Below are 230686 nucleotides of genomic sequence, written 5' to 3'. Positions count from 1 at the left end.
GTCAAGTCCCAGATGCTGCGCACCCTTGACGGCTCCTACCGGCTGTCGGCGCGCGACGGCGGCAAGAGCACCGAGGTGACGTACCAGCTCACGGTCGACGTCAAGATCCCCATGCTGGGCATGATCAAGCGCAAGGCCGAGAAGGTCATCATCGACCGTGCGCTCGCGGGCCTGAAGAAGCGCGTCGAGAGCGCCTGACCCGGCGGACCACCCGGGCCCCGACGGTGCCCGGGGTGGTCCGCGGCGCGGGGTACGCTCCGGCCGGGCGGATCATCCAACCCGCGCCGCGCATCTGACGCATCACCCTGCCGGAGGCTCCCTTCATGCGTACGGTCCTCGTCACCGGTACCGGCGGCGCGGGCCGCACCACCGTGGCCGCCGCGACCGCCCTCGCCGCCGCCCGTGAGGGGCAGCGGACGCTGCTGCTCACCGCCGACCCGGACGGCACCCCCGAGGCGCTGCTCGGCATCCGCGCGCTGCGGTTCGCCCCCGGGCGTTCGGCGGACCGGCTGCCGTGGTCCGTACCCGTCGAGCTCGCCCCCGGAGTGTGGGCCGCGCGGATCATCACGGACGAGTGGTTCCGCAGCGAGCTCACCGCTTTGCAGGACCGCGGCCATGGCCTGCTCGACCTGCTCGGCGCGACCCCGCTGGACGGCGAGGAGCTGACCGCCCTCCCCGGGGTGGAGTCCCTCGCGCTGCTGCGGGCCCTGCGCGCTGCCCGGACCGCCCCGCCCGGCACCGGCTGGGACGTCCTCGTCGTCGACATGCCGCCCGCGCCGGACACCGTCGCGCTGCTCGCCCTGCCCCAGCAGTTGCGGCGCTATCTGCGGCGGCTGCTGCCCGCCGAGCGGCAGGCGGCCCGTGCGCTGCGGCCGATGCTCGCCCAGCTTGCGGGGGTGCCGATGCCCGCGCAGAAGCTGTACGAGACGGCCGAGCGCTGGGAGCGGGAACTGGCCGCCGTCCAGGGGGTGATCGAGTCCGAGGCCACGACCGTACGGCTGGTCGTGGAGCCCGGGCCGCTCGCCGACCGGGCGCTGCGCACCGCCCGCGCCGGTCTGGCGCTGCACGGCTGCCGGGTGGAGGCGGTGATCGCGAACCGGCTGCTGCCCACCGGGAGCTCCGACTCCTGGCTCGCCGCGCTCTCCGGCCAGCAGCAGGACGCGCTCAAGGAGCTGTACGAGCAGTGGGCGCCCGCCGTCCCGGTCCGTGAGCTGCCGCATCTGGGCCGCGACCCGCACGGCGTCGGCGATCCGCGGGGCGCGGAGCCGCGGCCCGGCGAGGGCGGTGGGGCCGGTGCGGACGGTGTGGATGCCCGGCGCGCCCCGGCCGGGCTCGCGGCGCTGGCCGGGGCCGTCGGGGCTCCCGCGGCGCGGCCCGACCGGCCCGCCCCCGACCCCTGGACCGTCGAGGACCGGCTGGCCGACGACGGGGTGCTGCTGTGGCGGCTGCCGCTGCCCGGCGCCGACCGCGACGGGCTCGGGCTGGTGCGCCGGGGTGACGAACTGATCGTCAGCGTCGGCCCGTTCCACCGGGTGCTGCCGCTGCCGTCCGCCCTGCGCCGCTGCACCGTCTCCGGCGCGGGGCTGCGCGACGGATGGCTCCAGGTGCGCTTCACCCCCGACCCCGACCTGTGGCCGAAGCGGCTCTGAACCCGGCTCCGGCCGAGGGCGGTCCGGGGGCGGTCCGGGGGCGGTCCGGGGGCTCCGGGCTTCCGGACGGTTTCGGGCCCCCCGGCCGTTCCAGGGCCTGGTCTCCGGTCGTTCCCCGGCTCCGGTCCTGGCCGGTCCCGGGCTCTGACCCCGCCCCCCTCCTTCGGGTAACGTCGGTCACAAGCCCGGATGAACGTCACCGGGCAGTCAGCATCCCCGCCGCAGGAGTTCGCCATGAGCGATGCCACCGAGCGCCCCGCAGAGTCCCCGCTCACCGATGTACCGGTCACCGAGATGGACCCCGACGCCTGGGAGCGGGCGTGTGCCGAGGACCTCGCCGCCGAGCGGGCCAGGCGGCGGACCCGGCAGACCGCCGAGGAGCCGGGGAGCGTCGCCGAGGAGTTCCTCAAGCTGGCCGACGCGCTCGCCGACAAGGTCGCCGGGCTCCAGGCGCCGATCGCCGGGACGGCGGTTCAGGGGGCCGTACAACAATTGATCGAACAGGCGAAGGCCGCCGCGGAACCGGTCATAGAGCGCAATCCAGATGTTTTCGAACACCTCGCCAGCGCCGGATCCGAGCTGCTCGCCGCCTATCGCGCCGCCGTGACCGGCCAGGAGCGGCGCTGGACCCAGGGCGCCGAGGACAGCTCCACGGATCGCGGCCAGGAATCGGAGAGTTCGAGTAATGAACACATCGACCTCGACTGAGCGCCACCTCCGGTACCGTTAGCGTCGGCGGGGTTCGACCAAATAACTGAGGGACTCATGGGACTCACCATCGGCGTCGACATCGGCGGTACGAAGATCGCGGCCGGCGTGGTCGACGAAGAGGGCTCGATTCTCGAGACGAGCCAGGTTTCGACCCCGCAGACTCCCGAGGGAGTCGTCGACGCCATCGCGGACGCGGTGCGCATCGTCAGCGAGGGACACGAGATCGAGGCCGTCGGCATCGGCGCGGCCGGGTATGTGGACGACAAGCGCGCCACCGTGCTCTTCGCGCCCAACATCAACTGGCGGCACGAGGCGCTCAAGGACAAGGTCGAGCAGCGCGTCGGCCTGCCCGTCGTGGTGGAGAACGACGCCAATGCCGCCGCCTGGGGCGAATACCGCTTCGGCGCCGGGGTCGGCCATGACGACGTCGTATGCATCACCCTCGGCACCGGCCTCGGGGGCGGCATCATCATCGGCGGCAAGCTGCACCGCGGCCGCTTCGGCGTCGCGGCCGAGTTCGGCCACATAAGGGTCGTCCCCGACGGTCTGCTGTGCGGCTGCGGCAGTCAGGGCTGCTGGGAGCAGTACGCCTCCGGCCGTGCGCTGGTCCGCTACGCCAGGCAGCGCGCCGCCGCCACCCCGGAGAACGCCACGGTCCTCCTCGGCCTCGGCGACGGCACCGCCGAGGGCGTCGAGGGCAAGCACATCAGCGACGCCGCCCGCCAGGGCGACCCGGTGGCCATCGACTCCTTCCGTGAGCTGGCCCGCTGGGCCGGGGCCGGGCTGGCCGACCTCGCCTCGCTCTTCGACCCCTCGGCCTTCATCGTCGGCGGCGGGGTCTCCGACGAGGGCGATCTGGTCCTGGAGCCGATCCGCAAGTCCTTCCGGCGCTGGCTGGTCGGCAATCAGTGGCGTCCGCACGCCCAGGTGCTCGCCGCCCAGCTCGGCGGCAAGGCCGGGCTCGTCGGCGCCGCCGACCTGGCCCGCCAAGGCTGAGGGGCGAGGGGGGAACCGTCATCGTGCCGCTCGCGGACCTGCCCGGATCCACCACCGGCCCGGACGCGGCCGTGGTGCGGGTGCTCAGCTACAACATCCGCTCGATGCGCGACGACCGCGAGGCGCTGGCCCGGGTGATCCGGGCCTGCACCCCCGATGTCGTCTGCGTCCAGGAGGCGCCGCGCTTCTTCCGCTGGCGCAAGGCCGCCGCCTGGCTGGCCCGGGAGACCGGCCTCGTCTACACCACGGGCGGGGCCACCGCCGCCGGCCCGATGATCCTCACCTCGCTGCGCGCCCATGTGGAGCACGCCGAGGACATCCTGCTGCCCCGCGTGCCCGGGCTGCACCGGCGCGGTTTCGCGACCGCCGTGCTGCGCTTCGGCGGCGGCCACCGCGACCCCGGTGCCCGGGAGAGCGACCCCGGTGCCCGGGAGAGCGGCGACGGCGCCACGGAGAGCGCCGACGGCGTTCGGCTCGGCGTGGTGAGCTGCCATCTGAGCCTGGCGGAGGCCGAGCGCTACGAGCAGGCCGGGCTGCTGCTGGACCACCTGGCCGCGCTGGACGTCCCGTACGCCATCGCGGCCGGAGACATCAACGACCGGCCGGACGGCCTCGCCTTCCGCCGGATCGCGGGGAAGCTGCGGGACGGCTGGACCACCGAGCCCTGGGGGAGCGAGGCCACCTCGAACCCCAAGGACCCGCATCAGCGCATCGACGCGGTCTTCGCCTCCGAGGGCGTCGAGATCATCGGCTGTGGGGTCCCGGCCGGGCTGCCCGGCGTCACCGACGCGGACCTCCTGGCGGCCACGGACCACCTTCCGGTCCTGGCCGCGCTCCGGCTGCCCCGCGTCGCCCCGGTCTGAGGCCAGCCCCCAGGCGGAGCCGGAGCTGGGACGCCCGGCTCCGGAGCGCCGGGGTCGGACGACGGCAGCCCCGCCGTCAGGCGACGGCAGCCCCGGGTCAGACGACGGCGCCGCGCCCCGGGTCCTCGTCCTCTTCCTCGTCGTCGTCCTTCATCCGCATCACCAGCGTGACGAAGCCGCCCAGGAAACCCCCGACGCCCAGCGTCGCGATCCACCAGACCATCTCCACCTGGAACAGCACCACACCGAGCAGCAGCAGCGGCCCGCCCAGCACGCCCAGCCAGGCGAAGCGGGAGGTGGTGTCGGACTCGGGGAGCGGAGGCGGCTCGGGCGGGACGAAATGGCCCTCGTCGGCCTCGTCGAAGTCGTCCTCCGACGACTCCTCGGGCTCCCAGTCGCGGGGGCCCACGCCCGGGGCGTAGACGATGAAGCCGCCCACCGGCTTACCGGTCTTGTCGGTCTTGGTCAGCCCGGCCGTCGCCGCCCCGCCGACGGCCTCGCCGTCACCGGGTCCGTCGGTGTCTGTGCCGGTCTCGCCGTCCGCCGCGGGCGGGCCGTCCTGGTCCCGCTCCCGCTCCTCGTCGAGGTTCTCGGCGGCGGGCCATCGCTCGGCGCCCGGAGGGTCCTGCGGCTCCTCCCCGTACGCGGCGACGATGGCGGCGAAGGCGGCGTCGTCATCGCGCCGCGCGTCCGCCTCGTTCTCATTCGAGTCGCGCTCAGCCACTGGCCGCCGCCCCCTCCTTCCCGCTTCCCTTCCCGAGGTCGGTCCGGGTGTCGGTGTCTTCACCCATACCCGCCGTCAGCCGGGTGATGAACGTGTCCGTCTCCTCGAAGATGAACTCGGCGTCATGGTCCAGGGTCGCCACATGGAAGCTGCGCTCCAGCAGCCGCTCGGTGACGTCCCGCGAGGACACCTGACTCAGGATGCGCTCGGAGTCGGCCGGCGGCACCACATGGTCCTGGGGGCTGTGCATGACCAGCAGCGGCTGGGTCACCTGCGGCAGTTCGGCGTCGACCACCCGGTAGAGGCGGCGCATCGAGTGCACGGCGTGCAGCGGCATCCGGTCGTAGCCCGACTCCTGCGCCCCCGGCTTGGCGATATCGCTCGCGATGCCCTTCACCGAAGGCACCAGATGACGCAGCACCGGAAGGGCCACGGCCAGCGGATCGTGGATGCGGTTGGCCGGATTCACGAGGGCGAGGCCGCTGATGGCCGCGCCGTGCTGGGCGGCCAGCCGCAGCGCGAGTGCCCCGCCCATCGACAGACCGCAGACGAACACCCGCTCGCAGCGCCGGATCAGCGACCGCAGCTCGCGGTCCACCTCCGCGTACCAGTCCTGCCAGCCGGTGACCGCGAGGTCCTGCCAGCGGGTGCCATGGCCGGGAAGCAGCGGCAGTGAGACGGTCAGACCACGGGCCGCGAGATGGTCGGCCCAGGGCCGCACGGACTGCGGGGAACCGGTGAAGCCGTGACAGACGAGGACGCCGATCTCTCCGCCGTCATGGCGGAACGGCTCGGCTCCGGGCAGGAGCGGCACCACGGATCTCCGTTCACTGGGGAAGCGGGTATCGAGGTCCTCAGCGTACGCGGCGCGCCGCGTACGGGGTAGGCAGGTTAAGGTCTCCTCGTCGGATACAGGAGGTCCCGGTTGTTCTACGGCGCTATGAAGCTGTCGGTGGGTGGCGCGTTGAAGCTCACCTTCCGGCCCTGGGTCGAGGGGTTGGAGAACGTCCCCGCCGAGGGGCCGGCCATCCTCGCGAGCAACCACCTCTCCTTCTCCGATTCCTTCTTCCTGCCCGCGATGCTCGACCGGAAGGTCACCTTCATCGCCAAGCAGGAGTACTTCACCACCCCCGGGGTCAAGGGGCGGCTCACGGCGGCCTTCTTCAAGGGCGTCGGCCAACTCCCGGTGGACCGCTCGGGTTCGCGCGGCGCCGGTGAGGCCGCCATCAAGGCGGGCATCGATGTGATCAAGCGGGGTGAGCTCTTCGGCATCTACCCCGAGGGCACCCGCTCGCCCGACGGACGGCTCTACCGGGGCAAGCCGGGCGGCCTGGCCCGGGTCGCGCTCGCGACCGGTGCGCCGGTGCTCCCCGTGGCGATGATCGACACCGAGAAGATCCAGCCCCCCGGCAAGGTCATGCCCAAGCTGATGCGGCCCGGTATCCGGATCGGCAAGCCGCTGGACTTCAGCCGCTACCACGGCATGGACGGCGACCGCTTCATCCTGCGCTCGGTGACCGACGAGGTCATGTACGAGATCATGAAGCTCTCCGGCCAGGAGTACGTGGACGTCTACGCGACCGCCGCCAAGCGGCAGATCGCGGATGCCGAGGCGACCCGTAAGGCGGCCGAGAGGGAGAAGGACAAACACAAGTCCGGCGCCTAGCCGCGCCGCACCGGGGGGTGGGGGACGTTGACGGAGCGGTCCAGAGGTGAGCGCGCCGGGGGCGAGCGCGTGGTGCGGATGTCCGTCGAGCAGCCGCTGTGGCAGGCGCTGACCGCTTACCGGGTGCTCACCCTGCTCTACGCGCTCGGCCTGTGCGTCTACTCCTTCGACGACTACGACCACCCGCTCGGCGCCGTCGTCTATCTGGCGGTGCTCACGCTGTGGACGGCGCTCACCTTCCGGATGGTCTCCTCGGCCGAGCGCTGCACCCGGCAGTTCCTCGTCGGCGACCTCGGCATCGCGGTGACCGGCATTCTGCTCACTCCGCTCGTGGACAGCCACGACCGGATCGTCGAGGGCACGCCCACCCTGCCCTCCATATGGACGATGGGCGCGGTCCTCGGCTTCGCGATCAAGGGTGGCTGGCGCTGGGGAGCCTCGGCCTCCACCGTGGTCTGCGCCGCCAATGTGATCGAGCGCGGCGGATTCGCCCAGGACACCGTCCATATGCTGCTGCTGGTGTGGGTGGCGAGCGTGGCCATCGGCTACGTCGTCGAGGTGGCCCGCGCCAGTGAGCGCACCCTCGCGCGGGCGCTGCGCATCGAGGCGGCGACCCGGGAGCGGGAGCGGCTGGCCCGCGACATCCACGACAGCGTCCTCCAGGTGCTCGCCATGGTGCAGCGGCGCGGCGCCGCGATCGGCGGCGAGGCGGCCGAACTGGGCCGGATGGCGGGGGAGCAGGAGATCGCGCTGCGCACTCTGGTCTCCACCGGTCTGGTGACCCCGCCGCGCGGGGCGGACGCCGCACCCGACCCGGGCGGCCCGACGGACGCGGCGGGCCCGTCGGCCCCGCCCTGTCCGCCCGACCCCGAACGCTCCGACGGCGGCCCCTGCGATCTGCGCGCCCTGCTGGCGCCGCACGCGGGCTCCCAGGTCACCTTCTCCGAACCGGGCGCCCCGGTGCTCCTCCCGGCGGGCGTCGCCGGGGAGTTGGCCGCCGCCGTGGGCGCCGCCCTGGACAACGTACGGGTCCACGCCGGGGAGGACGCCCACGCCTGGATCCTGCTGGAGGACGAGCCGGACGCGGTGATGGTGACCGTACGGGACGACGGCCCCGGCATCCCCGAGGGGCGGCTGGCGGACGCGGAGGCGGAAGGCCGCCTGGGGGTGGCCCTGTCGATCCGGGGACGGCTGCGCGACCTCGGCGGCACGGCCGCGTGGATCTCGGCGCCGGGGCAGGGCACCGAGGTGGAGTTGACGGTTCCGAAGGCGCCGGCGAAAAAGGCGAAGGCAAAGGGGGAAGCGGCACGATGACCGCACAGCACGACGGCCGCCCGATGACGGTGATGGTGGTCGACGACCATCCGATGTGGCGCGACGCGGTGGCCCGGGACCTGGCCGAGGCCGGGTTCGACGTGGTGGCCACGGCCGGGGACGGACCGCAGGCGGTCCGCCGGGCCAAGGCGGCCGGGCCCGATGTCCTGGTGCTCGACCTCAACCTGCCCGGGCTGCCGGGCGTCGAGGTGTGCAAGGAGGTCCTCGCCGACCGCCCCGAGCTGCGGGTGCTGGTGCTCTCCGCGAGCGGTGAGCACGGGGACGTCCTGGAGGCGGTCAAGTCCGGGGCCACCGGCTATCTGCTGAAGTCGGCCAGCACCGAGGAACTGCTGGACGCGGTGCGCCGTACGGCGGCCGGCGACCCGGTGTTCACCCCCGGACTCGCGGGCCTGGTGCTCGGCGAGTACCGGCGGCTCGCGGGCGAGCCCGCCCCCACCGCCGCCGACCAGCCCGCCGTCCCGCAGCTCACCGAGCGTGAGACGGAGGTGCTGCGGCTGGTGGCCAAAGGGCTGTCGTACAAGCAGATCGCCGAGCGGCTGGTCATCTCGCATCGCACGGTGCAGAACCACGTCCAGAACACCCTGGGCAAACTCCAGCTTCACAACCGCGTGGAGCTGGTCCGCTACGCCATCGAGCGCGGCCTGGACGACGCCTGAGGCCGTCCGGCTGACGCCATGACACCGCCTCACCCCTCGTACGGGTGAAGTTCCAAACCAACTCCCTTGATCCGCGCGGGAATCGACTGACGCCCCATCCCGTGTGACCTGGATCACCGTTAGCGTGGCTCTCCGTACCGGGCCCAATCACGGGATTCCATGGGAGAAGGGAAGAAACGATGCGGGTCGGAGTGCTGACCGGCGGCGGTGACTGCCCCGGGCTCAACGCGGTCATCCGCGCCGTCGTGCGCAAGGGCGTACAGGAATACGGCTATGACTTCATCGGCTTCCGGGACGGCTGGCGCGGCCCTCTCGAGAACGACACCGTTCCCCTCGACATCCGCGCGGTGCGCGGCATCCTGCCGCGCGGCGGCACCATCCTCGGCTCCTCCCGCACCAACCCCCTCAAGAGCGAGGACGGCATCCGACGGGTCAAGGAGACCCTGCTCAAGGAGGAGGTCGACGCGCTGATCGCGATCGGCGGCGAGGACACCCTCGGCGTCGCCGCCCGGCTCTCCGGCGACTACGGGATCCGCTGCGTCGGCGTCCCCAAGACCATCGACAACGACCTGTCCGCCACCGACTACACCTTCGGCTTCGACACCGCCGTCAACATCGCCACCGAGGCCATCGACCGGCTCCACACCACCGCCGAATCGCATATGCGCGTGCTCGTCGTCGAGGTGATGGGCCGTCACGCCGGATGGATCGCCCTGCACTCGGGGCTCGCCGGCGGCGCCAATGTCATCCTCCTCCCCGAACAGCGCTTCGACGTCGACCAGGTCTGTGCCTGGGTCGAATCCCGCTTCAAGATCCGCTACGCCCCGATCGTGGTCATCGCCGAGGGCGCGATGCCCAAGGACGGCGACGCGGTCCTCAAGGACGACTCGACGGACTCCTTCGGCCATGTCCGGCTCTCCGGGGTCGGCGAATGGCTGGCCAAGGAGATCGAGAAGCGCACCGGCAAGGAGGCCCGCACCACCGTCCTCGGCCATGTCCAGCGCGGGGGCACGCCCAGCGCCTTCGACCGCTGGCTGGCCACCCGCTTCGGGCTGCACGCCATCGACGCGGTACGGGACGAGGACTTCGGGAAGATGGTGGCGCTGCGCGGCACCGACATCGTCCGGGTTCCGCTTGCCGAGGCGACCGCACGGCTCAAGACCGTGGATCCCTCGCTCTACGCCGAGGCCGAGGTCTTCTTCGGCTGAGGCCGTCTGGGTGCAGTACGGCGATGGGCCGGGCGCGTCTTCCGCACCCGGCCCATCGTCACGCCGCCGTCCGGACGGGCGGGCCGTCCGGATCAGCCGCCCTGCGGGCCGGTGGGCCCTTCAGACCAGCACGGCCGCCAGCAACTCCGCCACCAGCGCCGCCCCGTCCCGCGACAGCACCGACTCCGGGTGGAACTGCACACCGGCGAAGCCCGGTCCGCGCAGCGCGTGCACCTCGCCGGTCACCGGATCCCGGCTCAGCTCCACCTGGTGCATCGCCAGCTCCGTCTGGGCCGCCTCGTCGCAGCGCGCCGTGAAGGTGTTGTAGAAGCCGACGGTCTCCTCGCGCCCGAAGAAGTCGATCCGCTCCTGCGCGCCCTGGAACGGCACGTCCTTGCGCACGATCTCCAGCCCCAGCTCGGCCGCGATCAGCTCGTTCCCCAGGCACACCCCCAGCAGCCCGTGCCGGTGCCCGGCCACCAGCTCGGCGGTCAGCGCCCGCAGGAACCGCATCTTGGGGTCGGCCGGGTCGCAAGGGTCGCCCGGCCCGGGGCCGAGCACCACGGGCCCCTGATGCGCCAGCGCCGCCTCCCGCACCCCCGGCTCGTCGTACCGCCGCACCGTCACGGTCAGCCCCGAGGTGCGCAGCAGATGCGCGAGCATCGCGGTGAACGTGTCCTCGGCGTCGATCACCAGGGCATGTCCCGACAGCCCTCCGGCCGCGGGCCCGTCCGTCGACGACGGGGTCTGCTGCATCCGCAGCCAGAACGGCGCCAGGTCCGCCCGCCGCGCGTCCAGCGCCGCCCGCACCCGCGGATCGTCCGCGAGCCGGGGCCGCGGGCCCTGTCCCTCCGGCCGTACGGGCGCCGGGCGCACCCCGAGCGCGGTCAGCACCCCGGCGGCCTTGGCGTGCGTCTCGGCCACTTCGCCGTGCGGGTCCGAGTGGCGGACGAGCGTCGCGCCGACCGCCACCTTCAGCGATCCCCCGGGGTCGATGTCGGCGGTGCGGATCAGGATCGGCGAGTCCAGGGTCTGCGCGCCGCCGCCGTCCCGTCCGATCAGCGCGAGCGCCCCGGCGTAGTAGCCGCGCCCGGCCCCGTCCGGCCCGAGGGGCTCGTAGCGCTCGATCACCCGGCAGGCGTTCTGCACCGGCGACCCGGTGACCGTCGCGGCGAACATCGTCTCGCGGAGCACCTCCCGGACGTCGAGCGAGGAGCGGCCGCGCAGCTCGTACTCGGTGTGCGCGAGATGCGCCATCTCCCTGAGCCGGGGCCCGATCACCGTCCCGCCCATGTCGCCGACGGTGCACATCATCTTCAGCTCCTCGTCCACGACCATGGACAGCTCCTCCACCTCCTTACGGTCGTGCAGGAACTCCAGCAGCCCCTCCGGGCTCGCCCCGCTCTCGGGGTAGCGGTACGTCCCGCTGATCGGGTTCATCACGACCGTGCCCGCCCGTCGCCCACCACCACCCTCGACCGAGAGCGCTTCGCGCTCGCCCCTCCCACCCGACATCCGCACATGCACCTCGGGGCTGGCCCCCACCAGCGTCCGGCCGTCCGCCAGCCGCACCACATACGTCCAGTAGGCGCCCCGCTCACCGGCCAGCAGCCGCCGGAAGAGCGCGAGCGCGTCGCTGCTGCCGAAGCCCGGGATCTCGCCCCGGAACGTCCGCCGGATGACGAAGTTGGCGCCCTCGCCGGTGCCGATCTCCTCCTCGAGGACCCGGCTCACGATGGACGCGTACGCGTCGTCGTCCACGTCGAACGCCCCGTCCTCGACCCGCACCCGGTGCGCGGGCAGCGCCTCCAGCGTCTCGGCGAGCGGCAGCTCGTAAGTCTCCCGCGGGAGCAGTACGGCCAGCGGCGTCCCGTCGTCGCGCACCTCGAACCCCCGCTCGCGGATCTGCCGGAACGGCACCAGCGCGAGGGCGTCCGCCACCGGTGCGCCGTCCTTCGGCGTGCCGGTCGGCAGCGGGATGTCGGTCAGCCGCTCCACCTCGCCGACCGGGCCGAGCAGCACCTCGACGGTGTCGGGTGCCCGGCCCGGGGTGCGTCGGTGCAGCAGGGCGAAGGGCGGCGCGTCGTCGGCGAGCAGCCGCGCGACGACGGCCTCAGCGGTGTGGTGCATGGCGGATGGTTCCTTCCGGAATGAGGAACGACCCGCGGAAACGCCGAAGGCCGCCCCTCGGGCGGCCTTCGCGAGATCTTGGGGGAGTGCGCGATTCAGTGGGCCGCCGGATGAGCGGTCCACCACCAGGTCATGGTCAGTCGCGCGAACATGCAGTGGACTTTACCTCAGGGGCGGGGCATGGGGTCAGGTGGAGCGCCTGCCGATGATGGTGAGGTCGATGTCCACCGTGAAGGGCGCCGTGATCGCGAGCTTGTCATGGTGGATTCCGGTCAGGGAGAAGCACTCCGTGGCCGGGTCGCGCTCGTAGGTGTATACGACGGTGCGGCCCTCGTCGTTCTCCACCCGCCAGTAGTGGCGGATGCCGGCCTTCGCGTATTTCCGTGGCTTGGTGTCGCGGTCCCGCTCCTCCGAGTCGGGCGACACGGCTTCGACGGCCAGCACGACGTCTTTCGGCAGGTAGAACGTGGCTGGCTCGTCGCGCTCGTACGCCTCATCGGTCACCACGATGACGTCCGGCTCGGGAGCCTGGCGCTTGGCGAGGCGCACGGTCATCTCCCGATCGGCCCGCAAACCGTCCGGGGCCTGCTGGTCCAGCTCTCTGACCAGCAGATTGATCACCCGGCTGTGCCATTTTTGCTGCGGGCGCACGAAGACGAGACTCGCGTCGATGAGCTCGGTGTGTGGAGGAACTCCGGGCAGCCGCAGAAGATCTTCGGCGGTGAAGCCGCCAGGAGGCGGGATCACCCAGTCGGGCAGCGGCTCGGCACTCATGGGGCGAGAGTACGCGGCGGGAGGGCTGTCGCGGGGCCGGAGTTGGCCGGTCCGGCGGCCGAGCCGAAGTCTTCGAATGCGGTGGGAAGAGGGCGGGGCCGGGCGCGTCCATGGCGTGGTGGAAGATGTCTCACCCTGTGGGCAACCGGCTGGACGGCCGTGGAGACCCCGTAACCTTGTGCGGGTGACCGTGAACGCTGAAACCCACGCCGGTGGCCACACCTGGCAGTCTCTTCCCGCGGCGCAGCAGCCCGACTGGCCGGACCGAGCGGCTCTGCGCGATGTGATCGCTGAGCTTGAGTCCTATCCGCCGCTCGTCTTCGCGGGCGAGTGCGACGCGCTGCGGCACCGCCTGGGGGCCGTGGCGCGGGGCGAGGCGTTTCTGCTGCAGGGCGGGGACTGCGCCGAGGCTTTCGACGGCGTGGGCGCCGACCAGATCCGTAACAAGCTGAAGACGCTCCTGCAGATGGGCGCCGTGCTGACCTACGCCGGGTCCGTCCCGGTGGTGAAGGTGGGCCGGATCGCCGGGCAGTACAGCAAGCCGCGCTCCAAGCCGACCGAGACCCGCGACGGGGTGACCCTGCCCACATACCGTGGCGACTCCGTCAATGGATTCGAGTTCACCCCCGAGGCGCGGATCCCGGACCCGCAGCGGCTGAAGCGGATGTACCAGGCGTCGGCCTCGACGCTGAACCTGGTGCGTGCCTTCACCACCGGCGGCTACGCCGACCTGCGCCAGGTGCACGCCTGGAACCAGGACTTCGTGAAGTCGTCGCCGTCGGGCCAGCGCTACGAGGCGCTGGCGCGCGAGATCGACCGGGCGCTGTCCTTCATGAACGCCTGCGGGGTGGACCCGGAGGAGTTCAAGACCGTCGAGTTCTTCTCCTCGCACGAGGCGCTGATCCTGGACTACGAGACGGCGCTGACCCGCACCGACTCCCGCACTGGTGAGCTGTACGACGTGTCCGGGCACATGGTCTGGATCGGCGAGCGCACCCGGCAGCTTGACGGGGCGCATATCGAGTTCGCCTCGAAGGTCCGCAACCCGGTGGGTGTGAAGCTGGGTCCGACGACCACGCCGGAAGAGGCGCTGTCGCTGATCGAGCGGATCGACCCGGACCGCGAGCCGGGCCGGCTGACCTTCATCACCCGCATGGGCGCGGACAAGGTCCGCGACAAGCTGCCCAACCTGGTGGAGAAGGTGACCGCCTCCGGTGCGCAGGTCGTCTGGGTCTGCGACCCGATGCACGGCAACACCTTCGAGGCGGCCTCCGGGCACAAGACCCGCCGCTTCGACGATGTGCTGGACGAGGTCAAGGGCTTCTTCGAGGTCCACAAGGAGCTCGGCACCCATCCGGGCGGCATCCATGTGGAGCTGACCGGCGATGATGTCACCGAGTGCGTGGGCGGCGGCGACGAGATCTTCGTCGATGATCTGCACCAGCGCTACGAGACGGCGTGCGACCCGCGGCTCAACCGCAGCCAGTCGCTGGACCTGGCGTTCCTGGTGGCGGAGATGTACCGGCACCAGTGAGGGTCATCCGGTAGAGATCATAAAGACGCAGGTGGGGCGCGGATCACAACGATCCGCGCCCCTTGTCCGTTGTGAGGCTCCGGCGCGGCGGGTAAGGTAAGGGTTACCTCACTGATCAACGCCACCGCTGGAGAGCTGGAGAGAGCCCGTGTACGTCTGCTCATGCTTCGGCATCACCGAGCAGCAGGTGCGTCAGCACGCGGAAACGGGCGCGTGCACCCCGCGCCAGATCGCCGGTGCCTGCAAGGCGGGCACGGACTGCGGATCGTGCGTGCGGAAGATCCAGGCGCTGCTGGGCCGCGGCGCGTGCCCCCGGCGCGAGGCGCTGGACCCGGTCGTCCTGACGACGGCCACGGCGACGACGGCCACAGTGGCGCCGACCGCGGCGACGGCTGTCGCTGCCGCTTCCGTCCCGGCGCCTGCGGCGGCCGAGGCGGCCTGACCGGCGGCCCGGCCCGGTCGCTCCGGGCTCAGTGGCTCCGGGCTCAGTGGCACTTCCCGGAGTAGGTACCCCCGCCGTGATCGTCGCTGGGCTGCTCGATCTGCTGGGCGATATAGAGGGCCTCGCCGAGCTTTTCGATCAGCTCGAGCTGCGTGTCGAGATAGTCGATGTGGAGTTCCTCGTCGGCGAGGATGTACTCGAAGAGATTGGCCGAGGTGATGTCGCCCTTGGACCGCATCAGCTCGATGCCCCGCTTGAGGCGATCGATCGCCTCGACCTCCACCTGCCGGTCGGCCTGGAACATCTCGGTCGCCGTCTGGCCCACCCGGACATGGAAGAGCCGCTGGTAATTGGGCAGGCCATCCAGGAGGAGGATCCGGTCGGTGAGAAGCTCCGCATGCTTCATCTCATCGAAAGACTCCGACCGGGTGTATTTGGCAAGCCGAGTCCAGCCAAAGTGGTCCTGCATCTTTGAGTGCAGAAAGTACTGATTGATGGCGGTCAGCTCGCCGGTCAGCTGCTCGTTGAGGAACTCGAGGACCTCGGGGTCACCCTGCATCGGAGGGGCTCCTTCCAATCCGATCGGGAACGGCAGGTTCCGCGCATCGTGTCACCGCGCCTGTTGGGGCGTCCAGTAAGTGCACGCTTAGTACGAGTTGTACCCGTCTCTGATGCCCTGGTCACGACCACCCCCGGCGGTCTGAGACCATGGAGCCCATGGGTCAGTCGGAAAGCCGCGAGGGGGAGCTCGCGAAGCTGCCCCCTGGGCAGCGACTGCAGCGCGGTTGGCCGGTTACGCACTATGGGCCGGTCCCGAAGTTCAGGCCGGAGCGATGGGAGTTCCGAGTCTTCGGCGCCACGGCGGACGGCGATAAACACTGCTGGACGCATGAAGAGTTTTCGGCGCTGCCGTACTCGACGGTCGTGGCCGATCTGCACTGCGTCACCAAATTCAGCATGCTCGGCGCCGAATGGGGCGGGGTGTCCGCGCTGGAGATCGTGGAGCTCGCGCCGCCGGCGCCCGATGTCACCCACGTGATGGTGTGGGCGGAATACGGCTTCAGCTCGAATCTGCGCCTGACGGACTTCATGGCCGAGACCACGATTTTCGCGACGCACAAGGACGGGGAGCCGCTCACCGCCGAGCACGGTTTTCCGGCGCGGCTGGTGGTGCCCCATCTCTACGCCTGGAAGGGCCCGAAATGGGTGCGCGGCGTGGAGTACATGACCGCCGACCGCCGCGGCTTCTGGGAAGAGCGCGGCTACCACAACGTCGGCGACCCGTGGGCGGAGCAGCGCTACTCCTACCAGGAGGAGCCGGGCGACGGCCCGGAGTTCTAGTCCGGGCCGCCGCCGGATCGCGATGTTGACGGTGCTGCCGTGTTTCGCGGTCAGTGGTACTGGTGGACCACCGCATGCCCCTTGCCCCGCGCGATCATCCACTTGTTGACCGGCGTGGTGAGCAGGAACGCCACCACGAACGACAGGGCCAGGCTGAGCCAGAAGAGCGCGTCCGACAACGTCGCGTCCATCGCGCCGGGGAAGAGGGCGATCGTTCCGTTGTCGGCCAGTTCCATGATCGTGATCGATGCGGTGTCGGCCGCCAGGGCCACCCGCAGCGCGCTGCGCACATCGAGCCCCGCCCGCAGCACGCCCCGCATGGTCAGGGAGTAGCCGAAGACGAAGGCGAGCGCGATGGCCAGGACCATGGTCGGGACGTTGTGCCAGGCCAGGGCCGTGCCGATGGCCATGCCCGCGATCTCGCCGATGGCGCAGCCGGTGAGGCAGTGCAGGGTGGCCTGGGCGGCCATCGACCAGCTCGTCGCGCCCTTACGGTGGTCATGGTGTCCATGGCGCTCGTGAGGTCCGCTCCGCGTGTGCTCATGCTGCCGCATGTCCATACCCCCAGCGGTGATCGGTGATCGGTCGATCCCGTCCAACGTTATACCCCCTAGGGGTATTCCTCCATGGGTCGGGCTCTTCTCAGGCCACCACGGCGCGCAGCTCCTTCAGCCGGGCCACATCCACCGCATGCCCCTCCGTACCGTCCGGTCCGCCCGGCGTCTCGATCACCAGCGGCACCCCGTCCGTCGCGGGGTGGCTGAACAGCTCGCGGAACGGCTCCGCCCCGATATGCCCTGCGCCGATGTTCGCGTGCCGGTCCTTGTGGGCGCCGACCACGTCCTTGGAGTCATTGGCGTGGATCAGCTTGAGCCGCCCCTCACCGGCGACGGCGACCAACTCGTCCAGGGTCTGCTTCATACCGCCCGGGGCGGCGAGGTCATGGCCGGCCGCGAACACATGGCAGGTGTCCAGGCAGACACCGAGCCGGGGATGCCGGTCGAGCGCCTCGACGTACGGGCCCAGGTCCTCCACCAGAGCGCACAGCGAGGTGCCCTGCCCGGCGGTCGGCTCCAGCAGCAGCCAGGGGTCGTCGTCCCGGGTCAGCTCGTCCAGCAGCGGCAGCATCCGCTCCCGCACCTGTGCGATCGCGGTGGCCCGCGCGCGTCCCCCGGTCGCCGAGCCGGTGTGGACGACGACGCCGAGCGCACCGATCTCCCGGCCGCGCCGGAGCGAATGACGCAGGGACTCCACGGAGCGGTCCGCCGTGGCCTCGGTGTGCGAACCGAAGTTGATCAAGTAGGGGGCGTGGACATACGCCGGTATCGACCGCTCGGCGCAGGCGGCGCGGAACGCCTCGTCCTGGGCGGGCGTACCGGCCGGGGTGGCCCAGCCGCGCGGATTGGCGACGAAGACCTGGACGGTCTCGGCGCCGATGCCGGCGGCGTGCGTCAGACCGACGGTGGCGAGGCCACCGGCCACACGGATATGGCCACCGATGGGATTGCGGATGCGATGCGTACTCACATACCCAAGGTTCCCCCATGTTTCGAGGCTCGGTTCGCCTCCGGGGCGCCTCAGTCTCGCCCAGCTACCGCTGGGAGGTGCGCCCCCTGAGAAGCTGCTCGACTTCTGGCTGGAGCGGGTCAGCTTCGGCTGACCGCCTGGGGCCAGGGGCCAGGGGCAAGCTGCCGGACGGATCGCGGATCGCGCTCGCCGTCCAGCAGCCGCAAGGCCGCTGTTCAGGGGCCCTGGAAGGCCCCCAGAAGCAGGGGGCTCTGGAAGCAGGGGGCCCTAGAAGACCCCGCCCTTGATCTTGATGGTGATCGTGCTCCCCTTGGGCGCCTCGTCCCCGCCGTGCACCGACTGGTCCTGCACCTTGTCCCCGGGGAACAGCAGCGCCTTCTCCACGTTCACCTTGAAGCCGGCTTCCTCGAGCTGCGCCTTGGCGTCGTCGGCCGTCATACCCGTGACGTCCGGCACCTCGATCATCTGCACGCCCTTGGAGACGGTCAGCGTCACCGTATCGCCCTTGGCGCCCTCTCCGTTTCCCCCTCCCGCGGGGGACTGCTCGGCGACCGAGCCCTTGTCCTCCTCGGAGAACACCTGCCGGTCGGCGATCTTCACCTTGAAGCCCTCGTCCTCCAGCTTGGACCGGGCCTCGTCGACCGAATCGCCCACCACGTCCGGGATGCCGACCGGCTGGCCCTTGCTGACCACGATCGACACCGGCGTCTCGGGGCGCCGCACGGAGCCGGAGACCGGGCTGGTGGAGAGGATCGAGTCCTGGGCCGTCTCACTGCTGAAGCGGCGGATGACCTTGCCGATCGTCAGCCCCTGGTCCGCGATCTTCCGCTTGGCCTCGGCCAGTGGCATGCCCACCACATTGGGCACCTCGGCCCGCGGCGGCCCCTGGGAGACCCGGATGGTCACGGTGCCGGTGTCGCGGACGCGCTCGCCCGGGCCGGGCTTGGAGCCGATGACCTTGCCCTTGGGGATGACATCGCTGAACTCGTTGACGACCTTCACATCGAGCCCGGCGCCGTGCAGCTTCTTCGCCGCCTCCGCCTGGGTCTTCCGCAGCACCGGCGGGACCTCGGTGAACTGGCCGGCGCTGATGTACCAGACACCGGCGGCGAGGGCGATCGCCAGCACCACCGCGGCGACGATCGTCATGATCCCGCGGCGCGACATCCGGCCCCGGCCGCTCCGGCCATGCCCCTGCTGTCGAGGCGGTTCCGGCGGCAGCTCCAGCCGGCTGGTGTGGTTGAGCAGCTCCTGCTCGTCGTCGACGGCCGCCGCCGGGCGCGGAATCACCGTCGTACGGTTCTCGGCGCCGGCCGAGGTGTCCTCCCTGGCCTGCGGGGGCACCGCGTCCAACTGGTCGTCGGTCAGCGCGGCCCGCACCGCGCGGGTCGCGCTCAGCAGCGCGACGGCGTCGACCGGGCGCCCCTCGGCCGCGCGCGCGGTGGCCGAGGCGACCAGCGCGTCCAGCTCCGGGGCGACCCCGGGCGCGAGGGCGGACGGCGGCGGGACGTCCTCGTTCAGATGCTGGTAGAGGACCTGCGCCGGGGTGCTGCCGCCGTGCGGCTTGGAGCCGGTCAGCATCTCGTACAGCACCACACCGCAGGCGTAGACATCGGCGCGGGGGTCGGCCGTGCCGTGCTCGATCTGCTCGGGCGCGAGATACGACACGGTGCCGAGGACAGTACCGGTGGAGGCGCTGGTGTTGGTGTCCACCGCCCGGACCAGGCCGAAGTCGGCGACCTTGACCCGGCCGTCGTCCCCGATCAGCACGTTCTCGGGCTTCATGTCGCGGTGGACGAAACCGGCGCGGTGGGCCGCCCCGAGCGCGGCCAGCACCGGCTCCAGGATGTCCAGCGCGGCGCGCGGATGCAGCGCCCCGCGCCCGCGGAGCACATCGCGCAGGGTGCAGCCCGCGACGTATTCCATGGCCAGATAGACATGGCCGCCGTCTGCTCCCTGGTCGTAGACGGCGACCACATTGGCGTGCGCGAGTCTCGCGACGGACTTCGCCTCACGGATGAAGCGGTCGACGAAGGCGGCGTCGGAGGCGAGGCTCTGGTGCATCACCTTCAGGGCGAGCACACGGTCCAGCCGGGTGTCGACGGCCCGGTAGACCGTCGCCATCCCGCCAACGGCGATCCGCGCCTCAACGCGGTAGCGGCCGTCGAGCTCCTGCCCGACGAGGGGGTCCTGGAGGGTCGTATCCACGGGGGAAGTCTACGAGGCATCGATCTGAGCCATGACCGCCCGCCCCAGGTGGGGCGGGTACTGCAGCGGAACGGTGACACCGGCGGGTCAGTTGTGCGACGCGGCGGCGATCGCGGCCAGCTCCTCGAGCGCGGAGGTCCAGGACAGCGTGGCGTACTCGGCGTGCTTGGCCTTGGCGTCGTCGGGGACGGCCAGGGCGCGGATACCGCTCTCCGCCAGCCGCAGCCGGGTGCCCTGCCCCTCGGGGGAGAGCGCGAACTCCACCAGAGTCGCCTTCCCGGGGTCCGAGGGCGCGTGATCGGGTTCCAGGGCCAGCCGGAAGCGGAAGAGCGTGTCGGGGACCGCCCGCTCGACCTGACCGTGGAACTCTCCGTATTCGTCCCACCGGAACCGGAGCCTCCCACCGGGGTGCGGATCGATCTCGCAGCCGCCGGGGGCGTACCAGACGCGAATGTGCTCGGGCGTCGTCAGCACCCGCCACACCCGGTCGATCGGCGCCGGTACATACACCTCGCGCTCGATCCGGTCGTCCACGGTCACGGTCACGTCGACCACCTCCGCGCTGTGCGCTGCTCCCTCCATCCACGGTAGAGGGCCGCGCCGGGCCGTCAATCCAGCCCCTCCGGCGTTTGAGGAGCGGGGTCCGGAGCGGATCCCCGGCGGGCATCGAGGGGGCGGAGCCCTTTCGTTTCGGGAAGGGGCGGGGTGGGGGGCCACCCGCCGCGGGGTGGGGGGCCACCCGCCGGAGACGCCCACAGCCCGGACGTCGGGTCTGGGCGGGGTCTGGCCGGGGCCCGGGGCCCGGGCCCGGACGCGGGGCTGGCGGATGTCGTGCCCGGACGGGGCCCTAGCCGAACGCCGGGCGCTCGGGGTCCAGGGCCGCCAGGCCCTCTGCCGGGCTCGACGCCTCGGCGAAGTGGCGGCGCGGGATCCGGCCCGCCCGGTGGGCCAGCCGGCCCGCCTCCACCGCGTGCCGCATCGCCCGCGCCATCAGCTCCGGCTCCTGGGCCCGGGTGACGGCCGAGGCGAGCATCACCGCCGCGCACCCCAGCTCCATGGCCAGCGCGGCGTCGGACGCCGTGCCCGCGCCCGCGTCCAGGATCACCGGCACGGTGGCGCGCTCGGTGATCAACTGGAAGTTGTGCGGATTGCGGATGCCGAGACCGGAGCCGATCGGGGAGCCGAGCGGCATGATCGCGGCACAGCCGACGTCCTCCAGCTTCCGGGCCAGGATCGGGTCGTCATTGGTGTACGGGAGGACCGTGAAGCCGTCGTCGACCAGCGTCTCGGCGGCGTCCAGCAGCTCGATCGGATCGGGGAGCAGGGTGCGCTCGTCGGCGACCACCTCCAGCTTGACCCAGTCCGTGCCCAGGGCCTCCCGGGCGAGGCGGGCGGTGAGCACGGCCTCACCGGCGGTGAAACACCCGGCGGTGTTGGGGAGTGGGCGGATGCCGTGCCGGTTCAGTACGGAGAGCACCGACCCCTGCACCGTGGGGTCGAGCCGCCGCATCGCGACGGTCGTCAGCTCGGTGCCGGAGGCCAGCAGCGAGCGCTCCAGGATCTCCAGGCTGGGAGCGCCGCCGGTGCCCATGATCAGGCGGGAGCCGAAGTCGGTCCCGGCGATGGTGAGCGGGTCGGGGGTGGCGAGGGGCGCGCGGCCAGGGGCGTTCGGGGCGGTGGTGACGGGTGTGGCGGCAGTAGCGGCAGTAGCGGCCGTGGTGGTCGTGGTGGGAGCCATGGGTGGGGTCAGCCTCCTTGGACCGCGGTGAGGACCTCGACGCGATCACCGTCGCCGAGCGGGGTCGCGGGCCATTGGGTCCGTGGGACGACCGTCTCGTTGACGGCGGCGGCGACGCCCGAGGGCGCCTGGGTGAGGGTCGCGACAAGCCGGTCGAGGGTGGTCCCGTCCGGGACCTCGCGGGGCTCGCCGTTGACGGAGACGGTCATGGGTGCTGCTCCTGTGCTGGGGAGGGTGTGGCTGCGGGGGCCGCGAAGCGCCGCGGGGTGAACGGCCGGGCCTCCGGCGGGAGTTCTCCGCTCGTCAGCGCCTCGGCCATGACATCGCCGGTGATCGGGGTGAGCAGGACGCCGTTGCGGTGGTGGCCGGTGGCCAGCAGCAGCCCCGGCAGCGCGGTCGGGCCGAGCATCGGGGCGTTGTCGGGGGAGCCGGGGCGCAGCCCGGCGCAGGTCTCCACCAGCGGCAGTTCGGTGATGCCGGGCACCACCTCATGGGCGTCCCGCAGGAGTTCGTACACCCCGCCCGCGGTGACCGTGGTGTCCCAGCCCAGCTCCTCGCTGGTCGCGCCGATGACCAGCTCGCCGTTCTCGCGCGGCACCAGGTAGACCGGCCCGCCGCGCACCACGGCCCGTACGGTCCGGGAGAGGAACGGTGCGTACCGCTCGGGCACCGACAGCCGCAACACCTGCCCCTTGACGGGTCGTACGGGCGGCAGGACGTCGTCGGGAACGCCCGCGAGCCGTCCGCTGAGGCTGCCGCCGGCCAGTACGGTCCGCTCGGCGGCCAGGCGCGTACCCCCGGTCAGCTCGATCCCGGTGGCGCGGTCGCCGTCCAGCAACAGCCGCTCCGCACGGGCGCGGTGGAAGGCGACCCCGGCCCGCTCGCACGCGGTGAGCAGCGCCGCCGCCAGCCGTCGCGGGTCCACCTGGTTGTCGCCGGAGACGCGCAGCCCGCCGTGTACGCCCGGCGCGAGCATCGGTTCCAGTCGGCGGCATTCACGCCCCGTCAGCCACTCGGACTCCAGCCCGAGCCCCTGCTGGAACGTGTGGAGCTCGCGCAGATGGGCGCGGTCGTCGGCGTCGAACGCCACGGCGAGCGTGCCGCAAGAGCGGTGACCCACGTCCTGGCCGCTCGCCTCCTCCAGCTCGGCCACGAAGTCCGGATAGCGGTGCGCGGAGGCCAAGTTGAGCCCGAGCAGGGTCTGCTCGCCGTAGTGGAGCTCGGTGACGGCGGCCAGCATCCCCGCCGCCACCCAGGCGGCTCCGCCGCCGGGCGCCGGGTCGGCGAGGGCGGTGCGCAGCCCCCGCTGGGCCGCCCGCCAGGCCGTGACCAGGCCGATGATGCCGCCCCCGATGACGAGGACGTCGTACGGTCCGCCCACGGATGGTCGGTGGCCAAGCCCAGAGGTGTGTGGTCCGTCTTCGTGACCTGGTGCGTGCGTGGACACGCTGCCCCTCCCTTCGCCGGCATGACCCGGATCAGGTTCGTACGGTCGGAGGCCGTTTCAGCCTCCCTCTCAGCCCGGTACGTCCGGGCTCCCGCGAGTGCTCTGCCCCGCCACCCTAGTACGGGCCCGAATCGCCCGAAACCCCGACCACCCACCAGACCACCAGCCCCCACCGGGTTCCCACCCCACCCCCTCCAGCACCCCACCCGAGGCTCCGGGTTCCGTCCTTGGCAGTGGTGTAGGGGTTCTACCTGATCCGGGGGTCGGCGGAAGCCGAGCCGCACCCCGCCGGGAGCCGAGCCGCACCCCGCCGAAAACCAAGCGCACCCCCGCCGGAGCCACCCGGCCCCCAAGGACCCAAGACGGGCCAGACCCCCCCACCGCCCCACCCCTCTGTGCCCGAGATCTCCCCTCGCCCTCTGCGGTCCGCCCCACCAGCCGCAATACAGTGATCGTGTGAGCGATGAGACGACGACGAAGCCGTCCTCGAGCGGCGGCGGCGAACAGCGGGTGGTGATCGTCGGAGCGGGCATGGCGGGGGTGCAGACCGCCGTCGCGCTGCGCGAACAGGGCTGGGCGGGGGAGATCGTCCTGCTGGGCGCGGAGACCCACCAGCCCTACGACCGGCCGCCGCTGTCCAAGGCCGTGCTGCTCGGCAAGGCCGAGGGATCCACGCTCGACGTGGACTTCGCCGGGCTCGGCATCACGTTGCGGCTCGGCGTCCAGGTCACCGGGCTCCGTACGGACAAGCGGCTGGTCGAGACCGCGACCGGAGAGCTCCCGTACGACGTCCTGGTGATCGCCACCGGCGCCGAGCCGGTCCCGCTGCCGGGCAGCGAGGGCGTGCCCGGCGTCCATCTGCTGCGCACCCTGGACGACGCGGTGCGGCTGCGCCCGGTGCTCGCCCGGCAGCGCGAGATCGCGGTCGTGGGGGCGGGCTGGATCGGCGCGGAGTTCGCCACGGCGGCGCGCGAGGCGGGCTGCGCCGTGACCGTCGTCGAGGCCGCGGACCGGCCGCTGGCGGGCGCCCTCCCGGCCGAGGTCGCGGCCCCCATGGCGGCCTGGTACGAGGACTGCGGCGCCCGGCTGGTGACCGGCGCCCGGGTGGCCTCCGTGGACGAGAGCGGGCTGGTGCTCGGCGACGGCACCCGGCTGCTGGCGGGCGCGGTGGTCGTCGGGATCGGGGCCCGGCCGGCGACGGACTGGCTGGCGGGCTCGGGCGTGGAGCTGGCCGAGGACCGCTCCGTCGCCGCCGACGACCGGCTGCGCACCTCGGCGCCGGACGTCTACGCGGTCGGCGACTGCGCCTCCTTCCCGTCCGCCCGCTACGGCACGCGGCTGCTGGTGCACCACTGGGACAACGCGCTGCAGGGGCCGCGCACCGTCGCCGCCAATGTGGTGGGCAGCCGGACGGCGGCCCACTTCCCCGGCGCGGTCTACGACCCGGTGCCGTATTTCTGGTCCGAGCAGTTCGGGCGCTTCGTGCAGTACGCCGGGCACCATTCGGAGGCCGATGAACTGGTCTGGCGCGGCGATCCGGCCGGTGCCGCCTGGTCGGTGTGCTGGCTGCGCGAGGGCGCCCTGGTCGCCCTGCTGGCCGTCGGCCGTCCGCGCGATCTGGCCCAGGGGCGCAAGCTGATCGAGCGCGGTGCCCGGCTGGACCGGACGCGGGCCGAGGACCCGTCGGTGCCGCTGAAGTCGGCCGTCCGCTGACCGGCCGGCGGACTGCTGTGCGGGGCGTGTGGGACGGGCCGGGCGGCCCGCGCGGCGGACGCCCGGCTACCCACTGTCAGTCCCAGATGGCAGGCTTGTTCCGTGACCGAGATTGACGCAAAGATCGATGCTCTCGTCCCCGCCTGGCTCACCCTCCCCGATGTCGCCGAGCGACTCGGTGTAGAGGTGACGCGCGTCCGGCAGCTCGTCAAGGAGGGCCAGCTGATCGCGGTGCGCCGTGGCGAGAACAGGGTGCTTCAGGTGCCCGAGGAGTTCATCGCAGACGGAAAGGTCGTCAAGGGCCTCGTGGGGACCTTGACGCTGTTGAAGGACGACGGCTTCAGCGACGAAGAGATGCTGGAGTGGCTCTTCACCCCCGACCCGAGCCTGCCCGGCACCCCGGCACGGGCCCTGGGCGAGAATCGCGGTACGGAAGTGAAGCGGCGTGCGCAGGCGCTCGCCGTCTGACGCCGCTCCCGTCCAGCTTTCGGCGGCCTTCCGTACGGGGCTCCTACAGCGCCCGTACGGGGGGTGTACAGGGCTGGTCGCTCTCGCGTTTTCGCCGCCGTTGTCGCATGTAGTCGCCGTTTTCGCACGTCATCGCACGTAGTCGCGTGTTGTCGCACACGGCGTACGGGCCGGGCTCCGCGCACGGCCCGTACGCCGCCGACCCTCCGGGGGTACCGAACCATGTCCACCACCGCCACCGCGCATGAGCCGCTGGCCGATGCCCGCCTCTATCTGTGCACCGACGCACGGAAGCGCCAGGGCGACCTGCCGGAGTTCCTGGACGCCGTCCTGGCGGCGGGGGTGGACATCGTCCAGTTGCGGGAGAAGGAGATGGAGGCGGCCGAGGAGCTGGAGCATCTCCAGGTCCTCGCGGACGCCTGCCGTCGCCACGGAAAGCTGCTGGCCGTCAACGACCGGGCCGATGTCGCGCATGCCATCGGCTCGGATGTGCTCCATCTGGGCCAGGGCGATCTGCCGGTGCCCGCGGCGCGCGCGATCCTCGGCGCGGACGTGCTGATCGGGCGCTCCACGCATGCGGAGGCGGAGGTGGACGCGGCGGCCGTCCAGCCCGGTGTGGACTACTTCTGCACCGGCCCCTGCTGGCCCACCCCCACCAAGCCGGGCCGCCCCGCTCCGGGGCTGTCCCTGGTGCGCCACGCCGCGGCGCTCGGCACCGAGCGGCCGTGGTTCGCCATCGGCGGAATCGACGCGTCCAACCTGGATCAGGTCCTGGAGGCGGGCGCCCGCCGCATCGTCGTGGTCCGGGCCATCACGGCTGCCGACGACCCGGCGGCGGCGACGGCGGAGCTGGCCAAGCGGGTGCGCGCGGCCTGACCGGGGCCCGGCCCCCGGCTTTTCACCCGGCTTTCACCCGGTTTTCATCCGGCTCGGCTCGTCCGCCGGTCGAGGGTCCGCGGAGCTGTCCGCACTGCGGACAGAAAACTGGCAAAACCCCCCAAATCTCTGCGGCCGGGTGGGCGTAGCCGAGCCGGCTGGATAGCCTGCACGTATGGCCCTAGGCACTGCTTCCACCAGGACCGATCGCGCCCGGACCGTGCGCGATCTGCTCGCATCGGGCGAGCAGTCGTATTCCTTCGAATTCTTCGCCCCCAAGACGGCGAAGGGCGAGCAGACGCTGTGGAACGCCATCCGCAGGCTGGAAGCCGTCTCGCCCACCTTCGTCTCCGTGACCTACGGAGCCGGCGGTTCCTCCCGCGAGGGCACCGTGCGCGTCACCGAGCGCATCGCGACGGACACCACGCTCACCCCCGTCGCCCATCTGACCGCCGTCAACCACTCCCGGGCCGAGCTGCGCAACATCATCGGGCAGTACGCCGATGCCGGGATCCGGAACATGCTGGCCCTGCGCGGCGACCCGCCGGGCGACCCCACGGGGGAGTGGATCCGGCACCCCGACGGCCTCGACTACGCCGTCGAGCTGGTCCGGCTGCTCAAGGAGTCCGGGGACTTCTGCGTCGGCGTGGCCGCGTTCCCCGAGATGCACCCCCGCTCGACGGACTGGGACACCGACATCCGTCACTTCATCGACAAGTGCCGTGCGGGCGCCGACTTCGCCATCACGCAGATGTTCTTCTACCCCGAGGACTATCTGCGGCTGCGCGACCGGGTCGCGGCGGCGGGCTGTACGACACCGATCATCCCTGAGATCATGCCCGTCACGAACGTCAAGCAGATCGAGCGGTTCGCACAGCTCAGCAATGCCGCGTTCCCGCCCGAACTGGCCGAACGGATCCTGGCGGTGAAAGACGACCCGGCGGCTGTACGCTCGATCGGAATCGACTACGCCACAGAGGTGTGCGCGCGGTTGATGGCCGAGGAGATCCCCGGGCTGCACTTCATCACCCTGAACCACTCCCCGGCGACGCTGGAAATCTACGAGAATCTGGGGCTGCATCAGCGGTCCTGATCCTGATGACGGCAGCCGACGGGCGGCCGCATTGAGAGGGGCGGGCATGGGCTGGACGGTCCTCTACATCGCATTCGGCGTCGTCGCGCTGTGGCTGCTGGGAGAGGTCCTCCTGCAGTACAAGGCGCGGCTGCGCTGGCGGCTGCTGGCCTTCGTCGGCTTTCTGGGCGTGGTCGTCGGCGTGCTGATCCCGTCGGTTCCGGTGATCGGGGTGGGGGCGATCGCCTTCGCCATAGGCCAGACGTATGTGACGCTCTCCTTCCGGCGCGGTTTCGCCGCGGGCTGGGCGCTGAGCGGCGGGCTGCCCGGGCTGCTCGGCCGCGAGGAGCGCGGCCCCCGGCCGGACGACTCGGACAAGGAGCCGATCCTCGAGGTGTCCGACCTGGAGGCGGTCCCGGCGGCGCAGCCGGAGCCGCCCACGTACCAGCCGCAGCCGCTGCCCGACGACACCGGCGAGTACGGCGTCTACGAGGAGCCGTCGGCCTTCACCCCGGCCGCGGGCGCCTACAGCGGCGAGGCGGCCGGTGGCTACAGCGCGTACGAGACGTACGGCGGCTACGGCTCGCAGCAGGACCACAGCCAGGGGCACGGCCAGAACTACGGCCAGGACGTCTACGCGGACCAGATGGGCCAGGGCGGGCAGTACGGCTACGGGAACGAGGCGTACGCGGCCTACGGCCAGGACCCCTACGGCGGCGCCCAGCCTCAGCCCCAGGCCCAGTCCTATGACCAGCAGGGGTACGACCAGCAGGGGTACGACCAGCAGGCTTACGGCCAGCAGCAGTACGCCGACCAGTACGCGGCCTACGGCCAACAGGATCCGTACGGCGGGGCCGCGGCCTACGGCGGCGACCACTGGACGGCCGACGCCTCCTACCCCTCGCCGGACCCGGCGTACGACGTGATGCAGTCCGGCGGGCCCTGGGTGCCGCAGCAGCGCGAAGGCGACGCCGCGCCCGCGGCGGACCAGCAGGGGTACCCGTACCAGCAGCAGCAACAGGGCCAGGCCCAGGGCCAGGGCTACCCCCAGGGCTTCGACGAGCAGTACCGCTACTGAGCCCGGGACCGTTACTGAGCCCGCCGCCAGGTGAGCCCGCTCCCCGGGAGCGGGCTCGCGTGTTTCCCGAGAGCCCTGGGAGCCGCTCTACTGGGAGCCGCGCCAGTCCTCGCCCTCGACGATCAGCCCGGCCACCAGCGCGCCCGACATCCCGGCGTGGGCGAGCCCGCCGCCCGGATGGGCCCAGCCGCCCGCCGGATACAGGCCCGGAAGCCGGGTGACATTGGCCGGCCGCAGAAACGCGCCGTCCGCCCCGGCGAGCACCGGGCCCGGCACGGCGCCGCCCCTGGCGCCCGTCTCCGCCTCGGTGTCGGCGGGGGTGCGGACCTCATGCCACAGCATCCGGTCCCGCAGCCCCGGTATCGCGGTCTCGGCGGCCGTGATCAGCCGCTGGGCGGCCTGCTCCGCCGCCGTGCCGTCCGTCCAGTCCACCGGGCCGTGCGGGGCGACGACGGCGGTGAGGGTGACGGCCTCGTGCTCCTCGTCCGGGCGCACCGTGGGGTCGTCCGGGCGCAGCACGGTCACCGTGGGGTGGGGGCACGGCTCGCGGAGCCCGTGGCCGTCGCCGAAGACGGCGGCCAACTCCGCCTCCCGGTCCGGGGCGTGGACCACGGTGCGATGCGTGGCGTCCTCGGGGCGGGCGCCCCGCAGCGCCAGAAGCACGGTCAGCCGCCCCGGCGTGCCGCCGCCCGCGCCGGGCTCCGGCCGCACATCCCCCTCCCCCCAGGGCGGCTGACCGCCGAGCAGCGGGGGCAGCAGCGCGGGGTCGATGCCCGAGACCACCGCGTCGGCCTCCGCGACGGTGCCGTCGGCCAGCTCCACACCCGCCGCACGGCCGTCCTTCTCCACGATGCCGGTGACCTGGGCATCGAAGTGGAATTCGACCTTCCGCTGACGGCAGCGCTCATGGAGGGCATCGGCGAGCGCCCGCATACCCCCGCGCACATACCAGGCACCGAACGTCTGCTCGATATAGGGCAGCACGGTGGCCGCGGCGGGCGCGGAGCGCGGGTCGAGGCCGTGCGCCAGCACATGGCTCTCCAGGAGGGCCACGGCGCGCGGATCCTTCAGCTCACGGCGGGCCACTCCGGCGAGTGTGGGCGGGCCGTCGGCACCGCCCCGGCCGAACAGGCCGCCGAGCCGCCCGCGCCGCACGGGGGCGGCCGGATAGGGATCGCGGCCCAGGACCCGCCAGTCGGCGCGCAGCGGCTCCTCCAGAAGCGGCCTGCGGGTGGCGTCCCACACCTCGCGCGCCCGGTTGACCAGATCGCTCCAGCGCTCGCCCGCGCCCGCCCCGAAGGCGCCGTCCAGCGCCTGGAGCACCCCGGCCCGTGACGCGTTGGGCAGCCGGACGTCCGTGCCGTCGGCGAAGAGATGCCGGCTCGCCGGGTCGACCTGGCTGAGCTCGACGCTCTGCTCCAGGGTCTGCTTGCCGGTTTTCACGAACAGATCCCGGTAGACGGCGGGCAGGTGCAGCAGCCCCGGGCCGGTGTCGAAGCGGAATCCGTCCCGCGCGAACCGGCCGACCCCGCCGCCATGGGTCCGCCCGCGCTCGTACACCACCACCCGGTGGCCCGCCACGGCCAGCCGGGCGGCCGCCGCCATGGCGCCCATCCCGGAGCCGATCACCACAATCCGTGCCATGACCGCGACTTTATCCGCCCCCACCGACAGCCGGGGCACCACGCCTGGGGACGAGTGCGCAGACCTGAGTACGCGTACTCAGCCGGGGAGATGAGTAGTCGCGCGGATGGGCCGCCACCTGCTCGGACGAGAGAGTGGTGCATACGGAAGGGCCGCGCGCCGGACCGCCGGCACGGGGCGGCGGAACGGCGCGGCGGCCCGGACGAAAGGTGGGAGTCACCGGGAGTCTCCAGACCAGGAGCCTCCAACGGGGGAAGTACGGGGGAGTTACGGGGGGAGGCGCTGTTCCGGTCAGCTCGATGAGAGTCGATCTGCCGGAACAGCGCCTTCTACGTGTACCCGGGGAAGCTGATCCGCCCGCCACACCGGGCCATCCGGAGGCTACGGTCGGCCATCCGGAGGCCGCGGCCGGCTATCCGGAGGCCACGGTCCCGCCCACGCGGCCCTGCAGCAGCCGCGACAGCGCCGCATGCACATCCTCCAGCGACCGCTCCGGCTGATAGGACTGCCAGTCCAGCGCGGCCACCAGCACCATCCCGAACAGCGCCGACGCCGTCAGCGGGATGTCGATGTCCCCGCTGAACTCGTGCCCGGCCACCCCGGCCCGCAGCTCGGCCTCGATCACCGCTATGGCCCGCTGCCGGACCATCATCAAGGTGGACTGCCAGGCCCGGTTGGTGCGCCACAGCTCGGCCACGTAGAGCTGGGTCAGCGACGGATAGCGGGAGATGAAGACCAGCCCGGCCCGGACCATGGCGTCCAACGCGTCCACATGGCTGCCGCCGCGCTCGGCGTTCTCGTCGGCGGCGCTCTGGAGAGATGCGGTCAGCAGCTCGATGCCGTGCTGCAGCAGCTCCTCGAAGAGCACGGTCTTGCTGGCGAAGTTGTAGTAGACCGTGCCCTTGGCCACCCCGGCCCGCTCGGCGATCTCATCCACGGTGGTGGAGGAGAAGCCCTGTTCTGCGATGAGGGTGACCGCTGCCTCGAAGAGTTTCTGGCGGGTGGCCTGGCGGCGCGTGCTGCTGCTGTCCATGGCGCCGATTCTGCCCGTTGTCGATGTTATGCCGCTCACAGGCTCAGCTCCGGATGCAGCCGGTCCACCGACCACACCTGCCGGCGCCGCGCCGACCACGCGGTGAGCGCCAGGGCGGCCGCGCTGAATCCGAGGAGCACCCCGCAGGCCAGCCAGACCGGGCCGAGCCCGCCGCCGGTGATGAGCCGGCGCAGCCCGTCCACCACGTAGGTCATGGGCAGGAAGGGATGGATGGCGTTGAAGAAGCGCGGGCTGGTCTGCACCGGATAGGTGCCGCCCGCCGAGGTGAGCTGGAGCATCAGCAGGGCCAGCACCAGGATCCGGCCGGCCGGTCCGAAGCGGGCGTTCAGCCACTGCACGATCGCCGCGAAACAGGCCGTCACCAGCATCAGGAAGCCGAGCGTGCCCGCGGCCCGGGCCATCTGCAGGCCGATCGCCCAGTGCAACACCGCCATCAGGGCCAGCGTCTGGAACACCCCGATCGCGGCGACCGGCAGCCAGCCCGCGAACGCGATCCGCCAGGAGGAGGCACCCACCGCGAGTGCGCGCCTGTTGAGCGGCTGGATCAGCATGTAGGCCACCATCGCGCCGACCCACAGGGAGAGCGGGATGAAGTACGGGGCGAAACCGGTGCCGTAGTTGGGCGCCTTGTGCAGCGCCTGATTGACCAGCCGCACCGGATCCGCCATCACCTCGGTCCGGGCGTCCCGGTCCTGCTCGCCGTAGTCGGGGATCTTGTCGGCGCCGTCGTGCAGCCCGCCGGAGAGCTTGCCGGTGCCGTCGACGAGCCGGAACATCCCGCCGCCCAGGGTGTCCGCGCCGCCGCGCGCCTTACCGACGCCGGTGTCGAGGTCGGAGGCGCCGGTCTTGGCGGTGCTCAGCCCGGTGTGCAGGGTTCCGGCGCCCTTGGCGACCTTCTCTGCCCCGGAGTTGAGGGCGTTGACCTTCCGTACGGCGGTGTCGAGGTCGGTGCCCAGGTGCGGGGCGTTCCGCGCGAGCCAGAGCGCCTGGTCGTGCAGATCGTCCAGATGACCGCCGAGGGCGTCGAGTTGGGTGGTGTGGTCCTGCACCAGCTTGTTGACGTCCTCGGCCACATCGGCGGCGGTGTCGGCCGCCGCCACCGACTTCTTGAGCGCGGGACAGTCCGGGTCGGCGGGCACTGCCCCCTCACAGCGGGTCCGGTAGTCGGCGGCGAGGTCGTCGGACGCCTTACGGGCCTTGGTGGCCGCCGTGGAGGTCGTCTCGGGCAGGGTGTCGAGGCTGTCGGACGCCTTCTGGGAGGCGTCGGCGACCAGTTGGGAGACGTCCCCGATCTCCTTGCCGTGCTCCTTGAGGAACGGGCGGACCTTGGCCGCCACGTTGTTGACCTTGTCGGACAGCGACTGGGTGCCGTCGGCGACGCCGCCCGCGCCGGTCTTGAGCGTCCCGGAGCCCTTGTAGAGCGTGCCGAGCCCGGACTTCAGATCGCGGCTGCCCTCCTTGGCCTTGGCCAGGCCCCTGGCGAGGTCGTCCGCGCCCTTCTTGGCCTTGCCGATGCCCTTACCGAGCTTGTCGGCGCTCTTGGCGGCCTTCTCCGTCTCGCCGTGGATATCGGCGAAGGAGATGAAGATGTTGTCGTAGAAGCCGCGGGACGCCTTGGTGGAGGCCGCGGCGCGCACCTCGGAGAAGACCGAGCGGGAGATCTGGCCGACGATGTAGTTGTTGGCGTCGTTGGTGCGCACCTTGAGGGCGCCGGTCTCCGGGGACTTGCCGGAGCTGGTGGCGATCTGCCGGCTGAAGTCCGAGGGCACGGTCAGCGACAGGTAGTACGTGCCGTTCGCGACGCCCTTACGGGCCTCGGCGGCGCTTGTGCGGTGCCAGTCGAAGGTCTTGCTGTCCAGCAGCTTGCCGCTGATGTCGTCGCCCGCGGTGAGGCGCTCGCCCTTCACGGTGGCGCCGTTGTCCGAGTTGACGAGGGCGACGGGGATCTTGTCCAGCTTGCCGTACGGGTCCCAGAAGGACCACAGGTACAGCGCGCCGTAGAGCAGTGGCAGCAGGAGCAGGGCGGCGAGCGCCGCCCGTGGCAGCTTTCCCCTCCCGAACCGCTTCAGCTCAAGCGCGGCGAGTTTCGGCGAGCGCATCCGCCGCCCCCTTCTCGTTCTCGTCGTGTCCGGCCTCGTGTCCGGCCTCGTGGGCGGCGGGAGTGTCGGAGGAGTCCGCGTCGGCCTTCTGGCTCTTTTCGGCCGGGCTCTGCCGCGCGGTCCGGACCACGATCGCGTCGGCCGGGGCCTGGCTGCACACCGTGAGGACCGTGGTGCCGCCCTCCGCGATCTCCCGCAGCAGCGCCCAGGCGCGCTCGCGTTCGGCGTCCGAGAGCTTCATGTCGGCGTCGTCGACGGCCAGCAGCCGCGGGTGGGCGATGAGCGCGAGCGCGATCGACAGCCGCAGCGCCTCCAGCCGCTCCAGGTCCCGTACGGCCGTACGCGGCCCCTTGGGCAGCGTGTCGAGGTCCAGCCCGGCGGCCGCGAGGGCCGCGTCGATCCCGGCCCGGGACGCGGCGGCCCGCTCACGGCGCGGACGCAGCAGCCCGCGGGGGGAGTCGGCGAACCGGCGCCGTAGCAGGGCCCGCTCCCGCAGATGCTCGGCGACCGTGAGCACCGGATCGAGTTCGATGACGCCCGGTACGTGCGCGAGCGCGCTGATCCGGCGTATGCGCGCCATCTGTTGGGGAACCCGGAAGCCCCCGACCACGCCGTGCCCCTCGGTGGGGCGCATCCGGCCGGTGAGCGTGAGCAGCAGGGAGGTGCGGCCCGAGCCGGACGGGCCCTCGATCGCGATCAGCGCACCGGAGTCGGCGGCGATGTCGGCACCGCGGAACGCCCAGCCGTGCGACCCTCTGACGCCGAGCCCCTCGGCCGTCACCGCCGCCCCGGTCTCCGCTTCTGGGGTGCCCCCCACACAGATCACTTCCTTGATTTTTGAACTGACTGGTCAGTGCAAAAACAGTATGGAGTATGGCGGGGTGAGGCGCGGCGTCGGGGTCGTTCACGCTGGTCAGAGCCGATTGTCAGTGGTGTGCCCCACGATGGCCCTATACGGCGGTCGCTTTACCACACGACCGGCCGCCACGCGACGACAGGAGGTTCGTCATGGCCAGTACCGCCGCAGCGCGCCGGCACCGTGCCGCCGCCCCTGCCCCCTCGTTGACCGGCCCCGCGACCGATGTCCACCCCGTGCTGCGCCGCGCGTCCGCCCCGCCCGCCGCGGCCGGTCTGCTCACTCAGGCCCATCAGGGACTGGAGGAGGCCGCCGCGCTCGAAACCGCCAACGAGCGCTTTGCGACCGCACATCTGGCCGCCCTGCGCACGGCCGCCGCCGTGCTCGCCGTGCGCGGCCGCCCCGAGCCCACCGCGCGCCGCCGCGCCCGGATCCGCAGCGCCTGGGAGGTCCTGCCGGAGGTCGTTCCCGAACTGGCCGAGTGGAGCGCGCTGTTCGCCTCCGGCGCCGAGCGCCGGGCCCGCGCCGAGGCGGGGATACAGGGCGCCGCGAGCCGGCGGGACGCGGACGATCTGCTGCGCGCCACCGCGATGTTCCTGCGGCTGGTGGAGCGCATGCTGATGCTGCAGCCGACCCTGCCCCACCAGGCCCCGCCGGGTGACGAGCCGGGCCCGTCGGGAGCCTGAGAGATGACCCGGTGACGGCCCCGGTGCGGCCCGGTATCCGCTCGGGCGCGGTGCGGCATCGGCTTGCGGGCCGTCCGGTATCCGCTCGGGCACCGGCCGCTGTCCGCCGGGTACCGCTCGGGCGCCGGCCGTCCGCTATCCGCTGGGGGCCGGTGGGGCCGGCCGCCTCGGCGCGCCCCGCCCCATGGAGGCAATAGGCTGGGACCGCCGACGTCAGTAAGCCGTCGTCACCGCCTCCGGGCGGTGGCGGCACCGCGCCGAGGAGCCACCCGCCGTGTCAGACCCGCAGCGCCCCCGTGCGTCCCTCCGTACCGCCGTGGTCTGGGAGGTCCTGAAAGACGCCCTGGAACGGCGGGCCAAGGCCACGGGCCGGGAGGCCGCCGAGGGAGTGGCCGTGCACGGCGCGCTGGACGTCCTGGACACCGGCGGCGGCAGCGGCAATTTCGCCGTCCCCGTGGCCGGCCTCGGCCACCGCGTCACCGTGGTCGACCCGAGTCCGAACGCCCTGTTCGCGCTGGAGCGGCGGGCCGCCGAGGCCGGGGTGGCCGACCGGGTGCGCGGAGTCCAGGGCGATGTCCACGGGCTGTTCGACGTGGTCGAGCGGGGCGGCTACGACGTGGTGCTTTGCCATGGCGTCCTGGAGTACGTGGACGACCCTGCCGAGGGCCTGCGGAACGCGGCGGCGGCCCTGCGCCCCGCCGGCACCCTCAGCGTGCTCGCGGCGGGCCTGGGCGGCGCCGTGCTGGCCCGTGCCCTGGCCGGCCACTTCACCGAGGCCCGGCAAGCGCTTACCGACCCCGAGGGCCGCTGGGGCTCCGGAGACCCGATGCCACGCCGCTTCACCGCCGACCAGCTGTCCGAGCTGGTGAAGGCGGCCGGTCTGGAGATCGCCGCGGTGCACGGGGTGCGGGTCTTCGCCGATCTGGTCCCCGGAGTGCTCGTGGACACCGAGCCCGGGGCGCTGGACGCCCTGTTGCAGCTCGAGGAGGCCGCCGCCGGGCTGCCCGCCTTCCGTTCCGTCGCCACTCAGCTGCACGTTCTCGCCGAGCGGGACTGAGCGTCTCCTCCCGCCCCACCGGACGACGGGCGGTGCAGGTGGAGTCGGCCACAGGAGACCCGCTTGGCCGTCCGGCCCCGTATGATCGGGGTACACCGTCCGGCATGGCCAATCGGCGGGAGGGGAATGGACGTCTCAGCGTCAACTTTCGCCACGCCCGTGGGGGTGGGCGAATTGGCGTTGAGGGGCGGGTTTCACGGGGGCGATTCCCTGCCTATCCTGAAAGGGTCGCACCCGGTCGCCCCCCGCGACCGACGAGTAGGAGGACTCCGTGCCGCTCTCGGAGCACGAGCAGCGCATGCTCGAGCAAATGGAGCGAGCGTTGTACGCCGAAGATCCCAAGTTCGCGACAGCGCTTGAGGGTAGCGGCCTGCGCACGTACACCCGGCGACGGGTCTACCAGGCGGTCGCGGGTTTTCTGGTGGGCATCGCACTCCTCATGGTCGGAGTGATCGTTCCCCAGATCTGGATCAGCGTGGTGGGCTTCCTGATCATGCTGGGATGTGCGGTGCTCGCGGTGACCGGCTGGCGCAAGGCTCCCAAACCCGGCGAGGCGCAGGGCGACGGCGGGGCGGCTCCCCGCCGTCAGGGCCGTCAGCGCCGTTCGATGATGGCGCGTATCGAGGAGCGGTGGCAGCGTCGCCGCGATGAGCAGGGCCACTGAGAAATAATTCTTGGATGAGTGGTTGAGGGGCGGTCGCCGACTGGCGACCGCCCCTCAACCGTGCGGTAGCCCTTCCGCGCCGTAGTCCGTCAGCCGTGCCCAGCCCCGCAACCGCGTCGTGGGCCCGCAACCGCAACCGCAACCGTAACCGGGTCCCAGCCCTGCAACCGCGGCCTGTACCTGGCCCTGGCCCCCGCAGGGCCCTGAAGCGAGCTCGGGCGGCGCTGAGCCCCCGTGGCGTGCCCGAGCGGCCTTGAGCCCCCGCACGCGCCGCGGGGGCTCAGCCGCGGGGGCTCGGGCAGGGCCTCCGTCGCAAGGGCTCAGGGCCGCCCCGAGGTCAGCTCCCCTGGCCGCGCGGGGGCCTGAGCCGGGAGGCCCAGCGGGCCCAGCGGGGGGCTCCCCACCGCTGGACCAGCGCGGACCAGCGCTGTCCCCACGCCCACACGAGCTGAGCCGCCGACCGCGGCGCCAGCAGCGCCCGCAGCCGCTCCCGCCGCCCCGCCTTGGCCCGGAATCCGGCCAGCACCTGCCGGACGTCGTCCGCGACGCCCGCGAACGGGCGCGGCTGCGGTGCGTAGAGCACCTGCTCGACCGCCTCGGCCACCCGCTGCGCCGCCCGGGCCGAATCGTCGTCGAGGTCGGCGATCCGCACCATGCGGGCCACCGCTCTGCGCGAGGTCAGCGAGTCGTCCGGCAGCACGCCGAAGTCCCAGGCCGAATCGGTGAGTTCACGCCATGCGGCGAGGGTCCGGTCGGCGGCGTCCTGCTCGGTGCGCCCGCCCGAGCCGTTAAGTCTGCGGGTCCGTATCCGCCGCCGCCACAGCATGGGCAGCAGGGGCACCACGGCCAGCAGCACCGCCAGCGAACTCCAACTCGTGACCTTGGTCGCCGACCAGCCCCCGCCCGAGGCGCCGTTGTCCGGCTGCTGGGCCGCGGCGCCTCCACAGGTGCCCAGCTTCTTCATCTCCGGGGTGCAACTGTCGGAGGCGGTCGGGGCGGCCGTCGGCTCGGAGGTCGTGCTGGGCTCGCTCGTCGGCTCGTCGGACGGGGTGTCCGAGGGCGTCTGCTCCATCGTGTAGTCGGGCTGGGTGCCACGGCTCGGGGTGGGCTCGAAACGGGTCCAGCCCACGCCCTCGAAGTACAGCTCGGGCCAGGCGTGCGCGTCCTTGAGGCCCACCGACACCGAGCCGTCCGCCTGGGCGGTGCCGGGGGTGAACCCGACCGCGACCCGCGCCGGAATGCCCAGCGTCCGGGCCATCGCCGCCATCGAGAAGGAGAAGTGGACGCAGAAGCCCTCCTTCTGCTTCAGGAACCGGACGATGGCGGCCGAGCCGCTGCCGGACTGCACCTCGGTGTCGTAACGGAATCCTCCGTTCACCGCGAACCAGTCCTGGAGCTTGACCGCCTTCTCGTACGCGTTCGCCGCGCCGGCGGTCACCTCCCGCGCCGTACTGGCCACCACGGATGGCAGCGAGCCCGGTACCTCGGTGTACTCCTTCCGCAGCCGCGAGGGCGGTGCCGGTGCGGCTGCCAACTGCTCGGCCGTCGGCTCCACCAGCAGGCTGGTGACCCGGTAGCGCGCGCCCCGGGTGGTCTGGCCGCGGTCGCCGACCAGCGTGCGGCCCTCCGGCTCATAGCGCCAGCGCCCGTCGATCTCGACCCTGGACGCGGGGTAGGGGAGGGGCAGCCAGTTCTGCGCGTACCAGTCGGCGGCCGAGATCGAGGTGTCGATCGAGGAGACCCGGACGGAGGGACCGAGCCCGGCGGGCGACGGAAGCTGCCCGGGCACATCGGTGACATGCCGCTCGGACGACTTCCACGAGGTGCCGTCGAACCGGTCCAGCGCCACGATCCGCAGATACAGGTCCTGCGTGGTCTGCGAGGAGGTGCGATAGCGCAGCACCTCCTTGTTCTCCGGCTGGTTAAGGCTGTCCTGCAGCGACACCAGTGGATTGACCGCCGAGATCGTGCCGCCGCCGCTGCCCGACCCGCCGCCGCTGCCCTGCCGGTCCAGCAGCCCGCCGTCCAGGGACGGCAGCGCCGCGGGCACCACCAGCGCGATGCCGAGCGCCAGCACGCCGATTCTGCGGCCGGTGCGGACCGGGGCGAGCGCCGGGGAGCCTCCGGCCCCGGCCAGGCCCGAGGGCGGCATACCCGCCGGATGCGGGGCGCCGCCGCTGAACACCCGGCCCCACTGGGACAGCCGGTCCCGGCCCTCGGCCAGGAGCAGCAGCAGATAGCCGGCCGCCGCCAGCAGGAACCACAGCCAGTCGCTCCCGGCGTCGGACAGGCCGGCCGCGACCGAGTACAGCGCGAGCAGCGGCAGCCCGGCGGGGGCCGCGCTGCGGTACGTCACCGCGAGTGCGTCGACCACCAGGCCGATCGCCAGCACCCCGGCCACCAGCATCAGCCGGATGCCCTCGGTGAGCGGCGCGGGGATCGCGTACTGCCCCACGTCGTCGGCGCCGTCGCGCAGCAGCAGCGCGAACTCGTCAAGGGCCTGCGGGCTCGGCAGCACCCCGCCCAGCGCCTGCTCGTGCGCGAAGACCAGGGTGAGCAGCAGCAGCGTCACCACGGCCTGCACGGCCACCGTCAGCGGGCGGGCCAGCGGCACCCGGCGGGCCGCCACGCCCGTCCCGCTCTGGACCGCCAGCAACAGGGCGGCCTGCAACAGCCAGCTCGCCGGGTCCACCAGCGGCAGCAGCGCACAGGCCGCCGCCACCGTGGCCAGCGCCGCACATATCGCGAGCCGAACGCTCCCACTCATGCCCAGCTCCCTGTCATTCCGCCGACCGCGGGACCTCCGGCGTCCGCCCGGGTGGCACCCTGGGCGTCGGCCTGCCGCCACAGCTCTGTCAGCGAGGCCCCCGGGCCGACCGGCAGCGCCGTCCACCCCGCCTCGCGCAACTGCCGCAGCCGCTCCTCCAGCTCGCGTGTGCCCCCGAACTCCGCCCCGCGCGACCAGGCCGCGCCGTCCAGCACGAACGCCACCGCGGCCGTGGTGCGGTGCCGCATCCGGGCGGCCGTCGCCGCCTGCTCCTCGTCCAGATCGCCCAGGAAGGCCACCAGCAGTCCCTCGCCGCCGCCCCGCAGCACCTCGAAGGCGGGCGAGAGCCCTCCGCCGTCGGAGTGGTCCACCACGGCGAGGGTGTCCAGCATCAGCCCGGCGGTCTCCGCCCCGTCATGGGTGGAGCCGGTGAAGCCGCCTCCGCCGTCCGGGCCCGGCACCGAGCTTCCGGAGTCGGTCAGCAGCCGGACCGCATAGCCCCGCTCCAGCAGATGGACCGCGGTCGAGGCCGCCCCGGAGACCGCCCATTCGAAGGCCGAGTCGGGCCCGGAGCCGTAGTGCGCCGTACGCCGGGTGTCCAGCAGCACCGTGCAATGGGCCCGCTGCGGCTGTTCCTCGCGGCGGACCATGAGTTCCCCGTAGCGCGCGGTGGACCGCCAGTGCACCCGGCGCAGATCGTCGCCTATGCGATAGCCGCGCGGGATGACATCGTCCTCACCGGCCAGGGCCAGCGAGCGATGCCGCCCGTCCCCGTACCCCGCGGCCTCGCCGGTCAGGCGCACCGGGGGCAGCGGCTCGACCCGGGGGACCACCGTGAGCGTGTCGTAGGCGCTGAAGGCGCGGGTGAGCTCGCACATCCCGAACGGGTCGCTCAGCCGAAGCTGCAGCGGACCCAGCGGATAGCGGCCGCGCAGATCCGAGCGGACCCGGTAGGACACCTCGCGCCGGCCGCCCGGCTCCACCCGGTCCAGCACGAACCGGGGGCGCGGCCCCAGCACATAGGGCACCCGGTCCTGGAGCATCAGCAGCCCGGTGGGCAGCCGCGAGACATTGTCCATCCGCAGATGCACCCGGGCCTCGGAGCCCGCCGGCACCCGCGCGGGCGCGAGCCGTCTGCTGCCCGCCACCCGGTACCGGGTGCGGTAGACCACGGCCACACAGACCAGCGGCAGCGCGGCCAGCAGCAGCCCGACCCGCAGCAGATCCGCCTGGCCCAGGACATAGCTGCACACCGCGGCGGCCACCCCGGCGGCCAGGAAGGAACGGCCGCGGGTGGTCAGACCGGCGAGGGCGGACCGCAGCCCGCCCGAGTCCTCGCCGGCGCCGGGGCCCTCGGCGCCCATGTCCGTCCCCCCTGCGGCCATCACAGCCTCCGCGCGCCCGGCTGCTGCCGGCCGAAGTCGGCCGGGGGCATGGGCGGCATGGGAGGCATCCCACCGCCCGCACCGCGCGCGCCGGAGGTGGGCACCGGGGTGCGCTGCACGATGTCCGTGACGACCTGCTCCGCGGTGCGCCGGTTCAGCTGGGCCTGCGCGGTGGGCAGCAGCCGGTGCGCCAGCACCGCCACGACGAGGGACTGCACATCGTCCGGCAGCGCGAACTCCCGCCCGGCAAGCGCGGCCGACGCCTTGGCGGCCCGCAGCAGATGCAGCGTGGCCCGGGGCGAGGCGCCCAGCCGCAGATCGGGGTGGCTGCGGGTGGCGGCCACCAGGTCCACCGCGTAACGCCGGACGGCCTCGGCGACATGAACCGAGCGCACCGCCTCGACCAGCTTGACGATCTCGTGGGCGTGCGCGACGGGCTGCAGGTCGTCCAGCGGGGAGACGCCGCCGTGGATGTCCAGCATCTGCAGCTCGGCCTGCGGGCTGGGGTACCCGATGGAGACACGGGCCATGAAGCGGTCGCGCTGCGCCTCGGGCAGCGGATAGGTGCCCTCCATCTCGACCGGGTTCTGCGTGGCCACCACCATGAAGGGGCTGGGCAGCTCATAGCTCTCCCCGTCGATGGTGACCTGGCGCTCCTCCATCGACTCCAGCAGCGCGGACTGGGTCTTGGGCGAGGCGCGGTTGATCTCGTCGCCGATCACGATCTGGGCGAAGATGGCCCCCGGCTTGAACTCGAACTCCTTGCGCTGCTGGTCGAAGATGCTCACGCCGGTGATGTCGGACGGCAACAGGTCCGGGGTGAACTGGATCCGCCGCATGGAGCAGTCGATGGACCGCGCGAGCGCCTTGGCCAGCATGGTCTTGCCCACGCCCGGGACGTCCTCGATCAGCAGATGCCCCTCGGCGAGCAGCACGGTCAGCGAAAGCCGTACGACCTCGGGCTTGCCCTCGATCACACCCTCCACCGACCGGCGGATCCGCTCCGCTGTGGTGGTCAGATCGCTGAGGCTCGCTCGCTCGTCATAGGTCGTCACCCGGCCCTCCTCGGCCCGTTCTCAGGGCCGTTGCCCTCGGAACGGACCGGCCCACCGCAAACGCTGGCACCGTCCCCCGCGTGGTTGCGGGGGACGATGTCACCTATGCATTCTTGCGGTCTCCGCGGCCTCGCGTCACTCGGCTGTGGATAACCCGGGGTTATTTGTCACGCTTGTACGAGTTCGGGCGCTGAATCCCTTCAGTAACCTCAACATCCGTCACGTGCGCGGCGTGACCTCCCGCAGCAGACCCGTCGTCACATCGAAGACGAAACCGCGGACGTCGTCGGTGTGCACCAGGAACGGCGAGGTGCGCACCCGCTGCATCGACTGGCGGACATCGGCGTCGAGGTCCTTGAACGCCTCGACCGCCCACGACGGACGCTGGCCCACCTCCGCCTCCAGCTCATGCCGGAAGTCCTCGGTGAGGTTCAGCAGACCGCAGCCGGTGTGGTGGATGAGCACGACGCTGCGGGTCCCGAGCGCGCGCTGGCTGATGGTCAGGGACCGGATGATGTCGTCGGTGACCACACCGCCGGCGTTGCGGATGGTGTGGCAGTCGCCCAGCTCCAGGCCGAGTGCCTCGTGCAGGTCCAGACGGGCGTCCATGCATGCGACGACGGCGACGCGCTGCACGGGGCGCGCGTCCATTCCGGGGTCGGTGAACTTCTCGGCGTACGTGCGGTTGGCCTCCACGAGGCGGTCGGTGACCGTGTCTCCCGTATGGGCGTCGCGGTCGGTGGACGGATTCGGCTGCGGCGCTGATATCGACATGATGACGACGCTACCTCTCACCAGGGAATTTTGTCTTCTCTTTAGGTAGGGCAAACGAGGGCAACGGGGTGGGCCGAGCGGGTGATGTGAGGCACCCCACAGCCCCCTGTGCCCCTCGGTGTGGTGCCTGGGGGAGGTGATCCACCCCCGGGGCGGGACGCGCTGACCGGTTGGTTGACCGAAGGGACGAGTGGACTAAAGTGGCGCGAAGTGGGAGGCGTGACGCTCCCCTCGGATCCCGGAATTTCGCGTGAGCGCGGTGCGTACGTACCCCTCGGCCTCCTCCCGCTCCGGTCGCCTGACGTCACTTCCCCGGCGCCAGTAGGCCACTTCCCCTTCAGAGCGGGTGGGGACCCGGAGGTGCGTACCATCCTCGCCCGATCCTCAGAAGGGCGCACCAGCAGCGCAATGAGCAGCAACGCTCTCCATGTTCCCGTCATGCTCCAGCGCTGCCTGGACATGCTGGCCCCCGCTCTCGCCCAGCCCGGCGCGGTCGTGGTCGACTGCACTCTGGGCCTCGGCGGCCACAGCGAGGCGCTGTTGCGCGACTTCCCCGAGGCCCGGCTCATCGCGCTCGATCGCGACCCGTCCGCGCTGCGACTCGCCGGTGAGCGGCTCGCCCCGTACGGCGATCGGGCCACGCTGGTCCACGCGGTCTACGACGAGCTGCCCGAGGTCCTCGACCGGCTCGGCGTCCCGCGCGTCCAGGGGATCCTCTTCGACCTCGGCGTGTCCTCCATGCAGCTCGACGAGGCCGAGCGCGGTTTCGCCTACGCCCAGGACGCCCCGCTGGACATGCGGATGGACCAGACCACCGGAGTCAGCGCGGCGGAGGTGCTCAACACCTATCCGCCGGGCGAGCTGGTACGCATCCTGCGGGCCTACGGCGAGGAGAAGTTCGCCAAGAAGATCGTGGACGCCGTGGTGCGCGAGCGCGCCAAGGAGCCGTTCACCAACAGCGCCCGGCTCGTCGAGCTGATCCGCGCGGCGCTGCCGCAGGCCGCCAAGCGCACCGGCGGCAATCCGGCCAAGCGCACCTTCCAGGCGCTGCGGATCGAGGTCAACGGCGAGCTCGCGGTCCTGGAGCGGGCCATTCCGGCGGCCGTCGGGACGCTCGCGGTCGGCGGGCGGATCGCCGTGCTCTCGTATCACTCGCTGGAAGACCGCCTGGTCAAGCAGGTGTTCGCGGCCGGTGCCCGCAATACGGCGCCCCCCGGGCTGCCGGTCATCCCCGAGCAGTACCAGCCCCGGCTGAAGCTGCTCACCCGCGGCGCGGAGCTGCCCACCGAGGAGGAGATCGCCGAGAACCGGCGGGCCGCCCCGGCCCGGTTCCGGGGGGCGGAGCGCATCCGGGAAGAGGTCGGTCCATGAGCACGAGGGAGACGGGGCCGAAAGGCCGGCCGGTGCCGGGGGGCGCCACGGCCAGGCGCACGCCCTTCGTGCTGCTCGTCGTGGTCCTGCTCGGCTCCGGCCTGATCGCGCTGCTGCTGTTGAACTCCTCCCTCAACCAGGGGTCGTTCGAGCTCAGCAGGCTCGAGAAGCAGACCGGGGAGCTCACCGACGAGCGCCAGGCGCTCCAGCAGGACGTCGACCAGCTCTCCGCGCCCACCGCGCTGGAGCGGCGCGCCCGGGAGCTGGGGATGGTGCCCGGCGGCAGCCCCGCCTTCCTCAACCCGGACGGCTCGGTCAGCGGGGTGCCCGCCCCCGCCTCGGGGCAGCCCTCGGTGCTCGGCGCCCCCGGCCCGGTGCTGCCGTCCGCGCTCGCCCCCACGCCGTCCCAGGCGCCCGCCCTGTCCGGGGCGTCGCCCACCCCGTCCGTCCTCGCGCCGCCGACCGCCACCCCGTCCGGGGCGGGCACGGCCTCCGTGACCCCGTGGGGGCTGCCCACCGCCCTCTCCACAACCTCCTCCGCCTCCGCGCAGTCCACCCCGGCCCCTCAGTAGGTGACACGGTGACGCGATCCCCAACCCGCGCCCAGCCCGGCCCGCCCGCGCGAAGCACCGCCCGCGCGCGGTGGGCGGCCGCCGAGCCGAGGGCGGCCGTCGCGTGAGCGCGCCCCAGGATCCCCGCCGCCGCGGCGTGCCCGGCCCGGCCGGTCCGCGCGGCGACCGCCGCCCGCGCCAGGACGCGGCGCGGCGCCCCGGCGAGCGCCAGGGACGCCCCGGTGAGCACCAGGGAGGATCGTCCGGCCGTCCGGCCCAGCGCCCGCGCCCCGGCGGTGCCCAGCCGCTGCGGCTGGGCAGCCCGCGCCCCCGGCTGCGGCTGATCAGCCTCGGCCTCACCCTCGTCATGCTGGTCTTCGTCGTACGGCTGCTGCAGGTGCAGGCGGTCGACGCCAGCGCCTACGCGGCCAAGGCCAACGTCAACCGCTACATCCCGGTGAAGCTGTCCGCCGAGCGCGGCTCCATCACCGACCGCAACGGCGTCGACCTCGCGACCACGGTGGACGCGTACGACATCACCGCCGCCCCCGACCTGCTCACGCCCAAGACGGCCAAGACCCGTGACGCGCCGCGCCAGGCCGCGGCCCTCCTCGCGCCGATCCTCGGCAAGGAGGAAGCGGACCTGGAGAAGAAGCTCACCGGCAACCCCAAGTCGCAGTACGTCGTGCTCGCCCGGCAGCAGTCCCCGCAGGTCTGGAACCAGATCAAGGACCTGAAGAGCGCCCTGGACGACTCGGCGTCCAAGGGCAAGGGCACCAATGTCCTGGCCGGGGTCAATCGCGAGGCGCACAGCAAGCGGGTCTATCCGAACGGGGATCTCGCCGCCGGGATACTGGGATTCGTGGGCGCCGACGGCCGCGGCGCCGCCGGGCTCGAACAGCAGCTCAACAAGAAGCTCGCGGGCAAGGACGGCAAGCGCGTCTACGCCCAGTCCGGCGGCCACCAGGTGCCCACCGGGGACCTCAAGGAGCAGCCCGCGGTCCCCGGCAGCGATTACGAGCTGACCATCGACCGGGACATCCAGTGGGCCGCCCAGAGCGCCATCGCCGACCAGGTCCGCAAGTCCGGGGCCGACCGCGGCTATGTCATCGTCCAGGACACCCGCACCGGACAGCTCCTGGCGATGGCCAACGCCCCCGGCTTCGACCCCGGCGACATCACCACCACGGAAGCCGACGACCTGGGCAACGCCGCGGTCTCCGACGCCTACGAGCCCGGCAGCGTCAGCAAGCTGATGTCCATGGCCGCCGTCCTCCAGGAGGGTGTGGCCCGCTGGGACACCCATGTGGTGGTCCCCAACCGGCTGCCGCGCGCCGACCGGGCCTTCGCCGACGACATCGACCACGCCACCTGGTACCTCACGCTCAACGGCGTGCTCGCCAAGTCCAGCAACATCGGCACGATCCTCGCCACCGAGCAGCTAGGGAAGACCAAGAAGCAGAAGAACCAGATCCTCTACTCCTACCTGCGGAAGTTCGGGATCGGCCGGCCCACCGGGCTCGGCTTCCCCGGCGAGACCTCGGGCATCCTGGCCCGGCCGCAGGACTGGAGCGCCTCGCAGCAGTACACCATCCCCTTCGGCCAGGGGCTGTCGCTCAACGCCGTCCAGGCGGCCTCCGTGTACTCCACCATCGCCAACGGCGGCGAGCGCATCGCGCCCACCCTCGTCCGCGGCGCCAAGGGGCCCGGCGGCGACTACACGGCCGCGCCCGCCCCCCAGAAGACCCGTGTCGTCGGTAAGGAGACCGCGAAGACGCTCGCCGAGATGCTCGAATCGGTCGTCGACGACCAGCAGGGCACCGGCGCCAAGGCGAAGATCCCCGGCTATCTTGTCGCGGGCAAGACCGGCACCTCCAACCGGGTGGACCCCAAGACCGGCCGCTACCGCGGCTACACCGCGTCCTTCGCCGGCTTCGCCCCGGCCGACAAACCGCGGCTGACCGTCTACTGTGCCGTTCAGAACCCGACGAAGGGCAGCTACTTCGGCGGTCAGGTCTGCGGACCGGTCTACAAGAAGGTCATGGAGTTCGGCCTCAAGGCCCTGCAGGTCCCGCCGTCCGGGAAGCAGCCCAAACGGCTCCCCGTGAGCTACAACCCGGGCCAGTGAGCGGACCCAGCAGTGACGACGATCACGCCGGACTCCGGGAACCACGGTCCGGTACGGCCCCGCTTCCCCGCCTCATTTCGCGGGGGAGCGGGTGTCCCGGGTACGCTCACCGCCGTGCCCCACGCTGATCAGTCCCAAACCCCTCAGAAGGACGTTTCTGTGGAATACCCGGGAGCGCCCCGCCCTCTCCAGGTCCGCCCGATCCCGCTGGCGGAGCTGGCGGATCAGCTGGGCGTCGATGCCCCCGAAGCCTCGGAGGGGGCCGCGGTCACCGGGATCACCCATGACTCGCGAGCCGTACGCCCCGGCGATGTGTACGCCGCCCTGGCCGGCGCCCGCCTCCACGGCGCGGACTTCGCCGCTCAGGCCGCCGACCTCGGCGCGGTCGCGGTGCTGACCGACCCGGCCGGCGCCGAGCGCGCCGCCGCCACCGGACTGCCGGTCCTGGCGGTGGACAACCCGCGCGGCCGGATGGGCGCGCTGGCCGCCACGATCTACGGCGAGCCGGGTGCGGACCTGCTGCAGATCGGCATCACCGGCACCTCCGGCAAGACCACGACCGCGTATCTCATCGAGGGCGGCCTCAAGGCCGCCGCGAAGCACGACGGCGGCCTTACGGGTCTCATCGGCACCGTGGAGACGCGGATCGGCGACGAGCGCATCAAGTCCGAGCGCACCACCCCCGAGGCCACCGATCTGCAGGCCCTGTTCGCGGTGATGCGGGAGCGCGACGTCCACTCGGTCGTCATGGAGGTCTCCAGCCACGCCCTGGTCCTCGGCCGCGTCGACGGCTGCGTCTTCGATGTCGCGGTCTTCAACAACCTCAGCCCGGAGCACATGGAGTTCCACTCCGGCATGGAGGACTACTTCCAGGCCAAGGCCCAGCTGTTCACCAAGGCCCGCAGCCGCGCCGGAGTGATCAACTACGACGACGAGTACGGCCGGCGGCTGATCGAGCAGTCCGAGGTACCCGTCACCACCTTCTCCGCCGAGGGCCACCCCGACGCTCACTGGCGCGCCGCGGACGTCGAGGTCGGCCCGCTCGGCTCGACCTTCACCGCCGTCGGCCCGAACGGTGAGTCCGTAAGGGCCGCCGCACCCCTCCCGGGCCCCTTCAACGTGGCCAACGCGCTCGCCGCCGTCGTCGCGCTCGCCGTCGCCGGGATCGACCCGCAGACGGCCGCCGACGGTATCGCCGCCGTCCCCGGCGTACCGGGCCGGCTGGAGCGGGTCGACGTGGGCCAGCCCTACCTCGCGGTCGTCGACTACGCCCACAAGACCGACGCCGTGGAGTCGGTGCTGCGTGCCCTCCGTAAGGTGACCGACGGCAAGCTGCACGCCGTCCTCGGCTGCGGCGGGGACCGCGACCGGCTCAAGCGCGGCCCCATGGGCGCCGCGGTGGCCCGGTACTCCGACACGGCCGTCCTCACCTCCGACAACCCGCGCTCCGAGGATCCGCTCGCGATCCTCGCCGCCATGCTCGCGGGCGCCGCCGAGGTGCCCGCTCACGAGCGTGGCGATGTGCTGGTCGAGGAGGACCGGGCCAACGCCATCGCGGCCGCCGTCGCCCGCGCCGAGCCGGGCGACACCGTCATCGTGGCCGGCAAGGGCCACGAACTGGGCCAGGACATCGCCGGCGTGATCCGTGCCTTCGACGACCGCCAGGTACTCCGCGAAGCCATCGAGCTCAGTGAGCGAGCCCACAGGCGCGATGCCACGCGTCCCGAGGCGAGCTCACAACACCGGGACAATCACCAAGACGACCAGGGATGACAGACCGCCATGCGCGCACCAGCCCCCTCAAGGCAGCTCTCCCGCACGGCCGGAGGTGATCAGTGATCGCACTGTCCCTCACCGAGATCGCCGGCCTAGTCGGTGGACAGCCGCACGACATACCGGACCCGGACCTGAAGGTCACGGGCCCTGTTGTGATCGACTCCCGTGAAGTGCGGCCCGGCAGCCTCTTCGCCGCGCTCCCCGGGGAGCGTGTGGACGGCCACGACTTCGCCCGAAAGGCGATCGAGGCCGGGGCCACGGCGGTCCTGGCCGCCCGCCCCGTCGGCACCGCGGACGCCCCCGTACCGGCGATCGTCGTGCCCGATGTCATCGCCGCCATGGGAGCGCTCGCGCGCGCCGTCGTGGAGCGCCTGGACGCCACCGTCGTCGCGCTCACCGGCTCCGCGGGCAAGACCAGCACCAAGGACCTCATCGCCCAGTTGCTCCAGCGCCGCGGCCCCACCGTATGGACGCCGGGCTCGCTCAACAACGAGATCGGCCTGCCGCTCACCGCGATGAGCGCCGACGAGGCCACCCTGCACCTGGTGCTGGAGATGGGTGCCCGCGGTAAGGGCCACATCCGGTATCTGGCCACCCTCACCCCGCCCCGTATCGGACTCGTGCTCAACGTCGGCACCGCCCATATCGGAGAGTTCGGCGGCCGGGAGCAGATCGCCGAGGCCAAGGGCGAGCTCGTGGAGGCCCTGCCCCCCGCCGAGGAGGGCGGGGTGGCGGTGCTCAACGCCGACGACCCCCTGGTGCGCGCCATGATGTCGCGCACCAAGGCCCGTACCGTCCTGTTCGGCGAGGCCGAGGACGCCGATGTGCGTGCCGGGAATGTCCGGCTCGCCGACGGCGGCCGCCCCGCCTTCACGCTTCACACCCCTACCGGGTGCAGCGAAGTGACCATGCGCCTGTACGGTGAGCACCACGTGTCGAACGCGCTCGCCGCGGCCGCCGTCGCCCATGAGTTGGGCATGTCCGTCGACGAGATCGCCGTGGCGCTCTCCGAGGCGGGGCAGCTCTCCCGCTGGCGGATGGAGGTCACCGAGCGCTCGGACGGCGTGACGGTCGTCAACGACGCCTACAACGCGAACCCCGAGTCCATGCGAGCAGCGCTGCGCGCGCTGGTCGCCATGGGCGCTGCCACACCGGGGCGTCGCACGTGGGCGGTGCTCGGCCAGATGGCCGAGCTGGGCGAGGAGTCACTGGCCGAGCACGACGCGGTCGGGCGGCTGGCCGTCCGGCTCAACGTCAGCAAGCTCGTGGCGGTCGGCGGCCAGGAGGCCGCCTGGCTGGACATGGGCGCCAAGAACGAGGGTTCGTGGGGTGAGGAGTCGGTGCACGTGTCCGACGTGCGGGCAGCGGTCGATCTGCTGCGCAGCGAGCTGCGACCGGGGGACGTCGTGTTGGTGAAGGCATCCAGGTCGGTCGGCCTGGAGCGGCTTGCGCAGGCATTGCTCGACGGTGAGGGTGAGGTCTCCGGCCGATGGGCATGAGGCAGATCCTCTTCTCGGGAGCCATCGGGCTCTTTCTGACCCTGATCGGCACACCGCTGCTGATCAAGCTGCTGGCCCGCAAGGGCTATGGCCAGTACATCCGGGACGATGGTCCGCGGACGCACGGCAGCAAGAAGGGCACGCCCACGATGGGCGGTATCTCCTTCATCCTGGCCACACTGATCGCCTACGCCCTGACGAAGGTGATCACGGGCAGCCAGCCGACCTTCTCGGGCGTGCTGGTGCTCTTCCTGTTCGCCGGCATGGGCCTGGTGGGCTTCCTCGACGACTACATCAAGATCGTCAAGCAGCGGAGCCTGGGCCTGCGGGCCAAGGCCAAGATGGCCGGTCAGCTGATCGTCGGTATCGCCTTCGCGATCCTCGCGCTGAACTTCGCCGACGCGCGCCAGCAGACCCCCGCCTCCGACCGGCTCTCCTTCGTCCAGGACTTCGGCTGGTCCTTCGGCCCGGTGATCTTCGCGATCTGGGCGCTGTTCATGATCCTGGCGATGTCGAACGGCGTGAACCTCACCGACGGTCTCGACGGTCTGGCCACCGGCGCCTCCGTGATGGTCTTCGGCGCCTACACCTTCATCGGCGTCTGGCAGTACCAGGAGTCCTGCGCCAACGCGCAGACGCTCACCAACCCGGCGTCCTGTTTCGAGGTCCGTGATCCGCTCGATCTGGCCGTCGTCGCCTCCGCCTTGATGGGCGCGTGCTTCGGCTTCCTGTGGTGGAACACCTCACCCGCCAAGATCTTCATGGGCGACACCGGTTCGCTCGCGCTCGGCGGCGCGCTCGCGGGCCTGGCCATCTGCTCCCGTACGGAGCTGCTGGTGGCCCTCCTCGGCGGTCTGTTCGTGCTGATCACCATGTCCGTGGTCATCCAGGTCGGCTCCTTCCGGACGACCGGGCGACGGGTCTTCCGGATGGCGCCACTCCAGCATCACTTCGAACTCAAGGGGTGGAGCGAAGTCCTTGTGGTGGTCCGGTTCTGGATCATCCAGGGCATGTGCGTGATCGTCGGCCTCGGCATCTTTTACGCGGGGTGGCGAGCCTCGTGACGTCCGACGCCGTCGCCCTCGACGTGTCCGACCTCGCCGGACGGCAGGTCACCGTCGCCGGACTCGGCGTCTCCGGGGTCCCCGCAGCGCGTGCGCTGCGGGGCCTCGGGGCCTCGGTGACCGTGGTCAACGGCAGCGACGGCGAAGCGCAGCGCGCCCAGGCGGCCGAACTGGAGCCGCTGGGCATCACGGTCCGCCTCGGGGACGGTGAGACATTGCCGAAGGGCACCGAGCTGATCGTGACCACCCCCGGGTGGAAGCCCACCAGCCCGCTCTTCCTGGCCGCCGCCGAGGCGAACGTGCCCATCTGGGGCGATGTGGAGCTGGCGTGGCGGCTGCGCGGCGAGGACGCCCCGCCCTGGCTCGCGGTCACCGGCACCAACGGCAAGACGACGACGGTAAGGATGCTGGCGGCCATCCTGGAGGCGGCCGGGCTGCGCACCGCCGCCGTCGGCAACATCGGCGTCTCGCTCCTGGACATCGTGCTGGGCGACGAGCCGTACGACGTGCTGGCCGTCGAGCTCTCCAGCTACCAGCTCCACTGGGCGCCCTCGCTGCGCGCCCACTCCGGGGCGGTGCTCAACCTCGCCCCGGACCACCTCGACTGGCACGGCTCCATGGCGGCGTACGCGGCCGACAAGGGGCGGATCTACGAGGGCAACCAGGTGGCCTGCGTCTACAACGTGGCCGACCCCGCCACCGAGGACCTGGTGCGCGCGGCCGATGTCGAGGAGGGCTGCCGGGCGATCGGCTTCACCCTCGGCACTCCCGGCCCCTCCCAGCTCGGCGTCGTGGAGAACATCCTCGTGGACCGGGCCTTCGTGGCGGACCGGCAGAAGCAGGCGCAGGAGCTGGCCGAGGTCTCCGATGTGAACCCGCCGGCCCCGCACAACATCGCCAACGCCCTCGCGGCGGCGGCCCTGGCCCGCGCCTTCGGCGTCCCGCCGAAGGCCGTACGGGACGGGCTGCGCGCTTTCCGGCCGGATCCGCACCGGGTGGAGCATGTGGCGGACGTCGACGGGGTGGCCTATATCGACGACTCCAAGGCGACCAACACCCATGCCGCGGAGGCGTCGTTGGGCGCCTATGAGCACATCGTGTGGATCGCGGGCGGCCTCGCCAAGGGGGCCACCTTCGACGAGCTCGTCCTTACGGCGGCCGAGCGGCTGCGCGGCGTCGTGCTGATCGGCGCCGACCGTGCGCTGATCCGCGAAGCGCTCGCGCGACACGCAGCAGATGTCCCGGTCGTGGACCTCGACCGGACCGACACTGGGGCGATGGCGGCGGCTGTGCGCGAAGCGGCGCGGCTCGCCCGGCCGGGCGATACCGTCCTGATGGCCCCGGCCTGTGCCTCGATGGACATGTTCATCAACTACAACAAGCGGGGCGACGCCTTCGCCGCGGCGGTTCGGGACCTGGCCTCCGGCCGGGTGCCGGACGATCAGTAGCCCGCCGGTCCCCTGGCGAGGACCGCCCGCGCGGGGAAACCGGAGGGGATAAGAACATGACGCCTGACCAGCCCGCCGCCCCGCGCTCCCGGTCGGCCCGCCCCGGCACCGGCCGCCCCGCGCCGCGCTCGGGCGGCGCCCCCCGGCTGCGGGAGGCCGTACGGGCGAAGGGCAGGGCGGCGTCCCCGGCCCGCCCGCGCGGCACAGCGGGCGCCTCCCGCCCTCGGCGCCGCCCGTCGAGGGGAAACGCCTTGGACGCGCTGCGCGGGCTGCAGCAGCGCCTCCGGAGGGCCTGGGACCGTCCGCTGACCGCGTACTACCTGCTGCTCGGCGGCTCGCTGCTGATCCTCGTGCTCGGCTTGGTCATGGTCTACTCCGCCTCCCAGATCAAGGCGCTGCAGTCCGGGCTCTCACCGTCGTACTTCTTCCGCAAACAGCTCTTCGCCGCCGCGCTCGGCGGCTCGCTGATGCTGCTCGCCGTGCGGATGCCCATCAAACTGCACCGCGCCTTCGCCTATCCGCTGCTCGCGGTCTCGGTCTTCCTGATGTGTCTGGTGCAGGTCCCGGGCATGGGCATCGCGGTCAACGGCAACCAGAACTGGATCTCCTTCGGCGGCCCGTTCCTGCTCCAGCCCAGTGAGTTCGGCAAGCTGGCGCTCGTCCTGTGGGGCGCCGATCTTCTCGCCCGCAAACAGGACAAGCGACTGCTGGCCCAGTGGAAGCACCTGCTGGTGCCGCTGGTGCCCGCGACCGGCATGCTGCTCGGCCTGATCATGCTGGGCGGGGACATGGGCACCGCGATCATTCTCACGGCGATCCTTTTCGGCCTGCTTTGGCTGGCGGGCGCCCCCACCCGGCTCTTCGTGGGCGTCCTCGCCTTCGCCGGGGCCATCGGCATGCTGCTCATCAAGACCAGCGCCAACCGGATGTCCCGGCTCGCCTGTATCGGCGCCACCGAGCCCGGTGCGCACGATCAGTGCTGGCAGGCTGTCCACGGGATCTACGCGCTCGCCAACGGCGGCTGGTTCGGATCCGGACTCGGGGCAAGCATGGAGAAATGGGGCGAACTACCCGAACCGCATACTGACTTCATCTTCGCCATTACCGGGGAGGAACTCGGACTGGCGGGGACGCTGTCGGTTCTCGTTCTCTTCGCGGCTCTAGGCTATGCGGGTATCCGCGTGGCCGGACGCACGGAGGACCCCTTCGTGAGGTACGCCGCGGGAGGCGTGACCACCTGGATCACGGCCCAGGCCGTGGTCAATATCGGTGCGGTGCTCGGTCTGCTGCCGATCGCCGGGGTTCCGCTCCCGCTGTTCTCCTACGGAGGGTCCGCCCTGCTGCCGACCATGTTCGCCGTCGGCCTGCTGATCGCCTTCGCACGGGCTGAGCCCGGTGCGCGAGCGGCGCTGGCCATGCGGCAGCCTGCTTTGCGGAAGAAGCTGGCTCGGGTGAGACGGAAGACGATGCGACGGCCCGTCAAGAGGCGGCCGTCCGGAGAGCGGTGAATTTCGGTGCATGTCGTACTCGCCGGTGGGGGGACCGCCGGCCACATCGAGCCCGCGCTCGCCCTCGCGGACGCCCTGCGGAGGCAGGACCCGACCGTGGGGATCACGGCGCTCGGAACGGAGCGTGGGCTCGAGACCCGGCTCGTACCGGAGCGTGGTTATGAACTCGGGCTCATCCCGGCCGTACCGCTGCCGCGTAAGCCCACCCCGGAGCTGATCACCGTCCCCGGGCGGCTGCGCGGCACGATCAAGGCCGCCGAGCAGATCCTGGAGCGCACCAAGGCCGACTGTGTCGTCGGCTTCGGCGGCTATGTGGCGCTGCCCGGATACCTGGCGGCCAAGCGGCTCGGAGTGCCGATCGTCGTCCACGAGGCCAACGCCCGCCCCGGGCTCGCCAACAAGATCGGCTCGCGCTACGCCAAGTACGTGGCGGTCTCCACCCCCGACAGCAAGCTCCGCAACGCGCGCTACGTCGGCATCCCGCTGCGCCGCTCCATCGCCACCCTCGACCGGGCCGCGGTCCGCCCCGAGGCCCGCGCGGCCTTCGGGCTCGACCAGAACCTGCCGACGCTGCTGGTCTCCGGCGGATCGCAGGGCGCGCGCCGGCTCAACGAGGTGGTCCAGGCGGTGGCGCCGTACCTGCAGCGCGCCGGGATCCAGGTGCTGCACGCGGTCGGTCCGAAAAACGAATTGCCGCATGTGGACAACATGCCCGGAATGCCGCCATATATCCCGGTATCGTACCTGGATCGGATGGACCTCGCGTATGCCGCGGCCGACATGATGCTCTGCCGCGCGGGCGCGATGACCGTCGCCGAACTGTCCGCCGTCGGGCTCCCGGCCGCCTACGTCCCCCTGCCGGTCGGCAACGGCGAACAGCGGCTCAACGCCCAGCCGCTGGTCAAGGAGGGCGGCGGACTGCTGGTCGACGACGCCGAGCTGAGCCCCGAGTGGGTGCAGGGCAATGTGCTGCCGGTGCTCGGCGACCCGCACCGGCTGTACGAGATGTCCCGCCGGGCCGCCGAGTTCGGCCGCAGGGACGCCGACGAGCTGCTGGTCGGCATGGTGTACGAGGCGATCAGCGCACGCCGCCAGGCGTGAGAAGGCAGGGAGCGTGGCCGGACCGTCGCCCGCCGAGCGCGGCGCACGAGGGACGACTCCGTCCGGCCCGCCCCCCCGCTTCCTCCGGGCGCGCCGCCGGTTCCGGCTGCCCGGCCGCCGCCCCCTGCTGGTGACGGCGGTGGCGGTGACCCTGCTCGGCGCCGGCGCCGTCTGGCTGCTGTACGGCTCGAGCTGGCTGCGGGCCGAGCGGGTGCGGGTCGCCGGCACCACCGTCCTCACCGCCGAGGAGGTGCGCTCGGCCGCCGATGTTCCGTTGAACACCCCGATGGTCGCGGTGGACACGGCGGCGATCGAACACCGGTTGCGCGAGCGACTGCCGCGGATTGCAAAAGTGGACGTATCCCGGTCATGGCCGCACACCATCAGTCTGGTAGTGACGGAACGCAGGCCCGAAGCCATTGTCGAAGAGGGCGGGAAGTTCCATGAAGTGGACGCCGCGGGAGTCCGGTTCTCGACCGTGAGCAAGCGTCCGAAGGGGGTTCCGGTGCTGGAAATGGAGCCGGACCGGTCGCCGAGTTCGCGCCATTTCGGCCCCGCCGGACTGCGCCGCGAGGCGGTCCGGGTGGTCACCCAACTCCCCGAGAAGGTCCGCCAGGACACCCGTTCCCTCCGGGTCCGCTCGTACGATTCGATCACCCTGGAGCTGACCGGAGGCCGTACGATCTCCTGGGGGAGCGGAGAGCGAGGCGAAGCGAAGGCGAAGACGCTCACCGCACTGCTGAAAGCGCAGCCGGACGCCGACCACTTCGACGTCAGTGCGCCGAGCGCCCCCGCGGTGTCTCGCAGTTGACCTGATACCGGCAGGCCAGCACCCTGGTTGGCTAGCCCACTGGGTGATCACATAGGGTGAAAAGAAAAGCGGGAGGTTCGGCGTGTTCATTGAACGCGCGCCACTTGTCGACTTAGTGTCCTGTTCCGAAGAGTCCGGGAAACAGAGGCACTGGTAACCCTAAACTTCAGCGTTAGGGTTGGGGTCGGCAATCGGAACCGTCCCATTCGGCATCAGTCGGCGCACCGCGGCAACGGCGGGGTGGCGACACGTAACTCGAGGCGAGAGGCCTTCGACGTGGCAGCACCGCAGAACTACCTCGCAGTCATCAAGGTCGTCGGCATCGGCGGCGGTGGCGTGAATGCCATCAACCGGATGATCGAGGTCGGGCTCAAGGGCGTCGAGTTCATCGCGATCAACACCGATGCACAGGCCCTGCTGATGAGTGACGCGGACGTCAAACTGGACGTCGGTCGTGAGCTCACCCGGGGCCTTGGAGCCGGCGCCAACCCGGATGTCGGCCGTAAGGCCGCCGAGGACCACCGTGAGGAGATCGAGGAGGTCCTCAAGGGGGCCGACATGGTCTTCGTGACCGCGGGTGAGGGCGGTGGCACGGGCACCGGCGGTGCGCCGGTGGTCGCCAATATCGCGCGCACGCTCGGTGCCCTGACGATCGGTGTGGTCACCCGCCCGTTCACCTTCGAGGGCCGCCGCCGCGCCAATCAGGCCGAGGACGGCATCGCGGGTCTGCGGGACGAGGTCGACACCCTCATCGTGATCCCGAACGACCGGCTGCTGTCCATTTCGGACCGTCAGGTGAGCGTGCTCGACGCGTTCAAGTCGGCCGACCAGGTGCTGCTGTCGGGTGTTCAGGGCATCACCGATCTGATCACTACCCCGGGTCTGATCAACCTCGACTTCGCGGACGTCAAGTCCGTGATGTCCGAGGCCGGATCGGCGCTCATGGGCATCGGCTCGGCCCGTGGTGACGACCGCGCGGTGGCCGCGGCCGAGATGGCGATCTCCTCGCCGCTGCTGGAGGCGTCCATCGACGGCGCCCGGGGCGTGCTGCTCTCCATCTCCGGCGGTTCCGACCTCGGTCTGTTCGAGATCAACGAGGCGGCCCAGCTCGTGAGCGAGGCCGCCCACCCCGAGGCCAACATCATCTTCGGTGCGGTGATCGACGACGCGCTCGGCGACGAGGTCCGGGTCACCGTGATCGCGGCGGGCTTCGACGGCGGTCAGCCGCCCCCCAAGAACCGCGACAAGGTGCTGGGTTCCTACGGCGGCAGCCGCGAGGAGGGCTCCGGCAGCTCCTCGAGCCGCCCGTCCGGCCAGGAGAACGGCCGCCCGTCCTTCGGCGGGCTCGGCAGCGTCACCTCGCGTGACGAGGAGTCCGCCCCGGCGGACCCGGCCCCGGTCGCCGAGGTGCCGCCGCCCCCGGTGCCCACCCCGCACCCCCAGGTCCCGCCGGCCCGTCCGTACCCGGAGAGCCAGGCCGAGGAGCTGGACGTCCCGGACTTCCTGAAGTGAGCCGTCCGGCATGGCTAGACGGCGACTTTGAAGTGAATCAGACGTGATAGCGCAACAGCACGACGCGAGCGGCGCGCACTTCGCCTTCACCGACCGGTGGGGCGGGGTGAGCGCCGCTCCGTATGACGAGCTCAATCTCGGCGGGGCGGTCGGCGACGACCCCCAGGCCGTACGGACCAACCGCGAACTGGCCGCCAAGGCGATGGGCCTGGACCCGGCGGCCGTCGTATGGATGAACCAGGTGCACGGCCGGGACGTCGCGGTGGTCGACGGACCGTGGTCGGACGACGAGATTCCGGCGGTGGACGCAGTGGTGACGCGGCGTCCGGGGCTCGCCCTGGCCGTCCTCACCGCCGATTGCACCCCGGTGCTGCTGGCCGATCCGGTGGCCGGGGTCGTCGGCGCCGCCCACGCGGGCCGGCCGGGACTGGTCGCCGGAGTGGTCCCGGCGGTGGTCGAGGCGATGACAGAACAGGGCGCCGAGACCGCCCGGATCGTCGCCCGCACCGGCCCCGCGGTCTGCGGTCGCTGCTACGAGGTTCCCGCGGAGATGCGCGCCGATGTCGCGCAGAGCGTGCCGGAGGCGTGGGCCGAGACCCGGTGGGGTACCCCGGCGGTGGATGTGGCGGCCGGTGTGCGGGCCCAACTGGCCCGCGCGGGTGTGTGGATGGACGAGAAGGATGGACAATCTCACATCTGCACCCTGGAGTCGGCGGACCACTTCTCGTACCGGCGCGAGCACACCACGGGGCGGCTCGCGAGCTACGTCTGGTTGGGCGGCTGAGCTGTGACGGATCGTAAGGCGGAACTGGCCGCGAATCTCGGCCGGGTGACGGAACGTATCTCTGCCGCCTGTGCCGAGGCCGGTCGCAAGCGCGAAGAGGTGACCCTGATCGTGGTCACCAAGACCTATCCGGCGAGCGATGTCCGTTTGCTCGCGGAACTCGGCGTACGGCATGTCGCCGAAAACCGCGATCAGGAAGCCGCCCCCAAAGCCGCGGAATGCGCGGATCTGCCGTTGATCTGGCACTTTGTCGGGCAATTGCAGACCAATAAGGTGCGTTCCGTATCCAGTTATGCCGATGTGGTGCAATCTGTCGATCGTAAGCGATTGGTCGACGCGCTCTCCCGTGCGGCTGTGGGGGCCGCCCGGGAGATGGGCGTCTTGATTCAGGTCGCGCTCGACGCGGACTCCGATGAACGGGGAGCGCGCGGGGGCGTGGGACCGGGCGGAGTGGAACGGCTCGCGGAGTCCGTGGCCGAGGCCGAAGGACTCCGGCTCGACGGACTGATGACCGTCGCCCCGCTGACGGGCCCCTACGAGGGGCGGCCGCGGGCGGCGTTCGACCGGCTGATGGAAATCTCATCCCGCCTGCGCGTGGCTCATCCGGCTGCGAACATGGTCTCGGCGGGGATGAGCTCGGACCTCGAGGAAGCCGTGGCGGCGGGAGCGACACATGTGCGCGTCGGCACTGCGGTACTCGGAGTCCGACCCAGCCTCCGGTAACGTCGCGAAGAAGTCGGACCACAGCAGAAAATATGGTCATTCCCGTCAAAAGGCGGGCTGGCCACGTGGATCCATGGCATCCGGTGGCGGAGCCGATCCACCACAGAGCGGAGGACGCAGAGAATGGCCGGCGCGATGCGCAAGATGGCGGTCTACCTCGGCCTCGTGGAGGACGATGGGTACGACGGCCGGGGATTCGACCCCGACGACGACTTCGAGCCCGAGCCGGAGCCCGAACGGGAACGGGACCGTCGGCGGCATCAGGTGGTGGAGACCGAACCGCGGCCGGAAAGGGGCGAATCTGTGCGAGTCGTCCACCCTCCCGCACAACGCGAACCGGCTCCTCTTGCGGTGGAAACCGGGCGACCCGCGCGAATTGCCCCCGTGGCGTCCATCACACCTGAACGTCAGAACTTGGAGAAGAACGCGCCAGTGATCATGCCCAAGGTTGTGTCCGAGCGGGAGCCGTACCGCATCACCACACTGCACCCCCGGACCTACAACGAGGCCCGTACTATCGGGGAACACTTCCGTGAGGGCACTCCCGTGATCATGAATCTGACGGAGATGGACGACACGGATGCGAAGCGACTTGTCGACTTTGCCGCCGGTCTGGTGTTCGGTCTCCATGGGAGCATTGAGCGGGTGACGCAGAAGGTGTTCCTGTTGTCTCCTGCTAACGTCGATGTCACGGCGGAGGACAAGGCCCGTATCGCAGAGGGCGGGTTCTTCAACCAGAGCTGAGACGCAAAAACGGCAAACCGGCAACACCGAGTCATCCGAGGCCGAAAGGCCGGGTACGAACCAGGGGAGAGGGACGCGCGGGATGGGCATCGCACTACAGGTGATCTACATCGCGCTCTACTGCTACCTGATCGTGCTGATCTTCAGGCTCGTGATGGACTATGTCTTCCAGTTCGCGCGCTCGTGGCAACCCGGTAGGGCGATGGTGGTCATCCTCGAGGCCACCTACACTGTCACCGATCCGCCACTCAAGCTGCTACGGCGGTTCATTCCGCCGCTGCGTCTCGGGGGTGTGGCGCTCGACCTGTCCTTCTTCGTGCTGATGATCATCGTCTGGATCCTGATCACCGTCGTGAGCAATTTTGCGAGCAGGGTGTGAACGATACGGTCTTGCCGATTGCCGACGACTACGTTGAGGTGAAGTAGAGATGCCGTTGACCCCCGAGGACGTGCGGAACAAGCAGTTCACGACCGTCCGCCTCCGAGAAGGCTATGACGAGGACGAGGTCGATGCCTTCCTCGACGAGGTCGAAGCCGAACTGACCCGGCTGGCACGGGAGAACGAGGACCTGCGCGCCAAGCTTGCCGCAGCGACCCGTGCCGCCGCCCAGAGTCAGCAACAAGGTATGCGCAAGCCTCCCGAACAGCAGGAGAGGCCCGGCGCACCTGTGCCCGCCGCCATATCCGGACCGCAGCCGGTGCCGCCCGGCCAGCAGCAGATGGGTGGTCCGCCCCAACTCCCGGGCGGAGCCCCGCAGCTGCCGGCGGGTCCGATGGGCCAGAACGGCCCCGGACCGATGCAGCAGGGCGGCCCCGGACCGATGCAGCAGGGCGGCCCCGGACCGATGCAGCAGGGCGGACCCGGTCCGATGCAGCAGGGCGGACCCGGTCCGATGCAGCAGGGTGGCCCCGGTCCGATGCAGCAGGGTGGCCCCGGCCCCATGGGTCAGAACGGTCCGATGGGTCAGAACGGCCCCATGGGCCAGAACGGCCCCATGGGTCCCGGCGGTCCCATGGGTGGCCCGATGGGCGGTCCCGGTGGCCCCGGTGGCCCGCAGCTGCCGCAGCCGGGTCAGGGCCCGGGCGGCGACAGCGCCGCGCGCGTGCTCTCGCTCGCGCAGCAGACCGCCGACCAGGCGATCGCGGAGGCCCGTTCCGAGGCCAACAAGATCGTCGGCGAGGCCCGTAGCCGCGCCGAGGGCCTGGAGCGGGACGCCCGCGCCAAGGCCGACGCGCTGGAGCGGGACGCGCAGGAGAAGCACCGTGTCGCGATGGGCTCCTTGGAGTCCGCTCGTGCCACGCTCGAGCGCAAGGTCGAGGACCTGCGCGGCTTCGAGCGCGAGTACCGCACGCGGCTGAAGTCGTACCTGGAGAGCCAGCTGCGCCAGCTGGAGAACCAGGCCGACGACTCGCTCGCCCCGCCGCGCACCCCGGCGACCGCCTCGCTGCCGCCGTCCCCGTCGATGAGCGGCTCCATGGCCTCGGCCGGTGCCGGCTCGATGGGCGGCCACACCATGGGTGGCAACCAGACCATGGGCGGCCACAACCCGAACGGCGGAGCGCCGTCGTACGGTGGGCAGCAGCAGATGTCTCCCGCGATGACCCAGCCGATGGCACCGGTGCGGCCGCAGAGTCCGCAGCCGATGCAGCAGGCGCCCAGCCCGATGCGGGGCTTCCTCATCGACGAGGACGACAACTGACGCGGGCCGTTTAGCGCGGAGCGTTCGGCAATCGCAAGGGCCGGGCCCCAGGAGCAGACTCCTGGGGCCCGGCCCTTTGCCGTGCATGCGGACTGCCGGGGGCTTTCCCCTACCCGCCCCTTCCCGTAACCGGGGCTCCGCCCCGGACCCCGGTCCTCAATCGCCGGACGGGCTGAATATCAGCCCGTCCGGCGATTGAGGACACGCCCGGAGGGCGTCCGGGGTCAGGGACGGGCAGGCGAACACAACCCCCGCCGGAGCGTTACGCCTTGCGGAGGCGGAACGTCAGGCCCAGGGGGGCGTCCTCGAAGGGGGTGCCGTATGCGGCGTCGGCCTCGCCCGTGGCGAAGTCGGTCGCGAGGACCTCATCCGCGATCAGGCCCGCGTGATCCGTGAGCGCCTGCCGCAGCTCGTCGTCCGCCGTCTCCCACCGCAGCGCGATCCGGTCGGCCACGTCCAGCCCGCTGTTCTTACGGGCCTCCTGGATCAGCCGGATCGCGTCACGGGCGAGACCCGCGCGGCGCAGCTCCGGGGTGATCTCCAGGTCGAGGGCGACCGTGGCGCCCGCGTCGGAGGCGACCGACCAGCCCTCGCGCGGGGTCTCGGTGATGATGACCTCGTCGGGGGAGAGGGCTACCGTCTCGCCGTCCACCACGACCGACGCGTTCCCCTCGCGCAGCGCGACCGACAGCGCGGCCGCGTCCGCCTCCGCGATCGCCTTGGCGACCGGCTGGGTGCCCTTGCCGAACCGCTTGCCCAGGGCGCGGAAGTTGGCCTTCGCGGTCGTGTCGACCAGCGAGCCGCCGACCTCGCTCAGCGACGCGAGCGAGGAGACGTTCAGCTCCTCCTCGATCTGGGCGCGCAGTTCGGCGCCGAGGGTTTCGAAGCCGGCCGCCGCGACCAGCGCGCGCGAGAGCGGCTGGCGCGTCTTCACACCGGACTCCGCGCGGGTGGCGCGCCCCAGCTCCACCAGGCGCCGCACCAGGGCCATCTGCGTCGAGAGGGCCGGGTCGATCATCGACCGGTCCGGCTCCGGCCAGGTGGTCAGGTGCACGGAGGCGGGGGCCTCCGGGACCACCGGGACGACCAGGTCCTGCCAGACCCGCTCGGTGATGAAGGGCACCAGGGGCGCCATCAGCCGGGTGACCGTCTCGATGACATCGTGCAGGGTGCGCAGCGCGGCGGCGTCGCCCTGCCAGAAGCGGCGGCGGGAGCGGCGCACGTACCAGTTGGACAGATCGTCGACGAAGGCCGACAGCAGCTTTCCGGCGCGCTGGGTGTCGTACGCCTCCAGGGCCTCGGTGACCTGCTCGGTGAGCGTGCCCAGCTCGCCCAGCAGCCAGCGGTCCAGCAGCGGCCGCTCGGCCGGGGCCGGGTCGGCCGCGGACGGCGCCCAGCCCGAGGTGCGGGCGTACAGCGCCTGGAAGGCGACCGTGTTCCAGTAGGTGAGCAGCGTCTTGCGCACGACCTCCTGGATGGTGCCGTGGCCCACCCGCCGGGCCGCCCACGGCGAGCCGCCCGCGGCCATGAACCAGCGGACCGCGTCGGCGCCGTGCTGATCCATCAGCGGGATCGGCTGAAGGATGTTGCCCAGGTGCTTGGACATCTTGCGGCCGTCCTCGGCCAGGATGTGACCGAGGCAGACCACGTTCTCGTACGAGGACTTGTCGAAGACGAGCGTGCCGACCGCCATCAGCGTGTAGAACCAGCCGCGGGTCTGGTCGATGGCCTCGGAGATGAACTGCGCCGGGTAGCGGCTCTCGAAGAGCTCCTTGTTCCGGTACGGGTAGCCGTACTGCGCGAACGGCATCGAGCCCGAGTCGTACCAGGCGTCGATGACCTCGGGCACCCGCTCGGCCGTCAGCGAGCAGCCGTCGGCGGTGCAGGTGAAGGTGATGTCGTCGATGTACGGGCGGTGCGGGTCAAGACCGCTCTGGTCGGTGCCGGTCAGCTCGGAGAGCTCGGCGAGGGAGCCGACGCAGGTGAGATGGGACTCGGCGCAGCGCCAGATGGGCAGTGGAGTGCCCCAGTAGCGATTGCGCGACAGCGCCCAGTCGATGTTGTTATTGAGCCAGTCGCCATAGCGACCGGTCTTGACCGATTCGGGATACCAGTTGGTGTTCTCGTTCTCCCGCAGCAGCGCGTCCTTGATCGCGGTGGTGCGGATGTACCAGGACGGCTGGGCGTAGTAGAGCAGCGCGGTGTGGCAGCGCCAGCAGTGCGGGTAGCTGTGCTCGTACGGGACATGCCGGAACAGCAGCCCGCGCTCCTTCAAGTCCGCCGTGAGCGCCTCGTCGGCCTTCTTGAAGAACTGGCCGCCGATCAGGTCCAGTCCTTCCTCGAAGGTGCCGTCCGGGCGGACCGGGTTGACCACCGGCAGACCGTAGGCACGGCAGGTCAGCAGGTCGTCCTCGCCGAAGGCGGGGGACTGGTGGACCAGACCGGTGCCGTCCTCGGTCGTCACATACTCGGCGTTGACGACGAAGTGCGCGTCGGGGATCTCCACCAGCTCGAAGGGGCGCCGATAGGTCCAGCGCTCCATCTCGGCCCCGGTGAAGGACTCCCCGGTGACGGCCCAGCCCTCGCCGAGCGCCTTCCCGACCAGCGGCTCGGCGACGACCAGCTTCTCCTCGCCGTTGGTGGCGACCACATAGCGCACCTCCGGATGCGCGGCCACGGCGGTGTTGGAGACCAGGGTCCACGGCGTGGTCGTCCACACCAGCAGCGCCGCCTCGCCCGCCAGCGGGCCCGAGGTCAGCGGGAAGCGGACGAAGACCGAGGGGTCGACGACCGTCTCATAGCCCTGGGCCAGCTCGTGGTCGGACAGCCCGGTGCCGCAGCGCGGGCACCAGGGGGCGACCCGGTGGTCCTGGACCAGCAGCCCCTTGTTGAAGATCTCCTTCAGGGACCACCACACCGACTCGATATAGCCGGGGTTCATGGTCCAGTACGCGCCGTCGAGGTCGGTCCAGAAGCCCATCCGCGTGGTGAGCTCGGCGAAGGCGTCGGTGTGCCGGGTGACGGACTCCCGGCACTTGGCGTTGAACTCGGCGATGCCGTACGCCTCGATGTCCTTCTTGCCGTTGAAGCCCAGCTCCTTCTCGACCGCCAGCTCCACCGGCAGGCCATGGCAGTCCCAGCCCGCCTTACGGTCGACGTGGTAGCCCCGCATGGTGCGGAAGCGCGGGAAGACGTCCTTGAAGACGCGGGCCTCGATGTGGTGGGCGCCCGGCATGCCGTTCGCGGTCGGGGGGCCCTCGTAGAAGACCCACTCGGGCCGTCCCTCGGACTGCTCGAGGCTACGGGCGAAGATCTTGTTCTCCCGCCAGAAGTCGAGCACGGCGTGCTCGAGGGCGGGCAGGTCGACCTGGGCGGGCACCTGGCGGTACTGCGGCGTCATCGGGGCTCTTCTTCCTCCGGCGGACACGTGCTCTTCCGTTTCCGTCGGAGGGACGAGAGCCGTGCGCTCCCGCGGTACCACCCTCCTTGACCGGTAGCTGGTCGGCTCCCGGCCCCCTCATTGGGATCGCGATGCCGGTTCTACTGACCCAGTGCGGGCGTTCTTCCGGCGGCTCCGGGGTGATCCTTCACATCGCGCTCGCCCCCGGGCTCACACCGTCCCCGGGTCGCTCTGGGCCGCCTACGACGCTACTCGTCCCCATCCACGCCTCTCGCTGCGCCCCAGTGTACGGGGCCGAGGGGGCCGGGGCCGACCGAATACGGCACTGCGCCGAGTGGGGGACGGCCGGCTCCGGGGATTGACCCGAATGGCGTTGCGCCGGGTGCCGTGGTCGCGGTCGTCACGCTGGGTCACCGGACGGTACCGGAATCCGGACGGATTACCGGACGTGGAGTGGGGCACAAAGGTGGGGACCGGGTTGTCGCACGGGCAAGCCGGGCGAATCGGGCGGCGTGCCCCGTTGCCGCCCGCCCGGAGTCGATTTATCGTTCCGGAACGATTCGCGCGCAAGATCACAATATGTGAAGGGGCCGCGGCCATGGTGGCGAGAAAGACCGCCGTGCAGAAGAGCACGGCGAAGGCGACGAAGGCCGCGCCCGGCAAGAAGAGCGCCTCGGGCAAGAAGGCCGTCAACAACAAGACCGCGGCGCCCGCCGGAGCCGCCGCGCAAGGCGTCGCCAAGGCGGCCAAGAAGAGCGCCCCGGGGAAGAACTCGGAGACGCCCACCAGGAAGCACGCATCCGCCAAGACGGTCGCGCCGACCGAGGAGGGCGTGGCCGAGGAGGCCGTGGCCGGGGCCACGGCCGGTAAGACCACGGCCAGGAAGGCCGCGCCCGCCGACAAGGCGGTGCCCGCGAAGAAGACGGGAGCCAGGAAAGTGGTTGCGAAGAAGACTCCGGGTGGTGCGCCGACCGACAAGAAGGCCACGACGACCGCACCCCCCTTGCCCAAGGCCCGTGCGGCGGGCGCGCCCGTCGACCCCAGCGAGCTCGCGGTCCGCCCGGGCGAGGACCCCTGGTCCGCCGAGGAGGTGGACGAGGCGCGCGCCGGGCTGCTGACCGAGGCCGGCCGGCTGCGCGCCGAGATCCTCGCCTCCGAGCAGGCGATCACCGGGCTGATGCGCGACTCCGGTGACGGCGCCGGTGACGACCAGGCCGACACCGGCACCAAGAACATCACCCGCGAGCATGAGATGGCCCTGGCCGGAAACGCCCGCGAGATGCTGCTGCAGACCGAGCGGGCCCTGGACCGGCTGGACACCGGCACGTACGGGCTGTGCGAGAACTGCGGCAATGCGATCGGCAAGGCCCGGATGCAGGCGTTCCCCAGGGCCACGCTGTGCGTCGAGTGCAAGCAGCGCCAGGAGCGGCGCTGACGCCCGTACGCATGTGCCGTACCCTCGTCCCTCACAGGGGGAGACTGGCCCGGACGAGTTGAGGGACTCACGTGACAGAGGCGGAGCAGGCCATCGGTACGCCGGACGCGGGGAAGGCAGAGGAGGGTGCCGGGACCAGCGCTGCCGGAGCCGACGAGGCCGCGGCGGGCAGAGGGAAGCGGCGCGTCGGCGTGCTTGTTACGGTCGCGGCGCTGGCCTATCTGATCGATCTGGTCAGCAAGCTGGCCGTGGTCGCGAAGCTGGAGCACCACGCTCCGGTCGAGGTGATCGGCACCTGGCTGCAGTTCGAGGTGATCCGCAACCGGGGGGCGGCCTTCGGCTTCGGCGAGGCCATGACCATCGTCTTCACGGTGATCGCGGTCGGCGTCATCGTGGTGATCGCGCGGCTGGCCCGCAAGCTCCACAGCCTGCCCTGGGCCATCGCGCTCGGTCTGCTGCTCGGCGGGGCCCTCGGCAATCTCACCGACCGGATCTTCCGGGCGCCCGGGGACTTCCAGGGGGCGGTCGTGGACTTCATCGCGCCCTCCCACTTCGCGGTCTTCAACCTCGCCGACTCGGCCATCGTGTGCGGCGGCTTCCTGATCGTGATCCTGTCCTTCCGCGGTCTGGACCCGGACGGCACGGTCCACAAGGATTGACCATGGCCCGGCGGCCGGTATCCGACGGGCGTACGAACCGGTGCTTCCGGTCCGGCATACTCGTCAGGTGAGTACGATTCCCGAGATCCGCACCCTGCCCGTACCGGACGGTCTGGAGGGCGAGCGCGTCGACGCCGCGATCGCCCGCATGTTCGGCTTCTCCCGGACCAAGGCGGCCGAGCTGGCCGCCGCCGGAAAGGTGCAGCTCGACGGCACCGTGGCCGGGAAGTCCGACCGGGTCTCCGGGGGGGCCTGGCTCGAGGTCGAGTTGCCGCAGGCCGCGCCGCCGGTGCGGGTTGTCGCCGAGCCCGTCGAGGGCATGGAGATCGTGCACGACGACGAGGACATCGTGGTCGTCTCCAAGCCGGTCGGCGTCGCCGCCCACCCCAGCCCCGGCTGGACCGGCCCCACCGTGATCGGCGGGCTCGCGGCCGCCGGTTTCCGCGTCTCCACCTCGGGCGCCGCCGAGCGCCAGGGGATCGTGCACCGGCTGGACGTCGGCACCTCCGGGCTCATGGTCGTCGCCAAGTCCGAGCTCGCGTACTCCGTGCTCAAGCAGGCCTTCCGTGAGCGCACTGTGGACAAGCGTTACCACGCGCTGGTCCAGGGCCACCCGGATCCGCTGAGCGGCACCATCGACGCTCCGATCGGGCGCCATCCGCAGCACGACTACAAGTGGGCGGTGACGGCGGACGGCAAGCCGAGCGTCACCCACTACGACCTCATCGAGGCGTTCCGGGCCGCGAGCCTCCTGGACATCAAGCTGGAGACCGGCCGCACCCACCAGATCCGGGTGCATATGGCGGCCCACCGCCACCCCTGCGTCGGCGACCTCACCTACGGCGCGGACCCGACGCTCGCCAAGCGGCTGAAGTTGACCCGGCAGTGGCTGCACGCCATGCGGCTCGGCTTCGAGCACCCCGCGCACGGCGAGTGGGTCGAGTTCGAGAGCGCCTACCCGGACGATCTGCGCGTGGCGCTGGACATCGTGGAGGCCGAGAGCGCGTGATCGAGGTCGTGGCCGACGGGGACCTGTCCGGCTGCTTCGCGGTCCGCCGGGAGGTCTTCGTGGTGGAGCAGCGGATCCCCGAGGAGGAGGAGATGGACGCGTACGACGCGTACGCCGTCCACCTCCTGGCCACCGATGGCGAGGGTCGTCCGGTGGGCACCGCGCGCTTTCTGCATGGCGCCGCCGCGGACAAGAAGTACGCCCACGCCGGTGTCGACGGCGCCACCACCGCCGTTCTCGGCCGCCTCGCGGTGGCCAAGGTCGCGCGGGGCACGGGGCTGGGGGCCGACCTGGTCCGGGCCGTCGAGGCGGAGGCCCACCGGCGCGGCCTGGCCGAGGTCTATCTGGAGTCCCAGACCCATGCGCTCGGCTTCTACGAGCGGCTGGGCTACGAGGCGTTCGGCCCCGAGTTCGACGAGGGCAGCGGCATCCCGCACCGCGCGATGCGACGGCCGCTGTAGCGACCTGCCGACGTCCCGGCCGCCCTTACCGCGTGTGCGGGGCGTCCTTACGGAGCCCGTCCTCGAAGCGGGCGAGACGGTCGTGACTGCCGTGGCGGTCGGGGAGCTCACGGCCCCGCTCGCGCTCCAGCCGTGCCGGCGGGGGCTGGGCGGCCGGGGCGGTGGCGATGCGCGGCAGGGCGTGAGGGTAGGCGTCCCGCAGCCACGTGATCATCTTCTCGCGCACCTCACAGCGCACGGTCCAGGCGTCGTCCGGGTCCCGCGCCGTGATGAGCGCCCGCACCACGATGGTGCTCGGGGTGGTGTCCGTCACCACCAGGTTCCACTCCCGGCCGTCCCAGGCCGGGGACTTCTGCACGATCTCGCGCAGCCGCTCCCGCATCTCCTCGATCGGCGCCGTGTGGTCGAGGTGGAAGAGGACGGTGGCCACCTTCTGGGTGCCGCCCCGCGACCAGTTCTCGAACGGCTTGTTGGTGAAGTACGACACCGGCATGGTGATCCGGCGCTCGTCCCAGGTCCGTACGGACAGAAAGGTCAGCGTGATCTCCTCGACCGTGCCCCACTCGCCGTCCACGACCACCGTGTCGCCGATCCGCACCATGTCGCCGAAGGCGATCTGCAGCCCCGCGAAGAGGTTTCCCAGCGTGGACTGGGCGGCGACACCGGCGACCACACCGAGGATCCCGGCGGAGGCCAGCATGGAGGTGCCGACCGTGCGCATCGCCGGGAAGGTCAGCAGCATGGCGGAGACCGCCACCACGCCGACGATCGCGGCCACCACCCGCTGGATCAGCGTCACCTGGGTGCGCACCCGGCGCACCCGCGCGGCGTCGTGCGCGCTGGAGGCGTAACGGAAGTAGGAGGACTCCACGACGGCCGACGAGACCCGCACCAGCAGCCACGCCGTCGCCGCGATCAGCACCAGCGCGAGCAGCCGGCCGATCGCCGACTCATGCTCCTGGACGACCCTCGCCTGCGTCTTGTCGTACGAACCGCTCAGCAGCGCCGTGCACACGGTCACCTGCAGCGGAAGCCGGCAGCGGCGCAGATGGCCCCACAAGGGGGTCTCGGGATGCCGGGCATCGACCCTCCGCAGCAGCCAGTCGACGGCCCAGCCGATGAACAGCGTGATGGCCAGTGAGCCGCCGATGACGACGAGCGGACGCAGCACGTCCTCCATGGACACCTACCTCATCCTTCCCTCAGGGAGACTCCGGGGTGTCCTGTCCCGCCTTCCCCGGATCCGGTGTCCTCAGACCGGGACTGGCACGATGGGAGAGGGCGATCCACGGAAAGGAAAGTGACAGCGGTGGCCGATACCTCGACGATTGTTCTGTTCCACTCCGCGTACGGGCTGCGGCCCGCCGTACAGGAGGCGGCCGACCGACTGCGCGCGGCCGGGCATGAGGTGGTCGTGCCGGACCTGTACGAGGGGCAGACCGCCGAAACCGTCGAGGACGGCATGGTGATCAAGGAGCGGATCGGCCGCGACGAGCTGCTGAAACGGGCCATCACCGCCGCCGCGCCGTATTCGGACCGCGGGCTGGTCTACGCCGGTTTCTCGCTCGGCGGCGCGTTGGCTCAGAACCTGGCGGTGGCCGACGACAAGGCGCGCGGACTGCTTCTGCTGCACGGCACCTCGGACATCGCCGACGACACCACGGTCGATGAGCTGCCGGTGCAGCTCCATGTGGCCGACCCCGACCCGTTCGAGCCACACGACTGGCTCAACGCCTGGTATCTGCGGATGCGGCGGGCCGGCGCCGATGTGGAGGTCTTCCGCTACGCCGGGGCGGGGCACATCTTCACCGACCCCGAGCTGCCGGACTACGACAAGGAGGCCGCCGAGGCCACCTGGCGGGTGACGCTCGGCTTCCTGGCCGGCCTCTGAGCCCGTGAACCGGCTGTGAACGGCCGGGTCAGCGCACGGGTGCGTCGGCGCGCTCGACCCGCTGGCTGCCCGCCTGGGTGCGGTACGACCGCGCCCAGGCGGTCGTGGCGTTGCGATCGGTCTTGTCGGAGACGGTGTAGTAGTCCATCTGGGCCCGCTGGGGAGTGACGTCGAGCACGCCGTAGCCGTGCGAGTCCATGTCCACCCACTTCACATGGCGGTTGGCGACCCTGATCGCGGCCGCCGCGGCCAAGGACACCGTGTGCGGTGCCACATGGAGCAGATCGTCGAGGTTGTCCGAGGTCACCGAGGTGACCACGAACTCGGTCGCGGCCGACCGGGAGAGCGGATAGGTGGCGGCCTTCACCGGTACGTCGTTGGCCCACGCCATATGGATGTCACCGGTGAGGAAGACCGTGTTGCCGATCGCGTGGTCGGTGAGGTGGGCGAGCACCTCGCGCCGGTCGTCTGTATAGCCGTCCCACTGGTCGGTGTTGATGGCCAGGCCGCCCTTGGGCAGCCCCAGCAGTTCGGCGAGCGGGCCCAGCAGCTCGGCGGGGAGGGCCCCGAAGGCGACCGGTGAGATCATTACCGAGTTGCCCACCAGCCGCCAGGTGGTGTCCGAGGCGGTCAGGCCCGACTTCAGCCAGTCGAGCTGGGCGCGGCCGGTCAGGGTGCGCTCCGGGTCGTCCACGTCGCCGCTGCCGGTGGCCGCCTGCTGGGAGCGGAACGAGCGCAGATCGAGCAGATGGAGATCGGCGAGGGTGCCGTAGCGCAGCCGCCGGTAGGTGGTGCCCTGCGTGGAGGGGCGCACCGGCATCCACTCGAAGTACGCCTGCTTGGCGGCGGCCACCCGCTGGGCCCATGCCCCCTCGGTGCCGGGCGTGTGGTTCTCCGCCCCGCCGGACCAGGCGTCGTTGGCGAACTCGTGGTCGTCCCATATCGCGATCAGGGGGAGCGCGGCGTGCAGCGCCTGGGCGTCGGGGTCGGTCTTGTAGTTCCCGTGCCGGACGCGGTAGTCGGCGAGCGTGACGATCTCGTGGGTGGGGGCGTGCGGGCGGACGACGCCCTTCGCCTCCGGGTATTCGCCGCTCTTGTACTCGTAGATGTAGTCACCGAGATGGAGTACCGCGTCCAGGTCGGTACGGGCCGCCAGATGGCGGTACGGGGAGAACCAGCCCGCCTCCCAGTTGGCGCAGGAGACCACGCCGAAGCGGACCCCGTCGGCCGCGGCGTCGTGCGCGGGGGTGGTGCGGGTGCGCCCCACGGGGGAGCGGACGCCGCCGTCCACGCCGAAGCGGTAGAAGTAGTCGGTGGCGGGCCGCAGCCCGCGCACATCGGCCTTGACGGTGTGGTCGGTGCCGGCGGCGGCCTTGACGGTGCCGCGGGCGACGACCGAGCGGAAGTCCCGGTCCTCGGCGACCTCCCAGGTCACCTCGATGGCCGGGCCGAGCCCCGAACCGGGTACGGCGTCGGGGGCGGGCGTGATACGGGTCCACAGCAGGATCCCGTCGGGCAGCGGGTCACCCGAGGCGATGCCGTGCAGAAAGGCGGGCCCGGAGCCGGCGTGCGCGGCGGGTCCGGAGACGAGGGGCAGCAGGGCGGCGGCAGCCGCCGCGGCCGTGACGGCGCTGCGGCGCGAGATGTGGAGGTCGGTCACGGCCGAGGACATTACTGACAAGTAGCGGGCGGGGACAGGGGGCTTGGGGGATGTTCGCCCACCCGTCGCCGCCAGGTCACCCCCGTCGTGGGCGTGAGGTCACCACCGCGGCTGCCGGGTCACCGCTGCTGCTGCCGTCGTCGCCGGGCCACAACGCCGTCGGCGGGCGCGCCCCGGGGGCACGCCCGCCGACTCGGCCGGGAAGGGCCGGACGCTACTTCTTGAGGCCCTGCTTGACGAGCGGGGTGAACTGGTCCGGAGTCATCGGCGGGTTTTCGCCCACCTGCAGCTTCTTCCCGTTCAGCTTGAAGGTCGGGGTGGCGTTGACGTCCTTGGTGTCGTTGAACGACTTCGACATGGCCAGCGCCCACCGGTCGTAGGTGCCGTTCTTCACGGCCTTCTCGAAGGCCGTGTTGCCCTTCAGCTCCTTGACCTGCTGGGCGACGTCGATCAGCTTCTGGTCGTTCGCGAAGGCGTCATCGGTCTCCTGGGGGTGGTTCTTCGGCGCGTACAGCGCCTCCTTGTAGTCCAGGAACGCCTGCGGGCTGACGTTGAGGGCCGCGCCGAGCGCGCTCAGCGCGTTCTTCGAGCCGGCGCCGGGCATCTGCTTGTTGTCGTCGAGGAAGGTGCCCATGGTGAACTGCGCCTTGTAGGTGCCGTCCTTGATGTCCTTGAGCACGGTCGGCCCGGTGAACTTCTCGAACTGGGCACAGACCGGGCAGCGCATGTCCTCGTAGACGTGCAGGGTGTTCTTGGCCTTCTTGTCGCCGATGACGACCGTCGTGCCCTGGGAGCCGGTGGCGTTGGCGGGCTTCGCGAACGACTTCTTCCCGGCCGCCGCCCGCCACTTCTGGTTGGCGTCGTCCGACGAGTCCATGTTGGTGACGGCGTAGCCGATGCCGCCGGCTATCGCGAGGACCGCGACGACCGCGCCGCCGACGAAGAGCTGGCGCCGCGTCCGGTCCTTCTTGGCCTGGCGCTCACGCTCGGCGCGCAGCCGTTCGCGCGCGGCCTGCTTGTTCTGCTGGTTGTTGCGATTGCTCATGATGGATCGATCTCCGTGGGTGTGCGTCGTCGGTAAGGCGTACGGGGGTGTGGATCGCTGTGCTCAGGCAGCGGCCGAGCAGGGCGGTCCACGACGCACCACGGAGTGCACGAGGAGGGGGAGCGCCGGCGCCGGGCGGACCGGCCGTACGGTCCGCGGGGCCGGGCGACGACGGGGCCGCAGGGCCGCGGCATGGACCGCGACGGCCAGCAGCAGCGGCCGGAAGGCGAAGGCGGCCAGGGAGGCCAGCAGACGGCTCAGGGCGGCCTCGCCGCGCCGCAGCCAGGCCGAGGCGAGCAGACCCACCGCGACATGCGCGGCGAGCAGCAGCCAGGGGGTGGCGGAGCTCACGGCGGCCGCCAGCGGGGTGCCCACGCCGTTCTGGGAGATCCCGGGCAGCGGATTGCCGAGATCGCCGCCGCCGCACAGCACGGTGACCCCCATGGAGCGCAGGGAGCCCGCCACGGGGCCGCCGGACTGGCCGTAACACGCCTGCTGGCCGGTGGTGAAGATCGTGTCGGCGGCCAGCTCCAGCGGGATCAGCAGGGCGGCTATGGACCAGAAGCCCCGCTCCCGGCCCGCGAGGGCGTAGGCGGCGGCGAAGACGGCCACCGAGAGCGCGGCGACGGTGCCCAGCGGCAGCGGGGTCCGCGACAGCAGGACATGCGAAGCCGAGGACAGCGTGACGCACAGCGCCGTGAAGAGCGCCGCGCGCACTGCCCTGAGCTGCGGTCCGGTGCCGTCCATGACTTCGAATTCTGCCATGAACGGCTGTAGGGGCCAGGTGAAGAATCGGCCCCGGCGGCCGGCTAACCGCCCTTGACCTGCTTGTTCACCGCTTCCGTGAACTCCGTCGCGGTCATCGGGGTGGAGCCGCCGCTGCCGGTCAACTGGGAGCCGTCGAGCTTGACGGCGGGGGTGCTGTTCACCCCGGAGGAGCCGAAGTCGGTGATCATCTCCTTCGCCCAGGGGACGTAGGTGCCCTCGCGCACAGCCTCTCGGAAGGAGTCGTTCCGCTCAAGTGCGGGCACCTCCTGGGAGACGGTCAGCAGCTGGTTGTCGTCGCCGTAGAAGTCCTCGTTCTCCTCGGGGTGGTTCTTCGGCGACATCAGGGCGGCCTTGTAGTCGAGGAAGGCGTCGGTGCTCACGTCCAGCGCCGCCCCGAGGGCACTCAGGGCGCTCGTGGAGCCGCTGCCGCCCATGTTCTTGTCGACGATGGCGGCGAAGTGGAACGAGACCTTGTACTTACCGGCCTCGATGTCCTTGGCGATGGTGGGCCCGACCTCCTGCTCGAAGGTGGCGCACGGTGGGCAGCGGACGTCCGCGTAGACGTCGAGGGTGTGCCCGGCACCGGCCTCGCCGATCACCACGGTGGTGCCGCTCGGACCGGAGCTGTGGGCGGGCAGGACGAGCTTCTGCGAGCCCCCTGAGCCGCCCGCCCCGCCCGGGTCCTCCGAGCCGTCCGAACCGCTGGAGCCTGCCGGGCCCTGGACGACATCGTCCACGGAACCGGCCCTGGAGCCCTTGTCGTCATCCGTGATCATGAGAACGCCCGCGACCACTGCGGCGGCCACCGTCACCGCCACCACGGCCGTGAGCCCGGCCTTGCGCCGCGGGTCCGCCGGGGCGGCAGCGCCACCCCAGGGCCCGCCGCCCGGGCCGGGCGGCGGGGGAGCGGGCGGGAAGCCCGGGGGCTGGGCCGGAGGCGGCGGATGACCCGGCTGCGGGTGCTCCGGCTGCTGGTACGGGTTCTGCTGCGGGTTCTGCTCGCCCCCCGGCGGCTGCTGTCCAGGCCACATGACCGGTAACGATAAGGGGGCGAGCAGACGGCGGCCATGGCCGGGGCGGCGATCAGAGCCCGGGGATGCGGCCGTTGCGGAAGAGGTCCACGAAGATCTGGTGGTCGGCCCGGGCGCGGGCACCGTAAGAGTGCGCGAAGTCCACCAGGAGGCCGGCGAAGCCGTCCTCGTCGGCGGCGATCACCGCGTCGATGGCGCGCTCGGTGGAGAACGGCACCAGCGAGTGGCCGCTCTGGTCGTCGGCGGCCGCGTGCATGGTGGCCGTGGCCCGCCCCAGGTCGGCCACGACCGCCGCGATCTCGGCCGGGTCGTCGATGTCGGACCAGTCGAGGTCCACCGCGTACGGCGACACCTCGGCGACCAGCTGCCCCGCCCCGTCCAGCTCGGTCCAGCCCAGCCACGGGTCGGCGTGGGCCTGCAGCGCGCGCTGGGAGATCACCGTGCGGTGGCCCTCGTGGTGGAAGTACGACCGCACCTGCTCATCGGTGATGTGCCGGGAGACCGCCGGGGTCTGCCCCTGCTTCATGTAGATCACCACATCGTTCTCCAGGGCGTCGCTGTTGCCCTCCAGAAGGATGTTGTACGAGGGGAGCCCGGCGCTGCCGATGCCGATGCCCCGGCGGCCCACGACGTCCTTGACGCGGTAGGAGTCCGGGCGCGAGAGACTGGACTCGGGGAGCGTCTCCAGATAGCCGTCGAAGGCGGCCAGGACCTTGTAGCGGGTGGCCGCGTCCAGCTCGATGGACCCGCCGCCGGCCGTGAAGCGGCGCTCGAAGTCGCGGATCTCGGTCATCGAGTCCAGCAGCCCGAAGCGGGTCAGCGAGCGGGCGTCACGCAGCGCGTCCAGCAGCGGACCCTCGGCGGTCTCCAGGGTGAAGGGCGGCACCTCGTCGTTCTTGGCGCCGGTGGCCAGGGCGTGAACGCGCTCGCGGTAGGCGCCGGCGTACGTCCGCACCAGCTCGGTGATCTTCTCGTCGCTGAGCGCCTTGGTGTAGCCGATGAGCGCCACGGAGGCGGCGAAACGCTTCAGGTCCCAGGTGAAGGGGCCGACGTACGCCTCGTCGAAGTCGTTCACATTGAAGATCAGCCGGCCGTTGGCGTCCATGTAGGTGCCGAAGTTCTCGGCGTGGAGGTCGCCGTGGATCCACACCCGGCCGGTGCGGTCGTCCAGGTACGGCCCGCCGGCGCGCTCCCGCTCCACATCGGAATAGAACAGACAGGCGGTGCCGCGGTAGAACGCGAACGCCGAGGCGGCCATCTTCCGGAACTTGACGCGGAAGGCGGCCGGGTCGGCGGCGAGCAGCTCGCCGAAGGCGGTGTCGAATACGGCGAGGATGTGCTCGCCGCGCTGTTCCGCCTGGGTCTGCTGGTTCGACATCGCGGAACGCCTCCTGGGGCATGAGGGATGTGATCGGTGTGGCAGATACGACAGGGTATGTTCCGTCGCGCCGGGGGCGCGGGAAGACCGGATGACCCGTCGGGATCAACGCCTGAGGCTACTCGTGAGTGCCCGGCTCGTGTCAGTGCGGAGGGGTAACCTTCGGAGCTGTCTCGCCCTGCCGTCATCGATTGTTCGCCGGAGGTCTTCCACCGTGACCAAGCCGCCCTTCACGCACCTGCATGTCCATACCCAGTACTCGCTGCTGGACGGTGCGGCGCGGCTCAAGGACATGTTCAACGCGTGCAACGAGATGGGCATGACCCACATCGCCATGACCGACCATGGCAACCTCCACGGCGCGTACGACTTCTACCAGCAGGCGACGGGCGCCGGGGTCACGCCGATCATCGGGATCGAGGCGTATGTGGCGCCCGAGTCGCGGCGCTACAAGCGGCGTGTCCAGTGGGGCCAGCCGCATCAGAAGCGCGATGACGTCTCCGGTTCCGGTGGTTACACCCACAAGACGATCTGGGCGGCGGACAAGACCGGTCTGCACAACCTCTTCCGGCTCTCCTCCGACGCCTATATGGAGGGCTACTTCGTCAAGTGGCCCCGGATGGACAAGGAGACCATCGCCCAGTGGTCCGAAGGGCTGATCGCCTCCACCGGCTGTCCCTCGGGCGAACTGCAGACCCGGCTGCGGCTCGGCCAGTTCGACGAGGCCGTGAAGGCCGCCTCCGAGTACCAGGACATCTTCGGCAAGGACCGCTATTTCCTGGAGCTGATGGACCACGGCATCGAGATCGAGCGCCGGGTCCGGGACGGGCTGCTGGAGGTCGGCAAGAAGCTGGGCATCCCTCCGCTGGTCACCAATGACTCGCATTACACCTACTCCCGCGAGTCCGTGGCCCATGACGCGCTGCTGTGCGTCCAGACCGGCAAGAACCTCTCCGACCCCGACCGCTTCCGCTTCGACGGCACCGGCTATTACCTGAAGTCCACCGACGAGATGTACGCCATCGACTCCTCGGACGCCTGGCAGGAGGGCTGCCGCAACACCCTGCTGGTCGCCGAGCAGATCGACGCCACCGGCTGGTTCGAAAAGCGCGACCTGATGCCGCGGTTCGACGTCCCCGAGGGGTACACCGAGGTCACCTGGTTCCAGGAGGAGGTCCGCAAGGGGATGGCCCGCCGCTTCCCCGGCGGCGTCCCCGAGGACCGTCAGAAGCTCGCCGAGTACGAGATGGACGTCATCATCCAGATGGGGTTCCCGGGCTACTTCCTCGTGGTCGCCGACTTCATCATGTGGGCGAAGAACAACGGCATCGCGGTCGGTCCCGGCCGAGGCTCCGCGGCCGGTTCGATCGTCTCGTACGCGATGGGCATCACCGACCTCGACCCGGTCGAGCACGGGCTGATCTTCGAGCGGTTCCTCAACCCCGAGCGTGTGTCCATGCCCGATGTCGACATCGACTTCGACGAGCGTCGGCGCGGTGAGGTCATCCGGTACGTCACCGAGAAATACGGCCACGACAAGGTCGCCCAGATCGGCACCTACGGCACCATCAAGGCCAAGAACGCCATCAAGGACTCGGCCCGCGTGCTCGGCTATCCGTACGCGATGGGCGACCGCATCACCAAGGCCATGCCCGCCGACGTCCTCGGCAAGGGCATCCCGCTCTCCGGCATCACCGATGAGAAGCACCCCCGCTACAGCGAGGCGGGCGAGGTGCGCGGGATGTATGAGAACGAGCCGGATGTGAAGAAGGTCATCGACACCGCGCGCGGTATCGAGGGCCTGGTGCGCCAGATGGGTGTGCACGCCGCCGGCGTGATCATGTCGAGCGAGACGGTGACCGACCATGTCCCGGTCTTCTCACCGAAGAACGACGGCCAGGTCGTGACCCAGTGGGACTACCCCACCTGTGAGTCGCTCGGCCTGCTGAAGATGGACTTCCTGGGCCTGCGCAACCTCACCATCATGGACGACGCCGTCAAGATGGTGCGCGCCAACAAGGGCATCGACCTGAAGATGCTCGATCTGTCCCTGGACGACCCCAAGACCTTCGAACTGCTCTGCCGCGGTGACACCCTCGGCGTCTTCCAGTTCGACGGCGGCCCCATGCGCTCCCTGCTGCGCATGATGAAGCCCGACAACTTCGAGGACATTTCCGCCGTCTCGGCCCTCTACCGGCCGGGCCCGATGGGCATGAACTCGCATATCAACTACGCGCTGCGGAAGAACGGGCAGCAGGAGATCACCCCGATCCACCCCGAGCTGGAGGAGCCGCTCAAGGAGGTCCTGGGCATCACCCACGGCCTCATCGTGTACCAGGAGCAGGTGCAGAAGGCCGCCCAGGTGCTCGCCGGCTATTCGCTCGGCCAGGCCGACCTGCTCCGCCGGGCGATGGGCAAGAAGAAGCAGGAGGTCCTGGACAAGGAGTTCGTGCCCTTCCAGAAGGGCATGCGCGACCGGGACTACTCCGACCAGGCCATCCAGGCGGTGTGGGACGTCCTGGTCCCGTTCGCCGGATACGCGTTCAACAAGGCGCACTCCTCCGCGTACGGCCTGGTCACGTACTGGACCGCGTACCTCAAGGCCAACTACCCCGCCGAGTACATGGCGGCGCTGCTCACCTCGGTGCGTGACGACAAGGACAAGTCGGCGGTCTATCTGAACGAGTGCCGTCGTATGGGCATCAAGGTGCTGCCGCCGAACGTCAATGAGTCCGAGGCCAACTTCACCGCTCAGGGTGATGATGTGATCCTCTTCGGTCTCACGGCGGTCCGGAACGTCGGTCAGAACGTGGTGGAAGCGATCATCCGCGGCCGTAAGGCCAAGGGGAAGTACGCCTCGTTCCCGGACTACCTGGACAAGGTCGAGGCGGTGGTGTGCAACAAGCGCACCACGGAATCGCTGATCAAGGCGGGCGCGTTCGACGAGATGGGCCACACCCGTAAGGGGCTCACGGCGCACTACGAGGCGCTGATCGACAATGTGGTCGCGGTCAAGCGCAAGGAGGCCGAGGGGCAGTTCGACCTCTTCGGCGGCATGGCCGGTGACGGCGGGGACGGCGAGGGGCCGGGCTTCGGCCTCGACGTCGAGTTCTCGGACGTCGAATGGGAGAAGACCTATCTGCTGGCCCAGGAGCGGGAGATGCTGGGCCTGTATGTCTCCGATCACCCGCTGTTCGGCATCGAGCATGTGCTGAACGAGAAGGCGGACGCGGCGATCTCCGCGCTCACCGGGGGTGAGCACGCGGACGGCGCGATCGTCACCATCGGCGGCATCATCTCCGGTCTGCAGCGCAAGATGACCAAACAGGGCAACGCCTGGGCCATCGCGACCGTGGAGGACCTGGCCGGCTCCATCGAGTGCATGTTCTTCCCGGCCACCTATCAGCTCGTCTCCACCCAGCTCGTCGAGGACGCGGTCGTCTTCGTCAAGGGCCGCCTCGACAAGCGCGAGGACGTGCCCCGGCTGGTCGCCATGGAGCTGATGGTCCCCGATCTCTCCGAGGCATCGGCCAACGCGCCCGTGACGATCACCATTCCCACGGTCAAGGTCACCCCGCCGCTGGTCGAGAAGCTGGGTGAGGTGCTCACCCACCACCGCGGCGCCACCGAGGTGCGGATCAAGCTCCAGGGGGCGCGGAAGACCACCGTGCTGCGGCTCGACCGGCACCGCGTCACCGCCGACCCGGCGCTCTTCGGCGATCTCAAGGTGCTGTTGGGGGCGTCCTGCCTGGCCGGGTGATTGCCCGGCGTCCTTGACGTCGGCGCGAGCGCACCAGGGGCGCGCCCGCATCGGGCGCGCCCCTGGGGGCCACGGTCACGCGGCCTGCCACCGCGGTGGCTCAGCGCCGGTGTGCGGTGCGTCAGTTGTGGCCGAAGCTCTTCTGCCGGCCCTTGCGCGCCGTCGAGGGGCTGCCCTCCGGTCGCATCGCCTGCGACTGCCCGTCCATCGACGGCTGCTGCTCGGCGGGGCGGTCGGCCGCACCGCGCTCCTGACGCTGTTCCTGCTGCTGCTTGCGATCGCGGTTCTTGTTCTTGCCCATGGTGGTCTTCCTCCAGTTGGGATCAGCCCCCTGGCGAAGGGCCCTCCCGGGCGAAGCCCTTCGGGAAGAAACAGTGACATGCCACGGTGACCCGTGCATTTCGGGCAATTACGGTGAGTGAGAAGGAGAGTATTGGCGGGTAAGCCGTATCCGCCACGCCGGTGATCCAGTTCGGACTGATAACCCCCGCACGGTCGGGCAGACTCGAAGGAAAGCCGAAAACCACATCCGGGGGCACGGCTGTGCGCGGGGGGCGACCGAGGACTGGACCGTCAGGAAAGAGGGTGGAACGTGGACCGCTGCGTCGTCCTGGTGGACGCCGGGTATCTGCTGGGCGCCGCCGCGAGCCTGCTGGCCGGGGAGCCCGCCCGATCGCGCATCTCCGTCGACCACGCGACCCTCATCCAGGGCCTGCGGGAGCGGGCCGAGGCCGAGACCGAATGCCCGCTGCTGCGGATCTACTGGTTCGACGGCGCCCCCGACCGGGTGCCCCAGCCCGAGCACCGGCGGCTGCGCGTGATGCCCCGGGTGACCGTACGACTGGGCGCGCTCACCCGCAGTGACGGCCGCTGGGCCCAGAAGGGCGTGGACGCCGCCATGCACGCCGAGCTCACCGAGCTCGCCCGCAACCGGGCCTGCGCCGACATCGTCCTCGTCACCGGCGACGGGGACCTGCTGCCCGGGCTGATGTCGGCCAAGGAGCACGGCGTCGCCGTCCACCTCTGGGCGGTCCAGGCCGCCGACGGCGACTACAACCAGTCCGAGGACCTCGTCGCCGAGGCCGATGAGCGGCGCGTCCTCGACCGCGCCTGGATCACCCGGGCGGTGCGCGCCAAGGAGCTTCCCGGGCCCTGTGCGCCCGTCTCCGAGCCCCGCCCGGAGATCGCGGCCATTCTCTCCGCCCCGCTGCCGGAGACGGCCGCCGCCGCTGCCGCCGCGGCCGCGAGCGGGTCGCCCGGCCCGGCGGAGGCACCCGGCGGCCGTAACGGCGCCGCCCGGCCCGGCGCCGATGTGACCGGCCCGGCCGCCGCCCCCGGCCGCCCCGCCGGCCCGGCCCCCGAGGCGGGCACGGACGCCGCGGCGGCAGGCGCCGGCAAGGGGGTGCCCACCCCCAAGGACCTCGCCGACCTGGGCCGCGGCCCGGCCGCGCCCGGCGGCCAGGGCGAGCGGCAGCAGGCCGCCGGTGCCACCCTGCGCTGGTCCTCCGACAAGGGCTGGGTCGACCGGGGCCCCGGCGCTGTGGGGGAGCCGCCGGAGACCGCCAACCTGCCCATGCTGGCCCAGCTCACCAGCGCCGAGCAGCGGTGGGCCGACCGCGAGGAGGACATCACGGCCGTCAGCGGCGACCCCTTCGAGGTCGGCCAGGTCTTCGCCCGCCGCTGGACCGACCGGCTCGCCGACCCGGGTCCGTTGCGCCAGATCTCCACGGAGTACCCCCGCATCCCGCACCGCATCGACGGTGAACTGCTGCGCTACGCGGCCCGCTTCGGGCTGCTGGCCCACAAGGACGACCAGATCGACGAGCACGACCGCTATGCGATCCGGGCGGGCTTCTGGCGCGAAATCGACCTCCGCTCGGCCGCGGAACACGCCCAGACGGGCGGCTAGGGGCATCCGGCGGATCGTGACGCCAGCGGCGGGCTGCTCCATTTCCCGCCCCTTCCCCCGGCGATACGCGGCTCCGCCGCGCGGCAGGGCTTCGCCCCTGGCAACGCGATCCAGCCCCTCCGGCGTTTGAGGAGCGGGGTCCAGGGGCGGAGCCCCGGCGGGGGCCGGGGCCGGGCCCCACGCGGCTGAACCTCCCCCCGACCCAGATCCTCGCCGTCGTGCCCGCGGTGCTCCCCGGGACGTACTCCGTTCTCGTCACGACCCCCGGCGGCACCGACACGGCCGCGCCGCCGACCCTCCTCGTCCTGTGATCCTCCGATCCGTCCCCGAGGGCCCCGAGGACGGGAGCGGGTGTTTGGGCGCGTACCCTCATAGCTCGTGAGGACGGGCGCGAAACAGGCGACGAGTGGCGATGTGGTGTGCACCGTGCGCGGCCTGGTCAAGACCTATCCCGCGGCGCGCGGCCGCCGCGGCGCCCCCGCCACGCCCGCCGTCCGGGCCAGCGACGGCATCGACCTCGATGTGGTGCGCGGCGAGGTCTTCGGGCTGCTCGGGCCCAATGGCGCCGGCAAATCCACCCTCGTACGGCAGCTCACCGGCCTGCTGCGGCCCGACGAGGGCAGTGTGCGGGTGCTCGGCCACGATCTCGTACGCCACCCGGAGCGCGCCGCCCGGCTGCTGTGCTACCTCGGCCAGGACTCGACCGCGCTGGACGAGCTGACCGTCGCCCTCGCCGCCGAGACCACCGCGCGGCTGCGCGGGCTGGAGGCCCGCGCGGCCCGTGCCGAGCGGGATGCGGTGATCGAGGAGCTGGGGCTCGGGGAGATCGCCGGGCGCCCGCTGAAGAAGCTCTCCGGCGGCCAGCGGCGGCTGGCCTGCGTCGCCGCCGCGCTGGTGGGGGAGCGGCCGCTGCTGGTGCTGGACGAGCCCACCAGCGGAATGGACCCCGTCGCCCGGCGCGCCGTATGGGCGGCCGTGGACCGGCGGCGGGCCGAGCGGGGTGTGACTGTGGTGCTGGTCACCCACAACGTGATCGAGGCGGAAACGGTTCTGGACCGGGTCGCCGTACTGGACCGCGGCAAGGTCATCGCCTGCGACACGCCCGCCGGGCTGAAGGCGCTGGTCGCCGACGAGGTGCGGCTGGAGCTGGTGTGGCGCACCGAGCCGCCGCTGGACGTGCCCGAGGTCGCCGCCCTGCGGAGCGCCGCCGAGGCGGCCCGGGCCGCCGACGGCGTCTCCGGGCGGTGCTGGACGCTCCGGCTCCCGCCGGACGAGGCGCGCGCCGCCATCGCCACCGTGACCGGTGGCCCCGCTTTCGCGGCGCTGGACGATTTCACCCTTGCCACGCCGAGCCTGGAGGATGTGTACATCGCCCTGGGCGGCCGTGCGGAGGGCGCGGAGGGGCTGGTGAAGGCGTGACCGCCGGGGTGAGCCGGTGAACACGTCGGGGACCGTGACCGTAAGAGCCGTAGAGGCGAAGAGGAGCCGCGCAACGTGAGTGTCATGCCCGCCGTGTCCGGTGTATCCGGTGTGTCCGGGACCACTGGTGTGCCTGGTGTGTCCGGTGCTTCCGCTGGGCTGCCCAGTGCGCCCGGTGCCTCGTCCGGTGCCTCCGGTACGTCGGGGGCGTCCGGTGAGGCCGGGGACATCCCCGCGCCGCTGGCGGCGCGGGCGCGGCTCTTCCCGGCGCTCGCCGCGGTCTACCGCGCCCAGCTCTCGCGGGCCAGGGTGGCCCGGATACCGCTGCTCTTCGTGGCCACCTTCCAGTCCATCGGGATCATGATCCTGATGCGCGGGGTGGTGGACGGCGGGAGCGAGGCGCGGTCGGTGGTGGCCGGGTCGAGCGTGCTGGTCGTCGCCTTCGTGGCGCTCAACCTGCTCGCCCAGTACTTCGGCCAGCTCCGGGCCAGCGGCGGGCTCGACCACTACGCGACGCTGCCGGTGCCGCCCTCGGCCGTGGTGCTCGGGGCGGCCGCCGCGTACGCCTCCTTCACCGTGCCCGGGACCATCGTCACCGCGGTCATGGGCAGCGTGCTCTTCCAACTGCCCATGACGCATCTGTGGATCCTCCTCGCCGTGATCCCCCTCTCCGGCGCCGCCCTCGCCGGACTCGGCGCCGTGCTGGGACTGCTCGCCCCGCGTCAGGAACTCGCCACGCTGTGCGGGCAGTTGGGGATGTCCGCCGCGCTGCTGCTCGGGGTGCTGCCCGCGGACCGGATGCCGCAGGTGGTGTCGTACGCGCGCGATCTGCTGCCGTCGACGTACGGTGTGGAGGCCCTGGCCCGGACGTTCGACGGGCAGCCCGACTGGTGGGTGGTCTGTGCCGACCTCGGGGTGTGCGCCGGGGTGGCCGTGGTGTCCCTCGCCGCCGCGACCTGGGCCTATCGGCGGGCGGCGGTGCGGTGACGCGCCGCAGCGAACGTCCCGCCGACCGAAGTACGCCATCCGCCTGGCACGATGACGGGGTGACCGCACCATTGACGCCACATGATCCGCCTCCGCCGCACGAGGACCCCGCCGAGGGCCGCCCCCCGGCCCACGGGCAGCCTGCCGGGGACTCCTCCGTGCCGAATCCCTCCGGGTACCCGGAGAATCCTGAGCACCCCGAGCACCCTTCCGGGCATCCGGAGGGCTCGGAGCACTCCGAGCACTCCGAGCCGGGGCCCGAGTTGCGCGCCGAACTGGTGCAGGCGTCACTGGTCGCCATCGCGGTGGCGGTCGCCGGGGTGCTTCTGGGGCTGCTGTGGCTGTGGTTGGCGCCGAAGGTCCCCCTGGTCTCGGACGGCTCCGCCGTCTATCTGAAGAATTCGGAAGGGGAGGACGCGATCGGCGCGGACGGTGTGTTCACGCTGCTCGGGCTCGCCTTCGGGGCCGTCTCGGCCCTCATCGTCTTTCTGCTCTTCCGCCACGGCGGTATCGCGCTGGTCATCGGCCTGGCGATCGGCGGGGTGCTCGCCTCGGTGATCGCCTGGCGGCTGGGCCTCTGGCTGGGACCCACCTCGGACGTCGTGGCCCACGCCAAGGAGGCCGGTAAGGGCGTCACCTTCGACGGACCGCTCAAGCTGGGCGCAAAGGGGGCGCTGCTGGCGTGGTCGGTGGCGGCGATGGTGATCCATCTGGCGCTGACGGGGTTGTTCGGCCCCCGGGACCCGGAGCCCGCGCTGCCGCACGTGGCGAGCCCGGAAGCACGCTAGGGGAGATGTCCGGCGGTTCGTGACGCCTGCGGCGGGCTGTTCCCCGCCCCTGATGTGCGGCTCCGCCGCGTGGCAGGGCACTGCCCCAGGCCCCGTGTTCCAGGGGCTGTTCCGCTTTGCGCCCCTTCCCGCAGCATCGATTTGCGGCTCCGCCGCGTGGTGGGGCTCCGCTCCTGGCCCCGGGTTCGGGGGGTGGGGCTTCTGGTAGCGGCTGGCGGTGGGCGGGCTGTTCCCCTCCCCGCCCCTTCCCGCAGCATCGATATGCGGCTCCGCCGCGTGGTGGGGCTCCGCCCCAGGCCCGAGACCCCAGGCCCGGGGACGGGGCTTCTGGTGTCGGGCGGCGGTGGGCAGGCTGTTTCCCTCCCCAGCCCTTTGGCGCGGCATCGAATTGCGGTTCCGCCGCGTGGCGGGGCGCTGCCCCGGACCCCGGGATCCGGGGCAGCGCCCCAGGTATCGGGCAGCCGTGGGCAGGCTGCTCCCCGCCCGGCCCTTTCCGGAGCCGGGGTTCTGCGCCAGAACCCGCGGTACAGGGGCGGAGCCCCTGCCACGCGGCGGAGCCGCAAATCGATGCTGCGGGAAGGGGCGGCGAGGGGAAAGATCCGCCGGACACCCCCGCAGGCCGCCCCCTGGGCGGCCACGGAGCCATCAGTGGGCGTCGGGTCACGGGGGTTGGCAAGTGCTCGTCCGGGAGCGTGCGTAAGGCCGGTTTAGCTCGATCGTGTGATGGTCGGCTTCTGGCCTTGTGGCGCCACGGTGGGGTCGGGTTGGCGTGGCTGTGCGATCTGGGACGCCGGGTGCGGTGCCAGTGTGCGGGTCCCCTGCTCCACCGGAGAGATGGTTGAGGGCCTCCCTGTCGCCTCTGGCCGTATCCACGTGGCCAGGTCGTGAGGGACTCCGCCCGCCCGGCTCGGACCACGGACGCGATCCGTGTCGCCGCCCGGGATGCGAAAGCGGACGACCAGTGCGCCCAAAACCGTTCGGGGCGTGCCAGTGAGCGGACCTACTCCCGCTCACTGCCCAGGAACGGTGGGTGCCGCTGCCGGAGCGGGTGTCGAGCGGGTGTCGGGTGGCATGGGCGGGCACCAGGCGGCACGAGCGGGCGTCGGGTCACGGGGGGTGGGCGCCGGAGCACAGGGGCCCCGTAAGAGCGCTGTGGGCGCTATGCGCGGGCGATCGGCGCCAGTACCGCGTCCGTCAGCGACGCCAGGTCCCCCGGCGCCAGCTCGACCTCCAGCCCGCGGCGGCCCGCCGAGACACAGATCGTCTCGTAGCCGGTGGCCGACTCGTCCAGAGCCGTGGGCAGGCGCTTGCGCTGACCGAGCGGGGAGATCCCGCCCCGCACATAGCCCGTGGTGCGCTCGGCCGCCGCGGGGTCCGCCATCGTGGCGCGCTTGCCGCCCACCGCCGAGGCGAGCGCCTTGAGGTCGAGGGTGGCCGAGACCGGCACGATGGCGACCGTAAGGCGGTCATCGACGCTCGCGACAAGCGTCTTGAAGACCCGGCCCGGTTCGACGCCGAGCGCCTGGGCGGCCTCCTCGCCGTAGGAGGGGGCTGCCGGGTCGTGCTCGTAGGAGTGCAGCGTGAAATCCGTGCCCGCCGCGGTGAGGGCGGTGGTGGCGGGGGTGCCCGCCGAGGTCTTCTTGGTCTTCTTGGGCATGTTCGTCCGCGTCAGTTGGGGCTGGTGGGACCGCGGGTCAGATCGACGGCCGGGAGCGACGGGAGCTTACCGATGACGGCGCTCTCGGCGCGAAGGAGTTTCAGCTCGTCGGCCAGCCGGCTCGCGGTGTCCGGCGCCTGCAGCAGCCGCTGCTTCGCGGGAGTGTCGAGCACGGCCGCGGCCGCCACCAGGTAGGAGAGCACGGACGGTTCGCCCGGGAGGTCCTGCTCATTCGCCAGGGTCCGCTCACGGGCGCCCGCGAGCCGCTTCTGGTACATGCGGAAGGCTCGTACGACCCCCGAGGCCAGCGCCCCGGCCCCCTCGCCCTGCTCCTCCTCCAGCTCCTTGACCTCGGCCGTCAGATAGGGGCCGGAGGAGTCCACGGAGACCAGTTCGAAGCGGGTGGTGCCGGTGGCCAGCACCTCGAAGGTGCCGTCCTCCTGCTCCCGGATGGTGGCCGCGTCGGCCACGCACCCCACGGCGTAGAAGGACTTGGCGGGATCCGGGCCGAACCCGGCCGTGGGGCCTGGGTCCGGCCGCGTGACGGTGTCCGGGAGGCCGGCCGCGCTCGGGGCGACCTCATGGCCGTCCCGGATCGCGATCACCCCGAACCGGCGCGGCGCGTCCTCGGGAAGCGCCGACAAATCGCGCATCAGGGAGCGGTACCGCTGCTCGAAGACGTTCAGGGGCATGACGAGCCCCGGGAACAGCACCGTGTTCAGCGGGAAGAGCGGAAGGCGCGCGGAGGTCACGGGGCGTAAGCCTAATGGCCCCGCGCGTTTCCTTTCACTGGTGCCGCAGCAGCCGGTCACTGGCGCCGCAGCAGCCGGGACGCACCGGCGGCCACCGCGGTGGCCAGCACCCAGCCCAGCAGGATCATCACGATGGACGCCCATTGGACGGCGCCGTCCGGTCTCCAGTAGCCGTCCATGCCCAGATCGATCACCGGGATCAGCAGATCGAGCGTGTACAGCGTGGCGTTCCAGTTCGGGGATTCATCCGGCTTCAGGGCCTCCGGCCGGTTGTGGGCGAAGAACACCGAGCCGACCGCCCACAGCACCGCCATCCACACCGCGGCCCGGCCCGGGCGGTACCCGTAGGCCACCGTCCAGTCCTGGAGATAGCCCCAGACCTTCCCGGCGACCGGCAGTGTCTCCCGGCGGCGGCGCTGCTTGGCGAGCTGCACCTCGCGCGCGTCGGCGTCCTCGCCGCTGGCCCGCATCGTGTTGGCCAGCATCTCGTACGGCTCGGGCGCGTACTCGGGGGTCGCCGCGGCCACCCACTCCAGCCGCCGGGCCAGCGGGAAGTGGCCGCGCGGAATCAGGCACTCATAGCTGAACCCGGCCATGGTCAGCCCGCCCGGCCCCGGCCAGCTCACCGACTTGTCGACAAGGTTGACCACCCGGGCGCCGGAGAGGATCACCCGGCCGTGCTGCGGCCGCTCCCCGAGGAAGCGCAGCTCGGGCGTCTGGACCCGGCGCAGCGACAGCTCCTGGTCGTTCTCCATGATGAAGCGGGCCTGGTCGAAGTCGATGGCGTCGCCGATCCGCCCGTCGTCCAGCCGGATCCCGCCCTCGCATTCGAAGCGCTGGATCCGGGTGCCCCGGGTGGGGGTGGAGGCGGTGCCGTACGGCGGGGTGGAGCCGCTGGAGTACGTGCTCACCCCGCCCGCGGTGAGATAGAGGCTGCGCTCCACGGTGAGCTGCGGCGCGTTGAGCGCGCGACGGCCGTAAGGGTTGCGCAGCCGGCTGCCGCGCAGGCTGAGCGACACCCCGATCTGCGCCCCGCGCAGGCTCAGCTCGCCATAGGACTCGATCATGTCGGCCTGGAAGTCCTGGGCGACGGTCAGCCCGTCGGCGCTGATCGACATGCCCCGGCGGTCGCGGCGCACGATGAGCTGGTTGAGCAGTAAATCCGTGCCGATATGGGCGTCGGTGAGCCGGATCCCGTGTTCGACCACACAGCGCGGCAGATGCAGATCGCCCTCGGTGCGCAGCCGGGCCGCCTCCAGCCGGGGAAGGGCGCAGCCCACCAGGCGCAGGGTGGTGAACTGCGCCTCGGGGAGCAGCACCTCCCGCTCGAAGCGGCAGTTCTTCAGCTCCACATAGGGCTCGATGTTCCCGCCGGCCAGGTCGAGCGTGCCGGTGATGTGCACCCCGTTGAGCTTGAGTGCGGCGACCCGGCCCGGCTGCGCGGGCGGCCCGTCCAGCAGCAGGAGGGCCACGACACGCGCGCGGACACTGCGCTCCGGGCCCCAGGCGTACGGGCCGGAGGGGTCGTTCCGCTGGGGGTGCGAGGTGCGCAGATCATGGGTGCTGCCATTGCGGAACGCCTGCCACATGCCCCATTCGGCGGTGGTCAGGTCGAGGCCCGGGGGTGGGTCGCCATCGTGCGGCTCGGTCACAGCCGTGTCCCCTCCTGATTCTCCGTGTCCCCGTACGGAGCACATTCCCGCTGAGTAACCGGTTGAACGCCAACGGTCAGGGTCAACTTAGGGCGTCCGTATCACTGACTGATACGGGGGGAGGGGCGTCGTGGCGGGTCTGAGACAATTGATCGCGTGATCTCTCGTATCGATCTGCGCGGTACCGCCTTCCCGGAAGGCGGGATCGACCGCGACCTGCTGCCCCGTGCCGAGCTCGACGTCGAGGCCGCCCTGGAGAAGGTGCGGCCCATCTGCGACGACGTGCGCCATCGCGGTACCGCTGCGCTGATCGACTACGCCCATCGGTTCGACGGCGTCGCCATAGAACGGGTGCGGGTCCCCGCGGAGGCGCTGGAGCGCGCCCTCACGGAGCTGGACCCGGCCGTGCGCGCCGCCCTGGAGGAGTCCGTCCGGCGGGCCCGGCTGGTCCATCGCGACCAGCGGCGCACCGACCACACCACCCAGGTGGTGCCGGGCGGCACGGTCACCGAGCGCTGGGTGCCGGTCGAGCGCGTCGGGCTGTACGTACCGGGCGGGCGCTCGGTCTACCCCTCCTCCGTGGTGATGAACGTGGTGCCCGCGCAGGAGGCCGGGGTCGGCTCGATGGCCGTCGCCTCCCCGCCGCAGGCGGAGTTCGGCGGGCTGCCGCACCCCACGATCCTCGCGGCGTGCGCGCTGCTGGGCGTGGACGAGGTGTACGCGGCGGGTGGCGCCCAGGCCGTCGCCATGTTCGCCTACGGCACCGAGGACTGCCGCCCGGTCGCGATGGTGACCGGGCCGGGCAACATCTTCGTGGCCGCGGCCAAGCGGCTGCTCAAGGGCCGGATCGGCATCGACGCCGAGGCCGGGCCGACCGAGATCGCCATCCTCGCCGACGCCACCGCCGACCCGGTGCACGTGGCCGCGGACCTGATCAGCCAGGCCGAGCACGACCCGCTGGCCGCCTCGGTGCTGGTCACCGACTCCGAGGAGCTGGCCGCCGCGGTCGAGAAGGAGCTGGACGTCCAGCTCGGGGCCACCAAGCACGTCGAGGACCGGATCCGTCCGGCCCTTTCCGGGCGGCAGTCCGGCATCGTGCTGGTCGACGGCATCGAGCAGGGCCTGGCCGTCGTGGACGCGTACGCGGCCGAGCACCTGGAGATCCAGACCGAGGACGCGGCGGCCGTCGCGGCCCGGGTGCGCAACGCCGGGGCGATCTTCGTCGGGGCCTTCGCGCCGGTGTCGCTCGGCGACTACGCGGCGGGCTCCAACCATGTGCTGCCCACCGGCGGCTGCGCCTGCCACTCCTCGGGGCTGTCCGTGCAGTCGTTCCTGCGCGGCATCCATGTGGTGGACTACAGCCGGGAGGCGCTGGCCGAGATCGCCGGCCATGTGGTGACGCTGGCCGAGGCGGAGGATCTGCCCGCCCACGGCGCCGCGGTGAAGGCAAGGTTCGACTGGAAGGTGCCACCGAGCAAGTGACTGGCATTGACGATCTCCCGATCCGGGACGAGCTCCGTGGTAAATCCCCGTACGGCGCCCCGCAGCTCGAGGTGCCCGTACGGCTGAACACCAACGAGAACCCCTATCCGCTGCCCGAGCCGCTGGTCGCCCGCATCGCCGAGCGGGTCACCGAGGCGGCCCGGAACCTCAACCGCTACCCGGACCGGGACGCGGTCGAGCTCCGCACCGAGCTGGCCCGCTACCTCAGCCGTACGGCCGGCCTGGAGGTCGGCGTCGCCCAGGTCTGGGCGGCCAACGGGTCCAACGAGGTGCTGCAGCAGCTTCTGCAGACCTTCGGCGGGCCCGGGCGCACCGCGATCGGCTTCGAGCCCTCGTACTCGATGCACGCACTGATCTCACGCGGCACCGGCACCGGCTGGATTTCCGGTCCCCGGAACGCCGATTTCACCATCGATGTCGATGCCGCCCGTAAGGTGATCGCCGAGCACCGCCCCGATGTCGTCTTCATCACCTCGCCGAACAATCCGACGGGGACGGCCGTCGCGGCCGAGACGGTGCTGGCGCTCTACGAGGCGGCGCAGGCCGCCAGGGCGGAGGCCGCCGGGGCGCTCGTCGTCGTGGACGAGGCGTACGGGGAATTCAGCCACCGTCCGTCGCTGCTGCCGCTGATCGAGGGGCGGCCGCGGCTGGTGCTCTCGCGGACCATGTCCAAGGCGTTCGGCGCGGCCGGGCTGCGGCTCGGCTATCTCGCCGCCGATCCGGCGGTCGTCGACGCCGTCCAGCTCGTCCGCCTGCCGTACCACCTGTCCGCCGTCACCCAGGCCACCGCGCTGGCCGCCCTGGAGCACACCGATACGCTGCTGGGGTACGTCGAGGCGCTGAAGGCCGAGCGCGACCGGCTGGTGAGCGAGCTGCGCACCCTCGGCTGCGAGGTGACCGACTCCGACGCCAACTTCGTCCAGTTCGGTCGCTTCGAGGACGCCCACGCGGCGTGGCAGGGCCTGCTGGACCGGGGTGTCCTGGTCCGTGACAACGGCGTACCGGGCCGGCTGCGGGTCACCGCGGGCACACCGGCCGAGAACGACGCGTTCCTCGACGCGGTACGCGAGCTGATGAAGGAGAAAAGCGCATGACCCGCGTGGGACGTGTGGAGCGCACGACCAAGGAGACCTCGGTCGTCGTCGAGATCGATCTCGACGGCACCGGCCAGGTCGATGTATCGACAGGTGTCGGCTTCTACGACCACATGCTCGACCAGCTCGGCCGCCACGGCCTCTTCGACCTCACGGTCAAGACCGAGGGCGACCTGCACATCGACACCCACCACACCATCGAGGACACCGCCCTCGCGCTCGGCGCCGCCTTCAAGCAGGCGCTCGGCGACAAGGTGGGCATCTACCGGTTCGGCAACTGCACGGTGCCGCTGGACGAGTCGCTGGCCCAGGTGACGGTCGACCTCTCCGGCCGCCCGTACCTGGTGCACACCGAGCCGGAGAACATCGCGCCGATGATCGGCACCTACGACACCACGATGACCCGGCACATCCTGGAGTCCTTCGTGGCCCAGGCGCAGATCGCCCTGCACGTCCACGTCCCGTACGGGCGCAACGCGCACCACATCGTGGAGTGCCAGTTCAAGGCCCTGGCGCGGGCCCTGCGCTACGCCAGCGAGCGCGACCCCCGCGCCGCCGGGATCCTCCCCTCCACGAAGGGGGCGCTGTGAGCGTCGCGCGCGCGGCCGCCGGGGCGCAGATGACACGTGACCCGCGCTTTCGCCGCGCGGGCGGAGAAGCGAACGAGGTAGCTGTGAGCGTCGCGCGCGCGGCCGCCGGGCCGCAGATGACACGCGACCCGCGCTTTCGCCGCGCGGGCGGAGAAGCGAACGAGGTAGCCGTGAGCGTCGCGCGCGCGGCCGCCGGGCCGCAGATGATATGCGACCCGCGCTTTCGTCGCGCGGGCGGAGAAGCGAACGAGGTAGCGTCTTGAACGGCCTGTCGACCGTGTTCATCCTCGTGGGGCTTTTTCTGCTCGGCGGGGTCGTCTCCTTCGTCAAGCAGGGCATCTCCAAGAGCATCGTCACGCTGCTCGGGATCGGCGCCACGATGGCGCTGCTCGCCGGGATCCTGCGGCTTGAGGTATGGAATTGAGCGACCTGACGAACAGCACGACCGCGAAGAACGTCGTCGTCTTCGACTACGGATTCGGCAACGTACGCTCCGCCGAGCGGGCCCTCGCCCATGTCGGCGCGCAGGTCGAGATCACCCGCGACTACGACAAGGCCATGGCCGCCGACGGGCTCCTCGTGCCCGGCGTCGGTGCCTTCGCCGCCTGCATGAACGGGCTGCGTGAGGCGCGCGGCGACTGGATCGTGGGGCGCCGGCTGTCCGGCGGCCGCCCGGTCATGGGCATCTGCGTCGGCATGCAGATCCTCTTCGGGCGCGGTATCGAGCACGGCGTCCAGGCCGAGGGCCTGGACGAATGGCCCGGCACGGTCGAGCCGCTGCGCGCCCCCGTCGTCCCCCACATGGGCTGGAACACGGTCAAGGCGCCCGAGGACTCACAGCTCTTCGCGGGCCTGGACGAGGGCGAGCGGTACTACTTCGTCCACTCCTACGCGGTCCGCACCTGGGAGCTCGAGGTCACCAACCCCCACATGCCCTCCCCCAAGGTGAGCTGGGCCACCCATGGCGAGCCGTTCGTCGCCGCCGTGGAGAACGGCCCGCTGTGGGCCACCCAGTTCCACCCCGAGAAGTCGGGTGACGCCGGAGCGCGGCTGCTCCGCAACTGGCTCGACACACTCTGACCGGCCCGCGCCGGCCCCGGTCCGCACCCGCCCTTCCCGCCCGCACCGCCCGCACGCTCTCACCGAAGGTTGTCCGCATGCGCTCGAACCGCCTCGAACTCCTCCCCGCCGTCGATGTCCGCGACGGCCAGGCCGTCCGCCTCGTCCACGGCGAGTCCGGCTCCGAGACGTCGTACGGCGACCCGATGGAGGCCGCCCTGGCCTGGCAGCGGGCGGGCGCCGAATGGCTGCACCTGGTGGACCTCGACGCCGCCTTCGGCACCGGGGACAACCGCGAGCAGATCGCCGAGGTGGCCCGCGCCATGGACCTCAGGGTCGAGCTGTCCGGCGGCATCCGCGACGACGCCTCGCTGTCCGCCGCCCTGGCCACCGGCTGCGCCCGGGTGAACCTCGGCACGGCCGCCCTGGAGTCCCCGGAATGGGTCGCCAAGGTCATCGCCGAGCACGGCGACCTCATCGCGGTGGGCCTCGATGTGCGCGGCACCACGCTGCGCGGCCGCGGCTGGACCCGGGACGGCGGCGATCTGTACGAGACGCTGGCCCGCCTCGACTCCGAGGGCTGCTCCCGCTACGTCGTCACCGACATCGCCAAGGACGGCACCCTCCAGGGCCCCAACCTGGAGCTGCTGCGCAATGTCTGCGCCGCGACCGAAAAGCCCGTCGTCGCCTCCGGCGGCGTTTCCTCGCTCGACGACCTGCGTGCCCTTGCGACTCTGGTACCGGAAGGTGTCGAGGGCGCCATCGTGGGCAAGGCACTCTACGCCAAGGCGTTCACCTTGGAAGAGGCGTTGGAGGCGGTATCCGTATGACCTCACCCGAGTCCGCGCGGCGGGTCCAGACCGACAGCCCCTGGGAGGAGAGCATCGGGTTCGCCCGGGCCGTCGAGGTCGGTGACCTGGTGCTCGTCGCCGGGACGATGCCGCTGGCGGAGCGCGGCGTGCTGGAGGGCGAGGGCGATCCGTACGAGCAGACGCTCGCCGCCTTCGGCCATGCGCTGGACGCGCTGAAGAAGTTCGACCTGGGCGTCGAATCGGTGGTCCGCACCCGTATGTACCTCACCCACGCCCGTGACGTGGACGAAGTGGGCCGCGCCCACAAGGAGCTCTTCGACGCCGTACGCCCCGCCGCGACGCTGGTCGTGGTGTCCGGTTTCGTCGACTCGCGTGTCCTGGTGGAAGTCGAACTGGAAGCATTCCGAGGAGCACGACAGTCATGACCCTGGCGGTCCGAGTCATCCCCTGCCTGGACGTGGACAACGGCCGGGTCGTCAAGGGCGTCAACTTCCAGAATCTGCGCGACGCGGGCGACCCGGTCGAGATGGCCAAGGTCTACGGCGAGGAGGGCGCGGACGAGCTGACCTTTCTCGACATCACCGCCTCCTCCGGCGACCGCGAGACCACCTACGACGTGGTCCGCCGCACCGCCGAGCAGGTCTTCATCCCGCTGACGGTCGGCGGGGGCGTCCGCACCCCGGAGGACGTCGACAAGCTGCTGCGCGCCGGGGCGGACAAGGTCGGCGTCAACACCGCCGCCATCGCCCGCCCCGAGCTCATCCGCGAGATCTCCCAGCGCTTCGGCAGCCAGGTGCTCGTCCTCTCGGTCGACGCCCGCCGCTGTCCCGAAGGGACGGTGACCTCCTCCGGCTACGAGGTCACCACCCATGGCGGCCGCCGCGGCACCGGCATCGACGCCGTCGAATGGGCCCACCGCGCGGCGGAGCTGGGCGCGGGGGAGATCCTGCTGAACTCCATGGACGCGGACGGCACGAAGGACGGCTATGACACGGCCATGATCGAGTCCGTCCGCAAGCACGTCACCATCCCGGTCATCGCCAGCGGCGGCGCGGGGAAGCTGGCCGACTTCGCCCCGGCGGTCGCGGCGGGCGCGGACGCGGTGCTGGCTGCCTCCGTCTTCCACTTCGGCGACCTTCGGATCGGCGAGGTCAAGGACGCGCTGCGGGACGCGGGGCACCCGGTCCGCTGAGGGATCCACGCCTGCGGCGGGGGCCACCGTACGGTGACCCCCGCCGCGTCGGCTTTCAGGACGTCACGGGCGTCACTTCGCGGTGCCGTCGCCCTGCGGCCGCTCGCGGTAGTGGTCGACGATCCCGCTCTCCAGAGTGGCGTCCTCCTCCAGGACGTCACCCTTCTTGCCCGCCGCGAAGTCCTTCGTCCGGTAGCTGCGGTCACCGAGGAAGGCGAGGCTGTCCCGGTCGAAGACCCACTCGGTCGCGACCCACGTCCGCTTGTCGACGCGGGTGATGGCGAACCCGTGGCGGCCCGCCGCGTCCACCGCGTCCTCCTGCCGCGTCACCCCGGGGATCTTCGCGGCGGCCTTGTACAGCGCGGCGGCGTTCTCCGGCGGCATCACATCGCCCAGCAACCGACCGACCTGGTCGAAGACGGCCTGCGTCTTCTCCTGGCCGTCCTCTGCCTCGGTCATCCGGTACAGCTCCTTGAGCAGGACGTCCGGGTCGGTCGGCAGGGACGCCAGCCACTGGTACGTGGGGCGGTCGATGCCCGCCGTGGACCCTCCCAGTTCGTACATCGGGGAGTAGCCCTCGTCATCGTGTATCTCGCCGGTCTTGTTGATCCGCTTCACCCGCTGCGACTTCCAGACCTCGCGCTCGCTCCGCGGCTCCAGCTTGGAGGCGCCGTTCTCCTTCATCTCGGCCCCGGCCCCGACGCTCTTGAGGTAGACGAACTGATCCTGGCGCACCGGCTGGACGTCCGACTTCGCCGCGGTCCCGGCGATCCGGTCGAGCAGGACGGTGGCGCTCTCGCGGGGCTGGGCGGCGCTGTCGCCGGACCCTCCGCCCCCGGTGAAGGTGACGGCCAGCGCCCCGGCCAGCGCCAGGGCCGCGGCGGGCATCACCAGCGCGGGGCGCAGCAGCCGCGGCCCGGCCTTCCGGGCGGGGGCGGGGGTGCGGTTCTGGTCGTCATCGATGTGCTGCATCAAACGGTCCTTGTGGTGGAGGTAGGGCTCGGAAGGAACGTCCCGCTCGGCCGGTGCGGGAAGCAGCCGGGCCAGTTCCTCGCGTTCCGCTTCCTCGTGCTCGGCCCGGTCGGGCCCGGAGCCAGCGGCGTTCATCGGGGTTCCTCCTGAAACTCCTGATAGGGCAGGGCCGCGAACGCGGCCTCACGCTGTACCTCTCCGCGACGGGGTGGCGGTTCCGTCTTTTCTTCCGCGAGCCGCTGCTCGGCGAGCTTGCGCAGCCGGGTGCGGGCCCGGGACAGCCGCGAGCGCACGGTGCCGACCGGAATCCCCAGCGCCTGGGCGGCCTGCGCGTAGTCCAGCCCGGACCACACGCACAGCGCCAGCACCTCCTGCTCGCCGCGCCGCAGCCGGCCGTAGACCGTGCGTACGGCGGCGAGCCGGCGGGCGTCGTCGATCCGCCCGGCGGTCTCGTCGGCGAAGTCCGCCACCGGGGCGGGCGCCGGGCGGCGGGCCAGGAAGGCCAGGCGCCGGCCGATGCCGCGGTTGGCGTTGCGGGCCTTGTTCGTCGCCACGCCCAGCAGCCACGGTTTCAGCGTGCCGTCGCCCGGCTCCAGTTGCTCCCGGGTACGCCAGGCGTCGAGGAACGTGTCCCCCATCACCTCCTCGGCCACCGACCAGTTGCCGGTCAGCCGGTAGGCGTGGTTGTAGACCGCGCGTGCGTACTCCGCGTAGAGCTCTGCGAACGCCTCGCGGTCACCCGCCCGTACCCGCGCTCGCAGGCCATCACTCATGTTGTTTGCACCTCACACCCGTGCCTCTCCGCACGGCGGAGGTGGTTCCCGTGATCTGTGCCACACCACTTACGGGGAGGGTGGTTCGCCGGTTACGGGGAGGGTGGTTCGCCGGTCTCCGACGCCGTCGCGATCACCTCGTCCAGGACATCGCGGGAGCGGAGCAGGTCATCGATCATCCGGTTGATGCGCTTCCGCTCCGTGGTGAGGTCGGAGACGAGCTGGGAGTTGGCCCGCCGGGACGGGCCGCCGTCCGTATCGCGCATACAGGGGAGCAGTTGGGCGATCTTCTCGCTGCACAGCCCGGCGGCGAAGAGTTCCTGGATGCGGATGACCCGGTCCACCGCGCTCTCGGGGTAATCGCGATGGCCGCCCGGCGTACGCTCGGCCGTCATCAGGCCCTGCTTCTCGTAATAGCGCAGGGAGCGCTCGCTCACGCTGGTGCGCCGAGCCAGTTCGCCGATCCGCATGCTCACCTCGTCTGCCGGGTTGGGCCGTGACTCCGGGGACTTGAATCTGACATTGATGTCAAGTTCTACCGTACCGGCATGACGCACACACCCCGGATACCCCGCCTCTTCGAACCCGCCCGCCTGGGCCCGCTGGAGCTGCCCAACCGCCTGGTGATGGCGCCGATGACCCGCAACCGCGCCGCCGCCGACGGTGTACCCGAACCGATCATGGCCACCTACTACGCCCAGCGCGCCACGGCCGGGCTGATCGTCGCCGAGGCCGCCACGCCCAACGCGGTGGGGCAGACCTACCCCGACATCGCCGCGATCCACAGCGCGGCGCAGGTGGCCGGATGGCGGCGGGTGACCGACGCGGTGCACGCGGCGGGCGGCCGGATGTTCCTCCAACTGCAGCACGGCGGCCGGGTCGGCCACCCGGACACCAGCGGACTGACGCCGGTGGCTCCCTCGCCGGTCCCGTTCCCGGAGACGATCTTCACCCCCGGCGGCCACCAAGAGGCCGTTGTACCACGCGAGATGACGGTCGAGGAGATCCGCTCCACCGTCGCCGACTTCGCCACCGCCGCGCGCAACGCCCTCGACGCGGGCTTCGCCGGAGTGGAGGTGCACGCCGCCAACGGCTACCTCCTCCACCAGTTCCTGGCCCGGAACACCAACCGCCGCACCGACGCCTACGGCGGCTCGGTGGCCGGGCGCATCCGATTCGTGGCCGAGGTGGTCCACGCCGTCGCCGACGCGATCGGCCCCGAGCGGGTGGGCCTGCGCATCTCCCCGGGATCCACCGTCAACGGCATCGAGGAGGGCGACCCCGAGACCCTCTACCCCGCCCTCATCAAGGAACTGGCGGACACCGGCCTCACCTACCTCCACATCGTCCGCGCCGAACCGGACCACCCCCTCTTCCGGGAACTCCGCGCCGCCTGGCCCGCCACCCTGATCGCCAACCCCTCACTGCCCGGCGACGGCGTCCCCGCCGACGGCGGCATGCACCAGGCCGAGCGACTGCTGGCCGCCGGAGCCGACCTGATCGCCCTCGGCCGCACCTTCCTGGCCAACCCCGACCTGGTGACCCGCCTGCGCACCGGCGCCCCGCTCAACCCCATCCGGGACGCGTATCTGATGTACGTGGGCGGCGAGACCGGCTACACGGACTACCCCACACTGACGGCGGCCTGAGCCCAGCCGACCCGGCTCAGCCGACCCGGATGGTCGGCCGGTGATGGACGGGAAAGTTGACCGAATTGGCGATGAAGCACGTCTGATGGGCGTCATGGTGCGCCGAACGCGCCCGCTCCGCCATCGCCGCGTCCGCGACGGTGACCACCGGATTGAGCACCACCTCGGCAAAGCGCCCACTGCGCCCGGCCGCCTCCTCCATGACCCCGGTGGCGACGTCCTCGTACGCCGTGATCCTCACCCCGTCCCGGGCGCATACGGACAGGTACGTCAGCATGTGGCACTGCGAGCGCGAGACCAGCAGGAACTCCTCCGGATTCCAGCACCCCGGATCCCCCAGAAACGCCGGATCGGCGCTGCCCCGCAGGGTCGGCTTGCCGTCCCCGAGAATGTCGTGCGCCCGCCCGTAGCCCCGGTAACCACTCGTCCCCGAACCGGTATTGCCGGTCCACCGGACGGTGGCGCGGTAGGAGTGCTGTCGGCCCATCGGCTGTGTGCTCCCTTCCGTTGTGAAGCGCTCGTTCAATGATGGCGCGGCCCACTGACAGGGTGTGCCGCACCCAGGAGAAGCGGGTCCTGGTACAGGGCCGCTGACCTGCCCAGACTCGGTGGGGCAGGACAGAAACGGGATCAGGAGCGAAAGGGATACCGCCATGAACGCCATCACCGAGACGGGCAAGGTCGTGCTCATCACCGGGGCCAGCAGTGGGATCGGCGAGGCGACCGCGCGTCGGCTCGCCGCCGATGGGCACCGGGTGTATCTGGGGGCGCGGCGGACCGAGCGGCTGGGGGAGCTGGCCGGGCAGATCACCGCCGAGGGCGGCAGCGCGGCGTATCAGGGGCTGGATGTCACCGCGGCCGGGGACATGCGGGACTTCGTGGCCGCCGCCCGGGAGCGGTTCGGGCGGGTGGATGTGATCGTCAACAACGCCGGGGTGATGCCCCTCTCGCCGCTCGAGGCGCTGAAGGTCGACGAGTGGGACCGGATGCTCGATGTGAATGTGCGCGGTGTGCTGTACGGAATCGCCGCGGCGCTGCCGGTGATGAAGGAGCAGGGTGGCGGGCACATCGTGAATATCGCCTCGGTCGGCGCGTACGAGGTGTCGCCCACCGCCGCGGTGTACTGCGCCACCAAGTTCGCCGTACGCGCCATCTCGGAGGGGCTGCGCCAGGAATCGGCCGGTGACATCCGGGTCAGCCTGGTCTCCCCGGGCGTGACCGAGTCCGAACTCGCCGACTCCATCTCCGATCCGGGCGCCCGTGAGGCCATGAAGACCTACCGCGCGGTGGCCCTGCCCGCCTCCGCGATCGCCGACGCCGTCGCGTACGCCATCAGCCAGCCGGCTGAGGTCGACGTCAACGAGATCGTGGTGCGCCCGGCCGCGAGCGCCCAGTAGGGGTCCGCGGGCGGGGGCGCGAACTGCCGCGCGAACTGCCGCGCGGGAGGGGCGTCGTGGCGGTCGGATGACGGCCGCGGCAGCGGTCCGGTCCTGGGGGCTGCCGACTTGACGCCGTTGCCGGGGGCCGCTTTGATCACAACAGCCGCACGGGTGTACCGCCCCCGTGCCGCCCAAGAGGTACGCCCAGCCGGTAGGGGGTCCGGTTCCGGTCCCGAGCCCGGACTCAGTCGCCAGGACGGCGGATGCCATCCGAGGCGGGGCCGTTACCCGCGAGTGTTGGAGCTTTCATGCCAGCCAGCCATGCCGTCCGCCTTCGTCGCCGCTGGGTCCTCGCGTCGGTGGCGACGGCCGCGGCCGCCGCTGCCGCCGTCGTGGCCGTGTCCATGTCCTCGGGGGCCAGCGCGTCCGAAGTGGCGCTGCCGCCCGTCCACGGCGGCTTCGACTACCAGATCGGCGGGGAGTACACCCCGCCGAAGGGTGTCGACATCGTCAGCCGCGACCGCGCGGACTCCCCGGCGGACAAGCTGTACAACATCTGTTACGTCAACGCCTTCCAGGTCCAGCCGGGCGAGCGCGACCAGTGGCCCGACGACCTGCTGCTGCGGGACCGCGACGGCGATCTCGTCATCGACACCCAGTGGAAGGAACCGCTGCTCGACATCAGCACCGCCAAGAAGCGCGAGCGCGTGGCGGAGAAGGTCAACGGCTGGATCGACGGCTGCGCCGAGGACGGCTTCGACGCCGTCGAGCCCGACAACTACGACAGCTACGAGCGCTCCAAAAAGCTGCTGACCACCGCTCACGCCAAGGAGTTCATGGCCCTGCTGTCGGAACACGCACACGCCCAGGGGCTGGCCATCGCGCAGAAGAACACCGCGGAGCTGCTCTCCGACCGTAAGGCGGCCGGGCTGGACTTCGCGGTGGTCGAGGAGTGCGGCGAGTACGACGAGTGCGGTGAGTTCGCCAAGGCTTACGACGACCATGTCGTGGTGGTCGAGTACGGCGAGGAGGGCTTCGCCAAGGCGTGTGCGGGCTGGGGCGACCGGCTCAGCATCGTCCTGCGGGACGAGGACGTCTCGACCGACGACGGTGAGGATTACGTCCGCGAGACCTGTTAGGGATTCCTCCGGCAATCCCCGCCGCGCGCCGGGCGGCGGGGATACGTCACGGGCGGCGGGCGGCCCGTGCGGGCAGTGTCGAAGGAAGTGCCCTGATGCCGTCGATTGTCTGCGGCGCCGTGGTGGCTGGTCGCGCAGTTCCCCGCGCCCCTTCAGGGCGCCGCCGAGGACGGCTCAGGGCCCGGCTCAGACGCCCAGCTTGGCCTCACGCGCCGCGGCCACGGCCTCCTTGTCGCCCTCCAGTTCGACCCGGGCGGCCTCCTGGCGGCCGCTGAGGAAGAGCGCCAGCTCGCCCGGCTCGCCGGTGACCGTGACGACCGGGACGCCGCGGTGGGCCACCGCCGTACGGCCGTCCGGACGCCGCAGCACCAGGCCGACGGGGGAGCGGCGGCCGAAGATCCGGGCGCCGCGCTCGATACGGGACCACAGCGTGTCGGCGAAGACCGGGTCCAGCTCGCGCGGTGTCCACTCCGGGCGGGCGCGGCGCACATCCTCGGCGTGGACGTAGAACTCGAAGCTGTTGGCCGCCTCGTCCACCTGCTTCAGCGCGAACGGCGACATCCGCGGCGGACCGGTGCGGAAGAGCTGGAGCAGCTCCTCGTACGGCTTCGCCGCGAACTCCTCCTGCACCCGGGCCAGCCGCGCGGCCAGCGGCTTGACCAGCACCCCGGCGGCCGCGTCGGGGCGGCGCTCGCGGACCACCAGATGGGCCGCCAGATCGCGGGTGTTCCAGCCCTCGCACAGCGTCGGGGCCCCGGGGCCCGCACCGTCCAAGAGGTCGGCGAGGAGCAGGCGTTCGCGCTTCGCGTGAGTGGACATACGTCCACCCTACGACCGGGGCCCGCCCGCTGCCATGGAAAGCGCCGCCCCGCGCGCCCCGCCGGGGCCGCCCTGCCCGGCCTATCCCGACAGGGGCTTGCTCAGCTTCTTGCCGTCGCGTGCGGCGCTCAGTGTGAGCGCGCAGGAGACCTGGTCCTCGCCCTGGATGGAGTAGGTGCCCAGCGCGGGATACAGCGCGTAGTAGTAATACATCCGGCCGTCGTTGGGGATGGTCTTGAGCCGCTTCTTGGCGTCCGTGCCGCACAGCGACAGCGCCTTGGTCTGGATCGCCTTCTCGGAGGAGAAGTCGCCGCTCAGCTTCTCGTTGGCGATCACCTCGCCGTCGTGCGGGCCGTGGCAGGACCGCTTCTCGACCTTGGTGACGCTGCTGTCCATCGCCGGGTGGTCGAAGCACTGGCCGGGGTCGAGCACCACATACGGCACCTTGTCACCGGGCTCGCCGGACTCCGACGCGTCCGGGGCCGCCGAATCCGAGGTGTCCGGATCCGCGTCGGGGGCATCGCTTCCGCCGCCCAGCGGCGCGCCCTGGCCGGGGTCCTCCGAGCCCGGCGGGGCGGCGGTCGCCCCGCCGTCCGAGGGCGAGGAGAGGGGGCGGTCCGAGGCGGAGGCGGAGGCGGACGGGCCGGCGTCGGCCGACGTCTTCTTGTCTCCGTGGTCCTTCGTTCCGATGACGATCGCGCCGACGACCACCGCCGCGGCCACCACCGCCGCGATGACGATCGCCGTGACCTTGGAACCGCCGAGGCCGGTCGGCGGGGGAGGCGGCAGCGCACCCGGGGGTATGGCCCCCGGCGGGAGCGCGCCCGGCGGCGGCCCGCCGGGCAGCAGGGCCGGTGGGGTCGGCGGGCCGAAACCGCCGCTGGGCTGCCCGGGCGGACCGGGCTGGGCGTACGGACCAGGCTGGGCCTGCGGCCCGGGCCCGCCCGGCTGCGCGGGCTGGTCCGCCGGGGGCGGCGGCCCGAAGCCCTGCGGCTGCTGCTGAGGAGGCTGCGGGGGCTGAGACGGTGGCTGCTGCTGCGGCTGCGGCGGTGGACCGAACCCCCCGCCGTTTCCAGGCCGGTTGGGGTCATTCGACGGCGGCGGAAACGTCATGCCCGAAGCATGCCCCATTCCACCGACAACCCGACCATCGGGCCCGGCATACCGGCCCGGCGGAGATCATTGGCGGAGACCCCTCTCCGGAAGTGCAGAATGGTCGCATGACCGGCTCCGACCGCCCCTCCGCCCTCGACCCGGCCCTCGCCGCCCGCCTCAAGCGCGGCGCCGACGGCCTGCTGCCCGCCATCGCCCAGCAGTACGACACCGGTGAGGTGCTGATGCTCGGCTGGATGGACGACGAGGCGCTGCACCGCACCCTCACCACCGGCCGCTGCACCTACTGGAGCCGCAGCCGCCAGGAGTACTGGGTCAAGGGCGACACCTCCGGCCATATCCAGCGGGTCAAGTCCGTCGCCCTCGACTGCGACGCCGACACCATCCTCGTCAAGGTCGACCAGGTCGGCGCCGCCTGCCACACCGGCGACCGCACCTGCTTCGACGCCGACGAGCTCCCGCTCGGCCGGTAGACCGGCCCGTGGACCGGCCATCCATGCACCCGCCCGCCGGGCTCCCCAGCCCTTGACCCAGGACGTTGTCACGATGGATCTCGAGACCTTCCGCAAGCTGGCGGCCGACCGCCGCGTCATCCCCGTCAGCCGCAAGCTGCTCGCGGACGGCGACACCCCCGTGGGCCTCTACCGCAAACTGGCCGCCGAGCGCCCCGGCACCTTCCTCCTCGAATCCGCCGAGAACGGCCGCTCCTGGTCCCGCTACTCCTTCATCGGCGTCCGCAGCTCGGCCACCCTCACCGAACGCGACGGCCGCACCCACTGGCTGGGCACCCCGCCGGTGGGCGTGCCCACCGAGGGCGACCCCCTCCAGGCGCTGCGCGCCACCGTCGAGACCCTGCACACCCCCCGCGACCTCGGGGGCCTGGTCCAGCTACCGCCGTTCACCGGCGGCATGGTCGGCTATCTCGGCTACGACATCGTCCGCCGCCTGGAGAAGGTCGGCGAGCACGGGCGGGACGATCTGCGCCTGCCCGAGCTGACCATGCTGCTCACCTCGGACCTGGCGGTGCTGGACCACTGGGACGGCACCGTGCTGCTGATCGCCAACGCGATCAACCACAACGACCTCGACACGGGTGTGGACGAGGCGTACGCGGACGCCGTGGCCCGGCTCGACGCCATGGCCGCCGACCTGGTCCGCCCCGTGCCGACCGACCCCACCGTGCTGCCCGAGTCCGAGCTGCCCGAGTACACCGCGCTGTGGGGCGGCGAGGACTTCATGGCGGCCGTGGACGACATCAAGGAACGCATCCGCGCGGGCGAGGCGTTCCAGGTCGTCCCCTCGCAGCGGTTCGAGACGCCGTGCTCGGCGAGCGCCCTCGACGTCTACCGGGTGCTGCGCGCCACCAACCCGAGCCCCTATATGTACCTCTTCCGGTTCGAGGACTTCGATGTGGTGGGCTCCAGCCCGGAGGCCCTGGTCAAGGTCGAGGACGGCCGGGCGATGCTGCATCCCATCGCCGGCACCCGCCCCCGGGGGGCCACTCCGCAGGAGGACGCGGCCCTCGGGGAGGAGCTGCTCGCCGACCCCAAGGAGCGGGCCGAGCATCTGATGCTCGTCGACCTCGGGCGCAATGACCTCGGGCGGGTCTGCGAGCCCGGCAGCGTGGAGGTCGTCGACTTCATGTCGATCGAGCGCTACAGCCATGTCATGCACATCGTCTCGACGGTCACCGGCAGCCTCGCCGAGGGCCGTACGGCCTTCGACGTGCTCACCGCCTGCTTCCCCGCGGGCACCCTCTCCGGCGCCCCCAAGCCGCGGGCGCTGCAGATCATCGAGGAGCTGGAGCCGAGCCGCCGCGGGCTCTACGGCGGCTGTGTCGGCTATCTCGACTTCGCGGGCGACTCCGACACCGCGATCGCCATCCGCACCGCGCTGCTGCGCGAGGGCACGGCGTACGTCCAGGCGGGCGCGGGGATCGTCGCCGACTCCGATCCGACGGCCGAGGACGCGGAGTGCCGCAACAAGGCGGCGGCGGTGCTGCGGGCGGTTCACGCGGCGGGCCGGCTGGGGCGGTAGTTCCCGGTAGTTCCCATATCCCCCACCCGGGGGCGGTCCCGTACCCGGGTGGGGGATAGTGGTAGGCGTGACTGCAGCAGCCGTACCCCAGCCCAGGGCCGAGAACGAGCCCTCCGCCCGCGCCGCCCGCGGCCGCCGAAGCAGCCTTGCCATCGCCCTGCTCGCCGGTGCGCTCGGCGCCGCCCTCGTCCTGCTGGCCACCAGCCGCAAGTGGGCCGAGGGCACCGCCTCCGTCGCCCAGGGCTCTCTCCCGCAGAGTGCCAACGGCGATGACATCACCGGGCTGCCCGGTGCGCTGGCGATCGTCGGCCTCGCCGCGCTGGTCGCGGTCTTCGCCGTGCGCCGCCTCGGCCGTGGTGCCGTCTCGGCGCTGCTCGCCCTCAGCGGGGCGGGCATCGTCGTCAGCTCGGCCCTCGGCGCGACCGACAAGGCGGCGCTGGAGGAGAAGGCGTCCAAGGTGAGCGGCCTGACCCACAGCCCGATCCACGATGTGGCGTACACCCCCTGGCCGTGGGTCGCCGCGGCCGGCGGTGTGCTGCTGCTGCTCGCGGGCGTGCTCGCCCTGGGCTACGGCCGCCACTGGCCGGCCATGTCCGGGCGGTACGAGCGCGCGGGCACCGAGGGCACCGCGGGCCGGAGCCGCACCCGGCGCGGCGGCCCCGCCCCCGACCCGGACCGCCCCGAGGAGCTGTGGAAGGCCCTGGACCGGGGCGAGGACCCGACGCAGGCCCCGGCGCGGCAGGAGGCCGAGCGGGGCGCCTAGAGGCCCTGTCCGGCGGATCTCCGTGGGCCCGCGCCGCCTGGCACGGCGCCCCCGGCTACCGCTGGGAGGTGCCCCGGCTGCGTTGTCGGGATCGTCCGAGTACGACCCGGTACGAGGACGACCCTCCGCCTTGCGGTGGTCCCCCGGCTACCGCTCGGAGGTGCCTCTTGCACCAGACGCCGCGGGCCCCGCGGCGGCAGCCGCTGATGTCACAGGGACGAAGATCCACCGGACAGGGCCCAGCAGGTTCCTCGCGCCCCCGTCCCGTCTCGGACCGCAATGTCCACCCCCGCTCAAGGGCGTTTCGCGCGTCGGGGACAATGGCGTGGGAGCGTTCGCCCCCGAGCGCCCGGACCAGGCGCAGTACAGCTACGAGGAGAATTCATGGCGGGTCACAACCACGGACACACCCCGGCCGCCTGGACCGGTGTCACCATCGCCTTCATCGGCTTCTGCGTCGCCGGCGCGTTCACCGTGGCGGCCAACCCGCTCGGCTTCTGGGTGGGCATGGTGATCATCGTCCTCGGCGGTGTCGTCGGCGTGGCGATGCGCGCGGCCGGGCTGGGCCTGCCCAAGGAGCAGCACTCGCTCCCGCAGTCGCAGCCGCAGCCGCAGCCCACGGCGCAGGCGCAGGCGCAGGCGCAGGCACAGACCCAGCAGTGAGCCCGGGCGCGGCCCGGGGCCGCGCCCGCCTCCACCGCCCCCGCCTCCACCGCCCCCGCCTCCACCGCCCCCGCCTCCACCGCGCTCGGCACTGAGCCGTACGGAGGCCGGCGTACCGGCCCTGAGCTGCGCCTTCGCGGATCCCGGGGGAGACTTGGCGGTGTGAGCGAACCATCGCCGACCGCCCCGGCCCCCGTGGCGAGGCGTCTCGTGGCACCTTTCGGTGTGCTCGCGGGCGTTCTCGCCGCCTTCGGCTACGTCGGCGCCGTCGACCCCGGGGAGCCCGGTCACTACCCCGTCTGCCCGCTGCTGCGGCTCACCGGGCTGTACTGCCCCGGCTGCGGCGGGCTGCGCGGTGCCCACGCCCTGGCCCACGGGGACCTGGCGGCCGCGCTGCGCGACAACGCCCTCGCCGTCGGCTGTTACGCCCTCTTCGCCGTCTGCTGGGTGGTGTGGTGCGTGCGCGGACGCTTCCCGGCGGCGCGGACGTGGCATGCGGGCGCGCTCGGCGCGGTGGCCCTGGTCTTCACCATCGTCCGGAATTTCCCGTTCGGGGGACTACTGACACCGTGACCGCTGTTGTGTATGTGCATGTGGGGGCCGTCCGCGTCAACCGGATGCGAGACCTCGGCGTCCCGGCGGCTACCATCGCAGTGCCAGGTGAGGCGGCTTGCCGCCACATCCGGCAGATTCGAAGCCAGCTTCATCCCCGTCACGGAAGGGGGCCCGCTCGATGAGTGTGCTCGACGAGATCATCGACGGAGTCCGTGCCGACCTCACGGAGCGGCAGGCGCGCGTCACCCTCGACGAGCTCAAGGAGCGGGCGGCCAAGGCCCGGCCGGCGAAGGACGGCGTCGCGGCGCTCAAGGGCGACAGCGTCAACGTGATCTGCGAGGTCAAGCGGTCCAGCCCGTCCAAGGGCGCGCTCGCCGCGATCGCCGACCCCGCGGGGCTCGCCGCCGACTACGAGGCGGGCGGCGCGTCCGTCATCAGCGTGCTGACCGAGCAGCGCCGCTTCGGCGGTTCGCTGGCCGACCTGGAAGCCGTAAGGGCCAAGGTCGACATTCCGGTGCTCCGTAAGGACTTCATCGTCACCTCGTACCAACTGTGGGAGGCGCGGGCGTACGGCGCCGACGTCATCCTGCTGATCGTCTCCGCGCTGGAGCAGGAGGCGCTGGTCTCGCTCATCGAGCGTGCCGTGTCCATCGGGCTGACGCCGCTGGTCGAGGTGCACGACGAGGAGGAGGTCGTCCGCGCGGTCGACGCCGGGGCCCGGGTCATCGGCGTCAACGCACGCGACCTCAAGACCCTCCAGGTGGACCGCTCGACCTTCGCACGCGTCGCCCCGGAGATCCCCGACCACATCGTCAAGATCGCGGAGTCGGGTGTGCGCGGTCCGCACGACCTGATCGCCTACGCGAACGACGGCGCGGACGCGGTGCTGGTCGGCGAGTCCCTGGTGACCGGACGCGACCCCAAGGCCGCGGTGGCCGATCTGGTGGCGGCGGGCGCCCACCCGGCGCTGCGCCACGGCCGGGACTGACGGGACGGGACCGGCGGATCATGGAGACGTACGCGCGCCTGGCCCGGGGCTGTCGGCCCCGGGGCTGCCGCGCGCCCGCGAGGCGGGTGCGGGGGCGGCGCGTGCGCTACCACATCGGATGCGAGCCGGGACAGATCAACGGGCGGCGATGGCGTCGGACGGCAACGCGCTGATAGTGCGCTGCAGGCCGTAGCCGTGGGCCGTATCCGGAGGCGTTTCTGTCCGGCGGGCCATGGCTTTTCCACCCATCACATCCGTTGCGGGGCGCTGCCCCGATCGAGGAGTACCACCCATGTCCTCTGATTTCTTCATTCCCGACCCGGAGGGTCGAGTGCCCAGCGCCGAGGGCTATTTCGGCGCCTTCGGCGGCAAGTTCATCCCCGAGGCGCTCGTCGCCGCGGTCGACGAGGTCGCGGCCGAGTACGAGAAGGCCAAGACGGACCCCGCCTTCGCGGCCGAGCTCGAGGATCTGCTGGTCAACTACACCGGCCGGCCCAGTGCGCTGACCGAGGTGCAGCGGTTCGCCGAGCACGCCGGGGGCGCCCGGGTCTTCCTCAAGCGGGAGGACCTCAACCACACCGGCTCCCACAAGATCAACAACGTGCTGGGGCAGGCCCTGCTCACCAAGCGCATGGGCAAGTCCCGCGTCATCGCCGAGACCGGCGCCGGTCAGCACGGAGTGGCCACCGCCACCGCGTGTGCGCTGTTCGGGCTCGAATGCACCATCTACATGGGCGAGGTCGACACCCAGCGGCAGGCGCTCAATGTGGCGCGGATGCGGATGCTGGGCGCCGAGGTCATCTCCGTGACGTCCGGCAGCCGCACTCTCAAGGACGCCATCAACGAGGCGTTCCGGGACTGGGTCGCCAATGTGGACCGCACCCACTACCTCTTCGGCACGGTGGCCGGCCCGCACCCCTTCCCGGCGCTGGTGCGCGACTTCCACCGGGTGATCGGCGTGGAGGCGCGGCGGCAGATCCTGGAGCGGACCGGGCGGCTGCCGGACGCGGTCGCGGCCTGCGTGGGCGGCGGATCCAACGCGATCGGGCTGTTCCACGCCTTCCTGCCGGACGAGAGCGTGCGCATCGTCGGCTTCGAGCCCGCCGGGCACGGTGTGGAGACCGGGGAGCACGCGGCCACGCTGAGCCAGGGCGAGCCCGGGATCCTGCATGGCTCCCGGTCGTTCGTGCTGCAGGACGAGGACGGCCAGATCACCGAGCCGTACTCGATCTCGGCCGGTCTGGACTACCCCGGCGTCGGGCCGGAGCACGCGTATCTGAAGGACATCGGCCGCGCCGAGTACCGGGCGGTCACCGACGACGAGGCGATGCGGGCGCTGCGGCTGCTCTCGGAGACCGAGGGCATCATCCCGGCGATCGAGAGCGCCCACGCGCTGGCGGGCGCCCTGGACCTCGGCCGTGAGCTGGGGAGCGACGGCCTGGTGCTGGTCAACCTCTCCGGGCGCGGCGACAAGGACATGGACACGGCGGCTCGGTACTTCGGGCTCTACGACCAGCAGAGCGACCAGGGAGCGAAGTGATGGCCGGGAATCTGGAGCTGCTGGGATCCGTCCTGGCGGGCGCCAAGGACGAGGGGCGCGCGGCGCTCGTCGGCTATCTGCCCGCCGGTTTCCCCTCCATCGACGGTGGGGTGGACGCGATGACCGCCATGATCGAGGGCGGCTGCGACATCATCGAGGTCGGGCTGCCGCACAGCGATCCGGTCCTCGACGGGCCGGTGATCCAGACCGCCGACGACATCGCGCTGCGCGGCGGGGTCAAGATCCGCGATGTGATCCGCACAGTGGGGGAGGTGCACGCCCGGACCGGTGCCCCGATCCTGTGCATGACGTACTGGAACCCGGTGGACCGGTACGGCGTCGAGCGGTTCGCCGCCGATCTCGCCGAGGCGGGCGGCGCGGGCTGCATCCTGCCCGATCTGCCGGTCCAGGAGTCGGAGATCTGGCGGAAGGCCGCCGAGCAGCACGGTCTGGCGACCGTGTTCGTGGTCGCGCCCAGCAGCCGTGATGAGCGGCTGGCGAAGATCACGGCGGCGGGCAGCGGTTTCGTCTACGCGGCGTCCCTGATGGGCGTCACCGGAACGAGGGAATCGGTGGGCCAGGAGGCGCGCGAGCTGGTGGAGCGCACCCGCGGTACCACCACGCTTCCGGTCTGCGTGGGGCTCGGCGTCTCCAACGCCACCCAGGCCACCGAGGTCGCGGCGTTCGCCGACGGGGTCATCGTGGGCTCGGCCTTCGTCAAGCGGCTGCTGGACGCCGAGGGTGACACCGAGGCCGGTCTCGCGGGGCTGCGCGAGCTCGCGGGTGAGCTGGCGGAAGGCGTGCGCGCCGCCCGCTAGCGCCTCGCCCGTTGGAGGGTCGCTCGTTAGAGGGAAGAACGGGGCGGAGGAGCTCGGCCGTGCTCCTCCGCCTCGTTGGCGAGGGCGTGAGTCAGAGAAACCGTGAGGGAAAGCGCGGCGCCCGAGAGCGCCTGCGGGAACAGCGCGAGCGGGAGCGGTCGCGCGCGAAGCGGAAGCGGACGCTGGGCGTCCTGGGGGCCGTGGTGGCCGTCCTCGCCGGGGCCGTGGGGGTGGGCATGGTCGTGTCCAGGACCGAAGACGACTCGGGCAAGTCGGGCAGCTCCGTGGTGCCACCGCGCGGAGCGGTCGGCAAGGGGCGCCTGGTGATCCCCTCGGGGATGGCGGAGAAGACGGGGAAGGCCGGGCAGGCGGACAAGGCCGGGAAGCCGTCCCCGGTGACCCTGAAGGTGTACGAGGACTTCCGCTGTCCCGGGTGCAAGCAGTTCGAGGACGTCTTCCGCAAGACCGTCCACGAGCTGCAGGACGAGGGCCGGATGAAGGTCGAGTACCACCTGGTGACGATCATCGACGGAAACCTCGGCGGCACCGGTTCGGTCCGGGCGGCGAACGCGGCGGCCTGCGCCCAGGACCAGGACGCCGGGAAGTTCCGGGCGTACCACGATGTGCTCTACCGCCATCAGTCCGCGGAGACCCGGGACACCTACGCGAAGAACGCCCGGCTGATCAAGCTCGCGGATCAGGTCCCCGGGCTGGTCACCCCCGCTTTCCGTAAGTGCGTCGAGGAGGGCCGGCACGACGCCTGGGTGCGCAAGTCCAACGATGTCTTCGCGCACTCCGGCTATGCGTCCACGCCGACGGTGCTGCTGGGCGGAAAGTCCGTGTACGGCGACCCCGACAAGCCGCTGAGCCCCAACAAGCTCAAGCGCATGGTCCTCGCGGCGGCCCGGGACTGATCCTTGTTACGCAGCCGTTGCCGGGTGGGTTGCCGCATCTCCCGCCCGGCACGGTAGCGTCGGTCCTGTCATGGACCTCCTCGCTTACATTCCCAGCCCGTCGTCCGGCGTGATCTATCTCGGCCCGGTTCCGCTGCGCGGCTATGCCTTCTGCATCATCATCGGCGTCTTCGTCGCGGTCTGGCTCGGCGGGCGGCGCTGGGTCGCCCGGGGCGGCCGCGTCGGCACCGTCGCCGACATCGCCGTCTGGGCGGTGCCCTTCGGCCTGGTCGGAGGCCGCCTCTACCACGTCATCACCGATTACGAGCTGTACTTCACCGACGGCCGTGACTGGGTGGACGCGTTCAAGATCTGGCAGGGCGGCCTCGGGATCTGGGGGGCCATCGCGCTGGGCGCGCTGGGCGCCTGGATCGGCTGCCGCCGCCGGGGCATCCCGCTCCCGGCCTACGCGGACGCCATCGCGCCCGGTATCGCCTTCGCCCAGGCGATCGGCCGCTGGGGCAACTGGTTCAACCAGGAGCTGTACGGCAAGGAGACCACCCTGCCGTGGGCGCTGAAGATCGACGGCGACGCCGACGCGGGCCGGGTGGCCGGCACGTACCACCCGACCTTCCTGTACGAGTCGCTGTGGTGCATCGGCGTGGCCCTGCTGGTGATCTGGGCGGACCGCCGCTTCAAGCTGGGGCATGGCCGTGCGTTTGCCCTCTACGTCGCGTCGTACACCGTGGGCCGCTTCTGGATCGAGTACCTCCGGGTGGACGACGCCCACCACGTGCTCGGGCTGCGGCTCAACAACTGGACGTCCATCGTGGTCTTCCTGGCCGCGGTGGCCTATCTGGTGATCTCCGCGAAGAAGTCCCCCGGCCGCGAGGAGGTCGTCGAGCCCGCCGCGGTCGAGGACGGCGCGGACGCGAGCGGCGGCGGACCGGCCCCGGCCACCAAGACCGAGGCGAGCGACGCTGCTCCGGCCGGGACCGGTGGCGCGGACGAAGCCGGTGCGGTGGCCGCCGAGGCGGAGCCCTCCAAGAAACCCTGACGCGCGCCGCGTCGCGTCCAACAGGCCGCCGGACCCCTCTGGGTTCGGCGGCCTCTTTACGTTTCCGCAGGTCAGCGAGGTAAGTTCGGCCTTCCTTGCTGGCGGAGCGGGGTAATTCGTGCGTACCTTCGAACCGTTGGGGTGGGGCCGCATCGCCGCACCCTTCTCGAAGGGAGCACATCTTCATATGTCCGTCATCGATACCGCCGAGCCCCCGCACATCGCCCACCGCGACAACCACACCCACCGTGATGTGACCGGCGGCTGGCTGCGCCCCGCCGTCTTCGGAGCCATGGACGGACTGGTCTCCAACCTCGCGCTGATGACCGGTGTGGCCGGTGGCGCGGTGGACCGGCAGACCATCGTGATCACCGGTCTGGCGGGGCTGGCGGCCGGTGCCTTCTCCATGGCCGCCGGGGAGTACACCTCCGTCGCCTCACAGCGCGAGCTGGTCGAGGCCGAGCTGGAGGTGGAGCGGCGCGAGCTGCGCAAGCACCCCGTGGACGAGCTGGAGGAGCTGGCGGCGCTCTATGTGTCGCGCGGGGTGGAGCCGGCGCTGGCCCGTGAGGTGGCCGAGCAGCTCTCCCGCGACCCCGAGCAGGCGCTGGAGATACACGCCCGCGAGGAGCTGGGCGTGGACCCGGACGATCTGCCCTCACCGCTGGTCGCGGCGGTGTCCTCGTTCGGCTCCTTCGCGCTGGGCGCGCTGCTGCCGGTACTGCCGTATCTGCTGGGCGCCTCGGCGCTGTGGCCCGCCGTGCTGCTCGCGCTGATCGGGCTGTTCGGCTGCGGTGCGGCGGTGGCGCGGGTGACCGCCCGTTCCTGGTGGTACAGCGGGCTGCGGCAGCTCGCGCTGGGTGGCGCGGCGGCGGGTGTGACCTATGCCCTGGGCGCTTTGTTCGGAACGGCCGTAGGATGACAGGCATACGGTGAGCCGCATAACTACGCCGTTACTCCTCGGTTTCGATCCCTTTACAGGCGGGCATAAGCCGAAAGCGCTTGGGCAGAGTCGCCCGGTCCGCGCTATGGCGACGCTGGTCGCCCCATCCGCTAATGCCCGTATTGCCTGATATCACCCCACCCTTGGGGTGTCCGCATGATGGAACGGAATTTCCACTTCCCGAGATTCACCCCATCATGTAACCTGCACGAAATTCTCGCGGAGGGCCAACGTCGTCCCTCGGCACACGCACAATGCCATGACGACGACGGGAGAGCCGATGCGTTCCGCATCCCACCCCGCCCGCCAGGGGATGTACGACCCGCGCAATGAGCACGACGCCTGTGGCGTCGGCTTCGTGGCGACCCTCACCGGCGAGGCCAGCCATGAGCTCGTGGAACAGGCTCTCACCGTGCTGAGGAACCTCGAGCACCGCGGCGCCACCGGTTCCGAGCCCGACTCGGGCGACGGCGCGGGCATCCTCGTCCAGGTTCCGGACGCTTTCCTGCGGGCCAGTGTGACCGGCTTCGAGCTGCCCGAAGCCGGTGCCTACGCGGTGGGCATCGCGTTCCTCCCGGAGGGCGAGACCGAGCGCGCGGCCGCCGCGGAGCACATCGAGCGGCTCGCCGCCGAGGAGGGCCTGACCGTCCTCGGCTGGCGCGAGGTGCCCGTCGCCCCCGAGCTGCTGGGCAACGGCGCCCGCTCCACCATGCCCGTCTTCCGTCAGCTCTTCGTCGCCGACGGCACCAGCACCGGCGTGGCCCTGGACCGCACGGCGTTCGTGCTGCGCAAGCGCGCCGAGCGCGAGGCGGGGGTCTACTTCCCCTCGCTGTCCGCCCGCACCCTGGTCTACAAGGGCATGCTGACCACCGGCCAGCTCGAGCCGTTCTTCCCGGACCTCTCCGACCGCCGCTTCGCCACCGCCGTCGCGCTGGTCCACTCCCGGTTCTCCACCAACACCTTCCCGAGCTGGCCGCTGGCCCACCCGTACCGCTTCGTCGCCCACAACGGTGAGATCAACACCGTCCAGGGCAACCGCAACTGGATGCGCGCCCGGGAGTCCCAGCTCGTCAGCGACCTGTTCGGGGAGAAGGGGCTGGAGCGGACCTTCCCCCTCTGCACCCCGGACGCCTCCGACTCGGCGACCTTCGACGAGGTCCTGGAGCTGCTCCACCTCGGCGGCCGCTCGCTGCCGCACTCGGTGCTGATGATGGTCCCCGAGGCGTGGGAGAACCACCCCTCCATGGACCCGGCCCGGCGCGCCTTCTACCAGTACCACTCCACGATGATGGAGCCCTGGGACGGCCCGGCCTGTGTCACCTTCACCGACGGCGTCCAGGTCGGCGCCGTGCTGGACCGCAACGGTCTGCGGCCCGGACGCTACTGGGTCACCGACGAAGGCCTGGTCGTGCTCTCCTCCGAGGTCGGCGTCCTGGACATCGACCCGGCCAGGGTGGTCCGCAAGGGCCGGCTGCAGCCGGGCCGGATGTTCCTGGTCGACACCGCCGAGCACCGCATCATCGAGGACGACGAGATCAAGGCCGAGCTGGCCGCCGAGCAGCCGTACGGCGAGTGGCTCGAGGCCGGTCTGATCGACCTGGCCGACCTTCCCGAGCGTGAGCACATCGTGCACACCCACGCCTCGGTCACCCGCCGCCAGCAGACCTTCGGCTACACCGAGGAGGAGCTGCGCGTCCTGCTCGCGCCGATGGCCAAGGCCGGCGCCGAGCCGATCGGCTCGATGGGCACCGACTCGCCGATCGCCGCCCTCTCCGAGCGGCCGCGGCTGCTGTTCGACTACTTCACCCAGTTGTTCGCGCAGGTCACCAACCCGCCGCTGGACGCGATCCGCGAGGAGCTGGTCACCTCGCTGATCTCCTCGCTGGGCCCGCAGGGCAATCTGCTGGAGCCGACCGCGGCCTCCTGCCGCAGCGTCACCCTGCCCTTCCCGGTGATCGACAACGATGAGCTGGCCAAGCTCATCCACATCAACGCCGACGGGGACATGCCGGGTCTCAAGGCGGCGAATCTCTCGGGCCTGTACCGGGTCGGCGGCGGCGGTCAGGCGCTCGCCGCCCGGCTGGACGAGATCTGCGCCGAGGCCGACCGCGCCATCGAGGACGGCGCCCGGCTGATCGTGCTCTCCGACCGCCACTCGGACGCCGAGCACGCCCCGATCCCCTCGCTGCTGCTCACCTCCGCGGTCCACCACCACCTCATCGGCACCAAGCAGCGCGCCCAGGTGGGGCTGCTGGTCGAGGCGGGCGACGTCCGCGAGGTGCACCATGTCGCGCTGCTGATCGGCTACGGCGCCGCGGCCGTCAACCCGTACCTGGCCATGGAGTCGGTCGAGGACCTGGTCCGGGCAGGGACGTTCCTGCCGGGCGTCGAGGCCGATACCGCGATCAAGAACCTCATCAAGGCGCTCGGCAAGGGCGTCCTGAAGGTCATGTCCAAGATGGGCATCTCGACCGTGGCCTCCTACCGGGGCGCGCAGGTCTTCGAGGCCGTCGGCCTGGACGAGTCCTTCGTGGACACCTACTTCCACGGCACCGCCACCAAGATCGGCGGCGCGGGCCTGGACGTCGTCGCCAAGGAGGTCGCCGCCCGCCACGCCAAGGCGTACCCCGCCTCCGGCGTCCCCTCGGCCCACCGCACGCTGGAGATCGGCGGCGAGTACCAGTGGCGCCGGGAGGGCGAGCCGCACCTCTTCGACCCCGAGACGATCTTCCGGCTGCAGCACTCCACCCGGTCGCGTCGCTACGACATCTTCAAGAAGTACACCGAGCGGGTGAACGAGCAGTCCGAGCGGCTGATGACGCTGCGCGGTCTGTTCTCCTTCAAGGGCGAGCGCCCCTCGATCCCGATCGACGAGGTCGAGTCCGTCGGCGAGATCGTCAAGCGGTTCTCCACCGGCGCCATGTCGTACGGCTCCATCTCCCAGGAGGCGCACGAGACCCTCGCCATCGCCATGAACCAGTTGGGGGCCAAGTCCAACACCGGTGAGGGCGGCGAGGACTCCGACCGGCTGCACGACCCCGCGCGGCGCTCGTCGATCAAGCAGGTGGCCTCCGGCCGCTTCGGTGTGACCAGCGAATACCTGGTCAACGCCGATGACATCCAGATCAAGATGGCGCAGGGCGCCAAGCCCGGCGAGGGCGGCCAGCTCCCCGGCCACAAGGTCTACCCCTGGGTCGCCAAGACCCGGCACTCCACCCCGGGTGTCGGCCTGATCTCCCCGCCGCCGCACCACGACATCTACTCGATCGAGGATCTCGCCCAGCTCATCCACGACCTGAAGAACGCCAACCCGCAGGCCCGGATCCACGTCAAGCTGGTCTCCGAGGTCGGCGTCGGCACGGTGGCCGCGGGCGTCTCCAAGGCCCACGCCGATGTGGTGCTGATCTCCGGCCACGACGGCGGCACCGGCGCCTCGCCGCTCACCTCGCTCAAGCACGCGGGCGGCCCCTGGGAGCTCGGCCTCGCCGAGACCCAGCAGACGCTGCTGCTCAACGGGTTGCGCGACCGCATCGTGGTGCAGACCGACGGCCAGCTCAAGACCGGCCGTGACGTGGTCATCGCCGCACTGCTCGGTGCCGAGGAGTTCGGCTTCGCCACCGCGCCGCTGGTGGTCTCCGGCTGCGTCATGATGCGCGTCTGCCACCTGGACACCTGCCCGGTCGGCATCGCCACCCAGAACCCGGTGCTGCGCGAGCGCTACAACGGCAAGGCCGAGTTCGTGGTGAACTTCTTCGAGTTCATCGCCGAGGAGGTCCGCGAGCTCCTCGCCGAGCTGGGCTTCCGCACCCTGGACGAGGCCATCGGCCACGCCGAGCTGCTGGACACCGCCCGCGCCGTACAGCACTGGAAGGCGCAGGGCCTGGACCTCGCCCCGCTGCTGTACGTGCCCGAGCTGCCCGAGGGCGCCGGCCGCCACCAGGCGATCGGGCAGGACCACGGCCTGGCCAAGGCGCTCGACAACCAGCTCATCAAGCTGGCCGCCGACGCGCTGGACGCCGAGAGCGCCGAGGCCGCCCAGCCGGTCCGCGCCCAGGTCGCGATCCGCAACATCAACCGGACCGTCGGCACCATGCTCGGCCATGAGGTGACCCGGACGTTCGGTGGCGCGGGCCTGCCCGACGACACCATCGACATCACCTTCACCGGCTCGGCCGGCCAGTCCTTCGGCGCGTTCGTGCCCAGGGGCGTCACCCTGCGGCTCGAAGGCGATGCCAACGACTACGTGGGCAAGGGCCTCTCCGGCGGCCGGATCATCGTCCGCCCGGACCGGGGCGCGGACCACCTCGCCGAGTACTCCACCATCGCGGGCAACACCCTCGCGTACGGCGCGACCGGCGGTGAGATGTTCCTGCGCGGCCGGGTCGGCGAGCGGTTCTGCGTCCGCAACTCCGGCGCCACGGTCGTCTCCGAGGGCGTGGGCGACCACGGCTGTGAGTACATGACCGGCGGCCACGCGCTCGTCCTCGGCCCCACCGGCCGTAACTTCGCGGCCGGTATGTCCGGCGGCATCGCGTATGTGATCGACCTCGACCCGGATAACGTCAACGTCGATCTGCGGAGCGCCCTCGGCGCGCTGGACGACACCGACAAGCAGTGGCTGCACGACGCGGTGCGCCGCCACCACGAGGAGACCGGCTCCACCGTCGCGGGTGCGCTGCTCGACGACTGGGAGACCGCCCTCACCCGCTTCAGCAAGATCATCCCCGCTACGTACCAGGCCGTGCTCGCCGCCAAGGACGCCGCCGAGCGTGCCGGGCTCTCCGAGTCCGAGACCACCGAGAAGATGATGGAGGCGGCGATCAATGGCTGACCCCAAGGGCTTCCTGACCACTGGCCGCGAGGTCGCCGAGACCCGCCCGGTGGACGAGCGCGTCAAGGACTGGAACGAGGTCTACGTCCCCGGTTCACTGCTGCCGATCATCAGCAAGCAGGCCGGACGCTGCATGGACTGCGGCATCCCGTTCTGTCACAACGGCTGTCCGCTGGGAAACCTCATCCCCGAGTGGAACGACTACGCCTACCGGCAGGACTGGCGCGAGGCCAGCGAGCGGCTGCACGCGACCAACAACTTCCCGGAGTTCACCGGGCGGCTGTGCCCGGCTCCGTGCGAGTCGGCCTGTGTGCTCGGCATCAACCAGCCCGCGGTGACCATCAAGAACGTCGAGGTCACCATCATCGACAAGGCGTGGGACGCGGGCGATGTCACCCCGCAGCCGCCCGAGCGGCTCAGCGGCAAGACCGTCGCCGTCATCGGCTCGGGCCCCGCGGGCCTGGCCGCCGCCCAGCAGCTCACCCGGGCCGGTCACACGGTCGCCGTCTATGAGCGGGCCGACCGCATCGGCGGGCTGCTGCGCTACGGCATCCCCGAGTTCAAGATGGAGAAGCGGCACATCAACCGCCGTATCGAGCAGATGCGCGCGGAGGGCACCAAGTTCCGCACCGAGACGGAGATCGGCCGCGACATCGACGCCGCCAAGCTGCGCAAGCGGTACGACGCTGTGGTCATCGCGGCCGGCGCCACCACCTCGCGCGACCTGCCGGCCCCCGGCCGGGAGCTGAACGGCATCCACTTCGCGATGGAGTACCTGCCGCTCGCCAACAAGGTGCAGGAGGGCGACCTCACCACCGCCCCCATCACCGCCGAGGGCAAGCACGTCGTGGTCATCGGCGGCGGCGACACCGGCGCGGACTGCGTCGGCACCGCCCACCGGCAGGGCGCCGCCTCCGTCACCCAGCTTGAGATCATGCCCAAGCCCGGCGACGATCGGACCGCCGGCCAGCCCTGGCCGACCTTCCCGATGCTCTACAAGGTCACCTCGGCGCACGAGGAGGGCGGGGAGCGGATCTACTCCGTCTCCACCACCCACTTCGAGGGCGACGAGGACGGCAACGTCCAGTGGCTGCACCTGATCGAGGTGGAGTTCAAGGACGGCAAGCTGGAGCAGAAGCCGGGCACCGAGCGGAAGATCCCGGCCCAGCTCGTCACCCTCGCCATGGGCTTCACCGGCACCGACCAGAAGAACGGCCTGGTCGAGCAGTTCGGTCTGGAGCTGGACGAGCGCGGCAACATCGCGCGCGACGCCGACTTCGCCACCAATGTGCCGGGTGTCTTCGTGGCCGGTGACGCTGGCCGCGGCCAGTCGCTGATCGTCTGGGCCATCGCCGAGGGCCGCTCCGCGGCGCGCGGGGTGGACCGCTATCTGGCCGGGGCCAGCGAACTCCCCGCCCCGATCCGCCCCACCGACCGGGCCCTGATGGTCTGACCGGTCCGACCCCTGCCGGTCTTCCCGGCTTCAGTCTCCTGGGACTCCCGGGACTTCTGGGACTGGACTCCCGGATTCCTGGATCTCCGCCCGTACAACGGCGTACGGACCGGCCGCGCGGCGCCTTCCCCCTACCCGACCAGGGGGGAGGCGCCGCGTGGCGTTTGCGGTCGGCATCCGATGAGCGGTCGGCATGCGCTCAGCGGCCGACGGTCGCTCAGCGGTCGACGTTCGCCCAGGAGTTGACATTGTCTCGGACGCGCTCCACCATCATTCCACTAACTGATTAGTGAAAGGGTGGTGGACGGATGGTCGAGTACCGCATCGACCGGCGCAGCGGCATCGCCACCTATCTGCAGATCGTCCAGCAGACCAAACAGGCGCTCCGCCTCGGACTGCTGCAGCCCGGGGACCGGCTGCCCACGGCCAGGGAGGTCGTCGCGGCCACCGCCATCAACCCCAACACCGTCCTGAAGGCATACCGCGAGCTGGAGCGCGAAGGGCTGGTCGAGCCCCGGCCGGGCCTGGGCACCTTCGTCCGCCGGTCGCTGGCCCGGCCCGGCGCCGCCGCGGACTCACCGCTGCGCGCGGAGCTCGCCGACTGGACCGACCGGGCCCGCGCCGCCGGGCTCGACCGCGAGGACGTGACGGCGCTGGTGGCCTCGGTCCTCGAAGAGCGTTTCGGCGAGACCGCCACCCTCAGCGAGAGTGGCCATGAGGAAGACGGTGAGAACGGGTGACCGACGAGATCGAGGCGGCCGGCGCACTGGAGGCGTCCGGGCTGGGCAAGAAGTACCGGCGCGGCTGGGCCCTGAGAGATGTCGCCTTCCACCTGCCCGCCGGGCGGATCTGCGCGCTGGTGGGCCCCAACGGCTCCGGCAAGAGCACCCTGCTGTCCCTCGCCGCCGGTCTGCTGACCCCGACCACCGGCACGCTGCGGGTCTTCGGCCAGGCGCCCTCCGCGCCCGCCGCCCGCGAGCGCGTCGCCTTCGTCGCCCAGGACAAGCCGCTCTACCCGCGCTTCTCCGTCGCCGACACGCTGCGCCTGGGCCGGGAGCTCAACCCCCGCTGGGACCAGAAGGCCGCCGAACGGGTGGTGGAGGAGGCCGAGGTTCCGCTGTCCGCCCGCGTCGGCTCGCTCTCCGGCGGCCAGCGCACCTGTGTGGCCCTCGCCCTCGCCCTCGGCAAACGCGCCGATCTGCTCCTGCTGGACGAGCCGATGTCCGATCAGGACCCGCTGCGCCGCCACCGGATGATGGGCGTGCTGATGGCCGAGGCCGCCGAGCGCGGCACCGGCGTGGTCATCTCCACCCATGTGCTCGCCGAACTCGACGGAGTCTGCGACTACCTGCTGCTGATGGGCGGCGGCCGGATCCGCCTGGCGGGCGGGACGGACGAGATCCAGGCCGCCCACCGCCTCGTCACCGGCCCGAGCGCGACCGGCGGCGGAACACCGGCCGCGCTCGCCCGCCACACCGTGGTCGAGACCCGTACGACAGGCCGTCAGCTCACCGCGCTGATACGCCCCGAGGGCACCCCGAGCGGGGACGGCTGGATCGTCACCGAACCCTCCCTCGAAGAGGTCCTGCTCGGCTATCTGCGCGCTCCCGACGCCCCGCCGCTGCTCGCGGACGACACGCGGACGGCCGGTACGGAGGTGGGGGCATGAGCACGGTCGGCATACGGCTCGGCGCACCCGGCGCCCGGCCCCGTACCCGAGGACTGGTGTGGCTGGTGGCGCGGCAGCACCGGGCCGCCCTCTGGGCGGGCCTCGCCGCCGTCGCGGCGATCGCCGCGTACATCCTCTGGCAGCGCGCCGGGATGGTCGGCTACCTGCGGGCGCACGACATCCAGGACTGCGCGGACTGGAAGCGGTTCTGCCACGGCAGGCGGACCCATCCCGGCAGGGGAGCCGACCCCACGATCGACGCGCTCCGCCACCTCAGCGACACCTACCGCACACCGCTGCTCAATACCGGACGGCTGCTCATCGCGCTGCCCGCGCTGATCGGCGTCTTCATCGGCGCGCCCCTGTTCGCCCGGGAACTGGAGATGGGCACCCACCAGTTGGTGTGGACACAGTCGGTCAGCCGGACCCGCTGGCTCATCGCCAAACTCGCCCTGCCCCTGGTCACCGTCACGGCCGGCACCGCGGTCCTCGCGGCCCTCTACACCTGGTGGTGGCGGGCGGCCCGGACCCAGTTCCAGGACATCGCCTGGGGCACCGCCGTACCGTTCGACGCGACCGGCCCGGCGGCCGTCGCCCTCGCCCCGCTGGCCTTCTTCGTGGGCGCGGCGGCCGGGCTGCTGCTGCGGCGCACCGTGCCCGCCATGGCGGGCACCCTGGGGGTCACCGCCGGTGTCCCGTACGGACTCGGCGCCCTGCGCCCCCATCTGATGGCCCCGCGGACGATCGTCTCCGACGCCGGCGGCGACTTCGCGCACACCCCCCTCGAGGTCTTCTTCACCTCCTGGCGCGGTATCGGCGACGGCTATCTGTCCCGCTCCGGGGCGAAGATCCCCTCGGACCGCTGCTCGTCCGCCATCGGTCAGGACGGCTGGAACCGCTGCCTCGCCCGCTCCGGCGCCACCCAGAAGCAGTACGAGGAACTGCACCCGGCGAGCCACTACTGGCCCATGCAGTGGATGCAGGCCGGGATCTGCCTGGCCGCGGCCGTCGCGCTCGCCGCGTTCTGCGTGTGGTGGATCCGGCGGCGACCCGCGGTGAAGGAGGCGGCGTGAAGACCGGAACCGCCCAGCGCCCGGGCCCGCCGCACACCGACTCCCCTCCGAGGCCGCGGCACACCGGCTCCCCGCTGAGCCCGCGCGGTCCGCTCTGGCTGGCCTGGCGCCGCCAGCGGACCGTCCTGGTGACGGGCGGAGTGCTGATCCTCGCCCTCGCCGGATATCTCCTGTACCAGCGCACCGGCATGGCCGCCTGGATCCACGACCGGGGCGTCGCCGACTGCCGGCTGTGGCGCGTCTGCAATGGGGCGCCCGTGGTGTCGGACGGGCTGACGGAGGCGTACATCCGGCTGGAGACATACCGTGTGGCGCTGCTCGACACCGCACGGCTGTTGCTCGCCATCCCGGCCGTCATCGGGGCCTTCGTCGGTGCCCCGCTGATCGCGCGCGAATTCGAGAGCGGCACCGCCGCGCTCGTCTGGTCCCAGTCGGTCGGCAGGGTGCGCTGGCTCATCGCCACGCTCGCCCTCCCCGTCGTCGGCACCCTGGCCGCCACCACCCTGCTATCCGCGCTGTTCACCTGGTGGTGGTGGCCGGTGCGCGGCACCTTCCCGGACGTCCACTGGGGCGACACCCTGCCCTTCGACGTGATGGGTCCGGCCTTCGTATCGCTGTCCCTGCTGTCCCTCTTCCTCGGCACGGCCTTCGGCCTGCTGCTCCGGCGGACGCTGCCCGCCATGGCCTGCACCCTCGCCGTCACCGCCGGCGTCGTCTACGGCCTCCAGCAGTTGCGCCCGCATCTGATGCCCCGGCTCACCGTGACAGCGGGCGTCCGCACCCACGCGGAGTCGCCGTTCGGCGGGTGGTACGTCGGCTCGGGGTATCTCGACGGGACCGGTGCCAGGGTCGACGGATCGGTCTGCAAGGGGCTCGGCGGATGGCCGGCCATTTTCCGCTGCCTCGACCGCCGCCACCTGGCCGAAGAGTATGAGGACTACCACCCCATCGGGCACTTCTGGTCCATGCAGTGGATCCAGGCCGGGATCTGCCTGGCCATGGCCGTCGCGCTCGCCGCGTTCTGCGTGTGGTGGATCGGGCGCAGACGGGCCTGACCAGCGCCCCCGGCCACCACAGCTCCGCCCCCTTCCACGGCTCCGCCCCCTTCCACGGCTCCGCCCCCTTCCGCTCCGATCGGAGTCCCCTTCCCCATGGCCATCTCGCCCGCCCTCGACATCGCCCGGGGCGTCCCACGCGTCCACCCGGCGCCCCCGGCGCGCCGCCGCCCCGGTCCGGCCGTCGTCGCGCTCGCCCCGGCCGGGCTGGCGCTGGCGCTCGGGCTGTGGGGGATCCGCCGGGAGCACAGCATGTGGCGGGACGAGTCGACGACGTACCAGGTCGCGCACCGTAGCGTCGGCGAGATCGGGCATCTCCTCGGCAACGCCGATGTGGCGCACGGCCTCTACTACCTGCTGATGCACGCCGTCTTCGCCCTCTGGGACGGCGGACTGCCCGCCCTGCGGCTCCCCTCGGTACTGGCCATGGCCGCCACCGCGGCCGGGGTGGGGCTGCTCGGCCACCGGCTCGCCGGGCCGCGCGCCGGACTCGTCGCCGGGCTGGTCTTCCCGCTGGCCCCGGCGGTGCAGCGGTACGCACAGGAGGGACGGTCGTACGCCCTCGTCAGCGCCGCCGTCGTCGCGGCCACGCATCTGCTGCTGAGCGCCGTGGCCAGGCCCCGCAAGCGCACCTGGGCCGGATACGCGGCCGTCGCCTCGCTGGCCTGCCTGCTGCACGAGTTCGCGATCCTGGCCGTCGCCGCGCACGGCGTCGCGCTGTACCGGGCCCGGGTGGGCGCGCGGTCCGGCTGGGCGTGGGGCCAGGCGGCCTCCGTGGTGGCCCTCGTGCTGGCACCGCTGGTGATCGTCAGTCAGCAGCAGGCGGCGCTGGTCGGCTGGATCTCCGCGCCGGGCCCACCCGAACTGCTCGGCTTCGGCGCACTCGCCCTGACCGGCTTCGTCTGCGCCCGGGGACCGCTGCCCGCCCGGGGCCCCCTCCCGCTGCGCGACCTCGCCCTGGCGCTGCTGATCCTGCCACCGGCCGCGCTGATGGCGGTGTCGTATCTCCATCCGCTCTACGTCGACCGGTATGTGCTCTACGCCCATGTCGGGCTCGCGCTGCTGATCGGGGCCCGGCTGGACGCGCTGTCGCGCACCGTCGCCGTCCCACGGGCGCTGGCCGGGGGACTGGCGGTGGTCGCCGTGGCCGCCCTGCTGCCGTACTCGCTCCAACTGAGGACCCCGGGGAGCCGGCTCGATAACACCCTCGCGGCCGCGCGCGCCGTACAGGAGCTGGGGCGGCCCGGTGACGGGGTGCTCTTCCTGCCCGCGCGGCGCCGGGAGCCGATCATGTCCAGCCCGGAGGACTTCCGGGGGCTGCGGGAGCTGGCGCTGGCCCGGGACGCGATCCCCTCGGGCACGCTGCACGGCATCGAGCTGCCCGCACCGGGGATCCGGGCCCGGATGCTGACGGCCGGGCGGATCGTCACGGTGAACGACCCGCCCGGCCAGCCGCTGGACGACACCCCTCAGGAGCGGGTGAAACGGGAGGTGCTCGCGGAGCACTTCCACCGATGCGCCGTCAGGGACGTCACCGGGATGCGGATCGTGCTCTACGGGCGTGCGGGGCGGTGCTGAGCGCTCGGGGCTCGTCGGGCGGTGCTGAGCGCTGGGGGTGCGTGGAGCGGTGCTGAGCGCTTACGCCTCGCGGGGCGTGCTGACGCCTAAGCGGCCTCGATGAAGTCCGGTGCGGTTCGGGTGCGCCCCGAAGGGGCGCGGGGCTGTATCGATATGCGGCTCCGCCGCGGCTGTGTCGATATGCGGCTCCGCCGCGTGGGCGACCAGCCACGACACAGCCGCGGATGAACGACCGCACCTCGCGGCACTTCCCGCGGAGCGCTCAGCTCTCGACCAGCCGGGCCGGGAAGCCGCCCGTGGCGACCGGGCCCCAGCGCTCGGGGGTGATCCGGATCAGCGACTTGCCCTGCTTGCGCATGGCCTCGCGGTACTCGTCCCAGTCCGGGTGCTCGCCCGAGATGTTGCGGTAGTACTCGACCAGCGGCTCGACGGACTCCGGGGTGTCGACCACCTCGGCGGTGCCGTCGATCTGCACCCAGGGGCCGTTCCATTCGTCGGACAGCACGACGAGGCTCACCGCCGGCTCGCGCTTGACGTTGCGCACCTTGGCGCGCTCGGGGTAGGTGGACATGACGATACGGCCGGAGTCGTCGACTCCGCAGGTCAGCGGGGACGCCTGGGGCGAGCCGTCCGCCCGGCGGGTCATCAGCAGCGCACGGTGGCGCGGGCGTACGAACTCCAGCAGTTCGTCGAGGCTGACACGGGTGTTGGTGGCGATGGAGGGGCTCATGCAGGCGAGCGTACGACGTCGAGCGCACTCCAGGCCCGCACGGCCACGGACCGGACCGGCGCCGCGTCGGATGTGTCGTGAGGTGCCGCTTCACGTGCCGCGTCACGTGCCGCGTTACGTGTCGCGTCACGTGTCCCGTTACATGTCCCGTCAGGTGTCGCACTCCAGCACCGTGCGGCACAGCCCGCAGCGGGCCCGCACCCGGCCGCGCACCGGGACCCGGATGCGCTGACGGCAGGTCGGGCAGGGGAAGGAGACGCTCAGCGGAGGGCCGCTGTCGAAGGCGTAGTCGCCTCCGGTGGGGGAGGGGTCGCCGGACTCGGCCGACCGGCGGTCCTTGGCGTAGCGGCGGCGGCCGGTCCAGCCGGCGGCGGCGAGCGGCGGCCGGGCCTGGTCGTGGCGCGCCAGCTCCAGCCCCTTGGCGTACGCCTCGTACGCCTGCGGAGAGGTGAACCAGGGGTAGGGGTCCTCATCGAAGAGCAGCGCCCGCTTGGCCAGTACGTAGCCGAACTCCTCCGGGGTCAGATAGCCCAGTTTCTGGCTGGAAAGCGAGTCCTGGCGGAAGGCGTCGAGCAGCAACCAGCCCGTGCCGAGATAGGCGGCGGTGGTGTCGGTGAGGATTTCGTTGTCGCGTGTGCCGGGGAACGACAGGTCGAGGCGGTGCAGATACACATGCGTGACCTCATGGGCGAGGGCCGCGCCGATGTCCCGACGGTGCGTCTTGAAGCGGGAGTTGAGCTCGATGAAGTACTCCGGACCCGCCGCGAGCTCCACGTTTCCCGCATGCCGCATCTCCCGGAAGCTCACGATCATCCGGGCGTCGGGCAGCCGCAGATGCTGCACCATCACCCCGGCCACCCGCTGAACGCCCAGGTAGAGGTCGTCCTGGTCGGAGAAGGCCACATCGCCGGGGACCACGCTGAGCCCGAAGGTGTCCACCGTGTCGCGGGACAGGCGGCGGTAGAGCGCGGCGATCGAGGCCCGGACGGTGTCCAGGTGGGGAAAGCCGTGCTCGATGTCGCTGCCCGGTGCCGCCACGCCGTCACCCCGTGCCCGTCGCCAGCCGTGCGCCCTGTCTCATCTCAACCTTACGGTCGTTCGGTGGGGCAGCGGGTAGGCCGCGCTGGCTGAAAACCGACCCTTGTCACCCCCTTCACCCGCTCCACATAATCACAGGGCGTTTTACCGGCTCATCCACGGGATTTCGGAGAGGTTTCCGGATTTTTTGCTTGGCATGAGCCTGACATGCGCACCGAACCCCCCACGAAAGGACAGTCCGTTGCGGAAGACCCTGAAGCACCTCAAGAGAGCCTCGGCCGCCGGCGCAGTCGCCCTCGCCGCCTTCAGCCTCACCCCCGGCAGCGCCAACGCCGCGCCCACCGGCCCCGAGCCGAGCCCCTCCGTCGTCGGCGGTACCCGCGCCGCCCAGGGCGAATTCCCCTTCATGGTCCGGCTGTCCATGGGCTGTGGCGGCGCTCTCTACACCCAGGACATCGTGCTCACCGCCGCCCACTGTGTGGACGGCAGCGGCGCCAACACCTCCATTACGGCCACCGCGGGCGTCGTCGACCTCCAGAGCTCGAGCGCCATCAAGGTCAAGTCCACCGAGGTGCTCCAGGCCCCCGGCTACAACGGCACCGGCAAGGACTGGGCGCTCATCAAGCTCGCCAAGCCGATCAACCAGCCCACCCTGAAGATCGCCGACACCACGGCGTACAACCAGGGCGACTTCACCGTCGCCGGCTGGGGCGCGGCCGTCGAGGGCGGCGGCCAGCAGCGCTACCTGCTCAAGGCCACCGTGCCGTTCGTCGACGACGCCACCTGCAACTCCGCGTACGCCGAGCTCGTGCCCGGCGAGGAGATCTGCGCCGGCCGGATGGCTCAGGGCGGCGTGGACACCTGCCAGGGCGACTCCGGCGGCCCGATGTTCCGCAAGGACGACAGCGGCCAGTGGATCCAGGTCGGCATCGTGAGCTGGGGCGAGGGCTGCGCGCGGCCCGGCAAGCCCGGCGTCTACACCGAGGTGAGCACCTTCGCCAAGGACATCAAGGCGGCCGCGAGCGGGCTCGGCGGCTGACGCCTCCTCAGCCTCGCCTCCGCCAGGAGCTGACCGGGGCCCGGCCATCGGGCCGGCCCCGGTCGGTTCTGCCGGTTCTGCCGGTCTGCCGGTTCTGTCCGTGCCCTCAGCTCTGCCCGCTCTGTCCGTAGCAGATGCAGAACGGGTGCCCGGCCGGATCGTTGAAGACCCGGAACCCCGACCGCTCCCCGCCACTGTCGTGCAGGAACGTCGCCCCGAGCTCGATCAGCTCCTGCTGCGCCCGCTCCGCATCCTCGATCGTGTCCACGTCGAAGTCCAGATGGATCTGCTGCGGATACGCCGGGTCCGGCCAGCGCGGCGGCTGATGGTCCGGCGCTAGCTGGAAGGCCAGCCGCCGGCCGTCCTCGGCCGTCAGGTTCGCCCATTCGGGATCGCTGTCGTCCACCCGCCAGCCCAGGATCCGTCCGTAGAAGGCGGCCAGCGCGGCGGGGTCGGGACAGTCGATGACGGTGCACTGAAGCGTCGCGATCATGGTTGCGGACCCTAGCCCGGAACGGCCCTGCCCGGAACGGCTGCGCCCGCCACCGCTCCGCCCGGTACCAGCCGCGGGAAAGTCGTCCCGGAAGTGGAACCTCCCCCCGCCCAGGCGACTCCTCCACGGTGGAGACACCGCCTCGGGAGCGGCCCTCCACCATGACCGCCCCGCCCCCTTCCGGCCCCCTTGAGGGCCGGTTCCGAAACCCCCCACAGGGGTCGGGGCGGTCCGGGGCCCGGGCCGCCACCGGCCCAGGCACAGGATGCCGCGGTGGCTTGGGCCGCCTCCCGGCGGCGGCAGGCGCGGGCCGAAGCGCCCCGGAGCGCGGGCCGAAGCGCCCCGGAGAGGAACCGAGCCCCGCGAAAAAGTAGTCTCGGGAGGCATGACGCACAGCATGAGCGACCACACCGCCGGCCGGCCGGCGACGCCGGGAGACCCCGAGGGGATCGACCCGTCCGTCCTCGACGAGCTGACCAGGTTGCGCGACAGCATCGACAACATCGACGCGGCCGTGGTCCATATGCTCGCCGAGCGCTTCAAATGCACTCAGCAGGTCGGCCACCTCAAGGCCGCCCACCGGCTCCCTCCGGCCGACCCGTCCCGCGAGGCGCGCCAGATCACCCGGCTGCGGCAGCTCGCCGAGAGCGCCAAGCTCGACCCCGGCTTCGCCGAGAAGCTGCTCAACTTCATCATCGCCGAGGTCATCCGGCACCACGAGACCATCGCCCGCTCCTGACCCCGGCCCGAGGGCGCACTCCGGTGGTGCGCCCGCACAGCCGTCCGCCCCGGTCGACCACTTCCCACCCGTGTGCGGCCCGCCGCACGTAGGGCAGCATGTCCCCATGTCCGTACTGACGCGCGAGGAAGCGCAGATCCGAGCCCGCCTCATCGAGGTCCACCGTTACACGATCGACCTGGACCTCACCCGCGGGGAGGAGCTCTTCGGCTCCACCACGACCATCCGCTTCAGCGCGCGCCAGGCGGGCGCGGACACCTTCGCCGAGCTCGCGCCGGCCGCGGTCCACCGTGCCGTACTGGACGGCCGCGAGCTCGACCTCACCGGCGACACCGCCGAGGCGCTCGCGGACGGCCGGCTTCCGCTCACCGGCCTCACCGAGGGCGAGCACGAGCTGCGCGTCGAGACGGACATGCGCTACTCCCACACCGGCGAGGGCATGCATCGCTTCACCGACCCCGCCGACGGTGAGACGTACCTCTACACCATGTGCTGCATGGCGGACGCCAACGACGTCTTCGCCGCGTTCGACCAGCCCGACCTCAAGGGCGTCTTCGACGTCCGGGTCACCGCCCCGCCCCAGTGGACCGTCCTCGGCAACGGCATCGCCACCCGCGTCGGCGCCCCCGAGGAGGGCCGCTGGCAGCTCGCGCCCACCCCGCCCATCAGCACCTATCTGATGGCGCTGGCCGCCGGCCCGTACCACTCGGTGCGCACCGAGCACGCCGGACTCCCCTTCGGGCTGCACGTCCGCCGCTCCCTCGCGCCCTACCTCGAGGCCGACGCCGACGAGCTCTTCGACATCACCCGGCGCTGCTTCGACCGCTACCACGAGATCTTCGAGGAGCCGTACCCCTTCGACTCCTACGACCAGGCGTTCGTCCCCGAATTCAACTCCGGCGCCATGGAGAACCCGGGCCTGGTCACCTTCCGCGACGAATTCGTCTTCCGCTCCGCCGTCACCGACGCCGAGCGCCAGACCCGCGCCATGGTCATCGCCCATGAGATGGCCCATATGTGGTTCGGCGATCTCGTCACCATGAAGTGGTGGGACGACATCTGGCTGAACGAGTCCTTCGCGGAGTACATGGGCTACCAGATCCTCACCGAGACCACCCGCTACACCGACACCTGGGCCGACTTCGGCGTCCGCCGCAAGAACTGGGGCTACGACGCCGACCAGCGACCCTCCACCCACCCGGTCGCCCCCGCGCCCGAGCTGGTCCCCGACACCGCCGCCGCCCGGCTCAACTTCGACGGCATCTCCTACGCCAAGGGCGCCTCCGCGCTGCGCCAACTCGTCACCTGGCTCGGCGAGAAGACGTTCCTCGACGGCATCAACGACCACTTCACCCGGCACCGCTTCGGCAACGCCACCCTCGCCGACTTCATCGACTCCCTCGCCCGCTCCTCCGGCCGCGACGTCCACGCCTGGGCCGACCGCTGGCTGCGCACCACCGGTGTCGACTCCCTCGCCCCCGTCGTCACCGCGGGCGGCGGCCGGTGGAGTGCCGAGATCCGCCACCAGGGCGGCGGCCCGGACGGCGACACTCCCACCCGCCGCCCGCACCGCATCGCCATCGGCCTCTACGACCACGCGCCCGCCGCCCCGCACCAGCTCGTCCTGCGCGAACGCGTCGAGGCCGAGCTCGACGGCGCCGAGCCCGCCCTCAGCCTCTCCTTCACCGGGCCCCGGCCCGATCTGCTGCTCCTCAACGACGGCGACCTCACCTACACCAAGATCCGGCTCGACCCCGGCTCCTGGAAGGCCGTCCACCGCGCCCTGTCCGGCCTCCCCGACGCCGTCAGCCGCGCCGTGGTCTGGAACGCCGCCCGCGACATGGTCCGCGACGGCGACCTTCCGCCCGCCGACTTCCTGGAGGCCGCCCGCGCCCATCTGCCGCACGAGACCGACATAGCGATCGTCCAGGGCGTCCTCGCCTTCGCCCGCACCCAGATCGCCGACCGCTACCTCCCCGCCGACCGGCGCCCCGCCGCCCTGGCCACCATCCGCGCCACCTGCCGCGATCTGCTGCGCCGCACCGAGGACGGCACCGGCGCCGGGCTGCGGCTCGCCGCCGTGCGCACCTTCATCGGCAGCGCCACCGACCCGGCCGAGCTCACCGACTGGCTCGACGGCGACACCGTCCCCGGCGGCCCCGCCCTCGACCCCGAACTGCGCTGGCAGACCCTCGGCCGGCTCGCCGTCCTCGGCGCCGTCGGCCCCGCCCACATCGACGCCGAACTCGCCCGCGACTCCAGCGCCACCGGCCAGGAGGGCGCCGCCCGCTGCCGGGCCGCCCTGCCCGACGCCACCGCCAAGGAGGCCGCGTGGCAGACCCTCTTCGACCCCGAAAGGGACGGCCAGGGGCCCGAACTCTCCAACTACCTGGTCACCGCGACCCTCGCCGGCTTCTGGCAGCCCGAGCACCACGACGTCCTCGCCGACTACGTGCCGCGCTACTTCCCGGCCGCCGTCACCCTGGGCACCCGCCGCGGACCCGCCATCGCCGACACCGTCGCCCGCTTCGGCTTCCCGAGCACCGTCGACGCCGAAACCCTGCGACGGGGCGAGGAATGCCTCGCAAACCCCGACGCCCTGCCCGCCCTGAGCCGCCGCCTCGCCGACCAGATCGACGACCTCCGCCGCGCCCTGCGCGTACGGGAGAAGCAGAGCGACTAACCACCACCGTCCGGAGGAACACCGCCGCTCCGGCCCCAGTTCGCCATCACCACCTGAACAGGAGCCGGACGGCGCGCTGTGCAACCAGAGCGCCGACGTGCCCTTCTCACCATCGCCCGTCGCGACGGGCGATGAGGTGGGGGTGGAGAGGACGGCGCGAGAAACGACGCCCGCCGAACCGCACGCCGCCTGGATCGGGCAGGCATCGGCGTCCGTTCGGGCAGGGGGCAGACTGATGGGCATGGATCGAGAAACTCTTGAGCGGACCTTGACCGTCGACGGGGAGAAGTTCGATGTCGCCGAGCGTCCCGACGAACCCGGAACCTACGACTTCACCTGGCTGACCGGGCCGAACCCCGATTACGGCTTCACCACCCGGGTCCATGGAGCCGACTCCCTCAGCACACAGCAACTGGAGGACTCCGCACGGGAGTTCCTCGGCCAGGTGGACCCCGACACCGGGTACATCGAGTAGCCGCGCGGGCGGATCAATCCGTGTGAGCGGGCCGTACCACGTATGGGTGCACTTCCCGCGGACCCCGGACCGGACCGCGGGTGTGCGAAGTAGTTTGGGCAACCCTGACCGCCGCCCGACCGCTTCCACCTGCCCGACTCCCAGACACCCCCTAGGGGCACACCCATGCCCGTGCCCGCATCCGGAACCGCCCGCCTCCTCGCCGGGGGCCATGGCGGACCGGGCGCGCTCCGCCCGATGGTCGACACCGTCCTCGACGCCCTCGCCCACGGGGCCGCCGACCGCGGCGGGCCACTCCCGGCCGGGGGACCGGCCGCGGTGGACCGGCGGATACGCGATGCGGCCCGGCCGCTCATCCCCGACGAGGGGGAGGGGCCCCACCACGCGCTGCGCACCCTCGTCCGCGCCCTCACCCATGGCGCGGCCGACCCCGCGGACCCGCGCTGCACCGCCCATCTGCACTGCCCGCCGCTCGCCGTGGCCACCGCCGCCGACCTCGCGGTGTCCGCGCTCAACCCCTCCCTCGACTCCTGGGACCAGGCCCCCGCCGCCTGCGCACTGGAGGCACTGACCTGCCGCGCCCTGGCCGAGTTCGTCCACCCCCACGGCCCCGCCCCCGACGCGCTCGTGACCACGGGCGGCACCGAGTCCAACCAGCTCGCGCTGCTCCTCGCCCGCGAAGCCGCGGGCGGCGTCGGCAGACCCCTGCGGATCATCTGCGGCGGCAACGCCCACCACAGCATCCACCGCGCCGCCTGGTTCCTCGGGCTGCCCGCGCCCCACACCCTCCCCACTCCCACCGGCGTCCTCGACCCGACCGCGCTCCACACCGCCCTCGACCGGCTGCCCGACGCCGACGCCCCCACCCTCGTCGCCCCCACCCTCGTCGTCGCCACCGCCGGCACCACCGACACCGGAGCCATCGACCCGCTCCCCGACATCGCCGACGTCTGCGACCACCACGGCGCCACCCTCCACATCGACGCCGCCTACGGCGCACCCCTCCTCTTCAGCGACACCCTCCACAAACAGCTCCACGGGCTCGACCGCGCCCCTACCGTCGCCCTCGACCTGCACAAACTCGGCTGGCAGCCGGTCGCCGCGGGCCTCCTCGCCGTCCCCGACAGCGCCGCCCTCGCCCCCCTGGCCCACCGCGCCGAGTACCTCAACGCCGACGACGACACCGAAGCGGGGATGCCCGACCTGCTCGGCCGCTCCTTCCGCACCACCCGCCGCCCCGACATCTTCAAGATCGCCGTCACCCTGCGGGCACTCGGCCGACGCGGCCTCGGCGACCTCGTCGACCACGTCTGCGCGGCCGCCCAGCACCTCGCCGACCTCATCGAGGCCCGCCCCGGGCTCGAGCTCTACGCCCGCCCCACCATCAGCACCGTCCTCTTCCGCCCCACCGGAGCACCGCCCGCCGCCGTCGCCGCGCTGCGCCGCCGCCTCCTCCACCACGGCACGGCCGTCCTCGGCCGCGCCGCCACCCCCGAGGGGCTGTGGCTCAAGGCCACCGTTCTCAACCCGCACACCCAGCCCGACGATCTGCGCGGGCTGCTCGAACTCGTGGAAGGCCACACCACCCCATGAGCACCGAACAACCCCCCACCCCCGCCTGCGATCCCGCCACCGCCACCGCCGCCGGGTCCGCCCCCGGCGTCGACCGGCCCCTGGACCTGGCCGGTATCGGCATCGGCCCGTTCAACCTCTCCCTCGCCGCCCTCGCCCACGGCGTCCCCGCCCTGCGCACCGCCTTCTACGAACAGCGGCCCGCCTTCCACTGGCACCCCGGCCTGCTCATCGACGGCGCGACCGTCCAGGTCCCCTTCCTCGCGGACCTGGTCACCCTCGCCGACCCCGGCAGTCCCTGGACCTTCCTCCAGTACCTCAAGGCCCATGAGCGGCTCTTCCCCTTCTACGTCGCCGAGCGCTTCCACATCGAGCGCGCCGAATACGACGCCTACTGCCGCTGGGTCAGCCAACAGCTCCCCGGACTCCACTTCGACCACCGCGTCGACGCCGTCCGCTGGGACCACGAATACGAGCTGTTCGAAATCGACTTCACCCGCCTCGGCGGCCCGGGCGACGACGCCCACGCGCCCCACCTCACCGGGGCCGACGAGGACGGCAGGGCCCTCGGCCGCGCCTACGCCCGCAACATCGTCCTCGGCGTCGGCACCGAACCGTACGTCCCCGAACCCCTGCGCCCCCTCGCCGACGCCCCCAACGTCCCCGTCCTCCACTCCTGCGACTACCTCGAACACCGCGAACGGCTCCTGTCCACCGGCCACATCACCGTCGTCGGCTCCGGCCAGTCCGGTGCCGAGGTCTTCCTCGACCTGCTGCGCCACCGGCCGCTGGGCGCCGAAGGACTCCACTGGCTCGCCCGTACGCCGTCCTTCGCGCCCATGGAGTACAGCAAACTCGGCCTGGAGCAGTTCAGCCCCGACTACACGCGCTACTTCCACGCCCTCCCCGAAGCCGTACGCGACCAACTCCTCCCCGGCCAGTGGCAGCTCTACAAGGGCATCGCCCACGAGACCATCACCGCCATCCACCACGAGCTCTACCGCCGAGCCCAGCACGGCGGCGGCTGGCCCGGCGTCGCCCTCACCCCCGGCGTCACCGTCCGCACCGCGGGCCGTATCGCCGCCGCCCGTCTCGAACTCCACCTGGAACACACCGAGCAGGGCACCCGCACCCGCCACACCACCGAGGCCGTCGTCCTCGCCACCGGCTACCGCGAGCGCCGCGTCGACACCCTCCTCGCCGCACTCGACCCCTACATCCGGCGCGACTGCTCCGAACGCCCCCGCATCGACGCCGACCACCGACTCGTCCTCGACCCCATGATCAAGGGCTCGGTGTACGTCCAGAACGCGGAACGCCACACCCATGGCGTCGGCACCCCCGACCTCGGCCTCGCCGCCTGGCGCTCCGCCGTCATCCTCAACTCGCTGGCCGCCACGCCCGTCTACCCGCTCCCGCCGCGCACCGCGTTCACCACCTTCGGCCTTCAGCCCAGCGGACCCGGCGCCGTCGCCCCGCCCCGGCCCGCGCAGCCGTCGGCCCCGGTCGCGCGCGGCAGCGGCCGGATGCCTCTCCCCGACCAGCGCAACGGACTCGCCCCTACCCGGACGTGACCTCACCCCGACACCCGGCCCCCGGCTCCAGATGATCATTCTGTCCGGAATCGGCCTCAGATGGCGATGTCCCGGACGGCGATGTCTCGGACGGCGGTCTCTCAGCCGGCGTCCGGGAAGACCGGGGCGCCGTCCCGGGTCAGCTTCCAGTCCACCGACGCGAACCGCGACACATCGATCGTCTTCTCCGCCTGCACCCAGGCGATGATCGTGTTCCGGATCTCCTCCGAATTGGCCCACACCTGCTTCGCGGACGCCACATGCGGGAAATTGCCGCCACCGCTCGCCCGGTAGTTGTTGACCGCCAGCACGAACTGCGCCTTCTCGTCGATCGGCTTGCCGTCGAAGCTCAGCTTCGCGATCCGCGAGCCCGGCGCCTTCGCGATGTCGATCTCGTACGTAAGGCCGCCGACCGCGTCGTAGTTGTAGTCGGGCGTGTTGTCGGCGTTCGTCAGCTTCGACGGGTCCACGTCGCCGCCCGCCGGGGTCTGCACGTAGTAGCGCGCCGAGAACTCCAGGTACTCCTTGAGCTGGGCGCCGGTCAGCACCCGCGCCTCCAGCGTGTTCTCGAACGGATACAACCCCGCCACCTGCCGGATCGTGACCTCCCCGGCCGGGATCGCCGCCGTACGGGAGAAGCAGGACGCCTGCGAGAGCACCGGCAGCGCCGCGTACTCCGTCCCGGCCAGCGACGCCTTCACCGTCTCCGACTGCACATGGTTGATGAAGTCGAGGATCGGCACGTCCTTGTACGGCGCCTCGGCCGCCGCCATCGCCGCCGTCGAGGTGCCGATGACCTCGTTGACGTACCCGACGACCTTCTTGTGCTCATCGCCGAGCAGCCGCACGATCCGCGGGTCCTCCTCGGCCGCGTTGGAGTTCAGCACCTTCGCCGACACCGACGCCACCTGCCAGCGGCCCCGCTCCCACTCCAGCTCGAAGTCGAAGAGGGTCAGCCGCTGACCCCACTTGAGCGGCTCCGACAGCACGACCTCGCGCCCGGTCTCCTTGTTGACCACCCGAGACTCCGGGATCTCCACATGCGCGTGGCCCACCAGGATCGCGTCGATCCCCGCCACCTTCTCGGCCACCAGCGCCGCCGCGTTCTCCACATACGGCACCTGGTCGCCGTAGCTTGAGGTGCCGCTGGTCCCGGAATGCGCCGAGACGATCACCACGTCCGCGCCCATCGACCGCAGCCGCGGCACCCACTTCGCCGCCTGCTCCTCCAGGCCCGGGAAGGTCATCTTCCCCTGCACATTGACCTTGTCCCAGATCGCGATGCCCGGATTGGTCAGCCCCAGCACCGCCACCTTCACATCCCGCCCGCACGGGGTGCGCAGCCGCGTCATCCAGTACGGCGCGAAGGCGGGCCGCAGCGTCTTCGCGTCCAGCGCGTTCGCCCCCAGCAGCGGGAAGTCGCACTGCTCCTCGAACTTCCGCAGCACCGGGATGCCGTAGTTGAACTCATGGTTGCCCAGTGCCGCCGCGTCATAGCCGATCGCGTTCATCGCCTGCGCCATGGGATGTACCGGGCCGTCCGCCCCGGTGATCGGGTCCACCCTGGCGTAGTAGTACGAGAGCTGGGTGCCCTGGATGGTGTCGCCCGCGTCGATCAGCAGCGTATTGCGGTGCCCCTTCTCCTTGCGGACCTGGTCGATCAGCGTGGAGATCTTCGCCAGGCCCACATCGTTGTGCGCCGTGTCGTCGAACTCGGCGTCGGTGAAGTAGTCCCAGTTGAAGACGTTGCCATGCAGATCGGTCGTGCCCATCACGGTGAAGGCGTACCGCCGCCGGGGGCGCCCGTGCCCCCGCGCCTCGGCCGGGACGGCGGCCGCGGCCGAGGCGAGGGCGGCCCCCGCACTGGTCGCCGCGGTGCGACCCAGGAACTTCCGACGGTTGAGCGGCATGGCTGATCTCCTCCGAGATACCTGCGAAATGAGCACAACGCGCGTAGATTCTGGCCCAGCCGCACCACTCCGCACCACCCCCGGCAGATTGCGATCAGGTTGCCCCCGGCACTTCTTGAGGGGCGGTCAGACCAGAATTTCCCGGCCGGGTCGTCCCACCCCGCCGAGGCCCCGGGCGTCGTACGCTCCGGACACCACCCCGCACACACCCGACCAGGAGCCGCCATGGACCAGCCGGCCCACCCCAGCCAGCCGCCGCAACCCACCGCCCCCGCACCTGCCGCCCCCGCGCCCGCCGCCCCCGCACCTGCCGCCCCCGCGCCCGCCGCCCCCGTGCCCTACGGCACCCCCGACACCCCGCGCGTCGCCGTCCGCGGCGAGGCGACGCTGGAGGTCGACCCCGAGATCGCCCGGCTCACCATCACCGTCAGCGCCCGCGGCGCCGACCGGCGCGCCGCGCTCGACGACCTCACCCGCCGTAACAACCAGGTCCTCGCGCTGGTGAAGCCCTACGGCGAAGCGGTCGAGAAGCTGGAGACCGGCGCCTTCTCGGTCACCCCCGAGATCAACCCCAAGAGCCGCCATGAGCGCGTACGGGCCTACCACGGCCGGGTGCAGCTCACCGCGACCCTCACCGACTTCACCGCCCTCGGCGAGCTCACCACCCGCCTCGCCGACCTCGACCTCACCCGCGTCGACGGCCCCTGGTGGGGGCTGCGCCCCGACTCGCCCGCCTACGGCCGCGCCCGGCAGCAGGCGGTGCGGGAGGCGGTGCAGCGGGCCCGCGAGTACGCCGGAGCGCTCGGCTCCCGGCTGGTCGCGCTCACCGAGCTCGCCGACCTCGAGGCGGAGCAGGGCCCGCTCCAGCCCGTGGCCGCCGCCACGCGCGGCCGGTCCGCCTTCGGCGGCCCCCCCGACCGGGACGCCGTCGCCGCGCTCGACCTCGAACCGCAGCGCCAGACGGTGTATGCGCATGTCAACGCGCGCTTCACGATCACCCCTCCCGAGCTCTGAGGGCCCTTCTTCCGAGTCTTGAAACCATCCTCCGAAACGCTCATCGGAGCACCCCGCCGCACGTTTCATTAGTTGTCAATAGCCCGCCATCCAAAGGCCATGGAGGAGTGTGAAGTTCCGGGCTCTCTACTCGCCGGTAAGTCATAGGCTCGACTTCATGCGCCGAGCAAAAATCGTCTGTACTTTGGGACCCGCCACCGACTCGTACGAGCAGATCAAGGCACTCATCGAAGCCGGAATGGATGTGGCCCGCTTCAACCTCAGCCACGGCACCTATGCCGAGCACGAGGAGCGTTATCGGCGAGTGCGCAAAGCCTCGCTGGAAACCGGCCGCAGCGTCGGCATCCTCGCCGACCTTCAAGGTCCGAAGATTCGGCTCGGCCGCTTCCGTGAAGGACCGGTACTCCTTGAACGCGGAGACGAGTTCATCATCACGGTCGAACCCATCGAGGGCGACCGGTTCCGCTGCGGCACCACCTACGAGGGGCTGGCCGGCGACGTCAGCAAGGGTGAGCGGATCCTCGTCGACGACGGCCGTGTCACCCTCGAGGTCGTCGACATCGACGGCCCCCGCGTGCACACCATCTGCATCGAGGGCGGCATGATCTCCGACCACAAGGGGCTCAACCTCCCCGGCGTGGCCGTCTCCGTCCCCGCGCTGTCCAAGAAGGACATCGAGGACCTGCGCTGGGCACTGCGCATCGGCGCCGATGTCATCGCCCTCTCCTTCGTCCGCAACGGCAACGACGTCGTGGACGTCCACCGGGTGATGGACGAGGAGGACCGCCGGCTCCCCGTCATCGCCAAGATCGAGAAGCCGCAGGCGGTCGAGAACCTCGAGGGCATTGTCGACGCCTTCGACGGCATCATGGTCGCCCGCGGCGACCTCGGCGTGGAGATGCCGCTCGAGCAGGTGCCGATGGTCCAGAAGCGCGCGATCAAGCTGGCCAAGCGGAACGCCAAGCCGGTGATCGTCGCGACCCAGATGCTCGACTCGATGATCGAGAACTCCCGCCCCACCCGCGCGGAGGCGTCCGACGTCGCCAACGCGATCATCGACGGCACGGACGCGGTGATGCTCTCCGGCGAGACCAGCGTCGGCAAGTACCCGATCGTCACGGTCAAGACGATGGGCCGCATCGTCGAGGCCGCCGAGGAGGACATCCTCGCCAAGGGCCTCCCCCCGCTCACCGAGCGCAGCAAGCCCCGCACCCAGGGCGGCGCGGTGGCCCGCGCGGCGGCCGAGATGGGCGACTTCCTCGGCGCGAAGTTCCTCGTCGCCTTCACCCAGTCCGGCGACACCGTCCGCCGCCTCTCCCGCTACCGCTCCCCGATCCCCCTCCTGGCCTTCACCCCGGAACCGGGCACCCGCTCCCAGCTCAATCTGACCTGGGGCGTCGAGACCTTCCTCGGCCCGATGGTCAACTCCACGGACGAGATGGTGGCCCAGGTGGACGAGGAACTGCTGCGCCTCGGCCGCTGCCGCAAGGGCGACCTCGTCATCATCACCGCCGGCTCCCCGCCCGGCGTCTCCGGCTCCACCAACCTGGTCCGCGTCCACCACATCGGCACGGACGACCTGCGGTAGCCGACCCTCGCTCCCCGGGGCCGAGGTGCTGAGCTCAGTACTTCGGCCCGACGTGCTTGTCCATGAGGGCGACGGAGGCACGGCGGGCGACGGAGATGTTGAACGGATCGCTCCCGCGCGCGAGCGTGGTCCACTCGACGCCGACCTTGGTGAGGGTGTCGGAGCAGGCTTGCGGATGTCGTCGGACTTGTTGGTGAAGAAGTACCGGGGGTATTCGTAGCGCTTGCGTTCGCTCGCGATGATCTTGGTGGTCCAGTTGGTGATCCGACAGCCGTCCGAGTGGAACAGTCCACAGATGAAGTGCCAAGGGTGGCTGTCCACGATCTGCTGCTGCCAGGCATCGAGGGCGATGGTGCGGTCGTGCTTCTTTCCGGGACCGTGCTGGGGAAGCAGGCAGAGCCAGTGTTTGCTGTAGCCGGTCACCGCGACGCACCCCTGTCGCTGGACGCGGTAGACCCGGTTGTATGGGCGTACCGCGCGCATCGCTGCCGCACAGGCGTCGATGAGGCCCGGCCAGGCATCCGCGCATGCGATGCGCAGGAAGTACGAGCCGTTCGGCAGACGGCTGACGCAGCCGTCGCCGAGATAGAGCCCGAGCAGATATGCGTAGGCGCAGGTGTCCTCTGGCGGTCGGGGCTCGGGGGCACATCTTGAGCAGTGGGCCACGGTGCGGGCGGGTTGTGGCCCGACCTGCCATTCGCGGATGGCGGACCGTGATATCCCGGTCTGCTTGCTCACGGAATTCAGACTTCGGCCCTGGCAGACGAGAGCGAGTGTGCGCTCACGCGTTTCGAGGTCGTACACGAATGCGAGCTTGGCCGTTAAGCGGCCACCGTGTGAGCGCTCGAAGCATTGTTCACTTCATCGAGTGAAGAAGACCGATTCTCTTGTGACCTTGGAATCGATGGAAAAGTGCCCCGGGTCGGACTCGAACCGACACTGTATGGGTTTTGAATCCATTGCCTGCTGCCAATTGGGCTACCGGGGCTTGCAGTTTCGAAGGTCACCAATGACCCGCTGCGCGTCCACCTTACCGCAGCTAGGTAGGCTCGTGGTGCCCACCTGCCAGGAAACCGAGGAGCACAGTGAGCACCGCTGACGCCCCCGACGCGCAGTCGCACGTCCCACCGCTGACAACCCGCGTCGTCATCGCCGAGGACGAGGCGCTCATCCGCCTCGACCTGAAGGAGATGCTCGAGGAGGAGGGGTACTCCGTCGTCGGCGAGGCGGGCGATGGTGAGACGGCTGTCGCGCTCGCCCAGGAGCACCGCCCCGACCTCGTCATCCTCGATGTCAAGATGCCGGTTCTCGACGGCATCTCCGCCGCCGAGCGGATCGCGGCCGACCGTATCGCCCCCGTCCTGATGCTGACCGCGTTCTCCCAGCGTGAGCTGGTCGAGCGGGCCCGGGACGCCGGGGCGATGGCGTATCTCGTGAAGCCGTTCAGCAAGAGCGATGTGGTCCCGGCCATCGAGATGGCCGTCTCCCGCTTCACCGAGCTGAAGACCCTGGAGCAGGAGGTCGCCGACCTCTCCCAGCGGCTGGAGACGCGCAAGCTGGTCGACCGGGCCAAGAGCATTCTGCAGACGCAGTACGGGTTGACCGAGCCTGCCGCCTTCCGCTGGATCCAGAAGACCTCGATGGACCGCCGGCTGTCGATGCAGCAGGTGGCCGAGGCCGTTATCGAGGACGCGGCGGAGAAGAAGGCCAAGGAGTAATAGGGGACGAGCGGAAGGGAAGTGGGCCTGTACCGCCGACGTGCGGCGGTACAGGCCCACTTCCCGTTTTTCGGCAGTCCTCGGTGCTCAGTCCTCGCCGAGGTATGCCTTGCGCACCGACTCGTCGTGCAGCAGCGCATCCCCCGTCCCCGACAGCACGATCTTGCCGATCTCCATCACATGGCCCTGGTCGGCCAGTGACAGGGCCGCCTGGGCGTTCTGTTCGACCAGCAGGATCGTCGTGCCCTGGGACTTGAGCTCGGCGATGGTGTGCATGATCTTCTGCATCATGATCGGCGAGAGGCCCATCGAGGGCTCGTCGAGCATCAGCAGCTTGGGGCGGGACATCAGGGCCCGCCCCATCGCGAGCATCTGCTGCTCACCGCCGGAGAGGGTGCCGGCCGCCTGGGCGCGGCGTTCGCCGAGGATGGGGAAGAGGTCGTACGCGTGGCGGATGTCGGCGGCTATGCCGTCCGCGTCCTTCCGGAGAAACGCTCCGAGCTGGAGGTTCTCGGCGATCGACAGCCGCGGGAAGATATGCCGTCCCTCGGGCGAGTGGGCCAGCCCCAGGGCGACGATCTTGTGTGCGGGGACGCCCTTCAGCGGTTGGCCGTCGAAGCGGATCTCCCCGCCGAGGGGCTCGAGCAGGCCGGACAGGGTGCGCAGCGTGGTGGTCTTGCCCGCGCCGTTGGTACCGATGAGGGTGACGACCTGGCCGGCCTCGACGCTGAACGAGATGCCCTTGACGGCCTCGATCTTGCCGTAGGCGACGCGCAGGTCCTCGACCTCGAGCAGTGCGGTCACTGTCCGTCCTCCGTACGTGCTGTGGTGCCCCGCTGGGTCTCGTCCTGCGGGGCGCCGGTCGTGGCGCCGGTGGTGGCTCCGGCCTCCGCGGCCTCGACCTCGGCGGCCTCCTCGGCGCCGGGTGCGCCTTCGAAGGGGGTGCCGAGGTAGGCGGCGATGACGCGCTCGTCGCTCTGGACGACCTCCGAGGTGCCCTCGACGAGCTTCTGGCCCTGGACGAGGACGGCGACCCGGTCGCAGAGGTTGAAGATGAAGCGCATGTCGTGCTCGATGACGAGTACGGCGGTGCCCAGGTCCCGGATGGCGAAGACCAGTTCCTCGGTGGCGCGGGTCTCCTGGGGGTTCATTCCGGCGGTGGGCTCGTCGAGGAGCAGCAGTCCGGGGTCGCTGGCGAGGGCGCGGGCGATCTCCAGCTTGCGCTGTTCGCCGTAGGGGAGGTTGCGGGAGAGGTGGTCGGCCTTGTCGGCGAGGCCGGTGAACTCCAGGAGTTCCATGGCGCGGGCTTTGGAGGCGGCCTCGGCGCGTTTGAAGCCAGGGCCGCGCAGGAGGGCCGACCACAGGCCCTCCTTGGTGCGGGTGTGGCGGCCGACGAGGACGTTCTCGAGGACCGTCATGTTGGCGAAGAGCCGGATGTTCTGGAAGGTGCGGGCGATGCCTGCCTGGGTGACGAGGTGGGGCTTGGGCGGCAGGACGGTGCCCCGGTAGGCGACGCTGCCCTCGGTGGGGATGTAGAGGCCGGTGAGGCAGTTGAAGAAGGTGGTCTTGCCCGCGCCGTTGGGGCCGATGAGGCCGACGATCTCGCCGGGGTGGACGTCGAGGTCGACGGATTGTACGGCCGTGAGCCCGCCGAAGCGCATGGTGACGCCGGTGGCGGTGAGTACGGGGGAGGTCGTGGTGGTGGTCATCTGTGTCATGCCTCCGCCTTGGTGACGCCGACGGCACCGTCCTTGAGTCCGGTCGCGCCGGGGACGTCGAGCTGGCCGGTCTCGTGGTATTCGAGCTGCTGCCGCCGGTTCGGGACGATCCCTTCGGGGCGGAAGCGCATCAGCAGGATGAGCGCGATACCGAAGGCGAGGAGCTGGTAGTCCTGGAGGAATTCCAGCTTCTTGGGGATCAGGTAGAGCAGGGTGGCGCCGAGCAGCGGGCCGCCGATGGTGCCCATGCCGCCGAGGATGACGGCGGCGACCAGGAAGGTGGAGTTGGGCGGGACGGGGCCGGCGAAGACGTACTGCTCGGGGACGACGGTGGACTGGAAGTGGGCCCATACGGCGCCGGCGACTCCGGCGAGGGTGGCGCCGAGCGCGAAGGCGACGAGCTTGACCCGGAATCCGTTGATGCCCATGGCGGTGGCGGCGGTCTCGTCCTCGCGGATGGCGACCCAGGCGCGGCCGATGCGGGAGTTGCCCGCGCGGCTGAAGATCAGCACGACGACGATGGTGACCAGCAGCATCAGCAGGTAGTAGTTGCCGTTGGAGTCGAGGCTGAGCCCGGCGATGCTGTGGTCGTCGTTGAAGTTGAACCCGAAGATTTCCAGCGGCGGGATGTTGGGGATGCCGTCGGGGCCGTTGGTGACGGAGGGTCCTGAGGTGCCGTCGAGGTTCAGCATGGCGAGACGGAAGATCTCTCCGAAGCCGAGGGTGACGATGGCGAGGTAGTCGCCGCGCAGCCGCAGGGTGGGGGCGCCGATGATGACGCCGAAGATCAGGGAGACCGCGCCTCCGGCGATCACGGCGGCCCAGAAGGGGAACCTGACGTCGAGGGTCGAGGCGGTGGATCCGGAGACCAGGGCGGCGGTGTAGGCGCCGACGCCGAGGAAGGCGACGTACCCGAGGTCGAGGAGGCCCGCGAGGCCGACGACGATGTTCAGGCCGAGGGCGACGGTCGCGAAGATCGCGATGTTGACGCCGAGTTCGGTGAAGCTGGACTTGTCCTGGAAGAAGGGGAAGACGATCGCGGTGATCAGCGCCGCGACCAGGGTGGTGGAGCGGTAGGCGCTGGTGAGCTCGCTGACCCGGTTGACGAGCCCGGCCTTGACGAGGGCGACGGCGGCGAACGCGACGGCGATGAGGTAGCCGATGAACGGCTCGGGGTGGTCGGCGTCGGTCTGGATGCCGTAATTGACCACGTAGAGGCCGAGGGCGAAGACGCCCGCGATGATCAGGATGTCGGCCCAGGAGGGCAGCTCCTTGGGGCGGCACAGGGGGCGGGTGTCGTCCGGGAGCAGGAAGGTGGTGGCCACGGGGGCGGCGGTCACCACCGCGGCGATCCAGCCGCCGGGTTCGAGGTTGACCAGGCCGTCCAGATCCACGGCGATGGCGATGACGGTGAACCAGGTGATGGCGAAGGTGCCGAGGGCCAGCATCCGCAGGGCTTGGGTGGAGCCGCTGGGGGTGAGCCAGCGCAGGCCCTTCAGGTCGAGGGCGGCCAGCGCGAAGACGGCGGTGGCGATGCCGAGGACGAGGGTGAGGAGCTGCAGTCCGCCCGGGTAGCCGTAGACGGTCAGATCGCCGGGGAATTCGGCGGTCCAGGTCCAGGCGAGGAAGGTCGAGACGACGGCGGCGGCGCCGCCGGCCGCGGTGAGGACGCGGAGCAGGGTGGTGCGCGGCGCGGTGGCGCGGGGCTCGGCGTCGTTCACGGGGGTGGGCTGGGTCTTGTCGGTGGTCATCGGTTCACTCCCTCACGCCCGGTCCGCGACGCGTTCGCCGAGCAGGCCCTGTGGCCTGACCAGCAGGACGACGATGAGCAGGGTGAAGGCCCATACGTCCTTCCAGGCGCCGCCGCCGAGTTGGTCCATCCCGGGGATGTCCTGGATGTACTTGATGGCCAGGGCCTCGACGATGCCGAGGACGACGCCGCCGAGCATGGCGCCGTAGATGTTGCCGATGCCGCCGAGCACGGCGGCGGTGAACGCCTTGAGGCCGGCGATGAAGCCCATCTCGAAGTTGATCTGGCCGTACTTGAGCCCGTGGGAGAGGGCGGCGACGGCGGCGAACGCACCGCCGATGGCGAAGGCCATCACGATGATGCGGTCGGTGTTGATGCCCATGAGCTTGGCGGTGTCGGGGTCCTGTGCGGTGGCCTGCATGGCGCGGCCGGCGCGGCTCTTGGAGACGAACAGCCCGAGGGCGAGCATGCACACCGGGGCGGCTATGAGGAGGAAGGCGTCGCCGCGCTGGATGTGGAGATCGCTGAAGATCTCGAACGAGGAGCCTTCGAACTGCGGGAAGCTGCGGGGCTTCTTGGCGTCGGGGTAGAAGGCCCAGACGGCCTGCTGCAGCGCGATGGACAGGCCGATCGCGGTGATCAGGGGGGCGAGCCGGGGGCCGCCGCGCAGGGGCCGGTAGGCGAAGCGTTCCGCCGCGGTGGCGATGGCGACCGAGGCGATGACGCCGCCGATCAGCATGAGGGGCAGGGCGAGGGAGAGCGCGGTGCCGCTGGGCAGCCAGATGTAGATGGTGAGGGCCCCGAAGCCCCCGATCATGAAGATCTCGCCGTGGGCGAAGTTGATGAGCTGGACGATGCCGTAGACCATGGTGTACCCGATGGCGATCAAGCCGTAGAGGGCGCCAAGGGTCAGGCCGTTGACCAGCGTTTGCGGCAGTTCGTGCACCGCAGGGCCTCCGATGAGCGTGTCGGATATGACGCCGCGCGAGGGCGATGGTGTACGCCCTCGCGCGGATTCGTTTCGTGGGTGTGCGGATCGCTGCCGGGGGTCAGTCCTTGAAGGTCTCGCTCTTCACGGACTTCCAGGCGCCCTTGGTGACCTCGTAGACGGTCAGCTGCTTGTTGGTGGTGTCGCCGTACTGGTCGAAGGAGACCTTGCCGGTGACGCCGTCGAAGGAGACCTTGCCGAGCGCCTCGGTGACCTTGGCGCGGGCGTTGTCCGGGAGCTTGCCGTCGTTGTCCGCGACGACGGCCTTGACGGCCTGGACGATGGCCCAGCCGGCGTCGTAGGAGTAGCCGCCGTAGGCCGCGTACGGGTCCTTGTAGTGCTGGTCCCCGTAGTTCTTCACGAAGGTCTTGGCGGAGTCGAGCTGCTCGACCGGGTAGCCGACGGAGGTGGCGAGGTCGCCGTCGTTGTTGGTGCCCGACGCCTTGATGAAGGCGGGGTCGTAGATGCCGTCGCCGCCCATGATCGGGACCTGCGCGCCGGCCTGCTTGACCTGGTCGGACAGCAGACCGCCCTCGGGGTACTGGCCGCCGAAGTAGACGGAGTCGGCGCCGGTGGACTTGACCTTGTTGGAGATGCCGGAGAAGTCGGTCTCCTTGACGGTCAGGTGGTCCCGGCCGACGACCTTGCCGCCGAGGCGCTTGAACTCCTCGGCGAAGATGGTGGCGAGGCCGTTGCCGTACGCCTGCTTGTCGTCGACGACGAACACCTTCCGCTTCTTGGCGTCCTTGTAGTAGTACTGCGCGGCGAAGCGGCCCTGGATGATGTCGGTGGTCGCGGTGCGGAAGTAGGTCTTGAAGGGACGCGACTTCTTGCCCGAGGCCCAGTCGTCGCCCTGGCTGAGGGCCGGGTTGGTGTTCGCGGGGGAGACCTGGGCGAGGTCGGCCCGGTCGAAGACGCCCTGCATGGACTGGGCGACGCCCGAGTTGAGCGGCCCGACCGCGCCGAGGATGTCCTCGTCGTCGACCATCGAGGTCGCGTTCGCCTTGCCGGAGGAGGGCACGGCCTGGTCGTCGAAGGACTTGACCTTGAAGGTGACCCCGTCGACCTCGTTATTCTTGTTGGCTATCTTCGCCGCGAGGTCGACGGAGTTCTTGATGCCCTGGCCGAGAGCGGACAGCGAGCCGGTGAGCGGGGCGTCGACACCGATGACCACGGTCGTCTTGCTGTCCTTGCCGCCACTGTCGTTTTTGCTGTCCCGCGACCCGCAGGCGCTGAGCGTGAGGGCGCCCGCGGTGATCGCGGTCGTCATGATGAGCAAGGAACGGTGTCGCACGAGGAATCCTTTCGCTGGCCCGGCACCCCGGGTTCATGGGGTGCCGTGTCCTCGCCGGATGAACCTGGAATGGCCGTGCGGGTGCGGCGTACACCCCCACGGGGCCGTGACTGACTGTGACTCTAAGCGCGTGGCGCGACCTGGGGCAGAGGTCTAGACGATGATGTGACTGTCTTGTTATGACGCGCGTCACCCCGGGATGTCCGTGTAGCGGAACGTAAGGGACGAACGGGGCGAATCTGATCCAACCATTAGGTCCGGATCCTGAGAAGCTGCAGTTCCGCTAAGGAGTGCGGGGGACTGGCGAACGATGCGCGAACGGCCGTGTGCGGACGAGCGGAGAAAGATCGAGTTCAGGGGCGTCGCGGGTGGCGAAAATGCGATCTCATATTGCGTCGGTGTTACGGAGTGTTACGACTGTCGGCGTCGGTCCGGCGCCGTGGCGGGGCTGCCGGACGCGTGTGGCTCAGGTCGGTGGGCGCCAGTTCCCGGAGCTGTGGGTGGCGCCGTTCGCGGCCGCGCAGCGGCGCTCGGCCAGGCGCTTGATCAGCGCTTTGGCGGCCGGGGTGCCATGCCGCCGCCGCTCGGCGCGCGCGGCGTGGACGATGTCGTCGTAGATCTCGTACTGCTGGTTGGAGAGCCCCTTCTGCGCCCAGTCGAGCCCGGCCCAGCGGCTGCCCGCGAGGTCCTGTTCGGCCCAGTACGAGATGAGATCGGCGCACAGCCGTACCGGCGAAGGCGCCTGTGACGTGGGGCTGTTGGGGCCGGGGGCGGACGCGGACGGGGAGCTGGCACCCGAGCCGTGAGAGCCGCCGGAATCGCCGGAACCGGATCCGCCGCATCCGGTCAGTGTCACGGCGAGTGCGAGAGCGCAGCCACGGGCGGTGGCGGGCCAGGAACCCGCCCGGGTCGTTGCCCCCATGGAGGGCCACGCTAGACCCGGCCTCGCGGGGGGACAACGGCGATGACGCCGGCCGTTACGGCGAGGGCCGGACCGGCTGTCACCGCGAGGGCCGGACCGGCCGGAGCCGGAGGCGGGGCACCGGACGCCGCCCGGGGGCGTCCGGTCCGCCGGGCGTTGCCCCGGCGTCCGGCTCGCCTGGCGTCACGCTTCGCCGCGCTCCTTGGCCTCGGTGACCTCGGCGACCGTCTTGGCCTGACCGGCCTCGTCGACCTCGCGCAGCAGGCAGGTGAGGCGGGCGGTGCACACCCGCCGGTCCTGCTCATCGCTGATGACGATCTCGTAGGTGGCGGTGGAGCGGCCCCGGTGGACGGGGGTGGCGACGCCGGTGACCAGGCCGGAGCGCACTCCGCGGTGGTGGGTGCAGTTGAGGTCGACGCCGACCGCGATCCGCCCGCTGCCGCCGTGGAGCATCGAGCCGACCGAACCGAGAGTTTCGGCCAGCACGGCGGAGGCCCCGCCGTGCAGCAGGCCGTACGGCTGGGTGTTGCCCTCCACGGGCATGGTGGCCACGACGCGGTCCGCGGAGGCTTCCAGGATCTGCACGCCCATGCGGGTGCCCAGGTGCCCGGCGGAGAACAGCGCGTGAAGATCCACGCCGAGCGCCGCGTACTCGTCGAGTACCTCCTGCGGGAACTTCACGCTGGTCTGCTCGCCCATCGGACCGGCTCCGTTCGGTTGCTTGTGGTGGCCACCTTCTTACCAGGCCACTGAGCAAACGCTTAGGCCGGGGGTGTCTGTTCCAGGCGGACCACCACGGACTTGCTCGCCGGGGTGTTGCTGGTGTCGGCGGTGGCGTCCAGCGGCACCAGGACGTTGGTCTCCGGGTAGTACGAGGCGGCGCAGCCGCGCGCGGTCGGGTAGTGGATCACGCGGAAGCCGGTGGCGCGCCGCTCGGTGCCGTCCGTCCACTCGCTGACCAGGTCGGCGTAGCTCCCGTCGGCCAGCCCGAGCTCCTGGGCGTCCTCGGGGTGCACCAGCACCACCCGGCGGCCGTTCTTGATGCCGCGGTAGCGGTCGTCCAGGCCGTAGATGGTGGTGTTGTACTGGTCGTGGGAGCGGAGGGTCTGCAGCAGCAGCCGGCCCTCGGGCGCCGTGGGGTACTCGACGGGGGCCGCGGTGAAGTTGGCCTTACCGGTGGTGGTGGGGAAGCTGCGGCTGTCGCGCGGGGCGTGCGGCAGGGCGAAACCGGAGGGGTCGCTCACCCGGGTGTTGAAGTCCTCGAAGCCGGGGATGACGGCGGCGATGCGGTCGCGGATCCGCGCGTAGTCCTTCTCGAACTCCTCCCAGGGGGTGTGGCTTTCGGGGCCGAGCACCCGGCGGGCCAGCCGGCAGACGATGGCCGGTTCGGAGAGCAGATGGGAACTCGCGGGCTCCAGGCGCCCACGGGAGGCGTGCACCATGCCCATGGAGTCCTCGACGGTGACGAACTGCGGGCCGCCGCCCTGCAGATCGGCCTCGGTGCGGCCGAGGGTGGGCAGGATCAGCGCCCGCGCCCCGGTGACCACATGGGAGCGGTTGAGCTTGGTGGAGACATGGACGGTCAGCCGCGCGGCGCGCATCGCGCCCTCGGTGACCTCGGTGTCGGGGGAGGCCGCCACGAAATTGCCGCCCATGGCGAAGAAGACCTTCGCCTGGCCGTCGCGCAGGGCGCGGATGGCCCGCACGACGTCGAAGCCGTGCTCACGGGGCGGGGCGAAGCCGAACTCGCGCTCCAGGGCGTCGAGGAAGGCCGGGGCGGGGCGCTCGAAAATGCCCATGGTGCGGTCGCCCTGCACATTGCTGTGGCCGCGCACCGGGCAGACCCCGGCGCCGGGGCGGCCGACGTTGCCGCGCAGCAGGAGGAAGTTGACGACCTCCCGGATGGTGGGCACCGAGTGCTTGTGCTGGGTCAGGCCCATCGCCCAGCACACGATGGTGCGCTTGGAGTCGAGGACCATGCGCAGCGCGCTGTCGATGTCGGCGCGGTCGAGGCCGGTGGCGCGCAGCGTCTCGTCCCAGTCGGCGTCGCGGGCGGCCTTGGCGAAGTCCTCGAAGCCGTGGGTGTGCTCGCCGATGAACTCCTCGTCGGTGGCTCCCTCGGTCTCCAGGATGAGCTTGTTGAGGAGGCGGAAGAGGGCCTGGTCGCCGCCGAGCCGGATCTGCAGGAAGAGATCGGTGAGCGCGGTGCCGACGCCGGAGAGGCCGCGCGCGTTCTGCGGGTTCTTGAACCGCTCCAGCCCGGCCTCGGGCAGCGGGTTGATGGAGATGATCTTCGCGCCGTTGGCCTTCGCCTTCTCCAGGGCGGAGAGCATGCGCGGGTGGTTGGTGCCCGGGTTCTGCCCGGCCACGATGATCAGGTCGGCCTGGTAGAGGTCCTCGAGCAGCACGCTGCCCTTGCCGACGCCGAGGGTTTCGGTGAGCGCCGAGCCGGAGGACTCATGGCACATGTTGGAGCAGTCGGGCAGGTTGTTGGTGCCGAATTCGCGGGCGAAGAGCTGGTAGAGGAAGGCCGCCTCGTTGCTGGTGCGGCCCGAGGTGTAGAAGACCGCCTCGTCGGGGGAGTCGAGCGCGGTCAGCTCGTCGCCGATGATGTCGAAGGCGCGGTCCCAGGACACCGGCTCGTACCGCTCGGCGCCCTCGTCCAGATACATGGGCTGGGTGAGCCGGCCCTGCTGGCCGAGCCAGTAGCCGCTGCGGGTGGCGAGGTCGGCCACCGGGTGGGCGGCGAAGAAGTCGGGGGTGACCCGGCGAAGGGTGGCCTCCTCGGCGACGGCCTTCGCCCCGTTCTCACAGAACTCGGCCGCGTGGCGCTTGTCGGGCTCGGGCCAGGCGCAGCCGGGGCAGTCGAAGCCCTTCTTCTGGTTGACGCGCAGGAGCGTGAGCGCGGTGCGGCGCACCCCCATCTGCTGCTGGGCTATGCGCAGTGAATGCCCCACGGCCGGCAGCCCGGCCGCGGCATGTTGCGGGGGTGTGACCTCGGGCGCGTCCTGGATCGGATCGCCTGCGGGCGGCTTGGCTGCCATCGTCGCTCCCCTTGGGCTCGAGCGTTGCGGGACCTGTGCGTGGACCTGTGGGTCAAATCCTGTCACGGGCCTATGACAGCCGGGGCGGCGGCCCGGTCCGGCTGTGCGATGGCCCGATCTTGTACGCGGCCCGGTCCGATCTTGTGCCAGGTCCGGTCCGGGTGGCCGGGGGCGGTCCGGTCCGGTGGCCCGGTGCGGGCCGGTCCGTGGCCGGGGGCGGGAGGCATTGTCGGTGGGCCGTGGCAGGATCGGGGGCGTGGCAGAGAAAGCATCGAAGAAGACCGCAGCGCCCGCTCCCGACCGCACGGGGGAGGACCGTCCCCGCCTGCTCCTGCTGGACGGGCATTCCCTGGCATACCGGGCGTTCTTCGCGCTGCCGGCGGAGAACTTCAACACGACCACCGGCCAGACCACCAACGCGATCTACGGCTTCACCTCGATGCTGGCGAACACGCTCCGTGATGAGCAGCCCACGCACCTCGCCGTGGCGTTCGACGTCTCGCGCAAGACCTGGCGCTCCGAGCAGTTCACGGAGTACAAGGCGAACCGCTCCGCGTCCCCGGACGAGTTCAAGGGCCAGGTCGAGCTGATCGGCGAGCTGCTCGACGCCATGAACATCACGCGCTTCGCGGTGGACGGCTTCGAGGCCGACGACGTGATCGCCACCCTCGCCACCCAGGCCGAGGAGCAGGGCTTCGACGTGCTGATCGTCACCGGCGACCGGGATTCGTTCCAGCTCGTCACCGACCATGTCACGGTGCTCTACCCCACCAAGGGCGTCTCCGAGCTGACCCGGTTCACCCCCGGGAAGGTGCAGGAGAAGTACGGCCTCACCCCGTCCCAGTACCCCGACTTCGCGGCCCTGCGCGGCGACCCGTCGGACAACCTCCCCGGCATCCCGGGCGTCGGCGAGAAGACCGCGGCGAAGTGGATCAATCAATTCGGCTCCTTCAAGGAGCTGGTGGAGCGGGCCGACGAGGTCAAGGGGAAGGTCGGCGAGAAGCTCCGCGACCACCTGGAGTCCGTCAAGCTCAACCGCCAGCTCACCGAGCTGGTGCGGGATGTGGAGCTGGCCGCCGGCCCCGAGGGGCTGGGGCGCACTCCGTACGACCGGGAGGCGCTCTCGGTGATCCTGGACGCGCTGGAGTTCCGCCACCAGAACTTCCGCGACCGGATCATGGCCGTCGACCCGGGCGCGGCGGCGGACGAGCCCGCGGCCGCGGAGCCGGGTATCGCGGTCGACGGAGTGGCGCTGGGCGCGGGCGAGCTCGCCCCCTGGCTGGAGAGCCACCGCGACGCCCCGCTGGGCCTGGCCACCGTCGACACCTGGGCGCTGGGCAGCGGCAGCGTCAGCGAGATCGCGCTGGCCACCGGCTCCGGCCCCGCCGCGTTCTTCGACCCCTCGCAGTTGGACGAGGCCGACGAGCGGACGTTCGCCGAATGGATCGCGGACCCGGACCGCCCCAAGGTGCTGCACAACGCCAAGGGCATCATGCGGGTCTTCGCCGAGCACGGCTGGTCCGTCGCGGGCGTCACCATGGACACCGCCCTCGCTGCCTATCTGGTCAAGCCCGGCCGCCGTTCCTTCGAGCTGGACGCCCTGTCGGTGGAGTACCTGGGCCGTGAGCTGTCCCCGGCGGTCGCCGCCGACAGCGGCCAGCTTGCCTTCGGCGCCGATGACGAGGCCGAGCGGGACGCCTTGATGATCAAGGCGCGGACGATCCTGGACCTGGGCGAGGCGTTCGGCGGCCGGCTGAAGGACGTGGGCGCGGCCGGGCTGCTGCACGACATGGAGCTGCCCGTCTCCGAGCTGCTGGCCCGGATGGAGCGGTCGGGCATCGCCGCCGACCGCGGCTGGCTGGAGCGCATGGAGCAGCAGTTCGCGGCCGCCGTGCAGCACGCCGTGCAGGAGGCGCACGCCGCGGTGGGCCATGAGTTCAACCTCGGCTCGCCCAAGCAGCTCCAGGAGGTGCTCTTCGGCGAGCTGGGCCTGCCCAAGACCAAGAAGACCAAGACCGGGTACACCACGGACGCCGACGCGCTGGCATGGCTCGCCGGGCAGACCGACCACGAACTCCCGGTGATCATGCTGCGCCACCGGGAGCAGGCGCGGCTGCGCTCCACCGTCGAGGGCCTGATCAAGACCATCGCCCCCGGCAGCCGCATCCACACCACCTTCAACCAGACCGTGGCGGCCACCGGCCGGCTCTCCTCCACCGACCCCAATCTGCAGAACATCCCGGTGCGCACGGACGAGGGCCGGGCGATCCGGCGCGGCTTCGTCGTCGGCGACGGCTTCGAGTCGCTGATGACCGCCGACTACAGCCAGATCGAGCTGCGCGTCATGGCCCATCTCTCCGAGGACGAGGGCCTGATCGAGGCGTTCACCTCCGGTGAGGACCTGCACACCACCGTCGCCTCCCAGGTCTTCTCCGTCGACAAGTCGGCGGTCGACCCGGAGATGCGCCGCAAGATCAAGGCCATGTCCTACGGGCTGGCGTACGGCCTTTCGGCGTTCGGTCTCTCCCAGCAGCTCGGCATCACCCCCGATGAGGCCCGCAAGCTGATGGAGAACTTCTTCGAGCGGTTCGGCGGGGTGCGCGACTATCTGCAGCGGGTCGTCGAGGAGGCGCGCGCCACCGGCTATACGGAGACCATGCTCGGCCGTCGCCGCTATCTCCCGGACCTCACCAGCGACAACCGCCAGCGCCGCGAGATGGCCGAGCGGATGGCGCTCAACGCCCCGATCCAGGGCACCGCCGCCGATATCGTGAAGATCGCGATGCTCAAGGTGGACGCGGCGTTGACGGGGGAGAAACTCTCGTCGCGGATGCTGTTGCAGGTCCACGACGAAATCGTGCTGGAGATCGCGCCCGGTGAGCGGGAGCGGGTCGAGGAGCTGGTCCGCCGGGAGATGACGGGCGCCTTCGGTCTGAGCGCTCCGCTGGACGTATCGGTAGGATCCGGGTCGGACTGGGAATCGGCGGCTCACTGAGGGTTCCACTGATGTGGCGTTTGCACCGGTAGCTGCGGGCCATAAGTTGTCGTAGTGTCACCAGAGTTGACGCGCCGGGGGAGCGCACTGTGTTCGACGGGAGGGACACACGGATGGCACCGCTTATCGGCCGACGACTGCGCAAGGGGGCCGCCACGACGGCGGTGGCGGCCGCCGCGATGGCCGCCCTCACCGCGTCCCAGGCACCCGGGTTCGCCCACTCCGACCAGGGCGACCGGAACCGGGAGCAGCGGGCGGGGGAGGCACCGGCGCCCGACGACACCCCCATTGACGGTGGTTCGTCGTACCACACCGATCTGCCGCCGCTGGTCACCCCCGACAAGCCGGGCTCCTCGATCGATCTGCCCGGGCTCCCCGCAAATGGCAGCACCAAGGCCGAGGCGGGGATACCCGCAAGCGTGCTGGACGCCTACAAGAAGGCGGAAGCGGCCCTGCAGGAGTCCAACCCCGGCTGCAATCTGCCCTGGGAGCTGCTCGCCGCGATCGGCAAGGTCGAGTCCGGCCAGGCACGCGGCGGCAATGTGGAGGCCGACGGCACCACCGTCTCGCCCATCCTCGGCCCGGTCCTCAACGGCGACGGCTTCGCCCTGATCAAGGACACCGACGGCGGTGCCTACGACGGCGACAGTACGCATGACCGCGCGGTCGGCCCCATGCAGTTCATCCCGTCCACCTGGGCCAACTGGGGGCGGGACGGCAATGGTGACGGCGAGAAGGATCCCAACAACGTCTATGACGCCGCCCTTGCCGCGGGCAACTACCTCTGCGCGGACGGCCGCGATCTGTCCGTCAAGGCCGATCTGGACCGCGCGATCCTCGGCTACAACCACTCGCAGGAGTATCTGAACACCGTCCTGTCGTGGCTGGAGTACTACAAGCGCGGCACCCACGAGGTCCCCGACGGCACCGGTGTACTCCCCTCGGGGAACGGCTCCGGCGGCTCGGGCTCGGGCGACAAGGGCAAGGGCTCGGGGAAGGGCGACGAGGGCAAGGACACCGGGAAGGGACAGGAGCCCGCCCACACCCTGCCCAAGCCGGACGACGAGCCCGACACCTCCATCCCGACCCCTCCGGCCGGCGAGCACGGCGGGACCCCCGGCACCGGGACCCCGACCCCCAAGCCCCCGACCACTCCGCCGTCCACCCCGAGCGGCACCAGCAAGCTCACCACCATCGGCGCGAAGGAGCTGTCCGCCACCGCGGGCACCGGATTCGCCCAGTCGCCGCGCGTCAAGGCCGTGGACGCCGCGGGCAAGCCGGTGGCCGGTGCGCGGGTGAGGTACGAGATCCTCGGCGAGACCGACGCGCGCTTCATCGGCCTCGTCACGTCCGCCACCATGCTGACCGGCAGCGATGGCACCGCCACCGCGCCGAAGCTGCTCGCGGGTGAGAAGACCGGCACCTTCACCGTGCGCGCCACGGCCGTGGGGCGGGAGGCCGCCCCGGTCGAGTTCGCCGCGACCGTCAAGGCCCGTCCCGTACCGCAGGCCGATGCGCTGGCCCGCCTCGGCGACAAGGAGCTCACGGCCCAGACCGGCGCCTCCTTCGCCGACGCGCTCACCGTCACGGCCACCAGCAAGGGCAAGGCCACGGCGGACGTACCGGTGACCGCCACCATGATCACCTCGGCGAAGGACCCCGAGCTGGGCGACAAGGGGCCCTACTTCCTGGACGACAAGGGCAAGCCGGTGCGCACCCTGACCGCCCTGAAGACCAACGCCCTCGGGCAGCTCACCCTGCCGAAGATCCTCACCGATGACCACGCGGGCACCTTCCTGCTCCGCCTCACCGCCAAGGGCGGCGCCGTCCTGGACATCGAGCTGACGGTCACCCAGGCCGAGGCCCCCGCCTCGTAAGCCGCCCGGTAGCCGAGCAGCGCCGCGGATCACGCGGTTCCTCGCGCCGCCCCTGAGCCCCCACCGGGCCAGGGGCGGCGCGACGCTTTTCCGCCTTCGTGTTCTCATCTGCGGCCCCCGTTGCTACGGTGCCCCATCCCTGACGAACCGTCAGGCAGCGCCTCGTACCGGACCACGAGGAGGCCCGTATGCGCGCCCTCGCCGCCGCCGCGATCGGACTCGCCGCCGCCCTCGCCATCGTCCTCACGATGACGGCCATCGGCGCCCCCAGCGGCGAGACCTCCCCGAAACCCCTGCTCACCACCGTCCCCAAGCACCCCTGAGGGAGGGACATCCGCCATGCGCCGCAGAGCAAGCCTGGTGCTGCTGGCCTTCGCCGTCTTCTTCGCCGCACTCGCGCCGCTGCTGCGTTGGTACGCCTATCCCCGGCTGGCCAAGATCCCGCCCAGCGAATACCAGACGGCGGTCCTGGAGGCCAGCCCGGCCACCCTGCTCGACTACGGCACCATGCAGCCCCGCAAGGTCTCCAAGGTCAGCATCGTGCAGACCCTGCGCGGCAATGTGCCCGCCGCCGAGAAGACCGGGAAGGCGACCGGGCGCGATGTCGTCGTCTGGGACGCCCTGTCGTATGTGGCCGGGCCCGACGGCAAGATGGTCTCCAAGATCCCCGAACGCTATGTCTTCGACGCCCACTCCCAGGACCCGGTGCACGCGGGCGGGGAACACGTCGACGGAGACGCGGTGCGCCGCGACGGCATCGAGTTCAAATGGCCGTTCCTCACCGAGAAGCGCGACTACCGCTACTTCGACGCCCAGACCCGCACCTCCGCCCCCATCCACTACAAGGGCACCCAGAACTTCCGCGGCCTGAAGGTCTACTACTTCGAGCAGACCATCCCCTGGACCAAGGTGGCGCTGCCCAAGACCATGCCGGTCGAGGGCGTCACCCCCGAGACCGTCCGCAAGGCCGGCACCTCCCGCTGGTACAGCACCAAGCGGATGTTCTGGGTCGAGCCCACCACCGGTGCCCCGGTCAACGGGCAGGAGATCCACAAGGAGGAGCTGCGCGGCGGCACGCTGCTGGGCGACCGCGACCGGGTGACCGTCTTCAGCGGCCATGTGAAGATGCGCGAGGACTACATCCGGCACACGGTCGACATGGTGAAGTCCCAGCGCCGGCTCGTCCTGTTGCTCACGGCCTATCTGCCATGGGGCTTCCTGATCCTCGGCATGGCCCTGCTCGCGCTCGCCCTGCTGCTGGAGGCCCGCGGGCGCGCGGCGCGCCCGCCGTCGGCCCCGGCTGCGCCGACCCCGTTGTCAGTGGCGGGCCGTAGCGTATGACCATGCCAGTGAACAGCTGCGTCCCCGGGCCCGAACTCGTCGGCCACATCGTCGAATTGGCGCGCCTGGAATGGACTCCGGGCGCCACGGCGGCCGCCGCCGAGCGCTTCGGCTGGGTGCCCGACGGCTCCCACACGTCCTCCCACGCCACCAACACCGGGCACTATGTCCGCCCGGAGTGGTTCGGCGGGCCCGATGACGCGGACACCGAATGCCTGATCCCGTTCTGCTACTACTACGAGCCGGACGACTTCGACGCGGAGTTGCAGGCCGACGGGCTCAGCGGCAATGTCGACTGGCTCGCCGAGTACCACTGCGAGGACCCCGCATGGGTCTTCCACCGCGACGCCGACCGCTCCGTCTTCGACGGCCGGTGGCGCGCCGCCGTGGACGCTTTCGGTGAGCGCCTGGGCGAGCCGGAGACCGTGGTGCGGGACGAGAAGGGCGACCACCCGTGGAACTACGCCGCGTGGCGCTGCGGCGGCAATGCGGTGGTGGTCGGCCAGTGCGTCGACAACGGCTCGTATATGACCTTCGAGCAGGCGCTCATATGGGTCGGGCCGCACCCCGTGGACGAACTGTTCCCGACGGGGGAGCAGTTCGCCCTGAGGCTGGAGTGCTGAGCGGCACGGCCAGCGCGTCGATCGCCGTGTCAATCGCCGCGTCAACCTGCGTCCCCGCGATTCGCTCGTGGTGGCCAAGCCGGTAGTGATCAGGGCGGAGGCGTGGCTAGCATGCCGCCCATGCCTGGCATCACGATTGAGTTCACCGAGCAGGAGCTGGCCGAGCTGCGTGCCGAGGCGAGGGAGAAGGGCGTCGCGATCAAGCGCCTGGCGCACGACATACTGACCGAGGACGTGGTCCGGCGGCGTCAGAAGCAGCGTTTCGTCGAGGGCGCGGTGAAGTTCGCCCTGGAGTACAAGCCCGAGTTCGAGCGGGAGTTCCCGCACGGCATGCGGTGATCCTGTATGTCGACGCCGGTTGGGTGCTGAACGTCCAGGTCGAGGTCTCCCCGGTGAACACCCCGGTCCGGGACTGGGGTGCGCTGCACTGCATAACCGAACGCCACCGCTATGAGCGGTTCTCGGGCGAGCCCTATTACGAGGAGGCCGCCGCCCGCGCCGCGACCTTTCTGCACACCTCACTGATCCTCGAGCCGTTCTCCGACTACAACGCCACGATCGGCGCGGCCTGCGCGCGGATGTACATGGAGGAGTCGGGAGAGCCGATCACGCCTCCGCCGGGCGGCATGGTCAAACTCGTCCGCGAAATACGGGAGATCAGCGGATTCCGACTCGGCGAGACCGCCCGCCGGCTGCGCGACTGGGCCGACTGACGTCTGATGCGGCCCGCTGATGTCCGACGTGGCCCGTCGATGCCTGGCGATGCCCGGCGCGGCCTGGCGATGCCCGGCGCGGCCCGCTGAGCGGCCCCATCGGCTGTGGGCTGGGCGGGTGGGCGTTGGGTGGGCGCATCGGCTGTGGGCTGAGCGGGCGGGCGTTGGGCGGGCGCAGTACGGCGGGATTCAGCGGCTGACGTTCGGCGGCTCAGCGGCGGGTGTTGGTCCGCCGGGTCGGCTCGGCCGTCGCCGGGTCCTCCGGCCACGGATGCTTGGGATACCGGCCGCGCAGCTCGGCCCGCACCGAGCGGTAGCCGTCCTTCCAGAACGACGCCAGATCGGCGGTGACCGCGGCCGGACGCCCCGCCGGGGACAGCAGATGCACCAGCAGCGGCACCCGTCCGCCCGCGATCCGGGGCGCCTCCTGCCAGCCGAACAGCTCCTGCAGCTTCACCGCCAGCACGGGCCGGTCCGCGCCGTAGTCCACCCGCACCCGCGAGCCGCTCGGCACCTCGATCCGCTCCGGCGCCAGCTCCTCGAACCGCGCGGCCTCACCCGTGGCCCACGGCATCAGCCGGGCCAGCGCCTGTCCCGCGTCCACCCGCCCCAGATCGGCCCGCCCGCGGGCCCGCGCCAGCTCCGTCCCGAGCCAGTCGTCCGTGCGGTCCAGCAGCGCCGCGTCGGAGACATCCGGCCAGGCCCCGCCCAGCTCCTGATGGAGAAACGCCATCCGCTGCCGGACCGCCGTGGCCTGCGCCGACCAGCGCAGCAGCCCCGTCCCCTCGCGGCGCAGCCCCTCCAGCAGCGCCTGCCGCACCAGCTCCGGATCGGGCTTGGCCAGCGGCCGGGACACCAGCTCGATCGCGCCGAGCCGGGCCACCCGGCGCGCCACGACGTCCCCCTCGGCCCAGCGCACCTCCGCACCCTCCGAGGCCAGCGCCGCTGCCGCCGCCCGGGCGGTGTCCTCGTCGGTGACGGCCGCGAGCCGCACCCGCGCCGACGCGGAGGTGACCGGCCGGTCCGCGACGGCCACCGCGAGCCACGGCGACCCGCCCAGCCGCGAGCCGTCGCCCAGTTCCGCGCCCGTTCCGGCGGCCATGAGATACGCCCGATCGCCGCGCCGCCGGGCCACCCGCTCCGGGAACGCCAGCGCGGCCAGCAGCCCCGCCACGGCGTCATCGCCGCGCGCCGCCCGCTGTGCGCCACGTGCGCCATCGGGCCGCGCGTCGCCCGCGCCGGTCAGGGCCTGTTCGAGCCGCCGGGCCTCCTGGCGCCAGCGGACGGCGTAGGGGTCGCCGCCGTGGCGGGCGGTGCGCCAGGCGGCGGCGAGATCGTCGCCGTACTCCCTCGGAGGCTCCTCGCTCAGCAGGGCCACCACCTCGGCCGCCCGGCGTGCGCCGACCTCCTTCGCGCCGTCGATGAGCGCCCGCGCGAGGCGGGGGTGGAGGCCGAGGCGGGCCATCCGGGTGCCGCGCTCGGTGGCCCGTCCGGCGGCGTCCACGGCGCCGATCGCGGTCAGCGTCTCGCGGGCGGCCGTCATCGCCCCGGTGGGCGGCGGATCGAGCAGGGCCAGCCCCGAGGCGTCCGGATCGCCCCAGCACGCCGTCTGCAGCGCGAAGGCCGTAAGGTCCGCGCCGGCGATCTCCGGGGACGGGAAACGCGGCAGCCGGGCGTCCTCCGCCTCCGGCCAGCAGCGGTAGACCACCCCGGGCGCCTCACGCCCCGCACGGCCCGCGCGCTGCCGGGCGGCCGCCCGTGACGCCCTTACGGTCGTCAGCGCGCTCAGCCCGCGTGCGTGGTCCATCCGGGGCTCACGCGCCAGCCCGCAGTCCACGACGATCCTCACGCCCGGCACCGTCAGGCTCGACTCGGCGACCGAGGTGGCCAGCACCACCCGCCGCCGTCCGCCGTCCGTACCGGCCAGCACCGCCTCCTGTACGGCAGCCGGCGCCCGCCCGTGCACCTGCAGGACCTCCGCCTCGGCGAGCCCGCCCAGCTTCCCGGCCACCCGGGCGATCTCGCCCACGCCCGGCAGGAAGCACAGCACATCGCCCTCCCGCTCGCGCAGCGCCCGCCGCACCACGGCCGCGACATGGTCCAGCAGGGCGGGGTCCACCCGCATCCCGTGCGGCGGCCGTACGGGTCGCTCGGGCGGCGCCCACACCACCTCCACCGGATGGGACACTCCCGGCGCCGAGACGACCGGCGCGGGCCCCTCAGGACCGTCCCCGCAGTCCGTCGCCCCTTCCCCGCCGTCCGTCCCGCCGTCGCCGAGCAACCGCGCCCAGCCCTCCGCGTCCGTGGTCGCCGAGGCGGCGATCAGCCGGAGGTCGGGGCGCAGGGCGGCCCGGACGTCCAGCAGGAAGGCGGCGGCCGTGTCCGCGTCCAGATGGCGCTCATGGCATTCGTCGAGAACGACCACATCGACGCCGGGCAGCTCCTGGTCGCGTTGCAGCCGTTGCAGCAGCACGCCGGTGGTGACCACCTCGACCACGGTCCCGCGGCCGGCCTGCCGCTCCCCGCGCACGGTGAAGCCGATCTTCCCGCCCGGCCGCTCGCCCAGCAGCCACGCCATCCGCCGCGCGGCGGCCCGTGCCGCGATCCGCCGCGGCTCGGCGACCAGCACCCGCCGCACCGGTCCGCCGCCCACCAGCCCGGCGAGCACCAGTGGCACGAGCGTCGTCTTACCGGTCCCCGGAGGCGCGCACAGCACGGCGACCCCGCGGTCCTCGAGCGCGCGCAGCAGCGCGGGCACGGCCTCGCGCACGGGAAGGCGGTCGAGGGCCTCGGCGCGCGGGTCCCCAGGAATGGTCAACGCCTCTGCTCCGATTCCGCTCAGTCCCGCTCGCATACGAAGATCGCCGTGCCCGGGACGAGGTTCCCCCGCAGGGGGGACCAGCCGCCCCACTCCTGGTGGTTCCATACGGGCCACTCCGGCTCGACCAGGTCGACCAGCCGGAAGCCTCCGGCCACCACGTCCCGCACCCGGTCGCCCAGCGTCCGGTGGTGCTCCACGTAGACGGCCCGGCCCGACTCGTCCTGCTCCACATAGGGCGTGCGGTCGAAGTAGGAGCCGGCGACGGACAGCCCCTCGGGCCCCGGTTCGTCGGGGAACGCCCAGCGGATCGGATGCGTCACCGAGAAGACCCACCGCCCGCCCGGCCGCAGCACCCGGCGCACCTCGCGCATCACCCGGACCGGCTCGGCCACGAACGGCACCGCCCCGTACGCCGAGCACGCCAGGTCGAACGAGTCGTTCCGGAAGGGCAGGGCCGTGGCGTCGGCCTGCACCAGCGCGACCCCGGCCCCCTCGCCGCCCCCGGCGGCGGCCTCCGTGTCGATCCGCCGCGCGTGCCGCAGTTGCCGGTGGGAGAGGTCCAGCGCCACCGGCCGCGCCCCCTGGGCGGCCAGCCAGCGGGCGCACTGTGCGGCGCCCGCGCCCACCTCCAGCACATCGCGCCCCTTGAGCGCCTCCACCGGGCCCAGCAGCCCGGCCTCCGCCTCGTCCAGCCCCTCCGGGCCCCATATGAACCGGTCGTCGCCCAGGAAGGCGCCGTGTTCCTCCTGGTACTCGTCCGCGTTGCGTTCCCACCACCCCCGGCTGGCCCGGCTGCTCTCCGCCTCGTCCGCGATCCGGCGGGTGGCCGTCGGCTCGGCCGCCTCCGCAGGGGTGCTGGGCTCGTGTTCTTGGACCATCGCGCGCGTCGTCGTACTCTCTGTATCGACCTGTGGCTGCGGGGCACGGTGAAGACCGTGTCGCAGTACGGACCATGCAATTTGCCGGGTTCGGGGAGTTAATCCCCACGTGTGCTCTTCGTGCATTGACCATGCCCGGCTGCCCCCGTATGCTACAAGTTGCGCTGCGGGCCTGTGCGCCTCGGACCGAGCAGGCCGCACTCGCATCTGTTGTATGTCCCCTCGGTTGTCGAGGTACATGAGCTTTTCGATGATTCGAAATCGGAAAGATTCGGTGCCTCCTAGGCTGTCCGGCTTCGGCAGTGCGATAAGGGCCCACGGCGTAGCAGTACCTACGACTTCATGTCCGTACCGGAGCCCTTTTCCACATGACGAGCAGCACCGAGGCAACCCGCACCACCCCGCAGGTGGCGGTAAACGACATCGGTTCCGAGGAAGCCTTCCTCGCCGCGATCGACGAGACGATCAAGTACTTCAACGACGGCGACATCGTCGACGGCGTCATCGTGAAGGTCGACCGGGACGAGGTCCTGCTCGACATTGGTTACAAGACCGAAGGCGTCATCCCCTCCCGCGAACTGTCGATCAAGCACGACGTCGACCCCAATGAGGTCGTCGCCGTCGGCGATGAGATCGAGGCCCTCGTCCTCCAGAAGGAGGACAAGGAAGGCCGGCTGATCCTCTCGAAGAAGCGCGCTCAGTACGAGCGCGCTTGGGGCACCATCGAGAAGATCAAGGAAGAGGACGGGATCGTCACCGGTACCGTCATCGAGGTCGTCAAGGGTGGTCTCATCCTCGACATCGGCCTCCGTGGCTTCCTCCCCGCCTCCCTGGTGGAGATGCGCCGCGTTCGCGACCTCCAGCCCTACGTGGGCAAGGAGCTCGAGGCGAAGATCATCGAGCTCGACAAGAACCGCAACAACGTGGTCCTGTCCCGCCGCGCCTGGCTGGAGCAGACCCAGAGCGAGGTCCGCCAGACCTTCCTCACCACCCTCCAGAAGGGCCAGGTGCGCTCCGGCGTCGTCTCCTCCATCGTCAACTTCGGTGCGTTCGTGGACCTCGGCGGCGTCGACGGTCTCGTCCACGTCTCGGAGCTGTCCTGGAAGCACATCGACCACCCCTCCGAGGTTGTCGAGGTCGGCCAGGAGGTCACGGTCGAGGTCCTGGACGTCGACATGGACCGCGAGCGCGTCTCCCTGTCGCTCAAGGCGACCCAGGAAGACCCGTGGCAGCAGTTCGCCCGGACCCACCAGATCGGTCAGGTCGTCCCGGGTAAGGTCACCAAGCTCGTTCCGTTCGGTGCGTTCGTCCGCGTGGACGAGGGCATCGAGGGCCTGGTCCACATCTCCGAGCTGGCCGAGCGCCACGTGGAGATCCCGGAGCAGGTCGTCCAGGTCAACGACGAGATCTTCGTCAAGGTCATCGACATCGACCTCGAGCGCCGCCGCATCAGCCTCTCGCTGAAGCAGGCCAACGAGGCCTTCGGTGCCGACCCGTCCGTGGTCGAGTTCGACCCGACCCTGTACGGCATGGCCGCGTCCTACGACGACCAGGGGAACTACATCTACCCCGAGGGCTTCGACCCCGAGACCAACGACTGGCTCGAGGGCTTCGAGACCCAGCGGGAGGCGTGGGAGACCCAGTACGCCGAGGCGCAGCAGCGCTTCGAGCAGCACCAGGCGCAGGTCATCAAGTCCCGCGAGGCCGACGAGCAGGCCGCTGCCGAGGCGAGCAGCGGCGCCGCTCCGGCGCCCGGCGGGCAGGCGTCCGGTGGTGGCGGCGGCGGTTCGTACTCCTCGGAGTCGGCCGACAACTCCGGCGCCCTGGCTTCGGACGAGGCGCTGGCCGCGCTTCGCGAGAAGCTGGCCGGCGGCCAGAGCTGATCACCTGCCGCTAGTCGGCACCAGCTAATGGGTAAGGCCCGCTCCCCTGGGGAGCGGGCCTTACGCATGCCCGGGTCGCCGCACGCTGACCGAAACGGAGTCCACGGTCACGCTCCGGGCGGCGTCGATCCTGATGCCCTCCCGGCCGCCGCGGACCGTGATCCCCCTGACGGTCCAGTACGAGGCGCCGTTCAGCCGCAGCCCATAGCCGCCGCTCGCGGTGAGGACCGCCTTCGACGAGCCGGTAAGGGTGATCCGCGAGCCTGAGGTGCCGGAGGCGGTGATCTCGAAGCTGCCCCGATACCTGCCGTCGGCGAGCCGGATCGTATCGCCGGGCCGGGCCCCGGCGAGGGCCTCCCGGAGCCCGTCCGCGTCGTTCACGGAGATCGGGACGGCGGTGGCGGCGGGGGCCTCCCGCGCGGTCGTGCCGGCCGCGATCAGCCCGCCGGCGGCGATCAGCCCGGCGGCGGAGGCGGTGACGAAGGTGCGTAATCGGGTGGGGGTGCGGCCGGGGGAGTGCATAGGAGGCTGCCTTCCTGTGCCGTGGCCAGAGGTGAACACGCTGGGTTCTGGTCAGTGAACGCCGGATGACATGATGAACCGCTGACGGCTGGCGAAGATAGGCGTGCCGCATATCCGCGTCAACCCCGCGAAGTGCGCCGACGTCGAGTTCGGGCCGCTCCCGTTAGCCCAAATGGGTCCCTCCGCAACGCGGTTCACGGCCGCCGGGCCATCGCGGCTCCCGCTCGGGGAATGCCCCCGCCCTCGTTCGGTGTTCTTCGGAACGGACACAAGGAGGAGCGGTCACAGTGCAAGATCCGCAGGAGTTGTACGCATGGGAACCGAGCGGGCTGGCGGAGGTCGACGCGATAGCCACGCGGGACTCGGCCGGGCTGGTGCTGCTGTACCACTTCGACGGCTATATCGACGCCGGCGAGACGGGGGACCAGATCGTCGAGCGGCTGCTCGACGGCCTGCCACGCAAGGTCGTCGCGCGCTTCGACCATGACCGGCTGGTCGACTACCGGGCCCGGCGCCCCCTGCTCACCTTCCAGCGCGACCGCTGGACCGCGTACGAGACCCCGAAGCTCGAGCTGTATCTGGTGCGCGACGCCACTGCGGCGCCGTTCCTGCTGCTCGCCGGGCCGGAGCCGGACGTGGAGTGGGAGCGGTTCGCGGCGGCCGTGCGCCAGATGGTCGAGCGGCTGAACGTACGGATCGCGGTGAACTTCCACGGCATCCCGATGGGCGTGCCGCACACCCGGCCGGTCGGCATCACCCCGCATGGAAACCGCATCGATCTGACACCGGGGCATCGCGGCTTCTTCGACGAGGCCCAAGTGCCCGGCAGCGCCGAATCCCTGATCGAGTACCGGCTCGCCGAGGCGGGTCGCGATGTGCTCGGCGTCGCCGCGCATGTGCCGCACTATCTGGCCCGGTCGGCTTATCCGGACGCGGCGCTCACCGCGCTGGAGGCCATCACCGCGGCCACCGGCCTGGTCCTTCCGGGGCCCACGCACGCCCTGCGCAACGATGCCCTCAAGACGCAGGAGGAGATCGAGCGGCAGATCTCCGAGGGGGACGAGGAGCTGGTCGCGCTCGTACGGGGCCTTGAGCACCAGTACGACGCGGTGGCCGGGGCCGAGAGCCGCGGCAATCTGGTCGCGGAGCCGGCCGAGCTGCCCTCGGCGGACGAACTGGCCGCGGAGTTCGAGCGGTTCCTGGCCGAGCGGGAGGGCGAGGGTGGAGCCTGAGCGAGGGCCCGGCCGGTGCGCCGTATAGCGTGGGCCCCATGCTGAAGCTGGGGCTCACGGGCGGAATCGGCGCGGGCAAGAGCGAGGCCTCACGGATCCTGACCTCATTGGGAGCGGTGCTGATCGACTCGGACCGGATCGCTCGCGAGGTGGTCGAGCCGGGCACCCCTGGACTGGCCGCCGTCGTGACCGAGTTCGGCCCCGAGGTGCTGACCGCCGACGGCCATCTCGACCGGCCCAAACTCGGCGGGATCGTCTTCAACGACCCGGAGCGGCTGAGCGCGCTGAACGCGATCATCCACCCGCTGGTCCGGGACCGCTCCGCCGAGCTCCAGGCGGCGGCCGCCCCCGACGCCGTCGTGGTCCATGACGTCCCGCTCCTGGCCGAGAACAAGCTGGCCCCGCTCTACGACCTGGTCATGGTCGTGGACGCCACGCCCGAGACCCAGCTCGACCGGCTGGTACGGCTGCGCGGCATGGCCGAGGACGAGGCGCGGGCCCGGATGGCGGCGCAGGCCACCCGCGCCGACCGGCTGGCGATCGCCGATGTCGTGATCGACAACAATGGCCCGATCGAGGCGCTGGAGCCGCAGGTCACCAAGGTCTGGGCGGATCTGGTGGCACGGGCGGCCGGCGCGGAGGGCTGAGCGGGGGCGTGGCGCGGAGCTGGCGCGGGGGCGCGGCGCGGAGCGTGCGGGGCTGAGCCGGGGCGCGGCGCGGAGCGTGCGCGCGCCCGTGGCGGGGAATGCGGCGTGCGGGGTGATTGTTGTGGTCGTCGTAGCGAACGATCATCCGTGACGGTTCATCCCATCCCCTCACCCGATCCACCGCGAGCACGTACCCGGGGAAGGAAACGGCTGTGCCCGAGCCCACGCCCGAGACCCACGTCATCGACTACCGCGCCGCCGAGCAACTGCTCGCCGCCCGAGATCCACGGGGCGCGGTGAAGCTGCTCGACTCCGTCATCAGCTCCCACCCCGAGAACACGGCGGCCCGGCTGCTGCGGGCGCGCGCGTTCTTCCTCGCGGCGCAGCTCCGCTCGGCGGAACTGGAGTTCCAGCTCGTCCTGGAGCGCGAGCCGGACAACGCGTTCGCCCACTTCGCCCTGGCCCGCACTCTGGAGCGGGCCAACCGCTCGGCCGAGGCCACCCGCCACTTCCGGCTGGCCGCGGCACTCGATCCGCGCCCGGACTTCGTCGAGGCGGCCCGGTTCGGCGAGCGGGGCTGAAGGGCCGGACAGGCGCGCGGGCTGGGCCGCGGCGTTTGCCGGGCCCGGACTCCGCCCCATCCGCCGGTGCGTACACGGCGGCCCACACCGGGCCGCTGTGCGGCGGCCCGGCCCGGTCAGCGCCAGAGAGCGAACCCGCCGAGGACCACCGCGCCCAGCAGCACCACCCCGCCGAGCCCCAGCGCCACTCCGCGCTGCCGGACGAGGTCGTACGGGTCGGCCTCCCGTCCCGGCCGCGCCTCCCGGCGCCCATGTGGCTCTCCGGTTCCGGAGAGCATCAGCCCCAGCGCACAGAGCGCGATGCCGATCGCCAGCACCCCCATGACGGCCCCCTGTCGCGGCAGGTACTCAGCAGGTACTCGGCAGTATCTCCCGGAATGCGGGGCTCCCGGCCGTCGATATCCCGTCACCCCTGGAGCGCCGTGCACGCCTTACGGCGTCCACGTCTTGCGGCCGCCACCGCGTGCACGCCTTACGGTGTCCGGTGCCGCCCGCGGCTCCGCCTGCGCTCGCCGATCGGTGCGTACGGCGGCACATCCGGGCCGGGCTGATAGTGCGGCCCCTGCCGGATGTGCCGGATGACCAGGACCAGATCGACCATGGTGACGACGGCGAGCGCCCCGCACGCGGCCGCCCATCCCGGCCGGCCCACGACCGCGAAGGCCACCGCGCCGCCGAGCGTCCAGAGCAGCCCCCACGTGGCCAGCCCCAGCCGCATTCGCAGTGGGCTGCGCGCGTGTACCGGTTCGTCACCCGTTCGGATCAACCGCGTCGGCATGGGCATCATATCTCCCGTTTTCGGCAGTCTTCTTCTATTTTCCTCCGCTTTGCGACTTCTCGAATCTACCGCCGAGGGGCGCCCCCCGATACCTGAGATCATGTGGTGAGCATCCACACGGGACGGCATGGGACCAGGACGATGAGGAGCTGCCAGTGATCCGCCAGTCATGGGACGAATCGGCCGCCAAGCGGGCCCGTATCCGCGGCTGCCTGCTGGGCGGCGCGATCGGGGACGCTCTCGGCAATCCGATCGAGTTCCTCTCCCTGCGGTCGATCCGTGAGACCCATGGCGGCACGGGCATCACCACCCTCGTCCCGGACGGCAGCGGCGTCGCGGGCCGGGTCACCGATGACACCCAGATGACGCTCTTCACGGCGGAGGGCCTGATACGGGCCCACGCCAGATCCTCGTCCAAGGGCATCGAAGGGTCCGAGACCGCCGTCGTCCGCCATGCCTATCTGCGCTGGCTGGACACCCAGAACCACCCCGGGCCGCCGCCCGCCGAGGGCACCGGCGACTTGGTACGCAACGGCTGGCTGCGCACCCAGCCCTGGCTGTACGCCCGCCGCGCCCCCGGCAACGCCTGCCTCTCCGGCCTCACCAAGGAGCACGTCCCCGCCCCGCGGGCGCCCCTCGACGGCACCCCCGGCCCGGTGAACCCCGGCTCCAAGGGCTGCGGCACCGTGATGCGCTCGGCGCCGTTCGGCCTCACCGGGCTCGACCCCCGCGACTGCTTCGAACTCGCCGCCCGCTGCGCCACGATCACCCATGGCCATCCGACGGGCTCCTACGCGGCCGGTGCCCTGGCCGCCATGATCGCGTGCCTGCTCGACGGCGAGTCCCTCGAAGGCGCGACCCTGCGCGCCCTGGAACTCCTCGCCCGCTACCCCCGCCACGAGGAGACCACCGCCGCCCTCCGTAAGGCGGTCGACCTGGCGGCCGAGGGCGATCCGACCGCCGAGAAGGCCGAATCGCTCGGCGGCGGCTGGGTCGCCGAGGAGGCGCTGGCCATCGCGGTCTACAGCGCCCTGGCCCGTACCCCCGCCCAGCAGATCCTCTACGGCCCCGGCGGCAAGATCAGCTACGATCCGGCGCCCCCGCGCACCCCCGTCCAGGCGGCCCTTCTGCTCTCCGTCAACCACTCGGGCGACAGCGACTCGACGGGCTCGATCTGCGGCAACCTCCTCGGCGCCCACCACGGCGACCTCCGCCTTCCCCCGTCCTGGCTGGCCCGGACCGAGGGCCGCGGCACGATTGCCGAACTCGCCGACGACTTCGCCTCCGAGTTCCACCGCTCCGTCGAGCTGTACGAGCCCTACGACGACGTGGTCTTCCCTCGCGAACGCTACCCGCTCGGCTGACCGTGCCCGGCAGCCGGGGTGCGTGGCCCCCGCTCAGACAGTCGTGGAGCCGTCCTTACGGTCGCGCCGGATCCAGCGCCGGATCTTGTGGAGGAAGAGAAGGCGCTCCCGCTTCTCGCGCGTGCTGCGGTCGAGCTCTTCCATGAGGCGCTTGGAGCGCTGCTCCATGTCGAGTTCGTCGAGGATGCGGTCGATCTCCGCGAGCAGGGCACCGTGGAGCTGCCACTGGCGAGGGTGTTCCTGGACGCGGCGCAGCAGGAGATCGGCGCCGCGGTCGCGGCTGGCGTGGGCCTTCACCAGCTCGCTGGAGAGGCGGGATTCGGCTTCTTCGGCGTTGGCGCTGACCTGCGTGGTGACCAGGACGGCGAAGCTCTCGACGGCGGCGGCGAGATGGACGAAGAGGTCCTTGAGGGCCTCCGCCACCTCCGGGGGGAAGAGGGGCTCCTCCGTCCGCGCCTTGGCGAGGTCGGTCAGGGTCCGGGACATGACACGCAGGATGACGGTGCAGATCTCCAGTGTGTCCAGGCCGGTGCGGAGCACCACGCGGTAGAGGAGGCCCTCCTTGACGCGGGGGTTGAGCCGCACGCTGTCCTCCGCCTGGCGGAGTGCGGCGTCGACCTGCGTGATGTCGTGGTCGAGCCGCCGGGCCTCGTAGAGACGGGCGGCGGCGCGGTCGACCGCCATCTGGCTGCCCAGTTCCTGGCCGATGTGCAGCATGAGCTGACGCATCCGGCGGGCCAGGTCCTCGATCGACTTGCCGGCCGTCTCGACCCACACCGGAGGGGCGAGGAAGAAGTTGAAGGCCATCCCGACACCGGCCCCGATGAGGGTCTCCAGCACCCGGTCCCAGGCGTAGGTGGTCACCTGCGCCACACCGAGGACCAGCATCGCGCTGATCGCCACCTCCTGGACCCAGTCGCCCACCCGCGTGAGATAGCCGGCGGTCTGGGCGGCGAGAATGATCAGACACAGACTCCACCAGGTCAGCCCCACCAGCACGCTGAAGGCGACGGCGATCAGGACGCCCACGACCACGGCCTCGACCCTGCGCAGGCTCCGGGTGAGGGTCGCGTAGAGGGTGACCTGGACGACGAGGAGGGCGGTCAGCGGAGCGGTGAGCGGGGCGGGTTCCTTGCTGAGCTCGAGGGCGACGACGTACGCGATCGTCGCGGCCGCCGTGGAACGCACTGTCTGGACGACGACCGGATCGTGGCGCCGTTTGACGAGCTCTGCCACCGGGTCGGGAACATCAGGCACGTACATGCCCCTTCCACGCGGAGGGGGCCGCCATGTCATCGGCCGCCGCGTACGGGTTAACGTGTCGCGCGTGATCAGGCCATTCAACGGAACGCAAGGGACGGAGGACGGCGCGGAGCTTCCCGGAAGCACCGGTCCCGCCGCCACCGTCGAGGCTCATCCGCGCCAGGTCGGGCGGGTACGGACGGAGTACGCACCCGATCCGGACGGAGACCCGGATCCCGGGGAGATCGTCTGGACATGGGTGCCGTACGAGGAGAACGACGGCCGCGGCAAGGACCGGCCGGTGCTGGTGGTCGCGCGGGAGCGGGGCGGGACGCTGCTCGCCGTGCAGTTGTCCAGCAAGCGGCATGACGCCGACCGCGAGTGGGTGCCGATCGGCTCCGGGCCCTGGGACCGGGCCGGGCGGGACTCCTGGGTCGATGTGGACCGGGTGCTGCGGGTGCACCCGGACGGGATGCGGCGCGAGGCGTGCGCACTCGACCGGCCGCGCTTCGACCTGGTCGTGATGCGGCTGCGGCAGCGGTACGGCTGGAGCTGAGAAAGCCTCACGCTGGGGGAACGCGCCTCAGGGTGGGGAACGCGCCTCGGCGGTTGCGGGACGTGCCTCTCGCCGAGGAGTCGTCTCAGGCGTCGGCCAGCGCCAGCAGCTTGGTGACCGTGTTCCAGTTGCGGGCGGTGGCCGGCACGCCCAGCCGGGCGTTGGTGACCTTCGCGGCCAGCTTGGAGCGGCCGACCCCGTCCGGGCAGCGCAGAAAGATCTCGCGGCCGATGAGGCGGAACTCGTCCGGGGCGTAGGCGGCCGGATCCACGGCGTCCAGCGCGGCCGTGTCCGTGGGCACGTCCGCCAGGAAGACCACATGCAGGGTCTTGGGCTCGGCCGCGGCCTCCGGATAGGGATTGGCCTCGATCGCCGCGGCCAGCTCGTCGCGCGTGCGGACCATGACGGGCACGGGAAAGCCGAGGTCGGCGGCGAAACCGTCCTCGAGGGTGCGGGCCGTCCGGTCGGGCGGGGCGCCGGGGTCGGCGAAGACGATATTGCCGGTCTGGAGGTGGACGGTGACGTCCTTGAAGCCCAGCTCGGCCATCAGCTCACGCTGCCGGGCCATGGGGAACTTCCTGTTCCCGCCCACATTGATGCCGCGGAGCAGCGCTATCTGAAATGCCATGGCCGGAGAGTACCTCTCCGCGAGCCGCGCAGCCGGGCCCCCGCGGCCCAGGCCGGGGAGCCCACGGCATGATGGGGGCGTGCGGCTCGAAGCGATCACCTGGGAACGGCTGACCGACGCGACCGCCGACCGCATCGCCGGGCTGACGGCGGCGGACGGCGGCCCCTGGCTGAGGGTGGCCGTCGACGGGGCCCCGGCGGCGCCCACCGCCGAGCTGGCGCGGGATCTGTCGGAGGCGCTGCGGATCCGGGGGCGTCCGGTGCTGGTGGTCGGGTCGGCGGGGTTCTGGCGGCCCGCCTCGCTGCGCTACGAGTATGGGAAGCGGGACCCCGACGCGTACTACGACCGCTGGCTGGACACCGGCGCCCTGTGGCGTGAGGTCTTCGATCCGCTGGACCCGGGGGCGGGCGGCACCGGGCGGGTGCTGCCCGACTTGTGGGATCCGGTGACCGACCGGGCCACACGCAGCTCGTACGCCGAACTTCCGCGCGGCGGAGTGCTGCTGCTGCACGGCGCTCTGCTGCTGGGGCACTGGTTCCCGTTCGATCTGTCGGTGCATCTGCGGCTGTCCCCGGCCGCCCTCGCCCGCCGCACGGAGGAGGACGACCACTGGACGCTGCCGGCCTTCGCGCGCTACGAGGACGAGGTGGGGCCCGGTGCGGCGGCGGATGTGGTGGTGCGGATGGACGACCCCCGGCATCCGGCCTGGCACCGCCCCGAGCCGTAACCGGGTACGTCTCGGGGCAGTGCGCGGGACGTCATGTCAGGGGTGGTGCGCGGAAGGTCACTTCTTGGCCGGGCATTCCTTCCAGGCGAAGTGATAGGTGGTGCTCACATCGCCGTCGGTCGAGTCCATCGCGATGAAGCTGGTCGTTTCCTTGGTGTCGGACGTTCCGGCGTTGGCCCGCAACTCGGTGTTGATGTTGAAGTTGCGGAGTTCACCGCAGGGTGACCACACCACGGTCGCGATATCGGCCGTGTCGGTGACCTGCCAGTTGTCCTCGTAGGAACCGGCGAACTCATGCGTGTTGGATGAGGTCTGCGACTGCCCCTGGAAGTAGTACGAGGCTTTCTGCGTGGCGGACGCGCCCTTTTCCAGATGGGCGAAACCACGGTAGTCGACACTGGCGATGGCGTAGGAGAAGCCCTGTGGCACATGCGTGACCAGACTGAGCTGACAGTTCTTTCTGAAGTCCGTCGGCTTGGCACCCTTGCCCACCTGGGCGAGGTACTCGCTGTAGGTCACGGTGAAGGCCGTGTTGTCGGGGGAGACGGCGATCGCCGCGGTGCCCGCCGGGCAGCCCGATCCATTCACGGTCGCGACCGTGATCACGATCTTGTCGGGTGGCACGGTGTCGAACGGGGGTTGCGCATATGCCTGGGAAGTGAGCGTCGAGGCGAATAACGCCGCGACCACGCCGCCTGCGTACAGAACACCGGGCATGATTCTCCATTCGATGGTGGATTTACCGTGCTACTGGACGGCGGAAGGGCATTCCTTCCAGGCGAGGTGGTAAATGGTGCTGACCCCGCCGTCCGTCGAGTCCATGGCCATGAAGCTGGTGCTGCCCGAGGGGGAGGTGCCGGCGCCGACCCGCAGCTCGGTGTTGACGTTGAAGTTGCGGTCCTGGCCGCAGGGGGCCCACACCAGGGCGCTGTAGTCGGTGCTGTCGGTGGTCTGCCAGTTGTCGTTGTACGGACCGCTGAATTCATGGGTCCGTGACGCGGTGTCCGCCGAACCCTGGAAGTAGTAGCTCGCCTTCTGGGTGCCCTTGGCGCCCTTTTCGAGGTAGCCATAACCCCGGTAGTCGACCTGGGCGATGGCGTACGTGAATCCCTGCGGCACATGCACGCCGAGGCTGAGCTGGCAGTTCTTACGGATGTCGGTCGGATCCGCGTCGGGACCCACCTGGGCGAGATAGTCGCTGTAGGTCACGGTGAAGGCCGAGTTGTCGGCGGCGGCGGCCACGGCGGCGGTGCCCTTGGGGCAGCCCGAGCCGTTCACCGTCTTGACGCTTATCTGGATCTTTTCCGGCGGTCCATCAGGAGCCGAGGAAACACCTTGGGTGGAAAGGGCGGAGGCGAATAGCGCCGCGGCCGCGCCGCCCGCGAGCAGAACACCGGACATGGTTCTCCAATTCGATCACTTGTGGGGACGTAGTTGAGCGGTGAATTTCCAAGGAGCGGGAAGAGCAGGGCGTGCGGGGGTAGGGCAGGGGGAACCGCAGGAGCGGGTGGAGCGGAAGATCGGTGGAACGGGGAAGAGCGGAAGAGCGGGGAAGAGCGTTATCGCGCGGTACGGTTCGTACGGCCGAACGCAATGAGAGCCCCATGCCCGGCGGGTGACGGAAAGCCAGGGCGATGGGCGCTCTTAAGATAGGGGTGATAGGCAAGCGCCACAAGACGGCCGAGGAATTCCGGAACAAGATATTTCCGTCCCGGCCGGGAAGAACGATTCAGAAGAGCGGTTGCGGAAGAACGCCTTCCAGTGCCAGCAGGGAGCGCTTGGTCTCCAGCCCGCCGCCGAAGCCGCCGATGCCGCCGTCGCTCTCGACCACCCGGTGGCAGGGCACCACGACCGGCAGCGGATTGCTGCCCATGGCCATGCCGACGGCGCGGGCCGCGCCCGGCTCGCCCACCCGGTCGGCGAGGTCCTGGTAGCCGACGACCGTGCCGTAGGGGACATGGGCGGCCAGCTCGCGCAGCACCCGGCGGTTGAAGCCGGTGGTCAGGGACCAGTCCAGCGAGAGGGTGAACGCCTTGGTGTCCTCGGCGAAATAGCTCTCCACCTGCCGGATCGCCTCGGCGAGATGCTCGGCGCAGCGAGGCGCCGCCGGGGCGGCCGCGGTACCGGAGGCAGCGGTACCGGCGTCCCCGGACGGCGCGGGCGCGGGTTCGGCGCCGAGGCGGCGCGTGAGCCCGGCGACGGCCTCGGCCGCCGTCTTCTCCTCCGCGTGGAAGACCACCTGGACCAGCCCCTCGTCCGTGGCCGCGAGCAGCAGCGGGCCGATGGGCGTGGCCGGGACCGCCCAGGCCCAGGAGCGCGCGTCCCGCCGCTCCGGCCCCTCGTGCCGGTCCCGCTGTGTCTGCCGCTCTGCGATCGTCACGCCTTCAGCGTAGAACCCACCACCGACAGCGCCCCGCCGGTCCGGCCGGCGGGGCGACTCGTCCGGGAGCCGTAGGTCACGAAGGGCCGTCGAGGGCGTCCCGGATCACATCCGGCTTGTTGGTGATGACGCCGTTCACGCCCATGCCCGCGACCGAGACCGCCGATGGGCCGTCGTTGACGGTCCAGGTGTAGACCTCCAGCGGCTTGCCGTGCGCCCCGTCCACCGACCGCACCGCGGCCACGTAGCCGGCGTCGATGGTCGTGTAGCTGGGGTTGATCTGGTCGGAGAACTCGGCGTACTCCGGCAGGTCGGCGACGGCCGGAGTGCCGAGGAAGCCGGTCTTGACGTCGGGCCGCAGCCGGTGGACCGTCCGCACGGAGTCGGCGCTGAAGCTCTGGATGATCAGCCGGCGCTTGTGCCGATGGTCCAGCCAGCCCTCTCTGCGCAGCTCCCGCAGCGTCTGGCGTTCGATCCCCGGATAGCGCTCAGGAGCCTTGAGTTCCATCAGGAGTTTTTGGTGATTGTCCGAAACCCGGTCCATGTACTCCTCCAGGGTCGGCACCGTCTCGCCCTGGAACCCGGGGCCGAACCAGCTTCCGGCGTCCAGCTTCTCGATCTCGTCGAGGGTGAAGTCGGAGATGTTCCAGGGCGCCCGGTCCGGGAAGACCTGCTCGACGTCGGTGGTCCGGCTCAGCGTGGTGTCGTGCATCACGATCAGCTCGCCGTCCTCGGTGCGCTGGACGTCGTTCTCCACCCAGTCGATGCCCAGGTCGTCGGCGGCGTCGACGGCGGCCAGGGTGTTCTCGGGGGCGTACGCGGAGGCGCCGCGATGGGCCACGGTGACCGTGTGGTGGTGCGTCTGTCCGGTGGCCGTCGCCGTGGCCGTGGCCGTGGCCGTGGGGAGGAAAAGCGCGGACATCCCGATGAGCGCGCCGGTTAACGCGGCTGCCGGGCGGATCTGCATATGGACTCCTCGCGTCGTCTGACTCTCGTCCGACTCATGGACGGGCAGAGGGTCCCAGATGCGCGGTAGTGGAGGATAGGTATCGGATGGACGGAAAATTCGTGCCACGGGCGACATCAGGCGCATGATCATCCGAATCCGGCCGGAGGGCCGGGGGCGGGCCAGCGCGCGGGAACGGCCCGCCGTTGTCAGTGGCGAGTCGTACGGTTGGTCTCATGCGGCCCGTAACTCAGCTCGAACGCAAGGTGGCGCCCTTCGAGGTCGTCAGCTCCTATCAGCCCAGCGGTGACCAGCCCACCGCCATCGCCGACCTCGAGCGGCGCGTGCGCGGGGGTGAGAAAGATGTCGTGCTGCTCGGTGCGACCGGCACCGGTAAGTCCGCGACCACCGCCTGGATGATCGAGAAACTGCAGCGGCCCACGCTGGTCATGGCTCCGAACAAGACGCTGGCCGCCCAGCTGGCCAATGAGTTCCGCGAGCTGCTGCCGAACAACGCGGTCGAGTACTTCGTCTCGTACTACGACTACTACCAGCCCGAGGCGTACGTCCCGCAGTCGGACACCTATATCGAGAAGGACTCCTCGATCAACGAGGAGGTGGAGCGGCTGCGCCACTCGGCCACGAATTCGCTGCTCACCCGGCGTGACGTGATTGTGGTGGCATCCGTCTCCTGCATCTACGGCCTTGGTACGCCGCAGGAGTACGTGGACCGCATGGTGCGGCTGAAGGTCGGCGAGGAGATCGACCGCGATCAGCTTCTGCGTCGCTTTGTCGATATTCAGTACGCCCGCAATGACATGGCGTTCACCCGGGGCACCTTCCGGGTCCGCGGCGACACCATCGAGATCTTCCCGGTCTACGAGGAGCTCGCGGTCCGCATCGAGATGTTCGGCGACGAGATCGAGGCGCTCTCCACGCTCCACCCGCTCACCGGCGAGGTGATCAGCGAGGACCGGGAGCTCTATGTCTTCCCGGCCAGCCACTATGTGGCCGGGCCCGAGCGCATGGAGAAGGCCATCGCCGGGATCGAGGCCGAGCTCACGGAGACCCTGGCCCGGCTGGAGAAGCAGGGCAAGTTGCTGGAAGCTCAGCGGCTGCGGATGCGCACCACCTACGACATCGAGATGATGCGCCAGATCGGCACCTGCTCGGGCATCGAGAACTACTCGCTGCACATCGACGGCCGTGAGACCGGCTCCCCGCCGCACACCCTGCTGGACTACTTCCCGGAGGACTTCCTCCTGGTCATCGACGAGTCGCATGTCACGGTGCCGCAGATCGGCGCGATGTACGAGGGCGACGCCTCCCGTAAGCGGACCCTGATCGAGCACGGCTTCCGGCTGCCCTCCGCGCTCGACAACCGCCCGCTGAAGTGGGAGGAGTTCTTGAAGCGCGTCGGCCAGACGGTCTATCTCTCCGCGACCCCGGGCCCGTTCGAGCTCTCCCGGGGCGATGGCTTCGTGGAGCAGATCATCCGCCCGACCGGCCTGATCGACCCCGAGGTCGTCGTCAAGCCGACCGAGGGCCAGATCGACGATCTCATCCATGAGATCCGCACCCGCACCGAGAAGGACGAGCGCGTCCTGGTCACCACCCTCACCAAGAAGATGGCCGAGGACCTGACCGACTACATGCTCGAGCTGGGCATCCAGGTGCGCTATCTGCACAGCGATGTGGACACCCTGCGCCGGGTCGAGCTGCTGCGCGAGCTGCGCGCCGGTGAGTTCGACGTGCTGGTGGGCATCAACCTGCTGCGGGAGGGGCTCGACCTTCCGGAGGTCTCCCTGGTCGCCATCCTCGATGCCGACAAGGAGGGCTTCCTGCGCTCGGGCACCTCGCTGATCCAGACCATCGGCCGTGCGGCTCGTAACGTGTCGGGCCAGGTGCATATGTACGCCGACAAGGTCACCGCGGCGATGGCGAAGGCCATCGACGAGACCAACCGCCGCCGCGACAAGCAGATCGCGTACAACAAGGCGAACAAGATCGATCCGCAGCCGCTGCGCAAGAAGATCAACGACATCGTGGCCCAGATCGCCCGCGAGGACGTCGACACCGAGCAGCTGCTCGGCACCGGCTACCGCAAGGTGAAGGACGGCAAGGACGCGAAGACCCCCGTGCCGGCGGCCGGCGGCAAGGCGGCCAAGGGCGGCAAGGCCGCCAAGGGCAAGGCCAAGGAAGAAGTGCTGACCGACCGGCCAGCGGCCGAGCTCGCCGAGCAGATCGAGGAGATGACCGACCGTATGCGGGCCGCGGCGGCGGAGCTCCAGTTCGAGGTGGCGGCGCGACTGCGCGACGAGGTGTCGGAGTTGAAGAAGGAGCTGCGGCAGATGAGGGAGGCGGGAGTCTCCTGACGGCCGGGCGTCCCGGGCTTCGCCGGGGCGCCCGCAGCTTCGCTGTGTTGCAGGACCGACACAAAAGCCCGCTCGTCCGGCCGGAGCCCTGGCGGCAGTGCATAGGGTTTTCGGAGGGCCGTGCATACGGCGCGGCCACGGCCGCACACCCGCGGCGGCCACGGGGAATCGAGAGACGAGAGTAGGGACAGCGCGTGACGGTCAACATGTCCAAGGGACAGGCCATCAGCCTGCAGAAGGCCGACGGGGGCGCCCTGACCGCGGTGCGGATGGGGCTGGGCTGGCAGGCCGCGCCCCGCCGCGGACTGTTCGGCTCCCGTACGAGGGAGATCGACCTCGATGCGTCGGCCGTCCTCTTCGCCGACAAGCAGCCGACCGATGTCGTCTTCTTCCGCCACCTGGTCAGCGATGACGGCTCGGTCCGCCACACCGGTGACAATCTCGTGGGCGGGGCCGGGCAGGGCGGCGACGACGAGGCGATCCTGGTCGATCTGCAGCGGGTGCCCGTCCACATCGACCAGATCGTCTTCACGGTGAACTCCTTCACCGGCCAGACCTTCGCCGAGGTGCAGAACGCGTTCTGCCGGCTGGTGGACGAGACCAACGGGCAGGAGCTCGCCCGCTACACCCTCACCGGTGGCGGGCAGTACACCGCCCAGATCATGGCCACGGTCCAGCGTGCGGGCGGCGCCTGGCAGATGAAGGCGGTCGGCGAGCCGGCCAACGGGCGCACCTTCCAGGACCTGATGCCGCACATCGTGCCGCATCTGTAAAACGCTTGTCACCGCCGTTCGGACGAGCGGGCGGTGACAAGCCAACCAGCGGAGACGCCCCGGAGGCGAACCGCCAAGGTGAGCGCGTCGGCCCGGTGGAGCACAGCTCGCCGGGCCGACGCGCTCACCGCACACCTACGGCATCAGCGGAATACAACGAGGGGACGCAGCCATGACGGCCGAGCTGGTCCGAGGGCAGAACCACCCCCTGCCCCAGACCCGTTTGGAGATCCGGATCTCTGCGGGCAATCCGATCGTGGCCGGGGCGACACTCGGCGATGAGCGGGGCACGGTGCACGGCGCGGAATGGGTCGCGCATCCCGCCTCGCCCCAGCTCGCCGGGATAGAGGTGCCCAAACAGGCGGCGGCCGACCACCGGCTCGCCGTCGACCTCGACGCGATGCCCGGCCACATCCACCGGGTCACCGTGCTGCTCGCGCTGCCGGCCGGCGTCGGCGGCCCGGCCCGGTTCGGCGTCATGGCCGCGCCGTTCGTCGCCGTCACCGGCCTCGACGGCACCGAGATCGCCGGCTACACCATCACCGATCTGGACTCGGAGTCCGCGGTGACCGCCCTGGAGCTCTACCGCAGGCAGGGCGCCTGGAAGGTGCGCGCCGTCGGCCAGGGGTACGCGGGCGGGCTGGCCGCCATGCTGAACGACCAGGGGCTGGCGGAGGCCGCCGACCTCGCGGCGCGGATCAACGAGGCGGTGGCGCGGGGCATGGCCCGCTCGGTCGCCCAGCCCCGGCCCCGCTCCGAGGGCGACGGCCGGGTGCGCACGGCCGCCGGCGGGGGCGCCGACCCGGTCCCTGCGAGCGGCGGCGCCGATCCGGCCCCTGCGAGCGCCGACCCGGCCCCCGACCAGCCGCAGCCCCCGACGCAGCAGCCACAGGGCACGCCCGCCCCCGGAGTGCCCGTCAACTACGAGCACCCGGGCCGCCGTACGGCCGCGCCGCCCACGCCCGCCCCCACCGCGCCGCCCGCCGCACCCGGACAGCCCGCCCAGCCGGTCGCGGGCGACGCCTCCGGCTGGACCATGGACGAGCGGCTCTACAACCAGGTCTGGGGGATGTTCGAGGACCTGGCCCGGACGGCCGCGGCCTACCGCAGCGCCGTGGACTTCGCCGAGTCCCGGATGGAGCAGGAGCTGGACCGGGTGCTCTCCGACCCGCGGACCCGGGTGGGCCCGGCCGCCGACTCCGCCCGCGCCGCGGCGCGCGCCAAGCACACCGACCTCGTCGAGCAGGCCCGCGCCGCCCTCGACCGCGATCTGGCGCAGCTCACCGCCGAGGCCGAGGTGGTGGAGCCCGCGCTGCCGCCCGCCTACGCCCGCTGGGACAGCCCGGTGTGGCAGGCGTACCAGGTGCCGATGGAGGTCCCGATGGCCCTGCGGGTGGGCGATCTGCACCTCCCGGAGCGCACCGGTCTGCGCATCCCCATGCTGGTGCGGCTGCCGCTGGAGCGGGGCCTGTGGATCGACGCCGGACGTTCGGGCGGGTTCGACGAGGGGCCGGCCGACTCCGGTGAGCTGCGCAGGCTGGCCGCGGACGCGGCGGTCGCGATCGCCGCGCGGCTGCTGGCCGTCTATCCGGCGGGGGAGATCGCGGTGCATGTGATCGACCCGGCGGGTTCGGCCGCGGGCTCGTTCGCCCCGTTGGTGGGGTCGGGCGCGCTGGCCGAGCCGCCGGCCGCCGGAGCCCAGGGGGTCTCCTCGGTGCTGGCCGCCCTGACCCGGCGCGTCGACCTGGTGCAGATGGCGGTCCGCAGCGGTGCCACGGACGCGCTGCCGCCCGATCTGGACACCGCAGAGCAGTTGCTGATCGTCCACGACTTCCCGCACGGCTTCGACGACCGGGCCGTCACCCAACTGCGCTATCTGGCGGACGAGGGGCCCGCCGTGGGCGTGCATCTGATGATGGTCGCCGACCGTGAGGACGCGCGGGCCTACGGTCCGGTGCTGGACCCGCTGTGGCGGTCGCTGCTGCGGCTCACTCCGGTCGCCGACGACCACCTCGCCGACCCCTGGGTGGGCCATGCGTGGACGTACGAGCCGTCGATGGTGCCGCGGGGCAGCCGGGTGCTGGACCAGGTGCTGGGGGAGGCGAGCCGGGCCGCGAAGGCTCTGAAGGCTGCCAGGGCCCGCCCGTCATACGGCAACTGACCTGGGCTTTTGTCCATCTCTTTACTCTTCCATGGGAATTCCTGTACCCTCGTATACGCGGAGGGGAGTACTCCTGTAGCGGTGTTCCCGTCACCACGGATTTCCGTCCGGCCCCAGGAGGCCGGACGGAATCCCGGGGCGCCGGTCCGTGGCGCGGTCCATGGGCGGAAGAGACCTCCGGCAGCGACGACGCTGAGATTGCCGTACGAATGCCGGAGGAACTGTGGACGTTTCCGTGACCATGTGGGGGCTGACGATCGTCGGCCTCTGCGCCCTCATCGCCGCCGACTTCTTCATAGGCGGCCGAAAACCGCATGAGGTCTCCATCAAGGAGGCCGGGATCTGGACGGCCGTCTGGGTCGCTCTCGCCGCGCTCTTCGGGCTCGGGCTGCTGGTCTTCGCCGGCGGCCGGCCCTCCGGTGAGTTCTTCGCGGGCTTCATCACCGAGAAGTCGCTGAGCGTCGACAACCTCTTCGTCTTCGTCCTGATCATGGCGAAGTTCTCCGTGCCGACGATCTACCAGCAGCGCGTGCTCATGGTGGGCGTGCTCATCGCCCTTGTGCTGCGCGCGGTCTTCATCGCCGCCGGCGCCGCGATCATCTCGACCTTCTCGTGGGTCTTCTTCATCTTCGGCGCCTTCCTCATCTGGACTGCCTGGAAGCTCGTCCAGGAGGCGCGGGCCGATGAGGAGACAGAGGAGTTCGAGGAGAACCGGCTGCTCAAGGCGGTCGAGAAGCGGTTCCCGTCCACCGACCAGTACCACGGCACCAAGCTGTTCATCATGGAGAACGGCAAACGGCTGATGACCCCGATGCTGATCGTCATGCTGGCGATCGGCACCACGGACGTCCTGTTCGCGCTGGACTCGATACCCGCGATCTTCGGCCTCACCCAGGACCCGTACATCGTCTTCACCGCCAACGCCTTCGCGCTGATGGGCCTGCGCCAGCTCTACTTCCTCATCGGTGGCCTGCTCAAGAAGCTGGTCCACCTCTCGTACGGGCTGTCGATCATCCTCGGCTTCATCGGCGTCAAGCTGGTGCTGCACGCGCTGCACGAAGCCGGGGTGCATGTCCCGGAGATCAGCATCCCCGTCTCGCTCGGCGTCATCTGCGCGGTGCTCGCCGTCACGACGGTCACCAGTCTCTACGCCTCGAAGAAACAGGCCCTGGCGGAGGCGGGGAGCGGGGAGGGCCGGGCCCGGGACAAGGACAGCGTCGACGTCTGACGGTGTCTTCCGCGGCGTCACCGCCCTGACACGCCCGACGGCGTCAGAAGGCGTGCGGCGACTGTCCGCGTCCCGGATCCGGGAGACGGCTCACACAGCCGCCTCCCCGGCCTCCAGAGGCCGTACGGCCGATCGTCCACCATCCGGGCGGTCGGCCGTCGGCCGTGTCTCCGGCAGCAGGACGAAGCAGCCCAGGCTCAGCAGCGCGGCGGCGGTCAGATACACGGCGACGCCCCAGGGCGGCCCGTCCCCGTGGGACATCGCCGTCGCGACGATCGGCGTGAGCGCCCCGCCCAGGACGCCCGCGAGGTTGTAGCCGAGTCCCGCTCCCGTGCAGCGCACCCGCGCCTCGAACAGCTCGGGCAGATAGGCCGAGGTCACCGCGAACATGCTGATGAAGGCGAGCAGCGCGCCCAGGATGCCGAGGAACATCAGCGGCGGCTCACCGGTGCGCAACAGCGCGACCAGCGGAAACATCCACGCCACGGTGGCCACGCAGCCCACCAGGCACAGCGGCCGCCGCCCGAAGCGGTCGCCGAGATGGGCCGCCAGCGGCGTCAGGGCGCCCATGACCGCCACGGCCGCCATGATGCAGCCCAGCAGCGTGGTGCGCGCGACACCGAGCCGCTCCGTGCCGTACGCCAGGGACCAGGTCGTGACCGCGTAGAAGACGGCATAGCCCACCGCGAGCCCGCCCGCGGTCAGCAGGACCAGCCGCCAGTGGCCGCGCACCACCTCGGCCAGCGGCGCGGCGGCCCGGTCACCCTGCTCGGTCAGCTCCTGGAACCGCGGGGACTCGGTGAGCTGGGCCCGCAGCAGCAGCCCGGCGCCCGCCAGCAGCCCCGCGCCCCAGAACGGCACCCGCCATCCCCAGGACCGGAACTCGGCATCGCTCAGCGTGGCCGACAGCGTCAGCATCGTGCCGTTGGCCAGCAGAAAGCCGATGGCCGGGCCGACCTGTGGAAAGCCCGACCACAGCCCGCGCCGCTCCGCGGGCGCGTGCTCGGCGGTCAGCAGCACCGCGCCGCCCCATTCGCCGCCGAGCCCCAGCCCCTGCAGAAAGCGCAGCACGAGCAGCAGGACGGGGGCGGCGATGCCGACCGAGTCGTAGGTCGGGACGAAGCCCACGGCGACGGTCGCGACGCCGGTGAGCAGCAGGGAGGCGATGAGCACCGGCCGGCGCCCGTGGCGGTCGCCGATGGGCCCGAAGAGCATCGAGCCCAGCGGCCGGGAGACGAAGCCGACGGCGAAGGTGCCGAAGGCGGCGAGGGTGCCGGCCAGCGGCGAGAAGGTGGGGAAGAACAGCGGGCCGAGGACGAGCGCGGCGGCCGTGCCGTAGACGAAGAAGTCGTAGAACTCGATCGCGGTGCCGGCCAGGGACGCGGCGGCGAGGCGGGCCATGGACGGAGAGCGGTCATGGTGCATGACGCGACAACCGGCATGGGCCGCCAGGGGTCACGGGGCGTACGGAGGCGCGCGGCGCTCTGGGGCCGTGAGCGCGCCGCTGCGAGCCGCGCGCGCCACCGGCGCCCTACCAGCCGCGCTCGCGCCACTCCTCGAGGTGCGGGCGCTCGGCGCCGAGCGTGGTGTCGTCGCCGTGGCCGGGGTATACCCAGGTCTCGTCCGGAAGCCGGTCGAAGAGCTTGGTCTCGACGTCGTTGATCAGGCTCTCGAACGCCTTGGAGTCCTTCCAGGTGTTGCCGACGCCGCCCGGGAACAGGCAGTCGCCGGTGAACACGTGCGGATGGCCGTGCGGGTCGTTGTAGACCAGGGCGATGCTGCCGGGCGTGTGGCCGACCAGATGGCGCGCGGTCAGCTCGACCCGGCCGACCCGCACCGTGTCGCCGTCCGCGACCGGCACATCGGTGGGCACCGGGATGCCCTCGGCGTCGTACTGGCCCGCGTAGGTGCGGGCGCCGGTGGCGTCCACCACCTCGCGCAGCGCGCTCCAGTGGTCCTGGTGGCGGTGGGTGGTGACGACGGAGGCGATGCCGCTCTCGCCGATCAGGGAGAGCAGGGTGTGCGGCTCGGCGGCGGCGTCGATCAGGAGCTGCTCGTCGGTGGCCCGGCAGCGCAGCAGATACGCGTTGTTGTTCATGGGGCCGACCGCGACCTTCGAGATCATCAGATCGGGCAGTTCGTGCACGTCCGCCGGTCCACCGACCGTCACTACTCCGCTGTAGGTCATGGCCTCAGCCTAGTGCGGGGAGGACGGGCAAGGGGCCGTCGGGGCAGGAGAGGCCGGAGCCGTCCGTACGGCCGGTGAGCCAGCCCAGCAGGGCGGCGGGGGAGCCGGTGACGGTGACCGGGGACTCCCCGGGGGCGGCGGGGCGGCCGGTGTGCCGGACATCCTCTTCACCGGGCCCGGTGGCCAGCCGCAGCGGGGGAATATCCGGGCGCCCGGCGAACCTTGTACGGATGAGCAGGGTGAGCTGGCTCTCGACAAAGGTGGCGGGCAGATCCGTCACGGTGTAGCCGATACCGAGATCGACATGGTGCAGCTCGACCTCGCCGAGGCGGCGCAGTGGCAGCCCGGCCGCCCGCTCCCGGACTCCGCCGCGCAGGGTCACCTCGTACGGCAGGCGCTCCGGGGGCAGTGCGGTGGCCGCCGTGTCGAAGCGGGTGGCGCTGGTGCGCAGGTCGTCCAGGTGGACGGCAAGCGGCCGGGCGGCGTCGCGCCGGATCTCGGCGTCGCGCGTCTGGGCGTCGGCGTACATCGGGGTCTCCTGGCCGGTCCGGGCCCAGGTGAGCAGGTTCACCAGGCCGTCCGCGTTGCGGGCCAGGTGGGCCAGGACATGGCCGCGGGTCCAGCCGGGGAGTTCCGAGGGGCTCGCGAGGGACGCGTCGTCGAGAGCGGCGACGGCGGTCAGTAGCCGATCCGTCGCCTCCTGTACGGCGAGGGCGTCCCTGACGTAGTCGGTCATGACCAGACTGTAGTCCGCACCACTCGATCGGGTGAAGTCGGCTCCCGTCGTCAGCAAATCGAATGTGCGTGCTATACGCTCGGTGTGCTGCATCCTTAAGACATCGTCGTCGTGCCCCCATACCCTGGGTTGGGGGTTTCGCTCCGCTCCGCCTCTGCTCCGTCCGGCAGGGCCGCCCCGGCGAGCGGGCTCGGCGCACCCCGTCACTCTCAAGAAAGGTGCCGACCGGCGTGGCCGACCGTCTCATCGTTCGTGGCGCTCGCGAGCACAACCTCAAGAACGTCTCACTCGACCTTCCTCGCGACTCGCTCATCGTCTTCACCGGGCTGTCCGGGTCGGGCAAGTCGTCCCTCGCGTTCGACACGATCTTCGCCGAGGGGCAGCGCCGCTACGTCGAGTCGCTCTCCTCCTACGCCCGCCAGTTCCTGGGGCAGATGGACAAGCCCGATGTGGATTTCATCGAGGGCCTGTCCCCCGCGGTGTCGATCGACCAGAAGTCGACCTCACGGAATCCGCGCTCGACCGTCGGCACCATCACCGAGGTCTATGACTACCTCCGGCTGCTGTTCGCCCGCATCGGCAAGCCGCACTGCCCCGAGTGCGGCCGTCCGATCGCCCGCCAGTCGCCGCAGGCGATCGTGGACCGGGTGCTGGAGCTCCCCGAGGGCAGCCGCTTCCAGGTGCTCTCCCCACTGGTGCGCGAGCGCAAGGGGGAGTTCGTCGACCTCTTCTCCGATCTCCAGACCAAGGGCTACAGCCGCGCCCGGGTGGACGGCGCCACGGTCCAGCTCTCCGACCCGCCGAAGCTGAAGAAGCAGGAGAAGCACACCATCGAGGTGGTCATCGACCGCCTCACCGTCAAGGACAGCGCCAAGCGCCGGCTGACCGACTCGGTGGAGACCGCGCTCGGCCTCTCCGGCGGCATGGTGATCCTCGACTTCGTGGACCTCGACGAGGACGACCCGCAGCGGGAGCGGATGTTCTCCGAGCATCTGTACTGCCCGTACGACGACCTGTCCTTCGAGGAGCTGGAGCCGCGCACCTTCTCCTTCAACTCGCCCTTCGGCGCCTGCCCGGACTGCACCGGTATCGGCACCCGGATGGAGGTCGACCCCGAGCTGATCATCCCGGACGAGGAGAAGTCGCTCGACGAGGGTGCCATCCACCCCTGGTCCCACGGCCACACCAAGGACTACTTCGGGCGGCTGGTCGGAGCGCTCGCCGACGCGCTCGGCTTCCGTACGGACATCCCCTGGGCCGGGCTGCCGCAGCGCGCCAAGAAGGCGCTGCTCAACGGCCACCGGACCCAGATCGAGGTCCGCTACCGCAATCGCTACGGCCGCCAGCGGGCGTACACCACGGCCTTCGAGGGCGCGGTGCCCTATGTGAAGCGGCGCCACTCGGAGGCGGAGAGCGACGCCAGCCGGGAGCGGTTCGAGGGCTATATGCGCGAGGTGCCCTGCCCCACCTGTGAGGGCACCCGCCTCAAGCCGATCGTTCTCGCGGTCACCGTGCAGGACAAGTCCATCGCGGATGTCTCGGCGATGTCGATCAGCGAATGCGCCGAGTTCCTGCGCGCCATGGAGCTGAGCCCGCGCGAGAAGACCATCGCCGAGCGGGTCCTCAAGGAGGTCAACGAGCGGCTGAGGTTCCTGGTCGACGTCGGCCTGGACTACCTCTCGCTCAACCGCGCCGCGGGCACCCTCTCCGGCGGCGAGGCCCAGCGCATCCGGCTGGCCACCCAGATCGGCTCCGGTCTGGTCGGTGTGCTGTACGTGCTGGACGAGCCGTCCATCGGCCTGCACCAGCGCGACAACCACCGGCTGATCGAGACGCTGGTGCGGCTGCGCGACCTCGGTAACACCCTGATCGTCGTGGAGCACGACGAGGACACCATCAAGGCCTCGGACTGGGTGGTGGACATCGGCCCGGGCGCGGGTGAGCACGGCGGCAAGGTGGTGCACAGCGGGCCGCTGAGCGAGCTGCTGGTCAACGAGGACTCGGTGACCGGGCACTATCTGTCCGGCAAGAAGGCCATTCCGCTGCCGTCGGCGCGCCGGGCCGTGGACCCCAAGCGGCATCTGACGGTCCACGGCGCCCGGGAGAACAACCTCCAGGACATCGATGTGTCCTTCCCGCTGGGGGTGCTCACCGCCGTCACCGGTGTCTCCGGATCGGGTAAGTCCACGCTGGTCAACGACATCCTCTACACCCATCTGGCCCGCGAGCTGAACGGTGCGCGGGCGGTTCCGGGGCGGCACACCCGGGTCGCCGGCGACGATCTCGTCGACAAGGTGGTCCATGTCGACCAGTCGCCCATCGGCCGTACCCCGCGCTCCAACCCGGCGACGTACACCGGCGTCTTCGACCATGTGCGCAAGCTGTTCGCGGAGACGATGGAGGCCAAGGTCCGCGGGTACCAGCCCGGGCGGTTCTCGTTCAACGTCAAGGGCGGCCGCTGCGAGAACTGCTCCGGTGACGGCACCATCAAGATCGAGATGAACTTCCTGCCGGATGTGTATGTGCCGTGCGAGGTCTGCCACGGCGCGCGCTACAACCGGGAGACCCTGGAGGTGCACTACAAGGGCAAGTCCATCGCCGAGGTGCTGGACATGCCCATCGAGGAGGGCCTGGACTTCTTCGAGGCGGTGCCCACCATCGCGCGCCATCTGCGCACGCTCAACGAGGTCGGGCTCGGCTATGTCCGGCTCGGGCAGCCCGCGCCGACCCTCTCCGGCGGTGAGGCCCAGCGCGTCAAGCTGGCGAGCGAGCTGCAGAAGCGGTCCACCGGCCGCACGGTGTACGTCCTGGACGAGCCGACCACCGGTCTGCACTTCGAGGACATCAGCAAGCTGATCACCGTGCTCTCCGGTCTGGTCGACAAGGGCAACACCGTGATCGTCATCGAGCACAACCTCGATGTGATCAAGACGGCCGACTGGGTTGTGGACATGGGCCCCGAGGGCGGCAGCGGCGGCGGTCTGGTGATCGCCGAGGGCACCCCGGAGGAAGTGGCCTCCGTCCCGGCCAGCCACACCGGGAAGTTCCTGCGCGACATGCTGGGCGACTGGGTGAGCGACGCGACGGTGCCCGCCGCGCGCAACGGCGGAGCGGCCGCCACGAAGGGGCCCGCCACGAAGGCGCCCGCCAAGAAGGCCGCCGCAAAGAGCACGGCGGCCAAGAAGACCGCGGCGAAGAAGACCGTGGCCAAGAAGGCGGCGGCCAAGTCCACGGTCGCCTCGAAGCGGACGGCCGCGAAGTAGCCCCCGGCCCCCGCGCTTGCCATACGCCACGCCGCGCCCGGCTCGACCGGGCGCGGCGTTCGCGTGCGCGGGGTGGGGTCAGGCCAGCTCGGAGGCGTACGGCGGCTCCGCGCCCGCGCGGGAGCAGGTGATCGCGGCGGCGCGGGCGGCGAAGCCCAGCACATCGAGCCAGGCCGCCTCGTCCAGCTTGGCCAGCGCGGGCGCCGACAGCGCCTGGTGCCCCGCCAGCCGGTGCAGCAGTGCGGCGTTCACGGTGTCGCCCGCCCCGATGGTGTCCACGATGTCCACCCGCTCGCCCGGCACCGAGAGCACGGAGCCGTCCTGGCGCCGTACGCTCAGCCCCTCCCCGCCATGGGTGAGCACCACGGCCGCCGGGCCCGCCGCCAGCCACTGGCCCACGGCCGTCTCCACATCCTCCGCATCCTCCGAGTCGGCCAGCCACCGCGCGTCCTCTATGGACAGCTTCAGCAGGCCGACATGGGGCAGCCAGCCCTGGAAGCGGGCCCGGTAGGCGTCGGCGTCGGGGATCAGGCCGGTGCGGATATTGGGGTCCAGCGTGGTGAAGACACCACGCGCGGCCTCACGCCGCAGCAGCGCCTCATACGCGCTCGCGCCCGGCTCCAGCACCAGCGAGCAGGTGCCCAGCGACAGTGCGCTCACCCCCTCGGGAAGGGACGGCGGCAGGGCGAAGAGCCGGTCCGCGGTGCCCTGCACATAGAAGCCGTATCCGGCCGAGCCATCGGTCCCGATGGAGGCGACGGCGAGGGTTGTGGGCTCCTGGCCGCGCTGCACCAGCGCGGTGTCCACGCCGTCCTTCCGTAGCCCCTCCAGCAGCGCCTCTCCGAAACCGTCCGTGGAGACCCGTGAGCAGAACGCGGTGGGCGAGCCGAGCCGCCCCAGCGCCAGCGCGGTGTTGTACGGGCCGCCGCCGCGCGCCGGGCGCAGCGCGGGCAGCCGGTCGCCCGCCGCGGCGCTCGACGTGCGCTCGGGCACGAGGTCGATCAGGGCTTCTCCGGCGACGACGATCACGAGACGGGGTCCTTTCCGGGGAGTCCGGGGGTTCCGGGGAGCGGGTGGTCGAGCGGTCGGTCGGGGGCTTCGGCCACGCAGCCGCAGGAGGTGCGGTGGACGAAGGCGCAGGGCAGCCGGACGGTGCGCGGCGGCCGCCCCGGGTTCTCCAGCCGGTCGAGCAGCAGCCGGACGGCGGTGGCGCCGGCCTCCCGGCTGGGCTGGGAGATCGCGGTGAGCCCGGGGGAGAAGACATCCGCCCAGGAGAAGTCGTCGAAGCAGACGAGCGCGAGATCGTCGGGCACGCTCAGGCCCGCCGTGCGCAGGGCGCGCAGCGCACCGATGGTCATCGCGTTGTTCGCGGTGATGATCGCGGTGGGCGGCTCGGGGGAGGCCAGCAGCCGGTGGACGGCGTCCTGCGCGCCCGGTGCCTCGGAGTGGCCCTCGGCCAGCAGCCCGGGGCGGCACGGCAGCCCGTGCCGCTCCAGCCCGGCCCGGTAGCCCGCGATCCGCTCGGTGGTGGTGCTCAGCCCCGGCAGCCCCGCCACCAGTCCGATGCGAGTGTGGCCGAGGCCGGCGAGATGGTGGACCAGTTGTTCGACGGGGCGGGAGTTCTCGGCGCACACCTGGTCATGGGCGTCGCCGACCAGCCGGTCCAGGAAGACGGCGGGGATCTTACGGCGGGCCAGATACTCCAGCAGCCCGGCGGGCTCGGCCGACGGGGCGACGATCACGCCGTCCACCCGCCGCTCATGCAGCAGCCGGACGACCTTGCGCTCATGCTCGGGATCGTCATGCGGATCGGCGATCAGCAGCCCGTACCCCTGCTCCAGGGCGCTGGACTCGACACCCTGGAGGATCTCGGTGAAGTACGGATTGCTGATCGCCGAGACGGCCAGCCCGATCGAGCGGGTGCGCGCGGTCACCAGGGAGCGCGCCAGCGTATTGGGGATGTACCCGAGGTCGTCGATGGCGTCCAGCACGGCCTTACGGGTGTCCGGGCGGACCGGCCGGGTCTCGTTGAGCACATGCGAGACGGTGGCCACGGACACCCCGGCACGCCGGGCGACGTCGACCATGGTTGCCATCCGCTGCGGTCCTCCGCGTCGAGGGTCGTCGGGTTGTCGGGTCGTCGGTTTCCGGGACCTAAGACCGATTCATGGAGGTCACCGGGCCCCGGGGGCACGTAACGTATCGCATCCGCGGTCCGACGTAAACGTTTGCGCAAGCGCTTACGCCGCCCCTGGGAGGCGGCGACGAATGGAGGGATCCGTGCCGGTATGGTCGGAGGGCCCTCACACCCCCAGGAGCCCTACATGTCCAGCCAGCCCGCCTCCCGCCGAACCCTGCTGTGCTGCGCCGCGCTGGCCGGAGCCGCCGGGCTCGGGGCGGCGGCCTGCTCCCCGGACGGTTCGGGCCGTAAGACGTCCTCGACGCCCACCGCCCCCGTCGAGCTCGGCTCGGCCGGTGTCGTCCCGGTCGGCAGCGCCAAGATCTACCGCGAGCAGCGGGTGGTGGTCGCCCAGTCCGCCAAGGGCGAGTTCACGGCGTTCAGCGCGGTGTGCACCCATGCCGGATGCGTCGTCGACAGCGTCGAGGACGGCAAGATCAACTGCCCCTGCCACGGCAGCCAGTTCGACGCCCGCACCGGCAAGGTCCTCCAGGGGCCCGCGGAGAAGCCGCTGCCGTCGATCCCGGTCACCGCGAAGGGCGGACGGCTCGTGGCGGGCCCCGACGCCTGAGCGGGCGCCCGGTGCCTGAGCGGGTCCTGACGCTGAGCGGGCGCCCGGTGGCTGAGGGTCCTGACGCCTGAGCGGGCGCCCGGCGCGCGCCCGAGCGGCCGCGGAATCCCCAAATCCACTGGACCTCGGCCGACCCCGTCCCGAGGGCCCGGATGTGTCACTCCCCGCAAGTAGGGTGGTGACCATGGCCGACCCGAGCAGCTACCGCCCCAAGCCGGGACAGATCCCCGAGTCGCCGGGGGTCTACAAGTTCCGTGATGAGCACGGCCGGGTGATCTACGTAGGAAAGGCGAAGAGCCTGCGCCCGCGGCTCTCGTCGTACTTCCAGGACCTGGCGAATCTCCACCCGCGCACCCGCACCATGGTCACCACGGCCGCCGCCGTGGAGTGGACCGTGGTCTCCACCGAGGTCGAGGCCCTGCAGCTCGAGTACTCCTGGATCAAGGAGTTCGACCCCCGGTTCAACGTCAAGTACCGCGACGACAAGAGCTACCCCTTCCTCGCCGTGACCCTGAACGAGGAATTCCCCCGGGTCCAGGTGATGCGCGGCGCCAAGAAGAAGGGCGTGCGCTACTTCGGCCCTTACGGCCATGCCTGGGCCATCCGCGAGACCGTCGACCTGATGCTGCGCGTGTTCCCCGTCCGGACCTGCTCCGCCGGGGTGTTCAAGCGCTCCGCTCAAATCGGCCGCCCCTGTCTGCTCGGCTATATCGGCAAATGCTCGGCCCCCTGCGTCGGCCGTGTCACCGCCGAGGAGCACCGCGAACTCGCCGAAGAGTTCTGCGACTTCATGGCCGGCCGCACCGGCACCTATCTGCGCCGCCTGGAGCAGCAGATGCACGAGGCCGCCGAGGACATGGAGTACGAGAAGGCGGCCCGGCTCCGCGACGACATAGGGGCGCTCAAGCGCGCCATGGAGAAGAACGCGGTGGTTCTCGCCGACGCCACCGACGCCGATCTGATAGCGGTCGCCGAGGACGAGCTGGAGGCCGCCGTCCAGATCTTCCATGTGCGCGGCGGCCGGGTGCGCGGTCAGCGCGGCTGGGTCACCGACAAGGTCGAGGCCGTCGACACCGCCGGGCTGGTCGAGCACGCCCTGCAGCAGCTCTACGGGGAGGAGCGCGGCGACGCCGTGCCCAAGGAGGTCCTGGTGCCCGCCGTGCCGGACCCGGCCGAGCCGGTCACCCAGTGGCTCACCGAGCGCCGCGGCTCCCTGGTCGATCTGCGCATCCCGCAGCGCGGCGACAAGAAGGACCTGATGCAGACCGTCCAGCGAAACGCCCAGCAGGCGCTCGCGCTGCACAAGACCAAGCGCGCCTCCGACCTCACCACGCGCTCCCGGGCGCTGGAGGAGATCGCCGAGGCCCTGGGGCTGGACTCCGCCCCGCTGCGCGTCGAGTGCTTCGACATCTCCCATCTGCAGGGAGATGACGTGGTGGCCTCCATGGTGGTCTTCGAGGACGGGCTCCCCCGTAAGAGTGAGTACCGCCGCTTCCAGATCAAGAGCTTCGCCGGGCAGGACGATGTCCGCTCCATGCATGAGGTCGTCAGCCGCCGCTTCCGCCGCTATCTGATGGAGAAGCAGAAAACGGGGGAGTGGGAGGAACAGGCCACCGGGGCCACAGAGGACACAGAGGCCACCGGCGTCAGCGGCGTCACCGCACCCCCCGGCCAGGCACCCCCCGGCCAGGCACCCCCCGGCCAGGCACCCCCCGGGCAGACACCCTCCGGGCAGGCACCCCCCGGCCAGGCACCCCCCGGGCAGACACCCTCCGGGCAGGCACCCCCCGGGCGGGCCCTCGACGGCCCCTCCGACGGCCCCTCCGGCCCGATCGACGAGGAGGGCAGGCCGAAGCGGTTCGCCTACCCGCCCCAGCTCGTCGTGGTCGACGGTGGAAAGCCGCAGGTGGCCGCCGCCCAACGGGCCCTGGACGAGCTCGGTGTCGACGATGTCGCCGTCTGCGGCCTCGCGAAGCGGCTCGAGGAGGTGTGGCTGCCGGACGAGGAGGACCCGGTGGTGCTGCCCCGCAGCAGCGAAGGGCTCTACCTCCTCCAGCGGGTCCGCGACGAGGCCCACCGCTTCGCCATCACCTACCAGCGCAGCAAGCGCGCCAAGTCGATGAAGGCCGGGCCGCTGGACTCCGTTCCGGGCCTCGGCGACAGCCGTAAGCAGGCGCTGCTGAAGCATTTCGGCTCGGTCAAGCGGCTGCGCGCCGCCACGGTCGAGCAGATCTGCGAGGTGCCGGGCGTCGGCCGTAAGACGGCCGAGACGGTCGCCGCGGCGCTCGCCGGGTCCGCCCCGGCCGCGCCCGCCGTGAACACCGCCACAGGAGAGATCATCGAGGACGAGGCCGCCGGTGCGGCGTCCTCATCGAACGGGGGGACGAGACCATGACCGAGCACGAGAACCATGGAGACGGAGCGCAGGTGAATACGGGCACGTCGGGCGAGCCCGCCGAGGCGGCGGCCATCCCCGAGCTGGTGATCATCTCTGGAATGTCGGGCGCGGGCCGCAGCACCGCGGCCAAGTGTCTGGAGGACCTCGGCTGGTTCGTCGTGGACAACCTGCCGCCCGCGCTGATCCCCACCATGGTCGACCTGGGCGCCCGCTCCCAGGGCAATGTGGCCCGGATCGCCGTGGTGGTGGACGTCCGCGGCCGCCGCTTCTTCGACAACCTCCGCGAGTCCCTCGCCGACCTCGCCGCCAAGAGCGTCAAGCGGCGGGTGCTGTTCCTGGAGGCGTCCGACGAGGCCCTGGTGCGCCGCTTCGAATCCGTGCGCCGCCCGCACCCCCTCCAGGGTGACGGCCGGATCGTGGACGGCATCGCGGCCGAGCGCGATCTGCTGCGCGAGCTGCGCGGCGACGCCGACCTGGTGATCGACACCTCCAGCCTCAACGTGCATGAGCTGCGCGCCAAGATGGACCCCCAGTTCGCGGGCGAGGAGGAGCCCGAGCTGCGGGCCACCGTGATGTCGTTCGGCTACAAGTACGGGCTGCCGGTCGACGCCGATCTGGTGGTGGACTGCCGCTTCCTGCCCAATCCGCACTGGGTCCCCGAGCTGCGCCCCTTCACCGGGCTCAACGAGGAGGTCTCCAGCTATGTCTTCAACCAGCCCGGCGCCAAGGAGTTCCTCGACCGCTACGCGGAGCTGCTCCAGCTCATCGCCGCGGGCTACCGCCGCGAGGGCAAGCGCTATGTGACCATCGCCATCGGCTGCACCGGCGGCAAGCACCGCAGTGTGGCGATGTCCGAGCGGCTCGCCCCGCGGCTGGCCGCCGAGGGAGTGGAGACCGTCATCGTCCACCGGGACATGGGGCGCGAGTGACCATTCGTACCAAGCGGCTGCGACGGCTGGTCGGAGCACGGACCAGCCGGAGCGCGCAGCCCAAGGTCGTCGCACTCGGAGGCGGCATGGGCCTGTCCGCGTCGCTCGCCGCGCTGCGCCGGATCACCGGCGACCTCACCGCCGTCGTCACCGTGGCCGATGACGGCGGCTCCAGCGGACGGCTCCGCGACGAGCTGGGCGTGCTGCCGCCCGGCGATCTGCGCAAGGCCCTGGCCGCGCTGTGCGGCGACGACGACTGGGGCCAGACCTGGGCGCGGGTCATCCAGCACCGCTTCATCAGCGAGGGCGAGCTGCACGGCCACGCGGTCGGCAATGTGCTGATCGTCGCCCTGTGGGAGCAGCTCGGCGACCACGTGAAGGCGCTCGACCTGGTCGGCAGGCTGCTGGGCGCCCATGGCCGGGTGCTGCCCATGTCGGCCGTCCCCCTGGAGCTCCAGGCGTACGTCCGGGGCCATGACCCGGCGCGCCCGGACGAGGTGTCCACCGTCGCCGGGCAGGCCACCGTGGCGCTGACCCGCGGCGAGGTGCAGTCGGTCCATCTGGTGCCGCACGACCCGCCGGCCGTCCCCGAGGCCGTCGAGGCGGTCAGGGACGCCGACTGGGTGGTGCTGGGGCCCGGCTCCTGGTTCTCCTCCGTGATCCCGCATCTACTGGTCCCCGATCTGCTCCAGGCGCTCACCGAGACCAAGGCCCGGCGGGTGCTGTCACTGAACCTCGCCCCTCAGCCGGGAGAAACCGATGGCTTCTCTCCGCAGCGTCATTTGGAGGTTTTGGCCCGACACGCCCCTAAACTCGCCTTCGACGTGGTGCTGGCCGATGAGGCCGCCGTCCCCGACCAGAGCAGTCTGTGCGACGCGGCCAAGCGGCTGGGCGGCACGGTCGAGCTGGCGCCGGTGGCCGCGACCGACGGTGCCCCGAAGCACGACCCGGAGCTTCTGGCGGCCGCGTACGACCGTATTTTTCGGATGCATGGAAGGATCGGCCCATGGCGATGACGGCAGCGGTGAAGGACGAAATCTCCCGGCTCCCCGTCACCCGGACCTGCTGCCGGAAAGCGGAGGTCTCGGCGATCCTGCGGTTCGCGGGGGGGCTGCACCTGGTCAGCGGGCGCATCGTGATCGAGGCGGAGCTGGACACCGGGATCGCGGCCCGCAGGGTGCGCAAGGACATCCTGGAGATCTTCGGCCACTCCTCGGATCTGGTGGTGATGGCCCCCGGAGGGCTGCGCCGCGGCAGCAGGTACGTGGTGCGGGTGGTGGCGGGCGGTGACCAGCTCGCGCGACAGACCGGCCTGGTCGACGGCCGCGGCCGGCCGATCCGCGGACTGCCGCCGCAGGTCGTCTCCGGCGCCACCTGCGACGCCGAGGCCGCCTGGCGCGGGGCCTTCCTCGCCCATGGCTCGCTCACCGAGCCCGGCCGCTCGTCCTCCCTGGAGGTGACCTGCCCCGGCCCGGAGGCCGCGCTCGCACTGGTCGGCGCCGCCCGCCGGCTGCAGATCCCCGCCAAGGCGCGCGAGGTGCGCGGGGTGGACCGGGTGGTCGTCCGGGACGGTGACGCCATCGGCGCGCTGTTGACGCGGCTGGGGGCGCATGAGTCGGTCCTCGCCTGGGAGGAGCGGCGGATGCGGCGCGAGGTGCGGGCGACCGCCACCCGCCTCGCCAACTTCGACGACGCCAATCTGCGCCGCTCGGCCCGTGCCGCCGTCGCCGCCGGGGCCCGGGTGCAGCGCGCCCTGGAGATCCTGGCCGACGAGGTGCCCGAGCACCTCGCCGCGGCCGGCCGGCTGCGCATGGAGCACAAGCAGGCGTCCCTGGAGGAGCTGGGTGCCCTCGCCGACCCGCCGCTGACCAAGGACGCCGTCGCGGGCCGCATCCGCCGGCTGCTGGCCATGGCCGACAAGCGCGCCCAGGACCTGGGCATCCCCGGCACCGAGTCCAGCCTCACCGAGGAGATGGCCGAGGGCATGGTCGGCTGACCGCCCCCGAGCGGCAGCCCCCCGAGCGGCCGCCCCGAGAGCGGCCGCCTCCAGAGCCGCTGCCCCAGAACGACCGCCCCGAGAGCGGCACCGAAGCCGCGCCCCGCGCCCCCGGATCACGCGAGCGATCCGGGGGCGTATCCGTCCCCAGGGTCATGTACGGACCGGTTCCGCGCGCCGCTGTTGACATGACCATGTGTCCTGACAAGTCTGGTGCGCCTGCGCACCCGCGGGTCTTCACACGACAGCCAGGGGGGCTGATGAAGCTCAGACGCACGGTGAGATCGAGCGGCGCGGTGGTGGCACTGGCCGCGTTGCTTCTGGGGGGACTGGCCGCGGCACCCGCGGCCCCCGCACAACCGCCGGCGAACCCCGCCGGCGACGGGCTGTCCGTATGGACCGCCCAAGTCACCAAGGGTCAGATTCCGCTGCTGCTGCGCGCCGGAGCGGACGGCACCGAACTGGGGCGGCAGGTGCCCGGGAAGGGCTCCGGCCCGGTCGAGCTCTACCTCACCGGGAAGCAGGCCGCCGCGCTGCGCGGCAAGGGCGTGCGGCTCACCGAGAAGAAGATCTCCGCACCGACCAGCAACCGCCTGAAGGCCGCGGGCGACGGCGTCTTCCGCCCCTACAGCGGCCAGGGCGGGCTCCAGCAGGAGATCGTCGAGACCGGCCGGGCCCACCCCGGCCTCGCCAAGGTCGTCAGCATCGGCAAGACCGGCCGCGGCAAGGACATCCTCGCCCTCAAGCTGAGCAAGGGCGCGGGGAAGACCCGCGACGGCAGCAAGCCGTCGGTGCTGTACATGTCCAATCAGCACGCCCGTGAGTGGATCACGCCGGAGATGACCCGCCGGCTGATGCACTACTACCTCGACAACTACGGCAAGGACGACCGCGTCACCCGGATCGTGGACCATACCGAACTGTGGTTCGTCCTGTCCGCCAACCCGGACGGCTACGACTACACGCATCAGAGCCCGGACAACCGCCAGTGGCGCAAGAACCTGCGCGACAACAACGGCGACGGCAAGATCACCGCGGGCGACGGCGTCGACCTCAACCGCAACTTCGGCTACAAGTGGGGCTACGACAACGAGGGTTCGTCCGCCGACCCGGCCGACGAGACCTACCGGGGGCCCGCCCCCGGCTCCGAGCCGGAGACCAAGGCGCTGGACGCCTTCGAGAAGCGCATCGGCTTCACGTACGGCATCAACTACCACTCGGCCGCCGAACTGCTGCTCTACGGCGTCGGCTGGCAGGTCGCCACCCCGACCCCCGACGACGTCCTCTACAAGTCCCTGGCCGGCACTCCGGAGCACTCCGCGATCCCCGGGTACCACCCGCAGGTCTCCTCCGAGCTGTACACCACCAACGGCGAGGCCGACGGCCACGCGGCGAACGTCAACGGGATGATGATGTTCACCCCGGAGATGTCGACGTGTCAGACCGCCTCCGGCGTCGACCCGAACGACGCCTGGCAGCCGCGTGACTGCGCGTCCGTCTTCACCTTCCCCGACGACGAGAAGCTGATCGCGCAGGAGTTCACCAAGAACATCCCCTTCGCGCTCTCCGTCGCCGAGACCGCCGAGCACCCCGACCGGCCGTCCTCGTCCGTCGGCCTGACCGCGCCCGACTTCACCCCGGAGACCTTCACCACGTCCTACGCCCGCGGCGGCGACCAGGACGTCGCCGTCACCGTCCGCAAGAGTGTGCGCGACAAGCGGCTCAACTACCGCGTGGACGGCGGCCGCGTCCGCACCGCCTCGTTGAAGGCGTGGCAGGGCGGCGAGACCTACGGCGGCGAGGACAACGTCCTCTTCGACCAGTACCGCGCCGCCGTCAAGGGAGCGGACCCCGGGCAGCAGATCAAGGTCTGGTTCACCGGCCGTACGAAGAGCGGCAAGCGCACCGTCAGCGAGTCGTTCACCTACACCGTGGCCAAGCGGCCCAGGGCCGACACACTGGTGATCGCCGAGGAGGGCGGCAGCTCCCCGGCCCGGCACACCGCCGCGTACACCCGGGCGCTGGCCGACAACGGCCGTAAGGCCGCCGTCTGGGACGTGGCCACTCAAGGGGCGCCGTCCGCGCTCGGGGTGCTGAGCCACTTCAGGACCGTGCTCTGGTACACCGGCGCCGAACGGCCCGGCGGCCCGACCCTGCTCGCGGTGCGCGACTTCCTCAACGAGGGCGGCAAGCTGATCACCACCGGTGAGCGGGCGGGCGGCAGCTCCGAGGTGGGACCGGCCGACACGGACGATTTCAGCCAGTACTACCTGGGCGCCGACAGCCGGCTCACCCTGAAGTCGCCCACCGCCTTCCAGGGCGCCGGCGCGCTCGCGGGCACCGGCGCGAGCCTCGGCGACGCCCCCGGCAACCCCCTGGACGCCGCGGGCGCCTACACGGTCACCTCCGATGTGCTGCCGCCGAAGGACTTCCCCCGGTTCCGCAGCGCGGGCGCGGGGGCGTACCCGGGCACGCGCACCCCGTACCAGCCCTATGAGGGCGACTGGATGGCGGCCGCGGGACACCGTGACAACTCCTGGATGCGACTGTCCCGTAGGGTGGACCTGACCGGTGTGGCCGCCGCCGACAAACCGGCCCTGGCCTTCCGGCTCAGCTATGACACCGAGCCCGGCTACGACCATGTGGTCATCGAGGCGCACACCGCGGGCCAGGACGACTGGACCACCCTCCCCGACGCGAACGGCGGTTCCTCCACCGAGGTGCCCACCGAGTGCGAGGGGGGCTTCCTGCTCAATCTGCACCCGTTCCTGAAGCACTACCTGACCCCCGGCGACGACGGCTGCGGCGCGCAGGGCAGCACCGGAGCCTGGAACAGCCTGACGGGCTCCTCCGAGGGGTGGCGGCCGGTCTCCGTGGACCTGAGCGGCTACGCGGGCAAGAAGGCCGAGCTGGCCGTCTCGTACGTCACCGACCCGGGCACCGGCGGGCGGGGCGCCTTCGTGGACAGCACCGAGTTCACCGTCGGCGGCACCGCCAAGGACTCCGAGGGCTTCGAGACCGCGCTCGGCCCCTGGTCGACCTCGGCGGCGCCGGAGGGCAGCCCGGCGAACTCGGGGGACTGGTCCCGTTCCCGGGAACTCTTCCACACCGTCGCGGGCGTCACCACCCGGGACACCGTGCTGCTCGGCTTCGGCCTGGAGCATGTCCCGGACGCCGCCCAGAGGGCCCGGCTGGTGGCCGACGCGCTGCGTGCGCTGCGTCGTTGACAGCGCGTGACAAATCGTGACTGAATCGGCGGCCCGTACCACTTTCCGGTGGTCATGGGCCGCCGATGCCAATGTCACGTACGTCCCGTGATAGCGGTAGGGTCGGAGGCGGTCGGGGACATCCCATATACGTTCGCCGGCGTCCAGACCGGCATACCAACGAGGAGATCGGTTCGTGACGATCCGCGTAGGCATCAACGGCTTTGGCCGCATCGGTCGCAACTACTTCCGCGCGCTCCTTGAGCAGGGCGCGGACATCGAGATCGTCGGTGTCAACGACCTGACCGATAACGCCACCCTGGTGCACCTGCTGAAGTACGACACCATCCTCGGCCGGCTGAAGCACGAGGTCAGCCACACCGAGGACACCATCACGGTGGGCAACCAGACCTTCAAGACGATGGCGGAGCGCGACCCGGCGGCCCTTCCGTGGGGCGAGCTCGGCGCCGACATCGTGGTGGAGTCCACCGGCATCTTCACCAAGCGCGAGGACGCCGCCAAGCACCTCGCCGCAGGCGCCAAGAAGGTCCTGATCTCCGCGCCCGCCAAGGACGAGGACATCACGATCGTGATGGGCGTCAACAACGAGAAGTACGACCCGGCGAACCAGCACGTCATCTCCAACGCCTCCTGCACCACCAACTGTGTGGCGCCGATGGCCAAGGTCCTCGACGAGAACTTCGGCATCGTCAAGGGCATGATGACGACGGTCCACGCGTACACCAACGACCAGCGCATCCTGGACTTCCCGCACAAGGACCTGCGTCGCGCCCGCGCGGCGGCGGAGAACATCATTCCGACCTCCACCGGTGCCGCCAAGGCCACCGCGCTGGTCCTGCCGCAGCTCAAGGGCAAGCTGGACGGCATCGCGATGCGCGTCCCGGTCCCGACCGGCTCGGTCACCGACCTTGTCCTGGAGCTCGACCGCGAGGTCACCAAGGACGAGATCAACACGGCCTTCCAGAAGGCCGCCGAGGGTCAGCTCAAGGGCATCCTGGAGTACACCGAGGACCCGATCGTCTCCTCGGACATCGTCAACTGGCCCGCCTCCTGCACCTTCGACTCCTCCCTGACCATGGCCCAGGGCAAGCAGGTCAAGGTCATCGGCTGGTACGACAACGAGTGGGGCTACTCCAACCGCCTCGTCGACCTGACCGTCTTCGTCGGCGAGCGGCTCTGACCGCTGTCCCGATGAGCCAGGAATGGGGCCCGCTACGACGGCGTCGTAGCGGGCCCCGATCCATGATCAAGGAGTCATCCCTGTGAAGACGATTGACGATCTTCAGGTCGCCGGGCAGCGGGTCTTCGTCCGCGCCGACCTGAACGTCCCGCTCGACGGCGAGACGATCACCGACGACGGCCGGATCCGCGCCGCCGTCCCGACGATCAACAAGCTCCTGGACCGGGGCGCCAAGGTGATCGTCGCCTCGCACCTGGGCCGCCCCAAGGGCGCCCCGGACCCGCAGTACTCGCTCGCCCCCGTCGCCCGGCGGCTCGGCGAACTCCTCGGCAAGCAGGTCGCCTTCGCGACCGACACCGTGGACGAGAGCGCTCGGGCCACCGTGGCGGCGCTCGGCGACGGCGAGGTCGCGCTGCTGGAGAACCTGCGGTTCAACGCCGGTGAGACCAGTAAGGACGACGCCGAGCGCGGCGCCTTCGCCGACCGGCTCGCCGCCCTCGCCGACCTCTACGTGGGTGACGGCTTCGGCGCGGTCCACCGTAAGCACGCCTCCGTGTACGACCTCCCGGCCCGGCTGCCGCACGCCGCGGGAGAGCTGATCGCCGCCGAGCTCTCGGTCCTGAAGAAGCTCACCGAGGACGTCAAGCGGCCCTACGCGGTCGTCCTCGGCGGCGCCAAGGTCTCCGACAAGCTCGGCGTCATCGACCACCTGCTGGAGAAGGCCGACCGCATCCTGATCGGCGGCGGCATGGCCTACACCTTCCTCAAGGCCCAGGGCCACGAGGTCGGCCGCTCGCTGCTGCAGGAGGACCAGGTCCCGGCGGTCCGGGACTATCTGCGCCGTGCCAAGGAGCGCGGTGTGGAGTTCGTGCTCCCGGTCGACGTCACGGCCGCGCCCGAATTCCCGGACCTGAAGACCAAGGCCCCCGCGAACCCGCGGGTCATCGCCGCGGACGCGATCCCGGCCGATCTTCAGGGGCTGGATATCGGCCCGGAGACCCGCAAGCTGTACGCCTCGAAGCTGGCCGACGCGGCCACCGTCTTCTGGAACGGCCCCATGGGCGTCTTCGAGCACCCCGACTTCGCCGAGGGCACCCGGGCCGTGGCCCAGGCGCTCCTGGACAGCCCGGCCTTCACCGTGGTCGGCGGCGGCGACTCCGCCGCGGCCGTACGCATCCTGGGCTTCGACGAGAACGCTTTCGGCCACATCTCGACCGGCGGTGGAGCGAGCCTCGAATACCTCGAGGGCAAGACGCTCCCCGGCCTCGCCGCACTGGAGGACTGAACACTGTGAGTGACCGTACGCCGCTGATGGCGGGCAACTGGAAGATGAACCTCAACCACCTCGAGGCCATCGCCCACGTCCAGAAGCTCGCCTTCGCGCTCACCGACAAGGACTATGAGGCCGTGGAGGTCGCGGTGCTGCCGCCCTTCACCGATCTGCGGTCGGTGCAGACCCTGGTCGATGGCGACAAGTTGAAGATCAAGTACGGCGCCCAGGACATCTCCGCGCACGACTCCGGCGCCTACACCGGCGAGATCTCCGGCCCGATGCTGGCCAAGCTCAAGTGCGCCTTCGCCGTCGTCGGGCACTCGGAGCGGCGCCAGTACCACTGCGAGTCCGACGAGCTGTGCAACGCCAAGGTCAAGGCGGCCTTCCGCCATGACCTCACCCCGATCCTGTGCGTCGGCGAGGGCCTTGAGGTCCGTAAGGCGGGCAACCAGGTCGCCCACACCCTCGCGCAGGTGGACGGCGGTCTCAAGGACATCCCCGCCGAGCAGGCCGAGACCATCGTGATCGCCTACGAGCCGGTCTGGGCGATCGGCACCGGCGAGGTCGCGACCCCCGAGGACGCCCAGGAGGTCTGCGGGGCCATCCGCGGCCGGCTCGCCGAGCTCTACGGCCAGGAGGTCGCCGACAAGGTCCGGATCCAGTACGGCGGCTCGGTGAAGTCCGGGAACGTCGCCGCGATCATGGCCCAGCCGGATGTGGACGGCGCCCTGATCGGCGGCGCGGCGCTGGACGCGGACGAATTCGTCAAGATCGTTCGTTTCCGCGACCAGTGAGTAGGCCCTAGCGCGCGCGTCGTCGTACCCTGTCGGGGGTCGAGGCGGTGGGAATCGCACCGTCCGGCCCCCGACGTCCGTACAAGCCCGAGAAGGTTGGTCCAGCTGTGATCATGGGGTTTTCGATCGCCCTCATCATCTTCAGCCTGCTGCTGATGATGTTGGTGCTCATGCACAAGGGGAAGGGCGGCGGCCTGTCCGATATGTTCGGTGGCGGCATGCAGTCCTCGGTGGGCGGCTCCTCGGTCGCCGAGCGCAACCTGGACCGCATCACCGTGGTGGTCGGGCTGCTGTGGTTCGTCTGCATCGTCGTGCTCGGGCTGCTGATGAAGCTCGACTGAGGCTCCGGCGGGGCCCGCTGAGGGCCCGGCCGACGCCCGATAACTGACGTACCGTCGTCAGCGGGGCCCATATGCGGCCTATGATGGCATGGCGTCCTCGGGGACGGGTGTAACTCCTCTCACTGGACGCGCGTTGGGCCTTACGTAGACTGGGGCGCCGGGCGGCGAAGCTGCCAATCGAGGCTTCGCGGCACCATCACGCAGGGAGTTACGACCGTGGCAAGTGGCAACGCGATCCGTGGAAGCCGGGTCGGAGCGGGGCCGATGGGAGAGGCCGAGCGAGGCGAATCGGCGCCGCGCCTGCGCATCTCCTTCTGGTGCTCGAACGGGCATGAGACCGTGCCGAGCTTCGCCAGCGATGCGCAGATCCCTGACACGTGGGACTGCCCCCGCTGCGGCTTCCCGGCCGGCAAGGACCGGGACAACCCGCCGGACCCGCCGCGCACCGAGCCGTACAAGACGCATCTGGCGTATGTACGGGAGCGGCGCAGCGACGCCGACGGCGAGGCGATTCTCGCCGAGGCACTCGCCAAGCTCCGGGGCGAGATCTAGACACAGAACGCGGTACGACGGCCCGGCCGGGCACCTCCTGTGAGGGGTGCGCGGCCGGGCCGTTGTCAGTGGCGCGGGCTACGGTCGTGGGGTGCTGAATCTCCGGGGGGAGCCGTCCCGCCGGGCGGGGGCGGACGCATAGGGGGATCGTCATGGCCGCGGTGGACGCCGGTGAGCTGGGCGCCGGAAGGCCGGCGGTGCCCGCGTGGCGCGGGGGGTTCGGGCGGCTGTGGGCGGCCGCGGTCGTCTCCCGGTTCGGGGACGCCCTGCGGGGTGCGGCGCTGCCGCTGCTGGCCGTCTCGCTGACCGATTCGCCGGTGCTGGTCTCGCTCGTGACCGCCTGCGGCTTTCTGCCTTGGCTGCTGTTCGGGCTGATCGGCGGGGCGATCGCCGACCGGGTGGACCAGCGCAGGGTGATGTGGGCGGTGGACGGCGCGCGGGCCGTCCTGATGGCGGGGTTCGCCGTCGCGGTCTGGATGGACCAGGCCACCATTGGGCTGCTGCTCGCCTTCGCGTTCGCCTTGACCACGCTGCAGACCCTGTTCGACAACGCCGCCACGGCGCTGCTGCCCTCGGTGGTCGCGCAGGAGGCGCTGGGCAGGGCCAACGCCCGGCTGATGACCGGGCAGGAGGTCATGGGCCGGTTCGTGGGCGCCCCGCTGGTGCCGGTGCTGCTGGGCCTCGGCGCCGCGATGCCGTATGCGGCGGACGCGGTCACCTATCTCGCCGCCGCCGTGCTGGTCGCCTCGCTGGGGGTGACGCCCCCTCAGCGGGCCCCGCGCCCGCCGGGCGGATCGCTGCGGCGCGATATCGCCGAGGGCCTGGCCGTGCTGTGGCGGGACAGGACGCTGCGGGCGCTGTGCGCCTCCACCACGCTGTGCAATATCGGCATCGGCGCGCTCATCGCCACCCTGGTGCTGCACATCACCGGCTGGCTGGGCGCCGGGAACACCGGCTATGCGGCCGTCATCACCGTGTACGGGATCGGGAGTGTGATCGGGGGGCTGGTGGCCGCCCGGCTCACCGAAAAACTGGGGCGCGCCCGTGCCCTCGTGGTGTGCGGCACCGCGCAGATCGGCGCCCTGGTCGCCCTCGGGGCGATACGGAGCCTGCCGGTCGCGGTCGCCGCCATGGGCCTCTTCGGCTTCGCGGGGATCGTCTGGAACGTGACCGAGGTGACGATGATGCAGCAGCGCAGCCCCGACGGGGCACTGGGGCGGGTGAGTTCCGCCTTCCGCACCCTGTCGATCGCGGGCACCCCGCTCGGCGCGCTGCTGGGCGGGGGGATGGCCGAGGCGTGGGGGCTTAACACCCCCGCGCTGGGGGCCGCGGCGCTCTTCGTCTGCGGGGTGGTGGCCCTCGTTCCGGGAATGCGGTCCGTCATCAATTAGGTTGGTGGCACGGGGGCCAGGCACCGACGAGAAGTGGGCTGATGTCCGAGATGACCATGGAAGGCCGCACCAGGCTGGACCAGCTGCCGGAATGGCATGCGCTGGCCGCACACCGCAAGGAGCTGGGCGACGCGCATCTGCGCGACCTGTTCGCGGGCGACCCGGAGCGCGGGCGCCGCCTCACCCTTCAGGTCGGCGATCTCCACGTCGACTACTCCAAGCACCTGGTGACCGACGAGACCCTGCGGCTGCTGCGCGAGCTGGCGCGGGCCACCAAGGTGGCCGAGCTGCGGGACGCCATGTTCCGCGGTGAGCGGATCAACACCACCGAGGACCGCGCGGTGCTGCACATCGCGCTGCGCGCACCGCACTCCGCGGAGATCAAGCTGGGCGACGAGGACGTCGTCGGCGAAGTGCACGCCGTGCTCGCCAAGATGACCGTCTTCACCGACCGCATCAGGTCCGGCGACTGGACCGGCCACACCGGCAAGCGGATCAAGAACGTTGTCAACATCGGCATCGGCGGCTCCGATCTGGGCCCGAAGATGGCGTACGAGGCGCTGCGCGCCTATTCCGACCGCTCGATGACGTTCCGGTTCGTCTCCAATGTGGACGGCGCGGATCTGCATGAGGCGGTGCGCGACCTGGACCCGGCCGAGACGCTGTTCATCGTCGCGTCCAAGACCTTCACCACCGTCGAGACCATTACCAACGCCCTCTCCGCCCGCGACTGGCTGCTGACCGGCCTGCGGGCCGGTGAGGAGGCCGTCGCCAAGCACTTCGTGGCGGTGTCGACCAATGCCGAGAAGGTCGCCGAGTTCGGCATCGACACCGACAACATGTTCGGGTTCTGGGACTGGGTCGGCGGGCGCTATTCCTTCGACTCGGCCATCGGCCTCTCCCTGATGGTCGCCATCGGCCCAGACTGCTTCCGCGAGATGCTGGCCGGCTTCCATCTGGTCGACGAGCATTTCGCCTCCGCCCCGCCGGAGGAGAACGTCCCCCTGCTGATGGGCCTGTTGGGCATCTGGTACGACAATTTCCACGACGCCCAGGCGCATGCCGTCCTGCCGTACAGCCACTATCTGTCGAAGTTCACCGATTATCTGCAGCAGCTCGACATGGAGTCCAACGGCAAGTCCGTGGACCGGGACGGCAACCCCGTCCGCTGGCAGACCGGCCCGATCGTCTGGGGCACCCCCGGCACCAACGGCCAGCACGCCTATTACCAACTGCTCCACCAGGGCACCAAGCTGGTCCCGGCCGATCTGATCGGCTTTGCGCGGCCGGTGAAGGATCTGCCGCCCGGGCTGGAGTCCCACCACGATCTGCTGATGGCCAACCTCTTCGCCCAGGGCCAGGCGCTGGCCTTCGGCAAGACCTCCGAGGAGGTCGCCGCCGAGGGGGTGCCCGAGGAGCTGGTGCCGCACAAGACCTTCCCCGGCAACCGCCCCACCACCACGATCCTCGCCTCCGAGCTCAGCCCGTGGGTGCTGGGCCAGCTCGTCGCCCTCTATGAGCACAAGGTCTTCGTCCAGGGCGCCGTCTGGAACATCGACTCCTTCGACCAGTGGGGAGTGGAGCTGGGCAAGGTGCTCGCCAAGCGCGTCGAGCCCGCCCTGACCGAGGGCGCCGAGGTGCCGGGTCTTGACACCTCCACCGAGCATCTGGTGGCCACCTACCGCTCGCTGCGCGGCCGCTGAGGTCCCGAGGCGCGCAAGAGCACGGAGAGTACGAAGAGCACGAACAGCACGAAGAGCACGGAACAGCAGGGAAAACGCGACGATCCCCCGGGCGCCCGAGGCGCGCGGGGGATCGTGTGCGATATGAGGGTTACGGCGACGCCGGGGGGTACAGCTCGCGCGGCAGACCCGCCGCCGCGGCCCGGTCCAGCAGCCACAGCGTGCGGCGGCGGCCGTACGCGCCGGCCGCCGGAGCCTGCACCTCCCCGGCACCCGACAGGGCTATCGTGACCGCCCTCGCCTTGTCCTCACCGGCCGCCAGCAGCCACACCTCCTGTGCCGCGCGGATCGCGGGCAGGGTCAGCGAGATCCGTACGGGCGGCGGCTTGGGCGCGCCGCGCACCCCGACCACCATCCGCTCGGTCTCCCGGACGGCGGGCAGTTCGGGGAAGAGCGAGGCCACATGGGTGTCCGGGCCGACGCCCAGCAGCAGCACGTCGAACGACGGCACCGCGCCGTGGTTCTCCGGCCGCGCGGCCCGGGCCAGCTCGGCGGCGTACGCCTCGGCCGCGGCGTCCACGTCACCGCCGTTCGCTCCGTCGGACGCGGGCATCGCGTGCACCCGCGCCGGGTCCAGCTCCACCGTGTCCAGCAGCGCCTCGCGGGCCTGGGTGACATTGCGGTCGGGGTGGCCCTCCGGCAGGAATCGCTCATCGCCCCACCACAGGTCCAGCCGCGACCAGTCGACCGCGTCACGCGCCGGGGAGGCGGCGAGCGCGGCCAGCAGGCCGTTGCCGTTGCGCCCGCCGGTCAGGACGACCGAGGCGGAGCCACGGGCGGCCTGGGCGTCCACGATCTTCGTGATCAGCCGGGCCGCCGCGGCCTGGGCCATCAGCTCCTTGTCGCGGTGGACGACCACCTGTGGTGCGGTCACTTGTCCGCCTTCCCGTCCGCCTTCCGCTCCTGGGCCTTCGCCGGGGGGTGAGGCTTGGGAGCCGGCGGCTGTGCCGGTGCCTGCGGTGGGTTCTTCGGCGAACCGGGCGCATGCTCCGGCGGCGCCTCCGGGTCCCGGGTCGGCAGCGGCGGCCGGTCCGGGGGTGCCACCTGAGTCTCCGGGGCGGCCTTGGCGTCCCGCTCCAGCGTGCCCACGCCGCCCTGGCCCAGCTTGTTCACGCCGAACTTCACCGACGACGCGTAGATCTCGTCGGGGTCCAGCCGGCGCAGCTCCTCGGCGATCAGCTCCGAGACCTCACGCCGCTGCAGCGCCACGTGCCGGTCGGGCTGGCCCGGCATCGCCAGCTCGGCCAGCGAGCCGTTCGCCCGGTCCAGGCAGATCACGCCGTCGGCCGTCTCCAGCCGCACCGCGGTGAGCCCGGGGCCCTCCGAGACCTGCCGGTTCACCGGCACCCCCAGCCGCTCGGCGAGCCACAGCGCGAGCAGCTCGCTGCTCGGGTTGTACGCCTCGCCCTCGACGACCGCGGAGGTGATCGGGGAGTGCCGCTGGTCCAGGGCGGCGGCCAGAACGCTGCGCCACGGGGTGATCCGGGTCCAGGCCAGATCGGTGTCGCCCGGGGTGTAGGTCGCGGCCCGCAGCCCGAGGGCCGCGACCGGGTCCTCGGTGGCCTGGGCGTCGGTGATCCGGCGCTGGGCGAGCTGTCCGAGCAGGTCCTCGCTGGGGTGCTCGGGGGCGTCCTCCGGCCACCACACCACCACCGGGGCGTCCGGCAGCAGCAGGGGCAGGACCACCGAGTAGGCGTGGTTGGCGAGCTCGCCGTGCAGCCGCAGCAGCACCGTCTCGCCGGTACCGGTCTCGCCGCCGACCCGCACCTCGGCGTCCATCCGGGCGATCTTGCGGTCGCGCGGCGACCGGCCGGGCCGCTTGATGACGACCAGGATGCGCGAGGGGTGTTCCTTGGACGCGTCGCTCGCCGCCCGCAGCGCGTCGTAGTGATTGCCCTCGTCGGTGACGATGACGAGGGTCAGCACCATGCCCACGGCCGGCGTACCGGTGGACCGGCGCGCCTGGATCAGAGCGGAGTTGATCCGGCTGGACGTGGTGTCCGTGAGATCGATGTTCATGGCCGCCGCCAGCTCCGTCCGTCTCGTGCGAGCATCTCGTCCGCGGCTTTCGGCCCCCAGGTCCCGGCCGTGTACTGCTCGGGCCTGCCGTGCTTCTCCCAGTACTCCTCGATCGGGTCGAGGATCCGCCAGGACTGCTCGACCTCCTCATGGCGGGGGAAGAGGTTCGCCTCGCCCAGCAGGACATCGAGCAGCAGCCGCTCGTACGCCTCGGGGCTGGACTCGGTGAAGGACTCGCCGTACTGGAAGTCCATCGTCACGTCCCGGATCTCCATGGAGGTGCCGGGCACCTTGGAGCCGAACCGGATGGTGACGCCCTCGTCCGGCTGCACCCGGATGACCAGGGCGTTCTGCCCGAGCTCCTGGGTGTCGGTGGCATCGAAGGGGGAGTGCGGGGCGCGCTGGAAGACCACCGCGATCTCGGTGACCCGCCGCCCCAGCCGCTTGCCGGCGCGCAGGTAGAAGGGGACACCCGCCCAGCGGCGGTTGTCGATCTCCAGCTTGATCGCGGCGTAGGTGTCGGTCTTCGAGTGGGGGTCGATGCCCTCCTCCTCGAGATAGCCGTGCACCTCCTGGCCGCCCTGCCAGCCGGGGGCGTACTGCCCGCGGACCGTGTGCTTGCCCAGGTCCTTGGGCAGCTTGACCGCCCGGAGCGCCTTCAGCTTCTCGGTGACCAGGGAGGACGCCCCGAAGGAGGCGGGCTCCTCCATGGCGGTCAGTGCGAGGAGCTGCAGCAGGTGGTTCTGGATGACGTCACGGGCCGCGCCGATGCCGTCGTAGTAGCCCGCGCGCCCGCCGATGCCGATGTCCTCGGCCATGGTGATCTGCACATGGTCGACGTACGACCGGTTCCAGATCGGCTCGAACATCGTGTTGGCGAAGCGCAGCGCCATGATGTTCTGGACCGTCTCCTTGCCCAGGTAGTGGTCGATCCGGAAGACATCGCCGGGCCGGAAGACCTCGTGGACGACCTGGTTGAGCTCCTGGGCGCTCTTCAGGTCGTGGCCGAAGGGCTTCTCGATGACGGCGCGCCGCCAGGAGTCGCCCTGGCCCTGCGACAGCCCGTGCTTCTTGAGCTGCTGGACGACGGTGGGGAAGAACTTCGGCGGGACCGACAGATAGAAGGCGAAGTTCCCGCCGGTGCCGCGCGCCTTGTCGAGCTCCTCTATGGTCGCCCGCAGGGTCGTGAACGCCTCGTCGTCGGAGAACGAGCCGGGTACGAAGCGGAACCCCTCGGCGAGCTGCTGCCAGACCTCCTCGCGGAACGGGGTCCGCGCGTGCTCCTTGACCGCGTCGTGCACGACCTGGGAGAAGTCCTCGTCCTCCCAGTCGCGGCGGGCGAAGCCGACCAGCGAGAAGCCGGGCGGCAGCAGCCCGCGGTTGGCCAGGTCGTAGATGGCGGGCATCAACTTCTTACGGGACAGATCGCCCGTGACGCCGAAGATCACGAGGCCGGACGGCCCCGCGATGCGCGGGAGCCGTCGGTCTCGTGGGTCACGCAGCGGATTGCTGCTGGTCACGGTTTCACGCCTCCGAGGGTGCGAGGCGCTTGAGCTCCGCCTCGGTGGACTTCAGCAGGTCGTTCCAGGAGGACTCGAACTTCTCGACGCCCTCGTCTTCCAGGACCTTAACGACCTCGTCGTAGGAGATCCCGATCCCGGCCAGCGCGTCGATGTCGGCCTTGGCCTGCTCGTAGGTGCCGCGCACGGTGTCGCCGCGGATCTCGCCGTGGTCGGCGACCGCCTCCAGGGTGGCCTCCGGCATGGTGTTGACGGTGCCGGGGGCGACCAGCTCCTCGACGTACATGGTGTCCTTGTACGCCGGGTCCTTGACGCCGGTCGAGGCCCACAGCGGACGCTGCTTGTTGGCGTTCGCCCGGTCCAGGGCGGCCCAGCGGTCGGAGCTGAAGACCTCCTCGTACGCCTGGTACGCGAGGCGGGCGTTGGCGATGGCGGCCTTGCCGCGCAGCGCCTTGGCCTCATCGGTGCCGAGCTTGTCGATGCGCTTGTCGATCTCGGTGTCCACGCGGGAGACGAAGAAGGACGCCACCGAGTGGATCTTCTGCAGGTCCAGGCCCGCGGCCTTGGCCTTCTCCAGACCGGTCAGGAAGGCGTCCATGACCGCGCGGTACCGCTCCAGGGAGAAGATCAGCGTGACATTGACGCTGATGCCCAGGCCGATCACCTCGGTGATCGCGGGCAGCCCCGCCTCGGTCGCCGGGATCTTGATGAAGGTGTTGGGCCGGTCCACCAGCCAGGCGAGCTGCTTGGCCTCGGCGATGGTGGCGGCCGTGTTGTGGGCCAGGCGCGGGTCGACCTCGATGGAGACCCGGCCGTCCTGCCCGCCCGTCGCGTCGTAGACCGGCCGGAGGATGTCGGCCGCGTCGCGGACGTCCGCCGTGGTGATCATGCGGACGGCTTCCTCGACGGTGAGCCCCCGGACCGCGAGGTCGGCCACCTGCTGCTGGTAGCCCTCACCGCTGGAGATCGCCTTCTGGAAGATCGACGGGTTGGTGGTGACGCCTACGACATGCTGCTGGTCGATCAGCTCGGCCAGGTTGCCGGAGGTGATCCTCTTGCGGGAGAGGTCGTCGAGCCAGATCGCGACGCCTTCGTCGGCCAGCCGCTTGAGTGCGTCTGTCATGGGGTGTGTTCTCCTACTCGTCGCTACTAAGTCGTCTGCGGGGTGTCAGCGCCCGGCGGCGTCGAGAGACTCGCGGGCGGCGGTGACCACGGCCTCGGCGGTGAGGCCGAACTCCCGGAAGAGCACCTTGTAGTCGGCGGAGGCGCCGAAGTGCTCCAGCGAGACGATGCGGCCGGCTTCGCCGACGTAGCGGTACCAGGTCAGGCCGATACCCGCCTCGACGGCCACGCGGGCCTTGACGGACGGCGGCAGCACTGTCTCCCGGTACCCCCTGTCCTGCTCCTCGAACCACTCGACCGAGGGCATTGACACGACGCGGGTCGGAATCCCGGCGGCCTGGAGCTGCTCACGCGCCTCCACGGCGAGCTGCACCTCGGAACCGGTGCCGATGAGGATGACCTGCGGCCGGCCGCCCTCGGCCTCGAAGAGGACGTAACCGCCCTTGGCGGCGTCCTCACTGGCCTCGTAGGTCGGCACGTTCTGCCGGGTCAGCGCGAGGCCGTGCGGAGCCGGGTTTTCGCTGTGGCGGCGGGTGATCTCGCGCCAGGCGATGGCCGTCTCGTTGGCGTCGGCCGGGCGGACGACGTTCAGGCCCGGGATGGCGCGCAGCACCGAGAGGTGCTCCACCGGCTGGTGGGTCGGGCCGTCCTCGCCGAGGCCGATGGAGTCGTGCGTCCACACGTAGGTGACCGGCAGCTTCATCAGCGCGGCGAGCCGGACGGCCGGGCGCATGTAGTCGGAGAAGACCAGGAAGGTGCCGCCGTAGACACGGGTGTTGCCGTGCAGCGCGATGCCGTTCATGGTCGAGCCCATGGCGTGCTCGCGGATGCCGAAGTGCACGGTGCGGCCGTACGGGTCGGCCTCCGGCAGCGGGTTGCCCTTCGGGAGGAAGGACGAGGACGCGTCGATCGTGGTGTTGTTGGAGCCCGCGAGGTCGGCGGAGCCGCCCCACAGCTCGGGGAGCACCCCGCCGAGCGCCTTGAGCACCTGGCCGGACGCCTTACGGGTGGCGACGTCCTTGCCCGGCTCGAAGACCGGCAGCACGGACTCCCAGCCCTCGGGCAGCTCGCCCGCGGTGATCCGGTCGAACAGGGCGGCCCGCTCGGGGTTGGCGTTCCGCCACTCCTGGACCTTCTTGTCCCAGGCGGCGTGCGCCTCGCGGCCGCGGTCGACCAGGGCGCGGGTGTGGTTGATGACGTCCGTCTCGACCGCGAAGTGCTGCTCGGGGTCGAAGCCGAGGACGCGCTTGGTGGCGGCGACCTCGTCGGCGCCGAGCGCCGAGCCGTGCGACGCCTCGGTGTTCTGCGCGTTCGGGGCGGGCCAGGCGATGATCGTACGGGCCGCGATGATCGAGGGGCGCTCGGTCTCGGCCTGCGCCGCCTTGAGCGCCGCGTACAGCGCGTGGATGTCGAAGTCGCCGGTCTCGGCCTGCTCGATGCGCTGGACGTGCCAGCCGTACGCCTCGTAGCGCTTCAGCACGTCCTCGGAGAGCGCGGTCGCGGTGTCGCCCTCGATCGAGATGTGGTTGTCGTCGTACAGGGCGACGATGTTGCCCAGCTTCTGGTGGCCGGCCAGCGAGGACGCCTCGGCAGAGATGCCCTCCTCCAGGTCGCCGTCGGAGACGATGGCCCAGATGGTGTGGTCGAACGGAGAGGCGCCCTCGGGCGCCTCCGGGTCGAACAGGCCACGCTCGTAGCGGGCGGCCATCGCCATGCCCACCGCGTTGGCGATGCCCTGGCCCAGGGGGCCGGTGGTGGTCTCGACACCGGTGGTGTGGCCGTACTCCGGGTGGCCCGGGGTCTTGCTGCCCCAGGTGCGGAACGACCGCAGATCCTCGAGCTCCAGCCCGAAGCCCGCCAGGTAGAGCTGGACGTAGAGGGTGAGGCTGGTGTGCCCCGGAGACAGCACGAAGCGGTCGCGGCCCGTCCAGTCCGCGTCGGACGGGTCGTGCCGCATCAGCTTCTGGAAGAGCAGGTACGCGGCGGGCGCGAGGCTCATGGCCGTGCCAGGGTGGCCGTTACCGACCTTCTGTACGGAGTCCATGGCCAGGACCCGGGTCGTGTCGACGGCCTGCCGGTCCAGATCGGTCCACTCGAGGTCTGTGGTAGTCGGCTTGGTGCTCACCCTGAGTCAGGGCTCCTCTCCACAATGTCGAAATCCGGTGACCGTATGTGCACCGGCGATGTCGAGCCTACCCCTGGAACAACGGTCATCTTTTCGAGTTCCACTCAACGGGATAAGGAACGAATTCCGAGGTGGCCGCATTCCCTCCGGGGCCCGTCCGGACGGCGTCCCGGACCCTGCGGAAGGCGCCGTTCCGGGCCTTGCCCGGCCCGTCGTCCGCCGGGCGTGGCCGCCTTACGGGCGCCTTGCGGGTGCCTTGCGAGTGCCTTGCGGTGCCCCTTCAACACGAGGGACCCCGGCGGCGGGCGGCGTATCCGCTACGTCTAGAGTGGCGTGGTACGCGCAAGTCTTTACCGGCTCTTCATGTCCGGTGCTTGCTGGTTCTTGCTTCCACCAGGGGTGTGCGTGACGGCCGTCGAATCCCGTCCTGCGGGGGTGCTCGAGACGAGCGAAACGAGCTCCGGTCACCGGCCGTTCGGGGCCCGTGTCATGGCGTTCGTGGCGCTGACGAAGCCGCGCGTCATCGAACTGCTGCTGATGACGACCGTGCCGGTCATGTTCCTGGCCGCCCAGGGCGTCCCGGATCTGTGGCTGGTGGTCAAGACCTGTGTCGGCGGTTATCTGTCGGCCGGTGGTGCGGCCGCGTTCAACATGTATTACGACCGGGACATCGACGCGCTGATGGAGCGCACCGCGCAGCGCCCGCTCGTGACCGGCATGGTCTCGCCGCGTGAATGCCTCGTCTTCGCCTTCGCGCTCGCGGCGGTGTCGACGGCCTGGTTCTGGGCGCTGGTCAACCCGCTGTCCGCGATGCTGTCGCTCGGTGCGCTGGTCTTCTACGTCGTCATCTACACGATGTGGCTCAAGCGGCGCACCTCGCAGAACATCGTGTGGGGCGGCATCGCCGGCTGCATGCCCGTGCTCATCGGCTGGTCCTCGGTGACCAACGAGGTCTCCTGGGCCGCCGTCATCCTCTTCCTCGTGATCTTCTTCTGGACGCCGCCGCACTACTGGCCGCTGTCGATGAAGGTCAAGGAGGACTACGAGCGGGCCAACGTGCCGATGCTGCCGGTCATCGCGGGCAACAAGGTGGTCGCCAAGCAGATCGTCCTCTATAGCTGGGCCATGGTCATCGTCTCCCTGCTGCTGTGGCCGCTGGGCTACACCGGCTGGTTCTACCCGGTCGTCGCGGCGGTGCTGGGCGGGTTCTGGCTCAAGGAGGCACACGCCCTCCAGGGGCGCGCCAAGGCCGGGATCATGGGCGCGAAGCTCAAGGAGATGCGGCTGTTCCACTGGTCGATCACCTATGTGTCGCTGCTGTTCGTCGCCGTGGCCGTGGACCCTTTCCTGCGGTGATTACCGGCGGGTAGCATCGGCTGTATGGCAGACACCACCCAGCCGGAACCGACGGACAGCGGCGAGTCGGCCGCACAGCCCTCCGCGCCGGCCGCAGCGTCCAAGCCGTCCAAGCCCGCCAAGCCCTCCAAGGACGAGAAGCGGGCCGAGCGGCTCGCCCGCCAGATCACGGCCTTCGCCACCGGCCACGGCGGCGGCGCCGAGGGGCAGATCGCCCACATCGGGCGCGGCTCCGTCCGGATCGCACTCGTCGGCGCGGATGGCGAATGGGGCGTTCTCGTCGCCCCCTCCCAGGAGAGCGCGCGGCGTGCGGCCGAGATCGCCGGGCTGACCCTCCAGGACGCCTTCGACGGCGAGCTCGCCGCGAAGGTCCGCACCGGTCCGTACGAGTGGGCGCGCATGGCGGGCATCCAGCTCGGCGGACCCGGCAACCCTCCGGCACCCGCCTCGTAGAACGCCTGAGAACGGGTCCGGCGACACCTCGCACCCCTTCCGTCCGTTAAGCCCGTCGATGCCGGAGGGCGAGAGGCGGCGGCGATGCACGAGGCGACGGACTCCCCGAACACCCTGGGCCCGCCGACCGGCCCGGTCCCCCGGGACGGGCCGGGCCCGGTGGCGGGCCCGATCACGCTGCCGCCCTTGGTCGACCAGCACAGCCACGGCACGGTCGACGGTGAGCTCGGCGTCGGCTCGTTCGAAACCCATCTGGCGGCCGCCGCCGGCTCCGGCGCGGCCCCGGCCGGCACCACCTTCTTCGATAGCTGGACCGGTCTGGCCGTGCGCCGCTGGTGCCCCCCGCTGCTGGGCATGGAGCCCCACTGTGCGCCCGTCAGCTATCTCGCCCGCCGCCGTGAGCTGGGCGCCTACCGTGCCGCGCGGCTGCTGCTGCGGGGCGCCGGTATCGGCACCTTCCTGCTGGAGTCCGGCGCCCGGGACAACCTCAGCACCGCCGGGGAACTGGCCGCGACCGCCGACGGCGCGGTCCATGAGGTGGTCCGCCTGGAGCCGCTGGCCGAGCAGGTCGCCGACACCTCCGGCACGGTCGACGCCTTCATCGGCAACACCGCCGAGGCGCTGTACGCGGCGGCCCAGCACGCGACCGCCTTCGCCATGGGGATCGCCTTCTGCGACGAGCTGCCGCCCGATCCGCGTGAGGTCCGGCGCGCCGCCGCCCGCTGGCTCGCGCTCACCGTACGTCCGGCCCGGGACCGTGCCCCAGACCCCGCGCTCGCCCAGCATCTGCTGTGGAGCGCCGTCGCGACGGGCCTTCCGGTGCAGCTTCACTGCGCCGATCCGCAGTCGCTCCTCGGCTTCCTGCGCGCCACGGCGGGCTTCGGCACCGATCTGGTGCTGCTGCCCGACCGGCCGCACCACCGCCGGGCGGCCCAGCTCGCCGCGGCCTTCCCACATGTCTACGCGGACGCCGGGCCGCGGCCCGGGGAGACCCTGGGCGAGGCGCCGTTCGGCAAGCTGCTCTTCTCGACGGGCGCACGGGGGCTGCCCGAGCTGTATGTGACCGCGTCCCGGCTGTTCGGCCAGGCCATGGCCCGGCTCGCGGACGAGTGGGTCGGCGAGGAGATCTGCACCCGGGCCGAGGCCCAGCGGATCGCCGGGCTGGTCGCGGCCGGGACCGCGCGCCGCGTCTACCGGCTGGACGCGGCCGGCTCGGGCTGAACGGTCTCGTGGTCGCCCGTGGGGCCGGGGACGGCCGCCGGAAGCGCGGCGCGCTCGCGCTGGGCGAGCAGCACCCGCAGCACCGCGATCCACACCAGGCAGGAGCCGAGCATATGGATGCCGACGACGATCTCTGGCAGATGGGTGAAGTACTGCACGTACCCGACCACGCCCTGCAGGAGCAGGACGACGAGGAGCTCCAGGACCGTACGGCGCTGGGCGGCCGGGGCCTTCACGGCCCGCAGCGTGAACCACAGGGCGACGGTGAGGCCCAGCACGATGTAGACGAAGTCCACGTGGAGCTGGGTGATCTCCTGCCAGTTCAGCGGGATGCGGTGCACCTTACGGGCGTCACCGGCATGCGGACCCGCGCCGGTGACCACGGTGCCGATGACGATGAGCGCGCCGGTGGCGGCGATCAGCAGCCGGGTGAGCTGGCGCACCGGCACGGCCACGAGATCGCGCGGCTCGGCGTCGCCCTCGCGCGCCCGCCACCAGGTCGCCACGGCGACCGTGAGCAGCGTGGAGGACAGCAGGAAGTGCGAGCTGACGATGTACGGGTTGAGCCCGGTGAGCACCGTGATGCCGCCGACCACGGCGTTGCCCATGACGATCCAGAACTGGGCCCAGCCGAGCCGGGTCAGCGAGGTGCGCACGGGCGTACGGGCGCGGGCGGCGATGATCAGCAGTCCGATGACGGCGCACAGGACGTACGTCAGGATGCGGTTGCCGAACTCGATGTAGCTGTGGATGCCCATGTCGGAGGTCGGCGTCAGGCTGCCGGAGGTGCACTTGGGCCAGGTGTCACAGCCCAGCCCGGACTGGGTGAGCCGGACCGCGCCACCGGTCACGACGATGACCACGGCCATCACCACGGTGGCCAGCGCGGCCTGCTGCACGAAGCGCGCGGAGGGCTGCCAGCGTCGGGCGATCAGCTCGAACGGATTCAGCGAATTCGGCACGCACCCATCGTAGGCCGCCGCTTGTGCAGCTTTTCACGAGGGGTAGTGCTTCGGTAAAGCCGCAGCTCGCAGAGGTGTTCGGGCTGCTCCTAGCGGAAGCTGCTCCTAGCGGAAGCTGCTCCCGGCGGAGGCTGCTCCCGCCGGAAACTACTCCCAGCGGAAGAAGCGCGCCGCCGCGCCCAGCCCCAGCACCGCCCATACCGCCAGGATCCCCAGATCCCGCCACGGCATCCCGGCCCCGTCCTGGAGGACGTCCCGCAGCCCGCCCGAGAGCGCCGAGATCGGCAGCAGCTCCAGCGCGCCGCGCACCGCGCCCGGGAATTTGTCGAGCGACACGATCACCCCGCCGGCCACGAGCAGCAGCAGGAAGACCAGGTTGGCGGCGGCCAGGGTCGCCTCGGCCTTCAGGGTGCCCGCCATCAGCAGCCCGAGGCCGGAGAACGCCGCCGTGCCGAGGATCAGCAGCAGCGCCACGGAGAGCGGGTCGCCGTGCGGCGACCAGCCCAGCGCCAGCGCGATGGCGGTCAGCAGCACGATCTGCAGGACCTCGGTGACCAGTACCGCGAGGGTCTTGGCGGTCATCAGTCCCCACCGCGGCAGCGGTGAGACGGCGAGCCGCTTGAGCACGCCGTAGCGCCGCTCGAAGCCGGTGGCGATGGCCTGTCCGGTGAACGCGGTGGACAGCACGGCAAGGGCCAGCACACCGGGCGTAAGGAAGTCCACCGTGCTGCCGTCGGCGCCCGTGTCGACGATGTCGACGGTGCTGAAGAGCACCAGCAGCAGGGACGGGATGACGACGGTCAGCAGCAACTGCTCGCCGTTGCGCAGCAGCATCCGGGTCTCCAGCGCGGCCTGCGCCCGGATCATCCTCATGAGCGGGGCCGCCCCCGGCTTGGGGAGAAAAGTGCCCGTGGCGGTCACGCTCGCAGCTCCTTACCGGTGAGTTCCAGGAAGACGTCCTCGAGGGTGTGCCGCTCGACCGAGATCCGGTCCGGCATCACCCCGTTCTGCGCGCACCAGGAGGTGACGGTCGCCAGCATCTGGGGGTTGACCTTGCCGGTGATGCGGTACGAGCCCGGCGTCAGCTCGGCGGCCGTGGAGTCGGCGGGCAGCGCCTTGAGGAGCGAGGCCAGGTCGAGTGCGGGTCGGCCGCCGAAGCGCAGGGTGTTCTCGGCGCCGCCCCGGCACAGCTCCTCGGGGGTGCCCCGGGCGATCACCTTGCCGCCGTCGATGATCGCCACATCGTCGGCGAGCTGCTCGGCCTCGTCCATGTAGTGGGTGGTCAGCAGCACGGTGACCCCGTCGTCCCGCAGATCGCGGATGAGGTCCCAGGTGGCGCGGCGGGCCTGCGGGTCGAGTCCGGCGGTCGGCTCGTCGAGGAAGACCAGTTCGGGGCGGCCGACGACGGCCATGGCGAGCGCGAGCCGCTGCTGCTGGCCCCCGGAGAGCCGCCGGTAGGTGGTCCGGCCGCAGGAGCCGAGGCCGAGCCGTTCGATCAGCAGGTCGACGTCGACCGGATGCGCGTGCAGGGAGGCGGTGTGGCGCAGCATCTCTTCTGCCCGCGCGCCGGAATAAACGCCTCCGGACTGAAGCATCACCCCGACCCGGGGGCGCAGTGCGGGGGCGTCCGCGACCGGGTCGAGCCCGAATATCCGGACCGTGCCGGCGTCGGGTCGGCGGTACCCCTCGCAGGTCTCGACGGTGGTGGTCTTACCGGCTCCGTTGGGGCCGAGGACGGCGGTCACGGCGCCCCGGTCCACGGACAGGTCGAGCCCGTCGACCGCGGTCTTCGGGCCGTACCGCTTGACCAGGCCGACGATGTCGACCGCGGGCTCTTCTCGCATGTCCGGCAGTCTACGAATCGCCGGGCCCCCTGTGGGCGGCAGGGCCGGAAGCCGTGGTGCCCGCCGCCCGGCCGCAGAGGCGTCGCCGCAGGTGAAACCGGGGTGCGGGACCCTCTCGGACTTAGGTACACCTAAGTGACGTACCGCACCGGACCTGCAGATCTCCCCGCTTGTGCCGCGCCGGGGAATTACGCAACAATGGCGTTGTGAAATACGCGAGCGAGGCTCCGAACGAACGCGCGGCCGAACTGGCCGCGCGGTCCGCCACGCCCGCATCCGCGCCGGAAGAGCAGCACGGCACCCGCAACCGGGTCGCGCGCTCCATCCTCGACCACGGTCCCTCCACCGCGGCGGAGCTCGCCCAGCGGCTGGAGCTGACCCAGGCGGCCGTCCGCCGCCACCTGGACACCCTCGTCGCCGACGGCGTCGTCGAGCCCCGCGAGAAGAGGGTGTACGGGGCGCGGGGGCGCGGCCGCCCGGCCAAGGTCTTCGCGCTCACCGACTGCGGTCGCGACGCCTTCGACCAGGCCTACGACAAGCTCGCCGTCGACGCCCTGCACTGGATCGAGCAGAGCGCCGGAGGCGGCGAGGCGGGCCGTGCCGCGGTCGCCGCGTTCGCCCGCGCGAGGCTCGCCGCCCAGGCGGAGGGTTACCGCGGCACCATCGAGGCCGCCGCCCCCGGCCGCCGCACCGAAGCCCTCGCCGACGCGCTCTCCGCGGACGGGTACGCTGCTACGGCGCGCAGCGCGCCGGTCGGCGAACAGCTCTGCCAGCACCACTGCCCGGTCGCCCACGCAGCCGAGCGATATCCGCAGCTGTGTGAGGCGGAGACCGAGGTCTTCTCCCAGCTGCTCGGAACTCATGTGCAGCGTCTGGCCACCATCGCCCATGGCGACGGAGTGTGCACGACGTTCATTCCGAAGACCGGCAAGGTCGAGAAGGCCGACACCAGCACCACCAAGACCACCACCGCATCTGCCAGCACGGCCGGGAGGAACCCCGAATGACTCTCCCCACGGAGACCGCTCACCCCGAGCTTGAGGGCCTGGGCAACTACGAGTACGGCTGGGCCGACTCCGACGTGGCCGGTGCCTCGGCCAAGCGCGGCCTCTCCGAGGACGTCGTGCGCGACATCTCGGGGAAGAAGTCCGAGCCGGAGTGGATGCTCAAGCTCCGCCTCAAGGGCCTGAAGCTCTTCGGCAAGAAGCCCATGCCCACCTGGGGCTCGGACCTGTCGGGCATCGACTTCGACAACATCAAGTACTTCGTCCGCTCCACCGAGCAGCAGGCCGCCTCCTGGGACGACCTGCCCGAGGACATCAAGAACACGTACGACAAGCTGGGCATCCCGGAGGCCGAGAAGCAGCGCCTCGTCGCGGGTGTCGCGGCCCAGTACGAGTCCGAGGTCGTCTACCACCAGATCCGTGAGGACCTGGAGGAGCAGGGCGTCATCTTCCTGGACACCGACACGGCGCTCAAGGAGCACCCGGAGCTGTTCCAGGAGTACTTCGGCACCGTGATCCCCGCGGGCGACAACAAGTTCGCCTCGCTGAACACGGCGGTCTGGTCCGGCGGCTCGTTCATCTACGTGCCGAAGGGCGTGCACGTGGAGATCCCGCTGCAGGCGTACTTCCGGATCAACACCGAGAACATGGGCCAGTTCGAGCGGACGCTGATCATCGTCGACGAGGACGCCTACGTCCACTACGTCGAGGGCTGCACCGCGCCGATCTACAAGTCGGACTCGCTGCACTCCGCGGTCGTCGAGATCATCGTCAAGAAGGGCGCCCGCTGCCGCTACACGACCATCCAGAACTGGTCGAACAACGTCTACAACCTGGTCACCAAGCGCGCCGTGGCCTACGAGGGCGCGACCATGGAGTGGGTCGACGGCAACATCGGCTCCAAGGTGACCATGAAGTACCCCGCCGTCTACCTGATGGGTGAGCACGCCAAGGGTGAGACCCTGTCCATCGCCTTCGCGGGCGAGGGCCAGCACCAGGACGCGGGCGCCAAGATGGTCCACATGGCCCCCCGCACCTCGTCGAACATCGTCTCCAAGTCGGTGGCGCGCGGCGGCGGCCGCACCTCCTACCGCGGTCTGATCGAGATCGGCGAGGGCGCCGAGGGCTCCAAGTCCAATGTGCTCTGTGACGCCCTGCTCGTCGACACGATCTCCCGCTCGGACACCTACCCGTATGTGGACGTCCGCGAGGACGACGTGTCCATGGGCCATGAGGCGACCGTCTCCAAGGTCAGCGACGACCAGCTCTTCTACCTGATGAGCCGCGGTCTGTCCGAGGACGAGGCCATGGCGATGATCGTGCGCGGCTTCGTCGAGCCGATCGCGCGCGAGCTGCCCATGGAGTACGCGCTGGAGCTCAACCGGCTGATCGAGCTGCAGATGGAGGGCGCGGTCGGCTGACGCCACCCCCTTCCGGCCCCGGCGGAGGGCTCCGTCCTCCGCCCGGGCATCCCGTTCAGGCCCATCAGGCAGAAAGAGAGCAGTACGACAGCCATGGCTGAAACCATCCCGGCCGGATCCACCACGGACGGCGTCATCCAGGTGGGCCAGCCCACCGATGCCCGGGTGAGCGCGCCCGCGTCGTACGACGTGGCCGACTTCCCGGTGCCCCATGGCCGCGAGGAGGACTGGCGGTTCACCCCCCTGGAGCGGCTGCGCGGTCTCCACGACGGCACGGCTGTCGCCGACGGCGGCGTCAAGGTCGAGGTGACCGCCCCCGAGGGCGTCACGGTCGAGACCGTGGGCCGTGACGACGCACGCCTGGGGAAGGCCGGCAAGCCGGTGGACCGGGTGGCGGCCCAGGCGTACAGCTCCTTCGAGAAGGCGTCGGTCGTCTCGGTGCCCAAGGAGACGGTGCTCACCGAGCCGGTGCGGATCGCCGTGCACGGCGAGGGCGGCACCGCCTTCGGCCACCAGGTGATCGAGGTCGGCGCCTTCGCCGAGGCGGTCGTGGTCATCGACCACACCGGTGCCGCCACGGTCGCCGCCAATATGGAGTACCTGATCGGCGACGGCGCCAAGCTCACCGTGGTCTCGGTCCAGGACTGGGACGACACCGCGGTCCACGTCGGTCAGCACACCGCGCTGGTCGGCCGGGACGCCACCTTCAAGTCCGTGGTCGTCACCTTCGGCGGCGATCTGGTGCGGCTCCACCCGCGCGTCGTCTACGGCGCCCCGGGTGGTGAGGCCGAGCTGTACGGCGTGTACTTCACCGACAACGGCCAGCACCAGGAGCACCGGCTCTTCATCGACCACGACACCCCGCACTGCCGCAGCAACGTGGCCTACAAGGGCGCGCTGCAGGGCAAGGAGGCGCACGCGGTGTGGATCGGCGATGTGCTGATCCGGGCCGCCGCGGAGGGCACCGACACCTACGAGCTCAACCGGAACCTGGTCCTCACCGACGGCGCCCGGGTCGACTCGGTGCCGAACCTGGAGATCGAGACCGGTGAGATCGTCGGCGCCGGTCACGCGAGCGCGACCGGCCGCTTCGAGGACGAGCAGCTCTTCTACCTGATGGCGCGCGGCATCCCGGCCGACGAGGCCCGCCGTCTGGTGGTCCGCGGCTTCTTCGCCGAGCTGGTCCAGCAGATCGGGATCCCCGATCTGGAGGAGCGGCTCATCGCCAAGATCGAGGCCGAGCTGGAGGCGTCCGTAGGATGACCAACACCTTCGTACGCGCCTGTGCGCTGGACGAACTCGAGGAAGACACCCCCAAGCGGGTCGAGCTCGAGGGCGTGCCCGTGGCACTGGTGCGCACCCAGGGCGAGGTGTTCGCGGTCAACGACATCTGCTCGCATGCGAACGTCTCGCTGTCCGAGGGCGAGGTGGAGGACTGCCAGATCGAGTGCTGGCTGCACGGCTCCAGCTTCGACCTGCGCACCGGCAAGCCGTCCGCCCTCCCCGCGACGCGCCCGATCCCCGTGTACCCCGTAAAGATCGAAGGGGACGATGTGCTCGTCTCCGTCACCCAGGAGTCCTGAGGCACCCATGGCCACGCTTGAGATCAACGACCTGCACGTTTCCGTCGACGCCGAGGGCGGCCCCCGCGAGATCCTGCGCGGTGTCGACCTGACCGTGAAGCAGGGCGAGACGCACGCCATCATGGGCCCCAACGGCTCCGGCAAGTCCACCCTCGCCTACTCGCTTGCCGGGCACCCGAAGTACACGATCACCAGTGGCACCGTGACGCTGGACGGCGAGGACGTGCTCGCGATGTCCGTCGACGAGCGCGCCCGCGCCGGTGTCTTCCTCGCCATGCAGTACCCGGTCGAGGTGCCCGGCGTCTCCGTCTCCAACTTCCTGCGCACCTCCGCGACCGCGATCCGCGGCGAGGCGCCCAAGCTGCGCACCTGGGTGAAGGAGGTCAAGGAGGCCATGGAGCGCCTCAACATCGACCCGTCCTTCGCCGAGCGGAATGTGAACGAGGGCTTCTCCGGCGGTGAGAAGAAGCGCCACGAGATCCTCCAGCTCGAGCTGCTGAAGCCGGCCATCGCGATCCTCGACGAGACCGACTCCGGCCTCGACGTCGACGCGCTGCGGGTGGTCTCCGAGGGCGTCAACCGGGTCCGTGAGGCCGGCCAGGTCGGCACCCTGCTGATCACCCACTACACCCGCATCCTCCGGTACATCAAGCCCGACCACGTCCACGTCTTCGCGGCGGGCCGGATCGCCGAGTCCGGCGGCCCGGAGCTGGCCGACAAGCTGGAAGAAGAGGGCTACGAGGCGTACGTGAAGGGAGGCGCGTCCGAGTGACACAGTTGCCGGGCCTCCTCGACACCGAGGCGATCCGCAAGGACTTCCCGATCCTGGACCGTGTCGTCCATGACGGCAAGAAGCTCGTCTACCTGGACAACGCGGCGACGTCGCAGAAGCCGCGCCAGGTGCTGGACGTGCTCAACGACTACTACGAGCGCTCCAACGCCAATGTGCACCGCGGCGTCCATATGCTCGCCGAGGAGGCCACGGAGCTGTACGAGGGCGCCCGCGACAAGGTCGCCGCCTTCATCAACGCTCCCAGCCGCGACGAGGTGATCTTCACCAAGAACGCGTCGGAGTCGTTGAACCTGGTCGCCAACATGCTCGGCTGGGCCGACGAGCCCTACCGGGTGGACCGGGAAACCGAGATCGTCATCACCGAGATGGAGCACCACTCCAACATCGTTCCGTGGCAGCTCCTCTCGCAGCGCACCGGCGCGAAGCTGAAGTGGTTCGGCCTCACCGAGGACGGCCGGCTCGACCTGTCGGAGATAGAGCAGGTCATCACCGAGAAGACCAAGGTCGTCTCGTTCGTGCTGGTCTCCAACATCCTCGGCACGGTCAACCCGGTCGAGGCGATCGTCCGCCGCGCCCAGGACGTCGGCGCCCTCGTGGTGATCGACGCCTCCCAGGCCGCCCCGCACATGCTGCTGGACGTGCAGGCGCTGCAGGCCGACTTCGTGGCCTTCACCGGCCACAAGATGTGCGGCCCGACCGGCATCGGTGTGCTGTGGGGCCGCCAGGAGCTGCTGGAGGACCTGCCTCCGTTCCTCGGCGGCGGCGAGATGATCGAGACCGTCTCGATGCACTCGTCCACCTACGCCCCGGCGCCGCACAAGTTCGAGGCCGGTACGCCCCCGATCGCCCAGGCCGTCGGCCTCGGCGCGGCCGTGGACTACCTCACCTCGATCGGCATGGACAACATCACCCGCCATGAGCACGCCCTCACGCACTACGCGGTCGGCAGGCTCCTGGAGGTGCCGGACCTGCGCATCATCGGCCCCACCACGGCCGAGGAGCGCGGCGCCACGATCTCCTTCACCCTCGGCGACATCCACCCCCACGATGTGGGCCAGGTGCTCGACGAGCAGGGAATCGCGGTCCGGGTCGGCCACCACTGCGCCCGCCCCGTATGCCTGCGCTATGGAATTCCGGCGACCACCCGAGCGTCGTTCTATCTGTACTCCACTCCGGCCGAGGTCGACGCCTTGGTGGAGGGCCTGGAGCACGTACGGAACTTCTTCGGGTAGGGGCGTGCCGCGTGAAGCTGGATTCGATGTACCAGGACGTGATCCTGGACCACTACAAGAACCCCCATGGACGGGGCCTGAGGGACGGCGACGCAGAGGTACACCATGTCAATCCCACCTGCGGTGACGAGATCACGCTCCGGGTGCGGCTTGACGGCGACACCATCGAGGACGTGAGCTACGAGGGCCAGGGCTGTTCCATCAGCCAGGCCAGCGCCTCCGTGCTCAATGAGCTGCTGGTGGGCAAGGAGCTGGCCGAGGCCCGCAGGATCCAGGAGACCTTCCTGCACCTGATGCAGTCCAAGGGCAAGGCCGAGCCGGACGACGCCATGGAGGAGGTGCTGGAGGACGCGATCGCGTTCGCCGGTGTCTCCAAGTATCCGGCTCGGGTGAAATGCGCCCTGCTGAGCTGGATGGCGTGGAAGGACGCGACGGCACAGGCACTGGGTGAGACCGCCGGAGGGAAGACCGTATGAGTGACAACCTGACCACCACCAAGCCCGCCAGCGAGGAAGAGGTCCGCGAGGCCCTGTACGACGTCGTGGACCCCGAGCTGGGGATCGACGTGGTCAACCTCGGGCTGATCTACGGCATCCACATCGACGACGCCAACATCGCGACGATCGACATGACGCTCACCTCGGCGGCCTGTCCACTGACCGACGTCATCGAGGACCAGGCCAAGTCCGCGACCGACGGCATCGTCAACGAGCTCCGGATCAACTGGGTCTGGATGCCGCCGTGGGGCCCGGACAAGATCACCGACGAGGGACGTGAGCAGCTCCGCGCCCTCGGCTTCAACGTCTGACGGCTCCTGGGCTTGTCGAAACGGCCCCCGCGCTTCGGCGCGGGGGCCGTTTCGTATCTCGTGGATCGTTGCGTACGTCCGTACGCAACGTTGTGTACACTTGTACGCATGGGATATGTGACGCTCTCCGGGGCCATCCTGGCCGAGATCCTGGCGACCACCTCGATGAAGTACAGCGAAGGCTTCAGCAGGCTCTGGCCCTCGCTGGCCACCGGCGCGGGCTATCTGCTGTCCTTCGTGCTGCTCGCGCACACGCTCAAGACCATCTCCGTCAGCACCGCCTACGCCATATGGGCCGGGGCCGGGACCGCCGTCATCGCCGCGATCGGCATGCTCTTCCTGGGGGAGGCGATGACCGCCGCCAAGGTGCTCGGCGTGCTGCTGGTCATCGCCGGAGTGGTGGTGCTCAATCTGAACGGCGCCCACTGATGGGGCGCCGCTACGACCCCGAGCGGCGGCAGCGGATCATCGACGCCGCGGCCGCCGTGGTCCGCGAGAGCGGCATCGGGGGGCTCGGCCACCGGGCCGTGGCCGCCGCGGCCGATGTGCCGCTGGGCTCGACGACCTACCACTTCGCGACCCTCGACGACCTGCTGATCGCGGCGCTCCGCCAGATCAACGCGGAGTGGCTGGCGGAGGTGAGGCACTGGGTGGAGGGAGTCGATCCGGCCGCACCGCCCGCGGACGAGCTGGCCCGGTGGCTGGGGGAGCAGTTCACGGGCGACCGGGCGCGGATGGAGCTGGAGTACGAGCTGTACTTCGCCGCGCTGCGCCATGAGGGACTGCGGCCGCTCGCCGCCGAGTGCCTGGACGAGATGGCCCGGATGCTGACCCGACTGGTGCCCGACGCGACCACGGCGCGCGCGGTGGTGGCTCTGATCGACGGGCTGACCCTGCAGGTGCTGCTGGCGGACCGCCCGTACGACCGGGAGGGCACGAGCGCGGCGCTGGCGCGGATCATGGGCGTGGACGGCGGCAACGGGCCGCCCGCCGGTTGAGACCGCAGACGACCGGCCGCCCGGGACCGCTCGCTGAGACCGGTTCGCCTCCCGGCCCCGCCTCCGGTTAGCGTTCTGACCATGACCGATGCATCCACCACCGCCCCCACCGGCGCCGTCGCCGCCGGTCTCGCCACCCTCACCGAGGACGGCACCGTTCTGGACACCTGGTTCCCGGCCCCCGAGCCGGCCGCCGAGCCAGGCCCGGCCGGGACCGAGCGGCTCGACGCCGAGCGGACCGCGCAGCTTCTGGGCGAGGCCGCTCTCCAGGCGGTCGGGCCGGACCCCCGGCGCGGCGTCGAGGTCGTCGCCGTCCGCACGGTCATCGCCTCGCTGGACGAGAAGCCGCTGGACGCGCACGACGTCTATCTGCGGCTGCATCTGCTCAGCCACCGGCTGGTCAAGCCGCACGGCCTGAGCCTGGACGGCCAGTTCGGCCTGCTCGCCAACGTCGCCTGGACCTCGCTCGGCCCCGTCGCCGCCGATCAGGTGGAGCGGGCCCGGCTCGCCGCCCGCGCCGAGGGGCTGCACCTGGCGGTGACCAGTGTCGACAAGTTCCCCCGGATGACCGACTACGTCGTCCCCGCCGGTGTCCGCATCGGCGACGCCGACCGGGTCCGCCTCGGCGCGCACCTCGCCCCCGGGACCACGGTCATGCACGAGGGCTTCGTCAACTTCAACGCCGGCACGCTCGGCACCTCCATGGTCGAGGGCCGGATCAGCGCGGGCGTCGTGGTCGGCGACGGCTCCGACATCGGCGGCGGCGCCTCGATCATGGGCACCCTCTCCGGCGGCGGCAAGCAGACGATCACCATCGGCGAGCGCTGCCTGCTCGGCGCCGAGGCGGGCCTGGGCATCCCGCTCGGCGACGACTGCATCGTCGAGGCGGGGCTGTATGTGACGGCGGGCACCCGCGTCACCCTCCCGGACGGCAAGATCGCCAAGGCCCTGGAGCTCTCCGGCGCCGACAACCTCCTCTTCCGCCGCAACTCCATCACCGGCGCGGTTGAGGCGCTGCCCCGCACCGGTTCCTGGGGCGGGCTGAACGAGGCGCTGCACAGCCACAACTGAGTTGGGGCGCGGGTTTCGTCGCCGGGTGCGGTCCGGTGGGTGGCGTTGTGCCCACCGGCCCGCCAGGGGGCACCTCCCAGCGGTGGCTGGGGGAGGGACGATTGCCCACAACGGTGCCGTCCGGCCCGGACGGTGCGGGGGCAGCAGCCCCCGCACCCCGGAAGGACGCCCTCAGGGGCGCACCCGCACCACCTGCGGGTCGTGGTCGCTGGACTGGTCCGCGAACTCGGCGTTGATGTGCACGATGTCGTAGTCGGCACGGCGCAGCGCGCGGCTGGTCAGGATGTGGTCCAGCACCTGCGAATTGCCGTTGTAGACATAGCCGTAGCGCTCGTCCCTCGGCAGCCGGGTCACCAGGTCGGTGAGCACACCGCCCTTGGTGAGGTCGGCCAGCGCGGGCGAGAACTGGTAGTCGTTGAGGTCGCCCGCGACGACCACCGCCGCCTTCGGGTCGGCGTTCAGCAGCGTCTTGACGAAGGTGTTGACGGTCTTGGCCTGGCCGGTGCGCTGGGTCTCCGAGGAGCGGGCCGGGGGCTGGAAGCGGCTGTCCAGGCCCTGGTCGCCGCCCTTGGAGTTGAAGTGGTTCGCGACCACGAACACCGGGCGGCCGCGGAAGGAGAACTGCCCGACCAGCGGCTTGCGGCTGTCCTTCCAGACGCCGTTCGCCGGGTCGATACGGCCGGGGGAGGCCGACAGCGCGGCCTTGCCGCCCTTCTTCTCGACCGTCACCGGGGTGGTGGAGTCGCCGCCGGGGATGTCGGTGAAGGAGACCCGCTCCGGGTTGTAGAGGAACGCCACGCGGATGTTGCCGCCCGGCTGGCCGCCGTCCTGGTCGTCAACCGGGTTGATCTGGCGCCACTCGTACGAGGGGCCGCCCGCCGCCTTGATCGCGTCGGTGAGCTTCGTCAGGGTGGCGTCGGCGCCCACCACCGAGTCGTTCGTGGCGCCGTTGTCGTCCTGGACCTCCTCCAGCGCGACGATGTCCGGCGAGGCGAGGTGCTCCACCAGGCCGGTGGCCAGCCGGTCGAACTTCGACTGGGCGGTCTTGGGGGAGAGGTTCTCCACGTTGTAGGTGGCGATGGAGAGTTCGTCCGCCTTCTGCTTGCGGGTGGTCTCCCGCTTCGGGCCGTGGTCGGCCAGGTCGCCCATCGTGGTGGCCGCGAGCGTGTAGCCGCCGAAGTTGTCGTAGTCCAGCGGCCCGGCCGTGGTGCCGGTCAGCGCGTCGCCGACGTCCGCGACGGGGAAGGGGTGCTCGGCGTAGGGGAGGAGGGAGATCACCTTCACCCGGCCCGCGTTCGGGTCGCGGTACGAGCCGTAGAGGGCGCCGCCGCGCTCGGTCCGCTGGTGGCGGGGCTCGGCGGTGACCCACAGCTCCTTGTAGGTGTTGGTCGCGCCGACCACGGGGGCGTTCTCGACCGAGACCCGCATGCCCTCCAGGGACTCGTAGCGGTCCAGGGCGTACGAGCGCGGCCGCAGCGTCAGCCCCTCGATGGAGTCGCCGCCCGCCTCCGGGGTGTAGCGGTCGGGGATCGTGGCGGGGTTGAGCCGGTATGCGGCGGGCAGCGCGTTGCCGGGGGACCGGACCGTCCAGGTCGCCTTGGAGATCTCGGTGAGCGACTGCAGACCGGCGTCCTTGCCGCCCGGGTAGTACTCGGACACCGTCCCGGAGACCACCACCGAGTCGCCCACGGCGACCAAGGGCGTGGTCGATCCGGTGAAGACGAAGATCGCCTCGCTGGTGGCCGCGTCCCGGTCGGGCTCGGTGTCCTGGATCCAGAAGCCGCGCGAGGAGCCGAAGGCGCGTATCGCCGTGACCGTGCCGGGGACCTCGGTCACCTGCTGTCCGGCGAGCGGGGATATCCGGGTGCTGCCCTGGATGTCATGGATGCGGATCCCGGCGGCGGAGGCCGACGAGGGCACGACGAGCAGCCCGGCCGCGAGGGCGGAGGCGGCGACGGCGGTGACGGCGACGGGTCCGCGCGGTGCGCGAAGGGACATGGTGGTGGCCTCCGGAAGGAGTGAACGGCGAGGAAATCGCCTCTACGCGCGTCAATCTCTTTCCTGGGCAGGGAAGTTGTCAAGACAGGACGGGTGGCTTGCGGATGGCGGGAGCGGGGCGGGGGCATGAACCAGGGGGCGCCGCCCGCCCCCTCGCCCCGGCCGGTTTCCGGAGCCCGCCGGCCGAATTCACCGCTTGCCGCGGTGCGGGATCGGGCGCTGGACCACATCGGGACGAAAGTGCCGTCCCG

At 71.1% G+C, this 230686-nt stretch carries 206 protein-coding genes, 1 tRNA gene, 1 pseudogene and 1 riboswitch (1 of these 209 running past the window's edge); of the genes and pseudogenes, 131 read left to right on the top strand and 77 right to left on the bottom strand.

What is annotated here, in order from left to right:
- The 5 genes from STRVI_RS33735 to STRVI_RS33715 all read left to right on the top strand — a co-directional run.
- On the top strand, positions 1-198 hold the final stretch of the coding sequence (locus tag STRVI_RS33735) for an SRPBCC family protein (RefSeq protein WP_014060055.1). Its footprint begins 243 nt before the window's first position; 198 of the gene's 441 nt are visible here — the last part of the coding sequence; the start codon falls outside the window, past its left edge; the stop codon is at positions 196-198.
- Positions 199-323: 125 nt separating this feature from the next.
- On the top strand, positions 324-1649 hold the full coding sequence (locus STRVI_RS33730; protein WP_014060054.1) for an ArsA family ATPase: 1326 nt from the start codon (positions 324-326) through the stop codon (positions 1647-1649).
- A gap of 234 nt (positions 1650-1883) precedes the next feature.
- Positions 1884-2357, top strand: a complete 474-nt coding sequence (locus tag STRVI_RS33725) for a DUF5304 domain-containing protein (RefSeq protein ID WP_014060053.1) — start codon at positions 1884-1886, stop codon at positions 2355-2357.
- 57 nt (positions 2358-2414) lie between these two features.
- Positions 2415-3356 carry an ROK family glucokinase gene (locus tag STRVI_RS33720; protein WP_014060052.1) on the top strand — a complete coding sequence of 314 codons (942 nt, stop codon included), beginning with the start codon at positions 2415-2417 and terminating at the stop codon, positions 3354-3356.
- A gap of 23 nt (positions 3357-3379) precedes the next feature.
- Complete coding sequence (locus tag STRVI_RS33715; protein ID WP_014060051.1) at positions 3380-4219, top strand: endonuclease/exonuclease/phosphatase family protein; 840 nt, start codon at positions 3380-3382, stop codon at positions 4217-4219.
- 97 nt (positions 4220-4316) lie between these two features.
- Here the strand turns inward: STRVI_RS33715 and STRVI_RS33710 are convergent, their stop codons facing one another.
- Together STRVI_RS33710 and STRVI_RS33705 are read right to left on the bottom strand one after the other, a co-directional pair.
- Positions 4317-4943, bottom strand: coding sequence for a hypothetical protein (locus STRVI_RS33710; protein WP_014060050.1), 627 nt, complete (start codon positions 4941-4943; stop codon positions 4317-4319).
- Positions 4936-5757: an alpha/beta hydrolase gene (locus STRVI_RS33705; protein ID WP_014060049.1), complete on the bottom strand. Its 822-nt coding sequence runs from the start codon at positions 5755-5757 to the stop codon at positions 4936-4938. The genes STRVI_RS33710 and STRVI_RS33705 overlap by 8 nt, the downstream gene beginning before the upstream one ends.
- 126 nt (positions 5758-5883) lie before the next feature.
- Here STRVI_RS33705 and STRVI_RS33700 point away from each other — a divergent pair, with 126 nt between their 5' ends.
- From STRVI_RS33700 to STRVI_RS33685, 4 genes are all read left to right on the top strand, one after another.
- Positions 5884-6609: a lysophospholipid acyltransferase family protein gene (locus STRVI_RS33700; protein WP_043236950.1), complete on the top strand. Its 726-nt coding sequence runs from the start codon at positions 5884-5886 to the stop codon at positions 6607-6609.
- Between the two features lie 78 nt (positions 6610-6687).
- Complete coding sequence (gene macS / locus STRVI_RS33695; RefSeq protein WP_014060047.1) at positions 6688-7923, top strand: MacS family sensor histidine kinase; 1236 nt, start codon at positions 6688-6690, stop codon at positions 7921-7923.
- Positions 7920-8600, top strand: a complete 681-nt coding sequence (locus tag STRVI_RS33690; protein WP_014060046.1) for a response regulator — start codon at positions 7920-7922, stop codon at positions 8598-8600. The genes macS and STRVI_RS33690 overlap by 4 nt, the downstream gene beginning before the upstream one ends.
- Before the next feature lie 179 nt (positions 8601-8779).
- Positions 8780-9808, top strand: coding sequence for a 6-phosphofructokinase (locus STRVI_RS33685; RefSeq protein ID WP_014060045.1), 1029 nt, complete (start codon positions 8780-8782; stop codon positions 9806-9808).
- Between the two features lie 120 nt (positions 9809-9928).
- Here the strand turns inward: STRVI_RS33685 and STRVI_RS33680 are convergent, their stop codons facing one another.
- The 3 genes from STRVI_RS33680 to STRVI_RS33675 all read right to left on the bottom strand — a co-directional run bounded on the left by STRVI_RS33680 (position 9929) and on the right by STRVI_RS33675 (position 12712).
- A complete protein-coding gene (locus STRVI_RS33680; protein ID WP_014060044.1) occupies positions 9929-11938 on the bottom strand; it encodes a phenazine-specific anthranilate synthase component I in 2010 nt (669 codons plus the stop codon).
- Between the two features lie 95 nt (positions 11939-12033).
- Positions 12034-12090, bottom strand: a complete 57-nt coding sequence (locus STRVI_RS56200) for a trp operon leader peptide (protein ID WP_106516695.1) — start codon at positions 12088-12090, stop codon at positions 12034-12036.
- 34 nt (positions 12091-12124) lie between these two features.
- A complete protein-coding gene (locus STRVI_RS33675) occupies positions 12125-12712 on the bottom strand; it encodes a Uma2 family endonuclease (RefSeq protein WP_014060043.1) in 588 nt (195 codons plus the stop codon).
- A 184-nt stretch (positions 12713-12896) separates the two neighbouring features.
- Between STRVI_RS33675 and STRVI_RS33670 the strand changes: the two genes are divergently transcribed.
- Together STRVI_RS33670 and STRVI_RS33665 are read left to right on the top strand one after the other, a co-directional pair.
- Positions 12897-14246, top strand: coding sequence for a class II 3-deoxy-7-phosphoheptulonate synthase (locus tag STRVI_RS33670; protein WP_043240684.1), 1350 nt, complete (start codon positions 12897-12899; stop codon positions 14244-14246).
- 148 nt (positions 14247-14394) lie between these two features.
- Entirely contained in the window at positions 14395-14688 is a 294-nt protein-coding gene (locus STRVI_RS33665; RefSeq protein WP_014060041.1) for a (2Fe-2S)-binding protein, read from the top strand.
- A 43-nt stretch (positions 14689-14731) separates the two neighbouring features.
- Here STRVI_RS33665 and bfr read toward each other — a convergent pair whose 3' ends face one another.
- Positions 14732-15247, bottom strand: coding sequence for a bacterioferritin (gene bfr / locus STRVI_RS33660; RefSeq protein WP_014060040.1), 516 nt, complete (start codon positions 15245-15247; stop codon positions 14732-14734).
- 158 nt (positions 15248-15405) lie between these two features.
- Between bfr and STRVI_RS33655 the strand changes: the two genes are divergently transcribed.
- Positions 15406-16029 (top strand): sulfite oxidase-like oxidoreductase, encoded by a 624-nt coding sequence (locus tag STRVI_RS33655; RefSeq protein ID WP_014060039.1) that lies wholly within the window; start codon positions 15406-15408, stop codon positions 16027-16029.
- A 50-nt stretch (positions 16030-16079) separates the two neighbouring features.
- On the opposite strand, the gene STRVI_RS33650 is transcribed toward STRVI_RS33655, so the two are convergent.
- The 7 genes from STRVI_RS33650 to thiO form a co-directional block, all read right to left on the bottom strand.
- Positions 16080-16589: a DUF4396 domain-containing protein gene (locus STRVI_RS33650; protein WP_014060038.1), complete on the bottom strand. Its 510-nt coding sequence runs from the start codon at positions 16587-16589 to the stop codon at positions 16080-16082.
- A gap of 82 nt (positions 16590-16671) precedes the next feature.
- Positions 16672-17556 (bottom strand): deoxyribonuclease IV, encoded by an 885-nt coding sequence (locus tag STRVI_RS33645; protein WP_014060037.1) that lies wholly within the window; start codon positions 17554-17556, stop codon positions 16672-16674.
- 267 nt (positions 17557-17823) lie between these two features.
- Complete coding sequence (gene pknB, locus STRVI_RS33640; protein ID WP_014060036.1) at positions 17824-19764, bottom strand: Stk1 family PASTA domain-containing Ser/Thr kinase; 1941 nt, start codon at positions 19762-19764, stop codon at positions 17824-17826.
- Positions 19765-19851: 87 nt separating this feature from the next.
- Entirely contained in the window at positions 19852-20310 is a 459-nt protein-coding gene (locus STRVI_RS33635) for an SRPBCC domain-containing protein (protein ID WP_014060035.1), read from the bottom strand.
- 301 nt (positions 20311-20611) lie between these two features.
- Positions 20612-21502 carry a thiazole synthase gene (locus STRVI_RS33630; RefSeq protein WP_014060034.1) on the bottom strand — a complete coding sequence of 297 codons (891 nt, stop codon included), beginning with the start codon at positions 21500-21502 and terminating at the stop codon, positions 20612-20614.
- An 8-nt stretch (positions 21503-21510) separates the two neighbouring features.
- Positions 21511-21711 carry a sulfur carrier protein ThiS gene (thiS, locus tag STRVI_RS33625; protein ID WP_014060033.1) on the bottom strand — a complete coding sequence of 67 codons (201 nt, stop codon included), beginning with the start codon at positions 21709-21711 and terminating at the stop codon, positions 21511-21513.
- Positions 21708-22883: a glycine oxidase ThiO gene (thiO, locus tag STRVI_RS33620; protein WP_014060032.1), complete on the bottom strand. Its 1176-nt coding sequence runs from the start codon at positions 22881-22883 to the stop codon at positions 21708-21710. The genes thiS and thiO overlap by 4 nt, the downstream gene beginning before the upstream one ends.
- A 57-nt stretch (positions 22884-22940) precedes the next feature.
- Positions 22941-23054, bottom strand: a riboswitch (TPP riboswitch).
- 426 nt (positions 23055-23480) lie between these two features.
- On the opposite strand from thiO, the gene STRVI_RS33615 reads away from it, so the two are divergent.
- The 5 genes from STRVI_RS33615 (at position 23481) to STRVI_RS33595 (ending at position 28156) form a co-directional block, all read left to right on the top strand.
- Complete coding sequence (locus tag STRVI_RS33615) at positions 23481-24662, top strand: NAD(P)/FAD-dependent oxidoreductase (protein ID WP_014060031.1); 1182 nt, start codon at positions 23481-23483, stop codon at positions 24660-24662.
- Between the two features lie 102 nt (positions 24663-24764).
- Positions 24765-25130: an Rv2175c family DNA-binding protein gene (locus STRVI_RS33610; RefSeq protein WP_014060030.1), complete on the top strand. Its 366-nt coding sequence runs from the start codon at positions 24765-24767 to the stop codon at positions 25128-25130.
- A gap of 222 nt (positions 25131-25352) precedes the next feature.
- Positions 25353-26006: a thiamine phosphate synthase gene (gene thiE / locus STRVI_RS33605; protein ID WP_014060029.1), complete on the top strand. Its 654-nt coding sequence runs from the start codon at positions 25353-25355 to the stop codon at positions 26004-26006.
- Between the two features lie 175 nt (positions 26007-26181).
- Positions 26182-27099 (top strand): methylenetetrahydrofolate reductase [NAD(P)H], encoded by a 918-nt coding sequence (metF, locus tag STRVI_RS33600; protein WP_014060028.1) that lies wholly within the window; start codon positions 26182-26184, stop codon positions 27097-27099.
- Positions 27100-27145: 46 nt separating this feature from the next.
- On the top strand, positions 27146-28156 hold the full coding sequence (locus STRVI_RS33595) for a hypothetical protein (protein ID WP_014060027.1): 1011 nt from the start codon (positions 27146-27148) through the stop codon (positions 28154-28156).
- An 87-nt stretch (positions 28157-28243) separates the two neighbouring features.
- Here STRVI_RS33595 and STRVI_RS33590 read toward each other — a convergent pair whose 3' ends face one another.
- The 4 genes from STRVI_RS33590 to STRVI_RS33575 form a co-directional block, all read right to left on the bottom strand.
- The gene (locus STRVI_RS33590) at positions 28244-29800 is read right to left on the bottom strand and encodes a phytoene desaturase family protein (RefSeq protein ID WP_043236944.1); all 1557 of its coding nucleotides are present in this window, start codon (positions 29798-29800) and stop codon (positions 28244-28246) included.
- A 412-nt stretch (positions 29801-30212) separates the two neighbouring features.
- The gene (locus STRVI_RS33585; RefSeq protein WP_014060025.1) at positions 30213-30833 is read right to left on the bottom strand and encodes a TetR/AcrR family transcriptional regulator; all 621 of its coding nucleotides are present in this window, start codon (positions 30831-30833) and stop codon (positions 30213-30215) included.
- 35 nt (positions 30834-30868) lie between these two features.
- Positions 30869-32953 (bottom strand): YhgE/Pip family protein, encoded by a 2085-nt coding sequence (locus tag STRVI_RS33580; RefSeq protein ID WP_014060024.1) that lies wholly within the window; start codon positions 32951-32953, stop codon positions 30869-30871.
- Positions 32925-33770: an ATP-binding cassette domain-containing protein gene (locus tag STRVI_RS33575; RefSeq protein WP_014060023.1), complete on the bottom strand. Its 846-nt coding sequence runs from the start codon at positions 33768-33770 to the stop codon at positions 32925-32927. Before STRVI_RS33575 ends, STRVI_RS33580 begins: the two co-directional genes overlap by 29 nt.
- Positions 33771-33961: 191 nt before the next feature.
- Here STRVI_RS33575 and STRVI_RS33570 point away from each other — a divergent pair, with 191 nt between their 5' ends.
- The 3 genes from STRVI_RS33570 to STRVI_RS33560 all read left to right on the top strand — a co-directional run bounded on the left by STRVI_RS33570 (position 33962) and on the right by STRVI_RS33560 (position 36216).
- Positions 33962-34495 (top strand): SAV_6107 family HEPN domain-containing protein, encoded by a 534-nt coding sequence (locus STRVI_RS33570; RefSeq protein ID WP_014060022.1) that lies wholly within the window; start codon positions 33962-33964, stop codon positions 34493-34495.
- 274 nt (positions 34496-34769) lie between these two features.
- The gene (locus STRVI_RS33565) at positions 34770-35552 is read left to right on the top strand and encodes a methyltransferase (protein ID WP_014060021.1); all 783 of its coding nucleotides are present in this window, start codon (positions 34770-34772) and stop codon (positions 35550-35552) included.
- A 271-nt stretch (positions 35553-35823) separates the two neighbouring features.
- Positions 35824-36216 carry a DUF3040 domain-containing protein gene (locus STRVI_RS33560; RefSeq protein WP_014060020.1) on the top strand — a complete coding sequence of 131 codons (393 nt, stop codon included), beginning with the start codon at positions 35824-35826 and terminating at the stop codon, positions 36214-36216.
- Between the two features lie 337 nt (positions 36217-36553).
- On the opposite strand, the gene STRVI_RS33555 is transcribed toward STRVI_RS33560, so the two are convergent.
- The 4 genes from STRVI_RS33555 to STRVI_RS33540 all read right to left on the bottom strand — a co-directional run bounded on the left by STRVI_RS33555 (position 36554) and on the right by STRVI_RS33540 (position 42197).
- Positions 36554-38983, bottom strand: a complete 2430-nt coding sequence (locus STRVI_RS33555; RefSeq protein ID WP_014060019.1) for a transglutaminaseTgpA domain-containing protein — start codon at positions 38981-38983, stop codon at positions 36554-36556.
- On the bottom strand, positions 38980-40368 hold the full coding sequence (locus tag STRVI_RS33550; RefSeq protein WP_014060018.1) for a DUF58 domain-containing protein: 1389 nt from the start codon (positions 40366-40368) through the stop codon (positions 38980-38982). Before STRVI_RS33550 ends, STRVI_RS33555 begins: the two co-directional genes overlap by 4 nt.
- Complete coding sequence (locus STRVI_RS33545) at positions 40368-41423, bottom strand: AAA family ATPase (protein WP_014060017.1); 1056 nt, start codon at positions 41421-41423, stop codon at positions 40368-40370. The genes STRVI_RS33550 and STRVI_RS33545 overlap by 1 nt, the downstream gene beginning before the upstream one ends.
- Positions 41424-41642: 219 nt before the next feature.
- A complete protein-coding gene (locus STRVI_RS33540; RefSeq protein WP_014060016.1) occupies positions 41643-42197 on the bottom strand; it encodes a beta-class carbonic anhydrase in 555 nt (184 codons plus the stop codon).
- Positions 42198-42605: 408 nt separating this feature from the next.
- Here STRVI_RS33540 and rsmH point away from each other — a divergent pair, with 408 nt between their 5' ends.
- From rsmH to STRVI_RS33460, 16 genes are all read left to right on the top strand, one after another.
- Positions 42606-43568 carry a 16S rRNA (cytosine(1402)-N(4))-methyltransferase RsmH gene (gene rsmH / locus STRVI_RS33535; RefSeq protein WP_043236941.1) on the top strand — a complete coding sequence of 321 codons (963 nt, stop codon included), beginning with the start codon at positions 42606-42608 and terminating at the stop codon, positions 43566-43568.
- Complete coding sequence (locus tag STRVI_RS55105; protein ID WP_014060014.1) at positions 43565-44140, top strand: FtsB family cell division protein; 576 nt, start codon at positions 43565-43567, stop codon at positions 44138-44140. Before rsmH ends, STRVI_RS55105 begins: the two co-directional genes overlap by 4 nt.
- 103 nt (positions 44141-44243) lie before the next feature.
- A complete protein-coding gene (locus STRVI_RS33525) occupies positions 44244-46247 on the top strand; it encodes a peptidoglycan D,D-transpeptidase FtsI family protein (protein WP_014060013.1) in 2004 nt (667 codons plus the stop codon).
- A gap of 12 nt (positions 46248-46259) precedes the next feature.
- Positions 46260-48020 (top strand): UDP-N-acetylmuramoyl-L-alanyl-D-glutamate--2,6-diaminopimelate ligase, encoded by a 1761-nt coding sequence (locus STRVI_RS33520; RefSeq protein WP_014060012.1) that lies wholly within the window; start codon positions 46260-46262, stop codon positions 48018-48020.
- 62 nt (positions 48021-48082) lie between these two features.
- A complete protein-coding gene (locus STRVI_RS33515; RefSeq protein ID WP_014060011.1) occupies positions 48083-49522 on the top strand; it encodes a UDP-N-acetylmuramoyl-tripeptide--D-alanyl-D-alanine ligase in 1440 nt (479 codons plus the stop codon).
- The gene (mraY, locus tag STRVI_RS33510) at positions 49519-50586 is read left to right on the top strand and encodes a phospho-N-acetylmuramoyl-pentapeptide-transferase (protein WP_043240667.1); all 1068 of its coding nucleotides are present in this window, start codon (positions 49519-49521) and stop codon (positions 50584-50586) included. Before STRVI_RS33515 ends, mraY begins: the two co-directional genes overlap by 4 nt.
- Entirely contained in the window at positions 50583-52034 is a 1452-nt protein-coding gene (gene murD, locus STRVI_RS33505; RefSeq protein WP_014060009.1) for a UDP-N-acetylmuramoyl-L-alanine--D-glutamate ligase, read from the top strand. Before mraY ends, murD begins: the two co-directional genes overlap by 4 nt.
- Positions 52035-52090: 56 nt before the next feature.
- Positions 52091-53542 carry a putative lipid II flippase FtsW gene (gene ftsW / locus STRVI_RS33500; RefSeq protein WP_014060008.1) on the top strand — a complete coding sequence of 484 codons (1452 nt, stop codon included), beginning with the start codon at positions 52091-52093 and terminating at the stop codon, positions 53540-53542.
- 6 nt (positions 53543-53548) lie between these two features.
- Positions 53549-54643 (top strand): undecaprenyldiphospho-muramoylpentapeptide beta-N-acetylglucosaminyltransferase, encoded by a 1095-nt coding sequence (gene murG / locus STRVI_RS33495; protein ID WP_014060007.1) that lies wholly within the window; start codon positions 53549-53551, stop codon positions 54641-54643.
- A 13-nt stretch (positions 54644-54656) separates the two neighbouring features.
- The gene (locus STRVI_RS33490; RefSeq protein ID WP_014060006.1) at positions 54657-55454 is read left to right on the top strand and encodes a cell division protein FtsQ/DivIB; all 798 of its coding nucleotides are present in this window, start codon (positions 54657-54659) and stop codon (positions 55452-55454) included.
- 276 nt (positions 55455-55730) lie between these two features.
- Positions 55731-56966, top strand: coding sequence for a cell division protein FtsZ (gene ftsZ / locus STRVI_RS33485; RefSeq protein WP_014060005.1), 1236 nt, complete (start codon positions 55731-55733; stop codon positions 56964-56966).
- Between the two features lie 43 nt (positions 56967-57009).
- Complete coding sequence (gene pgeF, locus STRVI_RS33480) at positions 57010-57750, top strand: peptidoglycan editing factor PgeF (protein ID WP_014060004.1); 741 nt, start codon at positions 57010-57012, stop codon at positions 57748-57750.
- Between the two features lie 3 nt (positions 57751-57753).
- Positions 57754-58473, top strand: a complete 720-nt coding sequence (locus STRVI_RS33475) for a YggS family pyridoxal phosphate-dependent enzyme (RefSeq protein ID WP_014060003.1) — start codon at positions 57754-57756, stop codon at positions 58471-58473.
- Between the two features lie 123 nt (positions 58474-58596).
- Positions 58597-59217 carry a cell division protein SepF gene (locus STRVI_RS33470; RefSeq protein ID WP_014060002.1) on the top strand — a complete coding sequence of 207 codons (621 nt, stop codon included), beginning with the start codon at positions 58597-58599 and terminating at the stop codon, positions 59215-59217.
- Positions 59218-59299: 82 nt separating this feature from the next.
- A complete protein-coding gene (locus STRVI_RS33465) occupies positions 59300-59596 on the top strand; it encodes a YggT family protein (RefSeq protein WP_014060001.1) in 297 nt (98 codons plus the stop codon).
- A 49-nt stretch (positions 59597-59645) separates the two neighbouring features.
- Positions 59646-60917, top strand: coding sequence for a DivIVA domain-containing protein (locus STRVI_RS33460; RefSeq protein ID WP_014060000.1), 1272 nt, complete (start codon positions 59646-59648; stop codon positions 60915-60917).
- A gap of 262 nt (positions 60918-61179) precedes the next feature.
- On the opposite strand, the gene ileS is transcribed toward STRVI_RS33460, so the two are convergent.
- Complete coding sequence (gene ileS, locus STRVI_RS33455; RefSeq protein ID WP_014059999.1) at positions 61180-64317, bottom strand: isoleucine--tRNA ligase; 3138 nt, start codon at positions 64315-64317, stop codon at positions 61180-61182.
- A gap of 598 nt (positions 64318-64915) precedes the next feature.
- Between ileS and STRVI_RS33450 the strand changes: the two genes are divergently transcribed.
- The 4 genes from STRVI_RS33450 to STRVI_RS33435 all read left to right on the top strand — a co-directional run bounded on the left by STRVI_RS33450 (position 64916) and on the right by STRVI_RS33435 (position 67881).
- Complete coding sequence (locus STRVI_RS33450; protein ID WP_014059998.1) at positions 64916-65752, top strand: TraR/DksA family transcriptional regulator; 837 nt, start codon at positions 64916-64918, stop codon at positions 65750-65752.
- Positions 65753-65823: 71 nt separating this feature from the next.
- Positions 65824-66411 (top strand): signal peptidase II, encoded by a 588-nt coding sequence (gene lspA, locus STRVI_RS33445; protein WP_014059997.1) that lies wholly within the window; start codon positions 65824-65826, stop codon positions 66409-66411.
- A gap of 67 nt (positions 66412-66478) precedes the next feature.
- A complete protein-coding gene (locus STRVI_RS33440) occupies positions 66479-67420 on the top strand; it encodes an RluA family pseudouridine synthase (RefSeq protein ID WP_043236938.1) in 942 nt (313 codons plus the stop codon).
- Positions 67417-67881 (top strand): GNAT family N-acetyltransferase, encoded by a 465-nt coding sequence (locus tag STRVI_RS33435; protein ID WP_014059995.1) that lies wholly within the window; start codon positions 67417-67419, stop codon positions 67879-67881. The genes STRVI_RS33440 and STRVI_RS33435 overlap by 4 nt, the downstream gene beginning before the upstream one ends.
- A 25-nt stretch (positions 67882-67906) precedes the next feature.
- Here STRVI_RS33435 and STRVI_RS33430 read toward each other — a convergent pair whose 3' ends face one another.
- Entirely contained in the window at positions 67907-69061 is a 1155-nt protein-coding gene (locus tag STRVI_RS33430; RefSeq protein ID WP_014059994.1) for a mechanosensitive ion channel family protein, read from the bottom strand.
- Between the two features lie 120 nt (positions 69062-69181).
- Between STRVI_RS33430 and STRVI_RS33425 the strand changes: the two genes are divergently transcribed.
- A complete protein-coding gene (locus STRVI_RS33425) occupies positions 69182-69772 on the top strand; it encodes a dienelactone hydrolase family protein (RefSeq protein WP_014059993.1) in 591 nt (196 codons plus the stop codon).
- 28 nt (positions 69773-69800) lie between these two features.
- Here STRVI_RS33425 and STRVI_RS33420 read toward each other — a convergent pair whose 3' ends face one another.
- The 5 genes from STRVI_RS33420 to STRVI_RS33400 form a co-directional block, all read right to left on the bottom strand.
- Positions 69801-71444 carry an alkaline phosphatase D family protein gene (locus STRVI_RS33420; RefSeq protein ID WP_014059992.1) on the bottom strand — a complete coding sequence of 548 codons (1644 nt, stop codon included), beginning with the start codon at positions 71442-71444 and terminating at the stop codon, positions 69801-69803.
- Between the two features lie 202 nt (positions 71445-71646).
- Entirely contained in the window at positions 71647-72477 is an 831-nt protein-coding gene (locus STRVI_RS33415) for a thioredoxin domain-containing protein (RefSeq protein ID WP_014059991.1), read from the bottom strand.
- A 63-nt stretch (positions 72478-72540) separates the two neighbouring features.
- Complete coding sequence (locus STRVI_RS33410; RefSeq protein WP_043236937.1) at positions 72541-73224, bottom strand: hypothetical protein; 684 nt, start codon at positions 73222-73224, stop codon at positions 72541-72543.
- Positions 73225-73286: 62 nt separating this feature from the next.
- Positions 73287-74276 carry a thioredoxin domain-containing protein gene (locus STRVI_RS33405; RefSeq protein ID WP_014059989.1) on the bottom strand — a complete coding sequence of 330 codons (990 nt, stop codon included), beginning with the start codon at positions 74274-74276 and terminating at the stop codon, positions 73287-73289.
- A gap of 52 nt (positions 74277-74328) precedes the next feature.
- Positions 74329-75654 carry a DUF2252 domain-containing protein gene (locus STRVI_RS33400; protein WP_014059988.1) on the bottom strand — a complete coding sequence of 442 codons (1326 nt, stop codon included), beginning with the start codon at positions 75652-75654 and terminating at the stop codon, positions 74329-74331.
- Positions 75655-75868: 214 nt separating this feature from the next.
- Between STRVI_RS33400 and dnaE the strand changes: the two genes are divergently transcribed.
- Positions 75869-79414 (top strand): DNA polymerase III subunit alpha, encoded by a 3546-nt coding sequence (gene dnaE / locus STRVI_RS33395; protein WP_014059987.1) that lies wholly within the window; start codon positions 75869-75871, stop codon positions 79412-79414.
- A gap of 121 nt (positions 79415-79535) precedes the next feature.
- Here dnaE and STRVI_RS33390 read toward each other — a convergent pair whose 3' ends face one another.
- The gene (locus tag STRVI_RS33390; protein WP_014059986.1) at positions 79536-79715 is read right to left on the bottom strand and encodes a hypothetical protein; all 180 of its coding nucleotides are present in this window, start codon (positions 79713-79715) and stop codon (positions 79536-79538) included.
- A gap of 291 nt (positions 79716-80006) precedes the next feature.
- Between STRVI_RS33390 and STRVI_RS33385 the strand changes: the two genes are divergently transcribed.
- The 4 genes from STRVI_RS33385 to STRVI_RS33370 all read left to right on the top strand — a co-directional run bounded on the left by STRVI_RS33385 (position 80007) and on the right by STRVI_RS33370 (position 84517).
- The gene (locus tag STRVI_RS33385; protein WP_014059985.1) at positions 80007-81323 is read left to right on the top strand and encodes an NYN domain-containing protein; all 1317 of its coding nucleotides are present in this window, start codon (positions 80007-80009) and stop codon (positions 81321-81323) included.
- A 378-nt stretch (positions 81324-81701) separates the two neighbouring features.
- Positions 81702-82742 (top strand): ABC transporter ATP-binding protein, encoded by a 1041-nt coding sequence (locus STRVI_RS33380; protein ID WP_043236936.1) that lies wholly within the window; start codon positions 81702-81704, stop codon positions 82740-82742.
- 84 nt (positions 82743-82826) lie between these two features.
- Positions 82827-83729: an ABC transporter permease gene (locus STRVI_RS33375; RefSeq protein WP_435532633.1), complete on the top strand. Its 903-nt coding sequence runs from the start codon at positions 82827-82829 to the stop codon at positions 83727-83729.
- 59 nt (positions 83730-83788) lie between these two features.
- Complete coding sequence (locus tag STRVI_RS33370) at positions 83789-84517, top strand: magnesium transporter (protein ID WP_208949191.1); 729 nt, start codon at positions 83789-83791, stop codon at positions 84515-84517.
- A 1159-nt stretch (positions 84518-85676) separates the two neighbouring features.
- Here STRVI_RS33370 and ybaK read toward each other — a convergent pair.
- From ybaK to STRVI_RS33355, 3 genes are read right to left on the bottom strand one after another with little or no spacing between them, the layout of a single operon-like run.
- Positions 85677-86174 carry a Cys-tRNA(Pro) deacylase gene (gene ybaK, locus STRVI_RS33365; RefSeq protein WP_014059980.1) on the bottom strand — a complete coding sequence of 166 codons (498 nt, stop codon included), beginning with the start codon at positions 86172-86174 and terminating at the stop codon, positions 85677-85679.
- An 11-nt stretch (positions 86175-86185) separates the two neighbouring features.
- Positions 86186-86926 (bottom strand): LON peptidase substrate-binding domain-containing protein, encoded by a 741-nt coding sequence (locus STRVI_RS33360; RefSeq protein ID WP_014059979.1) that lies wholly within the window; start codon positions 86924-86926, stop codon positions 86186-86188.
- 56 nt (positions 86927-86982) lie between these two features.
- On the bottom strand, positions 86983-88578 hold the full coding sequence (locus STRVI_RS33355) for a hypothetical protein (protein ID WP_014059978.1): 1596 nt from the start codon (positions 88576-88578) through the stop codon (positions 86983-86985).
- A gap of 156 nt (positions 88579-88734) precedes the next feature.
- On the opposite strand from STRVI_RS33355, the gene hisD reads away from it, so the two are divergent.
- The 8 genes from hisD to hisF all read left to right on the top strand — a co-directional run bounded on the left by hisD (position 88735) and on the right by hisF (position 94828).
- Positions 88735-90060 carry a histidinol dehydrogenase gene (gene hisD / locus STRVI_RS33350; RefSeq protein ID WP_014059977.1) on the top strand — a complete coding sequence of 442 codons (1326 nt, stop codon included), beginning with the start codon at positions 88735-88737 and terminating at the stop codon, positions 90058-90060.
- Complete coding sequence (locus STRVI_RS33345; RefSeq protein ID WP_014059976.1) at positions 90057-91175, top strand: histidinol-phosphate transaminase; 1119 nt, start codon at positions 90057-90059, stop codon at positions 91173-91175. The genes hisD and STRVI_RS33345 overlap by 4 nt, the downstream gene beginning before the upstream one ends.
- The gene (hisB, locus tag STRVI_RS33340; RefSeq protein ID WP_014059975.1) at positions 91172-91765 is read left to right on the top strand and encodes an imidazoleglycerol-phosphate dehydratase HisB; all 594 of its coding nucleotides are present in this window, start codon (positions 91172-91174) and stop codon (positions 91763-91765) included. The genes STRVI_RS33345 and hisB overlap by 4 nt, the downstream gene beginning before the upstream one ends.
- 259 nt (positions 91766-92024) lie before the next feature.
- Positions 92025-92189 (top strand): hypothetical protein, encoded by a 165-nt coding sequence (locus STRVI_RS53045; protein ID WP_014059973.1) that lies wholly within the window; start codon positions 92025-92027, stop codon positions 92187-92189.
- Positions 92180-92845 (top strand): imidazole glycerol phosphate synthase subunit HisH, encoded by a 666-nt coding sequence (gene hisH / locus STRVI_RS33330; RefSeq protein ID WP_078505491.1) that lies wholly within the window; start codon positions 92180-92182, stop codon positions 92843-92845. Before STRVI_RS53045 ends, hisH begins: the two co-directional genes overlap by 10 nt.
- Positions 92846-92922: 77 nt before the next feature.
- Positions 92923-93654 (top strand): bifunctional 1-(5-phosphoribosyl)-5-((5-phosphoribosylamino)methylideneamino)imidazole-4-carboxamide isomerase/phosphoribosylanthranilate isomerase PriA, encoded by a 732-nt coding sequence (gene priA / locus STRVI_RS33325; protein ID WP_014059971.1) that lies wholly within the window; start codon positions 92923-92925, stop codon positions 93652-93654.
- The gene (locus tag STRVI_RS33320; protein ID WP_014059970.1) at positions 93651-94061 is read left to right on the top strand and encodes a RidA family protein; all 411 of its coding nucleotides are present in this window, start codon (positions 93651-93653) and stop codon (positions 94059-94061) included. Before priA ends, STRVI_RS33320 begins: the two co-directional genes overlap by 4 nt.
- Positions 94058-94828 carry an imidazole glycerol phosphate synthase subunit HisF gene (gene hisF / locus STRVI_RS33315; RefSeq protein WP_014059969.1) on the top strand — a complete coding sequence of 257 codons (771 nt, stop codon included), beginning with the start codon at positions 94058-94060 and terminating at the stop codon, positions 94826-94828. Before STRVI_RS33320 ends, hisF begins: the two co-directional genes overlap by 4 nt.
- Before the next feature lie 72 nt (positions 94829-94900).
- Here hisF and STRVI_RS33310 read toward each other — a convergent pair whose 3' ends face one another.
- The 3 genes from STRVI_RS33310 to STRVI_RS33300 all read right to left on the bottom strand — a co-directional run bounded on the left by STRVI_RS33310 (position 94901) and on the right by STRVI_RS33300 (position 97043).
- A complete protein-coding gene (locus STRVI_RS33310; protein ID WP_014059968.1) occupies positions 94901-95935 on the bottom strand; it encodes a CU044_5270 family protein in 1035 nt (344 codons plus the stop codon).
- A complete protein-coding gene (locus STRVI_RS33305) occupies positions 95932-96573 on the bottom strand; it encodes an RNA polymerase sigma factor (protein ID WP_014059967.1) in 642 nt (213 codons plus the stop codon). The genes STRVI_RS33310 and STRVI_RS33305 overlap by 4 nt, the downstream gene beginning before the upstream one ends.
- Positions 96574-96665: 92 nt before the next feature.
- The gene (locus tag STRVI_RS33300; protein ID WP_014059966.1) at positions 96666-97043 is read right to left on the bottom strand and encodes a MerR family transcriptional regulator; all 378 of its coding nucleotides are present in this window, start codon (positions 97041-97043) and stop codon (positions 96666-96668) included.
- 78 nt (positions 97044-97121) lie between these two features.
- Between STRVI_RS33300 and STRVI_RS33295 the strand changes: the two genes are divergently transcribed.
- Positions 97122-98222 (top strand): alkene reductase, encoded by a 1101-nt coding sequence (locus STRVI_RS33295; protein ID WP_014059965.1) that lies wholly within the window; start codon positions 97122-97124, stop codon positions 98220-98222.
- Between the two features lie 16 nt (positions 98223-98238).
- Here the strand turns inward: STRVI_RS33295 and STRVI_RS33290 are convergent, their stop codons facing one another.
- Positions 98239-98709, bottom strand: a complete 471-nt coding sequence (locus STRVI_RS33290) for an OsmC family protein (protein ID WP_014059964.1) — start codon at positions 98707-98709, stop codon at positions 98239-98241.
- A 166-nt stretch (positions 98710-98875) separates the two neighbouring features.
- Here STRVI_RS33290 and STRVI_RS33285 point away from each other — a divergent pair, with 166 nt between their 5' ends.
- Entirely contained in the window at positions 98876-99619 is a 744-nt protein-coding gene (locus tag STRVI_RS33285; protein ID WP_014059963.1) for an SDR family oxidoreductase, read from the top strand.
- Between the two features lie 290 nt (positions 99620-99909).
- A complete protein-coding gene (locus STRVI_RS33280; RefSeq protein WP_014059961.1) occupies positions 99910-100740 on the top strand; it encodes an endo alpha-1,4 polygalactosaminidase in 831 nt (276 codons plus the stop codon).
- 186 nt (positions 100741-100926) lie between these two features.
- Here STRVI_RS33280 and STRVI_RS33275 read toward each other — a convergent pair whose 3' ends face one another.
- Both STRVI_RS33275 and STRVI_RS52225 read right to left on the bottom strand, forming a co-directional pair.
- The gene (locus STRVI_RS33275; protein ID WP_014059960.1) at positions 100927-101559 is read right to left on the bottom strand and encodes a TIGR03085 family metal-binding protein; all 633 of its coding nucleotides are present in this window, start codon (positions 101557-101559) and stop codon (positions 100927-100929) included.
- Between the two features lie 81 nt (positions 101560-101640).
- On the bottom strand, positions 101641-102672 hold the full coding sequence (locus tag STRVI_RS52225) for a hypothetical protein (RefSeq protein ID WP_014059959.1): 1032 nt from the start codon (positions 102670-102672) through the stop codon (positions 101641-101643).
- 107 nt (positions 102673-102779) lie between these two features.
- On the opposite strand from STRVI_RS52225, the gene hisI reads away from it, so the two are divergent.
- From hisI to STRVI_RS33180, 19 genes are all read left to right on the top strand, one after another.
- On the top strand, positions 102780-103145 hold the full coding sequence (gene hisI / locus STRVI_RS33265; protein ID WP_014059958.1) for a phosphoribosyl-AMP cyclohydrolase: 366 nt from the start codon (positions 102780-102782) through the stop codon (positions 103143-103145).
- A gap of 73 nt (positions 103146-103218) precedes the next feature.
- A complete protein-coding gene (locus STRVI_RS33260; protein ID WP_014059957.1) occupies positions 103219-104709 on the top strand; it encodes an anthranilate synthase component I in 1491 nt (496 codons plus the stop codon).
- 67 nt (positions 104710-104776) lie between these two features.
- The gene (locus STRVI_RS33255) at positions 104777-105472 is read left to right on the top strand and encodes a TIGR02234 family membrane protein (RefSeq protein ID WP_014059956.1); all 696 of its coding nucleotides are present in this window, start codon (positions 104777-104779) and stop codon (positions 105470-105472) included.
- Between the two features lie 384 nt (positions 105473-105856).
- Complete coding sequence (locus tag STRVI_RS33250; protein WP_014059955.1) at positions 105857-106135, top strand: HGxxPAAW family protein; 279 nt, start codon at positions 105857-105859, stop codon at positions 106133-106135.
- Between the two features lie 162 nt (positions 106136-106297).
- Positions 106298-106708, top strand: coding sequence for a DUF2752 domain-containing protein (locus tag STRVI_RS33245; RefSeq protein ID WP_043236935.1), 411 nt, complete (start codon positions 106298-106300; stop codon positions 106706-106708).
- A 160-nt stretch (positions 106709-106868) separates the two neighbouring features.
- Positions 106869-107678, top strand: a complete 810-nt coding sequence (trpC, locus tag STRVI_RS33240) for an indole-3-glycerol phosphate synthase TrpC (RefSeq protein ID WP_014059953.1) — start codon at positions 106869-106871, stop codon at positions 107676-107678.
- 20 nt (positions 107679-107698) lie between these two features.
- A complete protein-coding gene (trpM, locus tag STRVI_RS56520) occupies positions 107699-107851 on the top strand; it encodes a tryptophan biosynthesis modulator TrpM (RefSeq protein WP_372458418.1) in 153 nt (50 codons plus the stop codon).
- 119 nt (positions 107852-107970) lie between these two features.
- Positions 107971-109218: a tryptophan synthase subunit beta gene (gene trpB / locus STRVI_RS33235; RefSeq protein ID WP_014059952.1), complete on the top strand. Its 1248-nt coding sequence runs from the start codon at positions 107971-107973 to the stop codon at positions 109216-109218.
- A complete protein-coding gene (gene trpA / locus STRVI_RS33230; protein ID WP_014059951.1) occupies positions 109218-110036 on the top strand; it encodes a tryptophan synthase subunit alpha in 819 nt (272 codons plus the stop codon). Before trpB ends, trpA begins: the two co-directional genes overlap by 1 nt.
- A gap of 86 nt (positions 110037-110122) precedes the next feature.
- Positions 110123-110950 carry a DsbA family protein gene (locus STRVI_RS33225; protein ID WP_043240631.1) on the top strand — a complete coding sequence of 276 codons (828 nt, stop codon included), beginning with the start codon at positions 110123-110125 and terminating at the stop codon, positions 110948-110950.
- Between the two features lie 70 nt (positions 110951-111020).
- Complete coding sequence (gene lgt / locus STRVI_RS33220) at positions 111021-111986, top strand: prolipoprotein diacylglyceryl transferase (RefSeq protein WP_014059949.1); 966 nt, start codon at positions 111021-111023, stop codon at positions 111984-111986.
- 187 nt (positions 111987-112173) lie between these two features.
- Entirely contained in the window at positions 112174-112905 is a 732-nt protein-coding gene (locus STRVI_RS33215) for a VIT1/CCC1 transporter family protein (protein WP_014059948.1), read from the top strand.
- A gap of 301 nt (positions 112906-113206) precedes the next feature.
- Positions 113207-117757, top strand: a complete 4551-nt coding sequence (gene gltB, locus STRVI_RS33210) for a glutamate synthase large subunit (RefSeq protein ID WP_014059947.1) — start codon at positions 113207-113209, stop codon at positions 117755-117757.
- On the top strand, positions 117750-119210 hold the full coding sequence (locus STRVI_RS33205) for a glutamate synthase subunit beta (RefSeq protein ID WP_014059946.1): 1461 nt from the start codon (positions 117750-117752) through the stop codon (positions 119208-119210). The genes gltB and STRVI_RS33205 overlap by 8 nt, the downstream gene beginning before the upstream one ends.
- A 308-nt stretch (positions 119211-119518) precedes the next feature.
- A complete protein-coding gene (locus STRVI_RS33200) occupies positions 119519-119950 on the top strand; it encodes a GntR family transcriptional regulator (RefSeq protein ID WP_014059945.1) in 432 nt (143 codons plus the stop codon).
- On the top strand, positions 119947-120879 hold the full coding sequence (locus STRVI_RS33195) for an ABC transporter ATP-binding protein (protein WP_014059944.1): 933 nt from the start codon (positions 119947-119949) through the stop codon (positions 120877-120879). The genes STRVI_RS33200 and STRVI_RS33195 overlap by 4 nt, the downstream gene beginning before the upstream one ends.
- Positions 120876-121952, top strand: a complete 1077-nt coding sequence (locus STRVI_RS33190) for a translation initiation factor IF-2 (RefSeq protein ID WP_014059943.1) — start codon at positions 120876-120878, stop codon at positions 121950-121952. Before STRVI_RS33195 ends, STRVI_RS33190 begins: the two co-directional genes overlap by 4 nt.
- Positions 121949-123007, top strand: a complete 1059-nt coding sequence (locus tag STRVI_RS33185; RefSeq protein WP_014059942.1) for a hypothetical protein — start codon at positions 121949-121951, stop codon at positions 123005-123007. The genes STRVI_RS33190 and STRVI_RS33185 overlap by 4 nt, the downstream gene beginning before the upstream one ends.
- 96 nt (positions 123008-123103) lie before the next feature.
- Complete coding sequence (locus tag STRVI_RS33180; protein ID WP_014059941.1) at positions 123104-124585, top strand: glycosyltransferase family 39 protein; 1482 nt, start codon at positions 123104-123106, stop codon at positions 124583-124585.
- Positions 124586-124847: 262 nt separating this feature from the next.
- Here STRVI_RS33180 and STRVI_RS33175 read toward each other — a convergent pair whose 3' ends face one another.
- Together STRVI_RS33175 and STRVI_RS33170 are read right to left on the bottom strand one after the other, a co-directional pair.
- Complete coding sequence (locus STRVI_RS33175) at positions 124848-125315, bottom strand: PPOX class F420-dependent oxidoreductase (RefSeq protein ID WP_014059940.1); 468 nt, start codon at positions 125313-125315, stop codon at positions 124848-124850.
- A gap of 150 nt (positions 125316-125465) precedes the next feature.
- A complete protein-coding gene (locus tag STRVI_RS33170) occupies positions 125466-126353 on the bottom strand; it encodes a hypothetical protein (RefSeq protein ID WP_014059939.1) in 888 nt (295 codons plus the stop codon).
- Positions 126354-126594: 241 nt separating this feature from the next.
- Between STRVI_RS33170 and STRVI_RS33165 the strand changes: the two genes are divergently transcribed.
- Positions 126595-127392 carry a S1 family peptidase gene (locus STRVI_RS33165; protein ID WP_014059938.1) on the top strand — a complete coding sequence of 266 codons (798 nt, stop codon included), beginning with the start codon at positions 126595-126597 and terminating at the stop codon, positions 127390-127392.
- Between the two features lie 106 nt (positions 127393-127498).
- Here STRVI_RS33165 and STRVI_RS33160 read toward each other — a convergent pair whose 3' ends face one another.
- Positions 127499-127885, bottom strand: coding sequence for a VOC family protein (locus STRVI_RS33160; RefSeq protein ID WP_014059937.1), 387 nt, complete (start codon positions 127883-127885; stop codon positions 127499-127501).
- 385 nt (positions 127886-128270) lie between these two features.
- Between STRVI_RS33160 and STRVI_RS33155 the strand changes: the two genes are divergently transcribed.
- From STRVI_RS33155 to STRVI_RS33135, 5 genes are all read left to right on the top strand, one after another.
- Complete coding sequence (locus STRVI_RS33155; RefSeq protein ID WP_014059936.1) at positions 128271-128624, top strand: chorismate mutase; 354 nt, start codon at positions 128271-128273, stop codon at positions 128622-128624.
- A 106-nt stretch (positions 128625-128730) separates the two neighbouring features.
- A complete protein-coding gene (pepN, locus tag STRVI_RS33150; protein ID WP_014059935.1) occupies positions 128731-131307 on the top strand; it encodes an aminopeptidase N in 2577 nt (858 codons plus the stop codon).
- A gap of 241 nt (positions 131308-131548) precedes the next feature.
- Entirely contained in the window at positions 131549-131782 is a 234-nt protein-coding gene (locus tag STRVI_RS33145; protein WP_106685764.1) for a hypothetical protein, read from the top strand.
- Between the two features lie 165 nt (positions 131783-131947).
- Positions 131948-133375 carry a pyridoxal phosphate-dependent decarboxylase family protein gene (locus STRVI_RS33140; RefSeq protein ID WP_014059933.1) on the top strand — a complete coding sequence of 476 codons (1428 nt, stop codon included), beginning with the start codon at positions 131948-131950 and terminating at the stop codon, positions 133373-133375.
- Positions 133372-134928 carry a lysine N(6)-hydroxylase/L-ornithine N(5)-oxygenase family protein gene (locus STRVI_RS33135; protein ID WP_014059932.1) on the top strand — a complete coding sequence of 519 codons (1557 nt, stop codon included), beginning with the start codon at positions 133372-133374 and terminating at the stop codon, positions 134926-134928. The genes STRVI_RS33140 and STRVI_RS33135 overlap by 4 nt, the downstream gene beginning before the upstream one ends.
- A 101-nt stretch (positions 134929-135029) precedes the next feature.
- Here STRVI_RS33135 and STRVI_RS33130 read toward each other — a convergent pair whose 3' ends face one another.
- A complete protein-coding gene (locus STRVI_RS33130; protein ID WP_014059931.1) occupies positions 135030-136838 on the bottom strand; it encodes a bifunctional metallophosphatase/5'-nucleotidase in 1809 nt (602 codons plus the stop codon).
- Positions 136839-137063: 225 nt separating this feature from the next.
- Here STRVI_RS33130 and STRVI_RS33125 point away from each other — a divergent pair, with 225 nt between their 5' ends.
- The gene (locus STRVI_RS33125; protein ID WP_014059930.1) at positions 137064-137852 is read left to right on the top strand and encodes an SIMPL domain-containing protein; all 789 of its coding nucleotides are present in this window, start codon (positions 137064-137066) and stop codon (positions 137850-137852) included.
- A gap of 157 nt (positions 137853-138009) precedes the next feature.
- The gene (pyk, locus tag STRVI_RS33120) at positions 138010-139440 is read left to right on the top strand and encodes a pyruvate kinase (protein ID WP_014059929.1); all 1431 of its coding nucleotides are present in this window, start codon (positions 138010-138012) and stop codon (positions 139438-139440) included.
- A gap of 34 nt (positions 139441-139474) precedes the next feature.
- Here pyk and STRVI_RS55100 read toward each other — a convergent pair.
- Together STRVI_RS55100 and STRVI_RS33115 are read right to left on the bottom strand one after the other, a co-directional pair.
- Positions 139475-140244 (bottom strand): annotated as a pseudogene (locus tag STRVI_RS55100) (transcriptional regulator).
- A gap of 109 nt (positions 140245-140353) precedes the next feature.
- Positions 140354-140428: transfer RNA gene (locus STRVI_RS33115), tRNA-Leu, on the bottom strand.
- Between the two features lie 97 nt (positions 140429-140525).
- Here STRVI_RS33115 and STRVI_RS33110 point away from each other — a divergent pair.
- Complete coding sequence (locus tag STRVI_RS33110) at positions 140526-141158, top strand: ANTAR domain-containing response regulator (protein WP_014059928.1); 633 nt, start codon at positions 140526-140528, stop codon at positions 141156-141158.
- 87 nt (positions 141159-141245) lie between these two features.
- Here the strand turns inward: STRVI_RS33110 and STRVI_RS33105 are convergent, their stop codons facing one another.
- The 8 genes from STRVI_RS33105 to STRVI_RS33070 form a co-directional block, all read right to left on the bottom strand.
- Positions 141246-141962: an ABC transporter ATP-binding protein gene (locus STRVI_RS33105; protein WP_014059927.1), complete on the bottom strand. Its 717-nt coding sequence runs from the start codon at positions 141960-141962 to the stop codon at positions 141246-141248.
- Positions 141959-142876: an ABC transporter ATP-binding protein gene (locus STRVI_RS33100; protein WP_043236932.1), complete on the bottom strand. Its 918-nt coding sequence runs from the start codon at positions 142874-142876 to the stop codon at positions 141959-141961. The genes STRVI_RS33105 and STRVI_RS33100 overlap by 4 nt, the downstream gene beginning before the upstream one ends.
- Positions 142873-144627 (bottom strand): branched-chain amino acid ABC transporter permease, encoded by a 1755-nt coding sequence (locus STRVI_RS33095; protein WP_014059925.1) that lies wholly within the window; start codon positions 144625-144627, stop codon positions 142873-142875. Before STRVI_RS33095 ends, STRVI_RS33100 begins: the two co-directional genes overlap by 4 nt.
- 12 nt (positions 144628-144639) lie before the next feature.
- The gene (locus tag STRVI_RS33090; protein ID WP_014059924.1) at positions 144640-145572 is read right to left on the bottom strand and encodes a branched-chain amino acid ABC transporter permease; all 933 of its coding nucleotides are present in this window, start codon (positions 145570-145572) and stop codon (positions 144640-144642) included.
- Between the two features lie 103 nt (positions 145573-145675).
- A complete protein-coding gene (locus STRVI_RS33085; protein WP_014059923.1) occupies positions 145676-146908 on the bottom strand; it encodes a branched-chain amino acid ABC transporter substrate-binding protein in 1233 nt (410 codons plus the stop codon).
- A 466-nt stretch (positions 146909-147374) separates the two neighbouring features.
- Positions 147375-147830, bottom strand: coding sequence for a hypothetical protein (locus tag STRVI_RS46680; protein ID WP_014059922.1), 456 nt, complete (start codon positions 147828-147830; stop codon positions 147375-147377).
- A gap of 183 nt (positions 147831-148013) precedes the next feature.
- Positions 148014-148529 (bottom strand): hotdog fold thioesterase, encoded by a 516-nt coding sequence (locus STRVI_RS33075; protein ID WP_014059921.1) that lies wholly within the window; start codon positions 148527-148529, stop codon positions 148014-148016.
- A gap of 62 nt (positions 148530-148591) precedes the next feature.
- Positions 148592-150874, bottom strand: a complete 2283-nt coding sequence (locus STRVI_RS33070; RefSeq protein WP_014059920.1) for an FdhF/YdeP family oxidoreductase — start codon at positions 150872-150874, stop codon at positions 148592-148594.
- Positions 150875-151130: 256 nt separating this feature from the next.
- Between STRVI_RS33070 and polA the strand changes: the two genes are divergently transcribed.
- From polA to STRVI_RS33040, 7 genes are all read left to right on the top strand, one after another.
- On the top strand, positions 151131-153869 hold the full coding sequence (gene polA / locus STRVI_RS33065; protein ID WP_043236930.1) for a DNA polymerase I: 2739 nt from the start codon (positions 151131-151133) through the stop codon (positions 153867-153869).
- Positions 153870-153982: 113 nt separating this feature from the next.
- On the top strand, positions 153983-155746 hold the full coding sequence (locus tag STRVI_RS33060) for a lytic murein transglycosylase (protein WP_014059918.1): 1764 nt from the start codon (positions 153983-153985) through the stop codon (positions 155744-155746).
- Positions 155747-155934: 188 nt separating this feature from the next.
- Positions 155935-156069, top strand: a complete 135-nt coding sequence (locus STRVI_RS51250; protein WP_014059917.1) for an SPW_0924 family protein — start codon at positions 155935-155937, stop codon at positions 156067-156069.
- Between the two features lie 16 nt (positions 156070-156085).
- Entirely contained in the window at positions 156086-157087 is a 1002-nt protein-coding gene (locus tag STRVI_RS33055) for a DUF3068 domain-containing protein (RefSeq protein WP_014059916.1), read from the top strand.
- 2 nt (positions 157088-157089) lie between these two features.
- Entirely contained in the window at positions 157090-157710 is a 621-nt protein-coding gene (locus STRVI_RS33050; RefSeq protein ID WP_106685763.1) for a hypothetical protein, read from the top strand.
- 120 nt (positions 157711-157830) lie between these two features.
- On the top strand, positions 157831-158049 hold the full coding sequence (locus STRVI_RS33045) for a hypothetical protein (RefSeq protein ID WP_043240610.1): 219 nt from the start codon (positions 157831-157833) through the stop codon (positions 158047-158049).
- A complete protein-coding gene (locus tag STRVI_RS33040) occupies positions 158046-158423 on the top strand; it encodes a hypothetical protein (RefSeq protein WP_014059913.1) in 378 nt (125 codons plus the stop codon). The genes STRVI_RS33045 and STRVI_RS33040 overlap by 4 nt, the downstream gene beginning before the upstream one ends.
- 211 nt (positions 158424-158634) lie before the next feature.
- Here the strand turns inward: STRVI_RS33040 and hrpB are convergent, their stop codons facing one another.
- Together hrpB and STRVI_RS33030 are read right to left on the bottom strand one after the other, a co-directional pair.
- Complete coding sequence (gene hrpB, locus STRVI_RS33035; protein ID WP_050993812.1) at positions 158635-161277, bottom strand: ATP-dependent helicase HrpB; 2643 nt, start codon at positions 161275-161277, stop codon at positions 158635-158637.
- Complete coding sequence (locus STRVI_RS33030; RefSeq protein WP_014059911.1) at positions 161262-162122, bottom strand: class I SAM-dependent methyltransferase; 861 nt, start codon at positions 162120-162122, stop codon at positions 161262-161264. The genes hrpB and STRVI_RS33030 overlap by 16 nt, the downstream gene beginning before the upstream one ends.
- Positions 162123-162490: 368 nt before the next feature.
- Here STRVI_RS33030 and rpsA point away from each other — a divergent pair, with 368 nt between their 5' ends.
- A complete protein-coding gene (rpsA, locus tag STRVI_RS33025) occupies positions 162491-164005 on the top strand; it encodes a 30S ribosomal protein S1 (RefSeq protein ID WP_014059910.1) in 1515 nt (504 codons plus the stop codon).
- A 60-nt stretch (positions 164006-164065) separates the two neighbouring features.
- Here rpsA and STRVI_RS33020 read toward each other — a convergent pair whose 3' ends face one another.
- Positions 164066-164527, bottom strand: coding sequence for a hypothetical protein (locus tag STRVI_RS33020; protein ID WP_014059909.1), 462 nt, complete (start codon positions 164525-164527; stop codon positions 164066-164068).
- Between the two features lie 287 nt (positions 164528-164814).
- Between STRVI_RS33020 and STRVI_RS33015 the strand changes: the two genes are divergently transcribed.
- From STRVI_RS33015 to STRVI_RS33005, 3 genes are all read left to right on the top strand, one after another.
- The gene (locus STRVI_RS33015) at positions 164815-165759 is read left to right on the top strand and encodes a PAC2 family protein (RefSeq protein ID WP_014059908.1); all 945 of its coding nucleotides are present in this window, start codon (positions 164815-164817) and stop codon (positions 165757-165759) included.
- A 38-nt stretch (positions 165760-165797) separates the two neighbouring features.
- Positions 165798-166406 carry a dephospho-CoA kinase gene (coaE, locus tag STRVI_RS33010; protein WP_014059907.1) on the top strand — a complete coding sequence of 203 codons (609 nt, stop codon included), beginning with the start codon at positions 165798-165800 and terminating at the stop codon, positions 166404-166406.
- 212 nt (positions 166407-166618) lie between these two features.
- Entirely contained in the window at positions 166619-166987 is a 369-nt protein-coding gene (locus STRVI_RS33005) for a tetratricopeptide repeat protein (RefSeq protein ID WP_014059906.1), read from the top strand.
- 116 nt (positions 166988-167103) lie between these two features.
- Here STRVI_RS33005 and STRVI_RS33000 read toward each other — a convergent pair whose 3' ends face one another.
- Together STRVI_RS33000 and STRVI_RS32995 are read right to left on the bottom strand one after the other, a co-directional pair.
- Positions 167104-167310, bottom strand: a complete 207-nt coding sequence (locus STRVI_RS33000; RefSeq protein ID WP_014059905.1) for a hypothetical protein — start codon at positions 167308-167310, stop codon at positions 167104-167106.
- 149 nt (positions 167311-167459) lie between these two features.
- The gene (locus STRVI_RS32995; protein WP_043240602.1) at positions 167460-167765 is read right to left on the bottom strand and encodes a DUF6343 family protein; all 306 of its coding nucleotides are present in this window, start codon (positions 167763-167765) and stop codon (positions 167460-167462) included.
- 155 nt (positions 167766-167920) lie between these two features.
- On the opposite strand from STRVI_RS32995, the gene STRVI_RS32990 reads away from it, so the two are divergent.
- The gene (locus STRVI_RS32990; protein ID WP_014059903.1) at positions 167921-169129 is read left to right on the top strand and encodes an ADP-ribosylglycohydrolase family protein; all 1209 of its coding nucleotides are present in this window, start codon (positions 167921-167923) and stop codon (positions 169127-169129) included.
- Between the two features lie 33 nt (positions 169130-169162).
- Here STRVI_RS32990 and STRVI_RS32985 read toward each other — a convergent pair whose 3' ends face one another.
- The gene (locus STRVI_RS32985) at positions 169163-170392 is read right to left on the bottom strand and encodes an FUSC family protein (protein WP_043236926.1); all 1230 of its coding nucleotides are present in this window, start codon (positions 170390-170392) and stop codon (positions 169163-169165) included.
- Between the two features lie 64 nt (positions 170393-170456).
- Here STRVI_RS32985 and STRVI_RS32980 point away from each other — a divergent pair, with 64 nt between their 5' ends.
- Complete coding sequence (locus tag STRVI_RS32980; RefSeq protein WP_078505490.1) at positions 170457-170927, top strand: type II toxin-antitoxin system PemK/MazF family toxin; 471 nt, start codon at positions 170457-170459, stop codon at positions 170925-170927.
- An 85-nt stretch (positions 170928-171012) separates the two neighbouring features.
- Here the strand turns inward: STRVI_RS32980 and STRVI_RS32975 are convergent, their stop codons facing one another.
- Positions 171013-171555, bottom strand: a complete 543-nt coding sequence (locus STRVI_RS32975; RefSeq protein WP_014059900.1) for a DUF1697 domain-containing protein — start codon at positions 171553-171555, stop codon at positions 171013-171015.
- 79 nt (positions 171556-171634) lie between these two features.
- Here STRVI_RS32975 and STRVI_RS32970 point away from each other — a divergent pair, with 79 nt between their 5' ends.
- Entirely contained in the window at positions 171635-172282 is a 648-nt protein-coding gene (locus STRVI_RS32970; protein ID WP_014059899.1) for a uridine kinase, read from the top strand.
- Positions 172283-172339: 57 nt separating this feature from the next.
- Here STRVI_RS32970 and STRVI_RS32965 read toward each other — a convergent pair whose 3' ends face one another.
- From STRVI_RS32965 to STRVI_RS32950, 4 genes are all read right to left on the bottom strand, one after another.
- Positions 172340-172999 (bottom strand): DUF4360 domain-containing protein, encoded by a 660-nt coding sequence (locus STRVI_RS32965; protein WP_014059898.1) that lies wholly within the window; start codon positions 172997-172999, stop codon positions 172340-172342.
- A 30-nt stretch (positions 173000-173029) separates the two neighbouring features.
- Positions 173030-173683, bottom strand: a complete 654-nt coding sequence (locus STRVI_RS32960) for a DUF4360 domain-containing protein (protein WP_014059897.1) — start codon at positions 173681-173683, stop codon at positions 173030-173032.
- Between the two features lie 328 nt (positions 173684-174011).
- Positions 174012-174662: a methylated-DNA--[protein]-cysteine S-methyltransferase gene (locus STRVI_RS32955; RefSeq protein ID WP_014059896.1), complete on the bottom strand. Its 651-nt coding sequence runs from the start codon at positions 174660-174662 to the stop codon at positions 174012-174014.
- A 76-nt stretch (positions 174663-174738) separates the two neighbouring features.
- Complete coding sequence (locus STRVI_RS32950; protein ID WP_014059895.1) at positions 174739-175629, bottom strand: glycerophosphodiester phosphodiesterase; 891 nt, start codon at positions 175627-175629, stop codon at positions 174739-174741.
- Positions 175630-175844: 215 nt separating this feature from the next.
- On the opposite strand from STRVI_RS32950, the gene uvrB reads away from it, so the two are divergent.
- The 4 genes from uvrB (at position 175845) to STRVI_RS32930 (ending at position 182145) form a co-directional block, all read left to right on the top strand.
- Positions 175845-177983, top strand: coding sequence for an excinuclease ABC subunit UvrB (uvrB, locus tag STRVI_RS32945; RefSeq protein ID WP_014059894.1), 2139 nt, complete (start codon positions 175845-175847; stop codon positions 177981-177983).
- A gap of 194 nt (positions 177984-178177) precedes the next feature.
- The gene (locus STRVI_RS32940) at positions 178178-178756 is read left to right on the top strand and encodes a TerD family protein (protein ID WP_014059893.1); all 579 of its coding nucleotides are present in this window, start codon (positions 178178-178180) and stop codon (positions 178754-178756) included.
- A gap of 172 nt (positions 178757-178928) precedes the next feature.
- Positions 178929-180917: a TerD family protein gene (locus tag STRVI_RS32935; RefSeq protein WP_014059892.1), complete on the top strand. Its 1989-nt coding sequence runs from the start codon at positions 178929-178931 to the stop codon at positions 180915-180917.
- A 223-nt stretch (positions 180918-181140) separates the two neighbouring features.
- Positions 181141-182145, top strand: a complete 1005-nt coding sequence (locus tag STRVI_RS32930) for a TerC family protein (protein WP_014059891.1) — start codon at positions 181141-181143, stop codon at positions 182143-182145.
- Between the two features lie 90 nt (positions 182146-182235).
- Here the strand turns inward: STRVI_RS32930 and STRVI_RS32925 are convergent, their stop codons facing one another.
- The 3 genes from STRVI_RS32925 to STRVI_RS32915 form a co-directional block, all read right to left on the bottom strand.
- Complete coding sequence (locus STRVI_RS32925) at positions 182236-183546, bottom strand: MFS transporter (protein ID WP_014059890.1); 1311 nt, start codon at positions 183544-183546, stop codon at positions 182236-182238.
- A gap of 130 nt (positions 183547-183676) precedes the next feature.
- On the bottom strand, positions 183677-184333 hold the full coding sequence (locus tag STRVI_RS32920; RefSeq protein ID WP_014059889.1) for an MBL fold metallo-hydrolase: 657 nt from the start codon (positions 184331-184333) through the stop codon (positions 183677-183679).
- 4 nt (positions 184334-184337) lie between these two features.
- The gene (locus STRVI_RS32915; protein ID WP_043240596.1) at positions 184338-185069 is read right to left on the bottom strand and encodes a maleylpyruvate isomerase family mycothiol-dependent enzyme; all 732 of its coding nucleotides are present in this window, start codon (positions 185067-185069) and stop codon (positions 184338-184340) included.
- A 230-nt stretch (positions 185070-185299) separates the two neighbouring features.
- On the opposite strand from STRVI_RS32915, the gene uvrA reads away from it, so the two are divergent.
- On the top strand, positions 185300-188332 hold the full coding sequence (gene uvrA / locus STRVI_RS32910) for an excinuclease ABC subunit UvrA (RefSeq protein WP_014059887.1): 3033 nt from the start codon (positions 185300-185302) through the stop codon (positions 188330-188332).
- A gap of 78 nt (positions 188333-188410) precedes the next feature.
- On the opposite strand, the gene STRVI_RS32905 is transcribed toward uvrA, so the two are convergent.
- Both STRVI_RS32905 and STRVI_RS32900 read right to left on the bottom strand, forming a co-directional pair.
- Positions 188411-189361 (bottom strand): carbohydrate kinase family protein, encoded by a 951-nt coding sequence (locus tag STRVI_RS32905; protein WP_014059886.1) that lies wholly within the window; start codon positions 189359-189361, stop codon positions 188411-188413.
- Complete coding sequence (locus STRVI_RS32900; protein WP_014059885.1) at positions 189358-190428, bottom strand: LacI family DNA-binding transcriptional regulator; 1071 nt, start codon at positions 190426-190428, stop codon at positions 189358-189360. Before STRVI_RS32900 ends, STRVI_RS32905 begins: the two co-directional genes overlap by 4 nt.
- A 228-nt stretch (positions 190429-190656) precedes the next feature.
- On the opposite strand from STRVI_RS32900, the gene STRVI_RS32895 reads away from it, so the two are divergent.
- From STRVI_RS32895 to pgi, 13 genes are all read left to right on the top strand, one after another.
- Complete coding sequence (locus STRVI_RS32895; RefSeq protein WP_014059884.1) at positions 190657-191082, top strand: Rieske (2Fe-2S) protein; 426 nt, start codon at positions 190657-190659, stop codon at positions 191080-191082.
- A 184-nt stretch (positions 191083-191266) separates the two neighbouring features.
- On the top strand, positions 191267-193477 hold the full coding sequence (uvrC, locus tag STRVI_RS32890; RefSeq protein WP_014059883.1) for an excinuclease ABC subunit UvrC: 2211 nt from the start codon (positions 191267-191269) through the stop codon (positions 193475-193477).
- Entirely contained in the window at positions 193474-194409 is a 936-nt protein-coding gene (rapZ, locus tag STRVI_RS32885; protein ID WP_014059882.1) for an RNase adapter RapZ, read from the top strand. The genes uvrC and rapZ overlap by 4 nt, the downstream gene beginning before the upstream one ends.
- Positions 194406-195425, top strand: coding sequence for a gluconeogenesis factor YvcK family protein (locus STRVI_RS32880; protein WP_014059881.1), 1020 nt, complete (start codon positions 194406-194408; stop codon positions 195423-195425). The genes rapZ and STRVI_RS32880 overlap by 4 nt, the downstream gene beginning before the upstream one ends.
- Positions 195416-196405, top strand: coding sequence for a DNA-binding protein WhiA (gene whiA / locus STRVI_RS32875; protein ID WP_014059880.1), 990 nt, complete (start codon positions 195416-195418; stop codon positions 196403-196405). The genes STRVI_RS32880 and whiA overlap by 10 nt, the downstream gene beginning before the upstream one ends.
- 260 nt (positions 196406-196665) lie before the next feature.
- Positions 196666-199632, top strand: coding sequence for a M14 family metallopeptidase (locus STRVI_RS32870; RefSeq protein ID WP_014059879.1), 2967 nt, complete (start codon positions 196666-196668; stop codon positions 199630-199632).
- Positions 199633-199807: 175 nt separating this feature from the next.
- Complete coding sequence (gene gap / locus STRVI_RS32865; protein ID WP_014059878.1) at positions 199808-200812, top strand: type I glyceraldehyde-3-phosphate dehydrogenase; 1005 nt, start codon at positions 199808-199810, stop codon at positions 200810-200812.
- 82 nt (positions 200813-200894) lie between these two features.
- Positions 200895-202097 (top strand): phosphoglycerate kinase, encoded by a 1203-nt coding sequence (locus tag STRVI_RS32860; RefSeq protein WP_014059877.1) that lies wholly within the window; start codon positions 200895-200897, stop codon positions 202095-202097.
- 5 nt (positions 202098-202102) lie between these two features.
- Entirely contained in the window at positions 202103-202879 is a 777-nt protein-coding gene (gene tpiA / locus STRVI_RS32855) for a triose-phosphate isomerase (RefSeq protein WP_014059876.1), read from the top strand.
- 113 nt (positions 202880-202992) lie between these two features.
- The gene (gene secG, locus STRVI_RS32850) at positions 202993-203220 is read left to right on the top strand and encodes a preprotein translocase subunit SecG (protein ID WP_014059875.1); all 228 of its coding nucleotides are present in this window, start codon (positions 202993-202995) and stop codon (positions 203218-203220) included.
- Positions 203221-203436: 216 nt separating this feature from the next.
- A complete protein-coding gene (locus tag STRVI_RS32845) occupies positions 203437-203772 on the top strand; it encodes an RNA polymerase-binding protein RbpA (protein ID WP_009718803.1) in 336 nt (111 codons plus the stop codon).
- 152 nt (positions 203773-203924) lie between these two features.
- Positions 203925-205163: an MFS transporter gene (locus STRVI_RS32840; RefSeq protein WP_014059874.1), complete on the top strand. Its 1239-nt coding sequence runs from the start codon at positions 203925-203927 to the stop codon at positions 205161-205163.
- Between the two features lie 50 nt (positions 205164-205213).
- Positions 205214-206866: a glucose-6-phosphate isomerase gene (pgi, locus tag STRVI_RS32835; protein WP_043240589.1), complete on the top strand. Its 1653-nt coding sequence runs from the start codon at positions 205214-205216 to the stop codon at positions 206864-206866.
- A gap of 130 nt (positions 206867-206996) precedes the next feature.
- Here the strand turns inward: pgi and pgl are convergent, their stop codons facing one another.
- From pgl to tkt, 5 genes are read right to left on the bottom strand one after another with little or no spacing between them, the layout of a single operon-like run.
- Positions 206997-207779, bottom strand: a complete 783-nt coding sequence (gene pgl / locus STRVI_RS32830) for a 6-phosphogluconolactonase (protein ID WP_014059872.1) — start codon at positions 207777-207779, stop codon at positions 206997-206999.
- A complete protein-coding gene (gene opcA, locus STRVI_RS32825; RefSeq protein WP_014059871.1) occupies positions 207776-208924 on the bottom strand; it encodes a glucose-6-phosphate dehydrogenase assembly protein OpcA in 1149 nt (382 codons plus the stop codon). The genes pgl and opcA overlap by 4 nt, the downstream gene beginning before the upstream one ends.
- Positions 208921-210444: a glucose-6-phosphate dehydrogenase gene (gene zwf / locus STRVI_RS32820; protein ID WP_014059870.1), complete on the bottom strand. Its 1524-nt coding sequence runs from the start codon at positions 210442-210444 to the stop codon at positions 208921-208923. Before zwf ends, opcA begins: the two co-directional genes overlap by 4 nt.
- A gap of 4 nt (positions 210445-210448) precedes the next feature.
- Positions 210449-211567 carry a transaldolase gene (gene tal / locus STRVI_RS32815; protein WP_014059869.1) on the bottom strand — a complete coding sequence of 373 codons (1119 nt, stop codon included), beginning with the start codon at positions 211565-211567 and terminating at the stop codon, positions 210449-210451.
- Positions 211568-211612: 45 nt separating this feature from the next.
- The gene (gene tkt, locus STRVI_RS32810) at positions 211613-213691 is read right to left on the bottom strand and encodes a transketolase (RefSeq protein ID WP_014059868.1); all 2079 of its coding nucleotides are present in this window, start codon (positions 213689-213691) and stop codon (positions 211613-211615) included.
- A 405-nt stretch (positions 213692-214096) separates the two neighbouring features.
- Between tkt and STRVI_RS32805 the strand changes: the two genes are divergently transcribed.
- The 3 genes from STRVI_RS32805 (at position 214097) to STRVI_RS32795 (ending at position 216721) form a co-directional block, all read left to right on the top strand.
- Entirely contained in the window at positions 214097-215047 is a 951-nt protein-coding gene (locus STRVI_RS32805; RefSeq protein WP_043236916.1) for a heme o synthase, read from the top strand.
- A gap of 24 nt (positions 215048-215071) precedes the next feature.
- On the top strand, positions 215072-215500 hold the full coding sequence (locus STRVI_RS32800) for a hypothetical protein (RefSeq protein WP_014059866.1): 429 nt from the start codon (positions 215072-215074) through the stop codon (positions 215498-215500).
- 84 nt (positions 215501-215584) lie between these two features.
- Positions 215585-216721, top strand: a complete 1137-nt coding sequence (locus STRVI_RS32795) for a hypothetical protein (RefSeq protein ID WP_014059865.1) — start codon at positions 215585-215587, stop codon at positions 216719-216721.
- On the opposite strand, the gene STRVI_RS32790 is transcribed toward STRVI_RS32795, so the two are convergent.
- The 3 genes from STRVI_RS32790 to STRVI_RS32780 all read right to left on the bottom strand — a co-directional run bounded on the left by STRVI_RS32790 (position 216691) and on the right by STRVI_RS32780 (position 219527).
- On the bottom strand, positions 216691-217683 hold the full coding sequence (locus STRVI_RS32790; RefSeq protein ID WP_014059864.1) for a COX15/CtaA family protein: 993 nt from the start codon (positions 217681-217683) through the stop codon (positions 216691-216693). The genes STRVI_RS32795 and STRVI_RS32790 overlap by 31 nt on opposite strands.
- 147 nt (positions 217684-217830) lie before the next feature.
- Complete coding sequence (locus tag STRVI_RS32785; RefSeq protein ID WP_014059863.1) at positions 217831-218604, bottom strand: ABC transporter permease; 774 nt, start codon at positions 218602-218604, stop codon at positions 217831-217833.
- Positions 218601-219527, bottom strand: coding sequence for an ABC transporter ATP-binding protein (locus STRVI_RS32780; protein WP_014059862.1), 927 nt, complete (start codon positions 219525-219527; stop codon positions 218601-218603). Before STRVI_RS32780 ends, STRVI_RS32785 begins: the two co-directional genes overlap by 4 nt.
- 206 nt (positions 219528-219733) lie before the next feature.
- Between STRVI_RS32780 and STRVI_RS32775 the strand changes: the two genes are divergently transcribed.
- The 11 genes from STRVI_RS32775 to dapD all read left to right on the top strand — a co-directional run bounded on the left by STRVI_RS32775 (position 219734) and on the right by dapD (position 228437).
- Entirely contained in the window at positions 219734-220534 is an 801-nt protein-coding gene (locus tag STRVI_RS32775) for a helix-turn-helix transcriptional regulator (protein ID WP_014059861.1), read from the top strand.
- Positions 220531-221952 (top strand): Fe-S cluster assembly protein SufB, encoded by a 1422-nt coding sequence (sufB, locus tag STRVI_RS32770; RefSeq protein WP_014059860.1) that lies wholly within the window; start codon positions 220531-220533, stop codon positions 221950-221952. Before STRVI_RS32775 ends, sufB begins: the two co-directional genes overlap by 4 nt.
- Before the next feature lie 93 nt (positions 221953-222045).
- Positions 222046-223215, top strand: a complete 1170-nt coding sequence (gene sufD, locus STRVI_RS32765; RefSeq protein ID WP_014059859.1) for a Fe-S cluster assembly protein SufD — start codon at positions 222046-222048, stop codon at positions 223213-223215.
- Positions 223212-223535, top strand: a complete 324-nt coding sequence (locus tag STRVI_RS32760; protein WP_014059858.1) for a non-heme iron oxygenase ferredoxin subunit — start codon at positions 223212-223214, stop codon at positions 223533-223535. Before sufD ends, STRVI_RS32760 begins: the two co-directional genes overlap by 4 nt.
- Before the next feature lie 7 nt (positions 223536-223542).
- On the top strand, positions 223543-224307 hold the full coding sequence (gene sufC / locus STRVI_RS32755; RefSeq protein WP_014059857.1) for a Fe-S cluster assembly ATPase SufC: 765 nt from the start codon (positions 223543-223545) through the stop codon (positions 224305-224307).
- Positions 224304-225560, top strand: coding sequence for a cysteine desulfurase (locus STRVI_RS32750; protein ID WP_014059856.1), 1257 nt, complete (start codon positions 224304-224306; stop codon positions 225558-225560). Before sufC ends, STRVI_RS32750 begins: the two co-directional genes overlap by 4 nt.
- An 11-nt stretch (positions 225561-225571) precedes the next feature.
- Positions 225572-226036 (top strand): Fe-S cluster assembly sulfur transfer protein SufU, encoded by a 465-nt coding sequence (gene sufU / locus STRVI_RS32745; RefSeq protein ID WP_014059855.1) that lies wholly within the window; start codon positions 225572-225574, stop codon positions 226034-226036.
- Positions 226033-226368, top strand: coding sequence for a metal-sulfur cluster assembly factor (locus STRVI_RS32740; RefSeq protein WP_014059854.1), 336 nt, complete (start codon positions 226033-226035; stop codon positions 226366-226368). Before sufU ends, STRVI_RS32740 begins: the two co-directional genes overlap by 4 nt.
- A gap of 108 nt (positions 226369-226476) precedes the next feature.
- On the top strand, positions 226477-226797 hold the full coding sequence (locus STRVI_RS32735; protein ID WP_014059853.1) for a DMT family transporter: 321 nt from the start codon (positions 226477-226479) through the stop codon (positions 226795-226797).
- Positions 226797-227366, top strand: coding sequence for a TetR/AcrR family transcriptional regulator (locus STRVI_RS32730; RefSeq protein ID WP_014059852.1), 570 nt, complete (start codon positions 226797-226799; stop codon positions 227364-227366). Before STRVI_RS32735 ends, STRVI_RS32730 begins: the two co-directional genes overlap by 1 nt.
- Positions 227367-227447: 81 nt before the next feature.
- On the top strand, positions 227448-228437 hold the full coding sequence (gene dapD / locus STRVI_RS32725) for a 2,3,4,5-tetrahydropyridine-2,6-dicarboxylate N-succinyltransferase (protein ID WP_014059851.1): 990 nt from the start codon (positions 227448-227450) through the stop codon (positions 228435-228437).
- Between the two features lie 171 nt (positions 228438-228608).
- On the opposite strand, the gene STRVI_RS32720 is transcribed toward dapD, so the two are convergent.
- The gene (locus tag STRVI_RS32720; RefSeq protein WP_014059850.1) at positions 228609-230435 is read right to left on the bottom strand and encodes an endonuclease/exonuclease/phosphatase family protein; all 1827 of its coding nucleotides are present in this window, start codon (positions 230433-230435) and stop codon (positions 228609-228611) included.
- Between the last annotated feature and the right edge of the window lie 251 nt (positions 230436-230686).

This window comes from Streptomyces violaceusniger Tu 4113, from assembly GCF_000147815.2.
GTDB classification, from domain to species: domain Bacteria; phylum Actinomycetota; class Actinomycetes; order Streptomycetales; family Streptomycetaceae; genus Streptomyces; species Streptomyces violaceusniger_A.
The sequence above is the reverse complement of the archived record's forward strand: the minus strand, read 5'-3'. Positions and strand labels throughout refer to the sequence as shown.

Excerpts from the sequence above, each read along its gene's own strand:
- STRVI_RS33730 (WP_014060054.1), top strand. The coding sequence starts at position 324 with ATGCGTACGGTCCTCGTCACCGGTACCGGCGGCGCGGGCCGCACCACC.
- STRVI_RS33725 (WP_014060053.1), top strand. The coding sequence starts at position 1,884 with ATGAGCGATGCCACCGAGCGCCCCGCAGAGTCCCCGCTCACCGATGTA.
- STRVI_RS33720 (WP_014060052.1), top strand. The coding sequence starts at position 2,415 with ATGGGACTCACCATCGGCGTCGACATCGGCGGTACGAAGATCGCGGCC.
- STRVI_RS33700 (WP_043236950.1), top strand. The coding sequence starts at position 5,884 with ATGAAGCTGTCGGTGGGTGGCGCGTTGAAGCTCACCTTCCGGCCCTGG.
- macS (WP_014060047.1), top strand. The coding sequence starts at position 6,688 with ATGTCCGTCGAGCAGCCGCTGTGGCAGGCGCTGACCGCTTACCGGGTG.
- STRVI_RS33690 (WP_014060046.1), top strand. The coding sequence starts at position 7,920 with ATGACCGCACAGCACGACGGCCGCCCGATGACGGTGATGGTGGTCGAC.
- STRVI_RS33685 (WP_014060045.1), top strand. The coding sequence starts at position 8,780 with ATGCGGGTCGGAGTGCTGACCGGCGGCGGTGACTGCCCCGGGCTCAAC.
- STRVI_RS33680 (WP_014060044.1), bottom strand. The coding sequence starts at position 11,938 with ATGCACCACACCGCTGAGGCCGTCGTCGCGCGGCTGCTCGCCGACGAC.
- STRVI_RS33675 (WP_014060043.1), bottom strand. The coding sequence starts at position 12,712 with ATGAGTGCCGAGCCGCTGCCCGACTGGGTGATCCCGCCTCCTGGCGGC.
- bfr (WP_014060040.1), bottom strand. The coding sequence starts at position 15,247 with ATGCAGGGTGACCCCGAGGTCCTCGAGTTCCTCAACGAGCAGCTGACC.
- STRVI_RS33655 (WP_014060039.1), top strand. The coding sequence starts at position 15,406 with ATGGGTCAGTCGGAAAGCCGCGAGGGGGAGCTCGCGAAGCTGCCCCCT.
- STRVI_RS33650 (WP_014060038.1), bottom strand. The coding sequence starts at position 16,589 with ATGGACATGCGGCAGCATGAGCACACGCGGAGCGGACCTCACGAGCGC.
- STRVI_RS33630 (WP_014060034.1), bottom strand. The coding sequence starts at position 21,502 with ATGGCTCCCACCACGACCACCACGGCCGCTACTGCCGCTACTGCCGCC.
- thiS (WP_014060033.1), bottom strand. The coding sequence starts at position 21,711 with ATGACCGTCTCCGTCAACGGCGAGCCCCGCGAGGTCCCGGACGGGACC.
- STRVI_RS33615 (WP_014060031.1), top strand. The coding sequence starts at position 23,481 with ATGGCGGGGGTGCAGACCGCCGTCGCGCTGCGCGAACAGGGCTGGGCG.
- thiE (WP_014060029.1), top strand. The coding sequence starts at position 25,353 with ATGTCCACCACCGCCACCGCGCATGAGCCGCTGGCCGATGCCCGCCTC.
- metF (WP_014060028.1), top strand. The coding sequence starts at position 26,182 with ATGGCCCTAGGCACTGCTTCCACCAGGACCGATCGCGCCCGGACCGTG.
- STRVI_RS33595 (WP_014060027.1), top strand. The coding sequence starts at position 27,146 with ATGGGCTGGACGGTCCTCTACATCGCATTCGGCGTCGTCGCGCTGTGG.
- STRVI_RS33590 (WP_043236944.1), bottom strand. The coding sequence starts at position 29,800 with ATGGCACGGATTGTGGTGATCGGCTCCGGGATGGGCGCCATGGCGGCG.
- STRVI_RS33585 (WP_014060025.1), bottom strand. The coding sequence starts at position 30,833 with ATGGACAGCAGCAGCACGCGCCGCCAGGCCACCCGCCAGAAACTCTTC.
- STRVI_RS33580 (WP_014060024.1), bottom strand. The coding sequence starts at position 32,953 with ATGCGCTCGCCGAAACTCGCCGCGCTTGAGCTGAAGCGGTTCGGGAGG.
- STRVI_RS33570 (WP_014060022.1), top strand. The coding sequence starts at position 33,962 with ATGGCCAGTACCGCCGCAGCGCGCCGGCACCGTGCCGCCGCCCCTGCC.
- STRVI_RS33555 (WP_014060019.1), bottom strand. The coding sequence starts at position 38,983 with ATGAGTGGGAGCGTTCGGCTCGCGATATGTGCGGCGCTGGCCACGGTG.
- STRVI_RS33550 (WP_014060018.1), bottom strand. The coding sequence starts at position 40,368 with ATGGCCGCAGGGGGGACGGACATGGGCGCCGAGGGCCCCGGCGCCGGC.
- STRVI_RS33540 (WP_014060016.1), bottom strand. The coding sequence starts at position 42,197 with ATGTCGATATCAGCGCCGCAGCCGAATCCGTCCACCGACCGCGACGCC.
- rsmH (WP_043236941.1), top strand. The coding sequence starts at position 42,606 with ATGAGCAGCAACGCTCTCCATGTTCCCGTCATGCTCCAGCGCTGCCTG.
- STRVI_RS55105 (WP_014060014.1), top strand. The coding sequence starts at position 43,565 with ATGAGCACGAGGGAGACGGGGCCGAAAGGCCGGCCGGTGCCGGGGGGC.
- mraY (WP_043240667.1), top strand. The coding sequence starts at position 49,519 with ATGAGGCAGATCCTCTTCTCGGGAGCCATCGGGCTCTTTCTGACCCTG.
- ftsW (WP_014060008.1), top strand. The coding sequence starts at position 52,091 with ATGACGCCTGACCAGCCCGCCGCCCCGCGCTCCCGGTCGGCCCGCCCC.
- STRVI_RS33470 (WP_014060002.1), top strand. The coding sequence starts at position 58,597 with ATGGCCGGCGCGATGCGCAAGATGGCGGTCTACCTCGGCCTCGTGGAG.
- STRVI_RS33465 (WP_014060001.1), top strand. The coding sequence starts at position 59,300 with ATGGGCATCGCACTACAGGTGATCTACATCGCGCTCTACTGCTACCTG.
- STRVI_RS33460 (WP_014060000.1), top strand. The coding sequence starts at position 59,646 with ATGCCGTTGACCCCCGAGGACGTGCGGAACAAGCAGTTCACGACCGTC.
- ileS (WP_014059999.1), bottom strand. The coding sequence starts at position 64,317 with ATGACGCCGCAGTACCGCCAGGTGCCCGCCCAGGTCGACCTGCCCGCC.
- STRVI_RS33450 (WP_014059998.1), top strand. The coding sequence starts at position 64,916 with ATGGTGGCGAGAAAGACCGCCGTGCAGAAGAGCACGGCGAAGGCGACG.
- STRVI_RS33430 (WP_014059994.1), bottom strand. The coding sequence starts at position 69,061 with ATGGAGGACGTGCTGCGTCCGCTCGTCGTCATCGGCGGCTCACTGGCC.
- STRVI_RS33420 (WP_014059992.1), bottom strand. The coding sequence starts at position 71,444 with ATGTCCTCGGCCGTGACCGACCTCCACATCTCGCGCCGCAGCGCCGTC.
- STRVI_RS33415 (WP_014059991.1), bottom strand. The coding sequence starts at position 72,477 with ATGAGCAATCGCAACAACCAGCAGAACAAGCAGGCCGCGCGCGAACGG.
- STRVI_RS33410 (WP_043236937.1), bottom strand. The coding sequence starts at position 73,224 with ATGGACGGCACCGGACCGCAGCTCAGGGCAGTGCGCGCGGCGCTCTTC.
- STRVI_RS33405 (WP_014059989.1), bottom strand. The coding sequence starts at position 74,276 with ATGTGGCCTGGACAGCAGCCGCCGGGGGGCGAGCAGAACCCGCAGCAG.
- STRVI_RS33400 (WP_014059988.1), bottom strand. The coding sequence starts at position 75,654 with ATGTCGAACCAGCAGACCCAGGCGGAACAGCGCGGCGAGCACATCCTC.
- STRVI_RS33390 (WP_014059986.1), bottom strand. The coding sequence starts at position 79,715 with ATGGGCAAGAACAAGAACCGCGATCGCAAGCAGCAGCAGGAACAGCGT.
- STRVI_RS33375 (WP_435532633.1), top strand. The coding sequence starts at position 82,827 with ATGCCCGCCGTGTCCGGTGTATCCGGTGTGTCCGGGACCACTGGTGTG.
- ybaK (WP_014059980.1), bottom strand. The coding sequence starts at position 86,174 with ATGCCCAAGAAGACCAAGAAGACCTCGGCGGGCACCCCCGCCACCACC.
- hisB (WP_014059975.1), top strand. The coding sequence starts at position 91,172 with ATGACCCGCGTGGGACGTGTGGAGCGCACGACCAAGGAGACCTCGGTC.
- hisH (WP_078505491.1), top strand. The coding sequence starts at position 92,180 with ATGGAATTGAGCGACCTGACGAACAGCACGACCGCGAAGAACGTCGTC.
- priA (WP_014059971.1), top strand. The coding sequence starts at position 92,923 with ATGCGCTCGAACCGCCTCGAACTCCTCCCCGCCGTCGATGTCCGCGAC.
- STRVI_RS33320 (WP_014059970.1), top strand. The coding sequence starts at position 93,651 with ATGACCTCACCCGAGTCCGCGCGGCGGGTCCAGACCGACAGCCCCTGG.
- hisF (WP_014059969.1), top strand. The coding sequence starts at position 94,058 with ATGACCCTGGCGGTCCGAGTCATCCCCTGCCTGGACGTGGACAACGGC.
- STRVI_RS33310 (WP_014059968.1), bottom strand. The coding sequence starts at position 95,935 with ATGAACGCCGCTGGCTCCGGGCCCGACCGGGCCGAGCACGAGGAAGCG.
- STRVI_RS33305 (WP_014059967.1), bottom strand. The coding sequence starts at position 96,573 with ATGAGTGATGGCCTGCGAGCGCGGGTACGGGCGGGTGACCGCGAGGCG.
- STRVI_RS33300 (WP_014059966.1), bottom strand. The coding sequence starts at position 97,043 with ATGCGGATCGGCGAACTGGCTCGGCGCACCAGCGTGAGCGAGCGCTCC.
- STRVI_RS33295 (WP_014059965.1), top strand. The coding sequence starts at position 97,122 with ATGACGCACACACCCCGGATACCCCGCCTCTTCGAACCCGCCCGCCTG.
- STRVI_RS33290 (WP_014059964.1), bottom strand. The coding sequence starts at position 98,709 with ATGGGCCGACAGCACTCCTACCGCGCCACCGTCCGGTGGACCGGCAAT.
- STRVI_RS33285 (WP_014059963.1), top strand. The coding sequence starts at position 98,876 with ATGAACGCCATCACCGAGACGGGCAAGGTCGTGCTCATCACCGGGGCC.
- STRVI_RS33280 (WP_014059961.1), top strand. The coding sequence starts at position 99,910 with ATGCCAGCCAGCCATGCCGTCCGCCTTCGTCGCCGCTGGGTCCTCGCG.
- STRVI_RS33275 (WP_014059960.1), bottom strand. The coding sequence starts at position 101,559 with ATGTCCACTCACGCGAAGCGCGAACGCCTGCTCCTCGCCGACCTCTTG.
- STRVI_RS52225 (WP_014059959.1), bottom strand. The coding sequence starts at position 102,672 with ATGACGTTTCCGCCGCCGTCGAATGACCCCAACCGGCCTGGAAACGGC.
- hisI (WP_014059958.1), top strand. The coding sequence starts at position 102,780 with ATGACCGGCTCCGACCGCCCCTCCGCCCTCGACCCGGCCCTCGCCGCC.
- STRVI_RS33260 (WP_014059957.1), top strand. The coding sequence starts at position 103,219 with ATGGATCTCGAGACCTTCCGCAAGCTGGCGGCCGACCGCCGCGTCATC.
- STRVI_RS33250 (WP_014059955.1), top strand. The coding sequence starts at position 105,857 with ATGGCGGGTCACAACCACGGACACACCCCGGCCGCCTGGACCGGTGTC.
- trpC (WP_014059953.1), top strand. The coding sequence starts at position 106,869 with ATGAGTGTGCTCGACGAGATCATCGACGGAGTCCGTGCCGACCTCACG.
- trpM (WP_372458418.1), top strand. The coding sequence starts at position 107,699 with ATGGAGACGTACGCGCGCCTGGCCCGGGGCTGTCGGCCCCGGGGCTGC.
- trpB (WP_014059952.1), top strand. The coding sequence starts at position 107,971 with ATGTCCTCTGATTTCTTCATTCCCGACCCGGAGGGTCGAGTGCCCAGC.
- trpA (WP_014059951.1), top strand. The coding sequence starts at position 109,218 with ATGGCCGGGAATCTGGAGCTGCTGGGATCCGTCCTGGCGGGCGCCAAG.
- lgt (WP_014059949.1), top strand. The coding sequence starts at position 111,021 with ATGGACCTCCTCGCTTACATTCCCAGCCCGTCGTCCGGCGTGATCTAT.
- STRVI_RS33215 (WP_014059948.1), top strand. The coding sequence starts at position 112,174 with ATGTCCGTCATCGATACCGCCGAGCCCCCGCACATCGCCCACCGCGAC.
- gltB (WP_014059947.1), top strand. The coding sequence starts at position 113,207 with ATGCGTTCCGCATCCCACCCCGCCCGCCAGGGGATGTACGACCCGCGC.
- STRVI_RS33205 (WP_014059946.1), top strand. The coding sequence starts at position 117,750 with ATGGCTGACCCCAAGGGCTTCCTGACCACTGGCCGCGAGGTCGCCGAG.
- STRVI_RS33200 (WP_014059945.1), top strand. The coding sequence starts at position 119,519 with ATGGTCGAGTACCGCATCGACCGGCGCAGCGGCATCGCCACCTATCTG.
- STRVI_RS33190 (WP_014059943.1), top strand. The coding sequence starts at position 120,876 with ATGAGCACGGTCGGCATACGGCTCGGCGCACCCGGCGCCCGGCCCCGT.
- STRVI_RS33180 (WP_014059941.1), top strand. The coding sequence starts at position 123,104 with ATGGCCATCTCGCCCGCCCTCGACATCGCCCGGGGCGTCCCACGCGTC.
- STRVI_RS33175 (WP_014059940.1), bottom strand. The coding sequence starts at position 125,315 with ATGAGCCCCTCCATCGCCACCAACACCCGTGTCAGCCTCGACGAACTG.
- STRVI_RS33160 (WP_014059937.1), bottom strand. The coding sequence starts at position 127,885 with ATGATCGCGACGCTTCAGTGCACCGTCATCGACTGTCCCGACCCCGCC.
- STRVI_RS33155 (WP_014059936.1), top strand. The coding sequence starts at position 128,271 with ATGACGCACAGCATGAGCGACCACACCGCCGGCCGGCCGGCGACGCCG.
- pepN (WP_014059935.1), top strand. The coding sequence starts at position 128,731 with ATGTCCGTACTGACGCGCGAGGAAGCGCAGATCCGAGCCCGCCTCATC.
- STRVI_RS33145 (WP_106685764.1), top strand. The coding sequence starts at position 131,549 with ATGGATCGAGAAACTCTTGAGCGGACCTTGACCGTCGACGGGGAGAAG.
- STRVI_RS33140 (WP_014059933.1), top strand. The coding sequence starts at position 131,948 with ATGCCCGTGCCCGCATCCGGAACCGCCCGCCTCCTCGCCGGGGGCCAT.
- STRVI_RS33135 (WP_014059932.1), top strand. The coding sequence starts at position 133,372 with ATGAGCACCGAACAACCCCCCACCCCCGCCTGCGATCCCGCCACCGCC.
- STRVI_RS33130 (WP_014059931.1), bottom strand. The coding sequence starts at position 136,838 with ATGCCGCTCAACCGTCGGAAGTTCCTGGGTCGCACCGCGGCGACCAGT.
- STRVI_RS33125 (WP_014059930.1), top strand. The coding sequence starts at position 137,064 with ATGGACCAGCCGGCCCACCCCAGCCAGCCGCCGCAACCCACCGCCCCC.
- pyk (WP_014059929.1), top strand. The coding sequence starts at position 138,010 with ATGCGCCGAGCAAAAATCGTCTGTACTTTGGGACCCGCCACCGACTCG.
- STRVI_RS33100 (WP_043236932.1), bottom strand. The coding sequence starts at position 142,876 with ATGACACAGATGACCACCACCACGACCTCCCCCGTACTCACCGCCACC.
- STRVI_RS33095 (WP_014059925.1), bottom strand. The coding sequence starts at position 144,627 with ATGACCACCGACAAGACCCAGCCCACCCCCGTGAACGACGCCGAGCCC.
- STRVI_RS46680 (WP_014059922.1), bottom strand. The coding sequence starts at position 147,830 with ATGGGGGCAACGACCCGGGCGGGTTCCTGGCCCGCCACCGCCCGTGGC.
- STRVI_RS33075 (WP_014059921.1), bottom strand. The coding sequence starts at position 148,529 with ATGGGCGAGCAGACCAGCGTGAAGTTCCCGCAGGAGGTACTCGACGAG.
- STRVI_RS33070 (WP_014059920.1), bottom strand. The coding sequence starts at position 150,874 with ATGGCAGCCAAGCCGCCCGCAGGCGATCCGATCCAGGACGCGCCCGAG.
- STRVI_RS33060 (WP_014059918.1), top strand. The coding sequence starts at position 153,983 with ATGGCACCGCTTATCGGCCGACGACTGCGCAAGGGGGCCGCCACGACG.
- STRVI_RS51250 (WP_014059917.1), top strand. The coding sequence starts at position 155,935 with ATGCGCGCCCTCGCCGCCGCCGCGATCGGACTCGCCGCCGCCCTCGCC.
- STRVI_RS33055 (WP_014059916.1), top strand. The coding sequence starts at position 156,086 with ATGCGCCGCAGAGCAAGCCTGGTGCTGCTGGCCTTCGCCGTCTTCTTC.
- STRVI_RS33050 (WP_106685763.1), top strand. The coding sequence starts at position 157,090 with ATGCCAGTGAACAGCTGCGTCCCCGGGCCCGAACTCGTCGGCCACATC.
- STRVI_RS33045 (WP_043240610.1), top strand. The coding sequence starts at position 157,831 with ATGCCTGGCATCACGATTGAGTTCACCGAGCAGGAGCTGGCCGAGCTG.
- hrpB (WP_050993812.1), bottom strand. The coding sequence starts at position 161,277 with ATGCGAGCGGGACTGAGCGGAATCGGAGCAGAGGCGTTGACCATTCCT.
- STRVI_RS33030 (WP_014059911.1), bottom strand. The coding sequence starts at position 162,122 with ATGGTCCAAGAACACGAGCCCAGCACCCCTGCGGAGGCGGCCGAGCCG.
- rpsA (WP_014059910.1), top strand. The coding sequence starts at position 162,491 with ATGACGAGCAGCACCGAGGCAACCCGCACCACCCCGCAGGTGGCGGTA.
- STRVI_RS33020 (WP_014059909.1), bottom strand. The coding sequence starts at position 164,527 with ATGCACTCCCCCGGCCGCACCCCCACCCGATTACGCACCTTCGTCACC.
- coaE (WP_014059907.1), top strand. The coding sequence starts at position 165,798 with ATGCTGAAGCTGGGGCTCACGGGCGGAATCGGCGCGGGCAAGAGCGAG.
- STRVI_RS33000 (WP_014059905.1), bottom strand. The coding sequence starts at position 167,310 with ATGGGGGTGCTGGCGATCGGCATCGCGCTCTGTGCGCTGGGGCTGATG.
- STRVI_RS32995 (WP_043240602.1), bottom strand. The coding sequence starts at position 167,765 with ATGCCGACGCGGTTGATCCGAACGGGTGACGAACCGGTACACGCGCGC.
- STRVI_RS32985 (WP_043236926.1), bottom strand. The coding sequence starts at position 170,392 with ATGTACGTGCCTGATGTTCCCGACCCGGTGGCAGAGCTCGTCAAACGG.
- STRVI_RS32975 (WP_014059900.1), bottom strand. The coding sequence starts at position 171,555 with ATGGCATTTCAGATAGCGCTGCTCCGCGGCATCAATGTGGGCGGGAAC.
- STRVI_RS32965 (WP_014059898.1), bottom strand. The coding sequence starts at position 172,999 with ATGCCCGGTGTTCTGTACGCAGGCGGCGTGGTCGCGGCGTTATTCGCC.
- STRVI_RS32960 (WP_014059897.1), bottom strand. The coding sequence starts at position 173,683 with ATGTCCGGTGTTCTGCTCGCGGGCGGCGCGGCCGCGGCGCTATTCGCC.
- STRVI_RS32950 (WP_014059895.1), bottom strand. The coding sequence starts at position 175,629 with ATGCAGATCCGCCCGGCAGCCGCGTTAACCGGCGCGCTCATCGGGATG.
- uvrB (WP_014059894.1), top strand. The coding sequence starts at position 175,845 with ATGCGGCCCGTAACTCAGCTCGAACGCAAGGTGGCGCCCTTCGAGGTC.
- STRVI_RS32935 (WP_014059892.1), top strand. The coding sequence starts at position 178,929 with ATGACGGCCGAGCTGGTCCGAGGGCAGAACCACCCCCTGCCCCAGACC.
- STRVI_RS32925 (WP_014059890.1), bottom strand. The coding sequence starts at position 183,546 with ATGGCCCGCCTCGCCGCCGCGTCCCTGGCCGGCACCGCGATCGAGTTC.
- STRVI_RS32920 (WP_014059889.1), bottom strand. The coding sequence starts at position 184,333 with ATGACCTACAGCGGAGTAGTGACGGTCGGTGGACCGGCGGACGTGCAC.
- STRVI_RS32915 (WP_043240596.1), bottom strand. The coding sequence starts at position 185,069 with ATGACCGACTACGTCAGGGACGCCCTCGCCGTACAGGAGGCGACGGAT.
- STRVI_RS32900 (WP_014059885.1), bottom strand. The coding sequence starts at position 190,428 with ATGGCAACCATGGTCGACGTCGCCCGGCGTGCCGGGGTGTCCGTGGCC.
- STRVI_RS32895 (WP_014059884.1), top strand. The coding sequence starts at position 190,657 with ATGTCCAGCCAGCCCGCCTCCCGCCGAACCCTGCTGTGCTGCGCCGCG.
- uvrC (WP_014059883.1), top strand. The coding sequence starts at position 191,267 with ATGGCCGACCCGAGCAGCTACCGCCCCAAGCCGGGACAGATCCCCGAG.
- rapZ (WP_014059882.1), top strand. The coding sequence starts at position 193,474 with ATGACCGAGCACGAGAACCATGGAGACGGAGCGCAGGTGAATACGGGC.
- whiA (WP_014059880.1), top strand. The coding sequence starts at position 195,416 with ATGGCGATGACGGCAGCGGTGAAGGACGAAATCTCCCGGCTCCCCGTC.
- STRVI_RS32870 (WP_014059879.1), top strand. The coding sequence starts at position 196,666 with ATGAAGCTCAGACGCACGGTGAGATCGAGCGGCGCGGTGGTGGCACTG.
- secG (WP_014059875.1), top strand. The coding sequence starts at position 202,993 with ATGGGGTTTTCGATCGCCCTCATCATCTTCAGCCTGCTGCTGATGATG.
- STRVI_RS32840 (WP_014059874.1), top strand. The coding sequence starts at position 203,925 with ATGGCCGCGGTGGACGCCGGTGAGCTGGGCGCCGGAAGGCCGGCGGTG.
- pgi (WP_043240589.1), top strand. The coding sequence starts at position 205,214 with ATGACCATGGAAGGCCGCACCAGGCTGGACCAGCTGCCGGAATGGCAT.
- opcA (WP_014059871.1), bottom strand. The coding sequence starts at position 208,924 with ATGAACATCGATCTCACGGACACCACGTCCAGCCGGATCAACTCCGCT.
- tal (WP_014059869.1), bottom strand. The coding sequence starts at position 211,567 with ATGACAGACGCACTCAAGCGGCTGGCCGACGAAGGCGTCGCGATCTGG.
- STRVI_RS32800 (WP_014059866.1), top strand. The coding sequence starts at position 215,072 with ATGGCAGACACCACCCAGCCGGAACCGACGGACAGCGGCGAGTCGGCC.
- STRVI_RS32795 (WP_014059865.1), top strand. The coding sequence starts at position 215,585 with ATGCACGAGGCGACGGACTCCCCGAACACCCTGGGCCCGCCGACCGGC.
- STRVI_RS32780 (WP_014059862.1), bottom strand. The coding sequence starts at position 219,527 with ATGCGAGAAGAGCCCGCGGTCGACATCGTCGGCCTGGTCAAGCGGTAC.
- sufB (WP_014059860.1), top strand. The coding sequence starts at position 220,531 with ATGACTCTCCCCACGGAGACCGCTCACCCCGAGCTTGAGGGCCTGGGC.
- sufD (WP_014059859.1), top strand. The coding sequence starts at position 222,046 with ATGGCTGAAACCATCCCGGCCGGATCCACCACGGACGGCGTCATCCAG.
- STRVI_RS32760 (WP_014059858.1), top strand. The coding sequence starts at position 223,212 with ATGACCAACACCTTCGTACGCGCCTGTGCGCTGGACGAACTCGAGGAA.
- sufC (WP_014059857.1), top strand. The coding sequence starts at position 223,543 with ATGGCCACGCTTGAGATCAACGACCTGCACGTTTCCGTCGACGCCGAG.
- STRVI_RS32740 (WP_014059854.1), top strand. The coding sequence starts at position 226,033 with ATGAGTGACAACCTGACCACCACCAAGCCCGCCAGCGAGGAAGAGGTC.
- STRVI_RS32735 (WP_014059853.1), top strand. The coding sequence starts at position 226,477 with ATGGGATATGTGACGCTCTCCGGGGCCATCCTGGCCGAGATCCTGGCG.
- STRVI_RS32730 (WP_014059852.1), top strand. The coding sequence starts at position 226,797 with ATGGGGCGCCGCTACGACCCCGAGCGGCGGCAGCGGATCATCGACGCC.
- dapD (WP_014059851.1), top strand. The coding sequence starts at position 227,448 with ATGACCGATGCATCCACCACCGCCCCCACCGGCGCCGTCGCCGCCGGT.
- STRVI_RS32720 (WP_014059850.1), bottom strand. The coding sequence starts at position 230,435 with ATGTCCCTTCGCGCACCGCGCGGACCCGTCGCCGTCACCGCCGTCGCC.